This is a genomic window from Arthrobacter sp. SW1, from assembly GCF_001766675.1.
Classification (GTDB): domain Bacteria; phylum Actinomycetota; class Actinomycetes; order Actinomycetales; family Micrococcaceae; genus Arthrobacter.
Window position 1 is genome coordinate 112,098 of record NZ_MJLT01000045.1, and the last position, 229,861, is coordinate 341,958.

The window sequence follows — 229,861 nt, forward strand, 5'->3', positions numbered from 1 at the left end:
CGGCATCGTCGCCACCACGGTGCTGGCCGCCGTCGTCGAAGGGATCATGCACCTTGGCCCCGGCGGCAAGGACAACCCCGGCGGCTGGCACCTGAACACCCCGGTCCTTTCCGGGCAACTGGTGGCCTTGCCGGACCTTGGACTCGTGGGCCAGTTCGACCTCTTCGGCTCCTTCGCCCGGATTGGCGGGCTGGCGGCGACCATGCTGGTGTTCACCCTGGTGTTCACCAACTTCTTCGACGCGATGGGCACCATGACGGGCCTGGCCAAGAGCTCCGGCGTGGCCTACAAGGACGGCACGTTCCCGCGGTTGAAGTCGGCGTTCATCGTCGAAGGCATGGGCGCGGTGATGGGCGGAGCCACCTCCGGCTCGTCCAACACGGTGTACATCGACTCGGCGGCGGGCATCGGCGAAGGTGCCCGGACCGGCCTGGCCTCGGTGGTCACCGGAGCGCTGTTCCTGGGCTCGATGTTCTTCACCCCGCTCACCTCAGTGGTCCCCATCGAGGTGGCCGCCGCGGCCCTCGTGGTGGTCGGCGCGATGATGATGGCCCAGATCCGGGAGATCAACTTCAGCAAGTTCTCCGTGGCGCTGCCGGCGTTCCTGACCATCGTCACCATGCCGCTGAGCTACTCGATCGCCAACGGCATCGGCGTCGGATTCGTCTCCTACGCGGTGGTCAGCGCGGCGTCCGGCCGGGCCCGGAAAGTGCACCCGCTCATGTGGGTGGTCACCGCCGGATTCCTGGTCTACTTCGCAAGGGGTCCCATCAACGCCCTGCTGGGTGTATAGAGCAGAGTAAGCGGAAGGAGGAGGGATGCTGGAACTCGGAAGGCAAGTAGGCAGCTGGGGCCCGGCGCTGGCCGGCACCGAGCTGGTGGTGGCCACGATCGTGGCCGCGAACGGCTCCACGCCGCGCCCGGCCGGCACCTCGATGCTGATTGCCGCCGATGGCCAGGTCCTTGGCAGCCTCTCCGGCGGATGCGTGGAGGGTGCCGTCGTCGCCGCAGCCCAGGAAGTCCTGGCCTGCGGCGGCGACCGCCGCGAACGCTTCGGCTATAGCGCCGAGGACGCGTTCGCCGTCGGGCTCACGTGCGGGGGCGAACTCGAAGTGCACCTCGGACGGCTCGATTCCCGGGCCCGCGCGGCGCTCGCGGCGGAACCGGTGGCGCTGCTCCGCCGCCTGGATCCGCCCGCGGACAGCCGGAAGCACGACGACGACGGCGCGGTCCTGGCCGTTCCCTCGCCGGACGCCGTGCGCACCGTACCCCGGGCCGCCTTGGCGGGACTGCTCGGCCTGGACCTCGAGGACGTCGACCTTCGCGGTGATGCCGCCGCGTCCGGCGACATGCTGGAGCGGGCCTTCACCCAGGTGGAGGCACTCATCCGGCAGGGCCGCTCCGGCCTGGTGCGGGTGGCCCCGCCGCAGGGCTGTTTTCTCGACGAACAGCCCGTGGAACTGTTCGTGGAAAGCCGCCTGCCCGCGCCCCGTGCCGTGGTGGTTGGCGCCAACGATTTCTCCGAAGCGCTCATTCCCGCTCTGAAGCTCCTTGGCTACCACGTCACCCTGTGCGACGCCAGGCCACACTTCGCAGCACAGGAACGCTTTGCCGCCGCGGATGCCGTGGAACGTGCCTGGCCGCACCGGTACCTGGCGGAACAGGCGCGGCAGGGACTGCTGGATGAACGCAGCATCCTGTGCGTGCTGTCCCACGACCCCAAGTTCGACATCCCGCTCCTGGGCGAAGGCCTTCGGCTGGACCTGGCCTACGTGGGCGCCCTTGGTTCCCGGCGCAGCGGCCGGCACCGGCGGCAGGCGCTGCTGGAACAGGGCCTGGAGCCCGGGCTGCTGGACCGCCTGCATTCACCCATCGGCCTGGACCTGGGTGCCGTCACCCCCGGCGAAGTGGCGGTCTCGATCGCCGCCGAGCTGGTGGCGGTGCTGCGCCGCAAGCAGGAACCGGGGCAGGAACCGGGGCACGGGCCGGGATCGCCCGCGTACGGCTCCCTCTCGCGGGGCGCGGGGCCAATCCACCACTAATGCCGCTCCACCACTGATGCCGCTCCACCACTGATCCAACCCACGTACGAAACGACACGAGATACGAAAGCCGCCGGCGCAGCCAAGACTCAAGCGCCGGGCAGGCATTGCAACACCAAGGAGGATTCCATGGACATGAACACCATCGAGCACGTGGTGGCCACCGCCGACCCCGCCCAGTGGCGGGAAGGAGATGCCTGGCTTGCGGGTGGGACGGTCCTGTACTCCTACGGCAGCAGCACCCTCACCAGGCTCCTGAGCCTCCATCAGGCCGGGTGGGAAGCCGTCACCGTGCACCCCGACGGCCTGGAACTCGCCGCCACGTGCACCGTGGCCCGGGTGTATTCGCTGCCGGATGAGCTCGCCGGGCAGGGGCCGGAAGGCACAGATTGGCCCGGCCTCTCCCTGTTCCGTCCATGCTGCGACTCCTTCGTGGCGTCCTTCAAGATCTGGAACATGTCCACCCTGGGCGGCAACATCTGCACCTCGCTGCCGGCCGGGCCCATGATCTCCCTGGCCGCCGGCCTGGACGGCCGGGCCCTCATCCTTTCCCCGGACGGTTCCTCGCGCGAAGTCCCCGTGGTGGACTTCGTCACCGGGGAAATGGAGAACGTCCTTGCCCCAGGGGAATTGCTGCGCAGTGTCTTCCTTCCGGCCGCAGCTCTCCGCGCCCGGGTGGCCTTCCGCCGGCTTTCGCTGAGCAAGCTGGGCCGCTCCGGCGTCCTCCTGATCGGCCGGGCCAACGAGGACGGCTCCTTCGTCCTGACCATCACGGCCTCCACCCGGCGCCCGGTCCAGCTGCGCTTCGCCGCCGTTCCCACGGCTGCGGCGCTCGCCGGCGCCATCGATGGCGCGGTCCCGGAGACCCTCTGGCATGACGACATCCACGGCCTGCCTGCCTGGCGCCGGGACATGACCCACCGCCTCTCCCGCGAGATCCTTGCCGAACTCGGCGGCGAGGCGCTCGCCGAACTGCCGCGCACTGACGCTGACGCACAGCTCCCAGACGCACAGCAGGACGGAATCACGACGGCGGAAGGCGGCAGCGCCGTCGTCGTCTCCGGAGACTTCTGGCCGCCGGTGTCCGCGGCCGAGGCGCGCGCCGAACTCGCCGCCGTCGGGCTCGATGCTCAGAGCCCGGATGCCGCGGAGGGGAGCGGAACAGCGAGCGGGATTGTCATCAACGGTGCTCCCGCAACGGCCGAACCGCGGCCCGGGCAATGCCTGCGCACCTTCCTGCGGGAGCAGGGCAATACCGGTGTGAAGAAGGGCTGCGACGGCGGAGACTGCGGTGCCTGCACCGTGCACGTGGACGGCAAGCCCGTGCACTCGTGCATCTACCCGGCAGCGGTAGCGGATGGCCACGAGATCACCACCATCGAGGGCCTCGCCGCCACGTGCTCACACGATGACCGCGATACCGCGGACAGCCTCCACCCGGTGCAGCGGCAGTTCCTTGAAGCCCAGGGCTTCCAATGCGGTTTCTGCACCGCCGGCATGATCATGACGGCGGCCACCTTCAGCGAGGAACAAAAGGACAACCTGCCCCGCAACCTCAAGGGCAACCTGTGCCGCTGCACCGGCTACCGGGCCATCGCGGACGCCATCGCGGGCGACCCCGAAGGGGAGAACCGCGGCTGCAGCGGCGGCATGGGGGACAACGTTCCCGCCCCGGCAGGCCCCGGGGTGGTCACGGGCCAGGTCAAGTACACGCTGGACGTGGACCCCTCGGAATTCCCGGGCCTGCTGCACATGAAACTGCTGCGCTCCCCGCACGCCCACGCCCGGATCCTCTCCATCGATACTTCGGCGGCGCTCAAGGTGCCCGGCGTGGTGCGCGTCTTCACCCACGAGGACGTGCCGGATCTGTACTACTCCACCGCCCAGCACGAACTGGTGGAGGATGATCCGGATGACATGCGGATGCTGGACACCGTGGTGCGGTTCATCGGGCAGCGGGTGGCCGCCGTCGTCGCCGATTCCGTGCAGGCCGCTGAGGCGGGCGTCCGGGCGATCGAGGTGGAGTACGAGGTGCTGCCCGCCGTCTTCACCCCGGAGGACGCCATCCTGCCCGGGGCGCCCACCGTGCACGGCGGGAAGGACGGCGCGGTGGCCCGCATCGCCCGGCCGAAGGACAACGTCCTGGCCGAGTTGCATTCCGAACTGGGCGATGTGGAGGCCGCCTTCGCGGAAGCCGACGTGGTGCACGAAAAGGAATACCGGACCCACCGCGTGCAGCACGTGGCGCTCGAGACACACTGCTCCATCGCCTGGGTGGAGGACGGCGTGCTGACTGTCCGTTCCTCCACGCAGGTCCCGTTCCTGGCCCAGCGCACCCTGGCCCGCATCTTCGACCGTCCGCGCGAGTCCGTGCGCGTCTTCACCGGCCGGGTGGGCGGCGGCTTCGGGGGAAAGCAGGAAGTCATCACGGAGGACCTGGCCTCACTGGCGGCCTTGGAGCTCGGCGTTCCCGTGCAACTCGAATTCACCCGGACCGAGCAGTTCACGGCCACCACCACCCGGCACCCCTTCCACATGAAAGTCAAGGCCGCGGCGGCCAAGGACGGCACCCTCACCGCGCTGCAGCTGGACGTGCTCACCAACACCGGCGCCTACGGCAACCACGGACCCGGCGTCATGTTCCACGGCTGCGGCGAATCCGTGGCCGTGTACAACTGCGCCAACAAGAAACTGGATGCCCGGGCCGTTTACACGCACACCCTGCCCGCCGGTGCCTTCCGCGGCTACGGGCTCAGCCAGATGATCTTCGCCGTGGAATCCGCCATGGACGAACTGGCCCACGGCATCGGCATGGACCCGTGGGAGTTCCGCCGCAAGAACATGGTCCGCAAGGGCGATCCCATGTTGTCCTCCCACAGCGAGCCGGAAGAGGACGTGCTCTACGGCAGCTACGGACTGGACCAGTGCGTGGAACTGGCCGAGGACGCCCTGCGCCGCGGTGCCAAGCGCGAGGCCGCCTTCGGTGAAGAGCTCGGCGGCGAGTGGATGGTGGGGGAGGGCAGCGCACTCTCCATGATCGATACGGTTCCGCCGCGCGGGCACTACTCGCACAGCCGCGTTTCGCTCACGGAAGACGGCCGCTACCTGGTGGAATTCGGCACCGCGGAGTTCGGCAACGGCACCACCACCGTGCACACCCAGCTGGCTGCCGAAGCCCTGGGCACCTCTTCGGACCGGATCTCCTTCCGCCAATCGGACACCGCACTGACCGGCCATGACACCGGCGCCTTCGGTTCCACCGGAACCGTGGTGGCAGGCAAGGCAACGCTCGCCGCCGCCACGGCGCTCGCCGAACGGCTCCGCGCCCTGGGCGCGGAACTGCTCGGTGCCCCGGCCGCCGAGTGCACCCTGGGGCCCGACGGCGTCACGCACCCGGGCGGCACCGGAACCGCTGCGTCGGTGGGCCTTTCCGGCCTGCACGCGGCCGCCGTCGAACGCGGAATCTCCCTGGTGGCGGACGGCGAATGGGGCGGCACGCCGCGCTCGGTGGCGTTCAACGTCCATGGTTTCCGCGTGGCGGTGAGCCGGGTGACCGGCGAGATCCGGATCCTGCAGAGCGTCCAGTCCGCCGACGCCGGCAAGGTGGTCAACCCGCGGCAGTGCCGGGGCCAGGTGGAAGGCGGCATTGCCCAGGCCCTGGGTGCTGCGCTGTATGAGGAAGTGCGGATCGACGATACGGGCCGGGTGTTCACCGACATCCTGCGCCAGTACCACATCCCCACCTTCGCAGATACGCCGCGCAGCGAGGTGTACTTCGCGCAGACCGAGGACGCCACCGGCCCGCTCGGCGCCAAGTCCATGAGCGAAAGCCCCTTCAACCCGGTGGCTCCGGCCCTGGCCAACGCCCTCCGGAATGCCACCGGCCTGCGCTTCGCCGAGCTGCCGATCACCCAGGACAAGGTGTACCTGGCGCTTAAGGAGGCCGGGCTGGCACTGGCCTGATGATTGTCCCGCGGCTATTTGACGCGCGGCACCGGGAAATCCTCTCCCTGCATTCCGGAAATGCATTGTGTTGGCCATTCATTAAGTGCTAATACTGTGCGCGGGGGAGCTTGGTGAAATAAGAGGTCCCTCAGGCCAAAACCTTGAAAGGGGACTTCGATGAAAGTTTCAGGCCGGCTCAATACCCGTTTTTTCCCGAAAATCGCGGCCGCGGGATCCGCTGTTGTTTTGCTCGGCCTGGGCTTGGCTTCGCCCGCCCAGGCCGAGGATGTTGCACTCGTCGCGGTCGACGTGATCGTGGACGGAACTTTCAGCGCTCCTGAAGCGCCGGAGGGATCCTTTGCCACGTACGGTGCCGGGACCCGCTTCGGCGGGCTTACCGGCACCGCATGGGTGGTGACCGGCGGAAGCATCGATCATCTTTCGGAAGCCTGGAATCCGCCCCCGGCGGGAACTCCTGAGGGCACGCAAAGCGTCGACCTGAACGGCACCGGCCCGGGGACCCTGGCCCAGAGCATCGGGACAGTTCCCGCGGCGAAGTACACGGTTTCCTTTGCTTACAAGGGCAATACCGATCCGGGGTGCTTCGCAGGTCCCGCGGTCAAGACGGCGTCCCTTGCCTTCGGCGGGGTCCAAGGGCCGGCGGCCGTGCAGTTTGCTCCGCAGGGCAGCAATGTTGCGTGGCAGAACTACAGCGCCACGTTCACCGCGTCGGGATGGGCAAGCGACCTGGTCCTTGCAGGAACCAACCCGAGCGCGTGCGGAATGTTTGTCAGCGATGTGAAGGTGACCCTGGTTCCGGTGCTGACCGTATCGGTTCCGTAGCGGTTCCCGGCATCGGTTGATCCTTGTTTCGGTAAATCCGTGAATTGAGGGAAATGTCTTATATTCCTTCCGCGGAAAGAATTATTCGAGAGCGGTTTCCCACTAATGTGAATATTCCGGTTCCCGGTCCCGTGAATTAGTCCTTCACGGGTCCGGGAATTCTTCTTTGGAGGCCACTTCTTCGGGTCCTCATCCCAGTAGGTGGAGGTCCGCCTTGGTGTCCACGTCGCCGCCGTCGGAGAGGTCGCCGCAATCCACCAGGTCCACCAGCCCGGGGTGGGCTTTGAGGAAATGCCGGGCTCCGGCGTCGCCCGCTGCCGAGGCCGCCACCTGCTCCCGCAAGGCGGCGTCGATGATGAGCGGGTGCCCCCGGCGGAGTGTTCCGGAGAGGTCCGGATAGGCTGCCGCCGTCACGCGGCCCGGGCGGTGCCGGGCGATCAGGCGCGAGACGATTTCGGCGCCGAGTCCAGGCTGGTCTACGAGGGCCAGGAGTGCGTCGTTTCCCGGGGCGGCCGCTTCGAGTCCGGCCCGGAACGACCCTGCCATGCCGTCCGCCCAGTGCGGATTGCGGACCACGCGGCAGGACGAGAGTCCGGGAAGGGCGGCGACCTTGTCCGCCTCCGCGCCGACCACGACGACGACCTCAGCGCAGCCGCCGTCGTGCAGGGTATCGGCGAGCACCTCCGCCAGGCTCCGGTCCCGGAAAGGCAGGAGGGCTTTGGGGCCGAGGCCCAGGCGGGTCCCGGCGCCGGCTGCGAGCAGGACGCCGCTGACGGCGTTCCGGGGCGTGGCAGGCATGTGGCAAACCATACCCGCAGCACGCCCGTTTGTGACCAGTGAGGCCTGGGTCACCTTGACGCGAGGGTGACCGCGGTCATATCGTTATTTCACCATTCAAAAATCCGCTTCCGCCATATGGAAACCGAAGCTGGAGAAGAGCTCATCGATGAGCCGCTCAGCCTGGCGGAAACGCAGTGAAGCAACGTTAGAAGTGGAGACCCACGATGCAAACGACTCCCCAGGTCGCAAATACATCGGCTCCGGAACGGGCACCGCAGCCCGACCATTCCGTTCAGCACGCTGCGGGCAACGATGCCCTCTGCGAAGCGGCCTCTGCCGCAGCAGGCCGCACCATCAGCCCCGCCCTGTACAACCTTGACCTCGCGCCCACCAAGAAGGAAGGGCGCAAGTGGACCGGGTACAGCATCTTCACCCTCTGGGCCAATGACGTCCACAGCCTCGGCAACTACGCGTTCGCCGTCGGCCTCTTCTCGCTCGGCCTCGGCGGCTGGCAGATCCTGGTGGCCCTCGGCATCGGCGCCGCCCTGCTCTTCGCCCTCCTGAACTTCTCCGGGTTCATGGGCTACAAGACCGGCGTCCCGTTCCCCGTCATGAGCCGCATCAGCTTCGGCATCCGCGGCGCCCAGCTTGCCAGCCTCCTCCGCGGCGCAGTCGCCGTCGCATGGTTCGGCATCCAGACCTACCTCGCCTCCGTGGTGTTCCGCGTGATGCTCGTGGCCATGTTCCCGGGCCTGAAGGAACTGGACGGCAACTCCCTGCTCGGCCTCTCCACCCTCGGCTGGATCACCTTCGTGGCCCTGTGGATCGTGCAGCTGGTCATTGTCAGCTTCGGCATGGAAATGATCCGCAAGTACGAGGCCTTCGCCGGGCCCGTCATCCTGGTGACCATGGTGCTCCTGGCCATCTGGATCTTCTTCGAAGCCCAGGGCTCCATCCAGTGGACCGGCATCAAGGGCCTGGAAGGCGCCGAAATGTGGCGGACCATCTTCGCCGGCGGTGCCCTGTGGGTGTCCATCTACGGCACCTTCGTCCTGAACTTCTGCGACTTCACCCGTTCCTCCACCACCAAGCAGTCGATCGTCCGCGGCAACTTCTGGGGCATCCCGATCAACATGCTCGTCTTCGGCGCCATCGTGGTGGTCCTGGCCGGCGGCCAGTACAAGATCAACGGCACGGTCATCGAAAGCCCGTCGCAGATCATCGAGAGCATCCCGAACACTTTCCTGCTGGTCCTGGCCTGCCTCGCGGTCCTCATCCTCACCATCGCGGTGAACCTGATGGCCAACTTCGTGGCCCCGGTCTACGCCCTGACCAACCTGTTCCCGAAGCACCTCGACTTCCGCAAGGCCGCCTGGGTCAGCGGAACCATCGGCCTGATCATCCTGCCGTGGAACCTCTACAACAACCCGCTGGTCATCGTGTACTTCCTCGGCGGCCTCGGCGCACTCCTCGGCCCGCTGTTCGGCGTCGTCATGGCCGACTACTGGCTGATCCGCCGCGGCAAGATCGACGTTCCGGCGCTCTACAGCGACACCCCGGGAAGCGCCTACTTCTACAAGAAGGGCGTCAACCCGAAGGCCATCACCGCCATGATCCCGGCCGCCGTCGTCGCGATCCTGCTGGCCTTCATTCCGGCATTCGAAGCCGTGGCCCCGTTCTCCTGGTTCTTCGGTGCCGGCGTCGCCGCCATTGCGTACTATCTGGTCTCGGACCGGAAGCAGAACCACGACGACGTCTCCGGCGAGCCGATCGCCGTCGACAGCACCCACTAAGACCCCAGCAAGTGCAGCAGTCGGCCCGTCCCGGAAGGGGCGGGCGGCTGTGTTGAGAGGAAAAACCATGCGCATCCTTGTCGCAAACGTCAACACCACCCAGTCCATGACCGACTCCATCGCGGCGCAGGCAGCGGCCGCCGCCGCGCCCGGCACCGAGATCGTCGGCCTGACCCCGCGCTTCGGCGCAGATTCCTGCGAAGGCAACTTCGAAAGCTACCTGGCGGCCATCGCCGTCATGGACAAGGTGCTCAGCTACCCGGAGCCCTTCGACGCCGTCGTCCAGGCCGGGTACGGCGAGCACGGCCGCGAAGGCCTGCAGGAACTCCTGGACGTGCCGGTGGTCGACATCACCGAAGCTGCCGCCAGCACCGCCATGTTCCTGGGCCACAAGTACTCCGTGGTCACCACCCTGGACCGCGCCGTTCCGCTGATCGAAGACCGCCTCAAGCTGGCCGGCCTGGACGCCCGCTGCGCCTCCGTCCGCGCCAGCGGCATGGCCGTGCTGGAGCTCGAGGAGCACCCGGACCGGGCCGTGGAGGCCATCGTGGAGCAGGCCGAGCGTGCCGTCCGCGACGACAAAGCAGAAGTCATCGTCCTGGGCTGCGGCGGCATGGCCGGCCTGGACGAGCAGATCCGCCAGCGCTGCGGCGTTCCCGTGGTGGACGGCGTCGCCGCCGCGGTGACCATCGCCGAGTCGCTGGTCCGCCTCGGCCTGTCCACGTCCAAGGTCCGTACCTACGCGGCACCGCGGCCCAAGACTGTCCTAGGCTGGCCCCTGGTTTCGGACGAAGCCCCCGTTCGCTGATCTGCTCCGCAGTAGCCGGAAGGAAACCATGACCGAAGCACAGACTCAGCGCGTCGCGGTCGTCACCGGAGCCGGTTCCGGCATCGGCCGGGCCGTGGCCCGGCTCCTGCTCGCCGAAGGCTGGTCAGTGGCGCTGGCCGGGCGCCGCGAGGCGCCGCTCAAGGAAACCGCGGCGGACCATCCGGAAGCGCTTGTGGTGCCCTGCGATGTGACAGTGCCCGACGGCGTCGGGCAGCTTTTCGAGGAAACCCGCCGGCGTTGGGGACGGGTGGACCTGCTGTTCAACAACGCCGGCATCTTCGGCCCCTCCGGCAGCGTGGACGAGATCGACCTCGCCGGCTGGGAAAGCACCTTGGCCGTCAACGTCACAGGTGCCATGCTGTGTGCCGCGGAAGCTGTCCGCACGATGAAGGCGCAGGAACCGCAGGGCGGGCGCATCATCAACAACGGCTCCATCTCGGCACATTCGCCGCGGCCGCTTTCGGTGGCGTACACGGTGAGCAAGCACGCGATCAGCGGCCTGACGAAGAGCATCGAGCTGGACGGGCGCCCGTACGGGATCAGCTGCGGCCAGATCGATATCGGCAACACCCGTACCGAGATCATGGACACCATCGGCGTGGGCTCCGGTGCCCTCCAGGCGGACGGCTCGCGCAAGGTGGAGCCGATGTTCCCCGTGGAGGAAGCCGCGCGTGCCGTGCTGCTCATGGCACAGATGCCGGCCTCGGCCAATGTCGGCTCGCTGCTGGTGACTGCCGCAGGGATGCCCTTTATCGGCCGCGGCTGACGCTTCCTTCTGGCGCAACGCGTCCCTCTGCAACGCGTCCTTCCGCAACGCGGGGTCACTTACGGCCCATGTTGGCGCCAAACATGGGCCGTAACTGACCCCGCGTTGCCCGGTCAAGACAGCAACGTCCGCTGAAAAAGGCAGCGCCCCGCACTTGGTGCAGGGCGCTGCTTTGGCGCGCCCGGGAACGGGTTGCTCCGGGCTGGGAGACGGCTTTCCCGCCTCGGTTCCATGCGCGCGGAATGCAATTTGGGATACCAAAAGTTCCGTAGAATGGAAATTAAATTTCCCCTTGTGGAATTGTGTGATCGCCATTACATTGAAAACAGCCCCGAAAGCTGGGGATGTCCAAAACATGATTGGTTCAGATCAATGAAGATCCCAGATTCCGCGGAGCTGAAGGCGAGTTCGGCCCCGCAGAAGAAGAAGCCACTGTACAAGTCGCTCTTCTTCCAAATTCTGATCGCCGTTGTCGCAGGTGTTCTGATTGGCCACTTCTGGCCGAGCATCGGTTCCGGCCTGCGTCCGTTGGGCGATGGCTTTATCCAACTCATCAAGATGATCATCGCCCCGTTGATCTTCCTGGTGATCGTCACCGGCATCTCCGCCGTCGGCGACGTCAAGGCCGTGGGCCGGGTCGGGGTCAAGGCCCTGCTCTACTTCACCGCAGCCACGCTCTTCGCCCTCGTCTTCGGCCTTTTAGTCGGAAACATCGTCCAGCCCGGCGCGGGCCTGAACATCGATCCCGCCACCCTGTCGCAGGAAGCTGTTGACGCCAAGACCGGCCACGCCCAGCCCAAGGACGCTGCATCGTTCCTCCTGGGCGTGATCCCCACCAGCGTGATCGGCGCGTTCGCCAACAACAGCCTGCTTCAGGTGCTCTTCTTCTCCGTGTTCTTCGGTGCGGCCATCGTGGTCATCGGCCGGCAGCGCTGCCTTCCCGTCATCCTCCTCATGGAGACCGTCCTTGAACTGATCTTCAAGATCATGTCCTGGATCATGAAAGTCGCCCCCATCGGTGCTTTCGGTGCCATGGGCTTCATCATCGGCCAGTACGGCCTGGACACCCTGGGCACCTACGCCCTGTTGATCGCCGCCTGCTACGGTGCCGCCGTCGTCTTCATTGCGCTGCTGTTCCTGGTCGCCTGGTCTTTCGCCCGGGTTCCGCTCTGGCAGTTCCTGAAGTACACCCGCGAGGAGTTCCTCCTGGCCCTCGGTACCGCTTCCACGGAGGCCGTGATGCCGCGCATCATGACCAAGCTGACCAACGCAGGGTGCTCCCGGGCCACCACCGGCCTGGTCATCCCCACCGGCTACTCCTTCAATCTGGACGGCGCCGCGATCTACCTGTCCATTTCCCTGCTGTTCCTGGCGCAGGCCTTCGGCCACAACCTGGACCTCGGCCAGCAGCTGGCCGCCCTGGGCGTGCTGCTCCTGACCTCCAAGGGCATGGCCGGCGTCCCCGGTTCCTCGTTCCTGGCGCTCTCCGCCACGGCGGCAGCCCTGGGAATCTTCCCGGTGGCCGGTGTGGCCCTGCTGCTCGGCGCGGACCGCCTCATGGACTCCATGCGCGTGGTGGTCAACCTGCTGGGCAACTGCGTGGCGACCTTCGTGGTGGCCAAGTGGGAAGGCCAGTTCGACCGCAGCGTCATGGTGCGCGCCTTCAACGGCGAGATCACCAACGAAGACTCTGCCATCATGCTCGGCAAGGAAGAGGTCTTCGAAGAGCAGGAGCTCGAGCGCCTCAGTGAAGGCCAGGAGCCCTCGCCCAAGTTCCGCGGCGGCCCGGTGGCCGAAGACATTCCGCAGTTCGAAATGAGCAGGCCAAACCAGCGCCAGCAGGGTCCGGTTTCCCCGGACTAAGCAGGCAGGCTGCAAAGAGGCGGCGGTTCCGGTACACCCGGAGCCGCCGCCTTCCGCTTTAACCCGACGCGGGGTCAGTTACGGCCCATGTTTGGCGTAAACATGGGCCGTAACTGACCCCGCGTTGGGTTTAGAAGGGGAGCAGTTCGGACAGGTCTGCGCGCAATCCCGAGGCGGCGACCCGGCCGGCGTCGACCGCGTCCGCCCATCCCAACCGCCCGCTGACCAGGGCCAGCCAGGTGGCGGCGTCGCACTCGATCACGTTCGGGGGAGTGCCGCGCGTGTGCCGCGGGCCTTCCACGCACTGCGCGACGCCGAACGGCGGCACCCGCACTTCCACCGAGTTCCCGGGGGCGCGGGCGGTGAGTTCCTCAAGGGTGTAGCGGACTGCCGTCGCGAGGGTGTTGCGCGGCAACGCTGCATCCTCGCTGCCGCGTTCCTGCCATGCCGCCAGGGCGGCGCGGCCTTCCTCGAGCGGTACCCGACGCCGGGCAACAGCCATGGTGTGAAAACCTTTCGTGTAGTGCGGATCGCTTCAGTCCAGCAGGGACAGCAGGGCGCTGCCGAGCCGGATGCGTCCCACGGGGTGGCCACCGCCGAGGACCGGGTCGACCACCTTTTCGAGCACGCTGGACACCTCCGGAACGTCGACGGCGCCACTCACCGCGAGCAGGGTCAGGCCCACCAGGGTGGTGGCCCGGATGTTGCCGTCCAGCATCTTGACGGCGGCCGTGGCGCCGGTGGGGGTGGCCAGCACGAGGACGCCTTCGGCTCCGATCTTGGCGAGGATGCCCAGGTCATCCATGACGATGGTGTTGGCTTCGCCGCGGCCCTGGACGGCCCACGGGTAGTCAAGCATGGAGGTGGCGATGGTGGCCGCGCGGGCGTTGGAATTGGGGTCCTGCGGAGCCTTGGCCAGCCGGGAGTACGCACGGGCCAGCCCCGTCAGGGACAGCGCTGCCACGGGAGCGCCGCAGCCATCGATGCCCAGGTGCGCGATGGATTCTTCGCTGTATTCCTCGATCACCGCGCGTACCCGCTGCTGGAGCGGATGGTTCGGTTCCAGGTAGCTGCGGGTGTCCCAGCCGTTTTCCGCGCAGGCCCAGAGGAATGCGGCGTGCTTGCCCGAGCAATTGAACGCGAGCTTGGACATGCCGCGTTCGGAGCGGACCAGCCAGTTGCGGGCGGTCTCGTCCTGCGGCCATGCGGACGGGCACTGCAGCTGGTCTTCGCGGACGCCCGCGGCCTTGAGCATGCCTTCCACCACGTCCATGTGGTCCAAGGATCCGGTGTGGCTGGCGCAGGCCAGGGCCACCTGGGCGCCGCGCAGCGGGACGCCCGACTGCATCGACGCCAGTGCCTGGAACGGTTTCAGGGTGGAGCGGGCGTAGATGGGGGAGCGGATATCACCAAGCTCCAGGACCACGGTGCCGTCCCCGGCCATGACCACGGCGGAGCCGATGTGCCGGGACTCGATGAAGCCGCTGCGTTCGATCACAGCCAGCTCGACGGCGGACTCGGCCGCGAAGGTTTCATGCGGGTTGAGGGGCATGAGGCTAAGCGTAGTCGCCGGAGCCTTGCCGGACCCGCTCCACCCGCCGCACATGTCCACCCGCGGCATCGAAGGATGGACATATCAGCACTATGCGCAACCGTAGGCGCGAAAGCCGGACATGTGCGGCGGCAAGGCTTGGGAAAGAGAGCGGGAATTCCCTGTAGACAAGCTGTATACAACTCGTCTACAGTTTCTATACAGTCTCCGTGAGGCGCATCACGGACGCGGCCGGGGCGCCAGGTCGCAGGGACCCGGCAAGCGCGCAAACGCCGGGGACCACCCAGTGATTTCCAAAGAGTTTCCGTTCAATTCGAGCTGTTCCATTCACATCGAGGACTTTCCTAATGAGCAATGTGTTTGACAAGGAGAAGGTGGCGCGAAAGCACACCTCGCTCCCGGCAGTGGCTGCCTCCAGCCTCGCCGGCACCGCCGTGGAGTGGTACGACTTCTTCCTCTACGGCACCGCAGCCGCACTGGTCTTCAACAAGCTGTTCTTCCCCGCCGCCGATCCTTTCGTCGGCACCATGCTTGCCCTCGGCACCTTCGCCGCGGGCTTCGTCGCCCGTCCGCTCGGGGCGATTGTCCTTGGCCACCTCGGTGACAAGCACGGCCGCAAGTCAACCCTGGTGGCCAGCCTCCTGCTGATGGGTGCCGCCACGGCCCTCATCGCCCTGATTCCGCCCTACGCCAGCATCGGCATCACCGCACCCCTGATCCTGTTGCTCTTGAGGCTTGTGCAGGGCTTTGCCCTGGGCGGCGAATGGGGCGGCGCCGTGCTGCTCGTTTCGGAGTACAGCGACGACAGCACCAAGCGGGCCTTCTGGGCGTCCTGGCCGAACGTCGGCCCACCGCTCGGCAACCTCATGGCGGCCGGCGTGCTGGCGCTGCTTTCGGCAACGATGCCGCAGGCGGAGTTCCTCGCCTGGGGCTGGCGGATCGCCTTCGGCCTGTCTGCGTTGCTGGTGGTCATTGGCCTGGTCCTGCGGCTCTACGTGCAGGAGACCCCGCTGTTCCAGGCCTCCCAGGCCAAGGCGGACGCCGAGCACGCCAAGCGCAGCAGGCTTCCGCTGGCCGAGCTGTTCCGCGGCAACTGGCGCGAGATCCTGATCGCCACCGGCAGCCGCATGGGCGAGAACGCCGGCTTCTACATCTACTCCCTGTTCCTGATCACCTATGTCACGGACATCCTCAAGATCGACCGCCAAACCGGTCTCACCGCCGTCATGATCGGCCAGGGCGTGGCCGTCGTGGCGATCCCGCTGCTGGCGATCTTCGCGGACCGGATCGGCCGCAAGCCCATGATGATCGCAGCTTCCGCGGCCACGGTGGTGTGGGGCTTCGCCTTCTTCGCTCTGCTGGACACCCGGCAGCCGGCGGCCATCATCCTGGCGGCAGTAGGGGGCCTGCTGATCTTCGCGGCGTACAGCTCGGTGATTGGTGCCTTCTTCTCCGAATTGTTCCCCACGAAGGTCCGGTACAGCGGCACCTCGGTGGCTTACAACGTGGCGTCGCTGATCGCGGGCTCGCTGTCCCCGATCATCGCCTTGGCCTTGTACAAGGCCTTCGGTACCGGTCAGGCAATCGCGCTCTACCTCGTGGCCATGGGGCTGATCTCCATCCTGTCCGTTTCCTTTGCCAAGGAGACGCGGGACATCAAGCTCAGCGACCTGGATGTAAAGAACGGTCAGGAGCGTGCCGCCAAGGCCGCACAGAAGGTGGCACAGTCATGATGTAAGCACTGTCCGGGGCGGCCCGCCCGCCGCCCCGGACAGCCACCAGACCCGTTGAGGCATTCAGAATCGAGGAACACGTGAGCATCTTCCAGAAGCCGGCTCCCACGGCACCGGAAACCGCCTACCTTTGGCTGCGCAAGGAGATCTCCTCCCTGCCCTGGGACCAGGAAGCCTTCCTCAGCGAGAATGCCATCGCCGAGGCGGCCGGCGTCTCCCGCACCCCGGTGCGCGAGGCCCTCCTCCGCCTCGAAGCGGCCGGGCTGCTGCGCAGGGTCCCGCACAAGGGAGCCTACGTTCCGGCCCTGACCGCGCAGGACATCGACAGCATGATGGAGGTCCGCCAGGTCATCGAAGACTGGGCGGTCCGCAAGGTCACTGCCAACGGCCACCTCGGCCCGGAACTCGAGCAGCTCCTTCACACCCAGGAAGAAAGCCTCGCCGATCCCGTGGCCTTCATCGAGTGGGACATCAGCTTCCACAAGCAGATCGTGCACGCCGCGGGCAACCCGGCACTGGAGGAACTCTACGATTCCCAGCGCTTCAAGCAGCAGCGCATGGGCGTCAAGGCGGTCCAGGACAGCCAGGGCCGCAGCGACCATGTGGTGGAAGAGCACCGCGCCATCGTGGAGGCGATCCGCAGCCAGGATTCGCAGCGGGCCTCCGCGGCGGTCCGGAACCACCTGGATTCCACCCTCACCGTCCTCAAAGCCATACCCACACGTATCCAACGCTGACCCAATAGGGGCAGCGCCGAGAAAACAGGAGCACCAATGGACATCGCTCTCGTCCAGTTGTCCAGCCCGGACAACGAGACGCAGGCCCAACGCATCGAGCGGGCGGAAGCCCTGCTGCGCGAACAGCGCGGCGCCGACCTGATCGTCCTGCCCGAACTGTGGAGCGCCGGCTACTTCCACTTCAGCCAGTACCCGGACCTCTCCGAAACGGTCGACGGCGCCACGGTGGCAATGTGCGCGGCCGTCGCCAAGGAGCTGGGAGCCTACGTCCATGCCGGCAGCATCGTCGAACGCGCCGCAGGCAGTACGGCGAACGAGCCCATCCTCCGCAACACCTCGGTGCTTGTCGACCCGCAGGGCAACGTCGCCCACAAGTACTCCAAGCTCCACGTCTTCGGCTACAAGTCCTTGGAAGCCGAACTCCTCACTCCGGGCGACTCCCTGCCCGTGGCCGGCACCCCGTTCGGGCAGCTTGCCGGCACTACCTGCTACGACCTCCGCTTCCCGGGCCTTTGGTCCGAGCTGAGCGTGAGGGGCGCCGAGATCGTGGTGGTTCCCGCCGCCTGGCCGGCCGCCCGCCGGGAGCACTGGCGCCTGCTGACCTCCGCACGCGCCGTCGAACACCAGGTCTTCGTGCTCGCCTGCAACGCCGCGGGCGTCCAGGAAGGCGTGGAACTGGGCGGCACCAGCCGCGTGGTGGACCCCGCCGGCCGCCTTCTCGCGGAAGCCGGCGACGGCGAGGAAGTCCTCCGCGTAAGCATCGACCCCGGCGCGGTGCAGGCCGTCCGCAACGAGTTCCCGGTCATCGCAGACCGTCTCGCGGACTACTCGGCCCTCGCCAGCTAAGCAGCCCGCTGAACCGGATTACCAAGCAGGAAGAAGCACCCATGAAGACAAGCACCGAAACGCTGGCATTTGACGTCGCCGGCACCGGCGGGACGATCGAGCTCACCGACTTCACCGCCGTCGTCGCCGGGTACACCGGCCGCGACGCCGCCGCCGTCCAGCACCACATCGACGAACTCGCCGCGATCGGCGTGGCACCGCCGCCCGCTGTCCCGATGTTCTACCCGGTGGAAAGCGTCACCGTCACCGCGGCAAGCGAACTGGAGGTGGCGGGGAACAAGACCTCCGGCGAGATCGAACCCCTCTACATCCGCCACGGCGGCCGCTACTACCTCGGCATCGCCTCGGACCACACGGACCGGCACGTCGAAACCATCGACATCGGCGATTCCAAGCGGGCCTGCCCCAAGCCGGTGGCGCGTACCGTCGTCGCGGTACCGGACCTCGAAAGCCTCTCCCTGGACGAATGCCGCGCCCGCACCTGGGTGGACGGCCGCCTGTACCAGGACGGAACGCTGGATAACCTGCGCACCCCGGCGAACGTCGTCGGGCTGCTGCTGGAGCGCACCGGCACCGAAGGCGACTTCGTCTGCCTCGGCGGAACCCTGCCGGTGATCGGCGGCGAGTTCATCTATGGCCGCGAATGGCGCATCGAACTGACCTTCCCCGACGGAAACACCATCGACCACACGTACATCATCACGAAAGGACAGCAGTCATGAGGACCGGAGACGAGTACATCAAGACGCTCAACGACGGGCGCACGGTATTGATTGACGGCGCGGTTGTCGACAACGTCGCCGAACACCCGGCATTCCGCAACGTGGCCCGCACCATCGCCGAGCTCTTCGACATCGCCGCGGACCCGGCCAACGGCATGCAGTACCACAGCGAGGAAATCGGCGGCACAGCCAACCGGGTCTTCAGCATCCCGCGCAGCGCCGAAGAGCTGAAGCTGCGCCGCCTCGCCGTCGAACGCTGGGCCAAGCACACCCACGGCTGGGTGGGCCGCAGCCCCGACCACGTAGGCACCTTCTTCGCCGCCTTCGGCGCGCACCCGGAGGTCTTCGCCAGCGAGGAACGCGACTACGCCGGCAACCTCACCCGCTACTACGAGCGGATCCTGCGGGAAAACCTGTACGTCTCCTACGCGATCATCCCGCCGCAGTATTCGCGCGCGACGACGGCGTCCGGCTGGGAGGGCGACAACATCCAGGTGGGCGTGGTCGGGGAGACCGAAGAAGGCCTGATCGTGCGGGGCTCGCAGATGCTCGCCACCGGCGGCGCGATCGCCGACGAAGTGTTCGTCACCTGCATCAAGCCGCTGGGCCCGGACGATGTGGACTTCGCCATCAGCTTCGCGCTGCCGGCCGCCACCAAGGGACTGAAGTTCCTGTGCCGCCGCCCGTACGCCACGAGCACCACCAGCGAGTTCGACTACCCGCTCACCAGCCGCTACGACGAATCCGACGCACTGGTGATCTTCGACGACGTGCTGGTGCCGTGGGAGCGCGTGTTCATCAACCGCGACATCGACACCCTGCGCCGCCAGTTCTTCGACACCGGCGCCCATGCCCTGGGCAACTGGCAGGCCCAGACCCGCCTGACGGTCAAGCTGCAGTTCATCGCCGCCGTGGCCCGCAAGATCGCCGCCGTCAACGGCACGGACAAGATCCCCGGCGTCCAGGAAAAGCTCGGCGAACTCGCCGCCCTGGTTTCCTCCGTGGAGTCCGCGCTGCTCGCCGCCGAATACAGTGCCGAAGCCGACGCTTCCGGCATGCTGGTCCCCGGCAAGCGCGCCCTTTACGGAATCATGGGTCTGCAGTCCGAAACCTACCCGCGCGTCATCCAGATCCTCCGCGACCTGGCCGGCGGCGGCGTGCTCCAGCTGCCTTCGGGCGTGGTGGACATGAAGAGCGAGGTCACCGCGGCCGACGTCGAGAAGTACGTGGCCTCCCCGAACGTCAGCAGCGAGGAACGGATCAAGCTGTTCCGACTGGCCTGGGACATCATCGGCACCGAGTTCGGCGGCCGCCACCAGCAGTACGAACTGTTCTACGCCGGCGCACCGTTCGTGGTGAAGGGCGCCTACACCTACCGCAACTACGGGTACGAGAAGCACGTGGCCGAACTGGACGAGTTCCTGGCCGGCTACGACGTGGACGGCCGCAAGGAGGACCGCTAGCCATGGCAAAGCCGGAGTTTGAATTCACCCCCACGTCCTCGGTGGAGTTCACCCCGTGCAATCCGCACATCGAGGGCCTGTCCGAGGCCATCCTGGCCCGGGACGACTCCAACGACTCCGTCACCCGGATCCTGAAGTTCGAACCGGGTACGGACACCTCGCCCAACGGCGTCCTGACCCACGATTTCTGGGAGGAGGTCTTCATCTTCGAGGGCTCCTTCGTGGACCAGCGCCTGGGCAGGACCTTCAAGGCCGGCGACTGGGCCACCCGCCCGCCGGGCATGGAACACGGGCCGTGGATCTCCGAGAATGGAGCCAAGATGTTCGAAGTGCGTTACTACCAGGACGGAAAGAACTGACATGGGCACTCCCGCAGTCTTCACCGAACCGGACGGCCTGGCCATGCGCCGGACCATGGGGCGCTTCCTCACCGGCGTGGCCGTGGTGACCACGGAGCACGACGGCGAGCAGTACGGCATGACCATCAACTCGCTGACGTCCATCAGCCTGGATCCGCCCATCCTGATGATCTCGCTGAACTTCAACACCCGCACCGGCGATGCCGTGCTGGCCAGCGGGAAGTTCGCCATCTCCATCCTCGGGGCCAAGCAGGAAGCCGTGGCCCGGCAGTTCGCCACCCGCGGCGGGGCCCGTTTCGAGGCCGGCGAATTCGACACCACGGAGAGCGGCTTGTCCGTGGTGGCCGGTGCCCTGTCCCAGGCAGAGTGCAAGGTGGTCCACCAGTACGACATCGGCGACCACCAGGTGTTCTTCGGCCAGGTGGTGTCCTGCCGTGACCGGGACGGCGAAGGCCTGGCCTTCAACGCCGGGAAGTTCGGATCCTTCCGCGACTTCAACCACGACGCGATGCCTTGGACGTTCTAGGGCCCTGGACGTTCTAGGCTGTCTGACACGAAAGGCCGCCGCCTTCCGGATTCCGGAGGGTGGCGGCCTTCCGCGTTTAACCCGGCTTTGTTAAATCCCGACGGCGGCCTGCCGCCCTAGGCGACGGCCGCGCGCGTGCGCGCCACGAAACGGAAGCGGTCCCCGCAGAAGTGTCCGACGGTCCACTCGACCACCCGGCCGTCGTCGTCGAATCCGGTGCGGTCGATCCGCAGCAGCGGCGAGCCCATTTCCACCTTGAGGAGCCGGGCTTCTTCGGGGCCGGCGAGATGGGTTTCGACGCCGTCCTCCACTTCCGTGATCCGGATCCCGAAGTCTTCGCGGAGGGTCGCGTAGAGGGAGCCGCGTTCGCGCAGGTGCCCGGCAAAGCCCTCCAGCTCGCCGGGGATGCAGGCGGTTTCCAGGCCGAGGGGCTCGCCGTTGCCGAGCCGGACGCGCTTCACCCGGACGAAGGGATCGCCGTGGCTGAGGTTCATGTGCTGTGCCTCGACGGCGTGGCTGTCATCGACGTGCAGCTGCTCGATGTCCAGGATTTCCGACGACGGCGTGTAGCCGATGGCCTTGGCGTCCTCGGTGAAGGAGGTCAGCTGGCGCACATGGGTGATCTTGGGGCCGCCCGTGTAGGTTCCGGAGCCCTGGGTGCGGGTGAGCTTGCCTTCGGCGACGAGTTCGCCGATCGCTTTGCGGATGGTGGTGCGCGAGGTGCCGAAGTCCAGTGCCAGGGCGCGCTCAGTGGGGATCAGGGAGCCCGGCGGCAGGTCCGCAATCATCTCCAGGATGCGCATCTTGTATCCGTAGTACTTCGGCAATTCGCTCACGGTCCGATCTTAACTCTTGACGGGGTGATTGGTCTATGCCAATCTTGGGGAAGTTGGTCTACACCAATTCAGCCCTTGTCTCCCAGACCCCGAGGACACCGATGTCTCTCCTGAATGACCTGCGCAGCACCCCGCGTCTCGGCCTCCTGATCGGCGCCACTGCCGCCGCCGTCGGCGTGATCTACGGCTACGACCTCTCCAACATCGCTGGCGCCCTGCTGTTCCTGACCAAGGAATTCCACCTCTCCACGAGCGACCAGGAAATGGTGACCACCGCCGTCGTCGTCGGCGAAGTCCTCGGCGCCCTGGTGGGCGGCTGGCTCTCCAACCGCATCGGCCGCAAAGCCTCCATGGTGACGGTGGCCGCCTCCTATGCAGCGTTCGCCCTGCTGAGCGCGCTGGCTCCGAGCATCCCGATCCTCATGGTCGCCCGCCTCTTCCTCGGCCTGACCATCGGCATCTCCGTGGTGGTGGTCCCGGTCTTCGTGGCCGAAAGCTCGCCCGCCAAGGTGCGCGGTGCCATGCTCGTCGCCTACCAGGTGGCCACCGTCATCGGCATCATCCTCGGTTACATCGCCTCCTGGGCCCTGTCCGCCACCGGCGAGTGGCGCTGGATGCTCGGCCTGGCAGCGCTTCCCGCGGTGGCCGTGCTCGCCGTCGTGCTCAAACTTCCGGACACCCCGCGCTGGTATGTCATGAAGGGCCGTTTCGAGGAGGCCCGCCGCACCCTCGCCACGATCGAACCGGACGCGGACATTGACGCCGAAATCGACGGCATGCGCGCCGCCCTCGCCGAGGAATCCGGCGGACGGAAGTCTGGCGCAGCCAAGGAAATGCTCCGCAAGCCGTTCCTGCGCGCCACCATTTTCGTGGTGGGCCTGGGCTTCTTCATCCAGATCACCGGCATCAACGCCGTGGTCTATTACAGCCCGCGCATCTTCGAAGCCATGGGCTTCACCGGCAATGAAGCCCTCCTGCTCCTGCCCGCCTTGGTCCAAGCCGCGTCCCTGGTTGCCGTGTTCGTCTCGCTCGCCCTCGTGGACAAGGTGGGACGCCGTCCCATCCTGCTCGGCGGCATCGGCATGATGGTCGCGGCCAACGCCCTGCTGATCGGTGTGTTCATGGCCGGCCAGTCCTTCGGTGGCGCCCTGACCGTGCTCGGCTTCCTGGGCGTCCTGCTCTTCACCGTCGGTTTCACCTTCGGCTTCGGCGCCCTGGTGTGGGTCTACGCCGGCGAAAGCTTCCCGGCCCGCCTGCGCTCCCTCGGCGCGAGCACCATGCTGACCTCGGACCTGATCGCCAACGTGGTGGTCTCCGCCTTCTTCCTCACCATGCTGCAGCGCCTGGGCGGTGCCGGAACCTTCGCCGTCTTCGGTGCCCTGGCCGTGGCCGCGTTCTTCTTCGTGTACCGCCTGGCTCCCGAAACCAAGGGCCGCAACCTGGAAGACATCCGGATCTTCTGGGAGAACGGCGGCCGCTGGGAAGCCCGCGACGCAGCCGGCGAGGTGTCCGCAGCCAAGCACTGACCCCGTCCTGATCCACTGCGCCAGTCCTGATCCACTGGACATGCGCCTCTTCTGCAACGAAGGCCGGACATATCACTCATATGTCCGGCCTTCGCGGCGTGGAGGGAGCATGTGCGGGACACAACTTAGGTCCGGGCAGGCTGCACAAAGTACCCTTGAAGACTGTGAAGGTACTCGTCATTGGCCCCGGCGGCCGCGAACACGCCATTGTCCGCTCCCTGCTCGAAGATCCCAACGTATCCGAGGTCCACGCGGCTCCGGGCAACGCCGGCATCGCCAAGCTGGTCCCCACCCATGCCATCAACGGCAACGATCCCGCCGCCGTCGCCGAACTGGCCGGCAAGCTGGAAGTCGACCTCGTCGTCGTCGGTCCGGAGGCCCCGCTCGCAGCAGGTGTCTCCGACGCCGTGCGCGAAGCCGGCATCCCGGTGTTCGGCCCCAGCAAGGCGGCAGCCCAGCTCGAAGCGTCCAAGGCCTTCGCCAAGGAAGTCATGGCCGAAGCGGGCGTACCCACCGCCATGGCCCGGGTGGCCGCCAACGCCGAAGAAGCCGCGGACGCGCTGGACACCTTCGGCGCCCCGCACGTGGTCAAGGACGACGGACTCGCCGCCGGCAAGGGCGTGGTGGTCACCAACGACCGCGCCGAAGCCCTGGCCCACGCACAGGCCTGCTTCGACGCCGGTGGAACCGTGGTGATCGAAGAATTCCTGGACGGCCCCGAAGTTTCGCTCTTCGTGCTTTGCGACGGCCGCACCACCGTGCCCCTTTCCCCGGCGCAGGACTTCAAGCGCATCTTCGACAACGACGAAGGCCCCAACACCGGCGGCATGGGCGCCTACACCCCGCTCGACTGGGCCCCCGAAGGCCTGGTCCAGGAAGTCATCGACCGCGTGGCCCAGCCCACCGTGGACGAGATGGCCCGCCGCGGCACTCCCTTCGTGGGCGTACTCTACTGCGGCCTGGCCCTGACCTCCCGCGGCACCCGCGTCATCGAGTTCAACGCCCGCTTCGGCGACCCCGAAACGCAGGCCGTCCTGGCCCGCCTCAAGACCCCCCTCGGTTCCCTGATGCTGGCCGCCGCCAAGGGCGAACTGGACACGGCCGAAGAGCTGCGCTGGTCGAAGGAGTCCGCCGTCGCCGTCGTCGTCGCTGCCGAAAACTACCCGGACACCCCGCGCACCGGGGACCGGATCACCGGCCTGAAGAAGGCCGAAAGCCTTGAAGGCGTCCACATCATCCACGCCGGCACCAAGCTGGACGAGGAAGGCAAGGTTGTTTCCGCCGGCGGCCGCGTGCTCGCCGTGGTGGCGCTCGGCAGTGACCTGGTGGAGGCCCGCGAACGGGCGTACGACGGCGTGGAGCTGGTCCAGCTCGAAGGCAGCCAGTACCGCACGGACATCGCAGGCAAGGCCGCCCGCGGCGAAATCAAGGTGTCCTCCGGCACCGGCACGATCCCGGTGGTGAAGGGCTGACCATGGCTGAACTCGCAAGCGGCGGTTTCGTTGCCGAAACCCTTGACCTTCCCGGCTGGAAGCACGTGTACTCCGGCAAGGTCCGCGACCTCTACGTCCCGGCGGACGACTCCATCAAGGAACAGATCGGCCAGGACTGCGTACTGGTGGTGGCCAGCGACCGCATCAGCGCCTACGATCACGTGCTCTCCAGCGAAATCCCGGACAAGGGCCGCATCCTCACCCAGCTGAGCCTGTGGTGGTTCGATCAGCTCAACGTGGAACACCACGTGCTGGCCTCCACGGTGGCCGGCGGCGTTCCGGAAGCCGTGGAAGGCCGGGCCATGATCTGCAAGAAGCTGGACATGTTCCCGGTGGAATGCATCGCCCGCGGCTACCTCACCGGCTCCGGCCTGGCCGAGTACAAGCAGTCCCGCACCGTATGCAGCATCCCGCTGCCGGAAGGCCTGGTGGACGGCTCGCGCCTGGACGAAGCGATCTTCACGCCCTCGGCCAAGGCTGAGGTGGGCGAGCACGACGAGAACATCACCTTCGACGCCGTTGTGGACGCCGTGGGCCCGGACGTTGCCGAGCGCCTGCGCGAACTCACGCTGGAGATCTACACCAAGGCCGAGGAGATCGCCCGCGGCCGAGGGATCATCCTGGCCGATACCAAGGTGGAGTTCGGCGTGGACGCCGCCAGCGGTGTGATCACCCTGGGCGATGAGGTCCTCACCCCGGATTCCTCGCGCTTCTGGGATGCCGAAAGCTACGCACCCGGCAAGGCGCAGCCGTCCTTCGACAAGCAGTACGTCCGCGACTGGCTGACCTCCGCCGAATCCGGTTGGGACCGCGCGTCGGATACCCCGCCGCCCGCCCTGCCGGCCGACGTCGTCGAGCGCACCCGGGCCCGCTACGTTGAGGCGTACGAAAAGCTCACCGGGCGTACTTTCGCCTGAGCTGCATAAACAGGAAGGGGCGGAGCCGCATGGCTCCGCCCCTTCCTGCGTTAAGTCCTGGTTCAGCTCGCCTTGGACGGGCTGACCGCGTGGTTGGCGGCTTGTGCGCGGCGCTCGGCCAGCCGGATCTCCAGCAGGGCGTCCATGGCCTGCTGCACACGGTCCGCGGCGCCGGCGGCAGTGAAGTCCGCCTGCGCTTCCTCCAGGTACACCAGGGCATCGGCGTTCTCGCCGGCGGCCTTGAGGGCCTTGCCGAGCAGGAAGGAGACTTCGCCGGCGGTGTGCCGGGCCAGGACGCTGCGGTCCGCGTGGATTTCGCGCAGTTTGGCGACGGCGGCCAGGATGTCCCCGGTGAGGTAGAGCCAGCGGGCGCGGATGAAGGCGACTTCCAACTGGTCGGTCTTGTTGCCGCCCACGATCGAGAGCGCGAGTTCGGCGCGTTCGATGGCGGAGAGGGTCTCCGGCTCAACGATGCCCGAGGAAAGCCGGACGGCTGCGGAGGCCTTGTTGAAGCGGGCCCAGAGTTCGATGTCGTTGGCGGGGGAAAGCAGCTTCGCGGCGCGCTCGTGGTGCTTGATGCCCTCGGCGTAGTCGTGCCGCATGAACGCCACGTTGCCCACCACCCAGGCGACCTCGCCGGCCAGTTGGGACATGGAGTGCTCATCCATCTGCGCCATCATGGCTTCGCAGTATTTCCATGCCTCGTCCAGTTTGCCGCTTTCGGCCAGCGCGCCGATGAGCGCGCGGTGCGCGCCGATGATCAGTGTGGACCCCTTGGGCAGCTGCAGGCTGAGCCGGACGGCTTCCGTGGCATGTTCGACGGCGGTGGCCAGCTGGCCCTGGCCGTGGCACACAGCGGCGAGCATCTGCCGGGCGCGGACGCCGAGACCGGCGGACTCCGTGGCCATGGGGTGCTCGAGGAGATGCTGGATGATCTTCTGGCATTCCTTGAGCTGGCCCTGCTTCATGACGCATTCGGCCTGCATGTAGGTCATGTTCCACCAGGCACTGGTGTTGCGGGCTTCGAGCGCGATCTGCGCTGCCGCGGCCGCGTGGCTGGCAGCAAGGGGATAGTCGCGCAGGTCCCAGGCCTGCCGGGCGTACAGGCCCGCGAGGACGTATTCGGCGTCGCTGACGGATACCGGCTGGCTCCAGGCCTCCAAAGCCTTGGGCGCAAGTTCAAGGCGGCGCGCGAGTTCTTCGATGACTTCGGCCGTGGGTTCGCGACGGCCGGTCTCCAACAGCGAGATGTAGCTGGGGGAGTAGAGGTCCTTGCCCAGTTCGGCCTGGGTCAGGCCCCGTTCGAGCCGCTCGGCACGGAGCTTTTCTCCGAATCCGTTGCCCACCGCGTCCTCCTAGATATGGTCCAATCAGGCTCTCTTGGAGGGTTAACCTTGACAGCCTCTGTGGAAAACATTTTACAATGTGTGTCAACAGGGACCGCACTTATTTCCATAACAAATCCGACTCGCATCGAGGGAAAACATGTTCAAGAAGATCGCTGCATCAGTCGCGTTGGCTGGTGCCCTTGCTTTTACGGCCGCGGCTCCGGCCGTCATTTCTGCAGCCCCTGTCGCCGACGCCGTCAACACGGTGCTCAGCATTGGGAACTGGCCCGACCCCATGCGGTCGCAGGCAATCGGCAACTGGCCGGATCCGATGCGCGCCCAGGCCATCGGTAACTGGCCGGACCCCATGCGCTCCACCCTGATCGGTAACTGGCCCGATCCCATGTAATATTCAATTGATTTGAGAAATTCCCCCGGCGTCTGGGCGCCGGGGGTTTTCTTTTGCTCGGGGGTGCCGTTTCCGGTCATGTTGTCACTAAAGACAAACCGGGCGCCGGATTGTTTAATCGCCGGGCGCTGCCCGCCGCGGAATTGTTTTGTTAAACAGCAAGGAGCCTTCCAAATGAAAGGCTCCTTGCTGGTTTGGTCGGGATGACAGGATTTGAACCTGCGACCTCTTCGTCCCGAACGAAGCGCGCTACCAAGCTGCGCTACATCCCGATCCGCTGCAAAAGCAACGTGTTCAAGGATAGCGGATTCCTGCCCCGGATGCGAAATCGGCCCCGCCGTCCTGCGGGTCCGTCATACGAGCGACTCTTTCCAGGCCCCGTGCAGGGCGGCGAAACGGCCGCCGCCGCTGATCAGCTCGGCCGGTGAACCGTCCTCAACCACTTCGCCGTCGTGGATGACGAGCACCCGGTCCGCGGACTCCACCGTGGAGAGGCGGTGGGCGATGATGATCGCGGTGCGTCCGGCGCCGTCGTTGTTTCCGGAGCCGGTGCCGCTGAGCAGGCTCGACAGGCCGGCCTGGACCAGCCGCTCCGAAGGGATGTCCAAGGAGGAGGTGGCTTCGTCCAGGATCAGCACCGCCGGCGCCGCGAGGAACGCACGGGCGAAGCTGATCAGCTGCCGCTGCCCGGCGGAGACCCGGCCGCCGCGCTTGTTCACGTCCGTGTCGTACCCCTCGGGCAGTGCCGTGATGAAGTCGTGGGCGCCCACGGCCTTGGCGGCGGCTTCGATTTCCGCGCGAGACGCGTCCGGGCGGCCGAGCGCGATGTTGTCCGCCACGGAGCCGCTGAACAGGAAGGCCTCCTGGGTGACCATGACGACGGCGCGGCACAGCTCGCTGCCGTCGAGATCGCGCAGTTCCACGCCGTCGAGCGTCAGGGAACCCGCGGTGACGTCGTAGAAACGGGCGATCAGCTTGGCGAGCGTGGACTTGCCGGCACCGGTCTGGCCCACCAGCGCCACGGTCTGCCCTGCGGGGATGTGCAGGTTCAGCCGCGGGACCACCAGCTTGCCGCTGCCGTAGCCGAACTCCACATCCCGGAAGGTGATCTCGCCGCGGGCATGCGGGAGGGGCACCGGGTTCTTCGGCGGGCGGACTGTAGGCACCTCCTCCAGCAGTCCGGACACCTTTTCCAGTGCGGCCTGCGCACTCTGGAAGGAGTTGTAGAACATGGCCATCTGGTCCACCGGCTGGAAGAAGCGCTTGGTGGACAGGATCAGTGCCAGGAGCACGCCGACCGCGAGGTCCCCGCTGAGCACCCGAAAGCCGCCGAAGAGCAGCACCACGGCCACGCAGACATTGCCGATCAGCACCAGGCCCGGCTGGAAGACGCCGTTGAGGTTAATCGAGCGGACCGTCACCGTGCGGTAGTCCTCGGAGAGCTGCGCGTAGCGTTCCGCGTTCTCGCGTTCCTTGCGGAAGGCCTTGACGGCGCGGATTCCGGTCATGGTCTCCACGAAATGCACGATCAGCCGTGCGGACACCACGCGGGATTCCCGGAAGGCGATCTGCGAATGCTTCTGGTACCAGCGGGCCAGGAAGTACATGGGCACGCCGGTGGCGAGCATGATCAGCCCGCTGCGCCAGTCCAGGGCGAACACCGTGATGGCTGTGAACACCATGAACAGCAGCCCGGACGCCAGGGAGCTCACGCCGGAATCGAGGAGTTCGCGCAGGGCCTCCAGGTCCGAGGTCTGCCGCGCGATGATGCGCCCCGAGGTGTACTTCTCATGGAACTCGAGGCTCAGCCGCTGGGTATGGCGGAAGACGCGTAGCCGCAGGTCCAGCAGCATCGCCTGGCTCAGGCGAGCGGTGGAGGTGACGTACAAAGCCGTCAGGGCCGCCGTCGCGATGGCCGCCGCGAGGTAGAGGACGCCCGTCAGGACCAGCGGTCCGCCGTCGCCCGATTGCAAGGCCGGGAGGGCATGGTCGATGCCGAACGCGATGATCGCGGGGCCTGCCACTCGGGTGGCCTGGGACAGCACCACCATGGCCAGGGTCAGCCGGAAGCGGGTGCGGACCGGCCGGATCAGCGAGCCGAGCAGCTTGAGGGAACGGCGCCGGACGGCCTTGCTGTCGCTGCGGCTCAGGTGCGCGTTGTCTTCGTTGGAAGTGCCGAATGAGCTCACCGCCGGGCCTCCTGTTCCAGTTCGTCGAGTTCGTTTTCCAGCTCGCTGTCCAGGTCCTTTGGACCCTCATCCAGGCTGGCGATCACGAAGCGGTAGTGGGCGTTGCGGGCCAGCAGTTCCGTATGGGTCCCGACGTCGGCGATCCGGCCGTCCTCGAGCAGCGCCACCCGGTCGGCCAGGGCCACCGTGGATGGCCGGTGTGCGACGATCAGCGTGGTGGTGTCCTTGAGGACCTTGCGGAGCCGGGCCTCGACGAGTTCCTCGGTGTTGACGTCCAGGGCGGAAAGCGGATCATCCAGGACCAGCACCTTCGGCTTCGCGGCGATCGCCCGGGCCAAGGCGATGCGTTGCCGCTGCCCGCCGGACAGGCTGAGCCCTTCTTCGCCGATCAGGGTGTCCACGCCGTCCGGAAGGGAATACGCGAAATGGGCCTGCGCGACGTCGAGTGCTTCATCCAAAGCCGCATCCGAGGCGTCCGGTGCGCCGAGCAGCACGTTGTCCCGCACGGAACTGGAGAACAGGGTGGTGTCCTCGAAGGCGACCGCCACCACGGTGCGCAGTTCCTCGACGCTGAAATCCCGCACGTCCACGCCGTCGATGTTCACCGAACCGTCCGTCACGTCGTACAGCCGGGGCACCAGCTGAAGCAGCGCGCTCTTGCCGCTGCCCGTCACGCCCACCAGCGCCATGGTCTCGCCCGGCCGGATGTCCAGGGTGATGTCGTGCAGGAGTGGCCCGCCGTCGTCGAACGCGAAAGAGGCGTGATCGAAGCGCAAACCGCCGCGCAGTTCCGCAGGGGAGCGCGGCCTGTCCGGGCTGGTGATGGTGTTCACGGTGTCCATGACCTCGAAATGGCGGTCCAGCGCGGACTTGGCCGTCAGGGCCATGGCCAGCAGCATGCCGGAGAATTCCACCGGCGCCGCCACCACGGCGGCGGTGGCGAAGAACGCCACCAGGGAGCCGATGCTCATCTCCCCGGTGGATGCCAGCAGGATGCCGACCACCAGCCCGACGCCGAGCGCCAGTTCCGGAAGCAGGGTCACCACCAGGCTGAGCTCGGCCTGCTGCTTGGCTTTGGCGATTTCGGTCTGACGGAGCTCCTCGGCCTGGCCGTTGAAGTTCTCGAGCGCTTCCCGGCTGCGGCCGAAGGCCTTGAGCACGCGGATGCCGTGGACGGATTCCTCCACGGTGGTGGCGAGGTCGCCGGCCTGGTCCTGGCTCAGCCGCGCCACCAGGCTGAAGCGGCGGCGGAAGCGGAAGGAGTAGACCATGATCGGCAGCGCGGCGGCGAGGAAGATCAGGGCCAGCTGCCAGCTCATGGCGAACATGACGCCCACGCCGATCGCCACGGTGAGCGTGGTGACCACCAGCATGATCGCGCCGAAGGCCATCCAGCGGCGCAGGAAGTTCAGGTCGCTCATGGCACGGGACAGCAACTGGCCCGAGCCCCAGCGGTCGTGGAACGCGACGCTGAGATCCTGCAGGTGGTCGTAGAGCGAGACCCGCATGCGGGTCTCCACCGTGGTGGCCGGGTTGATGACGAAGAAGCGGCGGAGCGCCACGAGTCCCGCTTCCGCGAGGCCCAGCAGCAGGATCACGACGGCGGATATCCACACCGCGCTTCCCGCGCCGCCGGGCTTGAGGAAGTCGTTCACCAGGACCCGGAGGACCTGCGGGATGGCAAGGGCCACCACGCTGGCCAGGAGCGCGCTGACGAGGCCCAGGAGCAGGCGGGGAATGATCGGCCTGACGTGGGGGTAGAGGCGTTTGATGGAGGTGAAGAACGATGTTTGCTTGGACATGCCCGCTTCTCGACCGCTGAATTCTTCGGAAGGTGGTTTCCTGTAGCAACCACCCTAGGCCATGAAAGAGTCCTTTCACAGGAGAAACAGCCGGGCCGCCCCCGGTATTCCGGAGGCAGCCCGTTTTATGCCGTATGCGTTGGCGTTCTTGGCGTCAGCCCTGCAGTGCTTCCAGCACCGCGGCGGCAACGGCCGCGCTGGACTGCGGGTTCTGGCCGCTGATGAGGTTTCCATCCCGGACCACGAAGCTGGACCAGGCCTCGCCGGCCTCCGTCACGGCGCCGCGCTCGCGCAGCTTGCTGGCCACGAACCACGGGGTGTTCTCGCCCAGGCCGCCGGTGCGCTCCTCCTCGTCGGTGAAGACGGTGAGCTTGCGGCCGGCGAAGACGAAGCTGCCGTCCTGGCGGCTGGCGCTCAGCAGGCCCGCCGGTCCGTGGCAGAACGGCGCGATGACCGTGCCGACGTCGTCGGCTTCGCTGAGGATGGTACCCAGGGTGGCATCGAACGCGAGGTCCGTCATGGGGCCGTGGCCGCCGGGCAGGACGATCGCCGCGTAATCTGCGGCATTCACCTGATCGAGGGACAGGGGCGCCTTCAGCTCGGCGGCGATTCCATCCAGGTAGGCGGACAGCTCAGCAACGGCTTCTTCGCTGCCGACGTTCGCGACGGCGAGGGAGCCGGGGTCGACGGGAGCGGGCTTGCCGCCCGGGGTGGCAATGACGACGTCGTGGCCGGCGGCGGTCAGCTCGCGGTGGGCGACCACGAGTTCTTCGGCCCAGAAACCGGTGGCGTGTTCGGAACCGTCGGCGAGGGTGAGGGAATCGGCCGCGGTGGCGACCATGAGGATCTTGGACATTGTGTTCCTTTCGACGTCACCGAGTATGCGCGTGTGCTGCTGCGCCCGGTGATCCGAAAATTTTGGTGGCCCATCCGATTCCTGATGGCCTCAGCTGCCGGCTTCAGCCGGTGGCGCTCCTGAGCGCGGCGAGGAAGGCCCGCAGTTGCGGATTGCGGCTGCTTTCGCCGGCGCGGACCGCGAGGTGCACCGTGTTGAGCGGCGGCACTTCCGGGGTGTGTAGCTGGACGAGCGCGCCGTCCCGGAGCTCCTCTTCGATGAGGTAGAGCGGCAGCACGGACATTCCGAGCCCGGATTTCACGGCGACCCGGATGCCGCGCAGATCCGGCACGACGGCGGCAGTCGCCAGATGCGCGGGGCGCCTCCCGAACACGGTACGCCAGTAACGGCGGATGATCGGGAGGTTCTCCGCATACGCCACCACCGGGACGGCGTCGAGCTCCCTTTCGGAGGTCCCCGACCAGGCGGGTGCCGCCACCAGCGCGAACTCCTCGTCGAAGAAGGGCTCGGACTCGATGCCGCGGATGCGCGGCAGCACGGAACTCAGCACGACGTCGAGGACGCCGGTGCGCAGCTTCTCCAGGAGGTCATCGGCCAGGCCGAAGCTGATCCTGACCGGCGCCTGCGCCGCTTCGGTGATGTCTTTCAACCGGGGAAGCAGCAGGTGGCTGATGAGTTCGGCCGGTCCGCCGAACTGGATGGCCGTGGTGGTGCCGGCGCCGGGCAGGGAACTGGCGATGTCATCCAGGGCGTCGATATGCGGGGCGACGTCGCGGATAAGCGTCTCAGCCCGGGTGGTGGGCGCCACGCCGGTACGTTGCCTGACGAAGAGCGGGAAGCCCAAGCCGGATTCAAGCGCGCGGACGTGGCTGGTGACGGTCGGTTGCGAAATGCCCAGCAAGGCCGAGGCTTCGGTGAACGATCCCGTCCGGTACACCGTGACGAAGGTCCGCAGATGCTCGAGGTCCGGGGAGGCCATCGTTTAGTCGCGGGCAGTCAGCGTCAGCAGCACGGCTTCCGGGCGGCAGGCGATGCGCACCGGGGCGAAGCGCGAGGTGCCGATGCCGCCGGAGACGTTCACCGGCGTCGTGTGTCCGTTGCTGTCCCAATCGTGCAGGCCTTTGGCACGCCACGTGGGGAGGTCGCAATTGGAGACCAGGGCGCCGTAGCCGGGGATGCAGACCTGGCCGCCGTGCGTGTGCCCGGCGAGGATGAGGTCGGCGTCGGCCTCGGTGAAGTGGTCCAGCACGCGCTGGTACGGGGCGTGGATGACGGCGACCCGCAGGTGCGGCTTCTTGTCCTGGCCGGCGGTTCCACGCGGCCAGCCCGCGTAGCGTTCGCGCTTGAGGTGCGGATCATCCACGCCGGAGAAGTCCAGCCGGACGCCGTTCAGCGGGAACGACTGGTGCCGGTTGGTGAGGTCGATCCAGCCGGACATGCCGAAACCTGAACGCAGCCGCGGCCAGTCGAGCTTCACAGGGTCCTTGCGCATACGGCTGGGGCCCATGAAGTAACTCAGGGGGTTCTTCAGGCCGGGAGCATAGTAATCGTTGGAGCCCGGGACGAAGACGCCGGGCAGCGCAAGCAGCGGGCGCAGGGCCTCCAGCAGCGGATCGACGGCCTTGGGGTGGCTCAGGTTGTCGCCCGTGTTGACCACCAGGTCCGGTTCCAAACCAGCCAGGGACTGCAGCCACGCAGCCTTCTTGTCCTGGCCTGGGACGAAGTGGATGTCGCTCAGGTGCAGCACGCGCATCGGCGCCGAGCCGGCCGGGAGAATCGGCAGGGTCTCCTCACGGAGCGTGAACTGGTCCTTCTCCCACCAGCCGTAGGCGGCGGCAGCTGCGCCGGCCGTAGCGCCGACGGCGGCAGTGACGGCAAGGCCGCGTCCGAAATCACGGACGCGGCCTGCCAAAGTGGTCTGGGCGGTCATGGGTTACTTGTCTTTACCCTTGTTGTCGCCGCCCTTGTCGCCGCCTTTGTCACCGGAGTCGGACCCCTTGTCGTCATCCTTGGCGTCGTCACCCTTGGTGTCCTTGGGAGCGGGCGGCGGAGCCGGGACGTACTGCAGGTTGGACGGCGGCTCCGGGAACGGATCCGTGCCGTAGCGCGGAGCCGTCTGCAACATGTAGTTGGCGAACTGCGGGCCGGCGATCATGTAGCCGTCAATGTTCGAGTAGAACTGGCCGTTGATGGTGAGGTTCCGACCGTAGCGGTCCTGGCTGCCCAGCGGATCGCCGAACCAGGAGGCTGTGGCCAAGCCGGTGGTGTAGCCGACGACCCAGGTGGAGCCGTTGGAGTTGTTAGTGCCGGTCTTGGCGGCGATGGGGAAGTTCGTGCTCGTGGAGATCCGCGGCTTGATCCAATAACCGGAACCTTCATTCAGGACGGTCTGCAGGGCCTTGTTGACGCCCTTGGCAACGTCGGGGGAAATGGCATCCCGGCAGTTGCTGGACTGCGCCGGAAGCTTCGCGCCTGAGGGGTCGGTCACCGATTCAATGGCGATCGGCTCGCAGTACTTTCCATCGTTTGCGAAGGTGGCGAAGGCGCTGGCCATGGTCAAGGGCGCCGTCTGGCGGGAACCCAGGAGGTTGGCCAGCGTGGTCATCGGAATCTTCGGATTGGGATCGGTCACCTTGCCGTCTTCGCCACGGGCAGGCAGGCCTTCGTGGATGCCCACGGCGTCCACGATCTTTTGGATGCCGCAAAGGTCCACCTGCGCTGCAGAGGCAAAAGTGGCGGTGTTGATGGAGTTTGCCAAGCCATACAGCACGCTCATCGGGCGGTAGTAACCCTCTTCGGCGTTCTGGAGGTCATCACTGCCCGCCACGTTGCTGTCGTACCAGCCCGTGGTCGGGGTGGGGCAGGTGTTCTTCCACGGGAAATCGATGGGGTACTTACGGGCCGCGGCATTGACCACGGTATTCATCGACCGGCCTTCGTTGAGCCACTGAGCGAAGGTGAAAGGCTTCATGGTGGAGCCGGTTTGGAAACCACCCAGGCCGTTCAAGTCATTGCCCTTGGCGTCCAGGACGTCCACATTGAAGTTCTGTTCGGCCTGGAACTTGCCCGGGGACGGCAGCCACACGGTGTTCTGTGCCATGGAGATGATCTTGCCGGTCTTGGGCTGGACGGAGACCAGGGCTGCGCCCCACTTGTCCGGGTTGGCGCCGGCGGACGCGTTCACCTGCTCCTGGGCCACGGCCTGTGCCTTGGGATCCAGGGTGGTCTTGATGGTGAGGCCGCCACGCATGACACGGTTGGTGCGCTCTTCCGGGGTGGAACCATACGCCGGGTTGTTCAGGAGCAGGTGGAAGACGTAATCACAGAAGTACGGGGCCATGGTGGCATAGGCGCAACCCTGGCGGGCCGGGGTCACCTTGGTGGTCACCGGGGTGGCCACGGCTTTGTCGTACTCGGCCTTCTTGATCTTGCCCTGGTTCAGCATCAGCTGCAGCACCAGGTCCCGGCGGGATTTGGCGTTCTCCGGGTTGGCGATCGGGTTGTAGTAGCTGGGGCTGTTCACCACGCCGGCCAGCAGGGCAGCCTGCGGCAGGGTGAGGTTCTTGGCCGTGGTGCTGAAGAAGAACTTGGACGCGGCTTCGATGCCGTAGGCGTCCCGGTTGAAGAAGACGATGTTGAGGTAGCCCTCAAGGATCTGCTCCTTGGAGAACTTCTTCTCCAGTGCGATGGCGAGCTTCATTTCGCGCAGCTTGTCCCCGACGCCCTTGTTGACGCCGTTGAGCTTGACCTCGGCATCCTTGCCCTGCGAAACGAGGGACTCGTTGATGACGTTGTTGACGTACTGCTGCGTGATGGTGGAGGCGCCCTGCCACTGGCCGCGTGCGGTGCTGACCACGGCGCGCAGGATGCCGGTGGTGTCGATGCCGCCGTGCTCGTAGAAACGGCTGTCCTCAACCGCGATGACGGCGTCCTTGATATAAGGGCTCATCTGGTCCAGCGGGACGCGCGTCCGGTTCTCGGAGAACAGGGAAGCGATCTTGGTACCGTCTGCCGCCAGGATGGTGGTCGACTGGCTGGGCGGGTTCACCTGGAGCTCCGCCGGCAGGGTGTCGAAGAACTTGATGGAGCCGGTGGCGGTGCTGCCGGAAAGCGCAGCCGCGGGCACCAGCAGGCCTGCCACCAGGACGCCGCAAATGGCACTCACGCCAAGGAAAGCGACGATCTTTCCGAGGGTGGTGGCAGTATCGAATATGGGGTTCTTGCGAGTCACCATGTTTTCCACTTTACCGGCAAGGGCTACGCTTTCTCTCATGACCAAATGGGAGTACGCGACGATTCCGCTCATTATTCACGCCACAAAACAGATCCTCGACACCTGGGGTGAGGACGGTTGGGAACTCGTCCAGGTAGTCCCCGGTCCCGATGGAAACGGCCTGGTGGCCTACCTTAAGAGGGAGAAGCAGTAACTATGACGAGCCCCGCAGAAACCACGTCTGGCGCGGAAACCCCGGCACCGGCATCCGCCGTCGAACAGCGCCTGGCCGAGCTTGGACTCGCCCTTCCGGAAGTAGCGGCTCCCGTTGCCGCGTACGTCCCGGCAGTAGTCTCCGGCAACTACGTTTACACCTCCGGCCAGCTGCCGTTTGTTAATGGCAAACTCCCAGCTACGGGCAAAGTCTCCACCGGCGACGAAGGCCAGTCCGAGGAAGCAACGGTTGCTCCTGAAGACGCCAAGAAGTACGCTGAAATCTGCGCCATCAACGCCCTGGCAGCGGTCAAGAGTGTCATCGGCGACCTCGACCGCGTCACCCGGATCGTCAAGGTGGTCGGCTTCGTTTCCTCCGATCCCTCCTTCACCGGACAGCCGGCAGTCATCAACGGCGCCTCCGAGCTCCTCGGGAAGGTCTTCGGCGACGCGGGCATCCACGCACGCTCCGCCGTCGGCGTTGCGGTCCTGCCGCTCGACGCTCCCGTTGAGGTCGAGCTGATCGCCGAATTCAGCTGACCGCCGACCCCAAGCAAGGAACCGGTCACAGCAAGTGCCACAGCTAGCCCGACGCCTTTTCGTGTTGCCCCCCGATCTTGAGGGGGCAGCACGGAACTGGCTTCAGCTCGGCGAACGGAGCCCCCGCGCCGCGCGATACGCATCATCGGTAGTCCTCCTCCGCGACGCCCCTGGCGGCCTGGAGACCTGGATGGGGTACCGTCCGGGTTCTTCCCCGCTGGGCGTGGTCGCCTTCCCGGGCGGCTCACTGGACGCCAGCGACGACGACGCCCTCGGCTGGCTGGGTCCCTCGCCCCAGCAGTGGGCTGAGGCCCTCGGAACGGACGACGTCGGACTCGCCCGCCGCCACGTGGTGGGAGCGATCCGTGAACTCTTCGAAGAAACCGGCGTCCTCCTCGCCGGCCCGGACCTGTCCTCCACCGTGGAAGCCACGTCCACCCCTGAATGGATGAAGGCCCGCGAGGCCGTGGCTGAACAGGAGAAATCCTTCGCCGACGTCCTCGCCAAGCGTGGCCTCTCGCTGCGCACCGACCTGCTGAAACCGCTGGTCAACTGGCTCAGCCCGGACTTCGCGCACCGCCGCTTCAACACCCGCTACTTCGCGGCAACCATCCCGGTGGGCCAGACCCCGTCCCTGCTGGAAAGCAAGGGCGTCTGGGGCCGTTGGGTCCGCGCCTTCGAGCTCATCGCCGAACGCGACACCACCAACCTCGGCGATGAAATCGGCCAGCCCAACACCGTGGGCCTCACCTTGGGCCAGCTCTTGGTGCCGGGCTCCGAAATCATGCTCGAAAAGATGGCCGCGGCCCAGGGCTGCATCGCCTACCTCAGCTACAAGCGCAAGCACCACGTCTACCAGCCGCGCCTCGTCGAAGAGAACGGCACACTGATGCTCGAAGTCGAAGCAGCCCGAGCCGTAGCAGGAGAGCCGCAAAGGGAGCGCTGAGTTCTATGGTGGTCGAGCTTGTCGAGACCTGGTGGTCGAGCTTGTCGAGACCTATTGCCGTCCATGCGAACCACGGTTTGCCGAAAGCCTCGGCAAGTCGGCGTACCGACCAGCAATGAGGGCCTCCCGCTTGGCCCGGCTCCACCCTTGGACCTGCTTCTCCCGCGCGAAGGCCTCGTCCACGCGCGCGTATTCTTCAAACCAGACCAGTTCCACGGGCCGACGACGGCGTGTATACGCAGCCCCTTCTCCTGTCTGATGTTGGGCGAGGCGTATCTCCAAGTTTTGGGTGCTGCCCACATAGTAGGAGCCATCCGAGCAGCGGAGCATGTAAGCAAAAGGCATGAGGCAATTCTGCTCGGCATCTTTGATCCGGAAAGGATCCGGTCTGCCTATGTGGATAAAGGTCTCGACCCCCCGCGGGTCTCGACAAGCTCGACCAGCGGGGTCTGGACGGGTTCGACTAGCGGCGTCTCGACCACCGGGGTCTCGACAAGCTCGACCACCGGCGGGTCTCGACGGGCTCGGCCACCGGGGTCTCGACAAGCTCGACCACCGGCGGGTCTCGACGGGCTCGGCCACCGGGGTCTCGACAAGCTCGACCACCGGCGGGTCTCGACGGGCTCGGCCACCGGGGTCTCGACAAGCTCGACCACCGGCGGGTCTCGACGGGCTCGGCCACCGGCGGGTCTCGACAGGCTCGACTGCCGGGCACAAGTAAGGCCGGCTCCGAATCATCGGAGCCGGCCTTCTCGCTTTGACGCTTAGCGGGAGCGCTGGCGCAGGCGCTGCATGTCCAGGATGACCACAGCGCGGGCCTCGAGGCGGAGCCAGCCGCGCTGGACGAACTCGGCCAGGGCCTTATTGACGGTTTCGCGGGAAGCGCCGACCAGCTGGGCCAGTTCTTCCTGGGTGAGCTCGTGGGCTACGAGGACGCCGTCCGTGGCGGGGCGGCCGAAGCGGTCGGCCAGGTCCAGGAGGGCCTTGGCCACGCGGCCGGGGACGTCCGAGAACACGAGGTCGGAGAGGGAGTCGTTGGTGCGGCGCAGGCGGCGGGCCAGTGCCTGGAGGAGCTGTGCGGAGACCTCGGGACGGGTGCGCAGCAGGGTGTTGAGGCTTTCGTTCTTCAGGCCGGCCAGGCGGGTCTCCGAGACGGCGGTGGCCGTGGCGGTGCGCGGGCTGGGGTCGAAGAGGGCCATTTCGCCGAAGAGCTCGCCCGGGCCGAGGATGGCGAGCAGGGACTCGCGGCCGTCGGGGGAGGTGCGGCCGAGCTTCACCTTGCCGGAGACGATGAAGTAGAGCTGGTCACCCTGGTCTCCCTCGCGGAACACCGATGCTCCGCGGGAAAGGTCCACTTCGGTCAGCTCGTCCGTGAGCAGCCGGAAGGCGTCGTCGTCAAGGGTGGCGAAGAGGGGTGCGCGGCGCAGTACCTCGATGTCCATGAATTCTCCTGAGTAAAAGTTCGGCAGTGGCGCTTCAGTCATTGTTCCAGAATTTTTCGGGCTCTGTGACGTACTTGGCAGCCGAAACGCCCGAAATTCAGCGGATATCACCGAAAACGGGCTGGGTGGTGAGGATCTGCACACGCCGCGGGTCGCCGTCGCTGTCGGCTGGCTGTCAGGGGCCGCATCTACAATTGGGGCTTACCCCGGCCGTGAGGAGCATTGGTGTTTGGCTTGACCATCCTGGATCTGGCGTTGATCCTGACGCTCATTTCCTACCTGATCTACGGCCTGCGCAATGGTTTCCTGGTCACACTTGGTGGCGTGGCGGGTTTTGCCGCGGGGGCGATGGCCGCCGTCGTCGCCGTTCCGCTGGTGAGCGGCTGGGTGCCGGAGAGCGGCTGGCGGTTGACCGCCATCATCGCTTCGGCGGTGCTGCTGATCGTGTTGGGCCACGGCCTGGGCACGTGGGTGGGCCACAAGATCCGGCAGGCCGTGCGGATCAAGCCTTTGCATGCCCTGGACCGCCTGTTGGGCGGTTTCGCGAGTGTCGCTGTGGCGGCGCTGGTGATGTCGATGCTGTCTTTCAGCATTGCGTCGCTCGGTGTGCCGTTCGTCTCGCAGCAGCTGGCCGAATCCAAGGTGATCCGCTCCATCGACGCGCTGACCCCGAACCCGGTCAAGTCCGCCGTCGCGCAATTGCGGTCTGCCGTGATGGGCAACGGCATCCCGAAGATCATTGAGGGGATCGGCCCGGTGGCGCCGGTCCCGGTGCCGGACGCCAGCACGGATACTCCTGCCCTGAACAACGCCGCGCGTTCGGTGCTGAGGATCGCGGGCACCGCGTACCAGTGCGGCCAGAACCAGACCGGAAGCGGATTTGTGGTGTCGCCCGGGCGGGTCGTGACCAACGCCCACGTGGTGGCCGGCGTGCCGCAGCCCGTGGTGGAAACGCCCGACGGCGGTGCGCTGCCGGGCCGGGTGGTCTATTTCGACAGTAAGCGGGACCTCGCCGTCCTCGCGGTTGAGGGACTGCCGACGGCGCCGCTTCCCTTGGGGCCGGACCTCCCCACCGGATCCGCCGCAGCCTTCGCGGGTTACCCGCACGGCGGTCCGTTCCAGTCCAAACCGGCCACGGTGCAGGGCGTCTCCACCTTGCTGGTGCCGGACATCTACGGCAACAACCCGTCGCCGGAACGGGTCTACAAACTTGCCGGCGATGTGCAGCCGGGCAACTCCGGCGGGCCGCTGCTGTCCCAGCAGGGGCGGGTAGCCGGCGTCATCTTCGCGAAGACGACCTCCGACGTCGCGGTGGGCTACGCGCTCACCATGGCGGACCTGGCCCCGGTGGCCGAGCGGGCACCGGCGCTGAGCGCGGCGGTTTCGGCGGGGCAGTGCACGCGGAAGTAGGCGGACCTTAACCCAAGCGGCCTTGACCCATCCGCGCCAGGACGCCGTCGAGGCGCCGCCGGAATTCGGGCGCTACCGGCTCCGGAAGGGCGGCCAGCGGGAACCAGCGGACGGCTTCGGATTCTTCGCTGACCGTGGGTTCCGGTGTTCCGTCCGTGAAAACCGCGACGCCGATATCCAGGTGTGAGCGGCAGTGGCCGAACGCTCCGGGCAGGGCGTGGTGGTCGAGGTCGACCACCTTGGCATCGTTGAGGAGATCGCGCGACAGTCCGGTTTCCTCAATGGTTTCGCGGAGCGCGGCCTCCGTGACCGCGGCGTCCCCGTCCTCCAGATGACCGCCCGGCTGGACCCAGAACCTGGCCTTGCCGTGGAAGACCAGGAGGATGTTTTCCTTGGCTGCGTCCAGGACGAAGGCACTCGCGGTCAGATGCGAGGGTAGGGGGCGGCGGCTGAGGATGTCGGCGCCGTGCGCCAGGCCCTCGAGGAAGTCCTCCTTCGCTGCCTCTTCGCGGGCCGTGAGGGGTTTCCAGGAAACAATGGCGTCTTCGGCTGACGCGAGCAGGCCCATGCGGCTAGGAAACCGCGCCGGCCAGGAAATCGATGGCCAGCTTGTAGCCCTGCACGCCCGCGCCCACAATCACCGCCGTGCACACGGGGGACAGGTAGGAGTGGTGCCGGAATTCCTCACGCTTGTGCACATTGGTGATGTGGACCTCGACGGCGGGAAGTTCGACGGCGGCCAGGGCGTCACGCAGTGCCACTGAGGTGTGCGTGTAGGCGCCGGCGTTGATGACGATTCCGGCGGCGGTGCCGCGGGCTGCGTGGATGGCGTCCAGGAGGTCGCCTTCGTGGTTGGACTGCACGCAATCCACGGTGAACCCGTGCGCCGCCGCCGCGTCCATGGCGAGCTGTTCGACGTCGGCCAGGGTGGACGTGCCGTACTTTTCCGGTTCGCGGGTGCCCAGCAGGTTCAGGTTGGGACCGTTCAGGACCAGGATGGTGCCGCGGCCGGCAGCGGTGGCGGAGGATGCGTCAGTCATGCCTGCAATCTATCGCGTCGGAGGCGCCGGACGGGGAGCTGGGCCCTAGGGTTACGTTCAGCGTTGTCCCTGCCGTAGAAAGGAACACAGTGCCGGAAGTAACCCTCAGCGGCGAGCTCGTGTGCCATACCGCCGTTGAAGCCGAGACCGTGGCCAGGTACCTTCCCTTGCACCTTGAACTGACCCGTGCCGAAGAAGGCTGCCTGTCCTTCGAAGTGACGCGGACGAGCGACCCGCTGGTCTGGCGGGTCGAGGAGCGCTTCCGCGATGCCGAGGCTTTCACAGGACACCAGGAACGCGTTGCCGCGAGCGAATGGGGCAGGGCCACGGCCGGGATCGAGCGGCGATACACCATGACAGGGATGGAAACCGGCTCCTGATCAGGACGTCCAGTGCAGCTGGATGGCCTCGGCGATCCGCCCGGATTCCACGTTCACCCTGAACGCCACCGGCGCCTTGCCCGTTTCCTCCACCACTGAGTCGCTGTAGACCCGCCCACAGGAGGGGCACAGCGTGAACAGCTCGCCGTCGTCGGGCCAGGAAGCCAGGCCTGCCGGAACATCCGGGCCGGCGTGGATGGGCACGCCATCGGAGTTCGCCGGGATCAGCCCGTCCCTGGCAACTGTGTTGCCGCAGACGCAAGTGATCGTGGTGACATCGTGGCCGCTGACGGTGGCGGATTCGGTGTCCATGGCAGCCTCCCGGCGATCGAAGGACCCTTAGCCACAGCCTACGCCGGGGCGCGCAACAGCAGGGGAAAACTGCGGGGCCCGCTCTACGCCGAATGCGCGGGGCAAAGGACGCAGAGCGGGCCTCACAACGCAGGACAACGGTGCCTACACCGCGCTCACCTTCAGCAGCAACGCGTGCTCTGGCCGCAGCACAGGCAGCGGCAACCCGACCTCGGTGAGGAAGCGGCCGCTGGCGGTCAGGCCGCCGTCGAGCCATGCGGGTGGCTGGATCTGCACGAAGGGGCTGGCGGCGTCGCCTTCCACCGTGACGGGGAGGTCGGCGGAGGTGGGCATCAGCGCCTCCACCTTGTACGTCCGTTCCGGGTCCAGGCCCGGAATGCCCACCCGGCCCGGCACCTCGGCGGCGATCGAGGCGAGCACGACGGCGGCGAACAGCGCCTCTGAGCGGTCCTGCGCCACGACGCCGTGGAGACGCAGTTGCGGCTCGCCCAGGTCCGCATGCACCCGTACCCCGGAATGCAGGAGGCCGCGGTGCTCTTTGTAGATCGAGATGATCCGCTTCAGCACGATCCGTTCCCGCTCCGTGGCCTGACGGATGTCCCATTCCATGCCGAAGTGGCCGAACAGGGCGGTGATGGCGCGGAAAGTGATGTCGTGCGTGCGGCCCGTGGTGTGCGAGTGGGTCGGGCCGACATGTGCGCCCACCAGTTCCGGCGGGAGGACGGCCTGAGTCCAGCGCTGGATGGTCTGGCGTTCCAAGGCGTCGTTGCAGTCCGAGGCCCACACGCGGTCCGTGCGTTGCAGGATGCCGAGGTCCACGCGGGCCCCGCCGGAAGAGCAGGACTCGATTTCCACGTGCGGGTGCGCGGCCTTCAGGGCATCGAAAAGCCGGTACGCGGCGAGCGTCTGTTCGTGCACGGAGGGCCGGCCGCGGTGGCCGTGTTCGGTGAGGTCCCGGTTCTGGTCCCACTTCAGATAGGCGATGTTGTTTTCACGAAGCAAGGCGTCGATGCGCTCGTAGATGTACTGCCAGGCCTGCGGGTTGGCGAGGTCGATGATGTGCTGGTTGCGCCATTCCAGCGGCAAGCGCCCGCCGTCCTTGTGGGACTTGGCCGCCGGGCCCACGATCCAGTCCGGGTGCGCACGGGCGACGTCCGAATCCAGGTTCACCATTTCCGGCTCCACCCACAGCCCGAACTCCATGCCGCGGGAATTCACGGCGTCGATCAACGGGGTGAGGCCTTCCGGCCACAACGTCTCGTCCACGAACCAGTCGCCCAGCCCGGCGTGGTCGTCGCGGCGCCCGCGGAACCAGCCGTCGTCGAGCACGAAGCGCTCAACGCCCAGCTCCGCCGCAGACTCTGCCAGCTCGATCAGCGGCTCGATCCGATGGTCGAAGTACACGGCCTCCCAGGTGTTCAGGACCACCGGCCGGGCCTTGCCCGAGCCGCCGCGCTCGCCGTCGGCGCTCTGCGTGCGGACGTGCTGCGGGCGGGCGCGGAACCAGTCGTAAAAACGCTCCGTGACGCCGTCCACGCCGCGGTCCGAATACGCTGCGTAGAGCACCGGGGTCGCATATGAGGCGCCGGAGGCGAGGACGATCTCGCCCGGTCCCAACAGCTCCGCGGCACCCAGCATGCGGCGGCCGTCGGCAAGGGAGTCGAGGTACTGTTCGTGGTTGCCGGACCAGCCGAAATGCACGGCCCACACCCGTCCCGAACGGTTGGCGAAACCTGCCGTGCCCGCGGCGACGAGCAGCGACGAGTCGTGCCCGGTGCGGCCGTGCCGGCCGGAACGGACCCAGGTGCCCTGTGCGATCTGGTGCCGCTGCGGGTGGTTTTCGCGGCACCAGCGGCCAGTGAGGTCCAGCAGTTCGACGGCGTCCCCCGGCACCGGGAGCACCAGCCCCAGTTCGTCCAGCTGGTACGGCGTATCCCCGGTATTCGTGAGCGCGTGGCTCAGTTCCAGCAGGCCGCCCGGGTTCAGGTGCAGCATGGTGCGGACTTCGAGGCCGGCCTCCGGATCGCTGTGAAGCACGACGGCGGTGTCCCCGCCGTTCTGTGCCGGCACCCGCTCAGCGGATACCACCCGCAGCGCGGGGGAGAAGGCGAAACCGGGTACTCCGCCGTCGCTGCGCTGCCCGCGCGGTCCCGGACGGCCAAGCCAGCCGGAGGAAGCCTGGGGGAGCAGCCCGCCCACGATCGGGGTGTCGAGGGCCGAATGCGGCACCGGAGCACCGAGCAGTTCGAGATCCGGCAGCTCGCTGCCGAGGTCCGCGCCCCAGTGGACAACCTGGGCCTCGCCGGTATGGAAAGCGAGAAGCAGGCTCGTTCCGGCGGAGCGCAGATGGAGCGGGCTCGGGTACATGGAGTCCATGGGGTGTCTTTCTTTTCTGGCAACGCGGGGTCACTTACGGCCGGTGTTGCGGCGCAGGATGGGCCGTAACTGACCCCGCGTTGCGGAGGAGGGGGTGCTACTTGGCGAAGAGGGAGTTGACCTGTTCATTGGCCGCGGACAGTGAGCTGGCCGGGGCCTTTCCGGTGACGACGGCGTCCATGGCGGGCTTCATGATGCCTGCCACCTTGGCGGCGTTGTCCGTGATGGGCAGCATGAAGGTGGTCTTGTCCTTGACGTGCTGGGTGAAGGCGCTGACGTCCACACCCTTGGCCTTGAATGCTGCCGCGGCCTTGTCCGAAGAGCCCTTGATGGCGGGAAAGACGACGGCCTTCGCGGCCACGACATCCTGGCAGGCGGCGGAAGCGAGGTACTCGACCCACTTGACGGCGGCGTCCTTCTTCTTGGTGCCCGCCCAGATGGAGTCGGCCAGGCCGTTGAACATCGAGGCACGCTGGCCCTCGGGGCCCTGCGGGGTGGGCGCGATGCCGACGTCGATTCCCTTGTAGCCCGTGTACTGGCCGATCATCCATGAGCCATGGCTGTTGATGGCTGCCTTGCCGGCGCCGAAGCTGTCTGCAGCGTTGGCGCCGACGGTGGCTTCCAGCTTGGGCATGTAGCCCTTCTGGGCCAGCGAGGCCCACCACGCGATGGTGTCCTGGACGCGCTTGTCGTCGTAGTTGTAATGGGTGCCCCAGGGGTTCTTGTCCGTGGTGGTCCAGCCGAGGGACGCTGCCAGGAAGCTCCACTCGGTCTGGCCGGCGTTCTCCCCGCCGGAACCGCCCAATCCAAGGCCGTAGACGGCCACGTTGTTCTTGTCGAAGCCGGGCTCGTCTCCGCGCTTGCCGTTTTTGTCCACGGTGAGGCGGGCGATTGCCTTCTCGTAGCTGCCGCCGTCCTGCGGGTTCCACTTCAGGGAGGCCATCTGCTCAGCCGTCAGCCCGGCGTCGGCGGCCATCTTCTTGTTGTAGAACAGGGCGACGGTGTCCCAGTCCTTGGGCAGGCCGTAGCGTTTGCCGTCCTGGCCTACCCAGAGGTCAGCGAGGCCCTCGTTGTACTGGGAGAGGTCCACCTTGTCGTTGGCTACTGCGTCATCGAGCGCCACCAGCTGTTTGGTCTTGATGAAGTCCGGGTACTTGGCCAAGTGGTTGGTGAATACATCGGGGGCGGTGCCGGCGGCCATGCCGTTGGTGATCTTTCCCCAGTAGTCGTCCCAGCCGGTCTGGGTGATCTTGACCTTGATGTCCGGGTGGGTTTTTTGGAAGTCCGTGGCGCACTGCTGGTAGGCGGGGAGCTGGTTGGCGTCCCAGAGCCAGTAGCTGATCTCGCCCTTGGCGGAGTCACCGCCGGTGCTTCCGCCACCGCAGGCGGAGAGCGCAAGTGCGGCGGCAGCAGCGACGGCAACGGCGCCGATTGCCTTCTTGGTGTTCATCGTGGGTCCTTACGTTTGATGGATGCGGGGATGGGGGAAGCTATTTGGTTCCGTTGAAGCCGATGGAGTTGACGATCTTCTTGCCGAAGAGGGCGAAGAGGATCAGCACGGGCGTGGCCGAAACAAGCGTGGCGGCCATGAGGCCTGACCAGTCCGGTGCACCTTGCGGGGACTGGGACTTGAAGACACCCAGGCCCACGGTCAGTACCCGGGATTCTTCGGAGGTGCCTACGAGCAGGGGCCAGAAATATTCGTTCCACTGCCCCATGAAGGTGAGCAGCGCGAGCGTGGCGATCGGGGCGGCCGCGTTCGGCATGACGATCTGGAAGAAGATCCGCCAGTGCCTGGCGCCGTCGAGCATTGCTGCCTCTTCCACTTCGCGGGACATGTTCAGGAAGAACTGGCGCATGAAGAAGACGGCGAACGGCGTCATGAACAGGTACGGCAGCACCAGGCCGAGCATCGAGTTGAGCAGGCCCAGGTTCTTCACCAGCAGGAAGTTGGGCAGCGCCGTGAAGATCGGCGGTACCAGCATGGTGGCGAGGAAGAGGGAGAACACACCGTCGCGGCCCTTCCAGCGCAGCCGGGCGAAGGCGTAGGCGGCCATCGAGCTGAAGAAGACAGCGCCGGCGGTGGTGATGCTGGAGAAGAGCAGCGAGTTCCAGAGGTACTGCCAGAAGTTGATTGACGCTCCGGAGCCGCCTTCGGCGATGGCTTCTTCCGCGGTCTGGAGGCCGAACACGCGCTTGAAAGCGCCGAGGTTGAAGTCCGCCGGCAGCAGGCTTGCCGAGTTGGCCGCGAGGGAACCGTTGGTGGAGAGTGCCGTGCGCAGCACCCAGTAAAAGGGGAGGACGCTGACGGCGATCGCGACGGCGAGCAGGACCCAGGCGATGGTGCGGCGCCAATTGAACGGCTTCTTTTGCGGACGCCGGCGGGAGTCCGCCGGGCGGGTGTCGATGGTGGTCATGGGGTGTCCTTAGTCCAGGTCCGACTGGTTGCCGCGGAGGGACTTCATCTGGATGAAGGCCACGAGGGCGAGGATGAGGAAGAGGATGACGGCGAGGGCCGAGCCATAGCCGAAGTCCTGTTCGTTGAAGGCGCGCTGGTAGATGTAGAACTGCAGCACGCGGGTGGCGTTGACGGGCCCGCCGGCGGTGGTGACGGCGACGGTATCGAAGACCTGGAAGGACCCGATCACGGTGACCACCAGGACCAGGACCAGTACCGGGCGCAGCAGCGGGAGGGTGATCCGCCAGAAGGTGCTGATGGCCTTGGAGCCGTCGATGCTGGCGGCTTCGTAGACGCTGTGGGGAATGGCCTGCAGGCCGGCGAAGATGAGCAGCGCCGTGTAGCCCATGTGGCGCCAAGTGTTGATGAGGGCCTGGGTGGGGATGGCCCATTGCTCGCTGCCGAAGAAGGCCACGCGGGGCAGCCCGGTCCATTCGATGAGCTGGTTGACGATGCCGATCTGGTAATCCAGCATCCAGAACCACAGCAGGGCGGCGATGACGTTGGCCATCAGGTAGGGCATCAGGAGCGCCCCGCGGACGATGGTGGACTTCGCCACCCGGTGCATCAGGATCGCCAGGCCGAGGGCCAGCGCGGTCTGCAGCACGATGTTGATGAGGACGTACTGGCTAGTGACGCCGAGGGCGTTCCAGAACAGCGGATCCTTGGCGATGCGTTCGTAGTTCCGGGTGCCGATCCATTCGGGGTCGCCGAGGATGCTGTACTCGGTGAAGCTCAGGTAGATCCCGCGGATGGTGGGGACCAGGTAGAAGAGTACGAAGCCGAGCATGGCCGGTGCGATGAAGAGGAGCGCGATCTTGAGATCGCCGGTGCCGCGGAAGTCCGCGGCAGGCTTTCCCCGTCTCCGCGACTTCTGCGGCCCACCGGCCGAGAGCCCCGGACCGGGCTGTTTGGTGAGCGTGGTCATCTTCGACCTTTCGGTGTGACATGGCTAACAACTGGGTTGAATCTACACGAGTAGATTTCTGGGCGTCAAGGGCTGATGTTAACTTTTGTTAGAAATTTTGTTCTTTATTGCGTTCTGATTGACTCGAGTAGATCCCGCTGCGACACTCAAGGAACTCCACACCGCGAGGCCCAAGGAGGAGCCGGACAATGACGTTTTCACTCGGAACGGCAGGCGCCGGGCAGTTTGTCGGCCAATTCACCAAACCTGCCCCGGAAAGCCTTCATGCACAGGCCGCTGCGCCGCGGGCGGAAACGGTCCCCAACTAGGATGTTGGCTATGCCGGACCTCTCCGCCTCCCTGCCTGCCGCCGTCACGCGCAAGGACGTTGCCCGCTTGGCGGGCGTCAGCACCGCCGTCGTGAGCTATGTGGTCAACGGAGGGCCGAAGAACGTGGCGCCGGCTACGCAGGAGAAGGTCCGGCAGGCCATTGCCACGCTCGGCTACCGGCCCAACGTCACGGCGCGGGCCCTCAAGATGGGGTCTTCGCGCATCCTTGGGATGGTGGTTCCCAAGATCACCAGCCCGTTCTTCGCCAAGCTGGCCCAAGCCGTCGAGAAGGCCGCCGAGGACGAAGGCTATGCCATGTTGCTGGGTGACTCGCGCGATTCGCTCACCGTGGAACGGCACCACCTGAGCAACTTCGTGGATCGCCAGGTGGACGGAGTGTTCCTCTGCTCCGTGCTGAACCACCGGCCGGAAGTCGGTGAACTGGAACGCCGGGGCATCAGGACGGTCCTGCTGAACTTCTCCGAGTACCCCTTGGAGATTGATGCCATCGGCCCGGAATTCGTGGGAAGTTCCCGCCGGGCCGTGGAACACCTGGCAAGCCACGGGCACCGCGACATCGCCTTGGTGCAGGGCCTGGTCACCGGAAATACGCTGGACGGCCGCGAAGTCGGCTGGCGGGAGGCGCTCAAGGGCCTGGGCGCCTCGGAGGGCCGGATCTTCCGTTGCACCTTCGACCGGCCCGGCGGCTACGACGCCGGCCAGCGCTTCCTCGCCTTGGCGGACCGCCCCACTGCCGTCTTCGTGACGTCTGATGAACAGGCCGTGGGCTTCCTGAAGGCACTGCACGAGGCCGGCCTGCGGGTCCCGGAAGACGTCGCCGTCATGTCATTCGATGGCTCCGAGGAAGCTGAATTTTCCTGGCCGCCGCTGAGCACGGTCCGGCAGCCCGTCAAGCAAATGGCCGAGGCCGGTGTCCGGGCTATCATCGGCTCCGGGCGGGACGAAGCGCCGCGCACCCAGGTGTTCGACTGTGAGTTGGTCCTGCGTGCGTCCTGCGGCTGCCAATGATCTCCTTAAGACTGAACTCCTGAAACTGAAGACGGAAAAGGAAACCATGAAGATTCTTGTTACCGGCGGCACGGGCTATATCGGTTCGCATACGGTGTTGGCCCTGTTGGAGTCCGGCCATGAGGTGGTTGTGGTGGACAACCTGGTCAACTCGTCCGAAGAGTCCCTGCGCCGGGTGGCCGAGCTGGCCGGCAAGGCTGCGGTCTTCGTTGAGGCTGACCTGCTGGACGAGCCGGCATTGGAGAGTGTTTTCGGGCAGCACAGCGTTGACGCGGTGATCCATTTCGCGGGGTTGAAGGCCGTGGGCGAGTCCGTGCAGCAGCCGCTGGCGTACTACCACAACAACATCGTGGGCACCCTGAACCTGCTCCGGGCCATGGATGCGCATGACGTACGTTCGATCGTGTTCTCTTCCTCGGCCACTGTGTACGGGGAGCACAACCCGATCCCGTACATCGAGAAGATGGAGATCGGGGCGAACAACCCCTACGGGCGTACCAAGGAACAGATCGAAGACATCCTCACCGACCTCGGCGCCGCGGACACCCGCTGGCATGTGGCACTGCTGCGCTACTTCAACCCGGTCGGCGCGCACCCCTCGGGACGGATCGGCGAGGACCCGCAGGGAATCCCGAACAACCTCGTCCCGTTCATCGCGCAGGTCGCCGTGGGCCGGCGGGAGAAACTGATGGTGTTCGGCGGGGACTACGACACCCCGGACGGCACGGCCCTGCGGGATTACATCCACGTGGTGGACCTCGCCGACGGGCACGTCGCGGCCCTGGATTACGTCGCCACCCGGCCCGGCGTGCACCGCTGGAACCTGGGCTCAGGGCGCGGAACTTCCGTACTGGAGATGCTGCATTCCTTCGAAAAAGCGGTCGGCCACGCCCTGCCGTACGAGATCACTTCCCGCCGGCCCGGCGACCTGCCCGCGTTCTGGGCCGACGCGTCCTCGGCCCTGGCGGACCTGGGCTGGTCCACCACCAAGACCATCGACCAGATGACCGAAGACCACTGGCGCTGGCAGAAAAACAACCCCAACGGCTACAACGCCTCCTAGCCAGGCCCGGCACACCGGAACACACGACAGACGGCCGCCCACCTCGAAAAGGTGGGCGGCCGTCGTCGTACCGTCCCTGTTTACAGGGCCGGGCCGCATGAAGAGATCCTCATTTTCGTTTCATGGGAGGCTCATCCGAGCCTGCAACGATGAATCCATGCAGATGTTTCGACGGATACTCCTGATGGCCGGGATCCTGCTTGTCCCGGTGTTCCTCGCCCTGGCCGGAAGCCTCCTGGGTGCTCCCGCGGGGCCTCCGGTGGTGAACGAGCAGCCCGTGCGGCTGGTGGCCGGTCCGGACGGCTCCCCGGCGCCCGCCCTCGAACCGGCTCCTGCAGCTACCAAGCCGGGCACTACGAAACCGGGCACGGCCAAGCCGGTGCCCACGCCGACGAAACCGCCCGCAAAGCCCACGCCCCCGCCGTCGACCGTCCCGCCGTCGACCGCCCCGCCGGCGCCCGTGCTGCCGCCGGTCGTCATCGACGGCGACGACGACTCCGACGACGTTGACGACTGATGGTTTCCGTGACAGTGCAGAAGAGCCCGCTGCCGCCGCTTCCGGCCCGGGAGCCTGCCTCCGCTGCCCGGCGCCGGCTGGGGTCCAGGGTGCCCGCCCGCTGGCGGATCGCGGCTTGGATCCTCTTCACGACGGCAATGACCCTGCTGGCGGTCATGCTCACGGTGCGCTCGCTGCTGATCGGCGAAGCCCGCACCATGGCGCACCAGGCCATCACGCAGGAATTGGAGGAATTCCGGGCATTCGCGAAGGAAGGTGTCGACCCGACGACGGCCAAGCCGTTCACCTCGATCGAGAAGATGCTCGAAAGGTACCTGAGCCGCCAGTCGGCCGCACAAGGCGAGGTGATCCTCGGGACGGTGGGGCCGAAGGTCCTGTACACCCCCAGCGGCGCCCTGAGCTCACCGGACACCGGACACCAACTGCCCGGTGATACCCGCCTTCTGAACTCCATCCGCACCCAGCAGGACGCCTCCGGAATCGCACGGACCAGCGGCGGGGAAATGCACTGGGCCCGCCTGCCCGTGGTGTCGGGCAGTGAGACCGGCTACTTGATTGTGGGGGATTACATGGCCCCGCGGGAGGAGCAGGTTGAAGGGCCCATCCTCACCATCTTCTTCGTGTCGCTCGGCGGCCTCGCGGTCACCGCGGGAATCGCCTGGCTGGTGGCCGGGCAGATCCTGCGTCCGGTCAGGGAGGTCCGGAAGGTGGCAGCCGACATCTCGGAAAACGACCTGACCACCCGGGTGCCGGTCCGCGGCAATGACGACGTCGCGGCGCTCGCCGTGACCTTCAACACCATGCTGGACCGCCTGGAAGATGCCTACCGGACGCAACGGGCATTTGTCGACGACGCCTCCCATGAACTCCGCACGCCCATCACCGTGATCCGCGGACACCTCGAACTCATGGAGGACAACGCCGCGGACCGGCGCCGGACGCTGGAACTGGTGGACGACGAACTCGCCAGGATGGCGCGGATCGTGTCCGACCTGCTGCTCCTGGCCAAGGTCGACCGGCCGGGCTTCGCGCAGATGCGGGCCGTTGATGCCACGTCCTTGCTCCTGGATATCGAAGCCAAGGCCCAGGCATTGGGGGACCGCGGCTGGCCGATCCTGGAAATCGCCGAAGGGGAGATTACCGCCGATCCGCAGCGCTTGACGCAGGCCGTGCTCCAACTGGCCACGAACGCCTGCCAGTACTCACCGGAAGGAAGCACAGTGTCGCTGGGTTCGCATTTCTCCGGGACGGGCAACGAACGCACGTTCACGGTCTGGGTTTCGGACCAAGGCGCCGGAGTGGGCGCCGAGGAAGCGGCGGTCATCTTCGGCCGCTTCCGCCGCGGAGACGCCGCGCGCGACCCCGGAAGAGCACGCTCAGGGGCCGGGCTGGGTCTGGCCATCGTCCGCAGCATCGCCGAAGCGCACCACGGCACGGCCTGGGTCAGGAGCAGCAAAGGCCAGGGAGCCACGTTCGGCATGACCTTCCCGGCCCCGGAGGCCGGCGCGGCCGGCCGGAACCAGAGTGATGACACACAGGACAAGGAGCAGCAGTGAGCAGGATCCTTATCGCCGAAGACGACCGGCGGATCGCGGATTTCATCGAGAAGGGGCTGCGCGCCGCGGCGTATTCCTGCCTGGTGGTGGACGACGGCGCAAGCGCCTTGGTGCTGGCCCGCTCCGGGGAGTTCGACATGATCATCCTGGATATCGGGCTTCCCATGCTCAACGGTTTCGAGGTGCTGGAGCGGCTGCGCAGCGAAGGCTGCAGGACCCCGGTCATCGTCCTCACTGCCAGCGACTCCGTGGCGGACACGGTCTACGGCCTGGAGAGCGGAGCGAATGACTACATGACGAAGCCGTTCCAGTTCGCCGAACTCCTGGCCAGGATCCGCCTGCGCCTGAACGACGACGCCGATTCGGCCCCCGTCCTCAACCTGAGCCACGGCGACATGGTCCTGGACCTCCGCAGCCGCCGGGTGAGCTGCGGCGGGACCACTACGGACCTGACCGCCAGGGAGTTCTCCCTGCTGGAGGTCTTCCTGCGGCATCCCGGCCAGGTCCTCACCCGGGAGCAGCTTCTGTCCCACGCCTGGAACATGGACTTCGACCCGGCCTCGAATGTCGTGGACGTGTATGTGCGGGCCCTGCGGGCCAAGATCGGCGCGGACCGCCTGGAAACGGTCCGCGGCGCGGGATACCGGCTGCCATGAAGCAGGTCTATTACGAAACACGCCCGCAGACAGCCGGGACAGCCGGGACGCCACCGGCCAGGAGGTCCGCCCGGATCCTCCCACCCGCCGCTGCCGCTTCCCTGTGCCTCGTATGCGCCCTGATCGGGTTCTTCGGCATCATCGCCGCGAACGGCTGGGGCCTGGACGGGGACGCGGCGATAACGCTCTGCATCTTCGTGGCAGCCGTCTGGTTCTGGATCTTCACCACAGTGGAGGACACCTACGTTGCGCTGGGTGCCGCCGTCGCCCTCGTCCTCAGCGGCACCCTTCCCACCGGGAAGCTGTTCGACACGCTCGGCGAGGAATCCATCTGGCTGCTCATGGCGGCCTTCGTCATCGCCGCGGCGGTTGCGTCCACAGGCCTGGCTGCCCGCGGGGCTGCTTTCGTGGTGTCCGGGGCGAGGACCGTCCGGCAGCTCGCGTACCTGGTGACCTTCGGGCTCCTGGTCACGGCCTTCGCCATCCCTGCCACGTCCGGCCGGGCCGCCCTGGTGCTGCCGATCTTCCTGGCACTGCGCGGGGCCCTGAAAGGACGTGCCGCCGTCGTCAAGATGCTCGCGGTGCTGTTCCCGACCGTCATCCTGCTGTCCGCCGTGGCGTCCTTCCTTGGCGCGGGAGCGCATCTGATCACCAGCCAGGTGCTGCAGTCCGCCGGGCACCCGGGTTTCGATTTCGCGGCCTGGCTCCTCCTCGGCTTGCCATTGGCTTTGGTCTCGTCCTTCATGGCGTGTGAACTGGTGCTCCGGCTCTTCACGGATACAGAGGAACGCCGCCGGCCCCTGCGGGTGGGCCTGGCAGAACTGCAGGAAGCAAGCAGTGCCCGGATCAGCGGCCCGCTGGGTCTCGATGAACAGCGCGCACTCTTGCTCCTTGCGGCGGTGCTGGCCCTCTGGTGTACCGAAAGCATCCATGGCCTCGACCCGGCCCTGGTGGCGCTCCTGGGGGCGCTGACGGTGTCCCTTCCCTGCTACGGATCCGTGAAGCTGGGCGCCGCATTGAAGAAGGTGCCCTGGTCCATGCTGATCTTCATGGCTGCCACCCTGGCGCTGGGGTCCAGCCTGGTGACGTCCGGCGCGGCCGGGTGGCTTGCCTCCTCGCTGCTGGGGCCGCTCGCCTTCCTGGGGCCTGCGAAACCGGTGGTGTTCGTCGTCGCCGTAGTGGCGATCTCCACGGCGGCCCATTTGGTGATCCAGTCCCGTTCGGCCCGTTCCGCCGTGCTGATCCCGGTGATCGTGGCCGCGGCCGCACCCATGGGCGTCGAACCGATGGCCGCCGCGTTCGCTTCAACCGCCGCCGCGGGGTTCTGCCACACCCTCACCTCCTCCGCCAAGCCGGTGGCGATCTTCGCCGGCCCGGAGGACGAACCCAACTATGAACCCGCAGACCTGCTCCGCCTCTCAGCCTGGCTGGGGCCGCTCAGCACGGCAGTAGTCCTTCTTTTCAGCTTCACGGTCTGGCCGTTCCTGGGCCTGCCGCTCTTCATCCATCCCTAGTCCAGCCTGTGCTGGGCCGAGCAGAAACAGGTGTCCCGATGGCCATGTCCATTCCACAACGAATCCTGGTGGCTCCCTCCGGTTTCAAGGAGAGCCTCGACGCCGCCGAAGTCGCTGCCGCGATCGCGGCCGGCATCCGCCGTGTCATCCCGGGTGTCCACATCACCACGGCCCCGTTGTCCGACGGCGGCGAGGGGACAGCGGCGGCCCTGGCCTGCGCCACGGGCGGCCGGCTCGTCCCGCGGCGCGTCACCGGACCTGTCGGGGATCCCGTCGATTCGCATTTCGCCATGCTCGGGAACGCCGGGCGGCCCACCGCGGTGGTGGAGATGGCGGCGGCTGCAGGCCTCCGGCTGGTGCCGGCGGCTCTCCGCGATCCCGGCAGGACCACCACCAGGGGAGTGGGGGAGCTGATCCTCGCCGCGCTGGATGAGGGGGCGGAGCGCATCGTGGTGGGATGCGGGGATTCCGGAACGTCCGACGGCGGTGCGGGCGCCTTGCGTGCGCTCGGCGCCCGGGTGCTTGGGGAGGACGGGCGGGAGCTGGCCGAAGGCGGAGCGGCGCTGGGTGGTGCTGCCGCCGTCGAGCTCTCCGGCCTTGACCCCAGGCTTGCCGCATGCCGGATTGAACTGGCACTCAATCCATACAACGTGCTGTGCGGTCCCACGGGCGTGGCCCGGGTTTTCGGCCCGCAGAAGGGTGCCACCCCGGAACAGGTGGAACAGTTGTCCCTTGGCCTCGAGCAGTGGGCGCAACTGTTGGCGGATGCCGCCGGCGTTTCCGCGGACTACCTGCGGACCGGGCCGGGAACGGGGGCGTCCGGCGGGCTCGGCGCGGGGCTGGCCGCGATCGGTGCCAGCCTGGTCCCACGCTTTGACCTGCTTCTCGACTCCGGGCTGGCCGGCGTCGACCTTGACGCGCACATCGCGGGCGCGGACCTGGTGGTCACCGCTGAAGGCGCCATCGACTTCCAGACACCACGGGGCAAGGTGCCTGCAGAAGTGGCGCGGCGCGCGCAGGCCGCCGGGGTCCCCGTGCTTGCCCTCGCCGGATCGATCGGCAAGGATGCCGCGGACGTGCACGCGGCGGGGATCGACGCCATCGCCGGAATCATTCCGGTCCCCATGGATCTGGACCATGCTGTTGCCGAAGGGGCCACGCTGCTGCGCGAAGCTACGGAGCGCACTTTCCGGGTGCTTCTGCTGGGTTCGGCGATTTCGTCCCGGCTGGGACGGGTTGCCTGAGGGCGTGTTAGCTTTCTGCGATCCGCAGCTTGCCGACCCCTTCGGCGAGGACCCGGCGGGCCTCCTCGCCGAGGCCGGGATCCGTGATGAGCTCATCCGCTTCGTCCAGTGCGGCGATTGACGCGATGCCCACGGTTCCCCATTTGCTGTTGTCCGCAAGGACCACCACATTGCGGGCGCACGCCATGAAGGCCTTGTTGGTTTCGGCTTCCTGCAGGTTCGGGGTAGTGAAGCCGGCCTGCGCATCCATGCCGTGCACGCCCAGGAACAAGGTGTCCAAGTGAAGCTGCTTCAGTGCCGACGTGGCGATCGGACCCACCAGCGCGTCCGACGGCGTGCGCTCGCCGCCCGTGACGATCACCGAGGTGCCGCGCCGGGCAGTTCCGGGATCGTGGTGGAAAAGTTCGGCGATCCTGATGGAGTTGGTGACGACAGTGACCCGGGGCCCGTCCAGCAGCAGCTTGGCGAGCTCGTAGGTGGTTGTGCCGGCGCTGAGGCCGATGGCCGAGCCTTCCTTGACCAGTGTGGCGGCCTCGGCGGCGATGGCCTGCTTCTCCGTGATGGCCTGCGTGGATTTCTGCTCGAAGCCGGGCTCGTGGGTGCGGGCGTCGCCGGGCAGCTTGGCGCCGCCGTGGATGCGTTCCACAAGGCCCGCTTCTTCGAGGCTCTCGATGTCCCGGCGCACGGTCATGGCCGAGACGCCAAGCGCCTGGGCCAGATCGGTGACGCGCACGACCCGTTCGCGCTGGACGGCGTCGACAATGGCGGTGTGGCGTGCGGCCTGGAGCATTGGTGTGGTCCTTGAGACGGGGGAAGCGGACGACTTCAGTTTAGGGCGCGAGGGGCCCGGGCGAGGGACTGCGGCCGAGCGTCCTAACGCCGACGGCGCCGTCCCCGCCAAAGGGGGCCGGCGCCGTCGTGCGTTGAATAAGACCGCTACTTCCGCAGGGACTCGGCGATCTGCTGCATGATGGTCGGATCCGACAGGGTGGTGGCGTCCCCCACCTCGCGGCCTTCCGCGACGTCCTTCAGGAGGCGGCGCATGATCTTGCCGGAACGGGTCTTGGGCAGTTCCGGTACCACCAGCACGTGCTTGGGCTTGGCGATGGGGCCGATTTCCTTGCCCACGTGGTTGCGCAGTTCCTGCACGGTTTCGTCGCCGTTGTTGGCGGCGTCCCCGCGCAGGATCACGAACGCGACGACCGCCTGTCCCGTGGTCTCGTCCGCGGCGCCCACGACGGCGGCCTCCGCCACCGAGGGGTGGGAGACCAGCGCGGACTCGATTTCCGTCGTCGAGAGCCGGTGCCCGGAAACGTTCATGACGTCGTCCACGCGGCCGAGCAGCCAGATATCGCCGTCTTCGTCCTTCTTGGCGCCGTCGCCGGCGAAGTACATGGCCTCGAAACGGGACCAGTAGGTGTCCTTGAAGCGTTCGGGATCGCCCCAGATGCCGCGCAGCATGGACGGCCAGGGTTCGCGGACCACAAGGTAGCCGCCGTGCCCGTCGGGGACGGATTCGCCCAGTTCATCCACCACGTCCACGGCGATGCCCGGCAGCGGGACCTGCGCGGAGCCGGGCTTGGTGGCCGTGACGCCGGGCAGCGGCGCGATCATCTGGGCGCCGGTCTCGGTCTGCCACCAGGTGTCCACGATAGGCGCGGGGGTGTCCTTCTTCCCGCCGTTGCCGCCGATGACCTCCCGGTACCACATCCAGGCTTCCGGGTTGATGGGTTCGCCCACGGAGCCGAGCACGCGGATGGAGGAGAGATCGTACTTGGCAGGGATGTCCTTGCCCCACTTCATGAAGGTGCGGATGGCGGTGGGCGCCGTGTAGAGGATGGAGACCTTGTACTTCTCCACGATTTCCCACCAGCGGCCCTGGTGCGGGGAATCCGGGGTGCCTTCGTACATGACCTGGGTGGCGCCGTTGATGAGCGGCGCGTAGGCGACATACGAGTGGCCGGTGACCCAGCCGACGTCGGCCGTGCACCAGAACACGTCCGTCTCCGGGTGCAGGTCGAACACGGCCTTGTGGGTGTAGGCGCCCTGGGTGAGGTAGCCGCCCGTGGTGTGCAGGATCCCCTTGGGCTTTCCGGTGGTGCCGGAGGTGTAGAGGATGAACAGCGGGTGCTCGGAGTCATGCCCGACGGCGGTGTGTTCCGTTGACGCCGTGCCGACCGTTTCGTCCCACCACTTGTCCCGGCCTTCCACCCAGTTCACGGATTCGCCGTTGCGCTTGACCACCACCACGTTCTCCACCGTGTGGCCTTCCTTGGCCAGGGCCTCGTCCACGGCCGGCTTCAGCGCGCTGGGCTTGCCGCGCCGGAAGGTACCGTCCGCGGTAACCACCAGCTTGGCCTCGGCGTCGTCGATCCGCGAACGCAGGGCGTCGGCGGAGAAGCCGCCGAAAACCACCGAGTGCACGGCGCCGATCCGGGCGCAGGCCAGGAGGGTGATCACGGCTTCGGGAATCATGGGCAGGTACACGGCCACGCGGTCGCCCTTCGCCACGCCGAGCGATTCGAAAGCGTTGGCGGCCTTCTTGACCTCTTCGGTCAGTTCCGCGTAGCTGTAGCTGCGCGTGTCTCCGGGTTCGCCTTCGAAGTGGATGGCCACGCGGTCCCCGAGGCCGTTTTCGACGTGGCGGTCCAGGGCGTTGTAGGCAGCATTGATTTCGCCGCCCACGAACCACTTGGCAAAGGGCGGATTGGACCAGTCCAGTGCCTGGTCAAAGTCCTTGGACCAGGTGAGCAGTTCACGGGCCTGCTTTGCCCAGAACGCCGGGCGGTCCTGTGCTGCTTCCGCGTAGTCCCCTGCGCCAACGACGGCGTTGGCGGCGAACTCTTCGGACGGAGCGAACTTCCGGTTTTCGTGCAGCAGGTTTTCCAGGGCGTCACCGGTGCCGGCGTCGGCGGGGGCAGCGGTGACCGTTGATTCCTTGGCGTCCTGGGACATGTGGACCTCTCTCGTCGGACGGAGCTGCGGAGAAGTGCCGCCGGAACGCGCGGCGGCAGAACACGTCGCTGTGCGTTCCCGCGGCGAAAAATACCGCAGAATGCTTTCCGCCATAAACACTATCGCTTCCCTCCGACAGGAAGTGCGCCCCGTCACATTCCGGCCGTGAGCGGTGCGGATTTAGCGCCGAGCGGCGGCCGGCGGCTAGGGGCTGTCAGTGGCTTGGCATAGGCTGAAAGAGTTCCGGGGCGCAGGCCGCGGGTGCCGGGCGTGTGTCCGACGCAAGGCGGTCCTGGCGGCCGGGACACTGCCGAAACCGGCGCTGCAGTGCAAAGGAGAACCTGTCATGAACCAGTTGAATCCCGCCTCCGGAGACGGAGCGGCAAAGCAAGGGACCCAGGCGCCCGGTACCGGACAATCTTCCCCCGCCGGCAACGCCGCGCTCTCCTCCGCGGGCAGCCCCGCGCCGGCGGCTGCCAAGGCCGTTGCCGGCCCGTTCACGGTGCGCGACCTCGTGGTCTTCGGCTCCGTCCTGCTGCTGTTCGTGGCATCCCTTCTCCCGATGTTCGGCCGTTACAACCTGTGGAACATCAACAACCTCTTCTTCCTGGGCCTCGGCATCGTGCTGCCTTTGATCGTCGCGGCGCTGTTCGCGGCCCGCCGCCTGCAGCCGCAGAACGCAGTGCGCATCGGCTCGCTGTCCGTGGACCAGTTCGCATCCGTGGTGGCCTCCTTCTCGGTGGCATTCTTCTTCCTGGGCACGGCCGGTGCCTTCAGCGGGTACCTGCTGCTCGGCCTGGTGGGTGCGCTCGCCCTGCTGGGTGCCACGGTCCTCGCCCCGCACGTTCCGTTGTTGCGGGACGACTTCCGCGACCGCCCCGAGGCCCCGGCGCACCCTGTGGCGCGCGACGCCGTCGCTCCCTTCCGGAAGCCGGCCGCCCCCAAGCCCGTACAGAAGGCAGCCGCGCCCGGGCCAGTTCAGTCCGGCCCTGTTCGACCGGGCCCAGCCCAGTCCGGTGCAGCGCAGCCCACGGCAGCCGTTCCGGCTGCGGGTCCCGTTGCCGGCGCTCCCGCGTCCGGCGGTCCTTTCGCGGTGGTCCCGGCGCCGCTTGCCTCCGCGGCGCCCGCCCCCGCAGCGGCTGAAGCCAACGACGCCGGTGCCCCGGCTTCCGCTTCCGGCGCACCTTCCGCCGCAGAACCGTCTGCTGGCGACACCCCCGAATCCCCAACCGATACCGAAGTTCCCGCTGATAAGACCGAGGCCCCAGAGGGAGGCACCCCCGGCGGCAGTGACGAGGCACCTGCCCGCGAAGGCATCGCCGCCACCATGGCGCACCCCGTCGTTGACCGGACGCAGGAAGCGGGGGCCAAGCAGCAGGAAAGCCGCACGGTGGAGCCGATCGGTGCCACGGTGGATCCGGCCAGCCGCCCCGAGGAGGACCACGAGCAGCCGGCCTACGAGGCCTTCTGGTTTGCCGTCCCGCAGCCCCGCGTGGCTGTCGACGAGCACAGCGGCGCCCCGGCCTTCACCATCCAGCCTGGCGGCTGGGTCCTTGCGCTGGAAGACAGGGGCGAGGAATTCCTCGTCCAGAACACCGACGGAAGGCTCGGGGTCCTGCGGGACCTCAGCCACATCGAACGCGGCTGAGCAGGACCAACCGTGCCCGCCGCCGTCGCCGAAACACCGCTGGCCCTCAAGCGCCGCGCCCGCAGGATCAACAAGGAACTCGCGGAAAAGTACCCCTACGCCCACGCCGAACTGGACTTCCGGAACCCGTTTGAACTGGTCGTTGCCACGGTGCTTTCCGCGCAGACCACCGACATCCTGGTCAACCAGGTCACCAAGATCCTGTTCGCCAGGTATCCGGACGCCCGGGCCATGGCCGAGGCGGATCCGGCGGAGCTCGAAGCGATCATCCAGCCCACCGGCTTCTACCGGGCCAAGGCGAAGAACGTCCTGGCGCTGAGCAACCGCTTGGTGGACGAGTTCGACGGCGAGGTGCCGGGCCGCCTTGAGGACCTGGTGACGCTTCCCGGAGTCGGGCGGAAAACGGCCAACGTGGTCCTGGGGAATGCCTTCGGTGTCCCCGGCATCACCGTGGACACGCATTTCGGCAGGCTCGCGCGGCGCTTCGGATGGACCGCGTCCGAAGATCCCGTGAAGATCGAGTTCGATGTCGCGGAGCTGTTCGAGCCCAAGGACTGGACCATGCTCTCGCACCGGGTGGTGTTCCATGGCCGCCGGATCTGCCATGCCCGGCGGCCTGCCTGCGGTGCCTGTCCCGTGGCGAATTGGTGTCCCAGTTATGGCATGGGCGAAACCGATCCGGCGAAGGCCGCCAAGCTGCTCAAGTATGAACTCGCCCCGGGCCAGGAGGAACTTCTCGCCAAGCTGCTGGCAGAAACGTCGCGGGCCGCGGAGATCCGGATGCAGTCCCAGCTGGAGTTGAGGACGGCCCGGAAGTGACGGCCCTCGGTGACCTGCTGTACCTGGTGTCCCGGATCGAGGAGGGGGAGCACCCGGCGATGGACCCGCGGATCGCCGTGGGCGAGGTGGACGCGGGCCTGGCCCGCCATGCCGCGGTCCTGATGCTGTTCGGCGTGCTGGATGACGTGCCGGCGAAATCCAGCAAGGACGTGGTTCCCGCCGATCTTGACGTGCTGATGCTGGAGCGCGCCCACACACTTGACGCCCACCCCGGGCAGGTGGCCTTCCCTGGCGGCACCATCGATCCCACGGACGACTCCGCGGTGGCCGCCGCGCTGCGTGAAGCCGTGGAGGAAACAGGCCTCGATACCGGCGGCGTCCAGGTGCTGGGCACCCTGCCCGAACTCGGGCTCAGCCGCAGCAACTTCGTGGTGACGCCGGTCCTGGCGTGGTGGGCCTCGCCGTCGCCGGTCCGCGTGGTGGACTACGCCGAGTCCGCCCAGGTGTTCCGGGTCCCGGTGCGCGACCTGCTGGAACCGGCCAACCGCTATACCGGAAGCCTCACCCGGGGAGGGCGGACCTTCACCGGACCGGTGTTCCTGGTGAACGGCGTGGTGGTCTGGGGATTCACGGCCATGGTCCTCAACAGCCTGTTCGACGCCCTCGGCTGGACTTTGCCCTGGGACGAGGAACGGATCCACCAGATCGTCATGTGAGCGGTGCGGCCGGGCGGCCGCCGCCTGGCTCCGGCGAGCCGCCCCGCAGCAGCGAATTCCGGATTACGCGGCGCGCTTCGACTTCGACTGGTCCACGATGATGCCGGTGGCCGCGTTTTCGCGGACGGCGTTGATGCCCTCCACCGCTGCGCTCAAGTGCTTGAATTGCGGCGATTCCGCCACCAGCGTGCCGTCCGCGGCGGTGAGCCGGAACCGGTAGCTGCCGTTGTTGTCTTTGAGAATCTGGAACTGTCCAGCCACGGTGCTGTTTCCCCCTTGGGTGCCTCTTTGCATGCGTGCGGCCGTTGGTGTGGCCTGCGCCATACGAGCCTAACGAGAGCCCTGCGCTGTCCGAAAGCTACTGCGAGGTAGATGACCTTCAAGGTCGGCAGAAGGGTCACAACGGGCTTTTGACTGGCATCCGCCCGGGTGCGCCGCTACTTTAAAGCGCCGCCGCTTGGCGTACCGCTACTTTGCGGAGCCTGCGGTAATCGCCGTCTCAGCGGCGAATTCCGCGGCCGCCGGTTCGAAATTCAGCACCCGGCGGGCCGCCGGGATCGGGTACTCCAATGCCGCGAGACGGAAGTCCTCCTCAGCCCGGATCCGCCTGCGCTCCTCCACATCCCGCAGGAACCGCACGTCCCGGCTGTCGACGTCGGGCTCCCCTTCCAGGCCCGCCAGCCATTCGCCGGCAACCACGGCGTCGTGCTGCTCGCCAAGGACCCGCTGGAAGGTGATGGCCGGCTGGATGATGGCGGCAGTGTCCGGCCCGAAGGTCTCCGTCACGGCTTCGGCGGCATACCTCAGCCGCTTGACCTCTTTCCGGGCCTCGTGCAGGGCCGAATTCCTGACGGCTTCGCTCGAGGTGGCCCCGGCGCCGTCGAGCTCCTCGCGGATCAGCTCCCACTGCCCCTGCATCCGGTACGCCAAGGCTTCCCTCCTGACCTTGACGCGGTCCGCGGAGCCGAGTGCGGACCGGACGTTCCGGACAATCCGGCGGCAGCGTTTCTTCCGGCCAAGCTCCGCCGCCGCCCGGCCAGCGCCGCTGTCGAGCGATTCCACCGCGCGGTAAAGCGCTTCCGGCGCCTCCCAGGACGCCCGGGCATCGATCGAGAGCCTCATGCGCTGCGCCAGGACGTGCTGGTCGCGGGCCTCGCCGAGCGAGCGCGCCAACCAGCGGAGCTCCCGGCGGAGCGGCCGGCGCAGGCGCGGCACCAAGCCCCGGTAGCAGGCCAGGACGGAGCGGAGCCGGCGGATGGCCACCCGGCTGCGATGGACCGCTTCATGGTCGGGCGAGGCGAGCATGGGCAGGGCGTTGTCCAACTCGTCCAGCTGGGCAGTCACATAGGCTTCCAGGGTTTTCCGGGCCTTCTTTCCCACGGGGCAATCGTCCCTCCGGCCGGCCGCCGGGGGCAAGGGCCGCTATTTCGCCTGGTCGTAAGAGTCGACGACGGCGACGCTCACCGGGAACTCCAGCGGCACCTTCCCGAACAGCAGGTGTGTTGCGGCGGCTGCCGCTTCCTCGATGGCGCGGACGCATGCCGGAACTGCGGCTTCCGGTGCGTGGACCATGACCTCGTCGTGCAGGAAGAAGACAAGCTCGCCGCCGTCGCGGCGTCCGGGACCAGGAGCGCCGTCGGCCTCCAGGGCGCGCAGCCGCCGTCGCAGTTCCGCGAGCCAGCAGGACGCCCAGTCAGCGGCTGATCCCTGCACCACGAAGTTCCGGGTGAAACGGCCGCGCGAACGGGCCAGGGCGTCGGCTCGGCGCTGCTCCTCGGCCGTCGTCGAACGCTGGCTGCGCAGCCACCGCTCCGAGGGCGGCGGGCTGCTGCGCCCCAGGCGGGAGGTCACAGTGCGGCCGGCCTCGCCGTCGCGCGCCGCCTGTTCGACATAGCCGACCGCGCGCGGGTAAGTGCGGGCGAGCTGCGGCATGAGTCGCCCCGACTCGCCCGTGGTGGCGCCGTACATCGCACCGAGCATGGCGATCTTCGCCTTGGAACGGTCGCCGCCGAAACCCTGGGCCGCGATTCCCGCGTAGAGGTCCTTGCCGCGCGCGGCCTCCGCCATCTTCGGGTCCTGCGCCAGGGCGGCCAGGACGCGGGGTTCCAGTTGCGCGGCATCGGCGACGATGAGTTTGTGGCCCGGGTCCGCGTGGACGGCGCCGCGGATCTGTTTCGGGATCTGCAGCGCCCCGCCGCCCCGGGACGCCCAGCGGCCCGACACCACACCGCCCACCACGTACTCGGGCCGGAAACGGCCGCCGCTGACCCAGGCATCAAGCCAGGCCCAGCCGTTCGCCGTGAAGAGGCGCGAAAGCTTCTTGTACTCGAGCAACGGCCCGATGGCGGGGTGCGCTGATTCCTTGAGCTCCCATTGCCTGGTGGACGTCACCTCGATGCCGTTGCGGTGCAGCGCCCGGATGAGGTCCTGCGGGGAATCGGGGTTGAGTTTGGGGGAGTTGAGGAGCGTCCGAAGCTCGGTGCAAAGCGCCTCCAAGGCGGCAGGCCGGTGCCCCGGAGCAGGCCGGGGGCCGAGGTGCCGGCGCAGGATGTCCTCGTGCAGTCCTTCCTGCCAAGGCACGCCGCTGTGCTGCATTTCGGCGGCGATCATGGCGCTTGCCGATTCGGCCGCGAGGAGCAGCTGGAGGCGTTGCCGGTGCCCGTCCGCGACGCTCCGGACCGCGTCCTGCTGGGCCGTGAATTCGGCGCGGATGTCCTCCACGCCCGGCTCGCGGCTGTGGCTTGGCGTCTCGAAAAGTGCGTCTTGGTCCGCGGGTGGCGGGGGCGGAGCCAAGGCCCTGATGAGTCCGCTGTCCTCGTCGACGGAGGGTTGCGCGGCCTCGCGGGCATAGGCGGTGTGCGCGGTGAACTCCGAGAAGGCCAGGATCGTGCGGCAGAGGCTGAGGTCGTGGCAGCGTTCCAAGCGCACGCCGGCGGCCAGGAGGGTCGGGTACCAGTCCTGGGCGCGGTTCCAGATCCAGCGCGGGCGGTGGTTTTCCAGTTCGCGGACGACGGCGGGAAGTTCCGTTTTGGCGACGATCCGCGGTTCCGCCGGGCTGCTGCCGGCGGCGTCGGTTTCCTGGATGGCTGCCCCCTGCGGGTGGGCGGCGAGCAGCAAGTACATGAGCATCATTCTGCCGTGTGTTACCGGGGTTTCCGGCACGACGAGGACAACTCCTGTCCTGATCGCGTCCGCTCCTCCACAGGAAGGTTTGTGAGGTCGTTGTCCACATAGCCGCTTCCCTTGCTTCCGGTCCGCCGGGCACCCGCGGACAGTTGCTTCATGAGTGGCTTCATGAACAGTCAGCACATCGGGGAAACACCGCGCGGATGGGCAGCGGGATCCGGCCCGGGATTGCCGGCGGAGGACGCAGGCACGCGCAGGGGAAGACGGATCACACGCCCTGGTGCGGTCCCGGAGCCGCAATGGCTGCCCGCGGACCCGGTGGACGTCCTCCTGGTGACCGGCAATCCGAGGATCCGCGCCGAAGCCGAGCGGGTCATTGCAGCTCTTGGCGCCGCGATGCACGCCGCAGACACGCCGGAAGAAGCATTGCCGCTTTGGGACTCCGCCGGGGCCGTGCTGATCGGCAGCGACATCCACGAACTTCCGCCCCGGCGTCGGGCCCCCGCCATCCTGCTGGGACTCGATGGCGAAGGGGACGGCCTGTGGCAGCTCGCCGCCGGGCTGGGTGCCGAACGGGTCACGGTCCTGCCAGAGGGCGCTGCCTGGCTGGCTGAACACCTGAGCCGCACCCAGGCCCCGGACCCGGGTGGAATGGTGCTCGGCCTCACCGGCGCGTGCGGCGGCGCGGGTTCCTCGACCGCTGCAATATGGCTGGCGCAGGAGGCCGCAGTCCAGGGCGTCAGGACCTTGCTTGTGGACGGTGATCCGCGGGGCGGAGGCCTGGAACTGAGCCTTGCCGCCGAAGAGCACCCCGGGTTGCGGTGGCCGGACCTTGCCGACGCCCGGGGCAGCATCGACCCCGAGCAGTTCGCCGGTTCCCTGCCCGCGGCCGGGGGATTTGCTTTCCTGTCCTGGCCGGGAAAGCGGGACAAAGCCATACAGCCTGACGCGCTCGCCGTGGCATCCGTCATGGATGCTGCCCGCCGGGCGTTTGAGCTTGTGATCGTGGACATCGGGCGCGGAGCCGAATCGCTGCGTGGCTTCGCCTGGGATTGCGACAGGATCCTCGTGCTCGCACCGGCGCAGTTGCGGGCGGCCGTCGCGGCGGCCCGGCTGCTCCAGGACCTCCCGCCTGTTGATGCCGGCTTGGTGGTGCGGGGCGGGAAGGCCAGCGCGCTGGACGGCGGCATCATCGCCGATTCCCTCGGGCTGCGGTTGCACGCAGTCCTGCCGGAGCTGAAGGGCACCACGGCAGCGGCCGAATCCGGCCGCTTGCTGGACATCGGCAAACGCCGCTCCGTGCGGCGCTTCGCCGCCCCTGTCCTGGATCTCCTTCAGGACGACGCCGCATGAATCCCGAGCTGAGGGGCCAGCGCACCCGGCGGGACAGGCGCCTTGACGCCGCGCTGCTGGAAAGCGTCCGCGAAACGGTGATGTCCGACGTCGGCCCCGTCACCCCGTCCCGCGTGGCCGCAGCGGTCCACGCGACCGGCCGGCTGCTGGGCACCGCGGGGGCGCTGGCCGCCGTCGACACCATCAGCGCCGAGCTGAACGGCCTGGGCCCGCTCCAGCAACTGGTGCGTGAGCCCGGGGTGACGGACATTTTCGTGAACGGGCCGGACTCCGTCTGGCTCGACCGCGGCCGCGGACTGGAAAGGTCCCCGGTCCGTTTCGAGGGCGAAGAACAGGTCCGTGCCTTGGCCTCCCGGCTCGTGGCAGCGGGCGGGCGCCGGCTCGACGACGGCTCGCCCTGCGTGGACGTGCGGCTCAGCGGCGGATACCGGGTGCATGCCGTGCTCCCGCCGATTTCCACCGCGGGCACGTTGCTGTCCGTCCGGATCCGGCGGGAGGAGGTGTTCACCCTCGACGAGTTGCGGGCCGGCGGGATGTTCGACGCACACATCCAGGAAGTCCTTGAGTCGCTGGTGGAGCGACGGCTCAGTTTCCTGGTGAGCGGTGCCACCGGTTCGGGCAAGACCACGCTGCTCTCCACCCTCCTGGGACTGTGCGCCCCGGAGGAGCGGCTTGTACTCATCGAGGACGCTGCGGAGCTCAACCCGGTGCATCCCCACGTGGTGTCGCTTGAGTCCCGTCACGGCAACCTTGAGGGCGGCGGCGTCCTGGACCTCGGTGAACTGGTCCGGCAGGCACTCCGCATGCGGCCCGACCGACTCATCGTCGGCGAGTGCCGCGGCGCGGAAGTCCGCGAACTCCTGACGGCCCTCAATACCGGGCATACCGGTGGCGGTGGCACCATCCACGCCAACACCGCTTCGGCAGTGCCCGCGCGCATTGTCGCCCTCGGTGCCTTGGCCGGACTCAGCCCGGACGCGGTCCGGCTGCAGGTGGCAAGTGCCCTGGACGCCGTCATTCACGTGGAGCGCACCCCGGCCGGCCGCAGCGTCGGCTGCATCGGGGTGCTGTCCGAGACACCCGGTGGACAAGCCGTGGTGCCGGCACTTGAGATGCGTAACGGCTCGACGGCGGCCGGCCCCGCGTGGCCCGAACTCGCCGCGCGCCTGGGCCTGGACGAGGTGGACTTCGCTTCCGCCCGGCGGATGTCCGCGATGCCGCACCTTGTCGGGGACAACTCCGGGGCGGAGATCGCCGCATGACCGTCGTCCTGGTCCTCGCGCTCGCGGCAGCGGCGTGGCTGGCGATCGGCAGCCAGCCGGGGCCCGGCCGGAAAATCGCACGGCTCACAAGCGGCCCCGGGAGGAACGGTCCCACGAAGGGCACGGGCCGAGCCTTTGCGTTGGCACGTGCCCGTCCGGCGAGGCGTCGCAGGAACAACGATCTCCCGCTCATGGTGCTGGTCCACCAACTGGCGGCCCTGCTGCGCGGCGGCCGCTCCGCGTCAAAGCTCTGGGACGAAGCCTGGGCTGTACACGGTTCCGGCGGATCGCGGAGCCCGGAGCACGCGCCTCCTCCGTGGAGCAGTGTGGTGCCGATCGACGGCGCGGGGCAGGGTTGCTCAGTGCAGGCCAAGGCACCCGAGGGCGGGGAGCATCTGTCCGAGGGGTCCGTGGCAGTGCTGGCTGCCGCACGCTCGGCGGCGGGCCTGGGCATGCCGGTGGCCACGGCCATCCGGACCTCTTCGGCTTCTTTCCGTCTTTCGTCCATGGAGCAGAGAGTCTGGGGAGAACTGGCCGGCTGCCTGGAGGTTGCGGAAGCCAGTGGCTGCCCGCTCGCGGACATCCTCACCCGCTATGCCGCGCATCTGGAAGCGGAAGACGACGCGGAGGCTGCCAGGCAGACGGCGCTCGCCGGGCCGAAGGCGACCGTCCGGCTGCTGAGCTGGTTGCCGCTCTTCGGGCTGGGCCTGGGAACGCTGCTGGGCGTAGACCCCCTTGGCATCCTGCTGGGCCATCCTTTGGGACTGGCAGCACTGGCTGCGGGCATCCTTCTGACGATCGCAGGCCGGGTGTGGTCCGTCCGTCTCGTATGGGCGGCCGTGTCCTCCGGCGGACCGGCATGACCATGACAGGGGGCTTCCCATGATCGATCCACTTCCGGCAATCTTCGTGGCCGTGGCCTTGCTCGCCGCAGCAGTCCTGGCGTTTCCGGACCCCGGTCGCCGCAGGCACCGGGCGCTTGCACTGTACTTGCAGGGATCGAAGTACCTGCGGCGAGCGGGCTCATGGGACGGACAAGCACGCTGGTACGGTGCCGGGCGGCTCCCGGGAGGGGATACGGCGCCGCGCGGTCCGGGCGGCCGTACCGGTCCGTCGCGGCCGGGCCATCAGGGGCCCGCCTATCGCGGTTTGGAAAGCACCGCGATCATGCTTGAACTCGTTGCGGCAACGCTTGAATCCGGCGCAGGCCTCGGACGGTCCCTCGAATTGCTGCTGCCCTGCACCACACCCGCCGTGCGGGAGGCCTTGCGCCCGGTTGTTGCGGCCCTGGCGATCGGCGCCGACTGGGAGACTGCTTGGCGCAACTCTGCTGCCCGGAATCCCGCAGCTCTGCGGCTGAGGGATTCGCTCGCTTTCGCTGCCCTCACGGGTGCGCCGTCTTCGGCCATCTTGTATGCGCAGGCCGCACGGCTGCGGCGCGAGGAATTCCGTGCGGCCGAGAAGCGGGCCGCCGCGCTGGGGGTGAAGTTGGTGGTGCCGCTCGGATTGTGTTCCCTCCCGGCTTTCATCTGCCTTGGCGTGGTGCCCGTGCTGATTGCCATGCTGCCCTCCGGAGCGTAAGCGCCAGGGAGCAGTCCTCCACAGCCGCACTCCGTCCCAAGTTTTCCACTTACCGAAGATCCCTCCTTACCGCGGCAACCCGCCCAAGGAAGAGTCGGAAGCAGCCGGCAACACCGCCTGGCACAACGAAAGGAAATGCAATGAAATCCCAGACAATGACCCGTCCCGCCGCAGATCCCGGCCCAGGAGAAGACGCCTGCGGCGGATCACCCCGGGCAAGCGAATCCCCCACGGTGAGCCGGGACGCCAAGCTGGCGGACGTCGTCGAGCTTTTCCCGGGTCAGCCAGCCGAAGCGGAGACTTCCGGAAGCAAGCGGCGCCCGCGCCTCATGGCATCCGAGTTGGGGATGGCCACGGCAGAGTATGCGATCGCTACGCTCGCCGCCGTGGGATTTGCGGGCGTGCTGGTCGTCCTGCTCCGCAGCGAGGAAGTCCGGAGTTTCCTGCTGAACCTCATCCGCACGGCACTCGCCTTGCCATGAGGGCCTGGCCTGGGTTCACGGTTGCGGCCGGTCTGCTCCGCAGACGAAGGGCAGAAGGCTCTCCAGGCCGGCCGGGGCGCCCTGTTCCGGGGAAGGAACGGGGCGCCGTGACGGCCGAATTCGCGGTGACGCTTCCGGCGGTCCTCCTGCTCCTCTCGTTGCTGCTGGCCGGGGCCGCCGCGGGTATTACGCAACTGCGGATCGAAGAAGCCGCCAGGGCGGGAGCCAGGGCGTTGGCACGTGGCGAAAGCAGTGCCGCCGTGGAAGGGATCGTCCGGCACCTCGCCGGTGATGCCGCTTCGGCTGCGGTTTCCGCGGAGGGGGAGTGGCTCCGGGTGACGGTCTCGGCCAAAGTGGGCGGGCCATTCGGAGCAGTTATTCCGTGGGTCCTCACGGCCAGGGCATCCGCCCGGACGGAGTCTCCCGATGCTGCAGCCGGCCCGGTATTGCGGGGACCTCGGGCCCGCAAACCGGCCTTCCGGGGCGCCGTAGATTTCCTGGCGCTCGCCGGTCCCGGCCGAGGCCGGGACAGCCATTCACAAGCAGCGGAGAGCAGGATGTTCGGAAATGGTGGCGTAAACCAAGGTGGCTTCCCGCTGCCAACCGGGCACGTTCTCCGTGGCAGGGCAGCGGCATGAAGGGGCGTTGCCCGGATCCCGCTCCGCAGTATCCGGACGAAGGACACGCGGAACGGGGTTCGGGCACGGTCCTTGCCGCGGGGCTCGGGCTGGTTGTCATCGCGCTGGTGTCGTTGGCGCTCCTGCTGGCGCAGGCGGGCACTTACGCGCACAGGGCTGCCGCGGCTGCGGACCTTGCGGCTCTTGCCGCAGCCGACGCAGCACGGGGACTCGCCCCCGGGGATCCATGCACGGTCGCGGCGGACACCGCGGCGCGAAACGAAGCACAGCTGACGTCATGCCTACTTGAAGGTGGCGGCATTGTCGAGGTCGGCACCCGGCTAAGGCAGGAGTCACCCTTCGGGGTTGCTACAGGGCGGTCAAGGGCTGGGCCACCGCCCTGAGCATGGCATCCGTCAGTGAACCCGCTAAGGGGCGTCCTTCAACAGCACCCCGAGCAGCGTGACCGCGGCGTCCTTGTCCAGGGGGTTGTTCTTGTTGCCGCACTTGGGGGACTGGACGCATGAGGGACAGCCGCTCTCACACTCGCAGGCCTTGATAGCATCGCGGGTGGCACTCAGCCAGGTCTCTGCCTTCTCGAAACCGCGTTCGGCGAAACCTGCTCCGCCGGGGTGGCCGTCGTACACAAAGATCGTCGGCACTCCGGTGTCGGCATGGAGCGCGGTAGAGACCCCGCCGATGTCCCACCGGTCACTGGACGCCACCAAGGGCAGGAGCCCTATCGCGGCGTGTTCTGCGGCGTGCAGCGCGCCGGGGAACTGAGCCTCAATCAAGCCGGCGTCCCGGAGCGAGCGGCCGTCCACCACAAACCAGACAGCCTTGGTGAAGAGGTCGCGGGCGCCCAGGTCCAGCGGCTCCTCGCCCAGAACCTCATTGGAAACCAGGGCCTTGCGTTGGAAGGAGACAACTTGGGTCGTTACTTTGACCTCGCCGAAATGCACGGCGATGTCTCCCCATTCGGCGGTCCGCAGCGTTTGCAGGACCTCGATCTGGGTCACGTCCCGCGCGGTGGTGTAGTAATCCGGGTTCGTGCGGCGTACCACCACGCAATGGTCCTGCTCGTTCAGTTCTTCCACCAGGTAGCTGTCGCCCTGGTGCACGTAGATGGCACCGGCGTGGGCCTGGTAGTGGGTCTGCGGAGAGTCCATGGTCCCCAGCAGCGTTCCGGAATCGGCGTCCACGATGCTTACCGGCCCGCCTCCGTCGCTGCGCAGGTTCACCATGCCGGCCGCACTTTCGGGGTGCGTCCAGAACCAGCCTGCCGGCCGCCGCCGCAGGTAACCCTGGGCCACGAGCTGACCGAGAAGGCCTTCGGCGGTGGGTCCGAAAAGGCCATGCTCGGAGGCACCGATGGGAAGTTCGGCGGCCGCCGCACACAGGTGCGGGCCTAGGACGTAAGGATTTCCGGGGTCGAACACGGTGGCCTCGACCGACACGTCGAAGATCGCCTCGGGATGGTTGACGAGGTAGGTATCCAGCGGATCATCGCTCGCTATGAAGGCAGCGATGGCGTCCTGCCCGGCGCGCCCCGCCCGGCCGATCTGTTGGAACAGGGAGGCCCTCGTTCCGGGCCATCCCGCGACCAGGACCGCATCCAGCCCGGAGATGTCGATGCCAAGTTCCAGTGCGGAGGTACTGGAGACGCCCAGGAGCTCCCCGTTGCGCAAGGACTTTTCGAGGGCCCGGCGTTCCTCGGGGAGATAACCGGAACGGTACGCAGCCACCCTCCGCGGAAGGCTCGGGTCCACTTCGTCCAGCAACCGCTTGGTGATGGATGAAATGCTCTCGGCGCCCCGCCGGGACTTGATGAAGGCGATGGTCCGGACCCTCGAAGACACCAGGTTGGCCATGATGTCCGCTGTTTCGGCGACGGCGGTGCGCCGGGTCTGGGCGCCGTTCTCGCCTTTGAGCTCGGTCAACGCCGGTTCCCAGAGCGCAACGGTGGTTGCACCGTGCGGAGAACTATCGTGTGAGACCTCCCGGACAGGCGCTCCGATCAGCCGGGAGAAAGACGTCCCCGGATCAGAAGCAGTGGCAGAGGCCGCAATGAACACAGGCTCAGGGAAGGAGGTACCGGCCCCGTAGTAGGCACAGATACGGCGCAGCCGCCGCATCAGGTTGGCTACGTGGGAACCGAAAACTCCGCGGTAGCTGTGGGCTTCGTCCACGATCACGTAGCGGAGCCGCCGGAAGAACCGGGCCCACCACTGGTGGTTCGGCAGGATCCCGAAGTGCAGCATGTCCGGGTTGGCCAGGATGAAATTCGCATGGTCCCGGATCCAGCGCCGTGCGGAGACGTCGGTATCGCCGTCGTAGCTTTCCGCGCGGACGGTCGGCAGGCCGAGGGCACGAACTGCGGACAGCTGGTCCGCAGCCAGCGCCTTGGTGGGTGCGAGGTAGAGCGCCACAGCGCCGTCGTCGTGGATCCGCCCGGGTTCGGAGAGGACCCGCAACTCAGAACGGTGGATCGCGTCGAGCGCCGGCAACTGGTATGCGAGGGATTTGCCGGAGGCGGTGCCGGTGGCGATCACCACGTGCTCGCCGCCGTGGGCAAGGTCCGCGGCTTCGATCTGGTGCCGGTACGGTTCGCGGACACCAAGTGAGCCGTAGGCGTCCACGATGTCGCTGTGAACCCATGAAGGCCATGGTTCATGGACGGCCTTACGGGCCGGAATCGTGTGGACATGGCGCAACTGTTCCGGCTCCGGGCTGCGGCCCAGAAGGGAGATCAGTGATTCGGCGTTGTCCACCTGAACATTCTGTCACCGGTGGATGGAACGCTAGGCCACCGAGAGGTCGCCGTCCTGCGCGGGATCGGCGGAGAGCATGAGCACGCGGCTGATGTTCTTCCAGCCGAGGTGGGAATACAGTTTCTGCCCGTCCAGGGAGGCCAGCAGGAGCCCGCTTTCGACGTCGTGCTCGAATGCCTGGGCAGCGAGGGCCTTCATGATGAAGCTCCCCAGGCCGCGGCGCTGGAACTCGGGCTCGGTGACGATCCTGTCGAAAACGGCGGTGGTCCCCACCACGCACACACGCCCGCTCGCGGCGAGCTCTTCACCGGAACGGACCTCTGCGTAGTGGATCCCGTTGTTCAGGGAGGTGGTGAGTTTCAAGGAGTCATCGGAGAGCCAGGGATCCTCGGCGTCCTGGGTGGCCATGTCCACGAACATCATGGTCTGGGAGGCGGAGGTGGTGCTCAGCCCGTGTTGATTGGCCAGGAAGGTGTACCGGGCCAGGTCGTTGCTGAGGATCGTCAGGATGCGGGCCGGTGACTCAGCGGCCTTCGCTGCCAACTCCGCAAATTCGGCGTCGGAAGGGTCATGGGCGAAGTACTCCCAGTCCCCGGTTTTGTCTGCCCGCAACGCGGCAGGGAACCGTCCTTCCTTACCCGTTTCGTAGCCCCGGCAGCCGGCCCAACCGGCCACCCAGACCTCCAGCAGATGCGTGATGTCTTCAACCAAAGCGTCTGGACTCATGTAGAGAGCGTAAGCCAGCACCCATATAAGCAACAGGGGCGCGCAGTAACAGCTCCGTTAACTCTCCCAGGCATCGTGCAGCCGCTCCGGGGAGCCCCGGCCATGCGCTGAACAGACACTGGAAATCCCCGGTTTGCCGCGGCCCGGTACCCTTAAATGCGTGGCTTTGAACCGAATTGTGCTCTTCTACGGCTTTACCCCGATCGCGGACCCGGACGCCGTCCGGCTATGGCAGCGCGCCCTCTGCGAGAAGCTTGGCCTGACCGGGCGGATCCTGATTTCCAAGGACGGAATCAACGCAACCGTCGGCGGAGAAATCGGCAACGTCAAGCAGTACGTAAAGACCACGCGGGAATACAAGGGCTTCCGGAACATCGACGTCAAATGGTCCGACGGTGGAGCCGAGGACTTCCCACGGCTCAGTGTGAAGGTCCGCGATGAGATCGTGTCCTTCGGTGCCCCGGGCGAATTGAAGGTCGACGGGAACGGCGTCGTGGGCGGCGGTGTCCACCTCAAACCCGAAGAACTGCACGCCATGCTGGAGGAGAAGAAAGCCGCCGGCCAGGAAGTGAAATTCTTTGACGGCCGCAACGCCTTCGAGGCGCAGATCGGCAAGTTCAAGGATGCAATCGTCCCCGACGTCGCCACCACGCACGACTTCATCAAGGAACTCGACTCCGGCAAGTACGACGACCTCAAGGACCAGCCGGTCGTGACCTACTGCACCGGCGGAATCCGCTGCGAAGTCCTCTCCAGCCTGATGGTCAACCGCGGCTTCAAAGAGGTGTACCAGCTGGACGGCGGAATCGTCCGCTACGGCGAGAAATACAGGGACCAGGGCCTCTGGGAAGGTTCCCTGTATGTCTTCGACAAGCGGATGCACCTGGAGTTCAGCGAGGACGCCAAGACGATCGGAGCGTGCGTCCGCTGCGAGGCCCCCACGAACAAATTCGAAAACTGCTCCAACCCCAGCTGCCGCAACCTCACGCTCTATTGCGCCGAATGCGCAGCCAACCCGGAAACCCTCCGCTGCCCGGAGGGATGCGCCGTCTGACCAGGCGCCCCTTGGATATGGAATGACGCCGGCTTTCAGACCCGGCTTACCCGGTAGGCAAAATTCGCGCGCCTGACTGCTTCCACGGTCACCGCGAGCACTGTCGATTTCGGCAGTTCCACCACATTCACGCGCGTCAGGCCACAGTCGGTGGTGAGCTCAATGAGTACTTCTCCGCTATCCCGGACGGAATAGGACGCCTGCCGCGCTCCCCGGCAGGCGAGTGTGACGGCGTAGGTGCCCGCCGGGAGCTGGACAGTCCGTTCCGTGCGGGATTCGCCGGACCCCAGGAAACCGTAGCTGGTGAAGAACGCCTGTCCGTTATCGTCCGGGAGCACCTCCTGTGCCCAAGCCTTCAGCGCCTCGCCCGAGACGGTCCGGTCCAGCCCCGGATCCCGCGGCAGCACCGGATCGGTGATCACCGGTGCCGGGCGTTCAGGCAGCGGTGCGCGGCCGTCGTCGTACGTATATTCACAGGCGGCCAGCGCCGCGCAGGAAAGTACGACGGCGGCAATCGGCCGCCGTCTTCGGGGCACCTTGCGGGCTCGGAACCGGCCCATGATCCGACTTTACGCCCGGACGCCCGGCGCCGTCAGAGGTGTCCCGGGACCGGGCCGATCCGGTAGCCGAAGGCTCCGTCGCCGCCGCTGCCAAGGGGTTCGATCCGGATTAGGATGCCGCCTTCCTTCGCCACGATCCGGACACCGCGGATGCTCCTGCAGGCTGTGCGTTCGATCATGAGGGTCCGGCCGCTGTCCCGGCTCCTCACTGTCAGCTGGACCTCGCGGTAACCGAGGCAGGCGAAAGACATGTCGAAAGTGCCGTTCGACGCGGAGTCCGGGAGCTCAGCGGCGCCGTCGAGCTTTGTGGCTCCGAGGCGTTCGAAGGGACCGGGCTTTCCGAGGACTCCTCGCGCCCAATCCTCCGGGGAAAGTGCCGGGGTAGGTGCGTCGTGGAGCAGTTCCAGCTGTGCGGCGGCGACGGCGTCGCGCCGGGTGGCGTCCGAGTGCAGGCTGATCCGGGCCTCGCCTGAGGACAGGTGCACGCGGATACGGGCCGTTGCCCCGCAGTTCAGCGGCAGGCCTGCATGGATGCCGTCGTCCTGGCTGACGAGGATCCGTGCGCCGGTTGTCCCCGTGCAACTGCCTGTCACAAGGTAGGTCCCGGCGGCAACGGCGGACGATTCCACAGCTTGGGCGGCGTCCGCCACCGGACCGGCGAAGCGCAACACCGGGGCGGAAGGGACAGGGCCGAGCTTTTCCAAGGCAGCCTGCTTGTTCGTTTCCAGCGCTGTCGGCGCCGCGGTCAAGGCAGGGACGGGATCCTTAGGTTTGTCGTCAGGGGTGGCGTATTCGCAGCCTCCGAGCAGCATCACGAACATCGCGGATGCCAACAGCGCCAGGAGCCCTGGTGCAGGAGCGGGGCATGATCGCGCCGGCATGCCACGAAGATACTCCCGCGGCAGAGGGGTGCACAGGGGAGGGCTTAGGGTTTTGGCGGAGCGATGTCCTTGACCTTTATGAGCTGAATCCCGCCCACCGCCTCAGATCCCTTCGTCTTTCCTTGGACTTCGACAGTGACGGTCCCATCCTTCAGGTCACGCGTGTTTGACGTGACGGATCCACAGGGAATCCACCCGCTCTTTGTAGTTCCAACTTGAACGGGTGTCCCTTGTGATGAGCCGTCGCGAACGACAAACTTCGCCTCTGTGTCTCCGAGGCATGCGATCTTGATGAGATACCGACCCGGCTCTACACCTCCGCTTGCTGAGACTGCCGTCGGAGGTTCTTGCGTACCTGCTTCTACGTAGAGACCGGGGTTTCCTATTGGGCCCGACATGCTGAAGTTGGAATGGGGCGGTCCCATGAGCTCTTCAAGCCCTTTGGTCCTGCGGTCAATCCTTGCGAGGAACTCAGCGCCGGCATCAGGCTCCAGGCTATTGATGGAGGAAGTGCTTGCCACCGCGCTCGGCCGCGGATCGCCTTCCGCCGTATATTCACACGCCGTCAGAGCAGCGAGAAGCGCCGCCGCCATCATTGCCCGCCCCCACACAGCCATGGGGAGAGCCTAGGCGACGCGATGCTATTCGGGAACCAACTGGTACGCGTAAATCAGCGGCACGTCCACGCTGCTGGCGGTGATCTTGACCGTTCCGGCAGCGGGCAGCACCACGCGCGTGGTCTCGTAGCTGCCGTTGCAGGCCGCCCCCGCTTCGGTGATGTCGCGGCCGCCGGACGAGACCGCGAAGAACGCCTTGCCGCCGCCGTCGCACGCAACCGCCAGGGTGTACCTTCCCGCCGGAACTTCGGCCTCCTGGGCCGCGGGCTCGCGCTTGAGCATCTTGCCGGAACCCTCCATGGCGACGGCGGACGCGGACGGCAGCACCTTCGCCTTCCACACCGGGACGTCGGCTTCGCTCACGGACGGCGTGGCGGAGCAGGACGCCGCGGCGAGGGCGGCAGCTGCCAGCAGGGCAAAACCGGCAGCCCGGGCTGTGGAGGGAAGGAAAGCCATGTTTCCCACGCTACCCGCTCCGCAACTGTGCCGTTGTCCACATAGCCGCGTTCCCCGCGCAGACGGGAAGAATGCCGCCCTAGACTTTCAAGGGTGACCCACTCAGTAACGCACTTCACCTCCGGCAACACTCCTGACGCACCCCGGAGCGACCTTCCGGACTTGCTCACCGCGCTTGCCGGGGACTTGCGTGCCGTGGACTTCACCCTGGACGGCGTGGGCGGGCTCCTTGGAACCGCTGCCCACGACGCCCTGGGCCGGGACCAGCTCGTCCCGGCGCTGCTCGCCACCGAGCCGGCAGCGCTGGAAGGCAAACCGGAGAACGCTGCTGCGCTCGCTGTCGTCGTGCGCCTTTGGCTGCTGGCTGTTCCGCAAGCCGCCTCCGACGTCGACGCCGCCTTGCCGGGGACGGGTACCGCCGGGCTGCTGCGGCTTGGCCTCGTGGAAGTGGATGAGCACGGTGCGGTCACTGCCAAGGTGGACCTGCGCCCCTACGGCTGGGAGGCCGGGGAGGGACGCTCCATCGAACTGTGGGTCGCCAGTGACCTTGCGGCCCATCAGCGCCCCGGGGTCCTCCGGCACGATCATGTGCTGGGCATCGGGCAGGCCTCCACCACCCTGGTCCAGAGCACCATCCGCCGGCCCGCGGCACGTGCGCTGGACCTTGGCACGGGGTGCGGCATCCAGACCTTCCACCTCCTGGCCCACTGCGGCCACGTCACGGCCACGGACATTTCGGAACGTGCGCTGGCGTTCACGCGCTTCAACCTGCTCCTGAACGCCGCTGCCCTGGACGTGGATCCGGCTGATCCCGAGGCCCGGGTCAGCCTGCGCCTTGGCTCGCTCCTGGACCCTGTCGCGGGGGAGAGGTTTGACCTTGTGGTGTCCAACCCTCCGTTCGTGATCACCCCGCGGAGCAGTGGCGAGGACGCTTCCGAACAGTTCACCTATCGCGACGGCGGCCTGCCGGGGGACCAGATCGTGTCCCGCCTGGTGCGGGCGCTCCCGGAGGTCCTGGTGCCGGGCGGCACGGCGCAGATGCTCGGCAACTGGGAAATCACCAGCGGTGCCGGCTGGAGCGAACGCCCCGAATCGTGGTTGGACGGGGCGGACACCGAAGCCTGGTTCATCCAGCGCGAGCAGGTGAGCCCCGAGGTGTATGCGGAAACCTGGCTGCAGGACGCGTCCGAAGGCCGGGACAAGGAGCTGTACCGCGAAAGCTATGCGGCCTACCTGGCGGACTTTGCCTCACGGAACGTGGCGGCCATCGGCTTCGGGATGATCTGGCTGCGCCGCCCCGCCGGAACCGGCGCCATAACAGCCGGGACTGGCGCCGCCGCGAGCCCCCGCCGCTTCGAGGAAATCACCTACCCCATCGAACAGCCCGTCGGTCCCCACCTCGCGGCCGCGGTCGGACGGTCGGACTGGCTGTCCGGGCAGGCCCTGGAAGACGCACATCTGGTGGTCGCCGAAGACGTCACCGAGGAGCGCCACCAGCGCCCCGGCGCCGAACATCCCGGCGTCATCCTCCTGCGCCAGGGCGCAGGCCTCCGCAGGACCAACCTGTTGAGCACCGAGCTCGCGGGCTTCGTGTCGGCGTGCGACGGCGAGCTCTCAGTCCGCCAGCTCATCGGTGCCCTCACCGCGCTGTTGGGCGGCGGCGAGGACTTCGACGAGGAGGCGTTCCGCTCCGGCCTGCTTTCCGAGGTGGGCAACCTGGTCCGGGACGGCTTCCTGCTGCCGGCAGATACGGACGGCACCGAAGCGCCCGCGGCATCTGCGGGAGAGGACTGAGCGCGGCGGATACACTGTTCCGGTGAATGCAGAGAACGGGACCAATGCTGAACAGGTCTCCACCAAACGCCGGCGGCGGCCGGAGAAGACGGTCGAAATCACCGACCCGAAGGCGATCCGTGCCCTGGCGCACGCAGCCCGGCTCGAAGTGATTTCCGAGTTGTACGAATCCCAGCTCAGCCGCACAGCAACGGAGCTCGCGGCCCAGACCGGTCTCACCCCGAGCGCCATGAGCTACCACCTTCGTGCCTTGCAGAAGTGGGGCATTGTTGTCCCCGCGGAAACCACGGGCGACGCCCGGGAGCGCCGCTGGAAGGCGGCAGGAACGGACTTCAACATCGTCTCGGGCAGCAGCGTCGCAAGCCCGGAACTCGCCGTCGTCGACCTTGAACTGGACGTCTTCCGCCGCAGGGCCCTGGCGTATTCCCGCGCGAGGAATGAACTGCGGGCGCGGGGAGAGGCCTCGAACCCTTCGGCGGCCATGATCCTGGCCAGCAAACTGCTCTACCTCACCATGGAGCAGCGCGTGGAGCTCAACAAACGGATCGACGACGTACTGAAGGACTACGAGCTCGAGGATCCCTCCAGCATTCCGGCCGGTGCCGAGCGCATGGCTACCCTCTGGTCCCTCGTCCCCGACGACCGGAACCCGGGCCCGTCCGCCTAGCAGGGCATGATTCTGCAATTTGTGGTGAACTAGGCCAATATGGGCACCACAGCCCAAGCCATTCTTTTTCCGTAGGAGCACCGTGCCCAGCAAGGCAAAAACCGGCAAGAAACTCGTGATCGTGGAGTCTCCGGCCAAGAGCAAGACCATCGCCAAGTACCTTGGCGAGGGCTTTGTTGTCGAGGCCTCGATCGGCCACATCCGGGACCTTCCCCAGCCTTCGGACCTGCCTGCTGAATTGAAGAAGACCTCGGTGGGCAAGTTCGCCGTGGACATCGAGCACGACTTCAAGCCTTACTACGTGGTGTCTCCGGACAAGAAGAAGAAGGTCGCCGAGCTCAAGGCCCAGCTGAAAGACGCTGACGCGCTCTACCTCGCAACCGATGGGGACCGCGAGGGCGAAGCCATCGCGTGGCACCTGCTGGAAGTGCTCAAGCCCAAGGTCCCGGTCTACCGCATGACCTTCGGCGAAATCACCAAGGAAGCCATCCACCGCGCCATGGACAACCTGCGCGACGTGGACAACGCCCTGGTGGACGCCCAGGAAACCCGCCGCATCCTGGACCGCCTCTACGGCTACGAAATCTCCCCCGTGCTCTGGCGCAAGGTGGCCCGCGGCCTGTCCGCCGGCCGCGTGCAGTCCGTCGTGACCCGCATGGTGGTGGACCGCGAACGCGAACGCATGGCGTTCAAGGCGGCCTCCTACTGGGACCTCACCGGTCAGTTCGGTGCGGACAGCGGTTCCTTCAAGGCGAAGCTCGCCGCCGTGGATGGCGCCAAGGTGGCCAGCGGCCGTGACTTCAACGACGACGGCGTCCTCACCGCCCGCAATGCGGTGCACCTTGATGAGCAGCTCGCCGCGTCCCTGGCGGCAGGGCTGGAGAACGCGGACTTCCGCGTCCGCTCCGTCGACACCAAGCCGTACACGCGCCGCCCGGCCGCACCGTTCACCACGTCCACCCTGCAGCAGGAAGCCGGCCGCAAACTGCGCTTCTCTTCGAAGAGCACCATGCAGATCGCCCAGCGCCTGTATGAAAACGGCTACATCACCTATATGCGTACCGACTCGTCCGCGCTGAGCGACGAAGCCGTCACCGCGGCACGCCGCCAGGCCTCCGAGCTGTACGGCCCCGAATACGTTCCGCAGGGCGCCCGCGTCTACGCCAACAAGGCCGCGAACGCCCAGGAAGCACACGAAGCCATCCGTCCCGCCGGTGACTCCTTCCGCACCCCGGCCCAGGTGGCCGGGCAGCTCAGCGGCGACGAGTTCCGCCTGTACGAGCTGATCTGGAAGCGCACCGTCGCTTCCCAGATGGCCGACGCCAAGGGCTCCACCGCCACCATCCGCCTCGGGGCCGTTTCCGCTGACGGGCGCGACGCCGAATTCTCGGCGTCCGGTACCGTGATCACCTTCCCGGGCTTCCTCGCCGCCTACGAAGAAGGCAAGGACGAAAGCCGCGGCGACGACGACTCGGACGAAGGCCGCCGGCTGCCGAACGTCGCGCAAGGCGACGCCCTCAAGGCCTCGGACATTGTCGCCGTCGGGCACGAAACGTCCCCGCCGCCGCGGTACACGGAAGCCTCGCTGACCGCAGAACTGGAAAAGCGCGGCATCGGCCGTCCGTCCACCTACGCGTCCACGATTTCCACCATCCAGGACCGCGGCTACGTCCGGAAGCAGGGCTCCGCGCTCGTTCCCAGCTGGATTGCTTTCTCGGTGATCCGCCTGCTCGAACGCCATTTCACGGACTACGTGGACTACGAGTTCACCGCGGACATGGAAAGCGACCTCGACAAGATCGCCAACGGCCAGGAAGCCGGCGCCGCGTGGCTCAAGCACTTCTACTACGGCGAAGACAGCGATCCCGGCCTGCTGAGCATCGTGAACAACCTCGGCGAAATCGACGCACGGGAGATCAACTCCGTGCCGATCGCCGAGGGCATCACGCTGCGTGTGGGCAAGTTCGGTCCGTACCTGGAAAGCACCGTGCCCACGGTGGATGCCAAGACCGGCGAAATCGTGGAATCGGCCCGGGCCAACGTTCCCGAGGACCTCGCCCCGGACGAGCTCACTCCGGAAAAGGCCGTGGAGCTCATGGAGACCTCCGCGCCGGAGGAACGCGTGCTCGGCACCGACCCGCACACCGGCCACACCGTGGTCGCCAAGAACGGCCGCTACGGCGCCTACGTCACCGAGATCATTCCGGAAATGACGGAGGAACAGCTGGCCGCGCTGCCCGTGGAGTACTACAAGAACGGCAAGCCGAAGCCGCCGAAGAAGCCCGTCAAGGCCAAGCCGCGCACCGGCTCCCTGTTCAAGTCCATGACCGTGGAAAGCGTCACCCTGGACGAGGCACTGGCCTTGATGAGCCTGCCCCGTGTCCTGGGCGAGGACGCTGAGGGCACCCCGATCACGGTGCAGAACGGCCGTTTTGGCCCGTACCTGAAGAAGGGCACGGACTCGCGCTCCATCGGCAGCGAAGAGGAGATCTTCACGATCACCCTGGAGCAGGCGCTGGAGATCTACTCGCAGCCCAAGCAGCGCGGCGCCCGTGCCGCCGTTCCGCCGCTGGCCGAGTTCGGCCCGGACCCGGTGTCGGAGAAGAACATCGTGGTGAAGGAAGGCCGCTTCGGCCCGTACATCACCGACGGCGTCACCAACATCACCGTGCCGCGCGCCACCCCGCTTGAGGAATTGACCCGTGAAAAGGCCATCGAGCTCCTCGCCGAGAAGCGCGCAAAAGGCCCCGTCAAGCGCACCACCACGCGCAAGGCGCCGGCGAAGAAGGCCGCAGCCAAGAAGTAGGGACGTCCGGCGGTTGAGCCCGTCGAAACCGTCGAAACCGATCTCGACAGGCTCGATCATCGGCCGTTCCGGTGGTTGAGCTTGTCGAAACCGTCGAAACCCTCGAAACCGTCGAAACTGATCTCGACAGGCTCGATCACTTCCGGTGGTTGAGCTTGTCGAAATCCACTGCAACGTGATCGGCTAGGTACATGACTGAACAGCCGGAAGCCACTGACCACAGCCCCCTGAACGAGCTCGAGGAGAACCTCGCGAAGGCCGGGCAGCCGGACGCCAACCCGGTTGACGTCATCCTGTCCTTCCTCAACAACGAGGTTTACATCCTCAGCACCGAGGCCTTGGATTCCCCGGACGCCTCCGTGGAGCCCCTCATCCTGTCCAATGTGGACGGGCAGCCCGTGCTCGCAGTGTTCAGCCACCCCAGCCGCGTGGACGCCCACTTCCTGGAAGCCGCACCGAACGTCCTGGCAACCCATGGTTCGTCCATCCTGGACAGCATCGGCACCGAGATCGGCCTGGTCATCAACCCCGGCAGCGAGCACGGCTTCGAAATGGGCCCCGAAGGCATCGCCAACGTCCGCCGCGACTTCAAGCGCGCCGAATAGCCAAGGCGCCGAATAGCCGGCGTGCGCCGAACAGCGCTCCAGACGTCGTCGCACTTGCTTCACACGCTTCCAAACGGGGAATAATGTCAGCATGCGTCTTGGCGTCCTAGACATCGGTTCGAACACCGTCCATTTGCTTCTGGTGGATGCCCATCCGGGCGCACGGCCCGTGGCGTTCGCGTCACACAAGCGGCCCCTGTCCTTGGTCCAGTTCCTGGATCCCGAAGGGAACATCAACGAGGCGGGCCAGCACGAGCTGATCGAATTCGTCCTGGAAGCCTGGGAGTTCGCGGCCAAGCACAAGGCCGAGGACCTGCTGGCGTTCTGTACCTCGGCCATCCGGGAGGCCACCAACGGCCCCGAGGTCCTGGCCCGGGTCAAGCACGAAACCACCGTGACCCTGCAGGAACTCACCGGCGATGAAGAAGCCTCCATGACCTTCTTCGCCGTCCGCCGCTGGTACGGCTGGGGTGCCGGGCCCATCCTGGACCTTGACATCGGCGGCGGCTCCTTCGAGATGGCGTACGGGCAGGACGAGCTCCCCGAGCTGGCCATGTCCGTACCACTCGGCGCCAGCCGGCTCACCCGCGACTGGCTGCATGATGACCCGCCCACGGCCAAGAGCATCAAGGAACTGCGCCGCTACATCCGCTCCACCCTGAAGCCGGTGGTGAAGGAATTCAAGGAGCTGGGCCGGGCCAACCTGGTGGCCGGAACGTCCAAGACTTTCCGTTCGCTCGCCCGGATCGCCGGTGCCGCGCCCAGTGCCGCTGGGCCGTACGTCAAGCGCGAACTGCACGCCACGGACCTTGGCTTGTGGTCCCAGCGCATCTCCGCGATGACGGTGGCGGACCGGCTCTACCTTCCGGGAGTCTCCGAAGCCCGCGCACGCCAGATCCTCGCCGGTGCCCTGGTGGCGGAGGCCGCGCTGGAGCTCTTCGAGTTCCCCAGCATGGAGATCTGCCCCTGGGCCCTGCGCGAAGGCCTGATCCTGCGCCGCCTCGACCAGCTGGTCTTCGACGGGCCCCTGAAGCCGGCGCCCCATGTGGGAGCCGCGTCAGTGTCGAAGAAAAAGAAGAAAGCGGACGACGGCGTCCCGGCCGTTCCGGTCCCGGTCGCCGTGGCAGGCGGGCAGGCCGGCTGACATGGGCGACGGCGTCGGGCAGTTCAGCGGACAGGATCAGCACAGCAGCGAGCGGAAGATCCCGGTGGCGCTCTCGAGCGCCTCGGTTTACCCGCTCAGCGTCCACGACGCCTTCGCTGTGGCGAAGGACCTTGGCTTCGACGGCGTCGAGGTCATGGTCACCAACAACGCCACCAGCCAGGACGCCGCCGCGCTGGAACAACTCAGCCAGCGCTATGAGCAGCCCATCGTCTCCATCCACGCACCCACGCTCCTGCTGACCCAGCAGGTGTGGGGCCCGCCATGGAACAAGATCGAGCAGTCCTGCCGGATGGCCCGCCAGCTGGGGTGCAACACCGTGGTGGCCCATCCGCCATTCCGCTGGCAGTCCAACTACGCGGAGAACTTCGCCGCCGGCGTACGGGAGATCGCGGCGCTCTATCAGGTGCATATCGCCGTCGAGAACATGTACCCGTGGCGCGTCCGCGGCCGGGAGGCGCTGGCGTACCTGCCGCACTGGGACCCCGTGGGGCAGGATTACGACGACGTCACCTGGGACTTCTCGCACGCCGCCACCGCGGGGGTCAACAGCCTCGAGGCCGTCCGGGCGCTGGGAAGCAAGCTGCGGCACGTGCACCTGACGGACGGTTCCGGCTCCGGCAAGGACGAACACCTCATTCCGGGCCGCGGTACGCAACAATGCGCGGAGGTGCTGCAATATCTGGCCGGCAACGGCTTCAGCGGAAGCATCGTCGCGGAGATCTCAACCCGCAGGGCCAAAGCCGCAGGGGAACGCGAAGAGTGGCTGGCAGAGACGCTTCAATTTGCCCGGCAACACCTTGGCGCCGCGCCGCTCGTGGACGCCTACGAGCGCTGACGCGCGGGATTCGCTGACGGGGCGGCTTAAACGAGAAAGCGCCGGCGGCTGATCGGGAAAAATGGGGGGAAACCCGTTCAGCCACCGGCGCTTTTCGGCGGACATCCCCATGCCCGCCTCATCACTCGCACCCTCAATGAGGTAACTACTAAGTTACGGATCAACCTTTGGCGCAAGCTGCAATAACCTTGGGAGTTTGCTGGGAATCCTGTCCCCGCCTAACGCTGCCCGCCAAGACGGCGCCGTCACAAAATCGGTGAACTGGCATGATGGAGCCATGACTCGAATCGCATTCCTTGGCTGTGGATCCATGAACGAGGCCATCCTGGGCGGCCTGCTCGGCGCCGGGACGGACCCCTCCGATGTCGTCGCCACCGTGCGCCGTGCAGAACGCGCCGACGAACTGGCCCACCGCCACGGAATCATGGCGATTGCCGGTGCCGAGGACCCGGACAACAACAAGCTCGCCGCCAAGGGAGCCGATGTGGCCATCCTGGGCGTCAAGCCGGTGGGCATCACGGAGCTCGCCCGCGAAATTTCCCCCGTCCTGGCCCCGCAGACGATCGTGGTCAGCGTGGCCGCGGCCGTGTCTATCGCCCAGCTGGAAGCCGCGCTTCCCGCGCGCCAGCCGGTGGTGCGCACCATGCCGAACACTCCCGCGAAGCTTGGCCGCGGCGTGATTTCCGTGTCCGCCGGGACGAACTGCAGCCCCGAACAGCTGCAGCAGGTCAAGGAGCTCCTCGAAGCCGCCGGCACCGTGGTGGAGATCCCGGAGGAACAGGTCGATGCCCTCTCCGCGATCAGCGGCTCCGGCCCGGCCTACGCTTTCTACCTCGCCGAGGCCATGGCGGCCGCCGGCGTCGAACTGGGCCTGGACCCGGAACTGTCGCTCCGGATTTCCCGCGAAACGGTGGCCGGTGCGGGGTACATGCTGGCCGAGCCGGGCGCTGATCCCACCGCGCTCCGCGTGGCCGTGACAAGCCCCAACGGCACCACCGAGCGCGCCATCGCGGCGTTCAACGACGGCGGGATCCCGGCAATCATCGCCGACGGCGCCCGTGCCGCGGCCGCCCGCGCCGCGGAAATCACCAAGCAGCTGGGCTGATCACCGCCGGTGGTTGAGCCTGTCTCCGGTGGTTGAGCTTGCCTCCAGTGGTTGAGCTTGCCTCCGGTGGTTGAGCTTGTCGAAACCCACCGGTTTCGACAAGCTCGGTTTCGACAGGCTCAACCACCGGCCGTGACGGGCTCAACCACGCGTTACGGCCGTGCGGCGAAGCGCTCCAGCAGGTCCACGTGCCCGGACACGATCAGCATGTCCCGGCCGGAGACCTTGGTGTCCGCCTGGGCGTAGGTGAAGTCTTCGCCGGGGGATTTCACGCCCACCACCGTGACGCCGTACTTGGAACGCACCTTGGATTCCTGCAGGGTGAAGCCCACGGTTTCCTTGGGCGGGTACATCTTCACGATGGCGAAGTCGTCATCGAATTCGATGAAGTCCAGCAGCCGGCCTGAGACGAGGTGCGCGGCACGGACACCGGCGTCGGCCTCGGGGTAGATGACGTGGTTGGCGCCGATGCGGGTGAGGATCTTGCCGTGCGAGGGCGTGATGGCCTTGACCCAAAGGTGTTCGATGCCCAGGTCCACGAGGTTCACGGTGATGAGCACCGAGGACTCGATCGAGGTACCCACGCCCACCACGGCGGAGCTGAATTCCTGGGCGCCCAGCTGGCGGAGGGCATCGATGTTGGTGGCGTCGGCCTCCACCACGTGGGTGAGGACCGGAGCCCATTTCTGCACCAGCGTGCGGTCGCGTTCGATCGCCAGGACCTCGCGGCCCTGCTTGACCAGTTGCTCCGCGGTGGCGGAGCCGAAGCGGCCCAGGCCGATGACCAGCACGGGAGCATTGTGCGCCGGACGGTTGGGGGCGCCTGAGGTGTTAGCCAATGATCGGCCTTTCTTCCGGGTAGTGGTACAGCTGGCTGCGCTGGCGGAGGGCCAGTGCGGCGGCGAGGGTCACGGTGCCCACGCGGCCCATGAACATGAGCGCGGTGAGGACGTAGACGCCCGACGGCGGCAACTCGGCACTGAGGTTCGTGCTGAGGCCCACCGTGGCGAAGGCGGAGATGGTTTCGAAGAGCACCCGGTCCAGGGTGGCGCCGCTGATCTGCAGGAGCAGGAAGGACGAAACCGAAACCAGCGTGGCGCCGGCGACGATCACCGAGATGGCCACCCGCATGGTGCCCTGCGGGATGGTGCGTCCGTAGACCTTCACGTCGGCGTCGCCGCGGGCTTCGGCCACGATGGCGAGGAACATGACGGCGATGGTGGTCACCTTGATGCCGCCCGCCGTCGATGCCGAGCCGCCGCCGGCGAACATGAGGGCGTCGGTGAGGAGCATGGTGGTGGATTCCATGTGGTTCTGGTCCACCAGGTTGAAGCCGCCGGAGCGGGTCATGACGGAGGCGAAGAGCGAGTGGATGATCTTGTCGCTGAGGCTCATGTGGGCGATGGTGCGGGCGTTGTCCCATTCCATCAGGGCCCAGAGGAAGGTGCCGGCGAACAGCAGGATGAACGAAACCTGGATGGTCAGCTTGGTGTGCAGGTTCCACTTTTTCCAGTTGAGCCCGTTCTGCTGCAGCACCATCACCACAGGGAAGCCCAGGCTGCCCAGGAAGACGCCAAGCATCAGCGGGACGAGGATCCACAGATCAGTCTCATAGGGAACGATCCCGTCCGAATGCGGTGTGAAACCGGCATTGTTGAAGGCTGAAATCGAGTAGAAGACGCCATGCCAGACCGATTCCCAGAAGCCTTCGCCCAGGACCATGAACCGCGGAATCAGGGCCAGTGCGAGGACCGCCTCGATCACCACCGAGGTGGTGATGACGATCCGCAGCAGGGTACCCACTTCGCCGAGGCGGCCGGCGTTGTTCATGGCTTCCTGGGCAATCAGCTTGCCGCGCACGCCCAGCCGCTTGCTGACGGCCAGCGCCAGCAGGGACGCAAGGGTCAGGGTTCCCAAGCCGCCTACGAAGATGCCCACCAGGATCACCAGCTGGCCGAAGAAGGTCCAGTGCGTCGCCGTCGACACCACGGTGAGGCCGGTGACGCACACTGCCGAGGCCGCCGTGAACATCGCCTCGTGCAGGGGAGTCACCACGCCTTCGGCCGAGGCAGCGGGGAGCGACAGCAATCCGGTGAAGAGCAGAATCACCAAGGAGAATGCCGTCAGCGCCAGGCGCGCGGGCGAAGTGTTGGCGATGTTGTCGATGAAGTCCCGGAGGCCGGTAAAGATCCACAGGCCTTCCCGCTCAGGCTGGTCAGGGTGCCAGCTGGCCGGTCGCTGGGGCCTCGACTGGCTCTGGGTCATGGCGGTGCTTTTCGCTTCTTGTCGGACGGATCTGTCCTGAGTAGTAAACCACTAATCGTATTGCGGGGCCCTGCAAAGCGGCCCGCCCGCCTCCGGTAGCCTGTCTGTGATGACTTCCTGGCCCGGCCTCCGTCCGTCCGCGCTGCCGACGACGGTGGCGTGGGACCCAGCCATGGCCGCCTATGACTTCGGGCCGGGGCACCCCATGGCTCCGCAGCGCCTCGAACTGACGGCCCGGCTGGCGGGCGCCCTCGGGCTGTTCGAACTCCCGCACGTCTCGCTGGAGGCACCCGCGGTGGCGTCCGACGTCGAACTCCAGAGCGTGCACAGCGCAGACTATATTGCCGCGGTCCGCCGCGCGGGGGAGGACCCGTCGACGTCGGACCCTGAGCATGGGCTGGGGACAGACGACGATCCGGCATTCGCCGGAATGCACGAGGCCAGCGCCCGGCTGGCCGGCGCCTCCCTGCTGTGCGCCGAAGCGGTGCTCTCGGAACAGGCCGTGCGTGCGGTCAATTTCGGCGGCGGCCTGCACCACGCTTCCCGGGAGCGCGCCAGCGGCTTCTGCATCTACAACGACGCCGCCCTGGCCATACAGCGGCTGCTCGACGGCGGCGTCGCGAAAGTCGCGTACATCGACGTGGACGCCCACCACGGCGACGGCACCCAGAGCATTTTCTGGAACGACCCGCGGGTCCTGACCATTTCACTGCACGAATCCGGGCTGACCCTGTTCCCCGGCACCGGCTTCGCCAACGAGACCGGAGGGCCGGCCGCCGTCGGGGCCGCCGTCAACGTCGCGCTGCCCGCGCACACGCGCGACGCCGGCTGGTTGCGCGCGTTCCACGCGGTGGTTCCGCAACTGGTGGGGGCGTTCGGGCCCGAGGTGATCGTCAGCCAGCACGGCTGCGATTCGCACGCCAACGATCCGCTGACGAACCTCAACCTCAGCGTGGACGGCCAGCGCGAGGCCGCCACCGCCGTCGCCGGTCTGGCCTCGCGGTACTGCGGCAACCGCTGGATCGCCACGGGCGGAGGCGGCTACGACATCACGGGCGTGGTGCCGCGGAGCTGGTCGCACCTGATCGGGATCGTGGCGCAGAACCCGGTGCCGCTCACCGCGCGCGTGCCGGAGGACTGGCTGGAGTACGTGCGGGAGAAGTTCGGCGTGCACGCGCCGGAACGGATGGGCGACGACGTGGACACCTGGTGGCGCTCCTGGGAGGTCGGCTACGACCCCGCGGACGCCGTGGACCGCAGCATCATCGCCACCCGCAAGGAGATCTTCCCGCTGTACGGCCTTGATCCTTGGTTTGACTGAGGGCCGGGGTTTGACTGGGACGCGCCGCACGATGAAGGAGAACGCATGAGCAAGGGCTATTCGCACATTGTGATCGGCGCCGGGGCCATCGGCTCGGCCACCGCCTACTGGCTGGCCGCGCGGGGTGCGGAGAAGGTGCTGGTCCTGGAGCAGTTCGAGCTGGTGAACCTGCTGGGCTCCTCCGGGGACCATTCCAGGATCATCCGGCACGCCTACCACAGCACCGACTACACCCGGCTGACCCGGGCCATGTTCCAGGCCTGGGACGAGGTCGAAGCGAAGTCCGGCCTGAAACTCGTGCACAAGACCGGCGGCCTGGACCTGGCTCCGGCTGGCGGCATCGGGGACACCGAGATCGCCGGGTACCGCACCGCGCTGGACGCCGTCGACATCCCGTACGAGATGCTCGACGCCGGGCAGATCCGTGAGCGCTTCCCGCAGTGGCGCATCGCGGACGATGTGATCGGCATGTGGCAGGAGGACGGCGGCCTGCTGGACATCCGCCGTTCCGTCTCGGCGCACACCTCGCTGGCTCTCGCCGACGGCGTGGAATTCCTGCCGCACACCCGGGCCGAGGGCATCACCCTGCGGGACTCCGGCGTGTCCGTCACCACTTCCGCGGGAACGTTCGACGCCGACAACCTGGTGGTCTGCGCCGCGTCCTGGCTGGAGGAACTCATGCCGGACCTCGGCCTGAACTTCCGCCTCACGCTCTCGCAGGAGCAGGTGAGCTACTTCGCCGGGAAGAAGCTGGCCGACTTCACGCCGGACAAGTTCCCCATCTGGATCTGGCACGACACCGAGGTGTTCTACGGCTTCCCCGTCTATGGCGAGGCCGGCGTCAAGCTCGCCCGCGACATGCGCATGCGCCCCATCACCAGCGCCACCCGCACCTTCAAAGGGGACGACGCCGAGGCTGACATCCTGCGCGACTTCCTGTCCCTGCGGCTCCCCGGCGCCGCGGGCCCCGCTTTGGCGAACAAGACCTGCGTGTACGACATGCCCGCGGACCGCAACTTCGTGCTGGACACCCTGCCGGGCCACAAGCACGTAGCTGTGTTCAACGGGGCCGGCCATGCCGGCAAGTTCAGCAGCCTGATCGGGCAGATCATGGCCGATCTGACCCTCGACGGCGCCACGCAGCATCCGATTGACGCGTTCAGCCTGCGCCGCCCTGCCATTACTGACCCGGACTTCGAGCCCGTCTTCCGGCTGATCCATTCCGTTTGAGTCCTGCTGTTTGATCCCCGGCTTCCCGACGGCGGCCGGGGCGGCGGACGCTCTCAGCCTGACTTCTCGGTTTGGAACACGACGCCCGCGGCGCCTACCAGCCAGCCGAGCAGGGACAGGGCAAAAGCCCCGATGAGGTCGGTGGACGCCGGCCCCTTGATGAGCCAGACGATCAGCACCAGCAGGCCCACCGCCATGTAGACCATGATCGCCGCGATGATCCTTCCGGACAGCCGTGCGGCGACCTCTGCCGGGAAGGGTCCGCCGGACTGCCCGGGCGCCTCGTCCTGCCCGCGTTTGACCTCGGCGATCGTGAACCCCAGAGCCGACGCCGTGAGCGAACCCAAGGAAGTCGCCATCACGCCCGCGGCTGTCACCAGCGCTCCGTTCAAGGCCGGAGCGGTGGCACCGCCCACGGGAACCCACGTGCCCACACGCAGGAGGACCGCGAGCCACACCGCGACAAACAAGATCAGGAACACCGCCGCGATGATGTTGAACATCTGCCGCCGGAAGAACTCAGCCATGGCCACGCACCCCGCCCCGTAGCGGCCGGCGCCCGGTGGCCGCCTGGGCCGTGAGTTCGTTGTACCACCGACGTTCCCACACCAAAAGGGGTGGACCCCGGCCCAGCGGACCCCGGTGCTCCGCCCGGTGAAATAGTTGATGCCTTTTGGCGTATATGTCGCTAGGGTGGGAGGCATGGTGACTGACGACGTATTTGCCGTCATTGCTGAGGCAACCCGGCGTGACATCCTGGTTTCCCTCCGCTCTGGGGACAAGGCTGTGGGGGAACTGGTCCAGGAGCTCGAAGCCAGCCAGCCCACCATTTCCAAGCATTTGAAGGTGCTCCGCGAGGCGGACCTGGTCAGCATGCGTGCCCAGGGCCAGAAGCGGTACTACGCCCTGAACCCCAAGCCGCTCGCCGGGATCGCGAGCTGGCTGGAAACCTTCGACGTCGGCACGGCCTCGGGCGCGGCGCCCGCCGCCCCTGCCGCCCAGCGTCGCAAGGGCCTCGCGAAGGCTGCCGCCCAGCCCGCCGCCGTCGCGGGTTCCGCTGCGCAGGGCGCCCGCCCGGCGGCCGCCGTACACGCAACCCAGCCGGCACAGGAAACCGGTGTTCCCGTACCGGCTGCGCTGGATGACACTGTGCCCCAGCAGATCGGCCGCACCGTGGGCCGCGCCGCGACGAAGGCCGCGGACCTGCTGTCCAAGCTGCCCGAGCTGCCCAAGTTCGGCCGGAAGAAGTAACTTCCGGGAGTCGGGCGGTGGTCGAGCCTGTCGAGACCTAGATTCTGGTGGTCGAGCTTGTCGAGACCTGGACTCTGGTGGTCGAGCTTGTCGAGACCTTGATCTCGACAGGCTCGATCACCGACAAGCTCGATCACCGGTTACTCGACCACCGGCTACTTGTTCAGCAGCCCTCGAAATCGCTGAGCACCCGGACCTTGTCGGCCGATGCCGAAGCCGGATCGAAGGCGTAGCCCACCCATTCCTTGGCCAGGCGGCGTGCCAGTTCGAGGCCTACCACGCGCTGGCCCATCGTCAGCACCTGGCAGTCGTTGGACAGGATCGAGCGCTCCACGGAGAACGAATCGTGTGCCGCGGTGGCGCGGATTCCGGGGACCTTGTTCGCGGCGATCGCCACCCCGATCCCGGTTCCGCAGAACAGGATGGCCCGGTCCGCGCGTCCGTCGCGGATCATTTCCCCGGCCGCGATGCCCACGTACGGATACGGCTTGCGGAAGTCCTCATCCGCCCGGTTGACTCCGATGTCGATCACCTCGGTGATCCTCGGATCGGCCTGGAGGTCGGCAAGGATGCGGTCCTTGTAATCGACGCCGGCTTCGTCGGCGCCCACGATGATGCGCAAGATGGTTCTCCTAAACGGTGGCGGGGACTGCGGTGAAATGGGGCCCGACGGCGGCAAACACCATCGCGAGCGAGGTGGCCCCTGGATCCGGCGTGCCGATGCTCTTTTCCGCGAGCGGACGGGCCCGGCCCTTGAGCGGGCGCAGCGCGGAGGTGGCAGCGGCGGCTTCCGCAGCGGCGTCGGCCGCGGACGCCCAGGCGTCCTGTACCGGCGTTCCGGAGCCGACAGATGCCGAGAAGGAGGAAACGAACGGCAGCAGCGCATCCACCATGGTCTTGTCGCCGATCTCCGCCTTGCCGAGGCCGGTGATCCGGTCCGCGAAGGCGCGTACCGCGCCGGACAGGACCTCCGCCGTCGGGGTTTCCTCATCGCCGAGCCGCTCGCCGAACGCGCGCAGTCCGGCGCCCCACAGCACGCCGGAGGTTCCGCCGGCCTTGTCGGCCCAGGCATCACCGCCCGCGGTCAGCAGCGAACCGGCTCCGGCGCCGGATGCGAGGGCCGAGCGGGCGGCCTCGAGCGCGGCGGAGGAGCCGCGGACCATGCCCCGGCCATGGTCGCCGTCGCCCGCGATCGCGTCCATGCCGCCCAGCATCGGCTCGGCGGAACGCAACAGGGCGGCGGCTTCCTCGAGGGCGGCAAGGCACTGGCCTGCGTAGGCACGCGAATCCTCGGTGGCGGAATAGCCCGTGGCAGCGGCAGCAACGGCGTCGGGACGTTCTTCCACGCCCGGAGCGGCGCTGAAGCCGGTCGAACCACGGCGGTATGCCGGGGTGAGGGCAGGCGCCGTCCAGAACTCTTCCAGTTCCTGGTCCAGCCAGGTCACCGTCAGCGAGACTCCGGCCATATCCAGGCTGGTCACCAGCTCGCCGACCTCGGGCATTACCAAGGTGTACCCGGCGTCGCGGAGCAGGGGAGCCACCGTGCGCCAGAGCACGAACAGTTCCTCATGCTTGGTGGAGCCCAGCCCGTTGAGGATCACAGCCAGGCGCCCGTCGTGCTCCGTGGGTGCCTCCTCCAGCACGCGCCGCACCAGTTCCGTGCCGAGCTCGACGGCGGTGGGCAGTTCCGTGTCGAACAGTCCGGGTTCGCCGTGGATCCCGAGGCCCAGGCCCATGTGGCCTTCGGGGAGCCGGAACAGCGGCCGGTCCGCTCCCGGGAAGGTGCACCCGCTGAACGCGGTGCCGATGGTGCGGGTACGGCTGTTGGCTTTGCGTCCCACCCGGACCACGGACGCCAGGTCCAGCCCGGCCTCCGCGGCTGCACCCATGACCTTGAAAACGGTGAAGTCACCGGCGATCCCGCGGCGTTTCTCGGCCTCGGAGCCGGGGGCGCTGGCGATGTCGTCGGTGACCAGGACGTTCTCGGCCTGGATTCCCTCGGAGGCAAGGCGCTCGCTCGCCATCCCGAAGTTCAGGACATCGCCGGCGTAGTTGCCGTATGTAAAGACCACTCCGGCCCCGGATTCGACAGCCTTGGCCACGGAGTAGGCCTGCTGCGCCGAAGGCGAGGTGAAGATATTTCCCACCACGGCACCGTCGGCAAAGCCCGGGCCGATGATGCCGGCGAAGGCCGGGTAGTGGCCGGAACCGCCACCGGTGATGACAGCGACCTTCGGCGCGGCCGGCCGGTGTCGGCGGATGGCGCCGCCTTCAACCTGGCGGACGAGGTCCGAGTGGGCATCGCAAAAACCGGCGAGGGCTTCATCGGCGAAGTCGGCGGGATCGTTGAAGATTCTGGTCATGGCGGGTCCTGGTTCTCGGGAGAGCGGGCGAACGGGGCGGACTAGTGAATGTGGCTGCCGCCGTTGATGTCGATGGTGGTGCCGGTCAGGTAGGCCGAGTCCTCTGAGGACAGGAAGGTGATGACGGCGGCGACTTCCTCCGTGGTGGCGTTGCGGCCCAACGGGATGCCGGCGTTGATGGCGTCTTCCTGCTCCTGGGTGCTGCCCACGCGGATGTTGGTATCCACGGCGCCGGGAGTGATGGCGTTGACCGTCACTCCGGTGCCGCCGATTTCACGGGCGAGGGCCTTGGTGAAGCCCAGGATCGCGGCCTTGGCGGCAGAGTAGGGAACCTTGCCGAACACGCCGCCACCGCGCTGGGCGGAGACGGAGGACATATTCACGATCCGGCCCCAGCCGTTGGCAATCATGTCCGGCAGGAAGGCCTTGGTCACCAGGTAGGTGCCGGTGGCGTTGACGTCCATGACCTTGTGCCACAGCTCAAGGGTGGTTTCAAGGAACGGGACCGGGGAGGTGATACCGGCGATGTTCGCCAAGGCGCCGACCGGAGGCAGGTTCCCGGCAGACACCTCGGCGGCGACGGCTGCCTGGGCGGCGGCGACGGAGGCTTCGCTGGCGACGTCGATTTCATAGCCGAAAGCCGGAACGTTGAATTCGTTGGCGATCTCGGCGGCGACCTTGGCGGACTTCTCGCCGTCGAGGTCCAGGATGGCGATGCCCCAGCCTTCGCGGGCATAGCGGCGGGCGGTGGTCAGGCCGATGCCGCGTTCGGAGGTGGCTCCGGTGAGGACGGCGGTGCGCTGGGTGCTGGTCATGGTGCTCCTTGGATGGTTGTGAAGGTTCTAGATGAGGTCAGTGATGACGCTGGCAGCCTTGGCCGCTGCCGCGGGGCGTTCCCCGTGGGTGACGTCGCGGGTTTCCAGTTCGAGCGAGAAATGCCCGGTATAGCCGGCGGTCCGGAGGGCGGCGAGCCCGGCTCCGAAGTCGGCCGCCCCGTTGCCGATGCTGAGGTTGATGTTGCCCGGCCGGGTTACATCCGCAGGCTCGGCGTCCCGCAGGTGCACGTGGGTGATACGGTCCGCGAAGCGGCCAACGAAGTCCACGGGATCGCCGCCGGACGCCACGATGTGGCTGAAGTCCATGACGACTCCGACGCCGGATCCAGCGAGACGGTCCGCGAGCAGTTGCGCGCGCTCCGTGTTCCAGCAGAGCCGGAAGTAGTGCAGGGATTCTGTCCAGAGTTCCGCGCCGTACTCGGTCGCCCGCCCGGCAGCATGGCTGAGCTGCTCGGCCACGGTGTCGAGATCCGCTTCCAGGCTCCTGATGGGGGTGTGGTCGAGTGCCCCGCAGGGCAGGACCAGCGCTTTCGCCCCGATTTCCGAGGCAAGGGCGAGCAGCATCCCAAGGTGCCGTTCGCGCGCGTCCCGCGCTCCGGCGTCGAGCACTGCGTTCAGGTCCCCGATGTCGCCGTTCACCGAACGGACGCGCAGCCCCGATTCCCGCACGACGGCGGCGACCGCCTCGACTGCCTGGGCGTCCAGTCCGTACGGCACATGGTCGCAGACGCCGGGGAGGGCGCCGAGGTCGATTTCCTCGAAGCCGAGGCTTGCGATGGTGCGCAGTGCCTCCGGCAATTCCTGGTGCCGGAAGCTGATGGAGGAGCAGCCCAGTCGTGGATGGAACATCGTCATTGATTCCTTGAGTCGTGCGCCCTGCCCAAGCATGGGCGCGTGATGCGGACCACTCTAGATTTGCCGACTGTCAACAGTCAACCTTTAGAGTTGACTGTTGACATTGATAGTGCGGCAGGTCACACTTGGCGTATTATGTTGACTGTCGACAGTGGGGTGCCGGCAAGCATCGCACTCATCGAAAGGGAAAGAACACATGAGCAATGAAGCTCTGAGCATGCGGGGTCCGGTCCACGGAACCAAGGAAGCCAAGCGCGTTGCGGTAGGTTCGGGCGTCGGCGCCGTCATTGAAACCTACGACTTCATCGGGTTCGGCACCGCCGCCGCCCTGTACTTCGGCACGGCCTTCTTCCCGGGCGCCGATCCTGTCACCGGAACCCTCGCCTCTTTCGCAACCCTCGGCGTCGGCTTCGCGGCACGCCCCCTGGGCGGCATCATCGGCGGGCACCTGGGCGACAAGCTCGGCCGTAAGCCCGTGCTGGTTGCATCCCTGATCCTCATGGGCCTGGCCACTTTCGCCATCGGCCTCCTGCCCACCTACGCCCAGGTGGGCCTGCTCGCCCCCACCCTGCTGGTGATCGTGCGCATCATCCAAGGCCTGGCCTTCGGTGCCGAATGGGGCGGTGCCATCCTCATGAGCTACGAGCACGCACCCTGGAAGAAGAAGGGCCAGTTCACGGGAATCGTGCAGGCCGGCTTCCCGGTGGGCTTGCTCCTGGCCAACCTGGTGTTCCTTAGCAGCGTGGGCCTTGGCAGCGAATGGGCCTGGCGTGTGCCGTTCCTCGCGAGCATCGTCCTGGTGGCCGTCGGCCTCGTCATCCGCTCCAAGGTGCCGGAGTCGCCGGTCTTCGAGGACGTGAAGAGCAAGGGCGACATCGTGAAGTCGCCCATTGCCGAAGTCATCAAGACCGATTGGCGGAACATCCTGCGCGGCATCGGCCTGCGTATCGCGGAAACCGCGGGCTACGCCGTCTCCGTTACCTACATGATTTCCTACCTGCACAGCACCCAGCTCGCGGACAAGACCCAGACCCTCGTGGCGCTGTGCATCGCCGCCGCCATCGGCATTGTGGCCACCTATTCATGGGGCAAGCTCACGGACAGGGTCGGACGCCGCACCGTGTATGTCTGGTCCACGGCATTCGCCGTAGCCTTCGGCATTCCGATGTTCCTGCTGGTCAACACCGGGCTCTTCTTCCTCATCATCGCCACGATCGTGATCGCCTACGCAGTCTGCCAGAACTCCCTGGCCGGAGCGCAGGGCGCCTGGTTCCCCGAACTGTTCCAAGCCAAGACCCGTTCCTCTGGCGCCTCCCTGGCGTACCAGATCTCCGCGATGGTCTCCGGCTTCACGCCGTTCATCACCACCTTGCTCTTTGTCAGCTTCGGCTGGATGGGCCCGGCGCTCCTGTTCAGCGTGTACGGAGCCATCGGACTGTGGGCTGCCATTGTCACCAAGGAAACCTGGGGCCCGCGCGAGCGGGAGCTCGCCGAAGAAGCCGCCGGGAAAACTCCCCAGCCGGTAGACGCCTGACCTGGCACCACTGACATCCAAATACGCCTGACAACCATCGCAGTACATCCACAGCCGCCGGGTGCTCCCCCTCGGTGTGCCCGGCTGCGGAAGGACTTCCCATGACTCTCTCATCCCTTGACGCCTCCGAGGCCACTGCTTCCGCGCCGGCCCCGGAACGCATCAGCAGCATCCGTGCCGCCGCCTACCGCATGCGCCACCACGCCCTGAACATGGGCGAGGTCCAGGGCCAGGGCTACGTCGGCCAGGCCCTCGGGGCAGCTGACATCCTCGCCGCTGTTTACGGTGATCAACTGCGCTTCCGTGCGGACGATCCGCATTGGGAGGGTAGGGACCGGTTCCTGCTCTCCACCGGCCATTACGCGATCGGCCACTATGCGGCACTTGCGGAGGCGGGGATCGTGCCGGTGGAGGAACTCGAAACCTATGGTTCGGACGATTCACGGCTCCCGATGTCCGGCATGTCCACCTACACCCCGGGCATGGAAATCTCCGGCGGATCCCTCGGTCACGGGCTCACCATCGCCGTCGGCATGGCCCTCGGCCTGCGCGCCCAGGGCTCGGACAGCCGGATCATCAATTTCCTGTCCGACGGCGAACTGGACGAAGGTTCCACCTGGGAAGCGGCTATGGGTGCGCATCACCACCAGCTCGGCAAGCTCACCGCCGTCGTCGACATCAACGCTCTCCAGGCGGACGGTGCCACGGACACAGTGCTGCGCACCGAACCGGTGACCGAAAAGTGGGAAGCCTTCGGCTGGTACACGCAGCGCGTGGACGGGAACGACGCCGGCGCGCTGCTGGCCGCGTTCGACAACATCGCCTCCCGCTCGGCGGCCGTCGGCCGGCCCTCGGTGATCCTGTGTGACACCAGGGTGGGACGGGGCGTGCCGCTGCTGGAAAACCGGGAAAAGGCGCACTTCATGCGCATCGAAGAACACGAATGGCAGATCTGCCGCGAGCAGCTCACCGCAGGATACGAAGGGACGGCTTCAGCATGAGCGCCACCACCACCAAGCCCAAATTGAAGACCTCGGCGATGATCGCGTCCTTCGCCGATCCGGGCCAGAAAACCACGTCCGCCCCGTTCGGCCACGCCCTGGCCAAGGCGGCCGAGACAGATTCGCGGATTGTCGGACTCACCGCGGACCTCGGCAAGTACACGGACATGCACATCTTCGCCAAGGCCTTCCCGGAGCGCTTCTTCCAGATGGGTATGGCCGAACAGCTCCTGTTCGGCGCCGCGGCCGGAATGGCGGAAACCGGGTTGGTGCCTTTCGCGTCCACCTACTCGGTCTTCGCGGCGCGGCGGGCCTACGATTTCCTGTGCCTGGACATTGCGGAACCGAACCTCAACGTGAACATCGTGGGCGGCCTGCCTGGTCTGACCACCGGCTATGGTCCAAGCCACCAGGCCACCGAGGACATGGCCATTTTCCGCGGCATGCCGAACCTGACCATCGTGGATCCCTGCGATTCGGTGGACATCGAACAGGCCGTTCCGCAGCTGGCGGCCTCCGAAGGACCCACCTACCTGCGGCTGTTGCGCGGCAACGTCCCCACCGTCCTGGATGAGTACGACTACACCTTCGAACTCGGCAAGGCCAAGGTGCTGCGCGGCGGCAACGATGTGGTGTTCGTGTCGTCCGGCCTGATGACGATGCGCGCGCTCCAGGCGGCCGATGCCCTCGCCAAGCACAACGTTGACGTCGCGGTGGTCCACACGCCCACCATCAAGCCCTTCGATGCCGAAACGGTGCTGGCCGAAATCAACACGGACCGGCTCGCCGTCACCTTGGAGAACCACACGGTGGTGGGTGGATTGTTCGAAATCGTCGCCTCCGCCGTCGTGACGGCAGGGCTCGGCAAACGGGTGGTTCCCGTTGCTCTTCCGGACCAGTTCCTCGACGCCGGAGCGCTGCCCACGCTGCACGAACGCTACGGCCTCTCGGTGGACCGGATCGTCGCAAAGGTCCTGGCCGAGCTCGGCTGAACGGACGCAAACAGAAGTGCGGGGTCGGACGTACCGGCCCCGCACTTCTGCCGTAGTATCAACAGTTAAACGCCGACTGTAGGCAGTCGACCATTGACATCGAGGTAGCCATGGCCACAACAGCATCCCTGCTAGGACTTGAAAAGATGAGCCTCCGGGAGCAGGCCCTGATCGCCCTCCGGCGCGCCATCACCACCGGTGAGCTTGAGCCCGGACGGCACCTCGTCGAAACCGAACTGTCAGACATGCTGCAGATCAGCCGCGGTACCTTGCGGGAAGCCCTGCGGCAGCTGCAGCAGGAAGGCCTGGTGTCTGCCGGGGCCCGCGGCCGCCTGTCGGTCCGCCACCTCGACATCAAGGAGATCCGGGATATCTTCGCGGTGCGCGGGGTCCTCGAATCGCTCGCTGCCCGGACGCTGTGCGAGCTCCCCGACAAGGAGGCCGCACTCGCCGAGCTGCGCACCGCCGTCGGGCAGATGGAAAAGGCCGCCGCAGGAGCGCTGGAGGAGCGGATCGAATCCGACCTCGATTTCCACCGCACCCTTTGCCGGCTGTCCGGCAACGAAACCCTCCTGCATTCCTGGGAATCGCTGGAGGGCTCCATTCGGATGTCCATCATGTACGCGGGCCGCGAGAAGGCCGTGAAGAACATGAGCGTGGGCCGACACCACGACATCGTGGCAGCGATCGAAACCGGCGACGCCGCCAAGGCCCGCGAAACCCTCATCGACCACATGAGCGGCGCCGCGGAAAACCTGATCGCCTAGCCAGCCGGCGGTCGAGCCTGTCGAGACCTGGATTCTGGTGATCGAGCTTGTCGAGTGGTGGTCGAGCTTGTCGAGACCTGGATCTCGACAGGCTCGATCACCGGTTACTCGGCCATCGCCTACTTGTTCAGCAGCCGCACATGCTCCGGGCCGAGCTCGGATACCTTCGTCACGCCGAGCAGCGCCATGGTGCGTGCCATGTCCTTTTCCAGGATTTCGATGGTGCGGTCCACACCCGCGCGCCCGCCGGCCATGAGCCCGTACAGGTAGGCGCGGCCGATCAGCGTGAAGTCGGCGCCGAGTGCCAGTGCCGCGATGATGTCCGCGCCGCTCATGATGCCGGTGTCCAGGATGACCGCGGCCTCCGGGTTGAGGGTCTTGACGGCGGCGGAGACTTCCGGGAGCAGGTGCAGGGGGATGGGCGCGCGGTCCAGCTGGCGGCCGCCGTGGTTCGAAACCACCACGCCGTCAGCGCCGTGGTCCACCACCTTTGCGGCGTCCTCCACCGTCTGGATGCCCTTGACCACCAGCTTTCCCTTCCAGGTTTCCCGCAGCCAGTCGAGGTCTTCGAAGGTCAGGGTGGGATCGAACATGGAGTTGATGAGTTCGGCCACCGTGCCGGTGTAGCGGGAGAGCGAGGCAAAGGTCAGCGGCTCGTGGGTGAGGAAGTTGAACCACCAGGCCGGGCGGTAGGACGCGTCGAGCACGGTCTTGAGCGTCAGAGCCGGGGGAATGGTCATGCCGTTGCGGACGTCCCGCAGGCGCGCTCCGGCGACGGCGGTGTCCACCGTGACCATGAGGGTATCGTTGCCCGCCGCCGCGGCGCGTTCTATCAGTTCCAGCGAACGTTCCCGGTCCGTCCACAGGTACAGCTGGAACCAGTTGCGCCCGTGCGGGGCAGCTGCCGCGACGTCTTCGATCGAGGCGGTGCCCATGGTGGACAAGGTGTACGGGATGCCCGCGGCTTCGGCTGCCTGGGAGCCGGCGTATTCGCCCTCGGACTGCATCATGCGGGTGAAGCCCGTGGGCGCGATGCCGAAGGGCAGCCGGGATTCCTTGCCGAGGATGTCCGTGCTGAGGTCGATGTTGGAGACGTCCCGCAGGATTCCCGGCCGGAACTCGACGTCCTGGAAGGCCTGCCGTGCGCGCCGCAGCGTGATTTCGGCTTCGGCGGCGCCGTCCGTGTAGTCGAAGGGTGCCTGCGGGGTGCGGCGCTTGGCGATGTCCCGCAGCTCCCAGACGGTGGAGGCACGCTTGAGCCGGGCGGCGTTGCTGAACTCCGGTTTCTTGAACTGCATCAGCGGGGCCAGGTCCGCGTACTTGGGGATGCGGCGCTTGAGTGCCGGTGGAATCACGACGGCGGAAGTGGGCCGGGGTGCCGTGGATGCGGTTCCGGCCCCGGTGCTTTCGTCCGTGGCGGCCGGCTGGATGGTCTGCGTCATGGTTCCTCCAAGACTGGGCGTGTGGTTGGACCACACTGTATTCGATGTGGTCTGACCACATCAAGTAGTATTCCGGTATGCGAACCCATGAACTGGTGCTGGGCTGGATCGAGAAGCAGTTTTCGGACGGTGCCCTGATGCTCGGCGGCAGGCTCCCGGCCGAACGGGCACTCGCCGAACAGCTCGAGGTGTCCCGCACCTCGGTGCGCGAGGCCATCCGGATCCTCGAAGCCATGGGCGTCGTCCGCGCCGGGGTCGGTTCGGGCAAGGACGCGGGCACCGTGGTCATCGCCGATCCCGCGGCAGCCCTTGGTTCGGCCCTCCGCTTGCACGCCGCCACCCGGCACTTTCCCGTGGCGGACATCGTGGAGACCCGGGTGCTGCTCGAATCCTGGGCGGTTTCCCGTGCGCAGGTGGATTCGCCGGCCCTCGCCGAAGCTGCGGACCTCCTGGACCGGATGGACGGGGGGATTGACTCCACGGAGGGCCCGGAGGATTTCCTTGCCCTCGATGTGCGCTTCCACCTTGCCCTGGCCGAAGCCGCCGGCAACACCGTAGTGAGTGCCATGATGGCCTCGCTGCGGGACGCAATCGAGGGCTATGCCGCGGAGCTGACGCGGAAGCTGCCGGATTGGAACGCCACGTCCGCCAGGCTGCGCGCAGAGCACCGGGCCATCCTCGACGCAGTCAACGCCGGCGACGGCGCAGCGGCGGCCACGCTGGTCGCGGCCCATATCGAGGGCTTCTACCGCGAAGCCGGACTCGCGGCTCCGCACTAAGCGCCCCGGCGGGCCAAGGCCCTAAACCTTCGGCGGGGCGGTGCTGCCGCGGATCTCCAGGTGCGGCTCGAAGTGGTCGGTTGGGGACTCGGCGTCGGACCTCTGGATGTGCTCACGCATCCGGCGCCAGGCGAGGCTGCCCAACTGGGCGATCGGCACGGCCGCCGTCGTCAATCCCGGCATGGTGTAGCGGGCAAACGGCATGTCGTCGTATCCGGTGATCGACAGGTCTTCGGGGACGCGGATCCCGCGTTCGCTCAGTCCGTGCAGCAGGCCCATGGCCGCCACGTCATTGAACACCAGGATTCCGGTGGCGCCGCAGGAGGCCACGGCATCGCTTGCTTCATTGCCGGCGTCGTAGGTGTTTCCGCCCGGGATGAACTGCAGTTCGACGTCCGGATAGTCCTGTACGAACTGTTCCAGGCCGCGCAGGCGCTGTACGTTCGAGGCGCTGCGTTCCGGACCCGTCAGGTACGCGATCCTGCGGTGTCCCAGCTCCACCAGGTGGGCGCCGAGCTTCTGGATTCCGTCCCCGTAATCCACCACCAGGCTGGGCGTGGTGGACTTTTCGGTGGTGCGGTTGATCAGCACCAGCGGATGCAGCGTGGGGGCCAGTTCCTCCAGTTCCTCCTGGCTCATGCGCGGGGCGCAAAGTACGACGCCGTCACAGCGCCGCCGGGCCTCACCCGCCAGGATCGCTTCCTCGCTGGAGACTTCGGAAGAGTCCGCGATCAGCACGCGGTAGCCGTCGCGGGCTGCGGCGATGCTGACGTCCCGCAGGATCGACTGGAAGGTGGGGTTGGCGAGGTCCGGGACCACGATGCCGATGGTTTCGGTCTTGCCGAGCGCAAGGCTGCGGCCTGCGGGGTTCGGCTTGTACTTGAGCTCGGCTGCGGCTGCCTGCACACGGGCGGCGATCGCGGCGTTCACCGTAGTGTTGCCGTTCATGACGCGCGAAACGGTGGCGTGCGAAACTCCGGCCCGTGCGGCAACGTCTCCGATGCCGACGCGCCGCCGAATGCTCCGATCTGCCATGGCTTCCTTCGTGTTCTGGCCTGCCCGTGCCGCCTGCGCGCGGCCGGCGATTTCTCCTGGCGCTGAGTCTAGCGATTCCGGGGAACCGTTTTCTTGCTCGTGTCCTTGAATTGCGGCACGTGACGCGGAACGGGCGATTTGCGGAGCGTCAGGACGCGTGGCTATGGTGTCTGCATGACTAACCGTTGGTATGCGTATTTTTCGTTGGCTCTGGAGGGGCCCGCGTCTAACTGACACGCATCCAACTTTCCTTCAGAGCCAACAGGGCAGAGATGATTCTCTGCCCTTCGCCATATCCGGCGGGTTCTGTCGAGGGCCCGCTCCGCTTCCGGAACAGGACCCGAAAAAATGACCAGCATTGCCGAAAACCCCACCTCGCTCGAATCCGTGCAGGATGCCCGTCCGACGTCGAACCTGCGGGTGAGCCGCTTCGAACCGCTGCCCGCTCCGCAGGAAGTCCTCGCGGAACTGCCGCTCAGCGCCAAGGCCGCTGCCGTCGTCGAACGCGGCCGTGACGAAATCCGCGCGGTCATGGACGGCGTCGACGACCGCCTGCTGGTGATCGTCGGTCCGTGCTCCATCCACGATCCCAAGGCCGGCCTGGAATACGCCCGCCGGCTGGTCAGCCAGGCCGAAAAGCACAAGGAAGATCTCCTGGTGGTCATGCGGGCCTACTTCGAAAAGCCGCGCACCACGGTGGGGTGGAAGGGCCTGATCAACGATCCGCACCTGGACGGCAGCCACGACATCGCGCTCGGCCTGCGGACAGCCCGCGGGTTCCTGCAGCAGGTCACCGAGCTCGGCCTGCCCACGGCCACCGAGTTCCTGGAGCCGATCAGCCCGCAATACATGGCGGACCTGGTGGCCTGGGGCGCCATCGGTGCCCGCACCACCGAAAGCCAGATCCACCGCCAGCTCGCTTCCGGCCTGTCCATGCCGATCGGCTTCAAGAACGGCACCGACGGCGACCTCCAGGTAGCGATCGACGCCTGCGGCGCATCGGCGGCACCCCAGGCCTTCCTCGGCATCGACAGCGACGGCCGCGCCGCCCTCGTCGCCACCGCCGGCAACCCGGACACGCACGTGATCCTCCGCGGCGGGCGCAAGGGGCCCAACTACTCCGCGGACGATGTGGCCGCCGCGTCCGAGAAGCTCTCCGCCAAGGGCCTGAACCCGCGCCTGATCGTGGATGCCAGCCACGCCAACAGCGGCAAGAGCCACCACCGGCAGGCCGAGGTTGCGCTGGAAATCGGTGCGCAGCTCGAAGCCGATCCCGCCTCGCCGGTTGCCGGCGTCATGCTGGAAAGCTTCCTGGTGGGCGGCGCCCAGAACCTCGACGTAGAACGGCAGCTCGCAGGAGACCAGGACCTGATTTACGGCCAGAGCGTTACGGATGCGTGCATGGAATGGGATGTCACCGCGTCGGTGCTCGAACAGCTTGCGGCATCGGCCCGTAAGCGCCGCGAGGTGGCTGCCGGCTGAGCCCGGATGTGGCGGGCGGGACTTTCACATTGGCCACAGCAGCCTCTAAAGTATCTAGCACATGGTTGTTGATGGCTCAGCATCGGAACGCCGCAGTCATGGACGCTGGGGCTGTCCTTGTCCAGCTGAGAGCAAAGGAATATGGAGAATGTCCGCAGAGACCAACTTCTCGAATGCGCGATTCATGACCGTGGCCGAGGTGGCCGAGGTTCTCCGGGTTTCCAAAATGACCGTGTACCGCCTGGTCCATTCCGGTGAAATGCCCGCCGTCCGCTTCGGCCGGTCATTCCGGGTGCCCGAGGAAGCCGTGGCCCAGTACCTCAAGGGTGCCGTGGTCGATGGTCGATCGGAAACCGCCTGACACCATGTTCCCTTTCGGGGCTGCGGTCACGGGGTACTCCTCCGAGGCGGTACCCTGTTAAGGAACGTTTTACGTCAATGTAAGAATCCGTCTGTTGCGGGGCCTCACAGCTCCCGTGCCGCAGCCGGGACCTTCACTTATTTGCTAAGGAACTTTCGTGGGTTCAGTTATTAAGAAGCGCCGCAAGCGTATGGCCAAGAAGAAGCACCGTAAGCTGCTTCGCAAGACCCGCCACCAGCGCCGCAACAAGAAGTAGGAATACTTCCACAAGCGTGAATGCCCGTCGCCTCCCCGAGGCGGCGGGCATTTTTGCGTGCAGGGTTCGACGGCGGCGGCTGAATCCGGTTGGAGGCCCGACGGCGGTGCCTGCGCCCGGCGGCTAGACCCGCGGGCCGCGGAACCTGCTGAAGCCGCGCCACAGTCCGTATACCGCGCCGCCGACGGTTGCGGCCTTGAGCCCGAGCGTTGCAGCGCGCCGGCCGGAGCGGAAGTCATAGACGGGCCAGTTGTTCTCCCGTGCGTGGCGGCGCAGGGCGGAGTCCGGGTTGATGCAGACGGGATGGCCCACCAGGGTGAGCAGCGGAATGTCGTTGTGTGAATCGCTGTACGCCCAGCAGCGTTCCAGGTCCAGGCCTTCTTCTTCTGCGACCTGCTTGACGGCCACGGCCTTTGCGGGCCCGTGCAGGATGTCGCCTACCAGCCTGCCGGTGTAGGCGCCGTCTTCGATCTCGCCCACGGTGCCCAGGGCGCCAGTGAGTCCCAGCCGGGTGGAGATGACCCTCGCGACTTCGATCGGCGTCGCCGTGACGAGCCAGACCTTGCGGCCCACCCGCAGGTGCTGCTCGGCCAAGGCCTTGGTGCCAGGCCAGATCCGGGACTCGATCATCTCGTCGTAGACTTCCTCGCCGAGCTCCTCGACCTCGGACACCTTGATGCCCGCGGCAAGGACCAAGGCGGAATCGCGGACGGCGTGGACATCGTCCATGTTTTCCCCGCGGAGCACGAACTTGAACTGCTTCCACGCGAAACCGGCGGCCTGGGCAAGGGTGAAGGCCTTGCGCTCGTACATTTTGCGTGCCACATGGAAAAGGCTGGCGCCCCGCATGAGGGTGTTGTCGACGTCGAAGAATGCTGCTTCGCCGTGGTGCTGCTTCGCAGCGGGCGCGGTGGCCACAGCGGCGTTCTTCTCGTCGGGCATGCCATGAGTCTAATCAATCGCCCCGCCTGACGCGGTGCCGGGCGCCGGCCGCGGTGCCGCGTCGTGCGCGCTTCGACGCCGCACCACCGGGCGGGCTACCTTTGAACCATGCCGAATCCCGACGTCGTCCTCCTCACCAAAACCGACTGCCACCTGTGCGCCGCGGCGCGCGACGCCGTCGAACGCGTCACCTCCGGGCTGGGCCTACAATGGCGCGAGACCTCGATCGAAGGCGACCCGGAACTGCGGGAACGTTACGCGGAAGAGATCCCCGTGGTGCTGGTGGACGGCATCCAGCGCGACTTCTGGAAGATCGACGAAGCACGGCTCACCCGGCTGTTGCAGAAGGCGATCGCGTCCTGAGTGCGACCCGCACGGCTTTGTTGACTGCGGGAACGCCGCAATAGAGTGGGACCACAAAGCAAGACAATGGAGAGACCGTGACTGCGCTGGAACCATCCGCCGAGCCCACGCCGGGCGGGCAGGATTCTGCTGCCAAGCAGATTCCGCCTGCGGCCGTGGCCCGGATGACGCTTTACCTGCGCGCGCTGAACTCCCTCCTGGGCGAAGGCGTGGAACGGGTCTCCTCCGACGCGCTGGCCGAGGCCTCCGGCGTCAGTTCATCCACGCTCCGCAAGGACCTTTCGTATGTGGGCTCCTACGGAACACGCGGTGTGGGCTACGAGGTGCAGTACCTGAGCCGGCACATCGCCGCGGCGCTCGGCCTGACCCACGACTGGAAAGTCGCCATCGTGGGCGCCGGCAACCTCGGCAAGGCTTTGGCCAGGTACGGCGGCTTCCAATCGCGCGGCTTTGATGTGGTTGCCATCCTCGACGCCGATCCGATGGTGGTCGGGAACGAAGTGGGCTGGCTTCGGGTCAGCGACGCCGCGAACCTCGAACAGGTGCTGGAACGCACTGGAACCAACATGGTGGTGCTGGCGCTGCCCGCCACCGTTGCCCAGGACGTGTGCAACCGGGTCATCAAGGCCGGGATCCGCAGCATCCTCAGCTTCGCCCCCGTGCTGCTCCAGGTCCCGCCGCATGTGAACCTGCGGAAGGTGGACATGGCCACCGAACTGCAGATCCTCGCCTACCACGCACAACGGGCGCAGACCCCGGGCCGAGCCGTCTGATACTTTCCGACGGCGGCCGGGACTGCGCCCGCGTTTGTTGCGTCCTGCTTGGCCGGCTAAGCGGCCGTGCTGTTAGCGGCGTCTGTTGCTTAGCGGCCGTAAGGGCCCTGGTTGAACGGGCCTTGGCCATACGGGTTCGCGAAAGGCTGGACCTTGCGGAAGTACGGTGCCGAGGCCGGCAGGTAAAGCAGCACGATCGCGGCGACGCCCAGGAGGATGGTCACGATGCCGATGCCGCCGCTGCCCAGGCCCAGCAGCGAGATGCCAGCGAAGACGGTGCCCAGGATGCGTGCCCAGTTCTTGCCCTTGCGGACCCCGAAGGCCACCAAGGCGTAAAGCCCGGCGAAGATCAGGGAGAAGACCACAAGGATGGTGGCCATGACACCGCGGAAGCTCTCCATGTCGATGCCGGGGTTGCCGCCCTGGGCTTCCATCGCTTCGTTCATCATCTCGGTGAAGTCAGGCGAATTAATCATGGCCAGCCCCACCGGGATTCCTACGAGGTTCAGCACGCCTGCGGCGAGGATGAGCCAGAAGGAGATGTTCACCAGCTGCGGGACGCCGGACGTGGCGGCAGGCTGCTGGCTGGGCCAGCCACCCTGGCCGGACTGGGACTGGCCATACGGGGACTGGCCATAAGGAGCCTGTCCGTACTGGGACTGGCCCGGCTGGGGCTGGCCATACTGCGGAGCCGGCGGCTGGCCGTAGGACGGTGCGCCCTCGCCGTACTGTGGCTGCTGGCCGTAACTGGGCGGGTTCTGCCCGTACTGCGGAGCGGACGGCTGCTGGCCAAAGCTGGGAGGGTTCTGCCCGTATTGCGGCGGATTCTGCCCGTACTGCGGCGGGTTCTGGCCGTAGCGGGGTTCCTCGGGCTTGTTCGGTTCGGACCCGGGGTTGTCGCCGGAACCGGCGGGCGGGTGCGGAAGGTTGCTCATGGCATTCCTTTGCGTGGTCGACTGCGGACGTGGTTGCCGGGTCGGCAAATACCGCTGCCCCCAGCATGGCTTAAGTCCACCGTACCCCGGCGGTGGACGCCCTGAGCGGATTCCCAGCAGTTTCCCGGCAAGCGAAAGGCCGCGGAACCCGTGCGGGTCCGCGGCCATCTATGCAGTGATGCCGGGTCAGGCGGTGCCCTTCACGGACTTGAACCACGCCTGCGAATTCGGGAGCCACATGAGGACGGCCGCGGCCAGGCCCACGATGAAGCCGAACCAGCCGCCGCCTCCACCGCCCAGGTCGCCGGCACTCGCCGAACTGATGATGGACAAGACCAGGCCGACGCCGACCAGGACGGTCAGGGCGAGCCGCGCCCACTCCTTGCCTTCCTTCATCTTCATGGCCAGGATCACCTGGGCGGCGGCGAGGACCAGGGAGACGAGGACAAGGATCAGCAGGACTGCGGCGAGTCCGGGCAGGACCGCGAAGAACGCCAAGGTTCCGAAGAGCCCGATCACTCCGGTGAGGATGCCCAGGAAGCCGCCGATCAACCAGATCCAGTAGGAGACCTTGAGCTCGGTGGGCATGCCGGCCACATTGAACATGCCGGAGAATCCGCCCTTGGGCATGATGTCGTCGAAGGACTTGGGGCCGTCGGTGGGCATTTCGAAATGGAAGCCTTCACCTGCGGCGCCCTGCTGGCCGGGTGCGGTCTGGTAGCTGGGTGGCGCCTGGTAGCTGGGTGGCGCCTGGTAGCTGGGCGGTGCTTGGTAGCTCGGCGGTGGCTGGTATCCGGGAGGCTGCGGCGTGCCCTGCGGAGGTTGGTAGCCGGCGGGTGGAACGTCGCCGGGTTGGGACGGTTGTGCTGGCTGCTGAGGCTGAGGAACTTCGTTTGGGTTACTCATGGCATCACTGTAGACCTGAGGTTGAAGGTTGCCTAGGGAAATTCCGGCAAAGAAAAAGCGGCGCTTCCGGGTGCCTACAGGGTCGCAGGCAGCCCGTGAAGCGCCGCTTCGAAGAGGTAATCCGCCTTAGGCGGCCGGGGCGATGAAGGCCAGTTCGAGGTTGATGACAACCTTGTCGCTGACCAGCACGCCGCCGGCTTCCAGCACGGCGTTCCAGGTCAGGCCGAAGTCCTTGCGGCTGATGGTGGTCTCGCCGGACACGCCGGCGCGGGTGTTGCCGAAGGGGTCCACGGCCACACCGTTGAACTCGGTCTCGATGGAGACCTCCTTGGTGACGCCCTTGATGGTGAGGTCGCCCACCAGGTCGAAGCTGTCGCCGTTGGCCTTGATGTGGCGGGAAGCGAAGGTGATCTCCGGGAACTTCTCGACGTCGAAGAAATCCTCGCCCTTGACGTGGCCGTCGCGGTTCACGTCGCCGGAGTCGAAGCTGGAGGTCTGGATGGTGGCGTTGACCTTGGAGTCGGCCAGGCTCTCGGCCAGTTCCAGCGTGGCTTCGGCCTGGGTGAACTGGCCGCGGACCTTGCTGATGCCCGCGTGGCGGACGGTGAAGCCGATTTCGCTGTGCGAGTTGTCGAGGGTCCAGGTGCCGGTGGTGACGTTGGCGGGGAGGGTCATGGCGTGTGCTCCTTGGAGTAGCTCAGGATGGAAAACTTCCGCTCGGCCGATGGTTACTTGAATCATCAACCGATCTTGCATCCAGTATAAACATGCAAATGCATCTTTTATTCCAACTCGGGGAACATTTTTCGTAAACCATCAGTTCTACGTGGCGTAGAAGATTTTCTGATTGCCCACCCTCTTTGAGAAACTGGTAGACATGCCCCACGCAACTGTCCATCTGCTCCGCCATGGCGAGGTACATAACCCCGACGGCGTCCTGTATGGCAGGCTGCCCGAATTCCACCTGTCCGAGCGCGGACGGGAGATGGCCCGCGTCCTCGCAGAGCACTTCGAGGCACGCGTGGCGGACGGGGCGAAAATCGTCCACCTGGTGGCGTCGCCGCTCACCCGGGCCCAGGAAACAGCCCAGCCCAGCGCCGAGGCCCTGGGCCTTGAGATCCACACGGATCCCCGGATCATCGAGGCTGAAAACCACTTCGAAGGGCTGCATGCCCGCCCCTCGGAGTTCCTCAAGCCCAAGCACTGGTTCCATTTCCGCAATCCCCTTCGCCCGTCGTGGGGGGAACCGTACACCCAGCAGGTCGCCCGCATGCGTGCGGCGATCGAGGATGCCCGGAAGACCGCCGTCGAGCGTGGCGGCGAAGGTGCCGAAGCGATCCTGGTGAGCCACCAGCTGCCCATTTACGCCACCCGCCGCAGCGCCGAAGGGCGCCGCCTGTGGCATGACCCGCGCAAGCGCGAGTGCACCCTGACGTCCCTGACGTCCCTGGTGTTCGACGCCGACGGCGGCCTCGTGCGGGTCGACTACAGCGAGCCTGCCGCAGCACTGCTGCCCGGCGCCGCAAGCACTCCTGGAGCATGACATTGCCTGACAACAACACCACTTCGCGCCGGCGTTTCCTTGCGGGCGGGGGAGCGGCCCTCGCCGCCCTGACCGTCGGGCTTTCCGCCTGCGCGCCGGAGTCCGGCGGCCTGTCGGACCAGGTGCGCAAAGGCGACAACAAGAACTACATCGCCGGTGACGGCTCCGTCACGGAGTTCGCCAAGGACCAGCGCTCGGCTCCGATGCAGATCAACGGCACCTTGTTCAACGGCACGCAGGTGAAAGCGGAGGACCTCCTCGGCAAAGTCACCGTGCTGAACTTCTGGTTCGCCGCGTGTGCTCCGTGCCGGGTGGAGGCGCCCATCCTCGAGGGCCTGCACCAGGATTTCAAGGCCAAGGGCGTGCAGTTCTTCGGGGTCAACCTGCGCGACGAGAAAGCCACTGCCGAGGCCTTCGAGAAGTCCTTCAACGTGACCTATCCCAGCTTCAACGACAAGGACGGCGCCGTGCTCCTCTCGGTGACCGGCCTCGTCCCGCCCAATGCCGTGCCCACCACCCTGGTCCTGGACAAGGAAGGCAGGGTTGCCTCCCGCGTGCTCGGCGAGATCGAGAAGGGCACCCTCAAGGCCCTCATTACTTCGGCAGCAGCCGAGTAGGGCGGCCGGACAAACGTGAACAGCCCCTTCGCGGAGACCATCCTCAACGGTTCCCTCCTGCTCGCCATCCCGGTGGCGCTGCTGGCGGGGCTCGTCTCCTTCCTGTCCCCGTGCGTCCTGCCCCTCGTGCCCGGGTACCTGGGCTACGTCACCGGGCTGACCGGCGTCGACCTCCAGAAGCAGCGGCGCGGCCGCATGCTGGCCGGTATCGGCCTCTTCGTGCTCGGCTTCTCCCTGATTTTCGTGCTGCTCGGCGGCGCCTTCGGGCAACTCGGAACGTTCATCAGCGGGCCGCAGAACGCCTGGATCACCCAGCTGCTGGGCGTCCTGGTGATCATCATGGGCGTTGTCTTCATGGGTGGTTTCAGCTGGCTGCAGCGCGACGCTAAAATCCACGCCAAACCGCCGGCGGGCCTCTGGGGTGCGCCGCTGCTGGGCATCACCTTCGGCCTCGGCTGGGCTCCCTGCATCGGACCCACCTACTCGGCCGTGCAGTTGCTGAGCCTGTCCGGCGGGTCCTCCGCGGCCAAGGGCGCCTTCCTTGCCTTCGTGTACAGCCTGGGCCTGGGCGTGCCGTTCCTGCTGATCGCCCTCGCCGTGCGCCGCGGGGCCGGAGTGATGTCCTTCTTCCGCAAGCATCGCCTGGCCATCCAGCGGATCGGTGGCGCCATCCTGATCCTGCTCGGAATCCTGATGGCCAGCGGAGTGTGGGGTGCCTGGGTCACCGGGCTGCAGTACTGGTTCCAAACCGATGTGAAGTTGCCGATCTGATGAGCGAGCCTGTGGAAGACACCAACAAATCCAAGTCCGTCGAGGACGCCAAGGCCAGCGCTGCGCTGCCCGCGCTCGGTTTCAAGGGCATGCTCCGTTGGGCCTGGACCCAGCTGACCAGCATGCGCACCGCGCTGTTCCTGCTCCTCCTGCTGGCCGTGGCCGCCGTCCCGGGCTCCCTGTTCCCGCAGCGCCCTGCCAACCCGGCCGTCGTCACGCAGTACATCAAGGACCACCCGGACTACGGGCAGATCCTGGACGCCCTCCAGCTGTACGACGTCTACTCTTCGGCCTGGTTCTCCGCCATCTACCTGCTGCTTTTCATCTCGCTGATCGGCTGCGTGACGCCGCGCGCCATCGCGCACTACAAGGCGATGCGCTCCCAGCCGCCGCGGACCCCCAAGCGGCTGTCCCGCCTTCCGGAGTACGGCACCCTGGTGGTACCCGCCGACGCCGGGATCCCGGCGTCGCGCGCCATCACCGATGCCGCCGCGCTGCTGAAGAAGCGCGGCTACCGCGTGGAGGTGCGGGACGTCGACGGCGAACGGCCGTCCCTGGGTGCCGAGCGCGGCTTCATGAAGGAAGTCGGCAACCTGGTCTTCCACACCTCGCTGATCGGCGTGCTGGTCTCCGTGGCCATCGGCGGACTGTTCGGCTACAGCGGCCAGCGCATCCTGGTGGAAGGCGACACCTTCGTGAACACGCTGGTGGGCTACGACCAGTTCAGCCCAGGCACCAACTTCCAGAGCAGCTGGCTGCAGCCGTACTCCATCCAACTGGACAAGTTCGACGTGAAGTTCGACCGCGAATCGCCGGCGCACTTCGGCCAGCCGATCGACTTCACCGCGCAGGTCACCACCAAGGAAAACCCCGGCGCGCCCGCCGAAAAGAAGGTGCTCAAGGTCAACGACCCCGTGACCCTCGGCGGCACCAGCATCTACCTCACCGGCAACGGTTACGCTCCGGTGGTCACGGTGCGCGACGGCAATGGCAACATCGCGCTGCAGGGGCCCGTGGTGGCCAAACTGCAGGGCGACAACTACTACTCCTCGGTGGTCATCAAGGTTCCGGACGCCAAGCCGGAGCAGCTGGGCTTCGCCGGGTTCTTCCTGCCCACCGCCTTCGTCACCGAGCAGGGAGTGTCCTTCAGCGGGGACCCCGAACTGATCAACCCGCAGCTCAGCCTGAACTCGTACTACGGCGACCTCGGCCTGGACAAGGGCACCCCGCAGAACGTCTTCGAACTCGACGTCAAGGACCTCACCCAGCTCAACGGCCGCGACCTCCCCGCCAAGGGCATCACCCTGGTACCCGGGAAGACGTACACGCTGCCGGACGGCAAGGGCAGCATCAGCTTTGACGGCATCAAGAAGTACGTGGGCGTGGACATCCACCACAACCCGGGCCAGGTGAGTGCCCTCTTCTTCGCGCTGCTCGCCGTCGCCGGCCTGGTGGTGTCCCTCTACCTGAACCGCCGCCGCGTCTGGGTCCGCACAGGAACCCACGAGGACGGCCGCACCATGGTGGAATACGGCCTCCTGGCCCGCGGCGAGGACCACCGCCTTGCCGGAGAATCCGCCGCCATCCGCGAACTGCTGCAGCGCGAGTGGCAGCTCCCCACCGAGCCCGCTGCTTCCGACACCGTCGCCTCGACAACCACTAAGGACCGGTAATGTTCCCCATCAACGAAACCATGGGCCAGTACAGCGAGCTGTTCATGCTCCTGGCCGCAGGCACGTACACGGTGGCGTTCGTCGCCTTCGCCTGGGACCTGGCCAAGAGCAGCAAGACGCTGCGCGCGGTCGACCTGAAGGCGGCTGCCGCCGCGAAGGTTCCTGTCGCCGTCGGCGTTTCCGGTTCCGAACAGCTTCCCGCCGCAGCCTCAGCGGGCGGACGCACTGCCGGCGCCGACATGCGGTACGCCGCCGAACGCCGTGCCCCCGCCCGCGTGGCCGTGGCCCTGACCATCCTTGGCGCCCTGATCCACGGCGCCGGCGTGATCACCCGAGCCATCGGCGCCGGGCGCGTGCCGTGGGGCAACATGTACGAATTCCTCACCACGGGTGCCTTCGTGGCCGTGGTGGTCTTCCTGCTTGCCCTGATCGGGCGGGACCTGCGCTTCCTGGGCACCTTCGTGATCGGCCTCGTGGTGATCATGCTGGTGGCGGCGTCCGTCGCTTACTGGACCCCCGTGGGCCACCTGGTTCCTGCACTGCAGAGCTACTGGCTGGTGATCCACGTGTCCATCGCCGTGCTGTCCTCGGCGCTGTTCACCCTGACCTTCGCCATGTCCGCCCTGCAGCTGGTCCAGTCGCACCGGCAGAAGACCCTGGCAGCGGGCGGGGCGGACAAGCTCGGCTTCATGCGCCTGGTGCCTGACGCCCTGAGCCTGGAGAACCTGTCCTACCGGATCAACACCGTGGCCTTCGTGGGCTGGACCTTCACCCTGATGTTCGGCGCCATCTGGGCCGAGAAGGCGTGGGGCCGCTTCTGGGGCTGGGACACCAAGGAAGTGTGGACCTTCGTGATCTGGGTGGTCTACGCCGGCTACCTGCACGCCCGCGCCACCCGCGGCTGGACCGGTACCCGCGCGGCCTGGTTGTCGATCGTGGGCTACCTGTGCGTGATCTTCAACTTCACGATCGTGAACCAGTTCTTCAACGGCCTGCACTCGTACTCGGGCCTGACGTAAAGGGTTCCTGGGCGCAGCCCCGGATACGAATGAGGGCGGCAGTCGCATGACTGCCGCCCTCATTGTTTTTCGTCTGTTTACGCGTTGCTGCCGTCGTTGTCATCGGACGTTGATTCGCCCTTGAGCTTGCGTTCCTTTTCCTCAAGTTCTTCCCGGAGCTTCCGCAGGCGCTCCGCCTCGCTCTGGTTGCGGCGCTTGATGTCCAGATTGCGCAGGAACTCGGGATCGTCGTCGGGGGCCGTGGGGTGGACCGGGGTGTTCTGCTGCGCGGTCCGCCCGCCGTAGGGACGGCCGAAGAAGAACCAGAGGATGGCACCCAGGACCGGAAGCACCAGCATCACCACCACCCAGGCGGGCTTGGAAATTCCCCGGACGTAACGGCCATCCGTGCGGATCAGATCCACCAGCCCGTACACGAAGACCAGCAGGATGAGGATGATTGCGATTACCCGGGGCATACCATCAAGTCTAGTCACCGCAGCGGCTCTCCGGAGTCCGTCGCCTGCGCCTCCGGGGGCCGTGGAATCCGGCCAGCCGCCCAGCGACTAAACTTGATCCGTGGCTTTCCTCAAGTACTCCCTGATCCGCCTGGCGCTGTTCGTGCCCCTGTTCGTGCTGTTCCTCTACCTGCAGACCGGCGCCGTCCTGGCCGTGGTCTTTGCAGGGCTGATCGCTTTCGCCATCAGCTACCTCTTCTTCCAGAAGCAGCGCGACGCCGCCACCGCGGCCATGCGGGAACGCTTTTCCGGGCGGGCCAAGCCGCTGCGTTCGGCGGGCGAGGTGGCCGACGCCGACGCCGAGGACCGGCTGGTGGACGAGAACCCGGACGTGCGGGTCGAGAACGACCGCCGCCCCAAGAACGAGCTCTAAACAGGAAATCCCCGGCCTCCGGACTTTTCACCGCCGAACGCGGTGCGGAAAAGTCCGGAAGCCGGGGATTTTTGCTGCAGCTCAGAAACCTACGCTCAGCACCAGGCCCAGCGAGAAGAGCAGGCTGTAGCCCAGGTTGATCAGGCCGGTCTGCTTGAGGACCGGAATGAGGCTCTTGCGCTTGCCGTTGACCATGAGCCAGGCGGGCGTCAGGCAGGCCGGAATGAGCAGCAGGACGATCAGCATCCACGGCTTGGTGGGGGCCAGGACCACGACCAGCAGGATGGCCAGGGCCAGCATCAGCACGTAGCTTTCGCGGGCATGCTTATCGCCAAGCCGCACGGCCAGGGTTTTCTTGCCGGCCACGGTGTCCGTCGGAATGTCCCGCACGTTGTTGGCCATGAGGAGCGCGCACGCGATCAGGCCGGTGCCGATGGCCCCGATCACTGCGGGAAGGCTGATCTGCCCGGCCTGGGTGTATGTGGTGCCAAGCGTAGCCACGAGCCCGAAGAACACGAAGACGAACACATCGCCCAGGCCCATGTAGCCGTACGGGTTCTTGCCGCCGGTGTAACCCCAGGCGGAGAGGACGCAGCCCAGGCCCACGAGGATCAGCCACCAGGCCTGCGTGATGATCACCAGTACAAGGCCCACCAGCATGGCCAGGCCGAAGGCGCCGAACGCTGCCCACTTCACGTGCCGGGCGGGGGCGGCCCCGGAACCCACCAGGCGCAGCGGGCCGACCCGTTCCTCGTCGGTTCCGCGGATGCCGTCCGAGTAGTCGTTGGCGTAGTTGACGCCGATCTGCAGCAGCAGGGCCACGAGGGCGGCGAGGACCGCATTGAGGGGACGGAACGACTGCAACTCGTAGGCAGCCGCGGTGCCGATCAGCACCGGGGCGATCGCCGCCGGCAGGGTGCGCGGCCGGGCGCCTTGGATCCATTGTGCAGCTGTTGCCACGTGTTGTACCTCGTGTTGTTTCGCGGTGGGGCCGGGTGTACCGGCGGTGGAAGCGGTGAACTTGTCTATTCTGCCTGATGGCGTTCGCCGAGCAGCCCAGCCATGGCCACGCGGTCCGGTTTCCCGTTGGGCAGCATGATCAGTTCGCTTGCGGCCAGGACGGTCTTGGGCGCCAGCGGGCCGAGGACGGCGCGGGCGGCGTTGAGGATCCGATCCGGATCTTGTGGGGCGGGTCCCGCCACATACGCGGCCACGGCCTGGCCCCATTCCGCGGACGGAACGCCCGTCACGAAAGCCGCGGCGACGCCGTCGAGCTTTTCGAGCTCGGCCTGCACGTGCGCGGCGGAAACCTTCACGCCTCCGGTGATGATGACGTCGTCGGCCCGGCCGAGGACCGTCAGCCGGCCGTCGGGGGAGAGCTCGCCGAGATCGCCGGTGCGGTACCAGCGGACGCTGTCCTCCTCGAAGAAGTCCTCCGCGTCCGGGGCGTCCAGGTAGCCCGCCGCGATGGTGGCGCCGCCCAGCAGGACGCGGCCGTCGCCGTCGATCCGGACCTCGACGCCGTCCAGCGGCTCGCCGTCGTACACACACCCGCCGCACGTTTCGGCTGAGCCGTACGTGGTGACCACGCGCAGCCCGGCTTCGCGGGCGGCATCCAGCAGTCCGGCAGGCGCCGGGGCGCCGCCCAGCAGGATGGCGTTGAAGCGGCACAGGGCCGCGAGAGTCTCAGGCGATGGCGCATCCAGCAGGCGCTGCAACTGGGTGGGCACCAGGGAAGTGAAGCGGACCTTGTCGGTCAGTTCGCCGGCGGCGGCGGTGAAGGCTTCCGGGGTGAAACCGCCGGAAAAGTCCATCGCCCAGGGGCGCGTCCCAGCGAACAAAGACCGGACCAGTACCTGGACCCCGGCCACATACTGCAGCGGCAGGGCGAGCAGCCACTGGCCCTCCCCGCGCAGGGCGATGGCGGTGGCCATGGACGATGCCGCGAGGGCGTCGACCGTGAGAACGGTGGCCTTCGGCGTGCCGGTGGATCCCGAAGTGCGGACCACCACGGCGGCGTCCTCGAAAGGCGTTTCCACCGGAACCGCGGTGGCCGTGCCGTTGCCGTCAACGGAAATTTCGACGGCGGGGCCTTCACCGTGCAGGGCAGCGGCGAGGGCCTTCAGGATCTCGTCCACGGACGGCTCCTAGAAGTAGTAGGGGAAGGCGGACCAGTCGGGATCGCGCTTCTGCAGGAACGCTTCCTTGCCCTCCACGGCCTCGTCTGTCATGTAGGCAAGGCGGGTGGCTTCGCCGGCGAAGACCTGCTGACCGGCCAGGCCGTCGTCGGCCAGGTTGAAGGCGAACTTGAGCATGCGGATCGCCTGTGGCGACTGGCGGGCGATATCCGCTGCGTACTCCAGGGCGACTTCCTCGAGCCGTTCATGATCCACGGCCTCGTTCACCGCGCCCATGCGGACCATGTCCTCAGCGGAATATTCGCGGGCCAGGAAGAAGATTTCGCGCGCGGCCTTCTGGCCGATCTGCCGGGCGAGCAGCGCCGAACCGTAGCCGGCGTCGAAGCTGCCCACCGTGGCGTCCGTCTGCTTGAACTTGCCGTGCTGGCGGGAAGCGATGGTGAGGTCCGAGACGACGTGCAGCGAGTGCCCGCCGCCGGCGGCCCAGCCGTTGACGACGGCGATGACCACCTTGGGCATGGTGCGCATGAGCCGTTGGACTTCCAGGATGTGCAGTCGCCCCGCGCGGGCGGGATCGATGGTTTCCTGGGTCTCGCCGTCGGCATAGCGGTAGCCGTCCCGCCCGCGGATCCGCTGGTCGCCGCCTGAGCAGAAGGAATGGCCCCCGTCCTTGGGGGAGGGGCCATTGCCCGTGAGTAGCACGGTGGCGACGTCCGGGGTCATCCGGGCGTGGTCCATGGCGCGGTAGAGCTCGTCCACGGTGCCGGGCCGGAAGGCGTTGCGGACTTCCGGGCGGTTGAACGCGATGCGCACCGTGGGGAGGTCGCGGATGATGCTGCCATCCGCCGCGCGTTCCACCTGGCGGTGGTACGTCATGTCCTGGAAGTCGTCGAAACCTGACACTGTGCGCCAGCGCGAGGGGTCGAAGACGTCGGAAACCTTGGCGGGGAAGTCGTTGCTCACCCTGACGAGTTTAGTGACCGCCTCAGCTGATGCAGAACTCGTTGCCTTCCGGGTCCGCCATGGTGTGCCACTCGTGCGGTCCCTGGCTTGCGGTCCACAGGTGCTTGGCGCCGCGGGCCTCCAGTTCGGCCCGGACCTCGTCCTTGTCCCGGCCGTCCAGCCGCACATCCCAGTGCACGCGGTTCTTGACGGTTTTCCCGTCCGGCGAGGTCTGGAAGAGGATCCGCCGCTCAGGGGCGCGCGACTCCAGTTCCTCGGGCGGCCGGATGGCGCAGCCGTCCTTCCACACCAGCTTGCCGTTGTGCTTCGTGGTCTGTTCTTCGGTGGCGTATCCCTGATCGAGCATGGAGCGGATGAAGCCTTCGTCCTGGGGCTCCACGCCCCAGCCCAGGGTTTCGGCCCACCAATCGGCGAGCGTGTGCGGGTTTTTGCAGTCGACGACGACCTGGATGTTGAGTGCCATGACTCGAAACTATGACGACGGCGGCCGGTCCGGAAGCCATATGCGGACACTTCCGGTCCGGATTGGGTGAGGAGTGGTTCAGGCGCCGAAGAATTCCGGCGGAATCGCGTAGATCAGCAGCACGGCCAGGAGGTTTTTGCCGGCATGGACAAGGAACGAAAAGGCCAGGTTCATTCCGGTCCAGACGTACACGGCCACCAGCACCGAGCCCATCGCGAGGTACGGCACCATGGCGGAAACTGACAGGCCTTCATTGCTGAAGACGTGGATACCGGCAAAGAGCACGATGGACAGTGCGCAGCAGAGCCAGATGTTGAGCCGCCCGGACAGCTTGCCGATCAAGAGGTGCCGGAAGATGTATTCCTCCACGAAAGGACCGATGACAACGAGCAACGGGACCACAAGCCACGCGGGGACGCCTTGGATCAGGGACTGGAGGCTCAGTTGGTTTTCCGAAGGACGTGCCTGGCCGGTGGCTGCCACCACGATCGCCGTGAAGACCAGCATGACGACGACGGCGGCCGGCACCATCGCGAGCGTGAACCACGGCCGGGTGGCGAGGATCCTGGTGTCGCGGGCCAGCACGGACCAGGCGGCCACGAGCGCGAATATTCCTATGGAGGAATAGAAAACGAGATTGACGGCATAGGAGGCTGCGGCCTGCGTCGGCATGATCTCGCTCAGCAGCGGGGCAATGAGTTGGCCTGCGAAGGCCGCGAAGAACATCAGGCCGAGGTAGAGGCCGGCGGCCACGGCATCCAGGCCGGTGAAACGGTACAGCCTGCCGGGAGGCGGAATAGTGCCCATGTGACTAAGCGTATTCCCCGGCGCCCCCCTGACCTCCGCTGCGCTCCGGTCAGGGAACCCGGGCGCCGTGGGCCCAGCCGTTGCGGCGTTTTCCGGCCTTTCGCTACAATTTTCGGTATGCCTAAATATTTGTTTCGGTACACCAAAGCTGCTGTCCGGAATGCCGCCCTCGCCCTGACCGCGATGCTTGCCCTTGGCCTGACGGCCTGTGGCGGATCCACGAACGCCAACGGCGATGACCGTCCTGTCGTCCTGACCACCTTCACCGTCCTGGCAGACATCGCCAGGAAGGTTGCCGGGGACAAGCTGCGGGTCGAATCCATCACCAAGGCCGGCGCCGAAATCCACGGCTACGAGCCGACGCCGGGGGATATCCGCAAGGCAGCACAGGCGGACCTCATCCTGGACAACGGCCTGAACCTGGAAGCCTGGTTCGCGCAGTTCGTCGAGGGCTTGGACGTCCCGCATGCGGTGGTGAGCGAAGGCGTCGAGCCGATGCCGATCGCCGAAGACAGCTACAAGGGCAAGCCGAACCCGCACGCCTGGATGTCGCCGTCGAACGTCCAGATCTATGCCGACAACATGGCCAAGGCATTCGCCAAGCTCGACCCCGCCAACGCCGCAACCTTCGAGGCGAACGCCACGGCCTACAAGGCCAAGCTGCAGGCAGTCCAGGACGAACTCACCGCCAAGCTGAAGACCCTCCCGGCGCAGCAACGGGCGCTGGTCAGCTGCGAAGGCGCCTTCTCCTACCTGGCCCGTGACGCCGGCCTCAAGGAGGTCTACATCTGGGCCGTCAACGCCGAACAGCAGGCCACGCCGCAGCAGATCGCCCGCGCCATCGAATTCGTCAAGGAACACAAAGTGCCCGCCGTCTTCTGCGAATCCACGGTATCCAACGCGCCCATGATGCAGGTGGTGGAGGCCAGCGGGGCGAAGTTCGGCGGCGTGCTCTACGTTGACTCCCTTTCCGAGGCGGACGGCCCGGTGCCCACATACCTGGACCTGATCCGCCACGACGCCAAGACCATCACGGACGCATTGACGGGGAAGACCCAATGACAGGGAACGCGCCGGCCATCCTGGTGGACAAAGTCACCGTGCACTACGGCGAGGTCCTCGCCCTGGACAGCGCGTCCCTGAGCCTGGACCCGGCCCGGATCTGCGGGCTTGTGGGCATGAACGGCTCCGGCAAGTCCACCCTGTTCAAAGCCATCATGGGCATGGTCAAGCCCGACTCCGGCCGGGTCCTCATCAACGGGCAGCCACCCGTGAAGATCCGCAAGGAAGCCGGCATCGGTTACGTGCCCCAAAGCGAAGACGTGGACTGGGCCTTCCCGCTCTCTGTGCGGGATGTCGTCATGATGGGCCGCTACGGCCACCTCGGATTCATCCGCCGCCCCCGCAAGGCGGACCGCGACGCCGTCGAGCACGCCCTGGAACGGGTGGAACTCAGCGACTACGCGGACCGGCAGATCGGCCAGCTCTCCGGCGGCCAGAAAAAGCGCGCCTTCGTGGCACGCGGCATCGCGCAGGGCGCCACCATGATGCTGCTGGACGAACCGTTCGCCGGCGTGGACAAGCGCTCCGAGGCGACCATCACCCGCCTCCTGCGCGAGCTCGCGTCCGACGGCGCCACCATCCTGGTCTCCACGCACGACCTCCACGCCCTCCCGCAGCTGTGCGACGAGGCCGTGCTGCTCATGCGTAAAGTCCTCATGCATGGCACGCCCGATGTGGTGCTGCAACCCGAAAACCTCGCCATGGCCTTCGGGCTCGACGTCATGAACAGGGGCTAGGCCATGGACCTGATTACCCTCCTGTCCGAGCCGCTCAGCTATGACTTCATGGTCCGCGCATTGATTACGACGGCGATCGCCGCGGTGGTCTGTGCCCTCCTGAGCTGCTGGCTGGTGCTGATCGGCTGGTCACTGATGGGCGACGCCGTGTCCCATGCGGTGCTGCCCGGGGTAGTGCTCGCCTACATCGTGGGGGCGCCGTTCGCGCTCGGCGCGCTGGTGTTCGCGCTGCTCGCGGTGACCTTGATCGGCGTCGTGCGCAATACCAGCCGGGTGAAGGAAGACGCGGCGATCGGCATTGTCTTCACTTCGTTGTTCGCGTTGGGCCTGGTACTGATCTCCGTGACGCCGAGCCAGACGGACCTGAACCACATCATCTTCGGCAACCTGCTGGGCGTCAGCATGGCGGACCTGGTGCAGGTGGTGGTCCTGGGCGTGGTGGCCTTCGCCATCCTGGTGCTCAAGCGCCGCGACCTCACCCTCTACGCCTTCGACCCCACGCATGCCCACGCGATCGGACTGTCACCTCGCCGCCTCGGCGCGCTGCTGCTGGGCCTTCTGGCGCTGACCTCCGTGGTGGCCCTGCAGACCGTGGGCGTGGTGCTGGTGGTGGCCATGCTGATCATTCCCGGCGCCACGGCCTACCTGCTGACGGACCGCTTCTCCTGGATGCTGCTCATCGCCCCGGTGATCTCCGCGGCCTGCTCGGTGGCGGGGATCTACGTGAGCTACTACCTGGACACCGCGTCCGGGGCCATGGTGGTCCTCGCGCAGGGGATCGTCTTCGCCGTGGTTTACCTGTTCAGCCCGCGGCAGGGCCTGATCGGCACACGGCTGGCGAAGGCCCGCCGGAAGCGGGCGGTGGCGCTGGCTTCCTGAACCGGTCACGAGTGGCGCGTTTCACACTGTAAGATGGGCTTGCTGGATTCGCCCTTCGATGATTCACCCTGTAACTCGCAGAAGTGAACATGATTCCGGCCTCTGCGTCGAATTTTGTGCAGAGCCGAATCGCCTGCAGCGAAGGGCGCTGGTACCTCCCCAAAACCCACAAGGAACAGCTGTGTCGCAAAGTACCCCCGCAGACCTTAAAAATCCCACCGGCCAGGCCGGCGCCATCGGCGTCGGCCTGTTCATGGGAGCCGGCGGACGCCTGGCTTCCACCGGCCCGGCCCTGATCTTCTCCTACGCCATTGCCGGCGTCATCGCCTACCTGCTGATGCGCGCCCTCGGCGAACTCATCATGTACCGCCAGACCTCCGGCTCCTTCGTCAGCTACGCCGGCGAGCTCTTCGGCAAGAAGGGCGCCTACCTCTCCGGCTGGATGTACTTCATCAACTGGGCCATGACCGGCATCGCCGAACTGATCGCGATCGGCCTGTACTTCCAGTTCTTCTTCCCCAACGTCCCCGTTGAACCGTGGGCACCTTCATGGTGGTCACCAACGCCCAGGTGGGCGAGGGGCACGCCTCCGTGGCCAACCTCTTCCATGCCGATGGCGGCATGTTCCCCAAGGGCGGCCTGGTGATGATCCTGGTCCTCAACGCCGTGATCTTCGCCTACAACGCGATCGAACTGGTGGGCATCACCGCCGGCGAAATGGCCAACCCGGAACGTGAAGTTCCCAAGGCGATCCGCGCGGTCGTGCTGCGCATCGTGGTCTTCTACGTCGGTTCCGTGACCCTGCTCGCCATGCTGCTCCCGTCCGACCAGTACAAGGCCGGCACCAGCCCGTTCGTCACCGTGTTCGGCCAGATGGGCCTGGGCTGGATGGGCGACGTCATGAACATGATCGTCATCACCGCCGCCCTGTCCTCCTGCAACTCGGGCCTGTACTCGATCGGCCGTATCTTCCGCACCATGGCCAACAACGGCCACGCCCCGCAGTGGCTCACCAAGATGTCCACCCGCCACGTGCCCTATGCCGCCATCCTGGCCATCGGCGTCGTGTACCTCGTGGGCATCCTGCTGAACATCTGGCTGGGCGGCTCGCACGCCTTCGACCTCGCGCTGAACACCGCCTCGATCGGCGTCATCTTCACGTGGGGCTCCATCTTCGCCAGCCAGATCATGCTGCGGAAGAAGAAGGGCCTGGTCTCCAGCCTGCCGATGCCCGGTTCGCCGTGGACCAGCTGGGTGGGCCTGGTGGCGCTGCTCGCCATCACGGTGCTGATCGGCTTCGACACCACGACCAGCAAGAGCGGCGAAGTCTTCTACCTCGGTGCCTGGACCCTGGCCACCATTCCGTTCTTCGCCCTCCTGCTTTGGCTCGGCTGGCAGAAGGTCAAGAACAACGAACCCAAGAGCGAGCTCTTCAGCTAGCAGCGCGGGGTCCCCGGCCGAGCGAAGCGAGGCGGGGGGAGCTGCGACGCGCTAGTTCCGGGCCGACCAGGCGAAGAACTCAAGCAGCCCTTAAAGCCGGCGACGGCGGCACTCACGCGGGTGCCGCCGTCGCTGTTTCTGTTGTTCCGCCGGGTTCCGGTCCCGAAGCCCGGCAGGGAATCAGTCCTTCTTGAATTCGTCCTTGACGCCTTCGGCAACCTTCTTGGCGTCCGCGGCGAGCTGTTCCTTCTGGCCCTCGGCCTTCAGCTCGTCATTGTCCGTTGCCTTGCCGGCGGCTTCCTTGGCCTTTCCGGCCAGGTGCTCGGCTTCGTTCTTGATCTTGTCTCCGATACCCATGGGGCCAATACCTCCTTGTTTCGTTGAACATCAAGCAATTTCACCGTAACACGAAGCATGCTTAGCATTTCAAGTCGCCCCCGGAACTCCGCTGCCGGCACTTGCGCAGCGCAGGATTTCCGATACGCGCCGCGGTTCCGCTTAGGGTCGGGGAATGAGCACCAAAGCCGCGAAGGTCCTTGCCCCGAAAATCACCCCCGTCCGCCTGGCGGAGTTGCGGGATGAGCCCGCGCCGGAGTTCCGGCCGGGTGAAAGGTACGACGGCGTGCGGTTCAGCCGGGTGCGCGCCGACGGGCAGGAGCTGGGCGGCGCTGACTTCCTCGAGTGTGAGTTCGACGGCGCCTCCTTCAACGGCACGCAGCTGCGCGGCGCCTCCTTCCGTGACTGCATCCTGGCCGAGCCGTATGCGCCGGTGCTGACCGCTGCCCGCAGCAGCTGGCGGGATGTGGAGATCAGCAACCCGCGCTGGGGCTCGGCCGAGATGTACGAAGGCGGCTGGCAGTCCGTGCGGATCGACGGCGGCAAGCTGGACTTCCTGAACCTGCGCGGCTCCAAGCTCCAGGACGTCCAGGTGAGCGGCTGCATCATCAACGAACTGGACCTGGGCTCTTGCGCTGCCAACCGCGTGGCCTTCACGGACTGCACCATCGGCACGCTTGATCTGGGTGGAGCGAAGCTCAAGGATGTGGACCTCCGCGGTTCCGAATTCCGGGCCGTCAATGGGCTGGACGGCTTGTCCGGCCTGGTGATCGACGACTACCAGCTCAGCCTCCTCGCGCCGCTGTTGGCCGGGCATCTGGGCATCCGCGTGCTGTAACCGCCGCACTTTTCTGTTGACCGGGGACGGGCGCAGTGTAATCTTTATAGAACGAACGGTCGGTAAATTATTCGCCGGCCCCGCTCCGTGAAGGATGTGCTCATGGCCGAGGCTTTTCTTGTTGGCGGCGTCCGTACGCCCGTGGGCCGCTACGGCGGCTCCCTGTCCGCAGTCCGCCCCGACGACCTCGCAGGGTTGGTGGTAGGAGAAGCAGTGGCGCGGGCCGGCGTCGACCCCGACTCGATCGATGAGGTGATCCTCGGCAACGCCAATGGAGCCGGCGAGGAAAACCGCAACGTCGCCCGCATGGCCGTCCTCCTGGCCGGACTTCCCCTCCACATCCCCGGCATCACGGTCAACCGCCTCTGCGCCTCCGGCATGAGCGCCATCATCATGGCGAGCCACATGATCAAGGCCGGTGCCGCGGACATCGTGGTGGCTGGCGGCGTCGAATCCATGAGCCGGGCACCCTGGGTCCAGGAAAAACCCGCCACCGCCTTCGCTAAGCCCGGACAGATCTTCGACACCTCGATCGGCTGGCGCTTCGCCAACCCGCGCTTCACCAAGGGGGACCTCTCCCGCGACGGCAAGATGACATACTCCATGCCGGAAACCGCCGAGGAAGTCGGCCGCGTGGACGGCATTTCCCGCGAGGACGCGGACGCTTTTGCAGTCCGCTCCCACGAACTGGCGCTCGCCGCGATCGCCGCGGGCCGCTTCAAGGAGGAAATCGTCCCGGTGACGGTCAAGACCCGCAAGGGCGAAACCGTCGTCGACACCGATGAAGGCCCCCGCGAGGGAACCACCCTTGACGTCCTCGCCGGGCTGAAGCCGGTGGTCCCGGGCGGCTCGATCGTCACCGCCGGTAACTCCTCAAGCCTGAACGACGGCGCCTCCGCGATCATTGTCGCCTCCGAGGCCGCCATCCAGAAATACGGACTCACCCCGCGTGCCAGGATCATCGACGGCGGTGCCGCCGGCTGTGAACCGGAAATCATGGGCATCGGTCCCGTTCCGGCCACTCGGAAAATCCTGGACCGCAGCGGGCTCTCGGTATCGGACATCGGCGCCGTGGAGCTCAACGAAGCCTTCGCCACCCAGTCGCTCGCCAGCATGCGCCGCCTGGGCCTGGACCAGGGCATCGTGAACAACGACGGCGGCGCCATCGCTTTGGGGCATCCGCTCGGTTCCAGCGGATCGCGGATCGCGATCACCCTGCTGGGGCGCATGGAGCGTGAATTGTCGGGGGCCGGCCGTAGGATCGGCCTTGCAACGATGTGCATCGGCGTCGGGCAAGGCTCGGCACTTCTCCTGGAAGGCGTGTAATGGCACAGGATTCCCCGCAGCTGCCGGAAAAGCAGCTGGACCCGGCCGGTTTCAGCACCCTGCTGATCGAAGAGCAGGAAGACCGGCTGACCGTCCTGCTCAACCGTCCGGAGGTCCGCAACGCCATCGACCAGCAGATGGTGGACGAGCTCCACCGCGTCTGCGAATACCTGGAACGCGAGCCGAAGATCCTCATCATCGCCGGCAGCGAAGGTGTTTTCGCCTCCGGTGCGGACATCGGACAGCTGCGGGACCGCCGTCGGGATGACGCCCTGCGCGGCATCAACTCGACCATATTCGCCCGCATCGCCAAACTCCCCATGCCGGTCATCGCCGCAATCGACGGGTACTGCCTGGGCGGCGGCGCCGAACTGGCCTACGCCGCGGACTTCCGCATCGGCACCCCGGCCGTGCGGATCGGCAACCCGGAAACCGGGCTCGGCATCATGGCCGCCGCCGGCGCCACCTGGCGGCTCAAGGAGCTGGTAGGGGAGCCCCTCGCCAAGGAGATCCTGCTGGCCGGTGCCGTGCTGCGGGCCGAAGAAGCCCTGCGGATCAACCTCATCACCGGGATCTACGAGGCCCCGGTGCTGATGGACGCCGCCCACAAGCTCGCCGACCGGATTGCCCGCCAGGACCCGCTGGCCGTCCGCATCACCAAGACCGTCTTCCATGCTCCCGCGGAAGCGCACCCAGTGATCGACACCCTCGCCCAAGGGATCCTCTTTGAATCCCAGGCCAAATTCGACCGCATGCAGGACTTCCTCGACAAAAAGATGGCGGACAGGATCGCCAAGAAGGACGGAACCACCCCATGAGCACCGTTGCCGCAATTCCGCACGTCGTAGGAGTCCTCGGCGGCGGCCGCATGGGCGCCGGCATTGCCCACGCCTTCCTCGTCAAGGGCGCCACGGTGATTGTGGTGGAGCGCGACGCCGAAGCCGCCGCGGGCGCGCACGCCCGGGTGTCCGACGCCGTCGCCAAGTCCGCTGCCCGCGGCACCCTTGGTGAAACGGCAGAAGAGGCGCTCGCCCGCTTCAGCACCTCCACCGATTACGAATCATTCATCCACTGCGGCCTGGTGGTCGAGGCCGTGCCCGAGGATTACGAACTCAAGGCAACTGCGCTCACGGCCGTCGAATCACATCTGTCCGCAGACGCTTTCCTGGCCTCCAACACCTCATCCCTTTCGGTGTCCGGGCTGGCGTCGGAACTGCACCGCCCGGCCAATTTCCTGGGCCTGCACTTCTTCAACCCGGTCCCTGCGTCCACCCTTATCGAAGTGGTGCTGGGCAAGCAGACGTCCGCCGGACTCGCCGCCACCGCGAAAGGCTGGGTGGAGGCACTCGGCAAGACCGCCGTCGTCGTCAATGACGCTCCCGGTTTCGCGTCCTCACGGCTCGGCGTGGCGATCGCCCTCGAAGCCATGCGGATGGTGGAAGAAGGCGTGGCCTCAGCCGAGGATATCGACGCCGCCATGGTGCTGGGCTACAAGCACCCCACCGGCCCGCTCAAGACCACGGACATCGTGGGCCTGGACGTGCGCCTGGGCATCGCCGAGTACCTGCACTCCACGCTGGGGGAGCGTTTCGCCCCGCCGCAGATCCTGCGCGACAAAGTGGCCCGCGGCGAACTCGGGCGCAAGACCGGCAAGGGCTTCTTCGACTGGAAAGACTGAGCAGCTCCTACCTCTTGAGGGCTGCGTTCACCGCGGTGCGGTAGCCGTTGTTGTAACCGGCTGCGTTCGGATGGAAGGTGTCCGGGTTCAGGACGTTCCCGTCGAAGTTGATCCACGGATTGTCCGAGCCGATGCCATGGTCGAGGAACCGCTGGGTCACGTCAACGTAGCGTGCACCCGCGGCCCGGGCCCCTGCGGCGATGGCAGCGTTCAGGGCGTCGGCCATGGAGTTGAAGGTGGCTGCGAGGAGCTGTTGCCGGGGCGGCATGGTGCCGGTGATGGTGAAGAGCCGTGGATAGCCGGTGACTACGACGTCGGCAGATGGTGCCAGGGAACGCAGGTACGTGACCAGTGCCGCGACCTTGGCGGGAAGCAGCGTGAGCGCAGCCTGCGCGTTCCCCACGGCCGCGGCACAGGCCGAACCCACTGGATCGGGAACGCAGGCTGCGGCCACGGCCCCGGTGCCGACGTCGTTTCCGCCCACAGTGAGGGAAAGCTCGCCCGCGCCGGCAAGGAGTGCGGCGTTGTTCGTGGCAATGACTGCGGCGTCCGTGGTGCCCGCCCCGAAACATCCCAGGTTGGTGCCGCCCAGGAGCGTGGGGTACGCGGCTGCGGACTGGAAGCACGGCGGGGCGGAGGGTCCGCCGCCCGTGCCCGCCGCGTAGGAGTCGCCGAGGCCCACATAGGCCGTGGCCTGCTTGGCTGCGGTGTCCGTGGAAGCCGCCTGGGCCGGGGCTCCGGTCAGGGTGAAAGACAGGAACACGGCGGCAAGTGATGCCGCCAAAGTATGCGCGCGGGACTGAAGATGGTGCGGTTTCATCGGATTCCCCTTGGTCTTGACGAAGCGGCGTCTCAAAAGGGCGCTGTGTTTGTGACGCTACTCCGGGCGGGGCCGCCGGTCACGAGTAGCCGGTACTCGTCTCGGTCACCGGCCGGGCCCGGCTTTCTTGAGGGCCGCGTTACGCTGAAGCCGTGACGACGATTGCTCCTGTAACCCTCTCCGGCCGTTTGGTGACCCTGGAGCCGTTGCAGCCTGAACACCACGACGGCCTCGTGGAGGCCGCCAAGGACGGCGAACTCTGGAAGCTTTGGTACACCTCGGTGCCCACGCCGGAAGGCATGGCGGCCGAGATCGAGCGCCGCCTCACCCTGCAGGAACGGGGTTCCATGCTGCCTTTCGCTACCCGGCTTAACGGCAGCGGCCGGCTGATCGGCATGACCACCTACATGAACATCGACGCCGCCACCCCGCGCGTCGAAATCGGCTCCACCTGGAACGCCGTCTCGGCGCACGGCAGCGGCAGCAACCCGGAATCGAAGCTCCTGCTCCTGCGCCACGCCTTCGAAACACTGGGCTGCCCCGCCGTCGAATTCCGTACGCACTGGCTCAACCACCAGTCCCGGGAAGCGATCGCCCGGCTCGGCGCAAAGCAGGACGGAGTGCTGCGGAACCACTCCCGCACCTCCGATGGTGTGCTGCGGGACACCGTGGTGTTTTCCATCCTGGAACACGAATGGCCGGCGGTGCGCACGAACCTCGAGTTCCGGCTCGCCAAGAGGGCCTGAGCATGGATGGGACGTTGCCGGAAACCGGCATGCAGCAGGTGGATTGGGACGGCGCTGTTGATTGGGACGGCGCTGTCAACGCCTGGCATGTGGCGGGCAGCGTGTACCGGATGGGCCGGCGTGAATGGGTTACCGAGGCCGGCTGGCAGCAGATGTACGACGACGGCGTCCGCACCGTGATCGACCTGCGGAACCTCCGCGAGCAGCAGCGCCGCCCGAGCGACCCGCAGGTGCCCGAGGCCCTGTTGCGCCGTTTCGAGGTACTCAGCTGCCCCACGGAAGATCCCGACGCCGAGGACTTCGCCGAACTGTTCGGGCCGTACTTGCGGGATCCGGCGCACTACGGCGACTACCTGCGGCTCTTCTCCACCCGGCTCGCCGCGGTCTTCAAGGGAATTGCCGCCGCACAAGGCAAAGTGGTGGTGCACTGCTCTGCCGGCCGGGACCGCAGTGGCATCATCGCCGTCATGCTCCAGCTGCTGGCCGGCGCCGGCGAGGACGTTATTGTCCGCGGTTACCGGCAGGGCTTGCGCGGCATCAACGAACGGCACCGCACGCACGGAGTGCCCCATGTCCACGAACAGTACCTGGACGAAGCCGGATTGCAGGCCGTGTTGGCACAACGCGAAGCCAGCCTGAGGGCATTCATCCGGGCCTTGGACGTGCCCGCGTTCCTCGCGGCCAACGGCCTGGCTCCGGAGGAGATCGCGGCGCTTCACAACAAGCTGGAGGAATCATGACCATCTGGAAATACCTGGCAGCAAGCTTCGCTATCGCCGGGGTGGTGCTGATGCTGGCCGGGCCCTTGTGGGCCCTGATCGATTCGGACTTCGGTACCAGCAGCGAAAACTTCGGCCTCGGCGACGGGACCGTGCACGGGGAGTGGCTGCCAGGGCAGATCGTGCTGATGGTGCTGGGCGGCGTATTCTGCGTGCTCGCCATCGCGGCCGCACTGATGCTGCGGCGTGAAGCCGGCAAGGAGTAACGGCCAGGCCATTAACAGCAGCACGGTGGTCATGTATTCTTGGATTGATTACCGAACGGCCGGTCAGTAATTTCCGTTGGAAAACAGTTCCTGGAAAACACGTCCCGCCGTTCGCTTCCGTTCCCCGCCTTGGAAGGACCCGTCGACGATGACCACTACCGCTGTCGCACCGGAAGTAACGGCCGTGCAGACCGTTCCGAGTTTCATCCAAGGAGCCTGGTGGGCTCCAGCCGCCGCCAGTGACGGCGTCCCCGTCCGGGATGCGAGCACCGGCGAGGTCCTGGCCCAGGTGAGCACCGAAGGCCTGGACCTGGCCGCCGTCGTCGACTACGGGCGCACGGTGGGCCAGGCGGAACTGGGCAAACTGACCTTCCACCAGCGCGCGCTCAAGCTCAAGGAACTCGCCCAGTACCTCAACGGCCGCCGCGAAGAGTTCTACGAGGTCTCCTTCAAGACCGGCGCCACCAGGATCGACTCGATGATCGACATCGACGGCGGCATCGGCGTGCTCTTCACCTTCGGCTCCAAGGGCCGCCGCGAACTGCCCAATTCGCAGGTGGTGGTGGACGGCCCCATGGAGGTGCTGTCCAAGGACGGCTCCTTCGCCGGCGAACACATCTACACCCGCATTCCCGGCGTCGCCGCGCAGATCAACGCCTTCAACTTCCCGGTCTGGGGCATGCTCGAAAAGTTCGCCCCCGCGTTCCTCGCCGGCGTGCCCACCATCGCCAAGCCGGCCACGCCCTCCGGCTACCTGGCCGCCGCCGTCGTGCGGGCGATCGTCGAATCCGGCATCCTGCCGGAAGGTTCCCTGCAACTGGTATCCGGCCCGGCCCGCACGCTGCTGGACGAACTCGACTACCGCGACCTCCTGGCCTTCACCGGCTCCGCTTCCACCGCGAACGCGCTGAAGTCCCACCGCAACGTGGTCACCGGCGGCGTGCGTTTCACCTCCGAAACCGACTCGCTGAACGCCGCCATCCTCGGCCCGGACGCCACCCCCGGCACTCCCGAATTCGACGCCTTCATCAAGTCCGTGGTCACCGAGATGACCGTCAAGGCCGGCCAGAAGTGCACCTCCATCCGCCGCACCATCGTGCCGCAGGAGCTGGTGTCCGAGGTGGCCGCCGCCGTCGGCGCCCGGATCAATGAACGCGTGGTGCTCGGGGACCCCCGCGCCGAAGGCGTCACTATGGGCGCCCTCGCCTCGCTGGAACAGCTGGCGGACGTCCGCGCCGCCGTGCAGTCCATGCTCGACGCCGGTGGCGAGCTTGCGTACGGAACCCTCGATTCGCCGTCGGTCACCCGCGCGGATGGCACCGTGGGCGTGGTGGAGGACGGTGCCTTCATGTCTCCGCTGCTGCTGAGCTGGGCCGACGCCGAAGCGGAGCAGGTGCATTCGGTGGAGGCCTTCGGGCCGGTGTCCTCGGTGATCGGCTACCAGGACCTGGACGATGCCGTCCGCCTGGCCGCCCTGGGCAGCGGCTCCCTTGTGGCGACGGTCTGCACCAACGATCCCGCCGTGGCGCAGGCACTGGTGACCGGCATCGCCGCGCACCACGGCCGCGTACTCATGCTCAACCGCGAAGACGCCCGCAGCTCCACCGGCCACGGCTCCCCGGTGCCGCACCTGGTCCACGGCGGCCCGGGCCGCGCCGGTGGCGGCGAGGAACTGGGCGGCATCCGCTCCGTGCTGCACCACATGCAGCGCACCGCCATCCAGGGCTCGCCCAACATGCTGACCGCCGTCACCGGCGTCTGGCACAGCGGCGCCGACCGGAACTTCACGCTGGAAACCGAAGGCGTGCACCCCTTCCGCAAGTCGCTGGGAGAGCTGCGGATCGGCGACGCCTTCCGCTCGGAGCTGCGCCAAGTGACGCTGGAAGACATCACGGCCTTCGCCAACACCACGGGAGACACTTTCTACGCCCACACCAACGAGGAAGCCGCCGCGGCCAACCCCTTCTTCCCGGGCATCGTGGCGCACGGTTACCTGCAGCTGAGCTGGGCCGCCGGACTCTTCGTGGAGCCTGCACCGGGCCCTGTGCTGGCCAACTACGGCCTGGAAAACCTGCGCTTCACGACGCCGCTGGCCGCCGGGGATTCCTTCCGGGTGGTCCTCACCGCCAAGAAGATCACCCCGCGCGAAACCGATGAGTACGGCGAGGTGGCCTGGGACGCCGTCCTGACGAACCAGAACGACGAAACCGTGGCCACCTACGACGTCCTGACGCTGGTGGCGAAGCAGGCCTGAACTCCAACGCGGAGTCAGTTACGGCCCATCCTGACGCCAAACATGGGCCGTAACTGACCCCGCGTTGTGGAGGCGAAGGCTAGGCGATCCCGTCGTTCGGGTTCTGCCAGCCTTCGCGCTTCTTGAGCAGCTCGATGTCTTCTTCCTCGAGCTGGCCGGGATCGATGTCCGCCGTGCAGAACTTGCACTTGATGGCATCGATGGCCACGAACTCCTTGCAGTACGGGCATTCCTGCTGGCCCTGAGCGCGGAAGTTACCCATGCCGAAGCGCTTGAGCAGTTTCACGATGCCGAACAGCACCAGTGCGAGCAACAGGAACCGCACCAGCACGGTGAGGAAGCTGCCGTACTTGATCTCGGCGTCGTTGATGGTGAAGGAGAGCGCACTGAAGTCCGGCGCCCCGAAAACCGCCGCCACCAGCTGGAGCAGGATGTCGTTCGCCAGGCTGTCCACCAGCGCGGCGAAGGCCGTGCCGATGATGAAACCCAGGGCGAGATCGAACATGTTCCCGCCCATGGCGAAGGCCTTGAATTCTTTCCATGTGTTCGACATGGCTTGATGCTAACCCTGCCTGTTTGTCCGCCGCGCGAACGACGCACGGCGGACAAACGGCTCCTTCCAGCGGGCCTCCTTAGTGCACTGTGTCCTTCTGGTCAGCGATCAGGGTGCCGTCAGGGCGCTTGATGGGTTCCTTGCCGTTCTCCGGAGTGGTGAAGCCCTTGGTGGAGCAGGGGTAGGCTTCGGCGCGCTGCGGCTTGGGATCGATGAACATGGGCGTGATGAGCCACTTGCCGCCGTCGTTGTCGTAGGCGCGGCACATCAGTTCCGTGTTGTTCCGGTTGACCACCAGCCGGGCCTCGGTGGCGTCCCCGACGAAGGTCACGTCGGTGCCGGAATCGCCGGCGGCCAGGATCTGCCGCTTCTCCGCGGGGAGCTGTTCGAAAGCTGCGGGGCCGTTGATGCCGAAGATTTCCTGGTTGGCCCAGCAGCGCTTGCCGTCCATGTAGGTCATGACGGAATCTTCGCCGTCGGGCACGCCACCACAGCCTTCGAGATGCGTGGTCTGCAGCCCGTCCTTGTAGACGCTGCGCACCCCGACGACGTGCGCCGCGTCGATCCCGACTTCGCCGGACCATGCCTTGACCACGGGTTCCGGCGAGGCGGACACTACCCACGGCACCACGCCGTGCGCCTGGAGCGTGCCGATGAGGTCCTTGATCTGCGGGTAGATGCGGATGTAGCCGTCCACCTCCTGGGTGCCGATCTTCTGCATGGTGCCCACGGGTGCCGCCAGGTTCTCCTGTTTCATGGCCGTGGCGAACTGGCCGAGTTCTTCTTCGCTGTACCCGGCGGACAACGCTGTCCCCCAGGCGTAGGCGCCGGTGAGCCGGCGCGCGTTGAAGCCTTCGAAGGCTTCCTCGCCGGCGCGGGTCTTTTCGTCCAGGACGGCCAGGATTTCATCTGCGCAGGCGGTGTTCTTCGCGGTGTCCAGCGGCTTCCCGGCCGGAGTTGTGGTTCCGCAGGCCTTGCTGAGCGCCTTCGCGGCGGCGTCCGTGAGGTAGCGGTTGGTGGTCTTCCAGTCCTTGTTTTCCGGCTGCAGGATCTTGTTGTTCTTCAGCATCCAGAAGTTGGTGCCGTAGCCGATGTCGTTCTTGATGACGGTGTTGTCCCAGTCGAAGATGGCCACCGGAGCCTCGCCGCCCTTGAAGGTTCCGGTGCAGCTGCTGTGCGCGTCAATGGCGGCCTGCAGCTTCTCCCGGACGCCCTGGGGCCACTCGAGTTTGGCGTCCAGCTGGCGGCAGGAGGCCGACGCCGTTGAGCTGGCCTGCGGTGCCGGAGCTGCGGCGGGTGCCGCGCAGGAAGTGATGGCGAGGATGCCGGCAAGTGCCGCGCCGGCTGCGGTGAAGCGGGTACCACGAGTCATGCGATATTCCCTTCTGTTTCGGTACGAAAACAGACCGTAGCAGCGGGAACATTTGGTTGTATATAGTGCAACATGGCGCGCATTGTGCAATCAGCGCGCCGGGTTCCTGACGGTGGGTTCCCTAGACGGAGGCGTGCAGTCCGTCGAAGGCCATGGTGATGACGTCGTCCGCCAGCCGTTCGGGGGAGAGCGAGCCGCCCGGCTTGTACCACTCGACGATCGAGTTGATGGTGCCGAACAGGAGCCTGGTCACCGTGCGGGGATCGATGTCCTGACGCAATGAGCCTTCCTCCCGGGCATCCGAAATCAAGGCCGCCACCTTGTGGTCGAAGGCACGGCGCCGCTCCAGGGCGTTGCGCTCGATCTCCGTGTTTCCGCGCAGGCGCAGCAGCAGGGTGACGAAGGGGAGCCGTTCCACCAGGACCGCGATGGTCTGGCGCAGAACGAATTCCAGCCGGGAATCCGCCGCGCCGGACGTCGCCTCAGGCTGTTCGAGAATGGCCTCAAGTCCGCCCAGGGCGTGGTCGAGGGCGAGCTTGAGGAGCTCGCCCTTCGACGGCACGTGATGGTAGATGGCCGACTTGGAGATGCCGAGGTTCTCGGCCAGGATGCCCATGGACGTGGCATCGTAGCCGTGGCGGTTGAAGACGTCGACGGCGATCCGCAGCACCGACTGTTGGTCGTAGCCCGGGCGTCCGCGCTTGCTTGCTGTTGCAGTTTCCTTCGGCATGCTCGCTATTTTCCCATGTCCGTTTCCCCCGACCGCCCAGATTGCGCACTGTGGCGCAGGCTCCCGTGCCCGCTCAGCCCTTCCGTTCCGCTCAGCCCTTCGGCCGCAGGTCGTAGATGCGGCGCAGCTTGCCGTTCGAGCGCTCCAGCGAGCCGGGCTCGACGACGTCGATCACGCAGGACGAGCCGATGTGGATCTTGATCTGCTCGCGCAAGGCGTGGCCCGCCGTCGTCGCGGTCTCCAGTGAGACGCCCTCGCGGCGCTCGATCTTAACCGTGAGGGTGTCCATGCGCTTGCCCTCGGGGCGGGTGATCTCCAGTTGGAAGTGCGGGCTCAGCTCGGGGATGCGCAGGGCGATTTCCTCGATCTGGGACGGGAACAGGTTCACCCCGCGCAGGATGATCATGTCGTCGCTGCGGCCGGTGATGCGGCCCATGCGGCGGTGCGCGGGGCGCGCGGTGCCGGGCAGCAGGCGGGTGAGGTCCTTGGTGCGGTAGCGGATGATCGGCAGCGCTTCCTTGGTGAGGGAGGTGAACACCAGCTCGCCGGGCTCGCCGTCGCCCAGCACGGACGCCGTGCCGCGCTCGGGGTCGAAGGGATCGATGATCTCGGGACGGAAGTGGTCCTCCCAGATGTGCGAGCCGTCCTGGGTTTCCACGGCCTCGCCGGCGACGCCGGGGCCCATGACTTCGGACAGGCCGTAGATGTCGCAGGCCTTGATGTTCATGGTGGTTTCGAGCTCGTGGCGCATTTCCTCGGTCCACGGCTCGGCGCCGAGCACTGCGTACTTGAGGGAGGTGGACGTTGGATCGATGCCCATGTGCGCCATGGCGTCGGCGATGGTCAGCAGGTACGTGGGCGTGGCCAGGATGGCGTCCGGCTGGAAGTCCTGGATGAGCTGGATCTGGCGTTCGGTCTGGCCGCCGGACATCGGGATCACGGTGCAGCCCAGGGCTTCGGCGCCGGCGTGCGCGCCCAGTCCGCCGGTGAAGAGGCCGTAACCGTAGGCGTTGTGGACCTTCATGCCCGGGCGGACACCGGAGGCGCGGAGGGAACGGGCCACAAGGCTCGCCCAGTTGGCGAGGTCGTTCTTCGTGTAGCCGACCACCGTAGGCCGGCCCGTGGTGCCGGAGCTCGCATGGACACGGGCCACCTGATCCTGCGGCACGGCGAACATGCCGAAGGGGTATTCCAGGCGCAGGTCTTCCTTGGTGGTGTACGGGAACTTGCCGAGGTCGCTGAGTTCGCGCAGATCGGAGGGGTGGACGCCGGCGTCGTCGAACTTGCGCTTGTACAGCGGGACGCGCTCGTAGGCGTAGGCCACGGTGTGCTGCAGGCGGCTGAGCTGGAGGGCCTCCAGCTCATCGCGGGACATGGTTTCCTCGGCGTCGAGCTGGGCGGGCTGCGTGGCGTTGAGGGCGGTGTTGTTCCGGGTGGTTGCGGGAGAGGTCATGTCTGCCTACTTCTTGGAGATGGTGCGGCTGCGGCCACGGAACTCTGCGATGAGTTCGCCGTAACCGGAGGCGTCGTCGGGGGAGGGGGCGGCGGTGCCGGCCGCGATCGCGTCGGGATCCGCGGCGAAGATCTGCACGTCGTACAGGCCGCTGCGGCCGGTGTGCGCCCGGCGGTTCGCGACGGCGGTGATCACCTGGCCCTTGAACGAGGGCTGCAGGAAGTTGATGTCGACGCCGGAAGCGACCGTGATGGTGCGGGCTTCTTCCGGCGTGGGGCTGGCGGGGTTGCAAGCCAGCGCGAAGGCGGTGTCACCGAAGGCGAAGATCATTCCGCCGTGGGCCATGCCGAAGCCGTTGAGCATTTCCTTGCGCAGGGTCATCCGGATGGTGGCGTGGCCGTCGTCGAGGCGCAGGACCTCGAGTCCCATCCATTCGGAGGCATAGTCGTTCTTGAGGAGCTGGTGCTGTAGGTCGTTGTCTCCCTGAACAGCGCCGGAAAGCGCGGTCTCAGCCATGCGTCATTGCCTCCAGTTTTATTTACCGAATGTTCATTAGGTAATCCCAGATCCGGGAACGTGTCAAGGGCCACACGTGTCCAGACGCACACGTGCCCTTGGCTACATGCGGCACCGAATGAGCCGTGAGGAGGGCCGGCAACTGCGAGAATGGACAAGGCTTCCCTCCCTTCACCTCCAGGAGTTCTGATGGTCCGAGGTATTTACGTCAGCGCCACCACACCCGGTTCCGGCAAATCGCTTGTTGCTTTGGGTCTTGCCGAGGCATTGCATGCAAGGACAGGCCGGATCGGCTTCTTCCGCCCCGTTGTCCAAGGCGGCGACCCTGCACAGGACCCGATGGTCACGCTCATCCGCACCCGGTTCGGGCTCGATGAGTCAGTGTGCCGCGGCGGCCTGACCATGGCGGAAGTCCGTCGGCTCCTGGCCAACGGAGAGCGCGAGGAAGTCCGCTCCCGCTGCGTCGAAGCCTTCACTGACATCGCCGCGCACTGCGACGTGGTCATCGTCGAAGGCACGGATGTGGCCGGCTACGACTCCGCGGTGGAATTCGAACTCAACATCAGCCTCGCCAACGACCTCGGCTGTCCCGTCGTCGCAGTCCTCGGCGCCGGTCATCGTACGCCCGAAGAAGTCGCGGGCGCCGTCGACGTTGCCCGGCGCGAGATCGCCGCAGCGCACGGCGACCTGCTCGCCGTCATCGTCAACCGTGCGACTGCGGAAGACCGGGAAGCCGTTGCGGCTGCCATCCGCCCCGGAGCCCGCGGGCCGGTCTACGTCCTCCCCGAACTCCCCGAAGTATCGCGGCCCACTACGGGCGAGATTTCCGGTGCCCTGGGCCTGCGCCAGCTTGCCGGTGGCGCGGACATGGAGCGCGAGGTCCGCGGCGTGAAGGTCGCCGCAATGAACGTGGCAAACTTCATCGGGCTCCTGGCCGACGGCGACCTCGTGATCGTCCCCGGCGACCGGGCCGACGTCATGGTCGGCGCGCTCGCCTCAACGCTGTCACCCGAGTTTCCGGTGCCGTCCGGAATGGTCCTCACGGGCGGCATCACGCCCGATCCCCACATCCTGCCGCTCCTGGCGCAGGCGCCGTTCCCCGTCTTCGCGTATCCGGAAGACACCTACCACGCAGCGCGCGCCGTCGCCGAGGTCCGCAGCGAAATCTGGAGCGGACACCGGCGCAAGGTGGCCTCCGCGCTCGGCGCCTGGGCCCGGTACGTCGACGACGCCGAACTCCTCAGCCGGCTGGACCTGCCCCGCCCGGCCACCACCACGCCGCTTCGTTTCCTCCACGAGCTCATCGCCCGTGCGCGCGCTGAACGGCAGAACATTGTGCTGCCGGAAGGCAACGACATCCGGATCCTGCGGGCGGCCGAGATCCTGCACCGCCGGGACGTCTGCGGGTTGACCGTGCTGGGCAACGAAACCCAGGTCCGCGAACTCGCCGCCGCCAACGGCATCTCCCTGGACGGCATCACCATCGTGGACCCCGCCACCAGCCCGCTGCGGCAGGAATTCGCCGAGGAATACGCACGCCTGCGCGCCCACAAGGGCGTGGACCTGGCCCGGGCGCTCGAAACCATGCTGGACGTCAGCTACTTCGGCACCATGATGGTCCAGCTCGGCTACCAGGACGGCATGGTGTCCGGGGCGGCGCACACCACGGCCCACACCATCCGCCCGGCCCTCGAATTCGTCAAGACGAAGCCCGGCGTGGCCATTGTGTCCTCGGTGTTCCTCATGCTCATGGCGGACCACGTGCTCGTCTACGGCGACTGCGCCGTCAACCCTGATCCGAACGAGCAGCACCTGGCCGATATCGCCCTGGCTTCCGCCGAGACCGCGGCACAGTTCGGCGTGGACCCGCGGGTCGCGATGCTCAGCTACTCCACGGGCGGCTCCGGTTCCGGGCAGTCCGTGGACAAGGTGCGCCGTGCCACTGAACTGGTCCGGGAACGTCGCCCCGAGCTCGCCGTCGAAGGCCCCATCCAGTACGACGCCGCCGTCGACGCCTCCATCGCGGCGTCCAAGCTGCCCGGCTCGAACGTGGCCGGGCAGGCGACCGTGTTCATCTTCCCGGACCTGAACACCGGCAACAACACGTACAAGGCGGTCCAGCAGTCCTCGGGTGCTGTCGCCGTCGGGCCCGTCCTGCAGGGCCTCCGCAAGCCCGTCAACGATCTCTCCCGCGGCTGCACCGTGGAGGACATCGTCAACACCGTAGCCATCACCGCCGTCCAGGCCCAGGGATAGGAGCTCCATGCTTGTCCTCGTTATCAACTCAGGTTCGTCCTCGCTGAAGTACCAGCTCCGCGATGTGGCCGCCGGCGCCGTCCTCACCGAGGGCCTGGTGGAACGCATCGGCATGCCGGCTCCCGACGGCGGCGCCCCGGAGGTCGCCGACCATGCCGCGGCGCTGGAACAGGTGGATGCCGCACTGCATGCCGTGCTGGGCGACCGCGCGATCGACGCCGTGGGCCACCGCGTGGTGCACGGCGGCGAACGCTTCGCCGAGCCGGTGCTGGTGGACAACGAGATCACCCGTGCCATTGAACGGCTGAACCCCCTGGCACCGCTCCACAACCCGGCCAATGTGCTGGGCATCCGGGCGATTGCGGAGAAGTGGCCGGAGATGCCGCAGGTGGCCGTGTTCGACACCGCGTTCCATCGCACGCTGCCGGAGCACGCCTGGCGCTACGCCGTGCCCGAGTGGCTGTACACGCGCCACGGCATCCGGCGCTACGGCTTCCACGGAACCTCGCACCAGTACGTTTCTTCCAAAGCGGCCGGGCTGCTTGGCCTGTCCGACGACGCGTTCGACGGCGTCATCCTCCACCTCGGCAACGGCGCCTCCGCCACCGCCATCCAGGCCGGCCGCAGCGTGGACACCTCCATGGGCTTCACCCCGCTGGAAGGCCTCGTCATGGGTACCCGCTCCGGCGACCTGGACCCCTCGATCCTGGTGTTCCTGGCCCGCCAGGGCCACAGCGCGGACGAGATCGACGAACTGCTGAACCGGGAGTCCGGGCTGAAGGCCCTGGCCGGTTCGAACGACATGCGCACCGTGGTGGAGGCCGCCGAGGCAGGCGACGCCCGTGCCGCCGTCGCGCTGGATGTCACCGCTTACCGACTGGCGAAGTACGTGGGTGCCTACCATGTGGCCGTGGGCGGGGCGAAGGCCCTGGTCTTCACCGCCGGCATAGGGGAGAACTCCTGGCAGTTCCGGTCCCGCGTCGCCGAGCGCCTCGGCGCCCTCGGCGTGGAGCTCGACGCCGACGCGAACCTCGTGCGCTCCAAGGAACCGCGGGTGATCTCCACGCCGGGTTCGAAGATCCCCGTGCTGGTGGTCCCCACCGACGAGGAACGGGCGATCGCGGAGGCGACCGCCGCCGTAGTCAACGCCCGCTGATGCGACGCGGGGTCAGTTACGGCCCATGTCCGGCACCCGGATGGGCCGTAACTGACCCCGCGTTGTTGTTTGCCTGGGCCGGGTAGCCTGTCGAGCATGCCACGCATCGATCTGCCCCTCCGCACCGAACGGCTGGTGTTGCGCCGCTTCGAGGCCGGGGACCTGGAACGTTTCCATGCCTACCAGTCCCTGCCGGCCACCGCGCGGTTCCTGCTGCGGCCCGAACTGAGCCTCACCCAGGCCATGGAAGCACTGGGCCGCTACGCCAACTTCGCCTTCGAACAGGAAGGGGACTGGGTGTGCCTGGCCATCGAACGCGCGGACCGGCCCGGACTGATCGGCGAAGTGGTCCTGAAGTGGCTGCCCGGCACCGGACAGGCTGAAATCGGCTGGATCATGGCACCGGAAGGCCGCGGGCACGGCTACGCCACCGAAGCAGCCGAAACGGTGCTGAAACTGGGCTTCGAAACCCTGATGTTTCACCGCATCGACGCCAAGCTGGATGCCCTCAACACGGGCTCGGCCGGCATCTGCGAACGCTTGGGCATGCGGTTGGAGGCCACGCTGGTGGACCACTGGCACTACAAGGGCCAATGGTCCACGGCGCTCATCTACGCCATGCTCGATTCCGAATGGCGCCGTCGCTGAAAGTCCACAACGCGGGGTCAGTTACGGCCCATGTCCGGCACCCGGATGGGCCGTAACTGACCCCGCGTTGCTGTGGGCAGGGCTATTGGAGGCCGGCGCCCGGGAGCAGTTCCGTGGCGCCCACGGAGTCGGCCACGAAGGCGTAGTCCCAGGCCCGCTCGCGCCACTGCACGTAGCGGCCGGACGCGCCGCCGTGGCCGCCGTCCATCTCGATCTTCATGATGATCGGCTCGGAACCCGTGGTGGTTTCGCGGAGCGCCTGCACCCACTTGGCCGGCTCCACGTAGAGCACGCGGGTGTCATTGAAGGAGGTCACGGCCGCGATCTTCGGGTAGGCCACGGCCCGGATGTTCTCGTACGGGGTGTAGGACTTCATGTACGCGTAGGCCTCGGGATCCGTGATGGGGTTGCCCCACTCCTCCCATTCCAGGGCGGACAGCGGAAGCTCCGGGTCCAGGATGGTGGTCAGCGCGTCCACGAACGGCACCTGGGCCACGACGGCGGCGTACTTTTCCGGTGCCAGGTTGGCCACGGCGCCCATCAGCAGGCCACCGGCGGAGCCGCCCATGGCCGCGATCCGGCCTGGCGCCACCCAGCCCGAGGAAGCCAGCCAGTCCGTGGCCGCTACGAAGTCCGTGAAGGTGTTCTTTTTGCTGAGCTTCTTGCCGTCCTCGTACCAGTGCCGGCCGAGCTCGCCGCCGCCGCGGATGTGCGCGATGACCATGACGATGCCGCGGTCCAGCAGGGACAACCGTGCCACGCCGAAGCCGGGGTCCATGCTGACTTCGTAGGAGCCGTAGCCGTACACCAGCCCTGCCGCGGTCGAATCCTGCTGTACCGAAGCGTGCCGCAGCACGGAGAGCGGAATCCGCGTGCCGTCGTCGGCGGTGGCCCATTCGCGGGTGGCGACATAATCCGCGGGGGAGTAGCCGCCCAGCACCGGGCTTTCCTTGCGCAGCAGCAGCTCGCCCTGCGGCTGCTCCGCGGTGGGCAGCACGAAGTCGTACACGCGGGACGGCGTGAAGTAGGAGGTGTAGCCCATGCGGATCACGGGTGCTTCGTAGTCCGAGCCGGAAACGCCCGCGGTGTAGAGCTCCTCGTCGAAGGCCGGTTCCACCGCCGCTGCCTGCTGCGGTGTGCCGAGCCCGGCCAGCGGAATCACCTGGACGCGCTCGATGGTGTCCTTGCGGACCGAGACCACCAGGTGCGTGGCGGTGAGGCCGGCGCCGTTGACGCGCACCTCGTCCGAATGCGCGACGACGGTGCGCCAGTTTTGCTCAGCCAGCGGCTTGGCGAGCTCGGCCGGGTCCACCAGGGAGACCATCGAGTTGATGGCGTCCTTGTTGTGGGTGAGCAGGATGGTTTCGCGCGGGGTGCCGGAAGCATCCTGCAGGAGGAACGGTTCGGCCTCGTAGAGCAGGTGCTCGTCGCGGGAAATCACGGTGGACAGGCCGGCGTCGTAATCATCGAAGCGCAGCAGGCGGGTTTCGCTGAACTCGGAGCAACCGATGCTGAGCACCAGGTGGCGGCGGTCCGAGGAGAGCTCGAAGCCCAGCCACATGGCGACGTCGTCCTCCTGGTACAGGACCTCGTCCTGCTCCACCGGAGTCCCCAGCACGTGGGACTTCACCTGGTAGGGCCGCCATGAATCATCCACCACGGTGTAGAACAGCCGTGTGCCGTCGGGCGAGAAAGCCAGGCCGTAGAAGGCGCCCTCGATCACGTCCGGCAGCAGCTCCCCGGTGAGCAGGTCCTTGAAGCGCACGGTGAAGCGTTCGTCGCCGGCGTTGTCCACGGCGTAGGCGTAGAGGTTGCCGTCGATGGTCACGGCGGTGCCGCCCACCGAGAAGAACGGCTTGCCTTCGGCTTCCGCGTTGCCGTCCAGCAGGATCTCCTCGCCGGGGAGCTCCACCCCGGGTTCAACGGCGGGCGGCGTCCAGTCCGTTACGGGGTCTCCGGAATCCTGGGCGCGGACGCGGCACTGGATGCCGTACTCCTTGCCTTCGACGGAACGGGTGTAGTACCACCAGCCGTCCTTGCGGGCGGGTACGGACAGGTCGGTTTCCTGGGTGCGGCCCTTGATCTCCTGGAAGATGGCCTCGCGCAGCGGTTCCTGGTGCGCGGTGACGTCTTCCTGGTAGGCGTTTTCCGCCTTCAGGTGCTCCACGACCTCCGGGGATTCCTTCTCCCGCAGCCACTCGTAGTTGTCCACGAAGACGTCCCCGTGGTGTTCCCGGGTGAACGGGACCTTGCGGGCGACAGGTGGCACGGCCGTGGTGTGCTGCAGCGGAGTCTGGGTCATGGACTCAATATATAGAGCGCCACCGGCAATGCAGCGGGGCGTTCGCTACGGGGGAAGCCAGCTCCTTGGGGAAGCCAGCTACCGCGGGACGCGGCTCCTTGGGGACGCGGCTACTTGGGAAGCTGGCCCAGGCGGTCCTTGGCGAGGGCGTCGGCCACCTGGGCGATCCCGTTGTAGTCCGGCAGCACGATCGACTGTCCGTCGCCCGAAACGCCGGTGCCCGCCGTCGGGAGCGTCATGAAGGAGGCCGAGCGCGCATCGATGTCCCGCAGCGCGTACGCCAGGCCCGCCAGCTTCATGACGCCCAGGCCGTTGTCCATGATCAGCCGCGGTGCCACCTTCGTGGCGAAAGCGAGGGTCTTGCCGGCGTCCTTGAGGACCCCGGAACTCTGCATCTTGGACATCACCGCGCGGATGAACTCCTGCTGGTTGCGCACCCGCTGGTAGTCGCCGTCGGAGAAGGCGTAGCGCTCGCGGACGAATTCCAGGGCCTGCTGGCCGTTGAGCCGGTTCACTCCTTGGCGGAAGGAATGCCGGCTGTCGTGCGTGGAGGTGAACGGTGCGGACACGTTGACCTCGATGCCGCCCAGGCCGTCCACGATGGCGCGGAAGTTGTCGAAGTCCACCATCACGGTGTGGTGGATGCGGGTGTGCAGGAGGTTGCCGATGGTCCTGGCCACGAGTGCCGTGCCGCCGATCTCCAGGCTCGCGTTGATCTTGGAGCCGCCGTAGCCGGGAATGTCCACCCAGAGGTCGCGCATGATCGAGATGCCGTAGACCTTCTTCCGGTCCGCCGGGATGTGCATCAGCATGAGTGTGTCCGCCCGGTGGTCCACCCGGCTGCCGCTTTTGGCCGCCTGTTTGGTGGCTTCCTTGGCGTTGCCGCGGATGTCGCTGCCGATCACCAGGACATTGACCGGACCCGCCGGGAGCCCGGGCAGTGCGAGCGGCGCTTCCGGCCGCTCCGCTTTGAGGAGCGGACCGGCCGTGGCGGTGATGCTGTTGTCAACAGGGGCCGACGACGGCGCGGCAGCAGGCGGGGCCGGCCGGTTCACGCTCACGAGGATTCCGGTGGTCACCGTCCCGAGGACCAGCATCGCAGCCACTGCGGCGACGATGGCCCGGCGGCCGTGCAGGAAGGTTTTCAGGAACTCGGCGCTGAACCATTTCTCCATAACCGGAAACTACCACCGGCACCCGGCGAAAGTGACGTGTCCCACAATTGCAATTCGGGAACGGTGGATCAGCGCTCCGGCGTCAGGGTCTTCCGGTAGAGCACCGCACCGTTGGTGTTGCGCAGGCTGACGTTGAAGGTGCCGTCCGTGCCGAGTTCCACGTGGCCGAAGTACTGGTTTTCGCCGTCGCGCGGGGATTCGTTGGCGAAACGGCCGGCCTTGGAGAAGACCACCTCCGGGCCGAAGGTGGCGTCCATGGCGTTCGGGCCGAAGGAGCCGGCGTTAATGGGACCGGCCACGAATTCCCAGAAGGGATCGAAGTCGGTGAAGGCTGCGCGCTCGGGGGAGTAGTGGTGCGCGGCGCAGTAGTGCACATCGGCGGTCAGCCACACGGTGTTCCTCACGCCGTGCCGCTTGAAGGCGCTGAGTACGGCGGCGAGCTCCAGCTCGCGGCCCAGCGGGGCGCCGTCCTCCCGGTTGGCCAGGCTTTCCTGGTTCACCGGCCCGTCCGGAACGATGATTCCCAAGGGCAGGTCGGCCGCGATGACCTTCCAGGTGGCCTTGGATGTGCGGACTTCGCGGATCAGCCAGTCCACCTGCTCCTGGCCCAGGAGGCTGGTGGCGTAGGGTTCCTTGCCGTCCGTGTTGGGCGACTTGAAGGTGCGCATGTCCAGGCAGAAGACGTCCAGCTGCGGGCCGCGGGAAATCTTCCGGTAGATGCGCGCGGGCTGGTAGCTGCCGCCGTCGTCGAACGTTCCCGGGCGCCACAGGGCGGCACTGTCCGCGATCGGCATGTTTTCCTGCCACGCCTGCCGGCCGCGCGCGGCCAGCACGTTGACGTTCCGCTCGGTGTAGCGGGCGTCGTCGATGATCTGCCCGGGGTACCAGTTGTTGTGGGTTTCGTGGTCATCCCACTGGGCGAACACCGGGACGTCGGCGAACATGGCGCGCATGTTGGCGTCCATGGAGTTGTAGCGGTGCCGGCCGCGGAATTCCTTGAGGGTTTCGGCCACTTTGGAGACTTCCTCCGTGACGATGTTCCGCCAGATCTGCCCGTCCTTTTCCGTGACGGTGGCGGCGATGGGGCCGTCCGCGTAGATGGTGTCGCCGGAGTGGATGAAGAAGTCCGGGCGGGTTTCGTGCATGGCCCGGTAGCCGCGCATGCCGCCGATCTCTTCGTTGATTCCCCAGCCCTGGCCGGCGGTGTCGCCGGTCCAGACGAAGCTTTGCGGGGCCGACGACGGCGCGTTGCCGCCATGGCGGCCAGTGGTTCCGTTGCCCGGTGCGGTTCCGGGGGCCGTGCGGAAGGTGCCCTGTTGCGTTTCGCTGAGGGCGCCGCCGTCGTCCTCGAAGCCGAGGGTGTAGGCGAAGCGGGTGCCGGCCGGCAGGCGGTCGGCGTGGATCTTGGCGGTGAAGTCGCTGGCCTCGGTGGCCCACTGCCCGCGCAGCACGCGCCGGAAGGCGTGGCGCCCGCGCAGGATGTTGCCGGCGTCGTCCACGGCGTGCAGGACGGCGGTGATCCGGCCCTGGCCGGAGGCGCGGGACCACAGTACGGCCGAGGACGAGGTGACGTCCCCGCTGGCGATGCCGCTGGGAAGCGTGAGGCGCTTGCGGAGCAGCGCAATGGAGGAGGGCGCAATGGAGGAAGGTGCGACTGCGGACGGTGCGGCCTGCGCGGCAGCGGCGCCCGCCGCTGCGGTTCCGCCTGCGACGGTGAGGGCGGCCAGGGAGCTCTTGAGCAGCGTGCGGCGCGGGAAATCAGTCATGTGGCCACTCTGGCGGGTGCCGATTAACGGGGAGTGAGTCCGGGGTTAATGCTTGACGGTGCGCGGGCCTTCCGCATATTCTGAACGAACGGTCGGTAAATATATAGGAGCAACCATGGCATCGCAGAAGCTGCAGTCTGTGCCCGGATCACCCTCGGGAGAAACCGCGCTGTCCCCTGAAGAGCAGGAACGGGAGCGCGCCGGCCAGGCGTACTTTGACCGCATCATCGCCGAGGACTCGCGCATCGAACCCCGCGACTGGATGCCGGAGGCCTACCGCAGGACCCTGCTGCGCCAGGTATCCCAGCACGCGCATTCGGAGATCATCGGCATGCAGCCCGAAGCCAACTGGATCACCCGCGCGCCGAGCCTGAAGCGCAAGGCCATCCTCATGGCCAAGGTGCAGGACGAAGCCGGCCACGGGCTCTACCTCTACTCCGCCGCCGAAACCCTGGGCCAGAGCCGCGACAAGATGATGCAGGACCTGATCGACGGCAAAGCCCGATACTCCTCGATCTTCAACTACCCGGCGGTCTCGTGGGCGGACATGGGCGCCATCGGCTGGCTGGTGGACGGTGCCGCGATCTGCAACCAGGTCCCCCTCTGCCGGGCCTCCTACGGACCCTACGGACGCGCCATGGTGCGCATCTGCAAGGAAGAGTCCTTCCACCAGCGCCAGGGCTTCGAAATCCTGCTTGAACTGTCCAATGGAACCCCCGCCCAGAAGCAGATGGCCCAGGATGCCGTGAACCGCTGGTACGCCCCGGCCCTGATGATGTTCGGCCCGCCGGATGACGACTCCCCCAACTCCAAGCAGTCCATGGCCTGGAACATCAAGCGCTTCAGCAACGATGAACTCCGCAGCCGCTTCGTCGGCATGATGGTCGAACAGGTCAAGGTCCTTGGCCTTACCCTTCCTGACCCGGACATCCGCTTCAACGAAGAAACGAAGAAGTGGGAACACGGCCCGCTGGACTGGAACGAATTCAAGGATGTCCTTGCCGGCAAGGGCCCCTGCAATGCGCAGCGCATGGAACGCCGCCGCCAGGCACACGAAGACGGTGCCTGGGTCCGCGAAGCCGCCGCTGCCTACGCCGCCAAGCAAGCACAGAAGGAGCACGCAGCATGAGCAACGAAACCCCAACCTCGCCGGTGGTCGAGCCTGTCTCGCCGGTGGTCGAGCCTGTCGAGACCGGGGTTTCGACAAGCTCAACCACCGACAGCTCAACCACCGGGACCCCGGCTGAAACCCCCTGGTCCCTCTGGGAAGTGTTCGTCCGCTCCAGCCGCGGCCTGTCCCACGTGCACGCAGGATCCCTGCACGCGCCGGACGCCACCATGGCACTTCGCAATGCCCGCGACCTCTACACCCGCCGGAACGAAGGCGTCTCCATCTGGGTGGTGCCGGCCGAGGCGATCTCCTCCAGCGACCCCGATTCCAAGGGCTCCTTCTTCGAATCCCCGCAGGGCAAGGACTACCGCCATGCCACGTACTACACCAAGAGCGAAGGCGTGAAGCACCTGTGACAAGCGAACACACAACAGACTTCGCGATCGAAGGCCACGGCGACATTTCCGTGGGCGTCAGCGGTGCCGGAGCCTCCGGCGACGGTTCGGCCAGCGCCACCCGCATCACGCCCGGCAACGCCCTCCGCCCGGAGGACATCGCCCTCGAGGTCCGTCGCGGCACCGCCAAACCCTCCGGGGATGTGGCCGAGTACGCGCTGCGCCTGGGCGACGACGCCCTGATCCTGGCACAGCGCCTGGGCCACTGGATTTCCCGTGCGCCCGAGCTTGAAGAAGACATCGCCCTGGGCAATATTGCCCTGGACCAGCTGGGCCATGCCCGTTCCTTCCTGACGTATGCCGGCGCGCACTGGGACAAGAGCGAAGACGATCTTGCCTACTTCCGCCGTGAACCCGAATTCCGTTCGGCGCACCTGTTCGAGCAGCCCAATGGGGACTTCGCCGTGACGATTGCCCGGCAGTTCATCGTGAGCTACTACCAGTTCGAGCTCTACAAGCGCCTGCTGGACTCCACCGATGCCACCATCGCCGCCATCTCCGCCAAGGCCCTGAAGGAAGTGGACTACCACCGCGACCACAGCGCCCAGTGGGTGCTGCGCCTGGCCGGCGGCACCGAGGAATCCCGCCGCCGCATCATCCGGGGTTTCAAACTGCTCTGGCCCTACGTCGAAGAACTCTTCGAGGACGACGAGCTCACCGCGCGCCTCGCCGAAGCAGGAGCCGGGGTGCAGCCCTCCACCCTGCGCGAGGACTTCGACCGGCTCACCGGCGAGGTGCTGGCCGAAGCCGGACTCGACGCCGTCAACGACCTCGGCCTGGACCGCATCCCGCAGTCCCTGGGCGGCGGCCGTCGGGGCAAGCACTCTGAACACCTCGGCTACCTCCTCGCCGAAATGCAGGTGCTGGCCCGCGAACACCCCGGAGCAAGCTGGTGACCAGCGTGGAAACCGCCGCTGCCGCACCCGCCGGGCGCACCGCCGTCGAGCAGCAAGCCTGGGAGCTCGCCGCCACGGTGTGCGACCCGGAAATCCCGGTGCTCACCATCGAGGACCTCGGGATCCTGCGCGCGGTGCGCGTTCTGGACGGCGGTGTTTCCGACAGCGGCGCTCCCGACGACGGCGGGTCCCGTCCCGCCGTCGAGGTCACCATCACGCCCACTTACTCTGGCTGCCCGGCGATGGACGCCATCAGCGACGACCTCAAGGCCGCCTTCGCGAAGGCCGGCTACGCGGACGTCCGCGTGAACCTGGTGCTGGCGCCGGCCTGGACCACGGACTGGATGAGCGAATCCGGAAAGGCGAAGCTGCAGGAATACGGCATCGCGCCGCCGTCGGGCCATTCCCGGGCGGGCGGGCATTCCGGGCCCGTCCGGCTGAGCCTCGCGGTGAAATGCCCGCAGTGCTCCTCGCTGAATACCAAGGAACTGACCCGCTTCGGCTCCACCTCCTGCAAGGCCCTGTACGTCTGCCAGGACTGCAAGGAACCGTTCGACTACTTCAAAGTGCTGTAAAGGAAAAAGGTAGCCAGATGACCACCGAAACCCCCACGGCCAGCCGCCGTCGCGCCTCCTTCCACAGCCTCACGGTCGCCGAGGTGCGGCGCCTCACGGAGGATGCCATCGAAGTCACCTTCACCGTCCCGGCGGAGCTGGCGGGCCAATACGACTACCTGCCCGGCCAGTACGTGGCCCTGCGGACCACGCTCCCGGATGAGTCCGGCGAGCCGCACGAGGTCCGCCGCAGCTACTCGATCTGCGCAGAGCCGCGCAGCTTCGAGGACGGCAGCAGCGAGATCCGGGTGGCCATCAAGAAGGACCTGGGCGGCATCTTCTCCACCTGGGCCAACGCCGAACTGCAGGCCGGGGACACCCTGGACGTCATGAGCCCGCAGGGCGCGTTCATCTCCAAGCACGGCAAGGACGGCTCCACCGTGCAGCACAACGTCATGAACTCCATGAACCACCCGGAGCAGCTCGCCGGGGAAGCGGGTTCCTTCGTGGCCATCGCGGCCGGTTCCGGCATCACCCCGGTGATCGCGATCGCGCGGACACTGCTGGCCGCCAACCCGGACACCCGCTTCGACCTCATCTACGCCAACAAGGCCGCCATGGACGTCATGTTCCTGGAGGAACTGGCGGACCTGAAGGACAAGTACCCGTCCCGGCTGGCCCTGCACCACGTGCTCTCCCGTGAGCAGCGGATCGCGCCGCTCATGACCGGCCGCATCGACGCCGAGAAGCTGCAGGCCCTGCTGTCCTCCGCCATCCACTCCGAGGACGTGGACGAATGGTTCCTGTGCGGGCCGTTCGAACTGGTGCAGCTGTGCCGCGACACCCTCGCCGAGCGCGGAGTGAAGCCGGAGAACGTGCGCTTCGAACTGTTCACCACCGGCCGCCCGGACCGTCCCGAAGGCCACGCCGGCCGTCCCGTTGTGGAGGACGAGTCCCAGGACACCTACAAGATCACCTTCAAGCTGGACGGGCTGCAGGGCGACGTCACCAGCCCCACCCACGCCCGCGAATCCATCCTCAACGCCGCGCTGCGGGTCCGCCCGGATGTGCCGTTTGCCTGCGCCGGCGGCGTCTGCGGCACCTGCCGGGCCAAGGTGGTCAGCGGCACCGTCACGATGGACGAAAACTACGCCCTGGAGCAGGATGAACTGGACAAGGGCTACGTTCTCACCTGCCAGGCACACCCGACCTCCGAGTCCGTCACCCTCGACTTCGACGTCTAAACCCCTTCCCAGAGTCTTCCGAGTAGCCCAGGAGCACGCATGATCGAGCTGTCCATCGCCGGCGGGATCGCCGAAATCGTCCTGAACGCACCGCAGAAGCTGAACTCCCTCAACGAGGAAGCGCTCGCCGAACTGGACAAAGCGTACGACGACGCCGCTGCCGCCGCCGGGCGCGGCGAGGTGCGGGCGCTGCTCCTGCGCGGAGAGGGCCGTGCCTTCTGCGCCGGGCGCGATATTGCGGGCGTGACGCCGGAAAGCGACGATGCCCAGGCCTACCTCGGCGGCTTGGTGGAGCCCCTGCTGAAGAAGATGGCGGCCTTCCCGGCACCGACCTTCGCTGCGGCACACGGTGCCTGCCTTGGCGTCGGTCTGGGGCTGCTGCTGGCCACGGACGTGGTGTACGTGGCGGAGAATGCCAAGTTCGGTTCGCCTTTCGCCAAGCTTGGCGCCACCCTGGATTCCGGTGGGCACTGGTACTTCACCGAGCGCCTGGGCATGCACCGCACCCTGGACCTGATCTACACCGCCGAACTCATGAGCGGTTCCGAGGCCGTGGCCCAGGGCCTGTTCAGCCGGGCGATGCCGGAGGAGTCCCTGCTTTCAACTACCCGCGAGATCGTGGAGCGCGTGGCCACCGGGGCCACGGGGGCTTTCGTTGCGTCCAAGGAACTCGTGGCCCACATCCGCGACCAACGGCTGGGGCTGTGGGCATCCATGGCCGAGGAAAATTCCGAGCAGGCCCGGCTGTGCAAGACCGACGATTACGCCGAAGGTTTCCGCGCCTTCCAGGAGAAGCGGGCGCCTGTTTTCAAGGGCTGAGGCGGGGCCCTCTGGCAGCTGGACGGTGATGGTGTCAGCAGGACATTGATGGTTCTCCCCGCACAGGCCTGAGTGTCCCGGTCCATCGGAACCATTCGGAGGCGGGGCGCGCGAGCCCACAACGAAGCCACCGCAACGCCTGCCGCCAGTTCCGCACCGGCATCCTTCCACCATGCGCAGTTCGGATTCGCCGCAAGGCATCCCTGCATGGCCCGCCCTCAGCAGCGGAAGTAGTGGTTTCTGCGGGGTTTTTGTTGGGGGTCGATGTGGGGTGGTGGGGTGAACCAGGGGATGCCGGTTTTGATGGTGATTTTCCAGTGTTCTTTGTGGATGGTGTGGTGGTGGTAGCTGCAGAGGAGGGTGCCGTTGTCCGTGCTGGTGGGTCCGCCGTGTGACCAGTAGGTGATGTGGTGGGCTTCGCACCAGGGTGCGGGCATGGTGCAGCCGGGGAAGGCGCAGCCTTGGTCGCGGGTGGCGATGGCTTTGCGGATATGGGGCGGGAAGATCCGGGACGTTCGGCCGATGTCCAGGATTTGTCCTTCGCTGCCGAGGACGACGGGGGTGATGTCGGCGTCGCAGGCGAGTTTGCGGAGCGTGGCGGCGGGGACGGGGCCGGTGAAGGTGAACGTGCCGGTGCTGTTGTTTCCGGTGCCGGTGACTTTTTCGAAGAGTTGTTGGTAGTCGATGGTGGCCATGAGCTGGGGGCGGAGGCCTCCGTTGTGGGGGATGCTGCCACACGCGAGGGCGGTTTGGCAGGCTCCGATGAGGCCGTCGAGGAGTTTTTGCGGGCGGGAGCGCCGGTCTAACTCCGGATTGGGCCTTGCGGTGTCGTTTTCGGTGCCGCCTTCGGGGGTGAGGCGTGGGTTGGTGGCGGCATTCATCACGGTGAGCAGGCTCTCGTATTGCTCTTGGGTGGCGAAGATTTCGAGGTGGTTGAGGCCGTTTTTGGGTTTGCGGATGAACGCGCCCTGGAAACGGCGGAGGTCTTCTTCTGACGGTTCGGTGCCGTCGGGGTCCAGGCCGTCGAGCCAGCGTCTGGCGAGGCGGCTGAGGAAGTCGGGGTCGTGATCCACCGCGGCGGCAGTCAAAGCCGTTTCGACCCGGGTGACGGTTTCCGTGGGGACGGAACGTGGGATTTTGTCCAGGGTGAGGGTGATGATGGTCGCGGCGCGGGTACTGACGGTCCCGGAGGCCACCGTGGTGGCCAGGGCCGGATGCACGGGTTCGATCTGTTCTCCGGTGAGTCCGGTGCGGGGGAGGAGTGTTTCGGTGAGGGCGAGGCGTCGCCTGGCTTCGCCGGCGCTGATGCGCAGCAGCACGCGCAGGTACTCGGTGGTGGAACGGAACTCGCCCGCAAACGCCGCCCGCCGCGGTTCCCGGCGCGCAGGCCCGGCTTCGCGGGCTGACCCGGACCCACCAGGTGGCGCCGCTGCCCGCCCGCTGGCGCCGCCGTCGTGGGTGTCCTTGCTGGTCCATCCCGTCACCCATCCGCGCCCGGCGCTGCCGGCGCCGTCGTCGTTGTTCCTGATCCGGTCCAGGCGCCCGGCGGCGACGAGCTGCAGGTACTCAACCGTCCGGGAGAGCTCCTCGACCCGGGAGGCGAACAACGCGGCATCATCCAGACCAAGCCCGCGGACGTCGTCGAAAGCAGTGTCCGCCAGCGAACGCGCATCATCCAGCAGCGTTTCCAGCGCAGCAGAAACCGGGACCCGGTACCGGTCCCTCCACTGCTCCAACTGCGCGATTGTCTCCATAACCCGACTCTGCCACCACCCACCGACAAAATAGCTTCCGGCCCACCCCTCTACTCCCAGCCGCCGCCGGAGTACCGTGAGGCCATGGAACCCGAAGTGCGTTCCGTCCGGCTGCGGACCGGGATCACCGTGCCGTACCTCCTCAGGAAGGCCCCCGTCACCGTCCCGCCGCTCCTGCTGCTGCACCCCTGGGGTGAGTCCCGCCGGACGTTCGACCGCCTGCTCCCGCTCCTGCCGCCGTCGTGCGCGGTGATCGCGCCGGACCTGCGCGGGCAGGGCGGTGCGGACAAACCCGACGGCGGGTATTCGCTCGCGCAAATGGCCGACGACGCCGCCGCGCTCCTTGAGGCTCTCGGCGTCGCGCGGGCGTGTGTGCTGGGTTCCTCCAGCGGAGGTTACCTGGCCCAGCAGCTGGCCGTCGACCATCCGGAGCTGGTGGCCTCACTGGTACTGGTGGGCGCGCCCCTGAGCCTGCAGGCCCGGCCGGCTTTCGCGGACGAGGTCGAGCGCTTGGAAGACCCTGTGGAGGAGGGGTGGGTTCGGGATTCCTTGTCCTGGTTCCAGCTGCTGCACACCGTGCCCGCCTGGTACATCGAGGACCGCGTGCAGGACGGCGTGGCGATGCCCGCCCGCGCGTGGAAGGGAATCCTGAACGGACTGTGCGAGGCAACCCCGCCCACGGAACAGGGCCCCATCACCGCACCCACGCTCATCCTCTGGGGTGCCCACGACGCCCTGCTCCCGCGCCGGCACCAGGAAACCCTGGCCGCCCGCATCCCGGAAGCGCAGTTGAAGGTCTATGAGGGTACGGGCCATCTGGTGCTGTGGGAATGCCCGGAACGGGTGGCCGCCGATGTAGCGGAGTTCCTCGGCCTGACGCCGGAAAGTTCAGAGGCGTGAAACATACTCCCGCAGCCGCTCGGACGCCGGTGGCGGGAAGAAACCGGCGGACTCGATCCTGCTGAGGTCAAGGGCGCTGTTGGAGGGACGCGGAGCGCCGTGCTTGTCCCGGAAGTATTCGGCGCTCGACACTCCCGTGACGTCGCTCCGCGCCCGGCCGCATAGCTCATACACCTCGGCCGCGATTTCCGCCCAGCTCTGTACCGGCCCGCTGTTCGAGAGGTTGTAGCTGCCGTACGGGGCCTTCGAATCGATCAGGTGGCGGATTCCCGCGGCGAGATCCTGCGCGAAGGTCAGCCGGCCGAACTGGTCATTGACCACGGCCGGGCGGGCGCCCTTGGCGGCGAGCGATGCCATGGTGCGGACGAAGTTCCGGCCCTCGCCCACCACCCAGCTGCTGCGCACCAGATAGTGCCGCGGAACCACCGCGACGGCGGCCTCGCCGGCCGCCTTCGACTGCCCGTACACGCTGAGGGGAGCCCACGGCTCATCATCACGGTGCCAGGGCACGGAGCCGTCGAACACGTAGTCGCTGGAGACGTGCACCAGCAGCAGCCGGTGTTCGACGGCGGTCCGCGCCAACCGCACGATGGCTGCGGTGTTGATCTCCCAGGCCGCACGTCGGCCCTCGGGGGTTTCGGCGTCGTCCACGGCGGTGAAGGCCGCGGCGTTGATGATGGCCTCGTAATCGTTCCAGTCACGGGAGGCGAGGGCTTCCGGGGAGGCGAGGTCAAAGCTGTCCCGCCCGGCGAACTCAACCCTGCCTGACTCAAAGCTGCCGGGCCCAAGGCCGGAATCGCCGTCGTACTCCTCGCGGAGGGCCCTGCCCAGCTGGCCGTCGGCGCCGAGCACCAGGATCCGCCGCGGCGGGACCGGAACCACCTCCGCCAGGCGCGGGTGCCCGCGGTCCTTCTCAGACAGCTCCGCCCGCTCCAAGGGGATGGGCCACGGAACGGCGACGGTCTCGTCGGCCAAGTTCAGGAAGGTGTATTTCGCCGAGGCAGACCAGTGCTCGTTGACGAGGTAGGAGTAGACGGTGTTGTCCGCCAAGGTCTGGAAGGCGTTGCCCACGCCCCTGGGCACGAACACCGCGGTGCCGGGGTCCAGTTCGGTGGTGAAGAGTCTGCCGAATCCGGGCCCTTCGCGCAGATCCACCCATGCCCCGAAGGCCCGCCCTGCCGCGACAGAAACGAACTTGTCCCACGGCTCGGCGTGGATGCCGCGCGTGGTGCCGGCCGTCGCGTTGAAGGAGACATTGTTCTGTACCGGCCCGAAATCCGGCAGGCCCAGCTCCGCCATGGCCCGGCGCTGCCAGTTCTCCTTGAACCAGCCGCGGTTGTCGCCGTGGACCGGGAGGCGCACCAGCAGGAGCCCGGGAATGGGCGTCACCTGCACGGCAAGAGCGTTCACTGCCGGCCCTGCTCGCGACCGGCGCCCTGCTCGCGGTAGCGGGCTTCCGCCGCGGCCTTCTGCGGACGCCACCAGTCCTGGTTGTTCCGGTACCAGTCGATCGTGGCGTCCAGCCCCGCGCCGAAGTCGGAGTACGACGGCGCCCAGCCCAGTTCCGCGCGCAGCTTTCCGGAGTCGATGGCGTAGCGGAGGTCGTGGCCGGGCCGGTCGGGAACATGGTCGTAAGCGGAGGGGTCCTGGCCCATGCGTTCGAGGATGAGCTCCACGATCTCCTTGTTGGACCGTTCGCCGTCAGCGCCGATCAGGTAGGTTTCGCCGATCCGGCCGTTTTCCAGGATGGCCAGCACGGCGGAGGAGTGGTCGTCCACGTGGATCCAGTCGCGCACGTTCTGCCCCATGCCGTAAAGCTTGGGCCGCACGCCGTCCAGGATGTTGGTGATCTGGCGGGGAATGAACTTTTCCACGTGCTGGTACGGACCGTAGTTATTGGAGCAGTTGCTGATGGTGGCGCGCAGCCCGAAGGAACGCACCCAGGCCCGGACCAGCAGGTCGGACGCCGCCTTGGTGGAAGAGTACGGGCTGGAGGGGTTGTACGGCGTGGTTTCCGTGAAGCGTGCGGGATCGCCGAGCGGAAGGTCGCCGTAGACCTCGTCCGTGGAGATGTGGTGGAAGCGGGTCCCATGCCGTCGGGCGGCCTCGATCAGCGTGAAGGTTCCCGTCACGTTGGTGTCCAGGAAGGGGCGTGGCTCGTGGAGGGAATTGTCGTTATGGGATTCCGCAGCGAAATGGACCACAGCGTCAGCCGCGGCCACCAGCCCGTCCACCAGTCCGGCGTCGGCGATGTTTCCCCGTACGAAGCTGAACCGCTCCGGCGGCAGCCCGGCGAGCGATTCCAGATGGCCCGCATAGGTGAGCGCATCCAGGACCGTGATCCTGTACGCCGTGTTCGCCAAGGCGTAACGGACAAAGTTGGACCCGATGAATCCGGCCCCGCCCGTGACGAGGATCTTCTCCATGGATCCATACTGTAGTCCTTTCGGGAAGCAGGAGTCCTTGCGGAAGGCATGCCGGGAGGCCATCATTTGCCGTATGCGCGGGATCATCCTGGCCGGCGGAACGGGTTCAAGGCTCCATCCGATCACGCTCGGGATCAGCAAACAGCTGGTTCCGGTCTACGACAAGCCCATGATCTACTACCCGCTGTCCACCCTGATGCTCGCCGGCATCCGGGACATCCTGGTGATCACCACCCCGCGCGATGCCTGGCAGTTCCGGCAGCTCCTGGGCGACGGCTCCCAGTTCGGCATCAACCTCAGCTACGTGGAGCAGCCCTCCCCGGACGGCCTGGCCCAGGCGTTCATCCTGGGGGAGCAGCACATCGGCGGCGACGCCGTGGCGCTGGTGCTGGGGGACAACATCTTCTACGGCCCCGGCATGGGCCAGCAGCTTTCGCGTTTTACCGAGGTCGACGGCGGCGCGGTCTTTGCGTATTGGGTGCAGAACGCGGGGGCATACGGCGTGATCGAGTTCGACGGCGACGGCCAGGCGGTCTCGCTCGAGGAGAAACCGGCCATCCCGAAAAGCAACTACGCGGTGCCCGGCCTGTACTTCTACGACAACGAGGTGGTGGACATCGCCAAGGGGCTGCGTCCCTCGGACCGCGGCGAACTGGAGATCACCGACATCAACCTCACGTACCTCAAGCAGGGGAAGCTGCACGTGGAAGTGCTGCCCCGCGGCACAGCCTGGCTGGACACAGGGACCTTCGCGGACCTCAACGACGCCTCCAGTTTTGTGCGCACCGTGGAGAACCGGCAGGGTTTCAAGATCGGTGCCCCGGAGGAAATCGCGTGGCGCCAAGGCTATATTTCCGACGACGAATTGCGCCACCGGGCAGAGGAACTCATGAAGAGCGGCTACGGAAGGTACCTGCTGGGGCTGCTTGAGGCCTAGGCAGGTTCAGACCTTGATGCCCGCCATGGCCTCGGCGAAGCGGGCGCCCAGCATCTTGTTGGCAGCTAGGTTCGGGTGGGGATCCTCCCGGGAATAGATGTACTTGTCGCCTGTGCCGTTACCCGCCGGGGTCGCTACCGTTCCGGTGCCGGTGATCCAGCCGCCTGTGCCGTCGCCGTTGCGCCAGTCGATGAATCCGCGAACGTTCGGAGCGGCGTCCGCGGCTTCCCGGATGGCCTGGTTGATGGCGTCCAGGTTCGGATCACCATTCAGGTAGGGTTCGACGCCGGCCACGATCAGCGGCAGCGACGGCAGCTGTTTGGCGATGGCTGCGTAGCAGGCCTTGGCTGCGGTGCCGATCGTTTCGGGGGTGTGGTTGGCATCGTTGAAGGTGCCGTAGATGAGCAGGGCGTCCAAGGGTTGCGCCGCGAGGGCCTTGATGCGGCCCTCCGAGCCGTAACTTCCGAAACCCATGCCGGAAACCACCGTGTTGGCGTAGCCGGTACCGCTTTGTCCGTTGCGCCAGACGGCGAAGCCGGTTGCCGCGGCGATCCAGTGCGGAATGGCGCCGGCGATGTAGCCGGTGGAACCGTAGACCCAGGAGTCGCCAAGCACACCCAGGTTGAACCGTTCTTCGGCCGGTTCCACCACGTCGTCTTTTTCGTGGAGCAACTGCACCAGGTCGGAGAGGGCCAGGGTGATACGGATCTTGCGGCGGCCGCGCCGGGCGAAGGGAATGTCGATGAACCGGGGACCAAGGTCCTTGATCTGCTGGGGATCCTCGGTGACAGGCTGGTCGTCGACATGGACGTGCCAGTCGCCGCCGGGATAGCTGGCCACCATGAGGGCAAGGTGGGTTCCTTCGTGCCAGAACTCGATGTCGTAGGCGGCGGGCACCCGGGAACCGTCCAGCCGGTTTGATCCGGAGAAGTCCTTGTCCAGGCTGGTCAGGGTGGTGGCGCCGTTCAGGCGGACGACGCCGGGCAGGTCCTGCCACAGCACGGCGGCGGACTGCTTGAACTCCGGTACCGCCGTCCGGATGGACACTCCTTGGGCGGTGAAGTTCCGGGAGTCGTACACCGAAGCGGACATGGGGGTATAGCGCTCGCCGAGGGGGACCGAACCCGCGAAGGCCTTGGGCGTTGCGGCCGGAGTTTGCGGCACCGGCTCGGGTTGCAGCCGCGGGACCACCACCAAGGCCGTTCCCGCTGCGGCTGCACCTGCGGCAGCGAGGCCCAGGAATGTCCTTCGTTTGAGCATGGGTCCCCTCAGTAAGAGCAGCCGCGCATACCACGGCTTTGCGGAGCAGAACAAATAAAAATACCACGGTCCCGGCAGGAAAATTTCCAAACAAGATTCCAGTCCCAATTAACCGGCCGCTACATGACAAATGGGTTACCGCTTTGTGGCCGCGTGAAAACATTCGGTCATGCAGCCCCTCCAGCACGTAAAAAAAGACTATGCGTGGCCAGTACAGGACGTATTATTTCCCGTACTGGATCGCTGAAAAACGGTGATGGGGCCAGTTTTCGGTACTTCTGCCCGCGATCAAGGTGAACCTGATTTTCCGTCCGTGGCTGGTCCATGCCTTGGTACGGAAAAACAGGAAGTCATTTGTCAAGCTGGATAGTGCTGGGGAGGACTGTGCTTTGACTGGTTACATCGTTCATGAATGGCTTGAACCCCATGGCGGTGCCGAGAAGGTCGTTGAAGAAATGGCCGCGGTGTTTCCTGACGCACCCATCAAGTGCCTGTGGGACGATGCCCCGGCGCGTTTCCCCGAAGGCCGGGTCAGCGATACTTGGCTGGCGCGTACCCCGCTGCGGAAGACAAAGGCCCTGGCGCTGCCCTTCATGCCCGCCACCTGGCGCAACCTCGGACCCAGCGATGCCGAGTGGCTCCTCTGCAGTTCGCACCTGTTCTCCCATCACGCACGGTTCTCCGGTCCGGCTGCCGACGCGCCCAAGTTTGTCTTCGTGCACACGCCCGCGCGCTACATCTGGACGCCGGACATGGACGCCCGGGGCAAGTCCCTTGCCGTCCGCCTGGCGTCCGTTCCACTGAAGGCCATTGACCGCAAGCGCGCCCAGGAGCCCACGGCCATTGCCGCCGTGAGCAATTTCGTGCGGGAGCGGATTGCCGGGATCTGGGACCGGGACAGCATCGTCATCCATCCGCCGGTCAACGTGGGCCAGTTCGATACGGATGAGCAGGGCGGTTTCACGGCCGAAGAGGAACGGATCCTGGACGAACTGCCGGAGACCTTCATCATGGGCGCCTCGCGCTTCATTCCCTACAAGCGCCTTGACCTGGTCATTGCCGCGGGCGCGGCCGCGGGCATCCCGGTGGTCCTCGCCGGCAACGGCCCCGAGCTCGGGGCGCTGCAGGCCCAGGCAGCCCGCCACCCGGGCCTGGTGACCTTCGTGGACCGGCCCTCGCACGTCATGCTCCGCGAACTGTACCGCCGGTCGCTGGTCTACGTTTTCCCGCCCGTTGAGGACTTCGGCATCATGCCGGTGGAAGCGATGGCGACCGGAACGCCCGTGGTGGCGTCCGCCGTCGGGGGTGCTTCGGAAACCGTGGTGAACGGCAGCACCGGCGTCCTCCTGGAGGACTTCTCGGACGCGGAACTGAAGGCCGCGATCGAGCAGGCGGCAGGCATGGATCCGGCCGACTGCCGTGAGCGGGCGTGGACTTTTGACCGCGAAGTGTTCCGCGGGAAAATCAGGAACTGGGTCGGCAGCTCCGGCCGGACCACCGTGGACACGGTGGCGGACGACGAATTCGAGAGGGCAGTATGAAGCTGAAGAACGTTGTGGACCATGCAGGGGTGGTCCTCTACAACTTCGTGGTGACCCAGGTGCCCTCGCACAACTTCCGGCTGGCGTTCCTGCGTGCCTTCGGCGCGGAAATCGGGAAGGAATCGGCCATCTTCCGCGGCACCACGGTGCTGGGCATCCGGCACCTGAAGATCGGCGAATCCGTGGCGATCGGCTTCCGCTGCCTCCTGGACGCCCGCGGCGGGCTGACCATCGGCGACAGCGTGTGCATCGCCAGCGACACCCAGTTCATTACCGCCCACCACGAGCCCAATTCGGACGACTTCCGGGCCGTCATCCAGCCCACGGTGATCGAGGACCATGCCTGGATCGCCAGCCGCTGCACCGTGCTGGGCGGTGTGACCGTCGGCCGCGGCGCGATCGTGGGTGCCTGCTCCCTGGTCCGCAAGGACGTGGAGGCCATGGCCATCGTGGCCGGTGTGCCGGCGGAAGTCCGCGGGACCCGCAACTCCGCGCTCGACTACCGGCCGGGCAACCGGCCCCTGTTCTACTGACAGTCCGCTCCGAGGAAAGCCGCGCGCATGAACCCCGCACTGATCGCCAAGGCCTGGGGCCGGATCGGCGTTATTTTTTACAACTTCTTCGTCACCCACTTGCCCTCCCATGAACTGCGCCTTGCGGTGCTGCGTTTCTGGGGAGCAAAGATCGGCCAGGGCACCAGCGTCTTCCGTGGCACCACGGTCCTGGACATCCGGAAGCTCACCATCGGTGAGAACTCGGGAATCGGCTTCCGCTGCATGCTTGATGCGCGCGGCGGCCTGAGCATCGGCAGCAATGTAGTGGTGGCTAGCGACGTCCACTTCATCACCGGAGGCCATGAGCCCGATTCGGATACCTTCGACCATTTCTTCCTGCCCATCAGCGTGGACGACTTCGCCTGGATCGCCAGCCGGGCGACGGTCCTGTCGGATGTCAGCATTGGCCGCGGCGCCGTCGTGGGTGCCGGTTCCCTGGTCCGCAAGGACGTGGGTGACATGGAAATCGTGGCCGGCATCCCCGCGAAGCTGCGCGGAATGCGCGAATCCGAGCTGGAGTACAACCCCAGCTACCGTCCGCTCTTCTTCTAGGGCCGTGGAAAGCGAGCAATCTCTGATGGGGAACCTTGGCGGACACCGCCTGATCTATGTCGCGCCGGAGTCCGGCAGCGGGGGAGTGGGCGACTACTCCGACGACTTCGCTGCCGCCGTGCGCCCGCACTTCGGCTCGGTCCAGGAATACCGGCACCCCGGGCCGGGCGGCGACGGCGTGCTGGACCTGATCCGGCACCGCCGCGCGTTGCGGAAGCTCCTCGCCGCGGAACCGGACGTCCCCACCATCGTGCATTGCGAGCAGAGCGGCGGTTCCATGGTTCCTTTCTGGGCGGCCCTCGGTCTGGAGCGGACCGGACGCCGTGGTGAGGTGTCCGTCAGCGCCACCGTCCACGATCCGCCGTACGCCGTGTGGTGGCCCTTCCGGAGCAAGCTGGTGGCACGGTCGCGCGTCCTCTCCCACGGTATCCATCTGCCCCTCCACAAGCTCACCCGGTACCTCGAAGCGTGGGGCAACCGCTCCCGGCTGTTGTTCACCTTGAGCCGCCTGGGCGCGGAGAAGCTGGGCGACGTCATGACCACCGCCCGGATCGTGCCCAGCGCGCACTTCGTCCCCGAACGCCCGGTCCTGGCGCCCGTGACGGAGCGTCCCCTCGCGATCGGCCTGTTCGGCTATGTGTACCGCGGCAAGGGCTTCGACATGCTCGCCGAACTCCGGGAAGCGCTCGACGACGACATCACCATCCGCGTGGCCGGCAGGGGCACTGAGGTGCTGGAGCCGATGCCCGGCGTCGAGATCCTGGGCGAGGTGAACGGCCCCGAGGAGGATGCGTTCTTCGAGTCCATCCGCATGCTCCTGGTCCCATACGGCGGCAGGAAGTCCTACGGCAGGGAGGCCTTCCCGGCCACCGGAACGGTGAGCCGCGCGATTGCCTACCAGACGCCGGTGCTCGCCCGGTCCTACGGTTCCCTGCGCGAACTCGAGGGCGACGGCGGTGCCGTGGTCGTCGAGGGGGACGCCGCGGAGCTGGCGGCCGCCGCCAACTCCTTGCTGCGGGACGCGGAGGCGATGGCCAGGCTCCAGGTCGAGACGGCCGAACTGCGCACAAAGCGCTCCATGGCCAGGATCGCCGAGGAGTTCGTCGCCGCGTGGATCGCCGATCCCGCCACGCCGGATGCCCCGGCTACTGCCCGAAACAACGCAGTGGCCGCGGGCACCGGAGAGCAGCGCTAGTGCGCCGCCTCCTGGGCGAGAACCTCCTCAAGGCGGGAATTGCCGCCATCTGGGTGGCCGGGGGCAGGTTCCTCGGCCTGGCGTGGACGGTGGCGGTCATCGCCACGCTCGGTATCTCCGACTACGGCCTCTACGCGATGGCCTTTTCGCTGTCCTCCCTGATCGCCGCGCCCCTGGACAATGCCTTCCACGTCCGCTCCATGCGCGAAGGCGAATCCCGTTTCGCGGCGGAACGCACCGGCCGGGCACTGGTGGGGGCCGTGCTTCTCCTCGCCGGCCTCGCGGTGTTCGGACAGTTCTTCGTGGCGGGTTTCGCCCTGGCGGTGGCCGGCGGCGAAATGCTTTTCAACGCCTGCAAGAGCCGGGCCCTGCGCGATGGCCACCCGAACATCGTCATGCGCCTGGACACCGTCCGGCAGACCGCCTCGATTGTGGTCGCTTCCGCCTACCTGTTCCTCTCGCAGCCGCTGCTGGGCAGCGCCCCCACCCTCGAAACGGCGTGCCTGGTCTATCTCTGGCCGTACGCCGTCGTGCTGGTCGCCGCGGCGGTCACGACGGCGGGTACCCGGCCCGGCGTTCCGGGCAAGCCCCGGGAGCTGCTGCTGTTCTTCGTGGACGCCCTGATCATCGCCCTGCATATGCAGGGGGACATCCTGCTCCTGGGCATCCTGACGGACAGCACCATCACGGGGTACTACTCCGTGGCTTCCGTCCTGGCCATGGCCGTGGCCTCGGTGGGGCAGATGTACGCCCAGACCTTCCATGGCCCGCTGCGCGAGGCCGGCGGAAACCCGGCCGCCGGGCCAGGCCGGAAGGCCACCTTCGCGCTGTCTGCAGGCTTGGCTGCGTTGGTGTTCCTGGCCGGGCTGGTGCTGCTGCTGACCGGGCTGGCGCCGCAGATCGCCGTCGCGCTGATGGTCCTGAGCCTGTTCGTGGCGGTGCGTTTCACCAGCCTCGTGATGACCACCATCCTCTACATCCAGGGCCAGGACCGGCAGCGCGTCGCCGGCGGAGCTGTGGCCGCGGTGCTCAAGCTGCTGCTGGTGGCTGCCCTGGCCGTGCCGCTCGGTGCCGGTGGCGCGGCACTGGCCGCCGTCGTGGCCGAAATCGTCCAGGCCGCCTGGTACTTCCGGGCTGCACACCGTCCCCGGCCGGTGCAGGCCGCACCTGGCGGGGCCGCGCTCCAGACCATCGAGGAAGGCTCCCGTTGACCACTGCAACGATCATGCTGTCCAAGGACCCGTCCGTCTCCCATGGCGGCGATGTGACCATGTCCAAGCTGGTGGCGGAACTGGCGCGGGAATCCGTGGACGTCCGGATGCTCTGCCTGTCCGCGGGTCCGCTGGCCACGGAAGCGGAACTGCCCTTCGCTGCCGAGCTCCGGAAAGTCGCCAAGCCGGACGTCAGCCTGCCCAAGGTACTGCTCAACAGCCTGCGCACGGGCCGGAGCCTGGTGCACACCCGTTTCTCCATCCCCGCCTTCACTGCAGCCCTCGACGCGTTGGATTCGGACCTCTTCATCGCCGACCACAGCTACATGGCCGAGTCCTTCCTCCGCTCGCGCCACGCGGGCAAGCGCCCCTTGCTCGTCAGCACCCACGTGCCGGAGTCCCTCGTGTGGACCGCGTCCCGCGGCCTTGTGGGAAGGCTCGATTCCGGCCGCATCCGCAGGGACGAGCTCCGGGTCGCCCGCGCCGCGCACGCCGTGGGCACCTTCGACGGCGTCGAGGCCGAGGACTACCGGAAGCAGGGCGTCGAGCGCGTCCACTGGCTGGATGTCACCTTCCCGGCCGGAACGAAGTGCAACGTCGGATCCAGCGGGAGGCGGCTCGTCTTCCTTGGCGACCGCAGCTGGCCGCCGAACCAGGAAGCCTTCCAGCTCCTCCTGCAATGGTGGCCGGAGATTTCCGCGGGGATTGCCGGCGCCGAACTGCTGGTGATCGGGAAACCCGCCGGACCGGCACCGAAGCAGGCGCTGCCCGACGGGATGCAGGACCTCGGCTTCGTGGACGACCTCGACGCCGTGCTGGGCAGCTGCCGGGGCCTGGTGGCACCGATCCTGACCGGCGGAGGCGTCCGCGTGAAGATCCTGGACGCCGCCAGCCGCGGCCTGCCGGTGGTGGGTACCGAGGCCGCGGTGGGCTCGCTGTCCGAGGTCTTCGGCCTGCCCACCTTCGACAGCAAGGAAAGCTTCGTGGCTCGCTGCCGTGAGCTCCTCCTGGACGCGGCCGGCGCAGCCCGGGAAGGGGAGCGGATCTTCGAACTGAACGCCGGGCGCTGGAACTCCGGGGTGCCGCACAACAGCGTGGAGAAATGGCTCGCATGCTGAGATACGCACTCCTGGCCGGGGCTGCCCTCACGGCGCTCCTGACCGGTTTCCTCATGACCGATCCCGTCAGCGGCGGCCGTATCGTGGCCGCCGCCGTCATCGGCCTGCCCTGGTTCGTGTACTTCGCGTTCAAGATGCCCATGGTGCTGTTCCACGGACTGGCCGTGATCCTGGGGTTCCTGCCCTTCGGCGTGGTGCCCGGAAGCAGCCTTCCGCTGGTGTTCGTGGCATCCCTCGGCGCCGGTTTCGCGGCCATGCTGCTTCCGCGCTCCCAGGCGCCGCGGTATTCGCTCCTCGACTGGGCCGTGGTGTTCATGCTCGCCATGGGAGTCTTCTCGGCCGCCGTGACCTATGTGTCGCCCGTGGACCTCACCGAACTCAGCAAATGGCTGGTGGCCGGTTCCGTCACCATGTCCCTGCGCCGCCTGAGCGAAGCGCAACGGCTCTCCTTCGGGCGAAGCTATGTGTACACCTCGACGGCGGCCGCCGGCTTCGGCCTGGTCTCCCTCGCCTTCGACGGCGGCGGCGCCATGATGAAGCCCTTTGCGGTGTTCGGTTACGTCGCCGGCAATGAGACCCTGCGGTACGTGTACGACGGCGATGAGCAGACCCGCCGCCTGACCGGCACCTATGTGGACCCCAACGCCGGCGGGTTGTTCCTCCTGCTCGCGATCTTCCTCGCGCTGGCCCTGCTGGCCGGGTGGAAACGGATGCTGTCCCTGGCCATCCTGGGAACCGCGATCCTGCTGACGCTCAGCCGCGCGGCCATCTTCTCGGTCGTGGTGGCCCTGCTGCTCTACCTGGCCATGAAGAACATGAAGCTGCACGGGCGGATGAAATTCCTCAGTGTGATGGTGCTGGGCCTGGCCTCCGCGTTCGCGATTCCCGAGGTCCAGGAGCGTGTGTTCGACTCCTTCGGCAAGAACGACAGCGGCAGCGAAGCACGGCAGGAAGCCCTGGAGAACTTCCCCCGCCATGTGGAGGACCACTGGATCTTTGGCCTGGGCTGGGGCCGGCCGGAATTCCGCGACGCCGATATCGGCTGGGCGGTCAACTACGTCGCCAACGCCCCGCTCCTATCGATCTACCGTGGCGGTCTCGTGGCCGGGCTGGCTTTCTGGGCGGTGCTGCTGATCGGCGTGTACCTGTCCTTCCGGGCCCTCCGGCACCCGCGGGCAGACCTCGGCTTCCTGGGCGCCGGCTTCATCGGCCTGGTCTTCGTTGCCCTGCAGCTGGACTTTCCGGTGGTCACCATCGCCCCCGTCACCACCGTGCTCTCGATCTACCTGGCCTTCCTGCCGCGGCCCGCGGAGCTGGCCACTACCGAGGATCCGCCCCCGCTGGCGGAACCGGCCCCGGAACCGCAGCCCGCCGTCGTCGGCCCCCTCTACGGACGCAGGGCCTTGCGCAACCGGAGGACCCCGCACGGCAGGATCACCAGACCACAGCAGGCCACCACAGGAACAAAGGTAAAGGCATGACCTCCACCATTTCCCCGCGCGGACCGCGGCACAGCGCATCCAAGGCAGCGGCGGCCGGCAACAGGCTGCCGGGACTGGAAGGAACCCGCGGGCTCCTCGCCGCCATGGTGGTCCTGGTGCACACCACCTTGCTGCTCACTCCCGGAGTCCTGGAGGCCACCAAGCTGGGCTACCTGGGGAACCTCATTGTGTTCTTCCACGTGATGAGTGCCTTCTTCATCTACATGCCATACCTCTCGGCGATCGTGGAGGAGCGGAAGTTCCCGGGCACCGGCGAGTACGCCATCAACCGTGCGCTGCGCGTCTTCCCGGCCTACCTGACCGCGTTCCTGGTATCGAATTTCATCTTCCAGGCCGTGTACGTGCAGAACGCCTACGATGCTTCAGCCACCCGCTCGGACCAGGGGAGCGGCATGATCACGGATCCGGTGCAGCTCCTCCTGCAGCTGACCCTGCTGCACAACTACTTCCCCACGGGACTGCAGACCGGCCTCAACCCGAGCTGGACCCTCACCATGGAAATCGCCTTCTACGCGATCCTTCCGCTGCTCTCCCTGGGCTGCTACGCGCTGCGCAAGCGGACCCGGATCAACCGTTGGCTCCTGGCCCTGCTGCCCGCGTTCTTCCTGCTGGCCCTCGGTGTGGCCGGCCGGACTTTCGCAGTGATGACGACGCCGGACAGCGACAACCCGCTGCACCATGAGTGGGGCGCCTCCTGGCATGCGGTGCTGGCCCGCAGCTTCCTGCTGTGGTGCGACAACTTCGCCTTCGGGCTGGCCGCCGCCGTGCTGTTCCTGGCCGTGAAGCGCGGGAAACTGGCGTCCACGCCCCGGATGCGGGCGCTCATGCTGCTGCTCGTGGTGCTGGGCGTCGGAGCCACGGGCGCGGCGATCCTGCTGCAGTCCCACTACGTGGCCACCGTGCTGTCCGTTGCCTCGGGCGCAGCGCTGCTGCTTATCGTCCTGCCGACTCCGGGCAGCGGTGCCGTGCCGTGGATCGCCAGGGCGCTGGACGTGAAGCCGTTGAAGTACCTGGGCGACATCTCGCTGAGCATCTACCTGTGGCACTACCCGGTGCTGCTGCTGGTCACCCGCTGGAAGCTGATCGGTCCGGACAGCTACCTTGGTGCCTTGTGGAACTTCGGGCTGGTCCTGGGCATCACGATTGTGTTGTCAGTACTGTCCTACCATTTCGTGGAACTGCCGGCCATGAAACTGCGGCCCCGGAACAAGAAGGCCCGCGCCGCTGCCGCTGCGCCGCGGGAACCGGAACCCGCGGCCAAGTAGCCGGCTCGGTAGCCGTCAGCTGAGGGACAGCGGTCAGCTGACGGCGGCGGTTCCCGGCGTTGCGCTCAGCAGCAGGACCGGGTAGCCGCTGATGCCTATGCTCACGGTGTCTCCTTCGGCATACCCCGGAATCTGCCTGCCGAAGAGGTCCCTGGCATCCAGTGTGCCCGCGCCGCTGAGGAACAGGGTGTGCGCAGAGCTCTGCGACCACACGATCCGCGCCGTGCGCCCGTCCGGGAGGCGGAAGAGCGTGGAACGGACGTCCGGGTCCAGGGATTCCTGCCCGGCCGGCACGGCCCCGTCGAGGAACTTCGCCAGGACGGCCTGTGCCACTGCGGCAGGTTTGGGTGCCAGCCGCCCGCCGGAGCTGTCTTCATGCCGGAACAGCCCGAAGTTCGACTCGGGGTCGCTGGGAGCATTCCAGTTGTTGACCAGTCCGTAGTGCATGTAGCGGCCGGCACCGGCGGCCAGGACGGCAGCAGCGTCGCGGACCAGGAAAGCTGCCTGGATGCTCTCCGGCTGGCCGCCTTCGACCGTGTTGTAGCCAGTCTCCTCCAGGACCACCGGCTTGGTGGATCCTGCCGCAGCCAGGAGGGCTTTCGCATTGGCCACGGCACGTTCGCCGCAGCCCTCAGGGGCTGTGGAAAGCGAGTAGTTGTGGATGGTTGCTTCATCGACGTAGTGGTGGCCGCCGAGCTCCACGAAGCGCTTGAACCAGTTGTAGGCCTCGCCGCCAACGGCCCACCAGTCATCGGCGGCGCCCAACGCCGGGCCGCTGACCTTGGCGCCTGGGGCATAGCTCCGGACAGCGTCGAAGGCCGGCTTCAGGAGCTTCACGTAGCAGTCAGCCGTACGGCCGCACTTGCCCGTGTTGTAGACGTAGTTGAACTCGTTGTAGATTCCGTAGTCCACCGAGGCTCCGTACTTTTGCGCGGTGGCCTTGACGAAGTCGGCGTATTGGTTGATGCACCGCTTGGAGGATGGCGTCTGGCCGTCGTCGCAGAGCCCGTAGTAGGCAAGCACCAGCGTGGGCCGGATGCCACGGGCCTGGAGGCGGCTGATTTCGGCCTCGGTGGATGGATCCCAGGCAAAGCTTCCGTCAGCCCGGACGGCGTCTTCCCAGCGCCAGTCCACGCGGACCGAACGCAGGCCCAGCCTTCCGGCTGCTGCGCTCTGGTCGATCCACGGATGGATGGCGGGGTGGGCAGTTGTGCCGAAAAGCGAAGAGGCCGGCTGCGCGGGGGCTCCCGCCACGATTCCCAGGCTGGTGGAAGCCTTGCCTGCGGTGTTCGACACCGTGAGTTCGTAGTAGCCCGGGCCGAGGCCGCCCAGGTCTACGGAGCCTGCTCCTCCGGAGACTGTGGTTGAGCCGCTGGCGACGGTTACGCCTTCGAAAGACGACACCGAATATTCCACCGAGGAGGAATCGGCAGCGACCGATACTTTGACGGATGACGCGTCGTACATGGCCAGCGGATCGGTGAAACGGGGAACCGATTCCGCGTGGGCCGGAGCCAGGGCGGTGCTTGCCGTGAGGAACAGCGTGGCCGCCAGGATTGGGAGGATGCGTAGTCGCAGAGGCATGGGAGAACTCCAGGAGCGAGACCGGATACGCCGCCGGAAGAGGACCCCCATGACCCCGGTGGACCGGCGACCGCAACGAAGACCACGTTGTGCTGCAATCGTATCGGCGCCGGAACGGCATCGACGGAGCGTGATGCCTATGTGACACGCGGGTTCGCGCTAGCGCCGCCCGGCAGGCAGCGCGTGGCGGCCGTGGTCGTCTTCCGTGGCAGCGGCAGCCTGGCCCGGAACAGTGGCCGGGCGTGCGTCGCGGGAAGCGCTCCCGGCGGGCCGGGCAGGGGACTCGTTCTCCAGGTTGTGGTAGCTGTACGCGTAGGAATCCACGCCCTTGAACGGCAGCATGTTCAGGATGACGCCCAGGACGCTCGCGTTGACGAGTTCCAGCGAGGCCAGGGACCGCTCCACCTGGGCCTGGCGGGTGTTCTGGCTGTTGACCACCAGCACCACGCCATCCACGTGCTGCGACAGGACGGCGGCATCCGTGACCGGAAGCAGCGGCGGTGCGTCGATGATGACGACGTCGAACTTGAGTTCCAGGTGCCGGACCAGCTGCAGCATCTCATCGGAAGCCAGGAGCTCGCTCGGGTTGGGCGGAATCTGCCCGGAAGTGAGGACGTAGAGTTCGTCCTCGCCCCACTTCTGGAGGAGGTCGTCGACGCCGGCCCGGCCCAGGAGCGCGGTGGTGAGGCCCGCGTTGCGGTCCAGGCCCATGTACTCGCCCACCGTCGGCCGGCGGAGGTCGGCGTCGATCAGGACCACACGCTGGCCGGCCTGCGAAAAGGTGATGGCGATGTTGGTGGCGGTAGTGGTCTTTCCTTCGCTCGGCAGCGAGGACGTGACCATGATGGCGCCGGACTTCCTGCTGATGCTGGCGAACTGCATGTTGGTGCGCAGCTGGCGGAAGGACTCGGCGCGCGGGCTCTGCGGTGCCACCTGGGAAACGAGGGGGCGCTTGGCAGCATCGCGGTCGAAGGAGATGCTGCCAAGCAGGGGAGCGGCGGTGATCTTGCGCAGGTGGGACTCGTCGCGGACCTTGTTGTCCAGGGCGGTGCGCAGCACCGTGGCGCCGAGGCCGAGGAGGAGGCCCGCCACCAGACCCACCAGGATGTTCAGCTTGGGGTTCGGGTGGGAGGGTGCCTCAGGGACGGAGGGCGGAGTCACGATGGAGAGCTTGACGGGCGAAGTACCGCCGACGTCGGACTTTTCGAGGTTGTCGACCGCCTTGATGAGGCTGTCAGCGACGGCCTGGGCGATGGCGGCGGACTGCGCGGCGGAGCCGTCGGTCACCTGGATGGTGATGATGACGGTGTTGTCCTCGGCCGTGGCCTTGACCTTGGCTGCCAGTTCCTTGGGCGATTCCGTGAGGCCCAGCTGCTCGATGACGGGCTGCATGACGGCCGGGGTGCCCACGGTCATCACGTAGGACTGCACCCGGGCCTGGCTGAAGGAGTTGCCCAGCTGCAGGTCGGTGGCGGACCCGGAACTCTGGATGGCCACGAAGAGCTGGGTTTCAGCGGTGTAGCTGGCCTTGGTGAAAATGGACGCGCCTACGGCACCCAGGACTCCCAGGAGCGTCAGGCACGTTAGAAGGATCCAGTTGTGCCCGAGGATCCGGATGTAGTCACGAATTTCCAAGGTGTGCCTCTCTGAGTACCGCGTGTGTTTGGCCAAGACCCCCATACAAGACTAGGGCTGTGAAGCCACTGGCTTGAAATGGTGCCTTGTTCATGTCATTGACCATGGTTCCCGGCATATGCGGGCCGTGAATTCCGGTCAACAATCGCTTTGGAAGGCAGCCTTGACCAAGGCTGCCGACTGGTAGGCGTATTGGTACGCCCATTCAAAAACGTTCAATCCTTCGTCATAGCCGATCATGCGGACCGTACCCGGGAAACAGCGCCGGATGATCCACCCGGCCCGGGTGACGTGGAATGTCGGTGCCACGATATTTGCGCTTTTCCACCCGTACTTTTCCGCCATTGCGGCGAGCTCCAGGGCTTCGCCTTCGGTGGTGAAAGGTTCGGGATGGAAGCACAGGATTTTGTAATGCCGCTTGGCTTCGCAGTACGCACCCTCAATGCGGCCGTTTTCGCTCAGCGGCATGGAGATCGCAATGGTGTCCGCGGCGCCCTGGAGCATGAGCTGCTCCGCGTACTCCACCCGCGCCGACGGCGGTCCGAGGACGAAGACGACATCCGCGGGCAGCGGTTCATCGCTCGCGGGAACCACGAACAACGGAATTCCCGCCAGCCCCCAGGCGAGCAGCACGGCCAGGAACCAGGCGAGGATCCGTCGTCGGCGGAAGCGCTTGAAGGACACGTTCTTCTTCACGGGACTACTTTGCGGCGGCGGTCACGCCGGAAACCGTCTGCGCCAGGACGGGCCCGAGCTTCTCGGCGAACTGGTAGTTCAGGTGGGAAACGTCCGCGTAGACGGGTGTTGTGCCGATGAACGCAGGGCAGCTGTTGCGCGGGGAGCAGAACCAGGATTTGGTGCTGGCCAGGGTCACTTTGCCCTTGCCGGCAGCGGTTGCCGCTGCGGCGGCCTGGCGCTCGACGGATTCTGTGTCGAAGTAGATGGAGTCCGGGCTGGTGACGCAATCGGCGGGTTTGCTGATCCTGGTGGCGCATTGCTGCAGGTTCTTGCCGCCCGGTGGAGGGCTCAGGACAACCACCTGCTTGGCAGCCGCTGCCAGCTCGGTGAAGCTTGCCTGGGCCGCCTTCGACCACTCCTGGAGGCTTGCCGGGCCCTTGCTTCCGCTCGCAAGCCGGGCCGTTGTGCCGGCCACGCTGGACATGAAGATGGCATCCGGCTTGATGTCGCGCATCTTGGCGTAGGCGTTGTTGTGGAAGGACGTGCATTCCGGGTGCGGAGCCAAAGCGTCGTTGACTCCGTGCAGCACCGGGATCTTGATGGCGGGGCATTCCTGCAGCGTGTACACCAGGATCTTGTAGCCCTTGGGTTCCAGCGCGGCACGAAGCCCGGGCAGCCAGCTGATGGCCACGGAATCGCCCAGGAGGACCGCGGTCTTCTTGGCTTTCGCGTCGCCGTAGACGCAGCGGGCTGCGTTTTCCATGGGGTCCGGCAGGGAATTGACGTCCTTGCCCAGGCAACCGTCCTTGGCCCATTCCCGGGCTTGGGTGTCCCGGCCCAGCGATTCGATGGACGGGGAAAGTTCCGGCCATGCCGTGGCGTCCAGGGCGGTGCGGATCTGCGCTGCCAGGGCCGTTTCAGCGGTCTTGGCGTCGACGGCGGGCGCTTTCGACTTCGGGCCGAGGGAAGCGTTGGCGGCTTCGGAGGGTTTTGCCGCATAAAGGTTGAGGGAGTAGGCCCCGGCCACCGCCGTGACGATGAACAAGGCCACCACGCCCGTGATCTGGGCTGCGAGCTTGGGGGATATCCGGTGGCTGTGGCGCTTCTTTGCCGCTGCTGGATCAAGCCAGCTCGACTTCCGGATGGGGTCTTCAAGAAGGTGGAAGGACAGCACGGAGAGGCCCGCGATGATCGCCAGGACGATTGCGATGGTGACCGGTTCCTCCACCGGCATGAGGGACTCGGCGAAGATGATCACCGGGAAGTGCCACAGGTAGAGGGAATACGAAATATCGCCCAGGTACCCCGCCACTCCGGTGGTCAGGGGGAAGACAGCACGGGCAGGGCCGCCCGTACCCGCGGCGATGACCAGGCAGCTCGACAGCACGGGTACGATCGCCCACGGCCCGGGGAAGGGCATGTCCGGGGTGATGAAGAACAGGCTCCAGGCGATGCCGGCGAGTCCGAGGTAGCTGAGGTACGGCCGGAGGAGGTCCGGGATGCGGGCCAGGCTTTTCGCGCAGACAGCCAGGAGCGCGCCCAGCCCCAGCTCCCAGGAACGGGAGAAGGTGGAGAAGTAGGCGACCGTGGGGGACGACGCGGTTTCCCACAGCGCGAACGCCAGCGAGCCAACCACGACGACGGCCATCACCCAGGTGAGCGTGCGCAGGGCGGTCTGGTGGGACCATCCGAACCGCCCGGCAAGCCCGCCGAGGACCAGCACGATCAATACCGGCCACACCACATAGAACTGTTCTTCGACCGCCAGGGACCAGAAGTGCTGCAGCGGCGACACCGGGCCGGCGACGTTCATGTAGTCCGTGCCGCTCAGCGCGAAGTGCCAGTTGGCGGCGAAGGCCATGGCCCACAGCCCGTCTTCGGCGATGATCCTGGCGCGGCCGGCGTTGAGGACCAGCCAGGCCGCCGCCATGGTGACCAGCAGCACGAGGACGGCAAGCGGCATGATGCGCCTGATGCGCCGCTTGTAGAAGTCGACGAAGGAAATCCGGCCCTTGCGGGAATGCTCCTTGATGAGCAGGCCCGTGATCAGGAAGCCGGAGATGACGAAGAAGACGTCCACCCCGATGAATCCGCCGGCCGGCCAGTGAAGCAGGTGGTCGCAGATCACTGCGACAACTGCGAGCGCCCGCAGCCCCTGGATATCCTTGCGCGCTGCTTTATTCGGATGTGCTGCGGCAGTTATGCCGGGGCGGCGCGCAAAAGAAGGCAGCCGAAGGTTTGCAATTGCCAAAATGTGTCCCCATCGAAAAGAAATGATCCGCCGGGCGTGAGACGGGCCGGGGTCCGTGCTTAATCGTAGCTCAGCGTTTGTTACGGCTTTGTGGCCGGCCGGTCAAAATTACGCGGATTTTCAGTAGGCCCCGGTGCTCTGGAAAACGGCCCTGACAGTCCTCAGCAGGATGACGAGGTCACCGGCCAGGGACCAGTTCTCCACGTAGTAGAGGTCCAGGCGGACGGAGTCCTGCCAGGAGAGATTGGACCGCCCGCTGACCTGCCACAGGCCGGTGACGCCGGGCTTGACCAGCAGGCGGCGGCGCACGATCTGTTCGTAGGCTTCGACCTCCCGGGGGAGCGGCGGGCGCGGGCCCACCAGGCTCATCGAACCGCCCAGCACATTGAACAGCTGCGGGAGTTCGTCGAGGCTGAAACGCCGCAGGGTGCCGCCGATCCGGGTGATCCGTGGATCGTTCTTCATCTTGAAGAGCACGCCGCTGCCCTCGTTGAGGCTGCTGAGTTCGGCAAGCCGCTCTTCGGCGTCGGTCACCATGGAACGGAACTTCAGCATGCTGAAGGTGCTTCCGCCCACGCCTACGCGCTCCTGCCGGAACAGCACGGGCCCCTTGCTGTCCAGGCGGACGGCGAGTGCTACGAGGGCGAAAACGGGCGCCAGCAGGATGATCGCCGTGCTTGCTGCCGTGATATCGAACAGCCGCTTCGCCAGGCGTTGCCCTGCTTCGAGGGTGGGCGTGCTGACGTGGATGAGGGGAAGCCCTGCGATCGGCCGGGTGTGAATGCGCGGGCCGGCGATGTCCGTCAGGGCCGGGGCCATGATGAGGCCGACGTTGCGGGAGGCCAGCTCCCAGCCGAGGTGCCGGATGACTTTGGGGTGCAGCTGGACGCCGGCGGACATCGCGACGGCGTCGGCCTCGCAGCGCTCGATCGCTTCCAGGATGGAGTGCATGTCCGGTTCGTGGCCCATGTGCGGCAGGCCGTCGAACATTTCCTCCACCGGGCCGTCCGGCGCTCCCGGAGTGTAGGTGCCCACCGGCAGGTAGCCTGCATGCTTTGCGCCGTGCAGCGAGGAGGCGAGATGCGCGACGGCGCCGGGGCCGCCGAGCAGCATGATCCGGGACATGCTGTACCCCTGGCGGCGGGTGGCCGTCAGCCGGCGGCGCAGGATCCAGCGTGCCAGGAGCAGGCCGATGAGCCCTGCGGGCAGGGCGATGCCTACGTAGCCCCGGGCGGTATCGAATTTGAAGACGTACGAAAAAATCGCCACCATGCCGAAGAGCCAAAGGGAAGCCGTAGCCACCCGTTTGAATTCCTCCGGGCCGGCGCCAAGAATCTTGCTGTCCCTGCTGTGCCAGGCCCCCAGCATGAGCCACCAGGACAGGATGAGGATGACGGACAACGTGCCGTACGGGGTTTCCTCATAACCCGGCGAGGCAGGGTCGAGGCCGAAACGGATGATGTACGCGCCACCCACGGCAACGACGATGACAAACGCATCCACGACTTTCAGGCGCAACGATTCACGCGCGCCCCAACCGACGTCTCGACCCACTTTCCAGGCCCCCATTTCATGATGAACTTTTCACCCCGGGGTTTGTGGTGCATGTTGGGAAGGTCCGGGGTACCGAGGCGTGATCCGGGCGTCATTGACCGGTTCCACCTAGCTGGAAATATTACTGAGGATCCGGGGAATTTGACCCTTTTCCGTCATTACTTCCGGTTCGGTCAGTCATGATTGGTCATTTTGCAAGTCAATTCATATTCTGTGCTGATGCCCGGTGTAGTGCAGCCCTGGCCGGGGAGTGGCGGATCAGCGGGTGTCGACGTCTTCGAACACCAGGAATGTCTGGGTGTCAATAACGCCGGGCATCGATTGGAGCTGGTCGAAAATCACGCGTCGGAGATGCAGGTTATCCGTGGCGCGCACCAGCAGGATCACATCGAAACTCCCGCCGACCAGCGCAATGTGCTGGATTTCCGGAATGGCCCGCAACTGTTCGCGCAAGGTGCGCCAGGAATGCTGCTGCACTTTCAAAGTCACATAGGCCGAGGATTTGAGCCCGGCCTTAACGGGATCCACCACGGCGGTGAACTTTGTCAGCACCCCGGCGCCGGTGAGCCTTGCGATCCGGGTGTAGGCGTGGGCGCGGCTGATGTGCACGTTCTCCGCCACCTGCGTGACTGACATGCGGCCGTCCCGCGTGAGTTCAGCGATGATGTCCCGGTCCACCTTGTCGAGGGACACCTCCAGCGGGACCTCCGCAGCGTCGTTCTCTTGCCCGTCCATGCCCGGCTCCGTTTCCAATTCGTCCACACGCGGCCGGTAACCCAGCTCACATTTTTGCAATCTGTCTCTCAGCGTAGCCAGTTTCCGAAAGCTCTTCCACGATTCCCGGCATCACTGGATACGAAAGTCCGCGCAGGACCATACTTGACGCAAAAGTGGAAACCCTTAAAGGACGGACCAATGACGATCTCCGCAAGTCAGGAACCCAATACCGGCCAGCCGCCTGCCACGGACCAGGAACCGGGCCCGGCATCCGAGCAGGCCTCCGAGGTGCAGCGCAAGTTCGGCATCAGCGTCGAGGACTACATGCTCCCCGCCCGCCGCCAGATCCAGATGGTGGCCCCGGACGGAACCCTCAAACCGGAATCCGAACAAGGCACCGAACCCGGCCACGAATACCCCATCCCCGGCGACGCTGAACTCGTCGCCGCTTACGAACGCCTCGTCGTCGGGCGCCGGGTCAACGACCAGAACTCGGCGCTCGTCCGGCAGGGCCGCATGGCCGTCTACCCTTCCAGCCACGGCCAGGAAGCCTGCCAGGTGGCGGCCGCCATGTGCCTCAGCGACGGCGACTGGCTCTTCCCCACCTACCGCGACGCCGTCGCCGTCATGGCCAAGGGCGTGGACCCGGTCCAGGCCATGACCATCTTCCGCGGCGATTGGCACGGCGGCTACGACCCGCACGAACACAAGGTGGGCATCCAGTGCACTCCGCTCACCACCCAGCTGCTGCACGCGGTGGGGGTGGCGCATGCAGCCAAGCTGCGCGGCGAAGACACCGTGGTGCTGGCCATGTGCGGCGACGGCGCCACCAGCGAAGGCGACTTCCACGAAGCCCTCAACTTCGCCGCCGTCTTCCACCTGCCGGTGATTTTCTTCGTGCAGAACAACAAATACGCCATCTCCGTTCCGCTGAGCCACCAGTCCGTGGCACCTTCGCTTGCCCACAAGGCCGTGGGCTACGGCATGGCCGGCGAACGCGTGGACGGCAACGACCTCGTGGCCCTCCTCGCTGTCCTGGACCGTGCCGTGAAGCTCGCCCGCGAAGGCTCCGGGCCCCTCCTGGTCGAGGCCCACACGTACCGCATGCAGGCCCACACCAACGCCGACGACGACACCCGCTACCGGGACAACGCCGAAGTCAGCGAATGGAAGGCCAAGGATCCGCTCAGCCGCATGGACGTTTACCTGCGCAGCCGCGGACTGCTCGACGACGACGGCGCCGCCCGGATCGCCGAACGCGCCGAAGCCGTAGCCACCCAGCTCCGCGAAGGCCTGGGCGAAGACGTTCCGGTGGAACCGCAGAACCTCTTCAAATATGTCTTCTCCACCCCCACCCCGCAGTTGCGCGAACAGTCCGCGCTGCTGGCCGACGAACTTGCACGTGAGGCGGGCGCCAAATGACCATCACCACTTCCTCCGAAGCCAACGGCAATGTCAGCGCAGCCACCGCCCGTGCGGCAGCAGCGGCAGCCGCCGTCGCCGAAGCCCGCAAACCGCAGAGCGTCACCATGGCCAAGGCCCTCAACACCGCCATGGCCGACGCCATGCGCGACGACAGCTCCGTGCTCGTCTTCGGCGAAGACGTCGGCCGCTTGGGCGGCGTCTTCCGCATCACCGACGGCCTGATGGCCGAATTCGGCGAAGAACGCTGCTTCGACACCCCGCTGGCCGAATCCGGCATCGTGGGCATGGCGATCGGCATGGCCATGAACGGCATGCGCCCGGTCATCGAAATGCAGTTCGACGCCTTCGCCTACCCGGCCTTCGAACAGATCCTCAGCCACGTGGCCAAGATGCACAACCGCACCCGCGGCGCGCTCACACTGCCCATGGTCATCCGCGTGCCCTACGCCGGCGGAATCGGCGGCGTGGAACACCACTGCGACTCCTCCGAGGCCTACTACGCCCACACCGCCGGCCTGAAGGTCTTCACCCCTGCCACCGTGGCGGACGCCTACCGCATGCTGCGCGAAGCGATCGACTCCGACGACCCCGTGATCTTCATGGAACCCAAGAAGCTCTACTGGTCCAAGGACCAGGTGGACCTCGAAGCACTCGCCGCCGAACACGCCGCCAACCGCACCGCAGGGACCAGCAGCGAAGGCCGCGCCGCCGTCGCCCGCTCCGGCACGGACGCCACCCTGATCGCCTACGGCCCCTCCGTCCCCACCGCCCTGGCCGCCGCGGCAGTGGCCGCGGAAGAAGGCCGCTCCCTCGAAGTGATCGACGTGCGCACCATCGTGCCGTTCGACGACGAAACCGTCACCGCATCGGTCCGCAAGACCGGCCGCGCCGTGGTCATCGCCGAAGCACACGGCTTCGCCTCCGTGGCCTCCGAAATCGTGGCCCGCGTCCAGGAACGCTGCTTCCACCACCTGGCCGCGCCCATCCGCCGCGTGACCGGCTTCGACGTGCCCTACCCGGCCCCGAAGCTGGAGCACTACTACCTGCCAAGCGTCGACCGCATCCTCGACGCCGTCGACGATCTGCAATGGGAGAACTGACCATGACCGCCGAACTCAACACGAGCGAACTCCAAGTCTTCCGGCTCCCGGACCTCGGAGAAGGCCTCACCGAAGCCGAACTGCTCAACTGGCTCGTGGCCGTGGGCGACGAAATCCGCGTCGACCAGCCCATCGCCGAAGTCGAGACCGCCAAGTCCGTCGTCGAAGTACCGTCCCCGTACGCCGGCACCGTCGCCGTGCTGCACGGCGAACCCGGCCAGACGCTCGACGTCGGGAAGCCGCTGATTTCGGTGGCTCGGGTTGGTGCTGCGTCCATTGCTGTTGGTTCCGGCATGGGTTCCGGCGCCTCCGCGGATGATGCCGCCCCCGCCCCTTCGGTGGACGGCTCTGCTGCAAGCAGCGAGCCGTCCACCGAAGGCAGGCCCGATGCCACTCCCGGGGCGGCATCATCCGCTCCGGCTTCGGCTGTCGACGCACCTTTGGCGGCATCATCCGCTCCTGCTGGCGCTGTCGACGCACCTTCTGCTGTTTCTGAATCTGCTGCCGAGACCTACCGGACCGAGGAACGCGCGGGTTCCGGGAACGTCCTTATTGGTTATGGGACCTCCGGTGGGGGCGAGGCCCGGCGGACGCGGCCTCGGAAGGTTCCTGCCGCCGTCGTTCCCGTGGTGGATGTGGCTGTTCCCTCGGCGGGTTCGCGGGTTCCCGGGAAACTGTCCGCCGTGATTTCGCCGCTGGTGCGGAAGATGGCCCGGGACCACGGGGTGGCGCTGGAGTCGGTTCCGGGTTCGGGGGAGAGCGGGCTCATCCTGCGCCGGGATGTGGAGGCCGCCATCGCCGCTCCGCAGAAGGCTGATTCCGCAGCAAAGGCACCGGCTACTACAGAAGCCGCAGGGCCCGTTGATTCGCGGACCGGGCTCGGTGTGGCGTCGCGGTCCGCTGTCCGCGGAGTGCGGAAGGCCGTGGCCGCGAACATGGCACGGAGCCGCTCCGAGATTCCCGAGGCCACGGTGTGGGTGGATGTGGACGCCACCGCCCTGCTGGAGATGCGCGCCGAACTGAAGAAGCGCGGGGCGGAGCACACGCCGGGACTGCTGGCGTTCATCGCCCGCTTCGTCACCGCCGGGCTCAAGAAGTACCCGGAGCTCAACACCCGCTTCGAAACCCTTTCGGACGGCAGCCAGGAGATCGTCGCCTTCGACGGCATCAACCTCGGCTTCGCCGCGCAGACAGAACGCGGACTCGTGGTGCCCTCGGTGCGGGGCGCGGACAAACTCAGCGCCCGCGAACTGGACGCCGAGATCCGCCGCCTGACCGCCGTCGCACGCGACGGCAAGGCGACTCCTGCGGAGCTGGGCAGCGGCACGTTCACGCTCAACAACTACGGCGTGTTCGGCGTCGACGGCTCCGCGGCGATCATCAACTACCCGGAGGTGGCCATGCTGGGCCTCGGCCGGATCATCGACAAGCCGTGGGTGGTGGACGGGCAGCTGGCCGTCCGGAAGGTCACCGAGCTGACCCTCGCCTTCGACCACCGCGTATGCGACGGCGAAACCGCGGCCGGGTTCCTGCGGTACGTTGCGGACGCCATCGAAAACCCGGGAACCGTACTTTCGGATCTGTAGTCCCGCCGGCCCCTGGCCGCTCACAACGTCATCCGGGCACCGCCCGCAGGGTTCCTCGCTAGGAGCCCTGCGGGCGGTCCTGTACCGGGTTCTTCACGAGGTACTCGTCCAGCGTGTCCGCGGTGAGGGCGTCGGAGATGCCCTTGATGGCCTTCGGGTCGGTCAGCACGATCGACTGCCCGTCCTCCGAGGTGCCGATGCCGCGGGTGGGCAGCGTGAACATCGCGATCGAGGACGGCCGGATCTCATGCAGTTCGGTGGCAATTTCGGCCACCGCCAGGGCGTTCAGGCCCTTGTCCACGCTGACGAACGGGGACATCACCGTCACCATGTTGGTGATCTTCAGGGGGTCCAGGAAGGTCTTGGGATCGCTGACCTTGTCGAAGAGTCCCTGCATGTAGCTCTGCTGGTTCCGCACGCGCTGGTAGTCGCCGTCGGGGAAGGCCTGGCGTTCGCGGACGAAGGCAAGGGCCTCCGGGCCGTTCATCTTGACCTTGCCCTTGTCGAACACATGGCCGTTGAGGATCGTGGAAGTAAAGGGCACTTTCACGTCCAGTTCCACGCCGCCCACGGCATCGGTGACGCGGTTAAAGCCGGCCACGTCCACCATCACCACGTGGTCGATCCGCTGGTGCAGTATGGCCTCCACGGTCTGGACCGTCAGCGGCACACCGCCATGGGCCAGGGCCGCGTTGATCTTGGACTGGCCGCGGCCGGGAATCTCCACCCAGAGATCGCGCATCAGGGAAATGCTGAAGACCTTTTTCCGGTCCGCCGGAATGTGCACCAGCATCAGGGTGTCCGAACGCTGGTTGCTGGCCTCGCCCTTTTCCGCCTCACCGGTGGATTCCTTGAGGCTGTCGCTGCCGATCACCAGGAAATTGAGCGGCGTCTTTCCGTTGACGGGCGCAGGCTCCTGCGGACGCGTGCTTTCATCCGGGAACGCGGAATCGATCTTGATGGTCTGCTCGTCGAAGGTCTTGGCGAGGTTGAAAACGTAGGCGCCGGCGAGGGCGGCCGAGACCGCCACCAGCATGGCCGCGCCGCCCAGCACCAGGCGGCCGGTCCGCTTCTTGGCTTTGCGGGCGGACCGCCCGGGCTGCTCCCGCGGCACCTTGGGCTGCACGGGCCCGGAGGGGAGCGTCTTCGGCGCTGTGACCACGACGGCGGCCGCAGCCGCGGGCGCGGACGACGGCGCCTTGTCCGTGACGGCCGCTTTTGTGGTCACCACCGGGGCCGGCCTGGTGGCAGCTGCCCCGACGACGGCGGTTTCCACGGGTGCCGGGGCTTCCCCCGCTGACGGGGCGGCGGGCGCGGCCGGTTCCAAAGTGGCAACGGACGCCTTGGCCGGACCGGAACTTACGGCAGTGGCACCGGCGCTGGTGGCGCCGGAAAGGGTGGCACCGGCAGCCGATGGGCCGCTTGCCAGTGAGGCAGTTGCCCCGGCGGCAGGCAGCGCGGCTGCGGCTCCCGCCGCCGCGCGTGCTCCGGCCGCCGGCTGCTCCCCGACCTTGCGGGTGTTCCGTCCCCAGCCCTTGAACCGGGACGCGGAATTCTTCGCGGGCGGGGCAGGAGTCTCGATCGGAAGGAGCTGCTCCGGGTGGCTGCTGCCCGGCGCGTGCTTGGCGGCGAAGCGCAGGACGCCCATGAGCGAGGGCATGAGCTCCTTTTCCATCTGCTTGTAGGCGTCCCGGTCCAAGCCGTAGGGGTCAAGGACGTCGTTCTCCGAAGCTGCACTGCCCAGGACCAGGTGCCTCACCGACGCGGCCTTGGCGGGGAGTTCTTCCCAGAAACGGACGCCGGCCTCCGCGCCGGGCGCGGGAGCCGGAAGCCTGGGATCGAGGGCGTTCAGCAGCCGCGCGAATTCGCGGAAGGTGAAGGTCTTCTTGAGCAGGCCTGGATCCAGCCGGATGACCTCGCCACGGTGCTTGGTGGTCATGGTCAGGACCAGGCCGGCGCCTTCCAGCACGTCGGCGGTGAGCTGGCGGGCCGTGAAGCCGTCGGCGGAAACGCCGTAGCCCGTGGCGATCTCAGCCGAAAAAGGGGACATTCCTTCACCCACGGCGGCCTTGGTCCCCGCACTGGAAACCGTTACGGCGCCGGAGGAAATCCGGTCAAAACCCGTCTGCAGCAGGCGTTCTGCCAAAGGCGATCGGCAAATGTTTCCTGTGCAGACAATCAGGAGCCGGAAAGGCGATTGCGTTTCCAAATGGGGTGTTCTCCCGGGTTTGGTGGGTCAAGACTCAGATCAACTTAACACGCGGGGGCGCCACCCGTACCGACGGCTGCTTCTGTGACGTGGGTATACCCGTCGCGGGTCCCTTTTTATGTCACCGCCGGCGTTATTGCAGTTTGTTCAGATTATGCGTGGCCGGGCCTTCCAGGAGTTTTCCGTCTGCGGAAAAACGGGAACCGTGCAGGGGGCAGTCCCAGGACATTTCGGCGTCGTTCCAATGCAGGATTCCGCCCAGGTGGGCGCATTTGGCGGACAGCCGGCAGGTGGTTCCGTCCACGGTGGACACGGCGGCCGGTTTTCCGTGGAACAGGCCCGTCACCCCGCTGCCTTCGGGCGGCGTCGTGTCTTCCGTGATTTCCGCCTTGCCTTTCAGGGCCGCATTGTCCCGGACATTCTGCAGGGCGATATCGACATTGCTGGATACGGTATCGATGGCGCCCCGCGGGCCCGTCACCCGGTGATGAATGGTGCGTGCCCATTCCGGATGTTCCTGTCCGCCGATATCGGCCGCGATGTCCAGTGCCGCCGCCACGCTGTTTGCCATGCCCCATTTGTTGTAGCCGGTGCCGAAGAAGATCCGGCCGTGGCCGCGCGGGAACCGTCCGAAGAACGGCATCATGTTGGTGGCCTGGTAGTCCTGTGCGGACCAGGTGTGCGTTACCTCCGCCCCCGGGAACTGTGACTGCGCCCAGCCCAGCAGTTCGCCGAGCCGGGCACGGGGCGACGGCGACCTTCCGCCCGGGTGCCCGAAACCGCCTACCAGCAGCAGGGCCCTTCCGGCGCTTTCGTGGATGTCACCGATCGCCTCCGTGTCTCCACCGGCGCCGCCACCAGCCCGGGGCAGGGGGTAGTCCCTGAGGGAACGGGTGGGCGCCTCGGCGGACAGGTACAGGCCGCGCGGCATGGAAACGCCGGCTGGAAGCCGGAGCGCCGCGGCATAGGAGCGGTTCGGGCGGAGCTTCGCGAAATACAGGCCCCGGTCCAGCACCGGGGTTCCGGTGGCCAGCACCACGGTCCCCGCCGTGACCTCGCCTCGGCGGGTCACCACGGTGACGGGACTGCCGTCTCGCACATCCATGAGCCGGACGCCCTCCACAATGCTGCCACCGGCCGCGCGGACGTCTTCAGCCAGGGCGGTGAGGACGTCCATCGGATTGAACTGTGCCTGGTCAGGCAGCCGGAGGGCGGCTTCGACGTCGAAGGGCAGGCCGATGCCGCCCCTTTCCTGGATCTCGGTTTCCTCGACAGGGAGCCCGGCCTCGCGCGAGACCTCGGCTTCGCGGCGAAGGGTCCCGGCGCCCTCCGCCGAAGTGGCGAAGGTGTACGCGTCCCGGTACTGGAACGGAACACCGCGCTCCGTGAGGTACTCCAACAGCCAGTACTGGCCGGCCCGGTTGGCGTCCACGTAGGCCCGGACCTGCTTGGGCGAGTAGGTCCTGCGCAGGGCCGAAAGCATGGTGCCCTGCAGCAGGCTCAGTTTGGCCGTGGTGTGGCCGGTAGTCCCGGCGCCAACATGGCGTGCTTCGAGGACCAGCACTTTGGCTCCGGACCGGGCCAGCAGGAGCGCGGTGGTGAGCCCGGTGATGCCGGCGCCCGCCACCACGGTGTCGTAGCTGCTGCCGGGGGAGAACTGATCGCGGCCGGTCTGGTCACTGGTGGTTTTGGGGTGGTTCTCAAGCCATAAGGAATCCATCGCGAAAGCCTTCCTTCCGCCGGTCCGGAGCAACCACGCCGGAGGTGGCCCGTCGCCGGCCCGGCACACTTTCAGGGAAGCAGAAGGCGCAGTGCGAAACAAGGGTGCGGCTCCGGCGTCGGGCGTTCCACGGCGTCTTTTGACGCGCGTTGGCGCGGCGCATTCCTTCCCGGATCCGCCGGGCCCGCGTGGGTAGAATCGAGGCCTGGACACCGCCGGAACGCATCTGGATACGGAGACGAAATGTCAGACTGGCTCGAAGTAGGCCCGGACAACTACGTGTTGGAAACCCCGGGGCGGTTGCTCAATACCGGCTTGGTGGTGGGCCGGGACCGGGCCATGGTGATCGACACCGGAAGCGGGCCGCGGCAGGGGCGCGACATCCTGGCGGCCGTCCGGGAAAAGACCAGCCTTCCGCTGGTGGTGGTCAACACCCACGCGCATTACGACCACTTCTTCGGCAACGCGGTGTTCGCGGACGACGGCGTCACGGAGTTCTGGGCGCATGTGAACTGTGCTGCCACGATCGACGACGACGCCGACCACCAGCGCCGCCTCGTGGCGGACATTGAGCCGGAAATGGCCGCCGGGAGCGGCGAATCCGTGGAGATCGTCATTCCCAACGCGATCGTCAAGGACCAGCCGGTGCTGGTGGACCTGGGCGGCATGACCGTCACCCTCTTCTACCTGGGCCGCGGCCACACCGACGGCGACCTTCTGGTGGGCACCCCCAGCACCCTTTTCACCGGCGACCTCGTGGAGCAGGGCGCCCACCCTTCCTTCGAGGATTCCTACCCGGAAGAGTGGGCGGACGTGCTGCGCCACATCTCGGCCCTGCGCCACCGCTACGAGTTCCTGATTCCGGGCCACGGCAGGCCCTGCAGCGACCAGTTCGTCAAGACCCTGGCCGACACCATGACCACCGCGGTGCGCCAGGCCAGGCAGTCCATCCGGGATATGCCCAGCGACGCCACCAAGGCGATCCCGGTGCTGCCCTATGGCCCGGAGCAGTCGCGTTGGTTCATCAAGCGCCTGCAGGAAACACAACCGCGCCACTAAACACAGCCGCGCCACTGACTCCTACTCGAACCGTTCAAGGTCCCGGTTGAGGCCTTCATAGACCTGCGGCCGCCGGGCCTTCAGCCACGCTGCTGTGCCCACGCCCGCGACCACGGCCAGCGGCAGCAGCCACGGCAGGGCGCCGATCACCGGGTTGTCCGAGCCCGCAAGCGCCGGGAAGTTTGCGATCGCCAGGCCAACGATCAGCGCCAGCCCCAGCGCACCGAGCCCGGGAGCGGCCAGTGTCCGCCAGAGCCGCGGATCCCGCTGCCGGCGGAAATGCACGACGACGGCCACCGCGGCCATGAGCTGCAGGCTGAGGATGCCGAGGGTTCCGAAGCCCGTCATCGAGGCGGTAAGCGCGGTGATCGGGTCCAGCCCCGCGGCCCAGAAGATGAACGCGACGCCGGTGGCGAAGGCGAGCTGGGCCAGGCTGGCGTTCTGCGGGGCACCGCTGCCCGGGCGGGTCCGGCCCAAGGCGGCAGGGAGTACGCCCACGCGGCCGAAGGCGTAGATGTACCGGGCTGCGGAATTGTGCAGGGCCAGCAGGGCCGCGAAGAGTGAAACGAGCAGCAGCACCATCATGGCCTTGGTCAGGAAATCGCCCAGGTATTCGCTGGAGATCGCGAAGACGAGGTCGCCCGTGGCAAGGTGCTCCACGGCGGTTCCCTGCGCCTGCTCCACGCCGAGCGCGCTGACGATCGCCCAGGCCGTGAAGGCTGCGAAGGCGCCGATGAACAGGATGGACAGGTACGTGGCCCGGGGGATGGTACGGCGGGGATCCTTCGCTTCCTCGCCGAACAGCCCGGTGGCCTCGAACCCCACAAAGCAGTTCGCCGCGAAGAGCAGGCCGAGTCCCAAGGACCCGGAGAACACGATCTCCGGGGAGAACGCGGCGGGGGCGAAGCCGTGGCGGAACAGCACCGAGAAATCCAGGATCAGGAGGATGGAGACTTCCAGGACCAGGCAGACCCCCAGAACCTTGGCGCTGACGTCGATGCCGCGGCGGGTCAGCAGGAAGACCGCAACAACGGAGACAACGCTCCACACGAACCAAGGCAGGTCCACGCCCGTGAGTTCCTTGGCCACCGTGGCCGTGAAGAAGCCCGAGGTCCCGATGGCTCCGGCCACGAAGCAGTTGTAGCCGAGCATGGCCACGAATCCCGCGGCCAGTCCGAACGGCCGGCCCATGCCGCGCACCACGAAGGCGTAGAAGCCGCCTGCGCTGACCAAGGTGCGGGCCATCTGGGCGTAGCCGACCGCGAAGAGCAGCAGGATGGCCGTGGCGATCAGGAAGGATCCTGGCATCCCGCCGCCGTTGCCCACCGCGATGCCGATGGCCGCGATCACGATGATGCCGGTCAGCGGCGCCACTGCGGCGAGCACGAGGAAAACAATGCCGCCGACGCCGAGAGCGTCGCGCCGCAGCTCCTGCCGCGGTGCTGTCAGGGAAGGCTGCCCGAGTGACTGTGATGAAGGTCTCATGCAGGGAGTATGGTCCGGTCGGCCATGGCCCGACTTGTACCTGCGCGTGACGGCGTTGTCAGCCAGCGCAGGGGTGATGCACCTGGACTGCAGGGGTGATGCACCTGGACTGAAGGCGGCTTTGACCTGCGGTGTTTGTCTTCCAGCGTTTAGACTTAGCGTTTGATGCATTCCAATCGAGCTCCGCAGCGTCAGCCGTTGCGGGTCCTGGGGGACGACACCATGGCGGATTCCGTGCACAACGACAACGACCCAGCTACCGCTAGCAAAGGGCAGCCAGAGTTCCGCAGCCGCCGCGATCGCCGGCGCGCCGAGGACGATGCCCGGACAGGAACCATGCCCATCGTCTCCCCCAACCGGCCCGAACCGGCAGCCGCTTCCGGCGGACTGATCCAAAGCAGCTCCTGGGCCGCGGCCGCAGCGGCGGCGGACGCCGTCGAACCTGAAAACAGCCAGCCGGACGCTACCGGACCGGATACCACCGAGCCGGAAACTGCCGAGGCGGAAACCACCGAGGCGCGCGCCGCCATCCGCACGGCCCCGATGCCGGACTTCATCACCTCGCCCGGTTCCTTCGTCAAGGAGCAGAAGCCCCGGCCCATCGGCGGATTCCGCGGCGCGGTCTACCGGCTCACCGGCGGCGCCTGGAACATGGGCCCGAGTGCCAAGCAGCGGGAGGAAGACGAGCTGGCGCGCCGGATTTCGCGGCAGCTGCAGGGAAGCTTCAACACCGCGGTCCTGAGCTTGAAGGGCGGCATCGGCAAGACCTCCACCACGGTGGGCGTCGGCCTGACGCTGGCCGAATACCGCGGCGATCCGCCCTGCGCCATCGATGCGAACCCCGACTCGGGCGACCTTGTGGAACGCGCGCTGGGCGAGGGCATTTACCAGCGCTCCACCCCGCGCACCATCACGGACCTGCTGGGGAACCTCGATGGCATCGATTCCCTGACCGCCCTCTCACGCTACATGCACCACGCCGGCCGCCTGCACCTGATCGCCGGCGAGCAGGACCCCGAGGTGTCCGACTCCCTGACGGCGGAGGAATACCTGAAGATCCGGCAACTGATCTCCAGCTACTACGCCGTGGCCCTGACGGACTGCGGCACCGGCGTCACGCACAACGCCATGAAGGGCATCCTGCAGTCCGCGGACAACCTGATCATCGCCGCGGGGTACGCCGTGAGCGGCGCCAAGCGTGCCCGCAGCACCCTGCAGTGGCTCGCCAGCCACGGCTACGAGGAGCTGGCCCGCAACGCGATCGTCGTCATCACGGACAAGGACGAGGTCTCCTCCCGCGTTGACAAGGGTGCCATCGAGGAACATCTCGCCGGGATCTGCCGCCAGCTGATTGCCGTCCCGCACGACAGGGGAGTGGCCGACGGCGACCTCGTCACCCTGGACGTGCTGCGGCCCGAAACCCGCCGCGCCTACAAGGAGATCGCCGCCGCGATTGTTGATGGCTACGTCTAGGCGCGGGGCCCGCTGCAGGCCCGGCCGGGCGTCCCGGCGCGCCGGAGCTGCGGCGTGAGCAACGAGCCGCCGTTCAGCCTGCGCGGCCTCGCACTTCCTGCGTTCGGGCCCACCGTGCTGTTCTGCCTGGGCGAAGGGGCCGTGCTGCCGGTGGTCGCGCTTTCGGCCCGCGAGCTGGGGGCCTCGGCCGCATTGTCCGCCTTGCTGGTCACGCTCATCGGCGTGGGCTCGTGGCTGTTCAACATTCCGGCGTCGCTCATCACCATCCGCTTCGGTGAGCGCTGGGCCATCACGGGCGCGGGCACCATCGGCGCGCTGGCCCTCGTGGCGGCGGGAATCGCTCCGCACGTCCCGAATGGCTTGTGGCTGCTGGCCGTCGCCATGACGATCGTGGGAATGGCCACCAGCGTCTTCAACCTGGCCCGCCAGAAATACCTCACGGAGGCGGTTCCCGTGGCGTTCCGGGCCCGGGCGCTGTCCACGCTGGGCGGCAGCACCAGGGTGGGTGTGTTCATCGGGCCTTTCGCGGGTGCCGCGGCGATGCAGTTCCTGGGCCTCGCCGGGGCCTACTGGGTGGGAGCCGTGGCCATGGCGGCTGCCGCCGGCTTGTCGCTGACCATCCCGGACCTGGTGGCGCGCGCCTCCGGAAACCCCGACGGCGCAGCCCGCCTTCCGGAGCCGACCCTGCGGAGCGTCGCGTCCGCCCACGCGCTCGTGCTGTTCGCGGTGGGCAGCGGGGTGCTGCTGCTGGCGGCACTGCGCACCTCCCGACAGGTGGTGATTCCGCTCTGGGCCGACCACCTGGGCATGGACGCCAGCCAGGCTTCGCTGATTTACGGCGTCTCCGGCGCCATCGACCTGCTGGTGTTCTATCCCGCCGGCAAGCTCATGGACCGCAAGGGCCGCCTGTGGGTGGCGGTGCCGTCAACGCTGATCATGGCCATCTCGCTGTTCCTCATCCCGCTGTCCGCGGGCTTCACCGGGTTGCTGCTGGCCGCCATGCTGATCGGCTTCGGCAACGGCATCAGCTCCGGCCTGGTCATGACGCTTGGCGCGGACTTCTCGCCCGAGCGCGGCCGCGGCCAGTTCCTGGGCCTGTGGCGATTTATCGCCGACGCCGGCGGCACCGGCGGGCCCTTGCTGCTCTCAGCCATGACGGCGGCAGTCTCCCTGGCCGCGGGCATCTGGTCCTGCGGGGTACTGGGCGTGGCCGCGGCGGCGGTGTTCGCCGTCGCGCTTCCCAAACTGAAGCACCGCCGGAACTACTAGCTTCCCCGTCCCTGATTCCGAGCGCACATGTCCCTCCTTGGCCGCGGGCGGTGGACATAACAGGAATATGCGCATCGTTGGGGCCGAACGGTGGACATGTCCGGTGGGGAACGGTGGCTCGCGGCGCTTCTCAGCTGCGCCGGCGCGCTGCGTGGCCGAAGAGCCAGGTGGCTGCCACGGTTCCGAGGTACCCCGTGATGACGATGAGCGAGACCCCGGCCCAGAAATAGTTGGTGGTGCTTTCCTCTTGCGCGGCGCCGGGAATGCCCAGGCCCGCGGGTGCGATCCTGATGAGCGAGTACACGGCCACCGCGGCGGAGAGCAGTCCGGCCAGCACGGACAGCCCCAGCCAGAGCCGTGACGACGCCCAGTGTTCGCCGTGCCCGTCCCACACGTTCCAGCGGTTGCCGCTGCGCATCACCAGCCAGCCGGCGGGCAGCATGACGGCGCCGGTCACCAGGAAGGCCGCGACGACGTCTGCCGGCCGGTGCCATTGGTTGATCAGCGTGGACACCCCCGCCGCCACGGCGAAGGTGCCGCCCAGGAAGCCGGCCAGCGGCCGCCACCGCGGCGAGACCACCAGGAACACCGCCGCCGCGGCGGAGGCGGCCAGGGTGGTGTGCCCGGACGGCAGCGAGTTGAGTTCGAGGGTCTGGACGCCGGTGAACGGGCGGTCAGGGAACCAGTCCTTCAGCATTTGGGTGGCGAAGTTTGCGACGGCGCAGGACGCCACCGTGATGCCCGCTGCCTTCCAGCGGCGCCGGGCGAGCGTGACGAACAGGACCACGACGGCGGCGATCGCCAGGGAGATTCCCGGCAGCAGGTCAAGGAACCGCGTCGTGGCCTTGCCGGCGGGACCGTGGATCTCCACGGCCTCGACAAGCGCAGATTCGTCGATGTACTGGCCGGTGGTGGTGTGGACGAAGAAGTAGTAGCTGGCGGCGATCCCGGCAATGCAGGCAAGGGTGGCGAGGGCGAAGAGCAGGCCGCTGCCTTTGGCCGCAGGGAGCCCGCCGGGTCTACTAACGATCATCCCTTTCAGGGTGCCACACCGTTCCTGGCAGGACACATTGAGCGGCCTGGGCGGAGGCTGGGAGAGGTGAGGCGGCGGCAACATGCTTGTGACTCTTGACACGTGTTAGGTGGAGGATTTACAGTTCCTAACACGTGTTAGGAAGGAAAAGACATGCCAGGAAGCAACGGGAAGCTGCGTGATATCTCACGCAGGACTGCCCTTGGCGCCTTGGGCGTGGGAATCGTCGGGGCAACTGTGGCGTCGTGGCCGCGGCTGACCGGAACCGACATCCCCGGCCGCGGCGACAACAGCCTCAGCATCGCCATCATGGGTACCGCCGCGGACGCCGCTGCCCGCCAGAAAGTGGTCGACGCATTCGCCAAGGTCCACCCGGAGATCAAGGTCAAAGTCCAGGCCATCCAAGCCGTGGACTGGAAGGACTTCTTCACCAAGATCCTCACCATGGTGGCCGCCGGAACTCCGCCGGACGTGGTCTACGTGGCCACGGAAGGGGCCCAGCTCTTCGCCGAGAAGCTGGCCCATCCGCTCGACGAGTACCTGCGCCGGGATGCCGAGCACATGAAGGAGTACTTCGAGGACGTCCACCCCAGCCTGGTGGAAGCCTTCATGTACAAAGGCAGCCTGTTCCAGCTCCCCATCGACTGGAACGCCGCCAACATGTACTACAACACCACGGCGCTGCGGCAGGCGGGCCTGGAGCGTCCTGCCGATGACTGGACGCACCTGGACTTCCGCAACACCCTTGCCGCGATGCGCAAGGCGCGGCCCTCGGACTTCACGCCCTACTACTGGACCAACCGGCTCTTCGGCGGCGTGGTGCCGTGGCTCTACGCCAATGACACCAGCTTCCTGAAGGAAACCAAGTCGGGCGGCGGGCGCTGGCTGTGGGACAGCTTCTACGCCAACGACCCCACCCGCGGCATGCGCTCCGGTGGCTACCAATGGCTGGAAGCCAACGCCACCGATCCCAAGGTCTTCGAATCCTTCGACTTCCTGCGCGGCCTCGTCAAGGACGGCCTGGGCGTCCGCCCCGAAGAAGGCGGCGGCAATTCCTTGGTGGGCCTGTTCGCCTCCAACCGGATCGGCACCACCCCGGCCGGTGGCTACTGGGTGCAGGGCCTGAGCGAGGCCGGCATGAAGCAGGACGACTACGATGTCCAGTTCTTCCCCAAGTGGCGCACCCAGCGCCACCAGTTCGGCACCGCCGGCTACGCGATCATGAAGACGGCCAAGGACAAGGACGCCGCCTGGGAATGGGTGAAGTTCAGCTCCAGCCTCGAGGCCATGCAGATCGTCTTCCCCACTCCGAACACCACCCCGGCCCGGCGTTCCATGGTCAACGAGCAGCTGTACGCGGGCAAGGGACCGCGGCACTGGAAGGTCTTCTACGACACCCTGGACCGTTTTCCCAGCACCGGTCCCATTCCCGCCCCGCCCCAGCAGGCCGCCGTCGAAACGGCCCTGATGAAGAACGTGTCCCTGGCCGTCAGCGGTGACGAACGCCAGCTGAAGTCGGCGCTCGAGTCACTGCAGCGGGACCTCGAATTCGCCTTGAGGAGGCAGCCATGAGCACCGCCAGCGAAACGCGCGTGCGCAACAAGGCCCTGCGCGGCAACAGCACAAGCGGCGCCGGCAAGCCCGGCCGCTCGGGCCGCGAACGCCAGCCCTGGCTGCCGTGGGTCTTCCTGGCCCCCACCATCGTGGGCATGGGCATCTTCACCCTGCTGCCCATCATCGCCTCGGTGGCCCTGGCCTTCTTCCGCTGGGACATCATCTCGGCGCCGAGCTTCGTGGGCTTCGACAACTTTGCCGAAGTGGTCCAGGATCCCACGGTGCGGATGTCCTTCCTGAACACCATCCTGTTCGTGGTGGTGGCCGTGGCCCTGCAGCTGGGCCTCGCGCTCGGCCTGGCGATCATGGTCCAGGAAAAGCTCCCGGCCTGGCTGCGGGTCTTCTTCCGCAGCGCCTTCTTCTTCCCGCTGATCCTCTCCGCCGCGTCGGTGTCGATCTTCATGCGGTACCTGTTCAACGAACAGTTCGGGGTGGTCAACTGGCTGCTGTCCCTCGTGGGCATCCCCGCGGTTCCCTGGCTGACGACTCCGGGCGGTTCCGCCGCCGTCGTGATCCTGGTGTACGTGTGGCAGAACTTCGGCTTCTCCTTCCTGCTGTTCATCGGCGGGCTCGCCTCCATCCCGGTGGAGACCTATGAGGCGGCGTCCCTGGACGGCGCCACCGGCTGGCGCAAGCACGTCCACGTGACCCTGCCGCTGCTCAGCCCCACCACCCTGGTGGCCTCCGTGATGGCGATCATCAACGCCCTCCAGGTCTTCGACCAGCCCTTCGTGCTCACCCGCGGCGGCCCCGGAGACTCCACCCGCACGGCCGTGATGGTGATCTTCGAGTCCGCGTTCCAGCGCCTCGAATTCGGCCAGGCCTCCGCGATCGGCGTGATCCTCACCCTGATCATCATGGCCATCACGGCCGCCCAGTTCCGGCTCAGCAAACGATTCGTCTTCTACCAGTGAGGCCCGCCATGACCACCACCATCAAGCGCACCGCCGCTGAGCGGGTTGTTGTCCACCGCCGGAAGTTCGACTGGTCCGTCGCCGGCCGCATCGTCCTTCTCTCGCTCGCCGCCGTCCTGGTCCTCGGACCAGTGCTGTGGACCCTGTCCACCTCGCTGCGGCCGCCGGCGGAATCGTTCCAGCTGCCGCCGTCGTTCCTGCCGCTGAACCCGGACTTCGTCTCCTACGGGCAGGTCTTCAAGCAACTGAACATCGTCGGGCTGGTCCTTAACAGCGCCCTCGTCACCGGGCTGATCGCCGTCGGGCAGATGATCACCGCGGCGCTGGCCGGCTACGCCTTCGCGAACCTCAGGTTCCGCGGCCGCAACGCGCTGTTCTCGATCGTGCTGGCCACCATGATGGTGCCCGCCCAGGTCACGATCGTCCCGGTCTTCATGCTCATCCGCGGCGTCGGCCTTTCCGACACCCTGATGGCGCTGATCCTTCCGGCCATCCCGACGGCGTTCGGCACCTTCCTGATGCGCCAGTACTTCCTGGGGCTGCCGGCAGACCTCGCGGAAGCCGCGGCGATCGACGGCGCCTCCCCGTGGCGGACCTTCCGCTCCGTGTACGCGCCGCTGGCGATGCCCGGCCTGTCCATCGTGGGCATCCTGGCGTTCAACTTCCACTGGAACGAGTTCTTCCGTCCGCTCATCATGACCATCTCGGAAGAGAACTTCACCCTCCCGCTGGGCCTCGTCTCGCTGCAGGGCAACCTCGGCACCGGAAGCATCTCCGTGGTGCTGGCCGGCGTGGTGCTCTCCATGATCCCGGCCCTGGTGGTCTTCATGTTCGGCCAGCGCGCGCTCCGGGACGGCCTCACCGCCGGCACCGGCAAGTAATCCACAACTTCAGTAAAGGAACATCTTCATGAGCAGCACCGCAACGGGCAAGCAGGGCCCGGCCACCGCCACCGCGGCAGCCCACCCGGATCCCGCCTTCCCGCGCCTGCACCCCCGCCCGGCACAGGGCTGGATCAACGACCCCAACGGCGTCACCTACCTCAACGGCCGCTACCACGTCTTCTTCCAGTACAACCCGGACTCTGCCCGGCACCACCGGATCTGCTGGGGCCACGTCAGCTCCGCTGACCTGCTGAACTGGGAAGAGCACCCCGTGGCCTTGCGCCCCCAGGACGGCGGTCCGGACGATTTCGGCTGCTGGACCGGCGTCGTCACGGACGACGACGGCGTGCCCACCGCCGCGTACTCGGGTGTCCGTTCGGGTGAAGGTGCCTCGCAGGTGGTCATCGCCCGCGGTTCGGCGGACCTGGTGGAGTGGACGCAGGACGGCCACGTGGCCGTGTCCATGCCGGAGGACCCGCAGGTCACCGCAGTGCGGGACCCGTTCCTCTTCCGCTTCGAAGGCCGGCGCTACGCCATCCAGGGCGCGGGCCTGGCCGACGGCCGCGCGGCCCTGCTGCTCTACCGCGTGGACAGCATGGACTGCTGGGAATACCAGGGCATCTGGCTGACCACGGACAACGCCGCCGGTGCAGGCCATGACGTGAACCGGGCCGAGATCTGGGAGTGCCCGCAGCTGGTCCGCATCCCGGACGGCGACGGCGGCACGGCCTGGCTGGCCATGTTCTCGCTCTGGCAGAAGGACGACGACCACGAGCACCTGCTCGGCGTCGGGCACCTGATCGGCGGCATGGCGGCCGATCCGGAGACGGGTCTTCCCGTGTTCACCCCGCGTGACGCAGGCAAGTCGGACGCCGGCCGGGACTTCTACGCCCCGCAGATCACCCAGCTCGACGACGCACCGGACGGCACTCCGCGTGCGCTGCTTTGGGGCTGGGCCAACGAAGGTCCGGGCCGGGACGGCCGCCGCGGACGTTCGCAGGACGAGATCGACGCCGCAGGCTGGGCCGGCGTGCTGACCCACCCGCGCGTACTGTCACTCTCGGACGGCGCGCTCGCCGTGGCTCCCGCACCGGAGATCGACGGTTACCGGAGCGCCCTGCTGGCGGAAGCCGCCGTCGGGAACGTGGCCCTGCCTGCGTTCGCCGAGGCACGGGTGAGTGGTGCTGCTTCCTTCGCCGGCGGCGAGGTGCGGCTGGTGCTCGGTGCGGTTTCCGGAGAACAGGGCCAGACGGTCTTCGCCGGTTCCTTGGCGGCGGGCGAGGAGCTGCGGATCTTCATCGACGCCTCGCTGGTGGAGGTGTACCGCAGCGGCTCCGTGGCCACGACGCTCCGCGCCTACCCGGCGGCCGGCGAAGAATGGCGGCTCGAGCTGCCGTCCGGCGCATCCGCCGAGGTGTGGGAGCTGGCGGGCGCCTGATACGGCCTGACACGAAAGCCGTGGCCTTTCCGGTTCTCCGGAACGGCCACGGCTTTTTGCTTGAAGGACGGTTACGCCGGAACCGGTCCCGTCGATTCCCGGACCACCAGGCGGCAGGGAACCATCGTCTCCAGGCCGCCGTTCTGCCCGGCGGCCGGATTTTCGATCCGGCCGTTTTCCACCTGGTCCAGCAGCCTGGTCATCGCGGCTGCGCCCATTTCGCGCAGCGGCAGCGCCATGGTGGTCAGCGCCGGCACCATGGTGTCGGCGATCCGGCCTTCGTCGTCGTAGCCCATGATCGAAAGTTCGCGCGGGACGCTGAGTCCCAGCCGCGCGGCCGCCAGTACCACGCCGACGGCGAGGCGGTCGTTCGCGCACATGACCGCCGTGGGGCGCTCAGCGGGGGACACGCCGTCGAGCAAGCGCATGGCCCCGTGGAAACCGGCGTCGATATCCCAGCCGGCCATGAAGATCCGGTCCTCGCGGACCGGAACACCCGCCGCAGCGAGGGCGTCTTTGTAGCCCCGCACGCGCAGTGGAGCGGCGGGGGAGGTTTCCGCGCCGGCCAGGAAGGCGATGTCCCGGTGGCCGAGGCCCAGCAGGTGCTGAGCGGATTCGCGGCCGCCGGAAACCTCATCCGGGATGACGTGGTGCAGGCGCGGCTCGGGCGCGTTGTCGATGCAGTTGGCCAGGACGGAGGGCACCCGGAGCATGCCCTGCGGGACGTCAAGCGGCTTGAGGCCCACGGTGACGTACATGAGGCCGTCCACCTGTCGGTCGAGCAGGGTTTCCACGGCGCTGGCATCCCGGGAGGCATCGAGTTCGGTGTCCATCACCACGGTGACGAAGCCGCGGCTGCGCGCGACGTCGTCCGCGCCGCCGATGATGTTGCCGTCAAAGGGGCTGGTAACCACTTCATCGGACACGATGCCGATCACGCGGGTGCGCTGGTTCCGCAGGCTCAGGGCGATGGGGTTGGGGGTGTAGTTCAGTTCTGCGGCGGCCTGCCGGATCCGGTCCTGGCTTTCCTTGGCCACGTTGCCGTCGCCCCGGCCGTTGAGCACCAGCGACACGGCGCTGCGGGAGACTCCGGCGCGCTTGGCGACATCGAGCGCTGTGGCTTTTCGCTGCATGGTTGAAACCCCTTCGGACTGCTGTAGGAACAGCTTAGCTAACTCGTGTGAGCCGCGATGGGAAGCGGCGGCGGCAGGCACGTAGAGTGGGCCTGTGCCTGAATCCGCCGCCCTGCCCGCCCAGCCACTGCCGGCCCAGCCGCTGCCGGTCCTCGACGAACTGCTCGCCACGGCCCGCGTGGTGAGCCTGCCCATGCGCGTGAAGTTCCGCGGCATCATGGAGCGCGAAACCCTGCTGCTGGAGGGCCCCGCCGGCTGGGGCGAATTCTGCCCCTTCCCCGAATACGGCGACGCCGAAGCGTCCCGCTGGCTCGCCGCCGCCGTCGAAGCCGCCTGGGCAGGGTTCCCGCAGCCGCTCCGCAGCAGCATCCCGGTCAACGCCACGGTTCCGGCTGTGGACGCCGCGCGGGTGCCCGAGGTCCTGGCCCGCTTCGGCCGGGTGGATGCCGTCAAGGTCAAGGTGGCCGAGCGCGGCCAATCGCTCGCGGAGGATCTCGCCCGCGTCACTGCCGTCCGGGAAGCGCTGCCGGAAGCAGCCATCCGGGTGGATGCGAACGGCGGCTGGGACGTCCCGCAGGCCGTGGAGGCACTCGGCCGGCTGGCCGCCGTCGGGCTCGAATACGCGGAGCAGCCCGTGCCGGACATTGCTGGACTCGCCGAAGTCCGCCGCCGCCTCGCCGGAAATGGCACAGCTGTGCTGATTGCCGCCGACGAATCCGTCCGCAAGGAGGACGACCCCCTCAAGGTCGCCCGGGCAGGCGCCGCGGACCTGATCGTCGTCAAGGTGGCACCGCTCGGGGGAGTGCGGCGGGCCCTGGAGATCGTGGCGCAGGCCGGGCTGCCCGCCGTCGTGAGCTCCGCCCTGGACACCTCGGTGGGCATCCGTGCCGGCCTGGCGCTTGCCGCTTCCCTCCCGGAACTGCCGTATGCCTGCGGGCTGGGAACCGTGCGCCTGTTTGAGTCGGACATCACCGCCGACCCCCTGGTGCCCGACGACGGCGCCATCACCGTGAGCGACGCCGCAGCGGACGCGGGGCTGCTGGAGCGGTACGCGGCCCCCGCCGAGCGGTGGGACTGGTGGCTGGCCCGTCTACGGCGGGTGTACGAGGTGCTGGCTGCGGGCTGAGTCTTCGCTGTGTTCACCGGTTCTGTGTTGACCGGTGCGGTGTTCACCCAGATTTCACCGGAGTGTCCTCTCGGATTCCCTTGGCGCTGACAGGGTGGGCGGGTCCCACGTCTGACTCCGGAGGCCCCCATGACTGATACGCCCACCCGTTCGTTCCCGCTCCTGCCCATGCTCGGACACACCAGGGGCAAGCGCAGCCCGGTGACCTGTGCCCTGAAGTGCGATAACGCCTGCGCCAGCCCGGCCTGCAACACCAGCTCCAACTCTTACTTCCGCGACATCGCCTCTGCCGCGATGTCCCGCCGCGCGGCCCTGGGCCTGGGCGCGGCCGGCGCGCTCGCCGTCGCCCTTGGCGGCAAGCTGGCCGGCGCAGAAACCGCCGAAGCCGCGGAAGGCCTGTCCGCCGCCGCGAAGGCCGGCTTCAAGTCCAAGCTCAGCTTCACGCCGATCGCCCCGGTGGATTACACCGTGGACGAATTCACCGTTCCCAAGGGCTACGCCTGGCGCCCGATCATCCGCTGGGGCGACCCGCTCTTCAACGACAGCCCGGACTTCGACCCCGCCGCGCTGACCCCGGAGGCCCAGGCCCGCCAGTTCGGTTACAACAACGACTACTCGGACATCATTGAACTGCCCGGCAGCAAGGGCCGCCGCGCCGTCATGTTCGCCAACCACGAGTACACCAACGACAACCTGATGTTCTCCGAGGCCGAGACCGCGGCCGACCCGGCCCGCGTGCGTGCCGTCGCCCGTGCTGCCCAGGGCCTGACTGTCGTCGAGCTGGAGCGCAAGAACAAGAACCAGCCGTGGAACTACGTCAAGGGCGCCCCGCTGAACCGCCGCTTCCTGACCGAAACTGAGTACCAGCTCACCGGCCCCGCTGCCGGCTCCGCCCTCCTGAAGACCGTCGCCGACCCGTCCGGCCGCCGCCCCAAGGGCACCATCGGCAACTGCTCCGGTGGCACTACTCCGTGGGGCACCATCCTCTCCGGCGAAGAGAACTTCCAGGGCTACTTCCGCGCCCCGGGCACCTCCGAAGGCGACCTCCGCTACGGCCTGAAGGACAAGCAGTCCACCTTCGGCTGGGAGCTCGACGACCCCCGCTGGGACACCCGCAACCCGGGCTACGAGAATGAAGCCAACCGCTTCGGCTGGATCGTGGAAGTCGACCCGATGGACCCGACGTCGACCCCCAAGAAGCACACTTCGCTGGGCCGCCTGAAGCACGAGGGTGCCAATGTCCAGATCGCTGCCAACGGCAAGGCCGTGGCCTACACCGGCGACGACGAGCGCTTCGACTACCTCTACAAGTTCGTCTCCAAGGGCACCTTCCGTACCGGCACCACCGTGGCGGACCGCGAACTGAACAAGACCCTGCTCCACGAAGGCGACCTCTACGTTGCCAAGTTCACCGGCAACTCCCCGGTCTCCGAAATCGACGGCAGCGGGGCAGTCCCCTCCGACGGCGCCTTCGACGGTACCGGCCAGTGGCTCCCGCTCGTGGTCAACGGCGCATCCGCCATTGCCGGCATGACCGTCGCCGAGGTCCTGGTCTACACCCGCCTCGCTGCGGACAAGGCCGGCGCCACCAAGATGGACCGCTGCGAAGACGTCCAGCCGAACCCGGCCACCGGCAAGGTCTACGTGGCCTGCACCAACAACTCGGACCGCGGCAAGCCGGGCAAGGAAGGCGCCACCGAGGTCAACCCGCGCGCCCTCAACCGCGATGGCCACATCGTGGAAATCACCGAGGACGGTGGCGACCAGACCGCCACCACCTTCACCTGGAACCTGCTGCTGGTTGCCGGCGACCCCGCCCAGGGCGATGTCACCTACTTCTCCGGCTACCCGGTGGACAAGGTCTCCCCGATCTCCTGCCCGGACAACCTGGCCTTCGACTCCGTGGGCAACCTGTGGATCTCCACCGACGGCGCGCCGTCCGGCATCGGCTACAACGACGGCCTGTTCAAGGTCACCCTGGAAGGCCCGGAGCGCGGCAAGGTGGAGCAGTTCCTGTCCGTTCCGCGTGACGCTGAAACCTGCGGCCCGATCATCCACGACGGCGAACGCCACGTCTTCGTCTCCGTGCAGCACCCGGGCGAGGAGGGTACGTACGACGCACCGAACTCCTACTTCCCGGACTACGTGCCCGCCGCCGGCCAGGCCAAGCCCGGCCAGTTCAAGGGCCCCCGCCCGTCCGTGGTCCAGGTGTACCGGGTGGACTAGTCCCGTCCCGGTTCCCGCTAACGCGGGGTCACTTCGCGCCCATGTTTGCACCATGCATGGGCCGTAAGTGACCCCGCGTTGCTTTTTGGGGTGCGTCCAGGGAACGATCAGGGGATTGACAGCTTTTGACGATGGTGTTGTCATCTTTTGACTTGATTGGCCAATAGTGGCCATTCGCTATTTCAAGGAGGAAATAGTGCCTGACAACACCCAGCGGAAGTTCCTGCCCATGCTCGGCCACGTGCGCGGCAAACGCAGCGCCGTGACGTGCTCGCTCAAATGTGCCAACGCCTGCGACGGGCCCGCCTGCAACAACAGCCCCAACTCCTACTTCCGGGACATCGCCGAGGCTGCCATTTCCCGGCGCGCCGCCTTGGGCCTCGGTCTGGCCGGCGCCTTCGCGATCGCCGTCGGCGGGCCAGGCCAACGCGCCCAGGCGCTCGCCCCGGCCGTGACGGCGGCGCCGTCCAAGCTTTCCTTCGCCCCGATCGCGCCCGTGGCCGGCACTGTGGACGGCTTCTCCGTTCCGGAGGGATTCACCTGGCAGACCATCATCCGCTGGGGAGAACCACTCTTCTCCGATGCCCCTGACTTCGACCCCGCCGCCCAGACCCCGGATGCCCAGGCCCGCCAGTTCGGCTACAACAACGACTACTCGGACATCCTCCACATCGAGGGAAGCAAGGACCGGCGGGCCCTGCTCTTCGCCAACCACGAGTACACCAATCCCGAACTGATGTTCTCCGCGGCAGAGCGGGCGGCTGACCCGGCCCGGACGCGCGCCGTCGCCCGCGCGGCGCAGGGGCTGTCCGTCGTCGAGCTTGAACGCAGGAACAAGAACGATCCGTGGAAGTACGTCCAGGGCGCGCCGCGCAACCGCCGCTTCCTCACCGAAACCGAATACCGCTTCACCGGGCCGGCCGCTGGATCCCCGCTGCTGCGCACCGACGGCGACCCCGCCGGAAAGCACCCGCGCGGCACCCTCGGCAACTGCTCCGGCGGCACCACCCCGTGGGGCACCATCCTTTCCGGCGAGGAAAACTTCCAGAGCTATTTCCGTGCGGGCGGAACGTCCGACGGCGACAAGCGCTACGGCTTGAAGGACGCTCCCAGCGTGGCCGGCTGGGAACAGGACCAGCCGCGCTGGGACACCCGGAACCCCGGCTGGGTGAACGAAGCCCACACCTTCGGGTGGATCGTCGAGGTGGACCCGTACGATCCGACGTCGACCCCCAAGAAACACACCTCCCTGGGCCGCATCAAGCACGAGGGCGCCAACGTGCAGATCGCGGCGAACGGCAAGGCCGTGGCGTACACCGGCGACGACGAGCGCTTCGAGTACCTCTACAAGTTCGTGTCCCGGGACCACTACGTGGAAGGGGACCGGGAACACAACAAGACGCTGCTGCACGAAGGCGATCTCTACGTGGCGCAGTTCAGCGGTGACTCCGGCGCGGAGATCGACGGCAGCGGAAAGGTGCCCTCCGACGGTTCCTTCGACGGGACCGGCCGCTGGCTGCCGTTGGTGCTGGACGGCGCATCAGCGGTCCCCGGAATGAGCCTGGACGAGGTGCTGGTCTTCACCCGCCTGGCCGCGGACACCGTGGGCGCCACCAAGATGGACCGGCCCGAGGACGTGCAGCCGCACCCCACCACCGGCAAGGTCTACGTGGCATGCACCAACAACACGGACCGCGGCAAGGAAGGCAAGGAAGGGGCCACCGAGGTCAACCCGCGCCTGCTCAACCGCAACGGCCACGTCGTGGAAATCACCGAGGACGGCGGGGACCAGACCTCGGAGACTTTCACCTGGAACCTGCTGATCGTCGCCGGAGACCCCGCCCGGGACGAGACCGCGTACTTCTCCGGCTACCCCGCGGACAAGGTCTCCCCGATTTCCTGCCCGGACAACCTGGCTTTCGACTCCGTGGGCAACCTGTGGATCTCCACGGACGGTGCGGCCAAGTCGATCGGCTACAACGACGGTCTGTTCAAGGTGACCCTGGACGGTCCCGAACGCGGCAAGGTGGAGCAGTTCCTCTCGGTCCCGCGCGGCGCCGAAACCTGCGGCCCGATCGTCCACGACGAGGAACGCCACGTTTTCGTCTCCGTGCAGCACCCAGGCGAGGAGGGCACGTTTGAAGCGCCGCTGTCGCTCTTCCCGGACTACGTGCCCGAGGGCGTGACGCCACCGGCCGGCGCCTTCCGTATGCCGCGGCCGTCCGTCGTCCAGGTCCTGCCGGAACGCTAGGCCACTTTCTGCAACGCGGGGTCACTTCGCGCTCATGTTTGCGCCAAACATGGGCCGTAAGTGACCCCGCGTTGCTCACTAGACTGGAACGGTGACTTCCCCCGCTTCCCCCGATCCGGTTTCGCCCGACTCCCTGACCTCGCTCGCCGCCGCGCGGATCGCCGTCGCCGCCCTGGTCGACGGCGGTGTGCGGCATGTGGTGGTGTCTCCCGGATCGCGTTCGGCACCCATGGCCTACGCGCTCGCCGAGGCCGAAGCCGCCGGACGGGTCACCCTATTGGTCCGCATCGACGAGCGTTCGGCCGGTTTCACCGCCCTCGGCCTGGCGCTGTCCACCGAAACCCCCGCCGCCGTGCTCACCACCTCCGGGACCGCCGTCGGGAACCTCCTGCCCGCGGTCATGGAAGCCAACCATGCCGCCGTGCCCCTCGTGGTCCTCTCGGCGGACCGGCCGGCCGAGCTTCACGGCACCGGGGCGAACCAGACCACCGTCCAACTGGACCTTTTCGGCGAGCACGTCCGCTTCGCCGTCGACATCCCCGCCGGAAGCGACCCGCAGCGCGCCGTCCGCACCGCCCTGCACGCCGCGAGCGGCGCCCTCGAAGGGACCCCGCCGGGTCCCGTGCAGCTGAACCTCGCCTTCCGCGATCCGCTCGTTCCTGAACCGGGGGAGGCCCTTCCGCCGCGTGAGGGCCGCGGGGTTTTCCATTACGACGCCGGCCCCGAAGTCCTGGAGCTTCCGGCCGCTGCCGCCGGGCTGCCCGAGCGGCGCACCGTGGTCCTGGCGGGCCACGACGCCGGAGCCGTCGCCGAGGCTTTCGCCCGCGCGCACGATCTGCCGCTGCTGGCCGAACCGTCCTCCAACGCCCGCTTCGGGCCCAACGCCGTGGGGCCCTACCGGCTGTTGCTGGAGCACTTCGCCGCGGGATCTCCGCTGCCGATCGAACGGGTGGTGGTCTTCGGCCGGCCCACCCTCAGCCGTCCGGTGGCGGCCCTGTTGGCGCGCGAGGACCTGAAAACAGCCCTCTACGAGCCGGTCCCCGTGGCCTGGTACGAGCACGGCCGCCGCCGCGAGACCCCGATCGAAACACTCGCCGCGCTGGGCGACTTCGCCGGTCGCGGCGCGCCTGGCTGGCTGGACGCCTGGCTGCTGGCCGGCGCAGCCGCGCAGCACGCGCTCGACGGCGTCCTGGCCGCCGAGGCCTCGCTCACCGGACCCGCCCTCGCCGCCGCCGTCTGGGAACATGTGCGTGGCCGCTTGGTGCTGGGCTCCTCGAACGGCATCCGCGACGTCGACCTCGCCGGGCAGCCGCAATCCGCGCCCCTCGCCACGGTGGACGCCAACCGTGGCCTCGCAGGCATCGACGGCACCATCGCCACGGCCACCGGCATCGCCCTCGGTTCCGGCCGCGAAACCACGCTCCTGCTGGGCGACGTGACCTTCCTGCACGATGCCGGCAGCCTCCTGCTCGGCAGCGGCGAAACCGAACCGGACCTGCGCATCGTGGTCCTCAACGACTCCGGCGGGGCCATCTTCGGGCTCCTGGAACACGGCACTTTCCTGGAACACGGCGGCGTCGAGGCGGAAGGCGGCTACGGCACCGCCGTCGAACGGCTCTTCGGCACCCCGCACAACGCCGACATTTCCGCGCTGGCCGCCGCGTACGGCGTCGGATACTCGCTGGCGAGCACGACGGCGGAGCTCACCGCCGCGCTCACCGCGCCCCTGAAGGGCCGGGGCATCGTGGAAGTCCGCACCGACCGCTCCGGCCTGCGGGCACTCCACGGGCGCATCAAGGCCGCGGTGGGAGAGGCCACGGCGAGGGTGCTCGCGGCGGTGTAGGGCTGCGCTTCGTGATTTTCGACGCGCTTCGTCCTTTTCGACGCGCTTTGTTCCAGGCGCACGGGGAATTTCCGTAGCGCCAGGCACGAATCGAGTCGCGGGCAAGTGAGCGGATCGCGGGCAAATGAGCGCGTCGCCGGGCACGGGCGCAGAGTTGTCCACATAGCGGGTTCAGTGGCTTTCGCGGCCCCGTTCCGGTTGCGATGTTCGAAGCATGACGGACATGCCACGGTTTATTCTCGCCCGCGACAGCGCCGTACACGGGATGAGCGCCAAGGAACTCGCGCGGCAGGCAAAGGCCGGACTCCTTCACCGGGTCCGGCGCGGGGTCTACGTGGATAGGACGGTGTGGATGGCGCTTAAGCCCTGGGAACAATACCGGCTCCAGGTAAGTGCGGCGGCTGAGACTTTTGAAAGCCGCACCGTCTTTGCGCGGCAGTCAGCGGCATCAGTGCTTGGTATCCCGACGGTAGGCAACCATCCGGTGTGCGCGCTGACGTTCCGGAACGACGGCGGCCGATCCAGGGCAGGTGTCGTACGGCACTTCGCCGATCCCGCCGGCATCGTGATCCGCAGGGTGGACGGCCTGCTGGTCACCGACCGGCTCCGCACTGTCCTGGACCTTGCGGCGTACACGCCGTTCGTCCAAGCGGTTGTGCCGGTGGACCATGTCCTGAAGCCTGACCGGGAACGCGGATTGCCGGCCATCAGCAAGGAGGAATTGCTTGGCACGGCTGAGGGCCGGTACACAGCGGCGGCGATGCGCAGGATCCGGGCAGTCGTGGCTTTTGCGGATCCCTTGTCCGGTTCCGCCGGCGAGTCCTACAGCCGGGCACTCATGCATGCCGCCGGATTTGAACCGCCCATCCTGCAACAGGAATTCCGGGACCAGCGGGGCCTGATCGGGTACACGGATTTCCATTGGGAAAAGGCACGGATCGTGGGCGAATTCGATGGATTCGCGAAGTACCAGAGGGAGGAATACCTCAATGGCATGACGCCTGCCGAAGCCGTGGTCAAGGAGAAAGAGCGGGAGGACAGAATCCGCGCCACCGGATGCGGTGTGAGCCGCTGGGTGTGGGGCGATCTGATGGATTTTCCCCGTCTGGAAAAGAAGCTCCTCGCGGCGGGTGTCCCACGAAGAGCTGCGCGCTCCGCACGGTGAATTCCTTTCCGGATTTCGATACGCTCCGTGCCTGGCGCATGGGGAATTCGGGGGTCGGCAGGAATTGTGGGTAGCGCGGAAGAAAATGCGTGTCGCTGAAGTTACGGTCCAGGCAGGACCCGGCATGTTCGCCTCGCCGCTTTGTATCGAGCACAATAGCTCCATGGCTAAAAGCAACGCCCGGCTTCCCCGGCTTGAAGATGTGGCCGAGCGCGCAGGGGTCTCCCACCAGACGGTTTCCCGGGTCATCAACAACCACCCCAACGTCAGCAAGCGCACGCGGGAACGGGTGGAAGCAGCCATCGCCGAGCTCGGTTACCGGCGCAACACAGCCGCCCGCAGCCTGGTCACCCGGCGCTCGCAGACCATCGGTGTCCTGGCCAGTGAACTTTCCCAGTATGGCCCGGCCAATACCCTGCTGGGCGTCGAGCAGGCCGCGCGGGACGCCGGCTATTTCGTCAGCATTGCGGCCCTGCGGACGGTAAACCGTGACGCGATCTTCGACGCCATCCGGCATTTCCTGGACCAGTCGGTGGACGGCATTGTGGTGATCGTGCCGCATGCCGAGACGTTGTCGGCCCTGGCGGAGCAATCGCCCGGCGTGCCGATTGTGGCGGTCGGATCCTTGGGGAGCGATACCGTCAGCGGAGCCATGGTGGACCAGAAACGCGGTGCCGAGCTTGCCGTGGCCCACCTGATCGAACAGGGGCACAGCAGGATCGGCCACGTTGCGGGCCCGCAGGACTGGATTGACGGCGTTGCCCGTGCCGAAGGCTGGAGCATGGCCTTGCGTGAGGCCGGCTTGGCCGACGACCTCCTGCTGGTGGGGGACTGGAGCGCCGGCAGTGGGTATGACATCGGCCGCAAGCTCGCTGTGGAACGGACCGCCACCGCGATTTTCGTGGGAAATGACCAGATGTCCCTTGGCCTGCTCCGGGCCTTCAACGAGGCCGGAGTCCGTGTTCCGGAGGACGTTTCCGTGGTCGGTTTCGATGACCAGCCAGAATCCGGATACTTCATCCCGCCGCTCACCACCGTTCGCCAGGATTTTGAGGAACTGGGCAGGCGCTGCATGGACCTGATGCTCGGCGCCATTGAAAACGGCGACACCACCTCGACTATCGTGGTGGAGCCGGAATTGGTGGTCCGCCGCAGCACGGCGGCCCCGGCCTAGGACGCTCCCCCGAAACTCCCGGATGGGCACTTGACGAATCATTTTGTTAGCGCTCACAATGGTGTCAGCCCGCGGAGCAGCGGGCGCATTTCTTGGAGGACTTCATGGACGTCACTGCTGACGGCAGCGAAAAGTATGTCATCGGGGTGGATTTCGGCACCCTGTCCGGCCGGGCCGTGGTGGTGCGGGTCCGCGACGGCAAAGAGCTCGGCAGCGGGGTGCTTGATTACCCGCACGCGGTGGTCACCGAGGCGCTTCCCGAGGATGTAGCGGGCGACGGCGCCGGGCGGCTTCCCGGCGAATGGGCGCTGCAGGTGCCGGACGACTACCGGGAAGTACTCCGCCGCGCTGTACCGGCGGCCGTCGCGGAAGCCGGAATCGATCCGGCCGCCGTCGTCGGAATCGCCACGGACTTCACCGCCTGCACGATGGTTCCGGTGAAGGCGGACGGCACGCCGCTCAACGAAGTTTCAGGTTTCGCCGGCCGGCCGCACGCTTACGTGAAGCTGTGGCGGCACCACGCCGCCCAGGGCCAGGCGGACCGGATCAACAAGCTCGCGGCCGAACGCGGCGAAGACTGGCTGCCGCGCTACGGCGGGCTGATCTCTTCGGAATGGGAATTCGCCAAGGGCCTGCAGCTCCTCGAAGAAGACCCGGAAGCTTATGCCGCGATGGACCACTGGGTGGAAGCCGCGGACTGGATCGTCTGGCAGCTGTGCGGCAATTACGTGCGCAACGCCTGCACCGCCGGCTACAAGGGCATCTACCAGGACGGCCGCTATCCCTCGGAAGATTTCCTGGCCGCCCTGAACCCGGCGTTCAAGGACTTTGTCAGCAGCAAGCTGGCGCACACCATCGGCCGCCTTGGCGACGCCGCCGGCTACCTGACCGCGGAAGCTGCGGCCTGGACCGGCCTGCCCGAAGGCATCGCCGTCGCGGTGGGCAACGTGGACGCCCACGTCACCGCCCCGGCTGCCCGTGCCGTGGAGCCTGGGCAGCTGGTGGCCATCATGGGCACCTCCACCTGCCACGTCATGAACGGAGCCGAACTGCACGAAGTCCCGGGCATGTGCGGCGTGGTGGACGGCGGAATAGTCGACGGACTGTGGGGCTACGAAGCCGGCCAGAGCGGCGTGGGGGACATCTTCGGCTGGTTCACCAAGCACGGCGTCCCGCCCGAATATCACCAAGCCGCCGGCGCCGCCGGGCTGGGAATCCACGAGTACCTCACCTCCCTCGCCTCCCGGCAGGCCATCGGCGAACACGGGCTGATCGCCCTGGACTGGCATTCGGGCAACCGCTCGGTGCTGGTGGACCACGAACTTTCCGGCCTGGTGGTGGGGCAGACCCTGGCCACCCGCCCGGAGGACACGTACCGCGCCTTGCTGGAAGCGACGGCCTTCGGCACGCGCACCATCGTTGACGCCTTCCGCGACTCCGGAGTACCGGTAAAGGAATTCATCGTGGCGGGCGGGCTGCTGAAGAACCCGCTCCTCATGCAGATCTACGCGGACGTCACGGGCCTGCAGCTTTCCACCATCGGCTCAACCCAGGGACCGGCGCTCGGCTCGGCTATCCATGCGGCCGTGGCCGCCGGCCGGTACCCGGACATCAGGGCGGCCGCCGCCGCGATGGGAGCAGAACCCGGCGCCGTATACACGCCCATCCCGGAAAACGTGGCCGCCTACGAGGAACTGTTCCGCGAATACCGCACCCTCCACGACTACTTCGGCCGGGGTAGCAACGACGTCATGCACCGGCTCAAGGCCATCCAACGGAAAGCGCGGAAAGCACAGCTCCCCGTCCCGGCGGAGGGGCCCATCCCGGCGGGCGACCCCGTCCTGGCCGGAGCCGGCGCATGAGCACGCTACTGGAGACCATCGCCGAGGTGCGCCGGGACGTCTGCGCACTGCATGCCGAACTGACCCGCTACGAGCTGGTGGTGTGGACCGCGGGCAACGTCTCCGCCCGGATTCCCGGCCAAGAGCTGATGGTCATCAAGCCCTCGGGCGTTTCCTACGCGGAGCTGACCCCCGAACTCATGGTGGTCACGGACCTCTACGGCACTCCCGTGGATGGCGACGCAACAGGCGAGTGGGGCAACCCGGCGCTGTCGCCGTCGTCGGACACTGCCGCGCACGCCTACGTCTACCGGAACATGCCGCACGTGGGCGGCGTGGTGCACACGCACTCTACCTACGCCACTGCCTGGGCCGCCCGCGGCGAGGCGATCCCGTGCGTACTCACCATGATGGGCGACGAATTCGGCGGCTCCATCCCGGTGGGCCCCTTCGCGTTGATCGGCGACGATTCGATCGGCCGCGGCATCGTGGAGACGCTCACGGCCTCCAACTCCCCGGCGGTCCTCATGCAGAACCACGGACCCTTCACCATCGGCAGGGACGCCCGGGCCGCGGTCAAGGCCGCCGTGATGTGCGAGGAAGTGGCCCGGACGGTCCACATCTCACGGCAGCTCGGCGAGCCACTGCCCATGGACCAGGCCCAGATCGAATCCCTGTATGACCGCTACCAGAACGTGTACGGGCGCTAGCGCCCCGAAGCCCGCTAAGCCCCGAAGCCAGCACCCCGCCGCAACCACAGACTTTCAAGGAGAACCATGCGCACCGCCAACACCACATCCCTGGACCACTACGAGGTCTGGTTCCTCACGGGCAGCCAGCACCTCTACGGAGAGGACGTCCTGAAGCAGGTTGCCGCGCAGTCCCGGGAAATTTCGGAGCTCCTTAACGCGTCCGGCGATGTCCCCGTCAAGCTTGTCTGGAAGCCGGTGCTCACGGATGCTGACGCCATCCGCCGCACCGCGCTGGAGGCAAACTCGGACGATTCCGTGATCGGCGTGACCGCCTGGATGCACACCTTCAGTCCCGCCAAGATGTGGATCCAGGGCCTGGACCTGCTCCGGAAGCCGCTCCTGCACCTCCACACCCAGGCCAACCTTGAATTGCCCTGGGCGGACATTGACTTCGACTTCATGAACCTGAACCAGGCCGCACACGGCGACCGCGAATTCGGCTACATCCAATCCCGGCTGGGCGTACCTCGCAAAACGGTGGTGGGCCACGCCTCCAACCCCGAGGTAGCCCGCCAGCTGGGTGCCTGGCAGCGCGCCGCGGCCGGCTGGGCCGCCGTCCGGACCCTCAAGCTCACCCGTTTCGGCGACAACATGCGCAACGTCGCGGTCACCGAAGGGGACAAGACCGAAGCCGAGCTGCGCTTCGGCGTCTCGGTGAACACCTGGTCCGTCAACGAACTCGCCGACGCGGTGCACGGCGCCGCGGAGTCCGACGTCGACGCCCTGGTAGCAGAGTACGAGCGCCTGTACGAGGTGGCTCCGGAGCTCCGGCAGGGCGGTGCCCGCCATGAGTCCCTGCGGTACAGCGCCCGGATCGAGCTCGGTCTGCGCAGCTTCCTCGAAGCCAACGGATCGGCCGCGTTCACTACCTCTTTCGAGGATCTCGGTGACCTGCGCCAGCTTCCCGGCATGGCGGTGCAGCGGCTCATGGCGGACGGCTACGGATTCGGTGCCGAGGGCGACTGGAAGACGGCCATCCTGGTCCGCGCGGCCAAGGTAATGGGCGGTGGGCTGCCCGGTGGCGCCTCGCTGATGGAGGACTACACGTACCATCTCACGCCGGGCTCGGAGAAGATCCTGGGCGCCCACATGCTGGAGGTCTGCCCCTCCCTGACGGCGAAGAAGCCGCGCGTGGAGATCCACCCGCTGGGAATCGGCGGCAAGGAGGACCCCGTCCGCATGGTTTTCGACACCGACGCCGGCCCCGGTGCCGTAGTGGCGCTCTCGGACATGCGGGACCGCTTCCGACTGGTAGCGAACGCCGTGGACGTGGTTGACCTGGACGAACCGCTGCCCAACCTCCCCGTGGCACGCGCACTCTGGGAGCCCAAGCCGGACTTTGCCACCTCGGCCGCTGCCTGGCTGACCGCCGGCGCCGCGCATCACACGGTCCTTTCCACCCAGGTGGGCATGGACGTCTTCGAAGACTTCGCCGAGATCGCCCGCACCGAACTGCTCACCATCGACGAAGGAACCACCCTCAAGCAGTTCAAGAAGGAACTGGCCTGGAACGCGGCGTACTACAAGCTGGCCGGCGGATTGTGAGCGCTGAATTCACGTTGCGCGCGGGCGGCTACTTGGCAGTCGTGACTGCCCGGGCTGCTGCCCTGCGGGTTTTGCAGTTCGGGGGACGGGACCTTGTGGTCCCGTTCCCCGCCGGCGGGCCCATCCCGGACTTCCGCGGCATTGTGGCCTCTCCGTGGCCCAACCGGATCGCGGACGGTACCTACAGTTTCGACGGCGTCGAGTACCGGCTGCCGCTCAACGAAGCGGACCGCGCCTGCGCCCTCCACGGGCTGGTGTTCCCGCTCGATTGGGAAACTGTGTCCCGCACGGAATCATCCGTGGTGCTGGCCTGTGAGCCGGAGCCGGTTGACGGATACCCGCACCGCCTGCGGATCGAAGCCGGCTACAGCCTGACGCAGGACGGCCTGCACTGTACCGTGAGCGCCACAAACCTGGGCGGAACGGCGGCACCCTACGGGGTCTGCCCGCACCCGTACCTGGTGGCCGGCCCCGCCCCGCTGGACGAATGGATCCTCGAAATCCCCGCGGACAGCTTCCTCGACGTCAGCGCTGACCGGCTCCTTCCCGTGGGCACCCGGCCGGTGGCCGGCCATGCCTTCGACTTCCGTTCCGCCCGCGCCATCGGCGCCACCCGGATCGACCATGCGTTTACGGACATAGCGTTCGACGACGGCGGCCGCGCGGGAGTGCTGGTCCGGGACCCCGGAGGGACCGGCGTCGGGATGTCCTGGGACCGCAGCTGCCGCTGGCTGCAAATCCACACCGCGGACAAACTGCCGCCGGCGGCGGACAGGCTGGGCCTGGCCGTGGAACCGATGAGCTGCCCGCCGGATGCCTTCAACAGCGGTACGGACCTCGTGCGTCTGGAAGCCGGCGCCACGCATCGTGCCGCATGGACGATCTTCGCAGTGTGACCGGACCCGGAATCACACCCTCCGGCCGGATGCCGCGTCCTCCCGTGATGGAGGACGTGGCACGGCTGGCCAGGGTCTCCCATCAGACGGTTTCCCGGGTACTGAACGCCCATCCCCACGTCAGCGCACGGACGCGCCTGCGCGTGGAACGCGCCATCGCCGACCTTGGTTACCGCCGGAACACTGCCGCGCGCAGCCTCGTTACCCGCCGCTCACAGGTGATCGGTGTCCTAGGTGCAGGCATGGGCCAGTACGGTCCCGCCCACACCCTTTTGGGCGTTCAACACGCTGCGCGCGGACACGGATATTCCGTGAGCGTGGCCAACCTCAGCAGCGTTACGCCGGCAGGAATCAGGGACGCGCTGGAACACTTCATGGTCCAGTCCGTGGACGGAATCGTAGTGATCGCGCCGCACCAGGCCATGCTGGCATCGCTACGGGGCCTCGCGGGTTCCACGCCGCTCGTGGCGGTGGGTTTCAGCGCAGGGGAGCGACTGAGCACTGCGGCCGTGGACCAGCGCGCCGGGGCGGCCCTCGTGGTGCAGCACCTCCTGGACCTGGGCCACCGCACCATCGCGCATGTCTCCGGGCCGCCGGACTGGATCGATGCCGCTGCCCGTGTTGACGGCTGGCGCAGAACCCTCGAACAGGCCGGGCTCCAAGGCGCTCCGCTGCTCGAAGGAGACTGGAGCGCGGGCAGCGGATACAGGGCAGGCCTTGCGCTCGCCGTGGAAGGCACGGCCACCGCGGTGTTCGCTGCCAATGACCAGATGGCCCTCGGCGCGCTCCGGGCCTTCAAGGAGGCCGGGCTTCGCGTCCCCGAAGACATCAGCGTGGCGGGCTTTGACGACCAGCCCGAGGCCGCCTATGTCATTCCGCCCCTCACCACGGTCAAGCACGACTTCGAACTCCTCGGGGCCCGCTGCCTCAGGATGTTGCTTTCGGACATGGAACACGGACCCTCCGGCAGGGCCTCGGTCATCATGCCGGAGCTTGTGGTCCGCGGCTCGACGGCGGCCGCCCGGCCCTGAAAGCCCCTCCCGGAGCAAGTCCCAAACCGACGACGGCCCGCACCTTTCGCAGGAAAGGTGCGGGCCGTCGTCGGGTACTTTGCTGTCAGCCTCAGCGGCCCACCCCGGGGGCCACGGGATCGGCCGCGCTTACCGCCTCGGGAGCTGGAACCTTGCCTTCCGCCGCGGGCGGTGCGGTACGGAAAGTGAAGCGCTTGGCGATGGAGGAGCTGCCGCCGGCACGGTTCTTGTTGAAGATGTCGAAGCCGACGGCGAGCAGCAGGACCAGGCCCTTGATGAGCTGCTGGTAGTCGGTGCCGAGGCCCAGGATGGACATGCCGTTGTTCAGCACGCCCATGATCAGGCCGCCGATCATTGCTCCGGCCACCGTGCCGATGCCGCCCTGCACGGCCGCGCCGCCGATGAACGCCGCGGCAATGGAATCGAGCTCGAAGCCGGTACCGCCGGCGGGCTGGGCCGAGTTGAGGCGGGCCGTGAAGATGAGCCCGGCGAGTGCGGCCAGGACGCCCATGTTCACGAAGAGCCGGAAGGTCACCGCCTTGGTCTTGATCCCGGAGAGTTGCGCCGCGTGCAGGTTGCCGCCGATCGCGTAGGTGTGCCGTCCGAAGATGCTGTTGTTCATCAGCGCGGAATAGCCGACCACCAAGACCGCCAGGACTACCAGGACGATCGGGGTGCCGCGATAGCTGGCCAGCAGGAAGGTGATGGCCAGCATGAGCAGGGCGATGAATGCCGTCTTCGTGGCGAACCAGGCCATGGGCTCGTTTTCCAGGCCGAGCCTGCGGCGGATGCGGCGTTCCTTGACGGACTGGAACAGCAGCGCGGCCGTACCCACCACACCGAGCAGCACGGTGAGCCATTCCAGCACGGAGGTGCCACCGGAGATGTCGGGGAGGAAGCCGCCGCCGAGTGCGCGCAGTTCGTCCGGGAACGGGGTGATCTGCTGGTTCTTCAGGGTGATGAGGGTCAGGCCGCGGAAGATCAGCATGCCGGCCAGTGTCACGATGAACGCCGGGATGCCCACGTAGGCGATCCAGTACCCCTGCCAGGCGCCCACCAGTGCGCCCACCAGGAGACAGGCGGGGATGGCCGCCCACCACGGCCAGCCCCAGTGGACGATCATCACGCCCGCCACCGCACCGATAAAGCCTGCGATGGACCCTACGGAGAGGTCGATATGGCCGGCGATGATCACCATCACCATGCCGATGGCCAGGATCAGGATGTAGCTGTTCTGCACCACCAGGTTGGTGACGTTCTGGGGCTGGAGCAGGATGCCGTCGGTGAGGATCTGGAACAGCAGCACGATCAGGATCAGGGCGAGGAAAATACCCACCTGGCGGAGGCGGCTTGCCAGGAAGCCGAGGGATTCCCGTAGTGCGGACATGGCTGCTATTCCTTCTCTTGGGTCATGTAGTGCATAAGGGTCTCCTGTGAGGCCTCGGAAATCGGTACTTCGCCGGTGACGTGCCCGGCGGACAGGGTGTAGATCCTGTCGCAGATGCCGAGCAGTTCGGGAAGCTCCGAAGAGATCACGATGACGGCTTTGCCTTGGGCAGCGAGCCCGGCGATGATCGTGTAGATCTCATACTTGGCGCCGACATCGATCCCGCGGGTGGGCTCGTCCAGGATGAGGACGTCGGGGTCCGAGAACATCCATTTGCTGAGCACCACTTTTTGCTGGTTGCCGCCGGACAGCTTCCCGGTGATGGCGGACACCGCGGGTGCCTTGATGTTCATGCTGTCCCGGTAGCCGTTGGCCACGGCGGTTTCCCGGTTCTTGTCCACCCAGCCCCGCTTGGCCAGCTTGGACAGGGCGGCCATGGAAATGTTCCGCTTGATGTCCTCGATCAGGTTCAGGCCGTAGTGCTTGCGGTCCTCGGTGGCGTAGGCGATTCCGTGGGCGATCGCCTGCGGAACGGTAGAGGTGTTGATTTCCTTGCCGTACTTGAACACCTTCCCCGAGACGGCCCGGCCGTAGCTGCGGCCGAACACACTCATGGCCAGCTCGGTGCGGCCTGCACCCATCAGGCCTGCCAGGCCCACCACCTCGCCGGCACGGACGTTGAGGCTGGCGTTGTGGACCACGGTGCGGCTGTGGTCCTGGGGGTGCTGCACCGTCCAGCCCTCGATCCGGAGCACCTCCCCACCGATCTGCGGAGTGCGCTCCGGATACAGGCTGTCCAAATCCCGGCCCACCATGCCCCGGATGATCCGTTCCTGGGTGATCTGGCCCTGATCCAGGCGCAGGGTTTCGATGGACCTGCCGTCCCGGATGATCGTGACGGCGTCTGCCACCTTACGGATCTCGTTCAGCTTGTGGCTGATGATGATGCTGGTGACGCCTTGGCCCTTCAGATGCAGGATGAGGTCCAGCAGGTGGTCCGAATCCTCGTCATTCAGCGCCGCCGTGGGCTCGTCCAGGATCAGGAGCTTGACCTTCTTGGACAGCGCCTTCGCGATCTCCACCAGCTGTTGCTTGCCCACGCTGATGTGCTGGATGGGTGTCACGGGGTTTTCGTCCAGCCCCACCCGTGCCAGCAGTTTGGCCGCTTCCAGATTGGTCTTGCGCCAATCCACCCAGCCACGGGAAGCGATCTCGTTTCCCAGGAAGATGTTCTCGGCGATGGACAAGTACGGGCTGAGGGCGAGTTCCTGGTGGATGATCACGATCCCGCGCTTTTCGCTGTCGCTGATGGAAGAGAAAGCGCATGGTTCGTCCTCGAAGCGGATCTCGCCGTCGAAGGTGTTGTGCGCGTAGACGCCGGAGAGCACCTTCATCAGGGTCGACTTGCCCGCTCCGTTCTCACCGCAGATCGCGTGGACCTCGCCGCGGTTCACGTCCAGCGTGACATCCTGGAGGGCTTTGACGCCGGGAAAGGTCTTGGTGATCCCGCGCATCTGAAGAATGGGTACGTTCATGCCGGTTACTTGATGTCGGCTTCGGTGTAGTAATCGGAGTCGATCAGTTCCTTCTTGTAGTTGTCCTTGGTGACGATCACCGACTTCAGGAGGTAAGCCGGAACCACCTTGACCTTGTTGTTGTAGGTTTCGGTGTCGTTGGTTTCCGGGGCCTGGCCCTTCAGGACGGCGTCAACCATCTTCACTGCCTGCTCGCCGAGCTTGCGGGTGTCCTTGAAAATGGTGGAGTACTGCTCGCCGGCGATGATTGACTTCACCGAACCCTTTTCGGCGTCCTGGCCGGTGACGACCGGAAGAGCGCCTTTGGAGTATCCGCCGGTGCTGGTCAGCGCGGAGATGATGCCGATGGACAGGCCATCGTAAGGCGACAGTACGCCGTCGAGCTTCTTGCCGGAACCGTAGGCCGCGGTGAGGATGTCCTCCATGCGCTTCTGCGCGGTGGCCGCTTGCCAGCGAAGGATGGCGGCCTGCTCGAACTTGGTCTGGCCGCTGGGCACCTTGAGCGTGCCGGCGTCCAGGTACGGCTTGAGGGTGTCCATGGCACCGGTCCAGAAGAAGTTGGCGTTGTTGTCATCCGGGCTGCCGGCGAACAGTTCCACGTTGAAGGGGCCCTTGCCTTCGACCTTCTTGCCCGTCGCATCAAGCAGCCCCAGCCCGGTCAGCAGCGACGTGGCTTGCTGCACGCCTACCTCGTAGTTGTCGAAGGTGGTGTAGTAGTCGACGTTGGGGGTTCCGTTGATGAGGCGGTCGTAGGCGATGACCTTCACGTTCTGTTCCTTGGCCTTGGCCAGGACATCAGTCAGGGTGGTGCCGTCGATTGCGGCCACGATCAGGGATTTTGCGCCCTTGGTCAGCATGTTTTCGATCTGGGAGACCTGCGTGGGAATATCGTCATTGGCGTACTGCAGGTCTGTCTTGTACCCGAGCTTGGCCAGGGATTCCGAGACGTTCTTGCCGTCCGCGATCCACCGTTCGGACGTCTGGGTGGGCATCGAGATTCCCACCAGGGCGCCGGAAGCATCGGCAGCACCGCTTGCCGGGGCGGAACCCGGGCGGCTGCCGCAGGCGGTGGTGCTGGCGGCGAGGGCCAGGACGACGGCGACGGCGCCCAGGAGCTTCTTGATTCTCACGTGTTCTCCTTCCGTGGCCTGCTCGTGGCCGCGAATCGGTGGTTGCGCGGGGGAGCGTCTGTGCTCTTCGCGTGGCCGGGCGTCCTCGCCCGGTGGTTCGTGCCGATGGTTGTCTGCGCTTCGTCTGTTAGCGCTAACAATCAAAGGCAATGATATCCCCCGGCGTCCTGTGAAGCAACTCACAGTCCGCCGGGGGTGGGGCCTGGATCAGGGGTGAAGGAAGAAGGTTGCTGCCGCCCGCCACGCTTTCTCCACGGGCGCCAGGATCAGCCGGCCTTCGCGGAGCAGGAGGTAGGCGCCCGGGACATCCACGGACTCGAAGGACATGCCGTTCCGATCCGCCAGTCCGCCGCGGCGGATGAAGGCAGAGGAGCTGCCGTCCGTCGTCGCGATGGCCACGGAGGAGCCGTCCACCCGCAGGAAGCGCCCCTTGGTGAGGACCGGTTCGATCACCACCGAATTCTTTTTCGCGTACCCCGGGGCGATCCGGAACTGCGAAGACTCCAGGGCGGGCGACGCCGCAGAGGTGACCGTGACGCCGTCGTGGGCGAGGAAGCTGCCACGCGCGGAGGCCGGTTCCAAGCGGACCGGCAGTTCGCCGTCGCCCACCGGGACGCCGAACTCCGGGCTTCCGTCCGCCTTCCAGTGCAGTTGCTGGACGCGGGCGTGGCGGTTGGGATCGTACAGCGGGTCGCCGGTGATGGCGCGGTAGGAGCGGGCGTGGTAGACCAGCACATCCCGGCCGGCCTCATCCACCGTGAAGGAGTTGTGGCCGGGCCCGTACTGCTTCGACCCTTCGTTGGTGGTGAAGACCGGCAGCGGGGACTTGGACCAGCTCGCGGCATCCAGCAGGTCTGCAGAAGCATCCGCGGTGAGCAGGCCCATGCAGTAGTTGGCATCGGTGGCGCTTGCCGAGAACGTCACGAAGATCCGGCCGTTCCGTTTCAGGACTGCCGGCCCTTCATTGACCTTGAAGCCGATGGTCTCCCACGCCAGGGTGGGCACGGCGATGCGCACCGGCGTGCTGGAGAGGGTGGACGGCGAGGACATTGACGCGATGTACAGGCTCGAGTTCACCCCGGTATCGCTCTGCGCCCACAACAGGTAGCGGGTGCCAAGGTGTTCGAAGGTGGTGGCGTCCAGGGAGAATGTGTCCGCGTGCGTGTACACCCGGACCGGCGGTTCCCAGACGGCGGTCATGGGGTCCGCGTCGCTGGTGGACAGCACGTAGATCCGTACCCGGAAAACGTCCGTGCTGTCTCCGGCGGCGAAGTAGATGTGCCACTTGCCGTCGAAATGGTGCAGCTCCGGAGCCCAGATATGCCCGCCCATGGTTCCGGACGCGGGCCGTGTCCAAACCACCGTCTCGGCCGCGGCACCAAGCCCCGCAATGGTTGCGGAGGAACGGAGCACAAGCCGGTCGTACTCCGGCACGGAGCCGGTGAAGTAGTACCTGCCGTCCGAATGTTTCATCAGCCAGGGATCGGCCCGGCGCGGTACTACAGGGTTGATGACGGGATTCCCGACGGCGGGCGCCGCCGCCGCTGCCGGGGCGAAAGCCAGTGCGCCGGTGCCGGCGAGGGCTGCCGCCGCAGCTGCGGCGGTTCCTGAGCCGAGGAGGAGGCGGCGGGACAGGTGGCGGTTCATATCCATGCGGAGGTGGTCCTTTCGACAGGCTTGGGTGGGGCAGGGGTAGCGCGGGGTCAGGCGGTTTTCCTGGCGAAGAGCCGCTGGAGCAGGATGAAGACCAGCAGCAGGCCGCCGATGACGATCTTGGTCCACCAGGAACTGAGGGTGCCGTCGTAGGCGATGAAGGTCTGGACGATTCCCAGGACCAGCACCCCCACCACGGAGCCCAGAACGTAACCGGTTCCGCCGGTCAGGAGCGTTCCCCCGATCACCACTGCGGCGATGGCATCCAGTTCCATGCCCTGGGCGGCCAGGCTGTAGCCGGACAGGCTGTAGAAGGAGAACAGGATCCCGGCGATCGCGGAGCAGAGGCCGCTGAGGGCATAGACCAGGATCTTGGTGCCCTTGACCGGCAGGCCCATGAGCATGGCCGAGTGTTCGTTGCCGCCGATCGCATACACCGTGCGGCCGAAACGGGTGTGGTGCAGCACGAAGAAGGCCGCCGCCACGATCAGCAGGGCCAGCACTACGCCGGGGGAGATGAACAGCTCGCCGGGCAGCGGGATCTGTGCCTGCGCCATGCCGGTGAAGAAGCCCTCGGTCACGGGGATCGATTCCAGGCTGATGACGTAGCAGAGGCCGCGGGCCAGGAACATGCCGGCCAGCGTGACGATGAACGGCTGAATGTCGAAGTACTGGATGACCAGTCCCATGAGGAAGCCCAGTCCGCTGCCGATCACGAGGACCAGGACAATCACGGCGGCCGGATTCCAGCCCTGCTGCAGCAAGGTGGCGGCCACCATCATGGAGAGCGCGACGACGGCACCCACCGAGAGGTCGATTCCCCCGGTCAGGATCACGAAAGTCATGCCGACGGCCAGCACGATCAGGAAGGTGTTGTCTATGAACAGGTTCAGAAACACCTGGCCGGAAAGGAAGCTCGGGTACAGGCCCGATCCGACGGCGAACATCGCGAGGAAGAGTCCTACCGTGGCGAGGGTGGGGGCGTAGCGGGCGCTGGCGCGCAGGCGGGTGCGGGCCTGCGTCGCCTTCCTGGTGGAGGGCTTCGCGAGGGTGGACAGTGCGGACATCAGGCGGCCACCTTTTCCTTGGGGGTTTCCTTCACCACGACCTGCCGCGCCGGCCTGAAGCTGCCGAGCAGCTTCCTGGCTTTCGGCGCCTGCAGCAGGCAGACGATGATGACGACGAGTGCCTTGAACACCAGGGTGACTTCCGGCGGGATGCCCAGGGTGTACACGGTGGTGGTCAGGGTCTGGATGATGAAGGCGCCGACGACGGTCCCCACCAAGGTGTACCGGCCGCCTGCCAGCGAGGTGCCGCCGATCACGACGGCCAGGATGGCGTCCATCTCGATGTAGAGCCCTGCGTTGTTGGCATCCGCGGCCGTGACATTGGAGCTGATCATGAGGCCGGCGATTGCGGCGCAGACGGCGCTGAAGACGTAGACAATCCAAATGATGTTCCGGGACCGCAGCCCGGCCAAGCGGCTGGCCACCGGGTTGATGCCGACGGCTTCGATCAGGGTGCCCAGGGCGGTGCGGCGAGTGAGGACTGCTGTGGCTACGAAGACGGCCGCGGTGACAAGGATGGAGACGGGCAGGGTGAAGAGATACCCGGCTCCGATCGCCTTGTAGTGGTCGTTGGATACCGAGATGATCTGGCCGCCGGTGATGAGCTGCGCAATTCCGCGGCCTGCGGTCATGAGCACCAGGGTGGCAATGATCGGCTGCACTCCGATCGTCGAGACCAGGAAGCCGTTCCAGGCGCCGAGCAGTAGCGCCGCGGCGACGGCGACCAGCACGGCGACGGCCGCCGTCGACGGCGAAGCGGGCTCCGGCGAGGCGGCGATATAGGCGCAGGACGCCGCGCCGGCAATCGCCACCACGGCCCCCACGGAAAGGTCGATCCCGCGGGTGGCGATCACCAGGGTCATGCCCAGGGCGATCAGGATGGTGGGTGCGCCATTGCGCATGATGTCGATCAGGCTGCCGTACAGGTGCCCGTCCTGCATCCTGAGCGCGAGGAAGTCCGGACGGAAGATCTGGTTGAGAAGCAGCAGCGCGGCGAGGGCCAGCACTGGCCACGCCAGGCGGTGTTTCAGAAGGTCTTTTACTGCATTGGATTTCACTGCGTGCCTCCGGCGATGACGGACATGACGTCCTCCACTGAGACGCCGTTGTTGTGGATTTCGGCGAGCTTTTCGCGGTCCTTGATGATGGCGATGCGGTCGCTCACGCGCAGCACTTCCTCCAGCTCGGAAGAGATGAAGAGGATGGACATTCCCTTGGCTGCCAACTGGTTGACCAGCTTCTGGATCTGGGTCTTGGCCCCGATGTCGATGCCGCGGGTGGGTTCGTCGAGGATCAGCAGCCCGGGTTCCGTGACCAGCCAGCGGGCCAGCAGGACTTTCTGCTGGTTTCCGCCGCTGAGGTTCTTGATGAGCGCATCCGGGTTGGCGGGGCGGATGTCCAGGGCCTCGATGTATTCGGTCACCAGTTCGTCCTGGACCCGCCGCGGTACGCGGCGCATCCAGCCTTTGCTGGCCTGCATGGCCAGGATGAGGTTGTCGCGCACGGAGAGATCTCCGATGAGGCCTTCCTGCTTGCGGTCTTCGGAACAGAAGGCAATGCGCTTGTCGATGGCGGTGCGGGGCGAACGGATCTTCTCTTGGATGCCTTTGACTTTGAGGTGGCCTTCGTCGGCCTTGTCCGCGCCGAAGAACAGGCGGGCGATTTCCGTGCGGCCCGCGCCGAGCAGCCCTGCCAGTCCCACCACTTCCCCGGGGTTGATGGCCAGGTCGATCCCGGACACCGAGCCTTTCCGGCCAAGGCCGACGGCTTCGATGAACGGCATGGCGCTGGCGTCCGCTGCTGTGCGCTCCTTCGCTGGTCCGTTGTCGAGTTCGGCGAGGGCTTCCATGTCCTTGCCGATCATTTTGGAGATCAGGCTCATTCGGGACAGCTCCCGGGTCATGTACTCGCCCACGAGCTTGCCGTTGCGCAGGACCGTCATGCGGTCCGAGATCTCGTAGACCTGCTCCAGGAAGTGGGAGACGAAGAGGATGGCCACGCCTTTGTCGCGGAGCTCGCGGATCACCCGGAAGAGCTGGGCGACTTCTTCGGCGTCGAGGCTGGAGGTCGGTTCGTCCAGGATGAGGACCTTGGCGTTGATCTCCACAGAACGCGCGATCGCGATCAGCTGCTGCACCGCAATGGAGTGGCTGGCGAGCAGGGAATTCGGCTCGACGTGGTCAAGATGCAGGCCTGCCAGGACCTCTCGGGTGCGGCTCCGGACGGCCTTCCAGTCGATGCTGCCGCGGCCGGTTTTGCCTCCCCGGCGGGGTTCACGGCCCAGCATGATGTTCTCTTCCACCGTGAGGTTGGGGCAGAGATTGACCTCTTGGTAGACGGTGCTGATCCCGGCCGCCTGCGATTCCGCCGGCGTCGTGAAGCTTTTGCGTTCACCCAGGACCGTGATGGTTCCGGAGTCGATGGTGTAGACCCCCGTCAGGGCTTTGATCAGGGTGGACTTCCCGGCCCCGTTTTCACCCATGAGGGCGTGGACCTCGCCTTGGAAGAGCCGGAAGTCGACGCCGTCGAGCGCCTTCACCCCCGGGAAGCCGATGGCTATGCCGGTCATCTCCACGACCGGAACGATTTCGTTCATCCTCATGCCTTTTCTGTGCTGGTGCGCGACGGCGTTGGTACTCCGTGCGGCGGCGGTTTCCCGTCGCCGCATGGAGTATTCGGGACGCCTGGTGCGCGGATGGCCCTAGTAGGGGCGCGTTGCGAGGACCTGCTTGGCCTGTTCCTGTGTGAAGGTGGTCTCTTCCGTGACCACGCGTTCGGGAACGCTTTCGCCGGCCACGACCTTCTTGGCGAGGTCCATGAGTTGGTCGCCGAGCATCGGGCTGCATTCGACGATGTAGTTGATCTTGCCGGCGGCCAAAGCAGTCATTCCGTCCTTGACGGCGTCGATCGTGATGATCTTGATGTCCTTGCCCGGGACCTTGCCGGCAGCCTCGATGGCCTCGATGGCGCCCAGGCCTTCGTCATCGTTGTGCGCGAAGACAACATCGATGTCCGCGTTGTTCTTGAGGAAGGCTTCCATGACCTGCTTGCCGCCGCTGCGGGTGAAGTCGCCGCTCTGGGATGCCACGATCTTCAACTTCGGGTCGGCCTTGATGGCTTCTTCAAAGCCTTCCTTGCGGTCGTTGGCGGGGGCGGATCCGGTGGTGCCCTGGATTTCGACGATGTTCACGGTGTCCGTGGCGGACTTTGACTCGTCCACCAGCCACTTGCCGGCCTTCCGGCCTTCTTCGACGAAGTCGGAGCCGAGGAACGTCTTGTAGAGGGACTTGTCCGCCGAATCGACGGCGCGGTCCGTGAGGATCACGGGGATCTTTGCGTTTTTGGCTTCCTTCAGCACAGTGTCCCATCCGGATTCCACCACGGGGGAGAAGGCAATGACGTCCACCTTCTGCTGGATGTAGGAACGGATGGCCTTGATCTGGTTTTCCTGTTTCTGCTGGGCGTCCGAGAACTTCAGGTCCACACCGGCGTTCTTGGCGGAGTCCTGGACGGACTTGGTGTTGGCGGTGCGCCAACCGCTTTCGGCGCCCACTTGGGCGAAGCCCATGGTGATCTTGTCGTTGCCCGCGGCGCCGGCAGGGCTGCCGGCACCGGCGTTTCCGCCGCAGGCGGTGAGGGCGAGGAGCGATGCGGCGGCCACCGCAAGCAGGGATTTCTTGAACAAAACATCCTCCCGGAGGCGTAGGTACATTGCTGGCGGGAGAACTCGTAACACCGCCATTGCTGCAAGTGAGCTGATGCGCTCTGCGAAACATTGTGAACGCTAACAATTCCACCGTCAAGTGACTCCCGCCACAAGGCGGAGGGGTTCCGGTCTTTTTGGAATTGCCCTTTACAAGCCGCGCGGAAATGCCGAATACTCGTTTCCGGCGGTCGGTTGTTAGCGTTCACAAAAGTTCTCGCCGCGGCCGCCAAGATGCCGCGCCGGAATCCCGGCGGACCATTCAACGGAGAAAGGCTCCTCCCCATGCCATCGAAAGCAACAAGACCAGCCCAACGGGCATGCACCCTGGTGCTTGCCGGTTCCCTGGCCGCCGCGGTGCTGGCCTTCGCACCCGCCATCAACGCGAACGCGGACGCGTCAGGCAACAGGACCATCGACATCAACGCTGCTGCCCCCGGGCCGGCGATCGATCCGGCGATGTACGGCATCTTCTATGAAGACATCAACCAGGGCGCCGACGGCGGCATCTACGCTGAACTTGTACAGAACCGCTCCTTCGAATTCAATTCCGCCGACAACCGCGCCTTCACCCCGATGACCGGCTGGGAAACGCTGCGGAGGGGCAGCGACGGCGCGGTCGGCGTCGTCAATGACGACAACCGGCTCAACGAAAAGAACCGCAACTACCTCCGCATCGATGCCATGAGTGCAGGCGCAGGCGCCGGCGCCGGAATCGGTGTGCGGAACAGCGGCTGGAACGCGGGCCAGAAGCTTGAGGCAGGCAAGAAATACAACTACTCGGTGTGGGCACGCACCTCCAACCCCGCAGGATCCACCCTCGCCGTGACCCTGGAGACTCCCGAGGGCGCACGGCTGGCCATGGCCTCGGTGAAAGTCAAAGGAGACAACTGGGCCAAGTATTCGGTCACCCTCTCGCCGAAGGATTCCAGCAACGCTGGCCGGCTCTCCACCTTGGTGCAGGGCACCGGAACCGTCCGCCTGGACATGGTGTCGCTGTTCCCGCAGGACACCTGGAAGGGCCGCCCCAACGGCCTGCGGAAGGACTTGGCGGAAAAAGTCGCCGCGCTCAAGCCCGGGTTCCTGCGGTTCCCCGGCGGCTGCATCGTCAACACCGGAAACTACGACAGCTACTCCGCGCCCGACTACACCCGGGTCCGTACCTACCAGTGGAAGGAAACCATCGGCCCGCTGGAACAGAGGCCGGCCAACCGCAATTTCTGGGGCTACAACCAGACCTACGGCCTGGGCTACATGGAGTACTTCCAGTGGGCAGAAGACCTGGGCGCCATTCCGGTGCCCGTGGTTCCGGTGGGCGTCACGGGGTGCGGCGACAACAAGCAAGCTCCGGACCAGGCCACCCTGGACCGCTACATCCAGGACACCCTGGACCTGATCGAATTCGCCAACGGAGACGCCACCACGGAATGGGGCGCCAAGCGCATCGCCTACGGACACCCGGCTCCCTACAAGCTGGACAGGATCAGCCTGGGCAACGAGGAGTACAAGCCGGAGTTCAAGGCCTACTTCACCCAGTTCTACAACGCGGTCCGCAAGGCCCACCCGGAGATCAAGATCATCGGCAACACAGGGCCCTTCAGCCAGGGCCCGGAATTCGACGATCTTTCCAAGTTCAATGCTGAAACCGGCGTGGACCTGGTGGATGAGCACTACTACAACGAGCCGTCCTGGTTCCTGAACAACAACCACCGTTACGACTCCTACAGCCGCGACAGCTACAAGGTGTTCCTTGGCGAATACGCCTCCCGTGGGAACAAGCCCGACAACGCCTTGGCCGAGGCGTCGTACATGACAGGGCTGGAACGGAATGCCGACGTCGTCAAGATGGCCTCCTATGCGCCGCTGCTCGCCAACGAATCCAGCGTGCAGTGGAGCCCGGACATGATGTTCTTCGACGGCACCAGCGTCCGGACCACCCCCAACTACGAGGTGCAGAAGCTGTTCATGAACAACGTGGGCACGCAGGTAGTGCCGAGCACCCAGGTGAACCCGGCATCCACGGTTGTTCCGATCAGCGGCCGGATCGGCCTGTCCACCTGGGCCACTTCCGCCAGGTACGACGACGTCAAAGTCACCGGCGCAGACGGCTCCACGCTCTTCAGCGACGATTTCTCCGGAACGGCCGCGGCCTGGACCGGCAACGGGGTAGGTTCCTGGTCCATCCAGGACGGTGCCTACGTCCAGTCCAGCACCACGGCACAGAACACCATGGTCACGGCCGGCAGCGACAACTGGAGCAATTACACCTTCAGCACCAAGGCCACCAAGCTGGCGGGCTCCGAAGGGTTCCTCATCGCCTTCGGCGTGAAGGACACCGGGAACTACTACTGGTGGAACCTGGGCGGCTGGAACAACACCAAATCAGTGGTGGAGAAGGCCGTGAACGGCGGCAAGAGCAACGTCATCGAAAAGAACACCACCATCCAGGCGGGCAAGGAATACGACATCCGGATCGAAGTTTCGGGACGCGTTGCCAAGCTTTACCTGGACGGCGTGTTGTGGGGTACCGTGGACGATTCCCAGGCCGACCCCGTCTACTCCGTGGTGACCAAGGACGCCAGGAGCGGAGACACCATCGTCAAGGTGGTCAACACCTCCAGCGCCACAGCCCCGGTGGACATCAAGGTCGCCGGTGCCGCCGCTGTTGGCAGCACGGCCGCTGTCACCACTCTCCGCCAGACCGCCGACGGCCAGGGCCTCGTCCCCGCCGGCAGCACCTTTAACGGTGCCGGCGACGCGTTCACCTACGCCTTCGAACCGAAGTCCGTCACCTTCATCCGCCTGGCGGCCGGCTCCGGCAAGTAGCGGCCCACCCATTCCAAGGAGTTTCCATGACCCATGTTCCATTACGGGCCCGGAGCGGCCCCGCGGTCCTGGCAGCGGCGGCGCTGCTGCTCGCTTCAATCGCGGCCGGCACCCCGGCACATGCCGCCGTCGACGACGGCCTGATCCTCAAGTACACGCTCACCGAAACCGCGGGCACCATGGCCGTGGACAGTTCCGGCAACGGCCGGAACGGCACCATCAGCGGTGATGCCACGCCGCTGGGCGCCGAGGGACTGCAGCTTGGCGGCAGCAACGCCCACGTCAAGCTGCCCAATGACCTCATGCGCGGCCTGGACGCCATCACCGTGTCCACCAACGTGAAGATCGCACCGGACCAAGGCACCCCGTACTTCATCTGGGGCCTCGGCAACACCAACAACGGCACGGGGAACGGCTACCTGTTCACCACGGGCAACGCCTACCGCAGTTCGATCGCCACCGGAAACTGGTCCACCGAGCAAACCGTCAGCGCCAACCGCGATCTTGCCCGCGGCGCCTGGAAGACCATTACCTACACCTTGGGCGGCGGCACGGCGGTCCTCTACGAGGACGGCGTCGAGGTGGCCCGGAAGACCGGCGTCACCGTCACGCCGGGCAGCATCGGCGCCGGCACGACGACGGCCAACTACCTGGGGCGCTCCGTGTACTCCGCGGACAAATACCTCAAGGGCCAGCTGCGTGATTTCCGCGTCTACGGCAGGGCGCTCTCCGCGGACGAGGTCCGCGCGCTGGGCTACGTCTCGCCGGAGCAGAAGGTTGCGCTGGACCTCGAAGGGCTGTCCCTTGGGGATACGACGGCGGTGGGCAGCGATCTGAAACTGCCACTCAGTGGGCCCAACGGTTCCTCGTTCAGCTGGCAGTCATCCGATCCGTCCGTTGTCTCCAGCGAAGGCATAGTGACACGGCCCGCGCACGGCACCGGAAACGCGGCAGTGACGCTGACCGCCACCGCCGGATACGACGGGGCATCGGCGTCGAAGGCTTTCCAGCTTACGGTCCTCGAAGACATCAGCGACCGCCAGAAGGTCAGCGAAGCAGCGGCCTCCCTGAAGGTCTGGGACGCAGGCGGCATCCGGGGCAACATCACCCTTCCCGTCACGGGCCTGCACGGGACCGCGGTGCAATGGACGTCCTCGGACGCCTCCGTGATTACCGCAAGCGGCGAAGTGACCCGCCCGGCCTTCGGCGCAAGCCCCGTCAGCGTCAAGCTGCAGGCAACAGTGAGCTACGGAAAGGCCAAGGAAGACAGGAGATTCCGAGTCCAGGTACTGCCCCTGCCCAAGGCAGAACCCAAGGAAGGCTACGCGTTCGCCTACTTCACCGGAAACGACATCGCGGGGGAGAACATCTACTTCGCTGCCAGCCGCGGCAATGATGCCCTGAAGTGGGACGAGCTCAACGGCGGCAAGCCCGTGCTCAAGTCCACCCTGGGCACCAAGGGCCTGCGGGATCCCTTCATCATCCGTTCCCCCGAGGGCGACAAGTTCTACCTCATCGCCACGGACCTCTCCATCGGCAGCGGTACCAGCTGGGATGCGTCCCAGCGCCAGGGCAGCCGGTACATCGAGGTCTGGGAGTCATTGGACCTGGTCACCTGGTCCGCGCAACGCCATGTGAAAGTGTCACCGGACACCGCCGGCAACACCTGGGCGCCGGAGGCACACTACGACGAGACGATCGGAGCCTACGTCGTCTACTGGGCATCCAAGATCTACGCGGACAACGATCCCCTCCACGCAAGCGGCACCCACAACAAGATGATGTACTCCACCACCAGGGATTTCCGGACCTTCACCGAAGCGAAGGTCTGGAACGATCCCGGCAATTCGGTGATTGATTCCACCGTCATCAAGGAAGGCGATACCTACTACCGCTTCACCAAGGACGAGGGACGTGTGTCAGGCTGCCTGGACATCATGCAGGAGAAGTCCGCCAGCCTGCTCGCTGTCGACCTGCCGGACACTACTCCGCGGAACTGGACGCTTATGGGCAACTGCATCGGGAAGAACGCCGGCACCGGGGGAGTCGAAGGGCCCACTGTCTTCAAGTCCAACACAGAGGAGAAGTACTACCTCTTCGTGGACGAGTTCGGTGGCCGCGGCTACATCCCGCTGGAAAGCAGCAGCCTGGAAAACCCTGACTGGAAGCTTTCGAGCAACTACGAGCTGCCCCGGGCTCCACGCCATGGCA

At 66.8% G+C, this 229,861-nt stretch carries 202 protein-coding genes, 1 tRNA gene and 4 pseudogenes (2 of these 207 only partly in view); 123 read left to right on the plus strand and 84 right to left on the minus strand.

Translation table 11 applies throughout. The features are described from left to right. From BIU82_RS13925 to BIU82_RS13940, 5 genes and pseudogenes are all read left to right on the plus strand, one after another. On the plus strand, window positions 1-793 hold the 3' portion of the coding sequence (locus BIU82_RS13925) for an NCS2 family permease (RefSeq protein ID WP_139146638.1). 782 nt of this gene lie to the left of the window's left edge; 793 of the gene's 1,575 nt are visible here — the last part of the coding sequence; its start codon lies beyond the left edge, outside the window; it ends in the stop codon at window positions 791-793. Window positions 794-818: 25 nt separating this feature from the next. Then, entirely contained in the window at window positions 819-2,042 is a 1,224-nt protein-coding gene (locus BIU82_RS13930; RefSeq protein ID WP_070350059.1) for an XdhC/CoxI family protein, read from the plus strand. Window positions 2,043-2,171: 129 nt separating this feature from the next. Continuing rightward, window positions 2,172-2,996, plus strand: a pseudogene (locus BIU82_RS20185) (FAD binding domain-containing protein); the annotation flags it as partial. Between the two features lie 219 nt (window positions 2,997-3,215). Then, the gene (locus BIU82_RS13935) at window positions 3,216-6,005 is read left to right on the plus strand and encodes a molybdopterin cofactor-binding domain-containing protein (RefSeq protein WP_070350407.1); all 2,790 of its coding nucleotides are present in this window, start codon (window positions 3,216-3,218) and stop codon (window positions 6,003-6,005) included. A 159-nt stretch (window positions 6,006-6,164) separates the two neighbouring features. Then, on the plus strand, window positions 6,165-6,830 hold the full coding sequence (locus BIU82_RS13940) for a DUF642 domain-containing protein (RefSeq protein WP_070350060.1): 666 nt from the start codon (window positions 6,165-6,167) through the stop codon (window positions 6,828-6,830). A gap of 189 nt (window positions 6,831-7,019) precedes the next feature. On the opposite strand, the gene nboR is transcribed toward BIU82_RS13940, so the two are convergent. Next, a complete protein-coding gene (nboR, locus tag BIU82_RS13945) occupies window positions 7,020-7,628 on the minus strand; it encodes a nicotine blue oxidoreductase (RefSeq protein WP_070350061.1) in 609 nt (202 codons plus the stop codon). Window positions 7,629-7,834: 206 nt separating this feature from the next. On the opposite strand from nboR, the gene BIU82_RS13950 reads away from it, so the two are divergent. The 4 genes from BIU82_RS13950 (at window position 7,835) to BIU82_RS13965 (ending at window position 12,861) form a co-directional block, all read left to right on the plus strand. Then, window positions 7,835-9,403, plus strand: coding sequence for an NCS1 family nucleobase:cation symporter-1 (locus BIU82_RS13950; RefSeq protein WP_070350062.1), 1,569 nt, complete (start codon window positions 7,835-7,837; stop codon window positions 9,401-9,403). Between the two features lie 67 nt (window positions 9,404-9,470). After that, window positions 9,471-10,211: an aspartate/glutamate racemase family protein gene (locus tag BIU82_RS13955; protein WP_070350063.1), complete on the plus strand. Its 741-nt coding sequence runs from the start codon at window positions 9,471-9,473 to the stop codon at window positions 10,209-10,211. A 28-nt stretch (window positions 10,212-10,239) separates the two neighbouring features. Next, window positions 10,240-10,998: an SDR family oxidoreductase gene (locus BIU82_RS13960; RefSeq protein WP_070350064.1), complete on the plus strand. Its 759-nt coding sequence runs from the start codon at window positions 10,240-10,242 to the stop codon at window positions 10,996-10,998. Between the two features lie 372 nt (window positions 10,999-11,370). Further along, complete coding sequence (locus BIU82_RS13965; protein ID WP_070350065.1) at window positions 11,371-12,861, plus strand: cation:dicarboxylase symporter family transporter; 1,491 nt, start codon at window positions 11,371-11,373, stop codon at window positions 12,859-12,861. A 130-nt stretch (window positions 12,862-12,991) separates the two neighbouring features. Here the strand turns inward: BIU82_RS13965 and BIU82_RS13970 are convergent, their stop codons facing one another. Together BIU82_RS13970 and BIU82_RS13975 are read right to left on the minus strand one after the other, a co-directional pair. Continuing rightward, a complete protein-coding gene (locus BIU82_RS13970; protein WP_070350066.1) occupies window positions 12,992-13,363 on the minus strand; it encodes a sterol carrier family protein in 372 nt (123 codons plus the stop codon). A gap of 33 nt (window positions 13,364-13,396) precedes the next feature. Beyond that, window positions 13,397-14,413, minus strand: coding sequence for an asparaginase (locus tag BIU82_RS13975; RefSeq protein WP_070350067.1), 1,017 nt, complete (start codon window positions 14,411-14,413; stop codon window positions 13,397-13,399). A 347-nt stretch (window positions 14,414-14,760) separates the two neighbouring features. Between BIU82_RS13975 and BIU82_RS13980 the strand changes: the two genes are divergently transcribed. From BIU82_RS13980 to BIU82_RS14010, 7 genes are all read left to right on the plus strand, one after another. Continuing rightward, entirely contained in the window at window positions 14,761-16,146 is a 1,386-nt protein-coding gene (locus BIU82_RS13980; RefSeq protein ID WP_070350068.1) for an MFS transporter, read from the plus strand. A gap of 80 nt (window positions 16,147-16,226) precedes the next feature. Next, window positions 16,227-16,883 carry a GntR family transcriptional regulator gene (locus BIU82_RS13985; RefSeq protein ID WP_070350069.1) on the plus strand — a complete coding sequence of 219 codons (657 nt, stop codon included), beginning with the start codon at window positions 16,227-16,229 and terminating at the stop codon, window positions 16,881-16,883. Window positions 16,884-16,919: 36 nt separating this feature from the next. Then, the gene (locus BIU82_RS13990; RefSeq protein WP_070350070.1) at window positions 16,920-17,729 is read left to right on the plus strand and encodes a carbon-nitrogen family hydrolase; all 810 of its coding nucleotides are present in this window, start codon (window positions 16,920-16,922) and stop codon (window positions 17,727-17,729) included. Between the two features lie 41 nt (window positions 17,730-17,770). Then, on the plus strand, window positions 17,771-18,451 hold the full coding sequence (locus tag BIU82_RS13995; protein ID WP_070350071.1) for a DUF2848 family protein: 681 nt from the start codon (window positions 17,771-17,773) through the stop codon (window positions 18,449-18,451). Continuing rightward, window positions 18,448-19,914 carry a 4-hydroxyphenylacetate 3-hydroxylase N-terminal domain-containing protein gene (locus BIU82_RS14000; protein ID WP_070350072.1) on the plus strand — a complete coding sequence of 489 codons (1,467 nt, stop codon included), beginning with the start codon at window positions 18,448-18,450 and terminating at the stop codon, window positions 19,912-19,914. Before BIU82_RS13995 ends, BIU82_RS14000 begins: the two co-directional genes overlap by 4 nt. A 2-nt stretch (window positions 19,915-19,916) precedes the next feature. Further along, entirely contained in the window at window positions 19,917-20,273 is a 357-nt protein-coding gene (locus BIU82_RS14005; RefSeq protein WP_070350073.1) for a cupin domain-containing protein, read from the plus strand. A 1-nt stretch (window position 20,274) separates the two neighbouring features. Continuing rightward, on the plus strand, window positions 20,275-20,799 hold the full coding sequence (locus BIU82_RS14010) for a flavin reductase family protein (RefSeq protein ID WP_070350074.1): 525 nt from the start codon (window positions 20,275-20,277) through the stop codon (window positions 20,797-20,799). A 116-nt stretch (window positions 20,800-20,915) separates the two neighbouring features. Here the strand turns inward: BIU82_RS14010 and BIU82_RS14015 are convergent, their stop codons facing one another. Continuing rightward, the gene (locus tag BIU82_RS14015; RefSeq protein WP_253182789.1) at window positions 20,916-21,635 is read right to left on the minus strand and encodes a GntR family transcriptional regulator; all 720 of its coding nucleotides are present in this window, start codon (window positions 21,633-21,635) and stop codon (window positions 20,916-20,918) included. A gap of 101 nt (window positions 21,636-21,736) precedes the next feature. Here BIU82_RS14015 and BIU82_RS14020 point away from each other — a divergent pair, with 101 nt between their 5' ends. The 3 genes from BIU82_RS14020 to BIU82_RS14030 all read left to right on the plus strand — a co-directional run bounded on the left by BIU82_RS14020 (window position 21,737) and on the right by BIU82_RS14030 (window position 25,571). After that, window positions 21,737-23,161, plus strand: a complete 1,425-nt coding sequence (locus BIU82_RS14020; protein ID WP_070350075.1) for a sugar porter family MFS transporter — start codon at window positions 21,737-21,739, stop codon at window positions 23,159-23,161. A gap of 164 nt (window positions 23,162-23,325) precedes the next feature. Next, window positions 23,326-24,633 carry a phosphoribosylamine--glycine ligase gene (gene purD, locus BIU82_RS14025; RefSeq protein WP_070350076.1) on the plus strand — a complete coding sequence of 436 codons (1,308 nt, stop codon included), beginning with the start codon at window positions 23,326-23,328 and terminating at the stop codon, window positions 24,631-24,633. Between the two features lie 2 nt (window positions 24,634-24,635). Further along, window positions 24,636-25,571 (plus strand): phosphoribosylaminoimidazolesuccinocarboxamide synthase, encoded by a 936-nt coding sequence (locus BIU82_RS14030; RefSeq protein ID WP_070350077.1) that lies wholly within the window; start codon window positions 24,636-24,638, stop codon window positions 25,569-25,571. A gap of 62 nt (window positions 25,572-25,633) precedes the next feature. Here the strand turns inward: BIU82_RS14030 and BIU82_RS14035 are convergent, their stop codons facing one another. Beyond that, window positions 25,634-26,917: a helix-turn-helix transcriptional regulator gene (locus tag BIU82_RS14035; RefSeq protein WP_070350078.1), complete on the minus strand. Its 1,284-nt coding sequence runs from the start codon at window positions 26,915-26,917 to the stop codon at window positions 25,634-25,636. Window positions 26,918-27,056: 139 nt separating this feature from the next. On the opposite strand from BIU82_RS14035, the gene BIU82_RS14040 reads away from it, so the two are divergent. Beyond that, entirely contained in the window at window positions 27,057-27,308 is a 252-nt protein-coding gene (locus BIU82_RS14040; protein ID WP_070350079.1) for a hypothetical protein, read from the plus strand. 195 nt (window positions 27,309-27,503) lie between these two features. On the opposite strand, the gene BIU82_RS14045 is transcribed toward BIU82_RS14040, so the two are convergent. The 7 genes from BIU82_RS14045 to BIU82_RS14075 form a co-directional block, all read right to left on the minus strand. Beyond that, a tRNA-Pro gene (locus BIU82_RS14045) sits at window positions 27,504-27,580 on the minus strand. Window positions 27,581-27,661: 81 nt separating this feature from the next. Then, window positions 27,662-29,497 carry an ABC transporter ATP-binding protein gene (locus BIU82_RS14050; RefSeq protein WP_070350080.1) on the minus strand — a complete coding sequence of 612 codons (1,836 nt, stop codon included), beginning with the start codon at window positions 29,495-29,497 and terminating at the stop codon, window positions 27,662-27,664. Then, window positions 29,494-31,299: an ABC transporter ATP-binding protein gene (locus BIU82_RS14055; RefSeq protein ID WP_070350081.1), complete on the minus strand. Its 1,806-nt coding sequence runs from the start codon at window positions 31,297-31,299 to the stop codon at window positions 29,494-29,496. Before BIU82_RS14055 ends, BIU82_RS14050 begins: the two co-directional genes overlap by 4 nt. A 154-nt stretch (window positions 31,300-31,453) precedes the next feature. Next, window positions 31,454-32,155 (minus strand): type 1 glutamine amidotransferase domain-containing protein, encoded by a 702-nt coding sequence (locus BIU82_RS14060; protein WP_070350082.1) that lies wholly within the window; start codon window positions 32,153-32,155, stop codon window positions 31,454-31,456. 103 nt (window positions 32,156-32,258) lie between these two features. Beyond that, window positions 32,259-33,134, minus strand: coding sequence for a LysR family transcriptional regulator (locus BIU82_RS14065; protein ID WP_070350083.1), 876 nt, complete (start codon window positions 33,132-33,134; stop codon window positions 32,259-32,261). Window positions 33,135-33,137: 3 nt separating this feature from the next. Then, window positions 33,138-34,085 (minus strand): metallophosphoesterase, encoded by a 948-nt coding sequence (locus BIU82_RS14070; RefSeq protein ID WP_070350084.1) that lies wholly within the window; start codon window positions 34,083-34,085, stop codon window positions 33,138-33,140. A 3-nt stretch (window positions 34,086-34,088) separates the two neighbouring features. Then, window positions 34,089-36,389, minus strand: coding sequence for a transglycosylase domain-containing protein (locus BIU82_RS14075; RefSeq protein WP_070350085.1), 2,301 nt, complete (start codon window positions 36,387-36,389; stop codon window positions 34,089-34,091). A gap of 37 nt (window positions 36,390-36,426) precedes the next feature. Between BIU82_RS14075 and BIU82_RS19740 the strand changes: the two genes are divergently transcribed. The 3 genes from BIU82_RS19740 to BIU82_RS14085 are packed head-to-tail and all read left to right on the plus strand — an operon-like array spanning window position 36,427 to window position 38,067. Next, on the plus strand, window positions 36,427-36,582 hold the full coding sequence (locus tag BIU82_RS19740) for a DUF4177 domain-containing protein (RefSeq protein ID WP_139146621.1): 156 nt from the start codon (window positions 36,427-36,429) through the stop codon (window positions 36,580-36,582). Between the two features lie 2 nt (window positions 36,583-36,584). Next, window positions 36,585-37,121 carry a RidA family protein gene (locus tag BIU82_RS14080; RefSeq protein ID WP_070350086.1) on the plus strand — a complete coding sequence of 179 codons (537 nt, stop codon included), beginning with the start codon at window positions 36,585-36,587 and terminating at the stop codon, window positions 37,119-37,121. Window positions 37,122-37,155: 34 nt separating this feature from the next. Beyond that, entirely contained in the window at window positions 37,156-38,067 is a 912-nt protein-coding gene (locus BIU82_RS14085) for an NUDIX hydrolase (RefSeq protein WP_070350087.1), read from the plus strand. 51 nt (window positions 38,068-38,118) lie between these two features. Here the strand turns inward: BIU82_RS14085 and BIU82_RS20325 are convergent, their stop codons facing one another. Further along, window positions 38,119-38,805: a GIY-YIG nuclease family protein gene (locus BIU82_RS20325; RefSeq protein ID WP_363968134.1), complete on the minus strand. Its 687-nt coding sequence runs from the start codon at window positions 38,803-38,805 to the stop codon at window positions 38,119-38,121. A 26-nt stretch (window positions 38,806-38,831) separates the two neighbouring features. Then, on the minus strand, window positions 38,832-39,509 hold the full coding sequence (locus tag BIU82_RS14095) for a Crp/Fnr family transcriptional regulator (RefSeq protein WP_013602309.1): 678 nt from the start codon (window positions 39,507-39,509) through the stop codon (window positions 38,832-38,834). Between the two features lie 225 nt (window positions 39,510-39,734). Here BIU82_RS14095 and BIU82_RS14100 point away from each other — a divergent pair, with 225 nt between their 5' ends. Then, entirely contained in the window at window positions 39,735-40,919 is a 1,185-nt protein-coding gene (locus tag BIU82_RS14100; protein WP_070350409.1) for a MarP family serine protease, read from the plus strand. A 7-nt stretch (window positions 40,920-40,926) separates the two neighbouring features. Here the strand turns inward: BIU82_RS14100 and BIU82_RS14105 are convergent, their stop codons facing one another. After that, on the minus strand, window positions 40,927-41,487 hold the full coding sequence (locus BIU82_RS14105) for an NUDIX domain-containing protein (protein WP_083292353.1): 561 nt from the start codon (window positions 41,485-41,487) through the stop codon (window positions 40,927-40,929). Window positions 41,488-41,491: 4 nt separating this feature from the next. Beyond that, on the minus strand, window positions 41,492-41,959 hold the full coding sequence (gene aroQ / locus BIU82_RS14110; RefSeq protein ID WP_070350089.1) for a type II 3-dehydroquinate dehydratase: 468 nt from the start codon (window positions 41,957-41,959) through the stop codon (window positions 41,492-41,494). 89 nt (window positions 41,960-42,048) lie between these two features. On the opposite strand from aroQ, the gene BIU82_RS14115 reads away from it, so the two are divergent. Beyond that, the gene (locus BIU82_RS14115; protein ID WP_070350090.1) at window positions 42,049-42,339 is read left to right on the plus strand and encodes an antibiotic biosynthesis monooxygenase; all 291 of its coding nucleotides are present in this window, start codon (window positions 42,049-42,051) and stop codon (window positions 42,337-42,339) included. Here the strand turns inward: BIU82_RS14115 and BIU82_RS14120 are convergent, their stop codons facing one another. The 5 genes from BIU82_RS14120 to BIU82_RS14140 form a co-directional block, all read right to left on the minus strand. Then, entirely contained in the window at window positions 42,340-42,651 is a 312-nt protein-coding gene (locus tag BIU82_RS14120; protein ID WP_070350091.1) for a hypothetical protein, read from the minus strand. Between the two features lie 144 nt (window positions 42,652-42,795). Further along, the gene (locus BIU82_RS14125) at window positions 42,796-45,027 is read right to left on the minus strand and encodes an alpha-galactosidase (RefSeq protein WP_253182790.1); all 2,232 of its coding nucleotides are present in this window, start codon (window positions 45,025-45,027) and stop codon (window positions 42,796-42,798) included. A gap of 97 nt (window positions 45,028-45,124) precedes the next feature. Beyond that, window positions 45,125-46,477, minus strand: coding sequence for a sugar ABC transporter substrate-binding protein (locus BIU82_RS14130; protein WP_070350092.1), 1,353 nt, complete (start codon window positions 46,475-46,477; stop codon window positions 45,125-45,127). A gap of 40 nt (window positions 46,478-46,517) precedes the next feature. Next, window positions 46,518-47,444, minus strand: coding sequence for a carbohydrate ABC transporter permease (locus tag BIU82_RS14135; RefSeq protein ID WP_070350093.1), 927 nt, complete (start codon window positions 47,442-47,444; stop codon window positions 46,518-46,520). Between the two features lie 9 nt (window positions 47,445-47,453). After that, window positions 47,454-48,275 carry a sugar ABC transporter permease gene (locus BIU82_RS14140; protein WP_139146640.1) on the minus strand — a complete coding sequence of 274 codons (822 nt, stop codon included), beginning with the start codon at window positions 48,273-48,275 and terminating at the stop codon, window positions 47,454-47,456. Between the two features lie 456 nt (window positions 48,276-48,731). On the opposite strand from BIU82_RS14140, the gene BIU82_RS14145 reads away from it, so the two are divergent. From BIU82_RS14145 to BIU82_RS14175, 7 genes are all read left to right on the plus strand, one after another. Continuing rightward, window positions 48,732-49,751 (plus strand): LacI family DNA-binding transcriptional regulator, encoded by a 1,020-nt coding sequence (locus BIU82_RS14145; RefSeq protein ID WP_070350095.1) that lies wholly within the window; start codon window positions 48,732-48,734, stop codon window positions 49,749-49,751. A gap of 46 nt (window positions 49,752-49,797) precedes the next feature. Further along, window positions 49,798-50,814, plus strand: coding sequence for a UDP-glucose 4-epimerase GalE (galE, locus tag BIU82_RS14150; RefSeq protein WP_070350096.1), 1,017 nt, complete (start codon window positions 49,798-49,800; stop codon window positions 50,812-50,814). A gap of 157 nt (window positions 50,815-50,971) precedes the next feature. Then, on the plus strand, window positions 50,972-51,331 hold the full coding sequence (locus BIU82_RS14155; protein WP_139146622.1) for a hypothetical protein: 360 nt from the start codon (window positions 50,972-50,974) through the stop codon (window positions 51,329-51,331). Continuing rightward, window positions 51,331-52,887 carry an ATP-binding protein gene (locus BIU82_RS14160; RefSeq protein ID WP_083292356.1) on the plus strand — a complete coding sequence of 519 codons (1,557 nt, stop codon included), beginning with the start codon at window positions 51,331-51,333 and terminating at the stop codon, window positions 52,885-52,887. Before BIU82_RS14155 ends, BIU82_RS14160 begins: the two co-directional genes overlap by 1 nt. After that, window positions 52,884-53,543 carry a response regulator transcription factor gene (locus BIU82_RS14165; RefSeq protein ID WP_070350098.1) on the plus strand — a complete coding sequence of 220 codons (660 nt, stop codon included), beginning with the start codon at window positions 52,884-52,886 and terminating at the stop codon, window positions 53,541-53,543. Before BIU82_RS14160 ends, BIU82_RS14165 begins: the two co-directional genes overlap by 4 nt. Further along, window positions 53,540-55,057, plus strand: coding sequence for an SLC13 family permease (locus BIU82_RS14170; protein WP_083292357.1), 1,518 nt, complete (start codon window positions 53,540-53,542; stop codon window positions 55,055-55,057). Before BIU82_RS14165 ends, BIU82_RS14170 begins: the two co-directional genes overlap by 4 nt. Before the next feature lie 38 nt (window positions 55,058-55,095). Next, window positions 55,096-56,301 carry a glycerate kinase gene (locus tag BIU82_RS14175; RefSeq protein ID WP_070350099.1) on the plus strand — a complete coding sequence of 402 codons (1,206 nt, stop codon included), beginning with the start codon at window positions 55,096-55,098 and terminating at the stop codon, window positions 56,299-56,301. 7 nt (window positions 56,302-56,308) lie between these two features. Here the strand turns inward: BIU82_RS14175 and BIU82_RS14180 are convergent, their stop codons facing one another. Beyond that, a complete protein-coding gene (locus BIU82_RS14180) occupies window positions 56,309-57,091 on the minus strand; it encodes a DeoR/GlpR family DNA-binding transcription regulator (RefSeq protein ID WP_070350100.1) in 783 nt (260 codons plus the stop codon). 146 nt (window positions 57,092-57,237) lie between these two features. After that, window positions 57,238-59,256, minus strand: a complete 2,019-nt coding sequence (acs, locus tag BIU82_RS14185) for an acetate--CoA ligase (protein WP_070350101.1) — start codon at window positions 59,254-59,256, stop codon at window positions 57,238-57,240. Window positions 59,257-59,602: 346 nt separating this feature from the next. Here acs and BIU82_RS14190 point away from each other — a divergent pair, with 346 nt between their 5' ends. Genes BIU82_RS14190 through BIU82_RS14200 form a run of 3 tightly spaced genes read left to right on the plus strand, consistent with a single transcriptional unit; the run spans window position 59,603 to window position 62,400 of the window. After that, on the plus strand, window positions 59,603-60,904 hold the full coding sequence (locus BIU82_RS14190) for a hypothetical protein (protein WP_070350102.1): 1,302 nt from the start codon (window positions 59,603-59,605) through the stop codon (window positions 60,902-60,904). A gap of 12 nt (window positions 60,905-60,916) precedes the next feature. Further along, window positions 60,917-61,723, plus strand: coding sequence for an endonuclease III (gene nth, locus BIU82_RS14195; protein WP_070350103.1), 807 nt, complete (start codon window positions 60,917-60,919; stop codon window positions 61,721-61,723). Next, complete coding sequence (locus BIU82_RS14200; RefSeq protein ID WP_070350104.1) at window positions 61,720-62,400, plus strand: CoA pyrophosphatase; 681 nt, start codon at window positions 61,720-61,722, stop codon at window positions 62,398-62,400. The genes nth and BIU82_RS14200 overlap by 4 nt, the downstream gene beginning before the upstream one ends. A 63-nt stretch (window positions 62,401-62,463) precedes the next feature. Here the strand turns inward: BIU82_RS14200 and BIU82_RS14205 are convergent, their stop codons facing one another. The 3 genes from BIU82_RS14205 to BIU82_RS14215 form a co-directional block, all read right to left on the minus strand. Further along, entirely contained in the window at window positions 62,464-62,661 is a 198-nt protein-coding gene (locus BIU82_RS14205) for a DUF1508 domain-containing protein (protein ID WP_253182791.1), read from the minus strand. Window positions 62,662-62,868: 207 nt separating this feature from the next. Then, on the minus strand, window positions 62,869-63,780 hold the full coding sequence (locus tag BIU82_RS14210; protein ID WP_070350106.1) for a CHAD domain-containing protein: 912 nt from the start codon (window positions 63,778-63,780) through the stop codon (window positions 62,869-62,871). Between the two features lie 42 nt (window positions 63,781-63,822). Next, entirely contained in the window at window positions 63,823-65,523 is a 1,701-nt protein-coding gene (locus tag BIU82_RS14215; RefSeq protein ID WP_070350414.1) for a bifunctional 3'-5' exonuclease/DNA polymerase, read from the minus strand. Between the two features lie 171 nt (window positions 65,524-65,694). Between BIU82_RS14215 and ssd the strand changes: the two genes are divergently transcribed. The 7 genes and pseudogenes from ssd to BIU82_RS19390 all read left to right on the plus strand — a co-directional run bounded on the left by ssd (window position 65,695) and on the right by BIU82_RS19390 (window position 71,225). Then, window positions 65,695-66,879, plus strand: coding sequence for a septum site-determining protein Ssd (gene ssd / locus BIU82_RS14220; RefSeq protein WP_083292359.1), 1,185 nt, complete (start codon window positions 65,695-65,697; stop codon window positions 66,877-66,879). Beyond that, a complete protein-coding gene (locus BIU82_RS14225; RefSeq protein ID WP_083292360.1) occupies window positions 66,876-68,141 on the plus strand; it encodes a TadA family conjugal transfer-associated ATPase in 1,266 nt (421 codons plus the stop codon). Before ssd ends, BIU82_RS14225 begins: the two co-directional genes overlap by 4 nt. Next, complete coding sequence (locus BIU82_RS14230) at window positions 68,138-69,004, plus strand: hypothetical protein (protein WP_070350107.1); 867 nt, start codon at window positions 68,138-68,140, stop codon at window positions 69,002-69,004. Before BIU82_RS14225 ends, BIU82_RS14230 begins: the two co-directional genes overlap by 4 nt. A 283-nt stretch (window positions 69,005-69,287) precedes the next feature. Next, a pseudogene (locus BIU82_RS20190) lies at window positions 69,288-69,722 on the plus strand (type II secretion system F family protein); the annotation flags it as partial. A 140-nt stretch (window positions 69,723-69,862) separates the two neighbouring features. Next, window positions 69,863-70,204, plus strand: coding sequence for a DUF4244 domain-containing protein (locus tag BIU82_RS14240; protein WP_253182792.1), 342 nt, complete (start codon window positions 69,863-69,865; stop codon window positions 70,202-70,204). A gap of 107 nt (window positions 70,205-70,311) precedes the next feature. Then, window positions 70,312-70,626 (plus strand): annotated as a pseudogene (locus BIU82_RS20195) (TadE family type IV pilus minor pilin); the annotation flags it as partial. 212 nt (window positions 70,627-70,838) lie between these two features. Then, window positions 70,839-71,225, plus strand: coding sequence for an Rv3654c family TadE-like protein (locus tag BIU82_RS19390; RefSeq protein WP_074466452.1), 387 nt, complete (start codon window positions 70,839-70,841; stop codon window positions 71,223-71,225). 24 nt (window positions 71,226-71,249) lie between these two features. Here the strand turns inward: BIU82_RS19390 and BIU82_RS14250 are convergent, their stop codons facing one another. Next, complete coding sequence (locus tag BIU82_RS14250) at window positions 71,250-73,592, minus strand: DEAD/DEAH box helicase (protein ID WP_070350108.1); 2,343 nt, start codon at window positions 73,590-73,592, stop codon at window positions 71,250-71,252. A gap of 30 nt (window positions 73,593-73,622) precedes the next feature. Beyond that, entirely contained in the window at window positions 73,623-74,318 is a 696-nt protein-coding gene (locus BIU82_RS14255; protein WP_070350417.1) for a GNAT family N-acetyltransferase, read from the minus strand. Window positions 74,319-74,478: 160 nt separating this feature from the next. On the opposite strand from BIU82_RS14255, the gene BIU82_RS14260 reads away from it, so the two are divergent. Continuing rightward, window positions 74,479-75,372 (plus strand): rhodanese-related sulfurtransferase, encoded by an 894-nt coding sequence (locus BIU82_RS14260; RefSeq protein ID WP_070350109.1) that lies wholly within the window; start codon window positions 74,479-74,481, stop codon window positions 75,370-75,372. Window positions 75,373-75,407: 35 nt separating this feature from the next. Here BIU82_RS14260 and BIU82_RS14265 read toward each other — a convergent pair whose 3' ends face one another. The 4 genes from BIU82_RS14265 to BIU82_RS14280 are packed head-to-tail and all read right to left on the minus strand — an operon-like array spanning window position 75,408 to window position 77,886. Further along, window positions 75,408-75,932, minus strand: a complete 525-nt coding sequence (locus BIU82_RS14265) for a hypothetical protein (RefSeq protein ID WP_070350110.1) — start codon at window positions 75,930-75,932, stop codon at window positions 75,408-75,410. Window positions 75,933-75,964: 32 nt separating this feature from the next. Then, on the minus strand, window positions 75,965-76,813 hold the full coding sequence (locus BIU82_RS14270) for a hypothetical protein (protein WP_139146625.1): 849 nt from the start codon (window positions 76,811-76,813) through the stop codon (window positions 75,965-75,967). Between the two features lie 44 nt (window positions 76,814-76,857). Then, on the minus strand, window positions 76,858-77,430 hold the full coding sequence (locus BIU82_RS19750; RefSeq protein WP_139146626.1) for a hypothetical protein: 573 nt from the start codon (window positions 77,428-77,430) through the stop codon (window positions 76,858-76,860). Between the two features lie 24 nt (window positions 77,431-77,454). After that, complete coding sequence (locus BIU82_RS14280) at window positions 77,455-77,886, minus strand: hypothetical protein (protein WP_070350418.1); 432 nt, start codon at window positions 77,884-77,886, stop codon at window positions 77,455-77,457. 93 nt (window positions 77,887-77,979) lie between these two features. Between BIU82_RS14280 and BIU82_RS14285 the strand changes: the two genes are divergently transcribed. From BIU82_RS14285 to proC, 7 genes are all read left to right on the plus strand, one after another. Beyond that, entirely contained in the window at window positions 77,980-79,680 is a 1,701-nt protein-coding gene (locus tag BIU82_RS14285; RefSeq protein ID WP_070350113.1) for a methyltransferase, read from the plus strand. Window positions 79,681-79,702: 22 nt separating this feature from the next. After that, window positions 79,703-80,347, plus strand: a complete 645-nt coding sequence (locus tag BIU82_RS14290; protein WP_070350114.1) for a winged helix-turn-helix domain-containing protein — start codon at window positions 79,703-79,705, stop codon at window positions 80,345-80,347. 82 nt (window positions 80,348-80,429) lie between these two features. Then, the gene (gene topA / locus BIU82_RS14295; RefSeq protein ID WP_070350115.1) at window positions 80,430-83,153 is read left to right on the plus strand and encodes a type I DNA topoisomerase; all 2,724 of its coding nucleotides are present in this window, start codon (window positions 80,430-80,432) and stop codon (window positions 83,151-83,153) included. A gap of 191 nt (window positions 83,154-83,344) precedes the next feature. Further along, window positions 83,345-83,758: an SseB family protein gene (locus BIU82_RS14300; RefSeq protein ID WP_070350116.1), complete on the plus strand. Its 414-nt coding sequence runs from the start codon at window positions 83,345-83,347 to the stop codon at window positions 83,756-83,758. A 91-nt stretch (window positions 83,759-83,849) separates the two neighbouring features. Continuing rightward, the gene (locus BIU82_RS14305) at window positions 83,850-84,902 is read left to right on the plus strand and encodes a Ppx/GppA phosphatase family protein (RefSeq protein ID WP_083292362.1); all 1,053 of its coding nucleotides are present in this window, start codon (window positions 83,850-83,852) and stop codon (window positions 84,900-84,902) included. A gap of 1 nt (window position 84,903) precedes the next feature. After that, on the plus strand, window positions 84,904-85,758 hold the full coding sequence (locus BIU82_RS14310; RefSeq protein WP_070350117.1) for a sugar phosphate isomerase/epimerase: 855 nt from the start codon (window positions 84,904-84,906) through the stop codon (window positions 85,756-85,758). 277 nt (window positions 85,759-86,035) lie between these two features. Further along, window positions 86,036-86,863, plus strand: a complete 828-nt coding sequence (proC, locus tag BIU82_RS14315; protein WP_070350118.1) for a pyrroline-5-carboxylate reductase — start codon at window positions 86,036-86,038, stop codon at window positions 86,861-86,863. A 152-nt stretch (window positions 86,864-87,015) separates the two neighbouring features. On the opposite strand, the gene BIU82_RS14320 is transcribed toward proC, so the two are convergent. Beyond that, window positions 87,016-87,702: a TrkA family potassium uptake protein gene (locus BIU82_RS14320; RefSeq protein WP_070350119.1), complete on the minus strand. Its 687-nt coding sequence runs from the start codon at window positions 87,700-87,702 to the stop codon at window positions 87,016-87,018. Then, window positions 87,695-89,128 carry a potassium transporter TrkG gene (locus BIU82_RS14325; protein ID WP_070350120.1) on the minus strand — a complete coding sequence of 478 codons (1,434 nt, stop codon included), beginning with the start codon at window positions 89,126-89,128 and terminating at the stop codon, window positions 87,695-87,697. The genes BIU82_RS14320 and BIU82_RS14325 overlap by 8 nt, the downstream gene beginning before the upstream one ends. Window positions 89,129-89,237: 109 nt before the next feature. On the opposite strand from BIU82_RS14325, the gene BIU82_RS14330 reads away from it, so the two are divergent. Then, the gene (locus BIU82_RS14330; RefSeq protein WP_070350121.1) at window positions 89,238-90,449 is read left to right on the plus strand and encodes an acetoin utilization protein AcuC; all 1,212 of its coding nucleotides are present in this window, start codon (window positions 89,238-89,240) and stop codon (window positions 90,447-90,449) included. Between the two features lie 45 nt (window positions 90,450-90,494). Continuing rightward, window positions 90,495-91,679: an N-methyl-L-tryptophan oxidase gene (gene solA, locus BIU82_RS14335; protein WP_070350122.1), complete on the plus strand. Its 1,185-nt coding sequence runs from the start codon at window positions 90,495-90,497 to the stop codon at window positions 91,677-91,679. Between the two features lie 53 nt (window positions 91,680-91,732). Here solA and BIU82_RS14340 read toward each other — a convergent pair whose 3' ends face one another. Next, a complete protein-coding gene (locus BIU82_RS14340) occupies window positions 91,733-92,206 on the minus strand; it encodes a hypothetical protein (RefSeq protein ID WP_070350419.1) in 474 nt (157 codons plus the stop codon). A 175-nt stretch (window positions 92,207-92,381) separates the two neighbouring features. Between BIU82_RS14340 and BIU82_RS14345 the strand changes: the two genes are divergently transcribed. Then, window positions 92,382-92,930 carry a metalloregulator ArsR/SmtB family transcription factor gene (locus tag BIU82_RS14345; protein WP_070350123.1) on the plus strand — a complete coding sequence of 183 codons (549 nt, stop codon included), beginning with the start codon at window positions 92,382-92,384 and terminating at the stop codon, window positions 92,928-92,930. Between the two features lie 163 nt (window positions 92,931-93,093). Here BIU82_RS14345 and BIU82_RS14350 read toward each other — a convergent pair whose 3' ends face one another. Genes BIU82_RS14350 through BIU82_RS14365 form a run of 4 tightly spaced genes read right to left on the minus strand, consistent with a single transcriptional unit; the run spans window position 93,094 to window position 96,978 of the window. Then, entirely contained in the window at window positions 93,094-93,552 is a 459-nt protein-coding gene (locus BIU82_RS14350; RefSeq protein WP_070350124.1) for a ribose-5-phosphate isomerase, read from the minus strand. Between the two features lie 10 nt (window positions 93,553-93,562). Next, window positions 93,563-95,293: a dihydroxyacetone kinase family protein gene (locus tag BIU82_RS14355; protein ID WP_070350125.1), complete on the minus strand. Its 1,731-nt coding sequence runs from the start codon at window positions 95,291-95,293 to the stop codon at window positions 93,563-93,565. Between the two features lie 41 nt (window positions 95,294-95,334). Continuing rightward, window positions 95,335-96,108: an SDR family NAD(P)-dependent oxidoreductase gene (locus BIU82_RS14360; protein WP_070350126.1), complete on the minus strand. Its 774-nt coding sequence runs from the start codon at window positions 96,106-96,108 to the stop codon at window positions 95,335-95,337. Between the two features lie 27 nt (window positions 96,109-96,135). Then, the gene (locus BIU82_RS14365; protein ID WP_070350127.1) at window positions 96,136-96,978 is read right to left on the minus strand and encodes a sugar phosphate isomerase/epimerase; all 843 of its coding nucleotides are present in this window, start codon (window positions 96,976-96,978) and stop codon (window positions 96,136-96,138) included. Between the two features lie 202 nt (window positions 96,979-97,180). Between BIU82_RS14365 and BIU82_RS14370 the strand changes: the two genes are divergently transcribed. The 4 genes from BIU82_RS14370 (at window position 97,181) to BIU82_RS14385 (ending at window position 101,278) form a co-directional block, all read left to right on the plus strand. After that, window positions 97,181-98,518 carry an MFS transporter gene (locus BIU82_RS14370; RefSeq protein ID WP_070350128.1) on the plus strand — a complete coding sequence of 446 codons (1,338 nt, stop codon included), beginning with the start codon at window positions 97,181-97,183 and terminating at the stop codon, window positions 98,516-98,518. Window positions 98,519-98,619: 101 nt separating this feature from the next. Further along, window positions 98,620-99,519: a transketolase gene (locus BIU82_RS14375; RefSeq protein ID WP_070350129.1), complete on the plus strand. Its 900-nt coding sequence runs from the start codon at window positions 98,620-98,622 to the stop codon at window positions 99,517-99,519. Next, entirely contained in the window at window positions 99,516-100,511 is a 996-nt protein-coding gene (locus BIU82_RS14380; RefSeq protein ID WP_070350130.1) for a transketolase C-terminal domain-containing protein, read from the plus strand. The genes BIU82_RS14375 and BIU82_RS14380 overlap by 4 nt, the downstream gene beginning before the upstream one ends. A gap of 110 nt (window positions 100,512-100,621) precedes the next feature. Continuing rightward, complete coding sequence (locus tag BIU82_RS14385) at window positions 100,622-101,278, plus strand: GntR family transcriptional regulator (RefSeq protein WP_070350131.1); 657 nt, start codon at window positions 100,622-100,624, stop codon at window positions 101,276-101,278. Between the two features lie 119 nt (window positions 101,279-101,397). Here BIU82_RS14385 and BIU82_RS14390 read toward each other — a convergent pair whose 3' ends face one another. Further along, on the minus strand, window positions 101,398-102,720 hold the full coding sequence (locus BIU82_RS14390; protein ID WP_070350132.1) for an alpha-hydroxy acid oxidase: 1,323 nt from the start codon (window positions 102,718-102,720) through the stop codon (window positions 101,398-101,400). A gap of 77 nt (window positions 102,721-102,797) precedes the next feature. On the opposite strand from BIU82_RS14390, the gene BIU82_RS14395 reads away from it, so the two are divergent. Next, window positions 102,798-103,499 (plus strand): FCD domain-containing protein, encoded by a 702-nt coding sequence (locus BIU82_RS14395; RefSeq protein ID WP_070350133.1) that lies wholly within the window; start codon window positions 102,798-102,800, stop codon window positions 103,497-103,499. Window positions 103,500-103,520: 21 nt separating this feature from the next. On the opposite strand, the gene BIU82_RS14400 is transcribed toward BIU82_RS14395, so the two are convergent. Beyond that, window positions 103,521-104,534 (minus strand): LacI family DNA-binding transcriptional regulator, encoded by a 1,014-nt coding sequence (locus tag BIU82_RS14400; RefSeq protein ID WP_070350134.1) that lies wholly within the window; start codon window positions 104,532-104,534, stop codon window positions 103,521-103,523. A gap of 348 nt (window positions 104,535-104,882) precedes the next feature. Between BIU82_RS14400 and BIU82_RS14405 the strand changes: the two genes are divergently transcribed. From BIU82_RS14405 to BIU82_RS19395, 3 genes are all read left to right on the plus strand, one after another. After that, window positions 104,883-106,016, plus strand: a complete 1,134-nt coding sequence (locus BIU82_RS14405; RefSeq protein ID WP_070350135.1) for a 3-deoxy-7-phosphoheptulonate synthase — start codon at window positions 104,883-104,885, stop codon at window positions 106,014-106,016. 148 nt (window positions 106,017-106,164) lie between these two features. Next, complete coding sequence (locus BIU82_RS14410) at window positions 106,165-106,377, plus strand: helix-turn-helix domain-containing protein (protein WP_070350136.1); 213 nt, start codon at window positions 106,165-106,167, stop codon at window positions 106,375-106,377. A gap of 157 nt (window positions 106,378-106,534) precedes the next feature. Next, window positions 106,535-106,633, plus strand: a complete 99-nt coding sequence (locus BIU82_RS19395; protein ID WP_003792170.1) for an AURKAIP1/COX24 domain-containing protein — start codon at window positions 106,535-106,537, stop codon at window positions 106,631-106,633. A 123-nt stretch (window positions 106,634-106,756) separates the two neighbouring features. On the opposite strand, the gene BIU82_RS14415 is transcribed toward BIU82_RS19395, so the two are convergent. After that, window positions 106,757-107,575: an HAD-IB family hydrolase gene (locus BIU82_RS14415; RefSeq protein ID WP_070350137.1), complete on the minus strand. Its 819-nt coding sequence runs from the start codon at window positions 107,573-107,575 to the stop codon at window positions 106,757-106,759. Window positions 107,576-107,683: 108 nt separating this feature from the next. On the opposite strand from BIU82_RS14415, the gene BIU82_RS14420 reads away from it, so the two are divergent. Both BIU82_RS14420 and BIU82_RS14425 read left to right on the plus strand, forming a co-directional pair. Beyond that, the gene (locus BIU82_RS14420; RefSeq protein WP_070350138.1) at window positions 107,684-107,938 is read left to right on the plus strand and encodes a glutaredoxin family protein; all 255 of its coding nucleotides are present in this window, start codon (window positions 107,684-107,686) and stop codon (window positions 107,936-107,938) included. 77 nt (window positions 107,939-108,015) lie between these two features. Continuing rightward, entirely contained in the window at window positions 108,016-108,711 is a 696-nt protein-coding gene (locus BIU82_RS14425; protein ID WP_070350139.1) for a redox-sensing transcriptional repressor Rex, read from the plus strand. 89 nt (window positions 108,712-108,800) lie between these two features. Here the strand turns inward: BIU82_RS14425 and BIU82_RS14430 are convergent, their stop codons facing one another. The 3 genes from BIU82_RS14430 to BIU82_RS14440 form a co-directional block, all read right to left on the minus strand. Continuing rightward, a complete protein-coding gene (locus BIU82_RS14430; protein WP_070350140.1) occupies window positions 108,801-109,646 on the minus strand; it encodes a hypothetical protein in 846 nt (281 codons plus the stop codon). 186 nt (window positions 109,647-109,832) lie between these two features. Then, on the minus strand, window positions 109,833-110,552 hold the full coding sequence (locus BIU82_RS19950) for a hypothetical protein (RefSeq protein WP_171906556.1): 720 nt from the start codon (window positions 110,550-110,552) through the stop codon (window positions 109,833-109,835). Window positions 110,553-110,678: 126 nt separating this feature from the next. Beyond that, window positions 110,679-111,227 (minus strand): YceI family protein, encoded by a 549-nt coding sequence (locus tag BIU82_RS14440; protein ID WP_070350142.1) that lies wholly within the window; start codon window positions 111,225-111,227, stop codon window positions 110,679-110,681. Between the two features lie 202 nt (window positions 111,228-111,429). On the opposite strand from BIU82_RS14440, the gene BIU82_RS14445 reads away from it, so the two are divergent. Genes BIU82_RS14445 through ccsB form a run of 5 tightly spaced genes read left to right on the plus strand, consistent with a single transcriptional unit; the run spans window position 111,430 to window position 116,175 of the window. Beyond that, window positions 111,430-112,095: a histidine phosphatase family protein gene (locus BIU82_RS14445; protein WP_070350143.1), complete on the plus strand. Its 666-nt coding sequence runs from the start codon at window positions 111,430-111,432 to the stop codon at window positions 112,093-112,095. Further along, window positions 112,092-112,712, plus strand: coding sequence for a TlpA disulfide reductase family protein (locus BIU82_RS14450; RefSeq protein ID WP_070350144.1), 621 nt, complete (start codon window positions 112,092-112,094; stop codon window positions 112,710-112,712). Before BIU82_RS14445 ends, BIU82_RS14450 begins: the two co-directional genes overlap by 4 nt. Window positions 112,713-112,727: 15 nt before the next feature. After that, entirely contained in the window at window positions 112,728-113,483 is a 756-nt protein-coding gene (locus tag BIU82_RS14455) for a cytochrome c biogenesis protein CcdA (protein ID WP_070350145.1), read from the plus strand. Continuing rightward, window positions 113,483-115,156: a cytochrome c biogenesis protein ResB gene (locus BIU82_RS14460; RefSeq protein WP_070350146.1), complete on the plus strand. Its 1,674-nt coding sequence runs from the start codon at window positions 113,483-113,485 to the stop codon at window positions 115,154-115,156. The genes BIU82_RS14455 and BIU82_RS14460 overlap by 1 nt, the downstream gene beginning before the upstream one ends. Beyond that, complete coding sequence (ccsB, locus tag BIU82_RS14465; RefSeq protein ID WP_070350147.1) at window positions 115,156-116,175, plus strand: c-type cytochrome biogenesis protein CcsB; 1,020 nt, start codon at window positions 115,156-115,158, stop codon at window positions 116,173-116,175. Before BIU82_RS14460 ends, ccsB begins: the two co-directional genes overlap by 1 nt. 77 nt (window positions 116,176-116,252) lie before the next feature. On the opposite strand, the gene BIU82_RS14470 is transcribed toward ccsB, so the two are convergent. Then, window positions 116,253-116,633 (minus strand): PLDc N-terminal domain-containing protein, encoded by a 381-nt coding sequence (locus BIU82_RS14470; protein WP_070350148.1) that lies wholly within the window; start codon window positions 116,631-116,633, stop codon window positions 116,253-116,255. A 100-nt stretch (window positions 116,634-116,733) separates the two neighbouring features. Here BIU82_RS14470 and BIU82_RS14475 point away from each other — a divergent pair, with 100 nt between their 5' ends. Beyond that, window positions 116,734-117,045 carry a DUF4229 domain-containing protein gene (locus BIU82_RS14475; RefSeq protein ID WP_070350149.1) on the plus strand — a complete coding sequence of 104 codons (312 nt, stop codon included), beginning with the start codon at window positions 116,734-116,736 and terminating at the stop codon, window positions 117,043-117,045. A gap of 81 nt (window positions 117,046-117,126) precedes the next feature. On the opposite strand, the gene BIU82_RS14480 is transcribed toward BIU82_RS14475, so the two are convergent. The 5 genes from BIU82_RS14480 to BIU82_RS14500 all read right to left on the minus strand — a co-directional run bounded on the left by BIU82_RS14480 (window position 117,127) and on the right by BIU82_RS14500 (window position 121,416). Then, window positions 117,127-118,005: a 1,4-dihydroxy-2-naphthoate polyprenyltransferase gene (locus BIU82_RS14480; protein WP_070350150.1), complete on the minus strand. Its 879-nt coding sequence runs from the start codon at window positions 118,003-118,005 to the stop codon at window positions 117,127-117,129. Between the two features lie 65 nt (window positions 118,006-118,070). Then, window positions 118,071-119,183: an AMP-binding protein gene (locus BIU82_RS14485; protein ID WP_070350151.1), complete on the minus strand. Its 1,113-nt coding sequence runs from the start codon at window positions 119,181-119,183 to the stop codon at window positions 118,071-118,073. A gap of 9 nt (window positions 119,184-119,192) precedes the next feature. Beyond that, on the minus strand, window positions 119,193-120,146 hold the full coding sequence (locus tag BIU82_RS14490; RefSeq protein ID WP_070350152.1) for a 1,4-dihydroxy-2-naphthoyl-CoA synthase: 954 nt from the start codon (window positions 120,144-120,146) through the stop codon (window positions 119,193-119,195). 22 nt (window positions 120,147-120,168) lie between these two features. Next, on the minus strand, window positions 120,169-120,609 hold the full coding sequence (locus BIU82_RS14495; RefSeq protein WP_070350153.1) for a VOC family protein: 441 nt from the start codon (window positions 120,607-120,609) through the stop codon (window positions 120,169-120,171). Window positions 120,610-120,687: 78 nt separating this feature from the next. Next, window positions 120,688-121,416, minus strand: coding sequence for a CPBP family intramembrane glutamic endopeptidase (locus BIU82_RS14500; RefSeq protein WP_070350154.1), 729 nt, complete (start codon window positions 121,414-121,416; stop codon window positions 120,688-120,690). Between the two features lie 117 nt (window positions 121,417-121,533). On the opposite strand from BIU82_RS14500, the gene BIU82_RS14505 reads away from it, so the two are divergent. The 4 genes and pseudogenes from BIU82_RS14505 (at window position 121,534) to BIU82_RS14520 (ending at window position 125,534) form a co-directional block, all read left to right on the plus strand. Further along, entirely contained in the window at window positions 121,534-122,478 is a 945-nt protein-coding gene (locus BIU82_RS14505) for a metal ABC transporter substrate-binding protein (RefSeq protein ID WP_070350155.1), read from the plus strand. Further along, the gene (locus BIU82_RS14510) at window positions 122,475-123,215 is read left to right on the plus strand and encodes a metal ABC transporter ATP-binding protein (RefSeq protein ID WP_070350156.1); all 741 of its coding nucleotides are present in this window, start codon (window positions 122,475-122,477) and stop codon (window positions 123,213-123,215) included. The genes BIU82_RS14505 and BIU82_RS14510 overlap by 4 nt, the downstream gene beginning before the upstream one ends. 3 nt (window positions 123,216-123,218) lie before the next feature. Continuing rightward, window positions 123,219-124,094, plus strand: coding sequence for a metal ABC transporter permease (locus tag BIU82_RS14515; RefSeq protein WP_070350157.1), 876 nt, complete (start codon window positions 123,219-123,221; stop codon window positions 124,092-124,094). Window positions 124,095-124,275: 181 nt separating this feature from the next. Continuing rightward, a pseudogene (locus tag BIU82_RS14520) lies at window positions 124,276-125,534 on the plus strand (amino acid permease). 180 nt (window positions 125,535-125,714) lie between these two features. Here the strand turns inward: BIU82_RS14520 and BIU82_RS14525 are convergent. After that, window positions 125,715-125,891, minus strand: a complete 177-nt coding sequence (locus BIU82_RS14525; RefSeq protein WP_070350158.1) for a CsbD family protein — start codon at window positions 125,889-125,891, stop codon at window positions 125,715-125,717. 154 nt (window positions 125,892-126,045) lie between these two features. Here BIU82_RS14525 and BIU82_RS14530 point away from each other — a divergent pair, with 154 nt between their 5' ends. The 4 genes from BIU82_RS14530 (at window position 126,046) to BIU82_RS14545 (ending at window position 129,712) form a co-directional block, all read left to right on the plus strand. Continuing rightward, window positions 126,046-126,708 (plus strand): pentapeptide repeat-containing protein, encoded by a 663-nt coding sequence (locus tag BIU82_RS14530; RefSeq protein ID WP_070350159.1) that lies wholly within the window; start codon window positions 126,046-126,048, stop codon window positions 126,706-126,708. Window positions 126,709-126,810: 102 nt separating this feature from the next. Beyond that, window positions 126,811-128,034 carry an acetyl-CoA C-acyltransferase gene (locus BIU82_RS14535; protein ID WP_070350160.1) on the plus strand — a complete coding sequence of 408 codons (1,224 nt, stop codon included), beginning with the start codon at window positions 126,811-126,813 and terminating at the stop codon, window positions 128,032-128,034. Further along, on the plus strand, window positions 128,034-128,852 hold the full coding sequence (locus tag BIU82_RS14540; RefSeq protein ID WP_070350161.1) for an enoyl-CoA hydratase/isomerase family protein: 819 nt from the start codon (window positions 128,034-128,036) through the stop codon (window positions 128,850-128,852). The genes BIU82_RS14535 and BIU82_RS14540 overlap by 1 nt, the downstream gene beginning before the upstream one ends. Next, on the plus strand, window positions 128,849-129,712 hold the full coding sequence (locus BIU82_RS14545; protein ID WP_070350162.1) for a 3-hydroxyacyl-CoA dehydrogenase family protein: 864 nt from the start codon (window positions 128,849-128,851) through the stop codon (window positions 129,710-129,712). Before BIU82_RS14540 ends, BIU82_RS14545 begins: the two co-directional genes overlap by 4 nt. A gap of 7 nt (window positions 129,713-129,719) precedes the next feature. Here the strand turns inward: BIU82_RS14545 and BIU82_RS14550 are convergent, their stop codons facing one another. After that, a complete protein-coding gene (locus BIU82_RS14550) occupies window positions 129,720-130,532 on the minus strand; it encodes a GDSL-type esterase/lipase family protein (RefSeq protein ID WP_083292363.1) in 813 nt (270 codons plus the stop codon). Window positions 130,533-130,684: 152 nt separating this feature from the next. On the opposite strand from BIU82_RS14550, the gene BIU82_RS14555 reads away from it, so the two are divergent. The 4 genes from BIU82_RS14555 to paaZ all read left to right on the plus strand — a co-directional run bounded on the left by BIU82_RS14555 (window position 130,685) and on the right by paaZ (window position 134,517). Then, on the plus strand, window positions 130,685-131,278 hold the full coding sequence (locus BIU82_RS14555; protein ID WP_070350164.1) for a GNAT family protein: 594 nt from the start codon (window positions 130,685-130,687) through the stop codon (window positions 131,276-131,278). 2 nt (window positions 131,279-131,280) lie between these two features. Further along, on the plus strand, window positions 131,281-132,018 hold the full coding sequence (locus BIU82_RS14560; RefSeq protein WP_083292364.1) for a tyrosine-protein phosphatase: 738 nt from the start codon (window positions 131,281-131,283) through the stop codon (window positions 132,016-132,018). Beyond that, window positions 132,015-132,263, plus strand: a complete 249-nt coding sequence (locus BIU82_RS14565; protein ID WP_070350165.1) for a hypothetical protein — start codon at window positions 132,015-132,017, stop codon at window positions 132,261-132,263. The genes BIU82_RS14560 and BIU82_RS14565 overlap by 4 nt, the downstream gene beginning before the upstream one ends. A 148-nt stretch (window positions 132,264-132,411) precedes the next feature. Beyond that, a complete protein-coding gene (gene paaZ / locus BIU82_RS14570; RefSeq protein ID WP_070350166.1) occupies window positions 132,412-134,517 on the plus strand; it encodes a phenylacetic acid degradation bifunctional protein PaaZ in 2,106 nt (701 codons plus the stop codon). 79 nt (window positions 134,518-134,596) lie between these two features. Here the strand turns inward: paaZ and mscL are convergent, their stop codons facing one another. From mscL to BIU82_RS14595, 5 genes are all read right to left on the minus strand, one after another. Further along, window positions 134,597-135,070 (minus strand): large conductance mechanosensitive channel protein MscL, encoded by a 474-nt coding sequence (mscL, locus tag BIU82_RS14575; RefSeq protein WP_070350167.1) that lies wholly within the window; start codon window positions 135,068-135,070, stop codon window positions 134,597-134,599. A 79-nt stretch (window positions 135,071-135,149) separates the two neighbouring features. Further along, window positions 135,150-136,442 (minus strand): HAD family hydrolase, encoded by a 1,293-nt coding sequence (locus tag BIU82_RS14580; protein WP_070350168.1) that lies wholly within the window; start codon window positions 136,440-136,442, stop codon window positions 135,150-135,152. 121 nt (window positions 136,443-136,563) lie between these two features. Beyond that, window positions 136,564-137,172, minus strand: a complete 609-nt coding sequence (locus tag BIU82_RS14585) for a TetR/AcrR family transcriptional regulator (protein WP_070350169.1) — start codon at window positions 137,170-137,172, stop codon at window positions 136,564-136,566. Between the two features lie 91 nt (window positions 137,173-137,263). Further along, window positions 137,264-138,625 carry a phenylacetate--CoA ligase PaaK gene (gene paaK / locus BIU82_RS14590; RefSeq protein WP_070350170.1) on the minus strand — a complete coding sequence of 454 codons (1,362 nt, stop codon included), beginning with the start codon at window positions 138,623-138,625 and terminating at the stop codon, window positions 137,264-137,266. Between the two features lie 6 nt (window positions 138,626-138,631). Then, window positions 138,632-139,141 (minus strand): hotdog fold thioesterase, encoded by a 510-nt coding sequence (locus BIU82_RS14595; RefSeq protein WP_070350171.1) that lies wholly within the window; start codon window positions 139,139-139,141, stop codon window positions 138,632-138,634. Window positions 139,142-139,330: 189 nt separating this feature from the next. Here BIU82_RS14595 and pta point away from each other — a divergent pair, with 189 nt between their 5' ends. From pta to BIU82_RS14610, 3 genes are all read left to right on the plus strand, one after another. Next, complete coding sequence (gene pta, locus BIU82_RS14600) at window positions 139,331-141,397, plus strand: phosphate acetyltransferase (RefSeq protein WP_070350172.1); 2,067 nt, start codon at window positions 139,331-139,333, stop codon at window positions 141,395-141,397. A gap of 7 nt (window positions 141,398-141,404) precedes the next feature. Further along, window positions 141,405-142,553, plus strand: a complete 1,149-nt coding sequence (locus BIU82_RS14605) for an acetate kinase (RefSeq protein WP_070350173.1) — start codon at window positions 141,405-141,407, stop codon at window positions 142,551-142,553. Between the two features lie 96 nt (window positions 142,554-142,649). Then, a complete protein-coding gene (locus tag BIU82_RS14610) occupies window positions 142,650-143,201 on the plus strand; it encodes a GNAT family protein (RefSeq protein WP_070350174.1) in 552 nt (183 codons plus the stop codon). 82 nt (window positions 143,202-143,283) lie between these two features. Here BIU82_RS14610 and BIU82_RS14615 read toward each other — a convergent pair whose 3' ends face one another. From BIU82_RS14615 to BIU82_RS14625, 3 genes are all read right to left on the minus strand, one after another. After that, window positions 143,284-145,503 (minus strand): S9 family peptidase, encoded by a 2,220-nt coding sequence (locus BIU82_RS14615; RefSeq protein ID WP_070350175.1) that lies wholly within the window; start codon window positions 145,501-145,503, stop codon window positions 143,284-143,286. A 110-nt stretch (window positions 145,504-145,613) separates the two neighbouring features. Next, the gene (locus BIU82_RS14620) at window positions 145,614-146,678 is read right to left on the minus strand and encodes an LCP family protein (RefSeq protein ID WP_070350176.1); all 1,065 of its coding nucleotides are present in this window, start codon (window positions 146,676-146,678) and stop codon (window positions 145,614-145,616) included. Between the two features lie 68 nt (window positions 146,679-146,746). After that, entirely contained in the window at window positions 146,747-148,444 is a 1,698-nt protein-coding gene (locus BIU82_RS14625) for an alkaline phosphatase D family protein (RefSeq protein WP_070350177.1), read from the minus strand. A gap of 115 nt (window positions 148,445-148,559) precedes the next feature. Here BIU82_RS14625 and paaA point away from each other — a divergent pair, with 115 nt between their 5' ends. From paaA to BIU82_RS14655, 6 genes are read left to right on the plus strand one after another with little or no spacing between them, the layout of a single operon-like run. Beyond that, entirely contained in the window at window positions 148,560-149,573 is a 1,014-nt protein-coding gene (gene paaA, locus BIU82_RS14630) for a 1,2-phenylacetyl-CoA epoxidase subunit PaaA (protein ID WP_070350178.1), read from the plus strand. Then, on the plus strand, window positions 149,570-149,971 hold the full coding sequence (gene paaB / locus BIU82_RS20200) for a 1,2-phenylacetyl-CoA epoxidase subunit PaaB (protein WP_139146627.1): 402 nt from the start codon (window positions 149,570-149,572) through the stop codon (window positions 149,969-149,971). Before paaA ends, paaB begins: the two co-directional genes overlap by 4 nt. Beyond that, window positions 149,968-150,906, plus strand: coding sequence for a 1,2-phenylacetyl-CoA epoxidase subunit PaaC (paaC, locus tag BIU82_RS14640; protein ID WP_070350179.1), 939 nt, complete (start codon window positions 149,968-149,970; stop codon window positions 150,904-150,906). Before paaB ends, paaC begins: the two co-directional genes overlap by 4 nt. After that, window positions 150,903-151,481: a 1,2-phenylacetyl-CoA epoxidase subunit PaaD gene (gene paaD / locus BIU82_RS14645; protein WP_070350180.1), complete on the plus strand. Its 579-nt coding sequence runs from the start codon at window positions 150,903-150,905 to the stop codon at window positions 151,479-151,481. Before paaC ends, paaD begins: the two co-directional genes overlap by 4 nt. A gap of 17 nt (window positions 151,482-151,498) precedes the next feature. Then, a complete protein-coding gene (paaE, locus tag BIU82_RS14650) occupies window positions 151,499-152,704 on the plus strand; it encodes a 1,2-phenylacetyl-CoA epoxidase subunit PaaE (protein ID WP_070350181.1) in 1,206 nt (401 codons plus the stop codon). Window positions 152,705-152,743: 39 nt separating this feature from the next. Next, window positions 152,744-153,523 (plus strand): enoyl-CoA hydratase-related protein, encoded by a 780-nt coding sequence (locus BIU82_RS14655; RefSeq protein WP_070350182.1) that lies wholly within the window; start codon window positions 152,744-152,746, stop codon window positions 153,521-153,523. Between the two features lie 218 nt (window positions 153,524-153,741). Here BIU82_RS14655 and BIU82_RS14660 read toward each other — a convergent pair whose 3' ends face one another. Next, window positions 153,742-155,277 (minus strand): HNH endonuclease signature motif containing protein, encoded by a 1,536-nt coding sequence (locus tag BIU82_RS14660; RefSeq protein ID WP_083292365.1) that lies wholly within the window; start codon window positions 155,275-155,277, stop codon window positions 153,742-153,744. 84 nt (window positions 155,278-155,361) lie between these two features. On the opposite strand from BIU82_RS14660, the gene BIU82_RS14665 reads away from it, so the two are divergent. Beyond that, the gene (locus BIU82_RS14665) at window positions 155,362-156,177 is read left to right on the plus strand and encodes an alpha/beta hydrolase (protein WP_070350183.1); all 816 of its coding nucleotides are present in this window, start codon (window positions 155,362-155,364) and stop codon (window positions 156,175-156,177) included. Here BIU82_RS14665 and BIU82_RS14670 read toward each other — a convergent pair. Beyond that, window positions 156,166-157,587, minus strand: a complete 1,422-nt coding sequence (locus BIU82_RS14670) for a bifunctional dTDP-4-dehydrorhamnose 3,5-epimerase family protein/NAD(P)-dependent oxidoreductase (RefSeq protein WP_070350184.1) — start codon at window positions 157,585-157,587, stop codon at window positions 156,166-156,168. The genes BIU82_RS14665 and BIU82_RS14670 overlap by 12 nt on opposite strands. After that, window positions 157,584-158,603 carry a dTDP-glucose 4,6-dehydratase gene (gene rfbB / locus BIU82_RS14675; protein ID WP_070350422.1) on the minus strand — a complete coding sequence of 340 codons (1,020 nt, stop codon included), beginning with the start codon at window positions 158,601-158,603 and terminating at the stop codon, window positions 157,584-157,586. The genes BIU82_RS14670 and rfbB overlap by 4 nt, the downstream gene beginning before the upstream one ends. A 73-nt stretch (window positions 158,604-158,676) precedes the next feature. On the opposite strand from rfbB, the gene rfbA reads away from it, so the two are divergent. Then, entirely contained in the window at window positions 158,677-159,540 is an 864-nt protein-coding gene (gene rfbA / locus BIU82_RS14680; protein ID WP_070350185.1) for a glucose-1-phosphate thymidylyltransferase RfbA, read from the plus strand. A 6-nt stretch (window positions 159,541-159,546) separates the two neighbouring features. On the opposite strand, the gene BIU82_RS14685 is transcribed toward rfbA, so the two are convergent. After that, on the minus strand, window positions 159,547-160,800 hold the full coding sequence (locus BIU82_RS14685; RefSeq protein ID WP_070350186.1) for a twin-arginine translocation signal domain-containing protein: 1,254 nt from the start codon (window positions 160,798-160,800) through the stop codon (window positions 159,547-159,549). A 389-nt stretch (window positions 160,801-161,189) separates the two neighbouring features. Here BIU82_RS14685 and BIU82_RS14690 point away from each other — a divergent pair, with 389 nt between their 5' ends. From BIU82_RS14690 to BIU82_RS14725, 8 genes are read left to right on the plus strand one after another with little or no spacing between them, the layout of a single operon-like run. Further along, window positions 161,190-162,341 (plus strand): glycosyltransferase, encoded by a 1,152-nt coding sequence (locus BIU82_RS14690; protein ID WP_083292366.1) that lies wholly within the window; start codon window positions 161,190-161,192, stop codon window positions 162,339-162,341. Then, window positions 162,338-162,874, plus strand: a complete 537-nt coding sequence (locus BIU82_RS14695) for an acyltransferase (RefSeq protein WP_139146628.1) — start codon at window positions 162,338-162,340, stop codon at window positions 162,872-162,874. Before BIU82_RS14690 ends, BIU82_RS14695 begins: the two co-directional genes overlap by 4 nt. 27 nt (window positions 162,875-162,901) lie before the next feature. Then, entirely contained in the window at window positions 162,902-163,447 is a 546-nt protein-coding gene (locus BIU82_RS14700; protein ID WP_070350187.1) for an acyltransferase, read from the plus strand. A 25-nt stretch (window positions 163,448-163,472) separates the two neighbouring features. After that, complete coding sequence (locus BIU82_RS14705; RefSeq protein ID WP_070350188.1) at window positions 163,473-164,642, plus strand: glycosyltransferase; 1,170 nt, start codon at window positions 163,473-163,475, stop codon at window positions 164,640-164,642. Then, entirely contained in the window at window positions 164,642-165,853 is a 1,212-nt protein-coding gene (locus BIU82_RS14710) for a polysaccharide biosynthesis C-terminal domain-containing protein (protein WP_216099027.1), read from the plus strand. Before BIU82_RS14705 ends, BIU82_RS14710 begins: the two co-directional genes overlap by 1 nt. Next, on the plus strand, window positions 165,850-166,971 hold the full coding sequence (locus BIU82_RS14715; protein WP_070350189.1) for a glycosyltransferase: 1,122 nt from the start codon (window positions 165,850-165,852) through the stop codon (window positions 166,969-166,971). The genes BIU82_RS14710 and BIU82_RS14715 overlap by 4 nt, the downstream gene beginning before the upstream one ends. Continuing rightward, complete coding sequence (locus BIU82_RS14720) at window positions 166,965-168,452, plus strand: O-antigen ligase family protein (RefSeq protein WP_070350190.1); 1,488 nt, start codon at window positions 166,965-166,967, stop codon at window positions 168,450-168,452. Before BIU82_RS14715 ends, BIU82_RS14720 begins: the two co-directional genes overlap by 7 nt. Next, window positions 168,449-169,738: an acyltransferase gene (locus tag BIU82_RS14725; protein ID WP_070350191.1), complete on the plus strand. Its 1,290-nt coding sequence runs from the start codon at window positions 168,449-168,451 to the stop codon at window positions 169,736-169,738. The genes BIU82_RS14720 and BIU82_RS14725 overlap by 4 nt, the downstream gene beginning before the upstream one ends. A 33-nt stretch (window positions 169,739-169,771) precedes the next feature. Here the strand turns inward: BIU82_RS14725 and BIU82_RS14730 are convergent, their stop codons facing one another. The 6 genes from BIU82_RS14730 to BIU82_RS14755 all read right to left on the minus strand — a co-directional run bounded on the left by BIU82_RS14730 (window position 169,772) and on the right by BIU82_RS14755 (window position 178,175). Further along, entirely contained in the window at window positions 169,772-171,322 is a 1,551-nt protein-coding gene (locus tag BIU82_RS14730) for a hypothetical protein (RefSeq protein WP_070350192.1), read from the minus strand. A gap of 159 nt (window positions 171,323-171,481) precedes the next feature. Beyond that, window positions 171,482-172,957, minus strand: a complete 1,476-nt coding sequence (locus BIU82_RS14735; RefSeq protein ID WP_070350193.1) for a polysaccharide biosynthesis tyrosine autokinase — start codon at window positions 172,955-172,957, stop codon at window positions 171,482-171,484. Between the two features lie 138 nt (window positions 172,958-173,095). Beyond that, window positions 173,096-173,653 carry an ElyC/SanA/YdcF family protein gene (locus BIU82_RS14740; protein ID WP_070350194.1) on the minus strand — a complete coding sequence of 186 codons (558 nt, stop codon included), beginning with the start codon at window positions 173,651-173,653 and terminating at the stop codon, window positions 173,096-173,098. 4 nt (window positions 173,654-173,657) lie between these two features. After that, complete coding sequence (locus BIU82_RS14745) at window positions 173,658-175,886, minus strand: acyltransferase family protein (protein ID WP_074466454.1); 2,229 nt, start codon at window positions 175,884-175,886, stop codon at window positions 173,658-173,660. 120 nt (window positions 175,887-176,006) lie between these two features. After that, window positions 176,007-177,455: a sugar transferase gene (locus BIU82_RS14750; protein ID WP_070350196.1), complete on the minus strand. Its 1,449-nt coding sequence runs from the start codon at window positions 177,453-177,455 to the stop codon at window positions 176,007-176,009. Between the two features lie 243 nt (window positions 177,456-177,698). Beyond that, window positions 177,699-178,175, minus strand: coding sequence for an Lrp/AsnC family transcriptional regulator (locus tag BIU82_RS14755; protein ID WP_070350197.1), 477 nt, complete (start codon window positions 178,173-178,175; stop codon window positions 177,699-177,701). Between the two features lie 180 nt (window positions 178,176-178,355). Here BIU82_RS14755 and BIU82_RS14760 point away from each other — a divergent pair, with 180 nt between their 5' ends. The 3 genes from BIU82_RS14760 to BIU82_RS14770 are packed head-to-tail and all read left to right on the plus strand — an operon-like array spanning window position 178,356 to window position 182,268. Further along, window positions 178,356-179,579, plus strand: coding sequence for a thiamine pyrophosphate-dependent enzyme (locus BIU82_RS14760; protein ID WP_070350198.1), 1,224 nt, complete (start codon window positions 178,356-178,358; stop codon window positions 179,577-179,579). Further along, complete coding sequence (locus BIU82_RS14765) at window positions 179,576-180,682, plus strand: alpha-ketoacid dehydrogenase subunit beta (RefSeq protein ID WP_070350199.1); 1,107 nt, start codon at window positions 179,576-179,578, stop codon at window positions 180,680-180,682. The genes BIU82_RS14760 and BIU82_RS14765 overlap by 4 nt, the downstream gene beginning before the upstream one ends. A 2-nt stretch (window positions 180,683-180,684) precedes the next feature. After that, window positions 180,685-182,268: a dihydrolipoamide acetyltransferase family protein gene (locus BIU82_RS14770; protein WP_253182793.1), complete on the plus strand. Its 1,584-nt coding sequence runs from the start codon at window positions 180,685-180,687 to the stop codon at window positions 182,266-182,268. 58 nt (window positions 182,269-182,326) lie between these two features. On the opposite strand, the gene BIU82_RS20330 is transcribed toward BIU82_RS14770, so the two are convergent. After that, on the minus strand, window positions 182,327-184,477 hold the full coding sequence (locus BIU82_RS20330) for an LCP family protein (RefSeq protein WP_363968138.1): 2,151 nt from the start codon (window positions 184,475-184,477) through the stop codon (window positions 182,327-182,329). Window positions 184,478-184,610: 133 nt separating this feature from the next. Further along, window positions 184,611-186,197 carry an FAD-dependent oxidoreductase gene (locus BIU82_RS14780; RefSeq protein WP_070350201.1) on the minus strand — a complete coding sequence of 529 codons (1,587 nt, stop codon included), beginning with the start codon at window positions 186,195-186,197 and terminating at the stop codon, window positions 184,611-184,613. Between the two features lie 243 nt (window positions 186,198-186,440). Here BIU82_RS14780 and BIU82_RS14785 point away from each other — a divergent pair, with 243 nt between their 5' ends. Continuing rightward, entirely contained in the window at window positions 186,441-187,256 is an 816-nt protein-coding gene (locus BIU82_RS14785; protein ID WP_070350202.1) for an MBL fold metallo-hydrolase, read from the plus strand. Window positions 187,257-187,277: 21 nt separating this feature from the next. On the opposite strand, the gene BIU82_RS14790 is transcribed toward BIU82_RS14785, so the two are convergent. Further along, window positions 187,278-188,741 (minus strand): APC family permease, encoded by a 1,464-nt coding sequence (locus BIU82_RS14790; RefSeq protein ID WP_070350203.1) that lies wholly within the window; start codon window positions 188,739-188,741, stop codon window positions 187,278-187,280. A gap of 336 nt (window positions 188,742-189,077) precedes the next feature. Between BIU82_RS14790 and BIU82_RS14795 the strand changes: the two genes are divergently transcribed. Continuing rightward, window positions 189,078-190,214, plus strand: a complete 1,137-nt coding sequence (locus BIU82_RS14795) for a MinD/ParA family protein (protein WP_070350204.1) — start codon at window positions 189,078-189,080, stop codon at window positions 190,212-190,214. Between the two features lie 54 nt (window positions 190,215-190,268). Next, on the plus strand, window positions 190,269-191,483 hold the full coding sequence (locus tag BIU82_RS14800) for an MFS transporter (RefSeq protein ID WP_070350205.1): 1,215 nt from the start codon (window positions 190,269-190,271) through the stop codon (window positions 191,481-191,483). 130 nt (window positions 191,484-191,613) lie between these two features. Here the strand turns inward: BIU82_RS14800 and BIU82_RS14805 are convergent, their stop codons facing one another. Then, window positions 191,614-192,516, minus strand: a complete 903-nt coding sequence (locus BIU82_RS14805; protein ID WP_171906557.1) for a phosphatase PAP2 family protein — start codon at window positions 192,514-192,516, stop codon at window positions 191,614-191,616. A gap of 153 nt (window positions 192,517-192,669) precedes the next feature. On the opposite strand from BIU82_RS14805, the gene BIU82_RS14810 reads away from it, so the two are divergent. The 4 genes from BIU82_RS14810 to BIU82_RS14825 are packed head-to-tail and all read left to right on the plus strand — an operon-like array spanning window position 192,670 to window position 197,366. Then, window positions 192,670-194,088: an extracellular solute-binding protein gene (locus BIU82_RS14810; RefSeq protein ID WP_070350207.1), complete on the plus strand. Its 1,419-nt coding sequence runs from the start codon at window positions 192,670-192,672 to the stop codon at window positions 194,086-194,088. Next, window positions 194,085-195,044, plus strand: a complete 960-nt coding sequence (locus tag BIU82_RS14815; RefSeq protein ID WP_070350208.1) for a sugar ABC transporter permease — start codon at window positions 194,085-194,087, stop codon at window positions 195,042-195,044. Before BIU82_RS14810 ends, BIU82_RS14815 begins: the two co-directional genes overlap by 4 nt. A gap of 8 nt (window positions 195,045-195,052) precedes the next feature. Continuing rightward, on the plus strand, window positions 195,053-195,925 hold the full coding sequence (locus tag BIU82_RS14820) for a carbohydrate ABC transporter permease (protein ID WP_070350209.1): 873 nt from the start codon (window positions 195,053-195,055) through the stop codon (window positions 195,923-195,925). Window positions 195,926-195,953: 28 nt separating this feature from the next. Next, window positions 195,954-197,366 carry a glycoside hydrolase family 32 protein gene (locus tag BIU82_RS14825; RefSeq protein WP_070350210.1) on the plus strand — a complete coding sequence of 471 codons (1,413 nt, stop codon included), beginning with the start codon at window positions 195,954-195,956 and terminating at the stop codon, window positions 197,364-197,366. Window positions 197,367-197,437: 71 nt separating this feature from the next. Here the strand turns inward: BIU82_RS14825 and BIU82_RS14830 are convergent, their stop codons facing one another. Next, window positions 197,438-198,499: a LacI family DNA-binding transcriptional regulator gene (locus BIU82_RS14830; protein WP_070350211.1), complete on the minus strand. Its 1,062-nt coding sequence runs from the start codon at window positions 198,497-198,499 to the stop codon at window positions 197,438-197,440. A gap of 127 nt (window positions 198,500-198,626) precedes the next feature. On the opposite strand from BIU82_RS14830, the gene BIU82_RS14835 reads away from it, so the two are divergent. The 11 genes from BIU82_RS14835 to BIU82_RS14885 all read left to right on the plus strand — a co-directional run bounded on the left by BIU82_RS14835 (window position 198,627) and on the right by BIU82_RS14885 (window position 214,349). After that, a complete protein-coding gene (locus BIU82_RS14835; protein WP_070350427.1) occupies window positions 198,627-199,625 on the plus strand; it encodes an o-succinylbenzoate synthase in 999 nt (332 codons plus the stop codon). A gap of 129 nt (window positions 199,626-199,754) precedes the next feature. Continuing rightward, window positions 199,755-201,851, plus strand: a complete 2,097-nt coding sequence (locus BIU82_RS14840) for a PhoX family phosphatase (protein ID WP_070350212.1) — start codon at window positions 199,755-199,757, stop codon at window positions 201,849-201,851. A 229-nt stretch (window positions 201,852-202,080) separates the two neighbouring features. Then, window positions 202,081-204,102 carry a PhoX family phosphatase gene (locus BIU82_RS14845; protein ID WP_083292383.1) on the plus strand — a complete coding sequence of 674 codons (2,022 nt, stop codon included), beginning with the start codon at window positions 202,081-202,083 and terminating at the stop codon, window positions 204,100-204,102. A gap of 91 nt (window positions 204,103-204,193) precedes the next feature. Continuing rightward, window positions 204,194-205,945, plus strand: coding sequence for a 2-succinyl-5-enolpyruvyl-6-hydroxy-3-cyclohexene-1-carboxylic-acid synthase (menD, locus tag BIU82_RS14850; RefSeq protein WP_070350214.1), 1,752 nt, complete (start codon window positions 204,194-204,196; stop codon window positions 205,943-205,945). 223 nt (window positions 205,946-206,168) lie between these two features. Further along, window positions 206,169-207,110: a type IV toxin-antitoxin system AbiEi family antitoxin domain-containing protein gene (locus BIU82_RS14855; RefSeq protein WP_253182794.1), complete on the plus strand. Its 942-nt coding sequence runs from the start codon at window positions 206,169-206,171 to the stop codon at window positions 207,108-207,110. A 163-nt stretch (window positions 207,111-207,273) separates the two neighbouring features. Continuing rightward, window positions 207,274-208,284, plus strand: a complete 1,011-nt coding sequence (locus BIU82_RS14860) for a LacI family DNA-binding transcriptional regulator (RefSeq protein WP_070350428.1) — start codon at window positions 207,274-207,276, stop codon at window positions 208,282-208,284. A gap of 104 nt (window positions 208,285-208,388) precedes the next feature. Beyond that, window positions 208,389-210,146 carry a ribulokinase gene (gene araB / locus BIU82_RS14865; protein ID WP_070350216.1) on the plus strand — a complete coding sequence of 586 codons (1,758 nt, stop codon included), beginning with the start codon at window positions 208,389-208,391 and terminating at the stop codon, window positions 210,144-210,146. Next, window positions 210,143-210,835 (plus strand): L-ribulose-5-phosphate 4-epimerase, encoded by a 693-nt coding sequence (locus tag BIU82_RS14870; protein WP_070350217.1) that lies wholly within the window; start codon window positions 210,143-210,145, stop codon window positions 210,833-210,835. The genes araB and BIU82_RS14870 overlap by 4 nt, the downstream gene beginning before the upstream one ends. 66 nt (window positions 210,836-210,901) lie before the next feature. Further along, window positions 210,902-212,422, plus strand: coding sequence for an L-arabinose isomerase (gene araA, locus BIU82_RS14875; RefSeq protein ID WP_070350218.1), 1,521 nt, complete (start codon window positions 210,902-210,904; stop codon window positions 212,420-212,422). Then, window positions 212,419-213,318, plus strand: coding sequence for an aldose 1-epimerase family protein (locus BIU82_RS14880; protein ID WP_070350219.1), 900 nt, complete (start codon window positions 212,419-212,421; stop codon window positions 213,316-213,318). Before araA ends, BIU82_RS14880 begins: the two co-directional genes overlap by 4 nt. 29 nt (window positions 213,319-213,347) lie before the next feature. Continuing rightward, the gene (locus BIU82_RS14885) at window positions 213,348-214,349 is read left to right on the plus strand and encodes a LacI family DNA-binding transcriptional regulator (RefSeq protein WP_253182795.1); all 1,002 of its coding nucleotides are present in this window, start codon (window positions 213,348-213,350) and stop codon (window positions 214,347-214,349) included. A 91-nt stretch (window positions 214,350-214,440) separates the two neighbouring features. Here BIU82_RS14885 and mmsB read toward each other — a convergent pair whose 3' ends face one another. The 8 genes from mmsB to BIU82_RS14925 form a co-directional block, all read right to left on the minus strand. Further along, on the minus strand, window positions 214,441-215,736 hold the full coding sequence (gene mmsB / locus BIU82_RS14890; RefSeq protein ID WP_070350220.1) for a multiple monosaccharide ABC transporter permease: 1,296 nt from the start codon (window positions 215,734-215,736) through the stop codon (window positions 214,441-214,443). Window positions 215,737-215,741: 5 nt separating this feature from the next. Beyond that, window positions 215,742-217,271 (minus strand): multiple monosaccharide ABC transporter ATP-binding protein, encoded by a 1,530-nt coding sequence (gene mmsA, locus BIU82_RS14895; RefSeq protein ID WP_070350221.1) that lies wholly within the window; start codon window positions 217,269-217,271, stop codon window positions 215,742-215,744. A gap of 5 nt (window positions 217,272-217,276) precedes the next feature. Then, window positions 217,277-218,401: a multiple monosaccharide ABC transporter substrate-binding protein gene (chvE, locus tag BIU82_RS14900; RefSeq protein ID WP_070350222.1), complete on the minus strand. Its 1,125-nt coding sequence runs from the start codon at window positions 218,399-218,401 to the stop codon at window positions 217,277-217,279. A 207-nt stretch (window positions 218,402-218,608) separates the two neighbouring features. Continuing rightward, window positions 218,609-220,054, minus strand: coding sequence for a family 43 glycosylhydrolase (locus BIU82_RS14905; RefSeq protein WP_139146630.1), 1,446 nt, complete (start codon window positions 220,052-220,054; stop codon window positions 218,609-218,611). Between the two features lie 50 nt (window positions 220,055-220,104). Then, a complete protein-coding gene (gene yjfF / locus BIU82_RS14910; RefSeq protein WP_070350223.1) occupies window positions 220,105-221,121 on the minus strand; it encodes a galactofuranose ABC transporter, permease protein YjfF in 1,017 nt (338 codons plus the stop codon). Beyond that, complete coding sequence (locus BIU82_RS14915) at window positions 221,121-222,179, minus strand: ABC transporter permease (protein WP_070350224.1); 1,059 nt, start codon at window positions 222,177-222,179, stop codon at window positions 221,121-221,123. The genes yjfF and BIU82_RS14915 overlap by 1 nt, the downstream gene beginning before the upstream one ends. Next, on the minus strand, window positions 222,176-223,717 hold the full coding sequence (locus BIU82_RS14920) for a sugar ABC transporter ATP-binding protein (protein WP_070350225.1): 1,542 nt from the start codon (window positions 223,715-223,717) through the stop codon (window positions 222,176-222,178). Before BIU82_RS14920 ends, BIU82_RS14915 begins: the two co-directional genes overlap by 4 nt. A 105-nt stretch (window positions 223,718-223,822) precedes the next feature. Next, entirely contained in the window at window positions 223,823-224,806 is a 984-nt protein-coding gene (locus BIU82_RS14925) for an ABC transporter substrate-binding protein (protein WP_139146631.1), read from the minus strand. A gap of 303 nt (window positions 224,807-225,109) precedes the next feature. On the opposite strand from BIU82_RS14925, the gene BIU82_RS14930 reads away from it, so the two are divergent. Further along, on the plus strand, window positions 225,110-227,650 hold the full coding sequence (locus BIU82_RS14930; protein WP_070350226.1) for an alpha-L-arabinofuranosidase C-terminal domain-containing protein: 2,541 nt from the start codon (window positions 225,110-225,112) through the stop codon (window positions 227,648-227,650). Window positions 227,651-227,676: 26 nt separating this feature from the next. Beyond that, window positions 227,677-229,861 carry the 5' portion of an immunoglobulin-like domain-containing protein gene (locus tag BIU82_RS14935; RefSeq protein ID WP_070350227.1) on the plus strand. The gene runs 56 nt beyond the window's last position, so only the first 2,185 of its 2,241 coding nucleotides appear in the window; its start codon is at window positions 227,677-227,679; its stop codon lies beyond the right edge, outside the window.

Coding starts and splice junctions, on each gene's coding strand:
- BIU82_RS13930 (WP_070350059.1), top strand. CDS start 819: ATGCTGGAACTCGGAAGGCAAGTAGGCAGCTGGGGCCCGGCGCTGGCC.
- BIU82_RS13940 (WP_070350060.1), top strand. CDS start 6,165: ATGAAAGTTTCAGGCCGGCTCAATACCCGTTTTTTCCCGAAAATCGCG.
- nboR (WP_070350061.1), bottom strand. CDS start 7,628: ATGCCTGCCACGCCCCGGAACGCCGTCAGCGGCGTCCTGCTCGCAGCC.
- BIU82_RS13950 (WP_070350062.1), top strand. CDS start 7,835: ATGCAAACGACTCCCCAGGTCGCAAATACATCGGCTCCGGAACGGGCA.
- BIU82_RS13955 (WP_070350063.1), top strand. CDS start 9,471: ATGCGCATCCTTGTCGCAAACGTCAACACCACCCAGTCCATGACCGAC.
- BIU82_RS13960 (WP_070350064.1), top strand. CDS start 10,240: ATGACCGAAGCACAGACTCAGCGCGTCGCGGTCGTCACCGGAGCCGGT.
- BIU82_RS13965 (WP_070350065.1), top strand. CDS start 11,371: ATGAAGATCCCAGATTCCGCGGAGCTGAAGGCGAGTTCGGCCCCGCAG.
- BIU82_RS13970 (WP_070350066.1), bottom strand. CDS start 13,363: ATGGCTGTTGCCCGGCGTCGGGTACCGCTCGAGGAAGGCCGCGCCGCC.
- BIU82_RS13975 (WP_070350067.1), bottom strand. CDS start 14,413: ATGCCCCTCAACCCGCATGAAACCTTCGCGGCCGAGTCCGCCGTCGAG.
- BIU82_RS13980 (WP_070350068.1), top strand. CDS start 14,761: ATGAGCAATGTGTTTGACAAGGAGAAGGTGGCGCGAAAGCACACCTCG.
- BIU82_RS13990 (WP_070350070.1), top strand. CDS start 16,920: ATGGACATCGCTCTCGTCCAGTTGTCCAGCCCGGACAACGAGACGCAG.
- BIU82_RS13995 (WP_070350071.1), top strand. CDS start 17,771: ATGAAGACAAGCACCGAAACGCTGGCATTTGACGTCGCCGGCACCGGC.
- BIU82_RS14000 (WP_070350072.1), top strand. CDS start 18,448: ATGAGGACCGGAGACGAGTACATCAAGACGCTCAACGACGGGCGCACG.
- BIU82_RS14005 (WP_070350073.1), top strand. CDS start 19,917: ATGGCAAAGCCGGAGTTTGAATTCACCCCCACGTCCTCGGTGGAGTTC.
- BIU82_RS14010 (WP_070350074.1), top strand. CDS start 20,275: ATGGGCACTCCCGCAGTCTTCACCGAACCGGACGGCCTGGCCATGCGC.
- BIU82_RS14020 (WP_070350075.1), top strand. CDS start 21,737: ATGTCTCTCCTGAATGACCTGCGCAGCACCCCGCGTCTCGGCCTCCTG.
- BIU82_RS14030 (WP_070350077.1), top strand. CDS start 24,636: ATGGCTGAACTCGCAAGCGGCGGTTTCGTTGCCGAAACCCTTGACCTT.
- BIU82_RS14040 (WP_070350079.1), top strand. CDS start 27,057: ATGTTCAAGAAGATCGCTGCATCAGTCGCGTTGGCTGGTGCCCTTGCT.
- BIU82_RS14055 (WP_070350081.1), bottom strand. CDS start 31,299: ATGTCCAAGCAAACATCGTTCTTCACCTCCATCAAACGCCTCTACCCC.
- BIU82_RS14060 (WP_070350082.1), bottom strand. CDS start 32,155: ATGTCCAAGATCCTCATGGTCGCCACCGCGGCCGATTCCCTCACCCTC.
- BIU82_RS14065 (WP_070350083.1), bottom strand. CDS start 33,134: ATGGCCTCCCCGGACCTCGAGCATCTGCGGACCTTCGTCACGGTGTAC.
- BIU82_RS14070 (WP_070350084.1), bottom strand. CDS start 34,085: ATGACCGCCCAGACCACTTTGGCAGGCCGCGTCCGTGATTTCGGACGC.
- BIU82_RS14075 (WP_070350085.1), bottom strand. CDS start 36,389: ATGGTGACTCGCAAGAACCCCATATTCGATACTGCCACCACCCTCGGA.
- BIU82_RS19740 (WP_139146621.1), top strand. CDS start 36,427: ATGACCAAATGGGAGTACGCGACGATTCCGCTCATTATTCACGCCACA.
- BIU82_RS14080 (WP_070350086.1), top strand. CDS start 36,585: ATGACGAGCCCCGCAGAAACCACGTCTGGCGCGGAAACCCCGGCACCG.
- BIU82_RS20325 (WP_363968134.1), bottom strand. CDS start 38,805: ATGATTCGGAGCCGGCCTTACTTGTGCCCGGCAGTCGAGCCTGTCGAG.
- BIU82_RS14095 (WP_013602309.1), bottom strand. CDS start 39,509: ATGGACATCGAGGTACTGCGCCGCGCACCCCTCTTCGCCACCCTTGAC.
- BIU82_RS14105 (WP_083292353.1), bottom strand. CDS start 41,487: ATGGGCCTGCTCGCGTCAGCCGAAGACGCCATTGTTTCCTGGAAACCC.
- aroQ (WP_070350089.1), bottom strand. CDS start 41,959: ATGACTGACGCATCCTCCGCCACCGCTGCCGGCCGCGGCACCATCCTG.
- BIU82_RS14120 (WP_070350091.1), bottom strand. CDS start 42,651: ATGGACACCGAATCCGCCACCGTCAGCGGCCACGATGTCACCACGATC.
- BIU82_RS14125 (WP_253182790.1), bottom strand. CDS start 45,027: ATGGACTCCATGTACCCGAGCCCGCTCCATCTGCGCTCCGCCGGAACG.
- BIU82_RS14130 (WP_070350092.1), bottom strand. CDS start 46,477: ATGAACACCAAGAAGGCAATCGGCGCCGTTGCCGTCGCTGCTGCCGCC.
- BIU82_RS14135 (WP_070350093.1), bottom strand. CDS start 47,444: ATGACCACCATCGACACCCGCCCGGCGGACTCCCGCCGGCGTCCGCAA.
- BIU82_RS14140 (WP_139146640.1), bottom strand. CDS start 48,275: ATGCTCGGCTTCGTACTCTTCTACCTGGTCCCCACCATCCGCGGGATC.
- BIU82_RS14145 (WP_070350095.1), top strand. CDS start 48,732: ATGCCGGACCTCTCCGCCTCCCTGCCTGCCGCCGTCACGCGCAAGGAC.
- galE (WP_070350096.1), top strand. CDS start 49,798: ATGAAGATTCTTGTTACCGGCGGCACGGGCTATATCGGTTCGCATACG.
- BIU82_RS14155 (WP_139146622.1), top strand. CDS start 50,972: ATGCAGATGTTTCGACGGATACTCCTGATGGCCGGGATCCTGCTTGTC.
- BIU82_RS14160 (WP_083292356.1), top strand. CDS start 51,331: ATGGTTTCCGTGACAGTGCAGAAGAGCCCGCTGCCGCCGCTTCCGGCC.
- BIU82_RS14170 (WP_083292357.1), top strand. CDS start 53,540: ATGAAGCAGGTCTATTACGAAACACGCCCGCAGACAGCCGGGACAGCC.
- BIU82_RS14175 (WP_070350099.1), top strand. CDS start 55,096: ATGGCCATGTCCATTCCACAACGAATCCTGGTGGCTCCCTCCGGTTTC.
- BIU82_RS14180 (WP_070350100.1), bottom strand. CDS start 57,091: ATGCTCCAGGCCGCACGCCACACCGCCATTGTCGACGCCGTCCAGCGC.
- acs (WP_070350101.1), bottom strand. CDS start 59,256: ATGTCCCAGGACGCCAAGGAATCAACGGTCACCGCTGCCCCCGCCGAC.
- BIU82_RS14190 (WP_070350102.1), top strand. CDS start 59,603: ATGAACCAGTTGAATCCCGCCTCCGGAGACGGAGCGGCAAAGCAAGGG.
- BIU82_RS14215 (WP_070350414.1), bottom strand. CDS start 65,523: ATGTACTTGCTGCTCGCCGCCCACCCGCAGGGGGCAGCCATCCAGGAA.
- ssd (WP_083292359.1), top strand. CDS start 65,695: ATGAACAGTCAGCACATCGGGGAAACACCGCGCGGATGGGCAGCGGGA.
- BIU82_RS14225 (WP_083292360.1), top strand. CDS start 66,876: ATGAATCCCGAGCTGAGGGGCCAGCGCACCCGGCGGGACAGGCGCCTT.
- BIU82_RS14230 (WP_070350107.1), top strand. CDS start 68,138: ATGACCGTCGTCCTGGTCCTCGCGCTCGCGGCAGCGGCGTGGCTGGCG.
- BIU82_RS14240 (WP_253182792.1), top strand. CDS start 69,863: ATGAAATCCCAGACAATGACCCGTCCCGCCGCAGATCCCGGCCCAGGA.
- BIU82_RS19390 (WP_074466452.1), top strand. CDS start 70,839: ATGAAGGGGCGTTGCCCGGATCCCGCTCCGCAGTATCCGGACGAAGGA.
- BIU82_RS14255 (WP_070350417.1), bottom strand. CDS start 74,318: ATGAGTCCAGACGCTTTGGTTGAAGACATCACGCATCTGCTGGAGGTC.
- BIU82_RS14265 (WP_070350110.1), bottom strand. CDS start 75,932: ATGGGCCGGTTCCGAGCCCGCAAGGTGCCCCGAAGACGGCGGCCGATT.
- BIU82_RS14270 (WP_139146625.1), bottom strand. CDS start 76,813: ATGCCGGCGCGATCATGCCCCGCTCCTGCACCAGGGCTCCTGGCGCTG.
- BIU82_RS19750 (WP_139146626.1), bottom strand. CDS start 77,430: ATGGCTGTGTGGGGGCGGGCAATGATGGCGGCGGCGCTTCTCGCTGCT.
- BIU82_RS14280 (WP_070350418.1), bottom strand. CDS start 77,886: ATGGCTTTCCTTCCCTCCACAGCCCGGGCTGCCGGTTTTGCCCTGCTG.
- BIU82_RS14300 (WP_070350116.1), top strand. CDS start 83,345: ATGACTGAACAGCCGGAAGCCACTGACCACAGCCCCCTGAACGAGCTC.
- BIU82_RS14305 (WP_083292362.1), top strand. CDS start 83,850: ATGCGTCTTGGCGTCCTAGACATCGGTTCGAACACCGTCCATTTGCTT.
- BIU82_RS14310 (WP_070350117.1), top strand. CDS start 84,904: ATGGGCGACGGCGTCGGGCAGTTCAGCGGACAGGATCAGCACAGCAGC.
- proC (WP_070350118.1), top strand. CDS start 86,036: ATGACTCGAATCGCATTCCTTGGCTGTGGATCCATGAACGAGGCCATC.
- BIU82_RS14325 (WP_070350120.1), bottom strand. CDS start 89,128: ATGACCCAGAGCCAGTCGAGGCCCCAGCGACCGGCCAGCTGGCACCCT.
- BIU82_RS14330 (WP_070350121.1), top strand. CDS start 89,238: ATGACTTCCTGGCCCGGCCTCCGTCCGTCCGCGCTGCCGACGACGGTG.
- solA (WP_070350122.1), top strand. CDS start 90,495: ATGAGCAAGGGCTATTCGCACATTGTGATCGGCGCCGGGGCCATCGGC.
- BIU82_RS14340 (WP_070350419.1), bottom strand. CDS start 92,206: ATGGCTGAGTTCTTCCGGCGGCAGATGTTCAACATCATCGCGGCGGTG.
- BIU82_RS14345 (WP_070350123.1), top strand. CDS start 92,382: ATGGTGACTGACGACGTATTTGCCGTCATTGCTGAGGCAACCCGGCGT.
- BIU82_RS14355 (WP_070350125.1), bottom strand. CDS start 95,293: ATGACCAGAATCTTCAACGATCCCGCCGACTTCGCCGATGAAGCCCTC.
- BIU82_RS14360 (WP_070350126.1), bottom strand. CDS start 96,108: ATGACCAGCACCCAGCGCACCGCCGTCCTCACCGGAGCCACCTCCGAA.
- BIU82_RS14365 (WP_070350127.1), bottom strand. CDS start 96,978: ATGTTCCATCCACGACTGGGCTGCTCCTCCATCAGCTTCCGGCACCAG.
- BIU82_RS14370 (WP_070350128.1), top strand. CDS start 97,181: ATGAGCAATGAAGCTCTGAGCATGCGGGGTCCGGTCCACGGAACCAAG.
- BIU82_RS14375 (WP_070350129.1), top strand. CDS start 98,620: ATGACTCTCTCATCCCTTGACGCCTCCGAGGCCACTGCTTCCGCGCCG.
- BIU82_RS14380 (WP_070350130.1), top strand. CDS start 99,516: ATGAGCGCCACCACCACCAAGCCCAAATTGAAGACCTCGGCGATGATC.
- BIU82_RS14385 (WP_070350131.1), top strand. CDS start 100,622: ATGGCCACAACAGCATCCCTGCTAGGACTTGAAAAGATGAGCCTCCGG.
- BIU82_RS14390 (WP_070350132.1), bottom strand. CDS start 102,720: ATGACGCAGACCATCCAGCCGGCCGCCACGGACGAAAGCACCGGGGCC.
- BIU82_RS14395 (WP_070350133.1), top strand. CDS start 102,798: ATGCGAACCCATGAACTGGTGCTGGGCTGGATCGAGAAGCAGTTTTCG.
- BIU82_RS14400 (WP_070350134.1), bottom strand. CDS start 104,534: ATGGCAGATCGGAGCATTCGGCGGCGCGTCGGCATCGGAGACGTTGCC.
- BIU82_RS14405 (WP_070350135.1), top strand. CDS start 104,883: ATGACCAGCATTGCCGAAAACCCCACCTCGCTCGAATCCGTGCAGGAT.
- BIU82_RS14410 (WP_070350136.1), top strand. CDS start 106,165: ATGTCCGCAGAGACCAACTTCTCGAATGCGCGATTCATGACCGTGGCC.
- BIU82_RS14415 (WP_070350137.1), bottom strand. CDS start 107,575: ATGCCCGACGAGAAGAACGCCGCTGTGGCCACCGCGCCCGCTGCGAAG.
- BIU82_RS14420 (WP_070350138.1), top strand. CDS start 107,684: ATGCCGAATCCCGACGTCGTCCTCCTCACCAAAACCGACTGCCACCTG.
- BIU82_RS14430 (WP_070350140.1), bottom strand. CDS start 109,646: ATGAGCAACCTTCCGCACCCGCCCGCCGGTTCCGGCGACAACCCCGGG.
- BIU82_RS19950 (WP_171906556.1), bottom strand. CDS start 110,552: ATGAGTAACCCAAACGAAGTTCCTCAGCCTCAGCAGCCAGCACAACCG.
- BIU82_RS14440 (WP_070350142.1), bottom strand. CDS start 111,227: ATGACCCTCCCCGCCAACGTCACCACCGGCACCTGGACCCTCGACAAC.
- BIU82_RS14445 (WP_070350143.1), top strand. CDS start 111,430: ATGCCCCACGCAACTGTCCATCTGCTCCGCCATGGCGAGGTACATAAC.
- BIU82_RS14450 (WP_070350144.1), top strand. CDS start 112,092: ATGACATTGCCTGACAACAACACCACTTCGCGCCGGCGTTTCCTTGCG.
- BIU82_RS14460 (WP_070350146.1), top strand. CDS start 113,483: ATGAGCGAGCCTGTGGAAGACACCAACAAATCCAAGTCCGTCGAGGAC.
- ccsB (WP_070350147.1), top strand. CDS start 115,156: ATGTTCCCCATCAACGAAACCATGGGCCAGTACAGCGAGCTGTTCATG.
- BIU82_RS14470 (WP_070350148.1), bottom strand. CDS start 116,633: ATGCCCCGGGTAATCGCAATCATCCTCATCCTGCTGGTCTTCGTGTAC.
- BIU82_RS14495 (WP_070350153.1), bottom strand. CDS start 120,609: ATGGCACTCAACATCCAGGTCGTCGTCGACTGCAAAAACCCGCACACG.
- BIU82_RS14500 (WP_070350154.1), bottom strand. CDS start 121,416: ATGGGCACTATTCCGCCTCCCGGCAGGCTGTACCGTTTCACCGGCCTG.
- BIU82_RS14505 (WP_070350155.1), top strand. CDS start 121,534: ATGCCTAAATATTTGTTTCGGTACACCAAAGCTGCTGTCCGGAATGCC.
- BIU82_RS14510 (WP_070350156.1), top strand. CDS start 122,475: ATGACAGGGAACGCGCCGGCCATCCTGGTGGACAAAGTCACCGTGCAC.
- BIU82_RS14515 (WP_070350157.1), top strand. CDS start 123,219: ATGGACCTGATTACCCTCCTGTCCGAGCCGCTCAGCTATGACTTCATG.
- BIU82_RS14525 (WP_070350158.1), bottom strand. CDS start 125,891: ATGGGTATCGGAGACAAGATCAAGAACGAAGCCGAGCACCTGGCCGGA.
- BIU82_RS14530 (WP_070350159.1), top strand. CDS start 126,046: ATGAGCACCAAAGCCGCGAAGGTCCTTGCCCCGAAAATCACCCCCGTC.
- BIU82_RS14535 (WP_070350160.1), top strand. CDS start 126,811: ATGGCCGAGGCTTTTCTTGTTGGCGGCGTCCGTACGCCCGTGGGCCGC.
- BIU82_RS14540 (WP_070350161.1), top strand. CDS start 128,034: ATGGCACAGGATTCCCCGCAGCTGCCGGAAAAGCAGCTGGACCCGGCC.
- BIU82_RS14545 (WP_070350162.1), top strand. CDS start 128,849: ATGAGCACCGTTGCCGCAATTCCGCACGTCGTAGGAGTCCTCGGCGGC.
- BIU82_RS14550 (WP_083292363.1), bottom strand. CDS start 130,532: ATGAAACCGCACCATCTTCAGTCCCGCGCGCATACTTTGGCGGCATCA.
- BIU82_RS14560 (WP_083292364.1), top strand. CDS start 131,281: ATGGATGGGACGTTGCCGGAAACCGGCATGCAGCAGGTGGATTGGGAC.
- BIU82_RS14565 (WP_070350165.1), top strand. CDS start 132,015: ATGACCATCTGGAAATACCTGGCAGCAAGCTTCGCTATCGCCGGGGTG.
- paaZ (WP_070350166.1), top strand. CDS start 132,412: ATGACCACTACCGCTGTCGCACCGGAAGTAACGGCCGTGCAGACCGTT.
- mscL (WP_070350167.1), bottom strand. CDS start 135,070: ATGTCGAACACATGGAAAGAATTCAAGGCCTTCGCCATGGGCGGGAAC.
- BIU82_RS14580 (WP_070350168.1), bottom strand. CDS start 136,442: ATGACTCGTGGTACCCGCTTCACCGCAGCCGGCGCGGCACTTGCCGGC.
- BIU82_RS14585 (WP_070350169.1), bottom strand. CDS start 137,172: ATGCCGAAGGAAACTGCAACAGCAAGCAAGCGCGGACGCCCGGGCTAC.
- paaK (WP_070350170.1), bottom strand. CDS start 138,625: ATGACCTCTCCCGCAACCACCCGGAACAACACCGCCCTCAACGCCACG.
- BIU82_RS14595 (WP_070350171.1), bottom strand. CDS start 139,141: ATGGCTGAGACCGCGCTTTCCGGCGCTGTTCAGGGAGACAACGACCTA.
- pta (WP_070350172.1), top strand. CDS start 139,331: ATGGTCCGAGGTATTTACGTCAGCGCCACCACACCCGGTTCCGGCAAA.
- BIU82_RS14605 (WP_070350173.1), top strand. CDS start 141,405: ATGCTTGTCCTCGTTATCAACTCAGGTTCGTCCTCGCTGAAGTACCAG.
- BIU82_RS14610 (WP_070350174.1), top strand. CDS start 142,650: ATGCCACGCATCGATCTGCCCCTCCGCACCGAACGGCTGGTGTTGCGC.
- BIU82_RS14615 (WP_070350175.1), bottom strand. CDS start 145,503: ATGACCCAGACTCCGCTGCAGCACACCACGGCCGTGCCACCTGTCGCC.
- BIU82_RS14620 (WP_070350176.1), bottom strand. CDS start 146,678: ATGGAGAAATGGTTCAGCGCCGAGTTCCTGAAAACCTTCCTGCACGGC.
- BIU82_RS14625 (WP_070350177.1), bottom strand. CDS start 148,444: ATGACTGATTTCCCGCGCCGCACGCTGCTCAAGAGCTCCCTGGCCGCC.
- paaA (WP_070350178.1), top strand. CDS start 148,560: ATGGCATCGCAGAAGCTGCAGTCTGTGCCCGGATCACCCTCGGGAGAA.
- paaB (WP_139146627.1), top strand. CDS start 149,570: ATGAGCAACGAAACCCCAACCTCGCCGGTGGTCGAGCCTGTCTCGCCG.
- paaE (WP_070350181.1), top strand. CDS start 151,499: ATGACCACCGAAACCCCCACGGCCAGCCGCCGTCGCGCCTCCTTCCAC.
- BIU82_RS14655 (WP_070350182.1), top strand. CDS start 152,744: ATGATCGAGCTGTCCATCGCCGGCGGGATCGCCGAAATCGTCCTGAAC.
- BIU82_RS14660 (WP_083292365.1), bottom strand. CDS start 155,277: ATGGAGACAATCGCGCAGTTGGAGCAGTGGAGGGACCGGTACCGGGTC.
- BIU82_RS14665 (WP_070350183.1), top strand. CDS start 155,362: ATGGAACCCGAAGTGCGTTCCGTCCGGCTGCGGACCGGGATCACCGTG.
- rfbB (WP_070350422.1), bottom strand. CDS start 158,603: ATGGAGAAGATCCTCGTCACGGGCGGGGCCGGATTCATCGGGTCCAAC.
- rfbA (WP_070350185.1), top strand. CDS start 158,677: ATGCGCGGGATCATCCTGGCCGGCGGAACGGGTTCAAGGCTCCATCCG.
- BIU82_RS14685 (WP_070350186.1), bottom strand. CDS start 160,800: ATGCTCAAACGAAGGACATTCCTGGGCCTCGCTGCCGCAGGTGCAGCC.
- BIU82_RS14695 (WP_139146628.1), top strand. CDS start 162,338: ATGAAGCTGAAGAACGTTGTGGACCATGCAGGGGTGGTCCTCTACAAC.
- BIU82_RS14700 (WP_070350187.1), top strand. CDS start 162,902: ATGAACCCCGCACTGATCGCCAAGGCCTGGGGCCGGATCGGCGTTATT.
- BIU82_RS14705 (WP_070350188.1), top strand. CDS start 163,473: ATGGGGAACCTTGGCGGACACCGCCTGATCTATGTCGCGCCGGAGTCC.
- BIU82_RS14720 (WP_070350190.1), top strand. CDS start 166,965: ATGCTGAGATACGCACTCCTGGCCGGGGCTGCCCTCACGGCGCTCCTG.
- BIU82_RS14725 (WP_070350191.1), top strand. CDS start 168,449: ATGACCTCCACCATTTCCCCGCGCGGACCGCGGCACAGCGCATCCAAG.
- BIU82_RS14730 (WP_070350192.1), bottom strand. CDS start 171,322: ATGCCTCTGCGACTACGCATCCTCCCAATCCTGGCGGCCACGCTGTTC.
- BIU82_RS14750 (WP_070350196.1), bottom strand. CDS start 177,455: ATGGGGGCCTGGAAAGTGGGTCGAGACGTCGGTTGGGGCGCGCGTGAA.
- BIU82_RS14755 (WP_070350197.1), bottom strand. CDS start 178,175: ATGGACGGGCAAGAGAACGACGCTGCGGAGGTCCCGCTGGAGGTGTCC.
- BIU82_RS14760 (WP_070350198.1), top strand. CDS start 178,356: ATGACGATCTCCGCAAGTCAGGAACCCAATACCGGCCAGCCGCCTGCC.
- BIU82_RS14765 (WP_070350199.1), top strand. CDS start 179,576: ATGACCATCACCACTTCCTCCGAAGCCAACGGCAATGTCAGCGCAGCC.
- BIU82_RS14770 (WP_253182793.1), top strand. CDS start 180,685: ATGACCGCCGAACTCAACACGAGCGAACTCCAAGTCTTCCGGCTCCCG.
- BIU82_RS14780 (WP_070350201.1), bottom strand. CDS start 186,197: ATGGATTCCTTATGGCTTGAGAACCACCCCAAAACCACCAGTGACCAG.
- BIU82_RS14785 (WP_070350202.1), top strand. CDS start 186,441: ATGTCAGACTGGCTCGAAGTAGGCCCGGACAACTACGTGTTGGAAACC.
- BIU82_RS14790 (WP_070350203.1), bottom strand. CDS start 188,741: ATGAGACCTTCATCACAGTCACTCGGGCAGCCTTCCCTGACAGCACCG.
- BIU82_RS14795 (WP_070350204.1), top strand. CDS start 189,078: ATGCCCATCGTCTCCCCCAACCGGCCCGAACCGGCAGCCGCTTCCGGC.
- BIU82_RS14805 (WP_171906557.1), bottom strand. CDS start 192,516: ATGATCGTTAGTAGACCCGGCGGGCTCCCTGCGGCCAAAGGCAGCGGC.
- BIU82_RS14810 (WP_070350207.1), top strand. CDS start 192,670: ATGCCAGGAAGCAACGGGAAGCTGCGTGATATCTCACGCAGGACTGCC.
- BIU82_RS14815 (WP_070350208.1), top strand. CDS start 194,085: ATGAGCACCGCCAGCGAAACGCGCGTGCGCAACAAGGCCCTGCGCGGC.
- BIU82_RS14820 (WP_070350209.1), top strand. CDS start 195,053: ATGACCACCACCATCAAGCGCACCGCCGCTGAGCGGGTTGTTGTCCAC.
- BIU82_RS14825 (WP_070350210.1), top strand. CDS start 195,954: ATGAGCAGCACCGCAACGGGCAAGCAGGGCCCGGCCACCGCCACCGCG.
- BIU82_RS14830 (WP_070350211.1), bottom strand. CDS start 198,499: ATGCAGCGAAAAGCCACAGCGCTCGATGTCGCCAAGCGCGCCGGAGTC.
- BIU82_RS14840 (WP_070350212.1), top strand. CDS start 199,755: ATGACTGATACGCCCACCCGTTCGTTCCCGCTCCTGCCCATGCTCGGA.
- BIU82_RS14845 (WP_083292383.1), top strand. CDS start 202,081: ATGCTCGGCCACGTGCGCGGCAAACGCAGCGCCGTGACGTGCTCGCTC.
- BIU82_RS14855 (WP_253182794.1), top strand. CDS start 206,169: ATGCCACGGTTTATTCTCGCCCGCGACAGCGCCGTACACGGGATGAGC.
- BIU82_RS14860 (WP_070350428.1), top strand. CDS start 207,274: ATGGCTAAAAGCAACGCCCGGCTTCCCCGGCTTGAAGATGTGGCCGAG.
- araB (WP_070350216.1), top strand. CDS start 208,389: ATGGACGTCACTGCTGACGGCAGCGAAAAGTATGTCATCGGGGTGGAT.
- BIU82_RS14870 (WP_070350217.1), top strand. CDS start 210,143: ATGAGCACGCTACTGGAGACCATCGCCGAGGTGCGCCGGGACGTCTGC.
- araA (WP_070350218.1), top strand. CDS start 210,902: ATGCGCACCGCCAACACCACATCCCTGGACCACTACGAGGTCTGGTTC.
- BIU82_RS14885 (WP_253182795.1), top strand. CDS start 213,348: ATGCCGCGTCCTCCCGTGATGGAGGACGTGGCACGGCTGGCCAGGGTC.
- mmsB (WP_070350220.1), bottom strand. CDS start 215,736: ATGTCCGCACTACGGGAATCCCTCGGCTTCCTGGCAAGCCGCCTCCGC.
- mmsA (WP_070350221.1), bottom strand. CDS start 217,271: ATGAACGTACCCATTCTTCAGATGCGCGGGATCACCAAGACCTTTCCC.
- BIU82_RS14905 (WP_139146630.1), bottom strand. CDS start 220,054: ATGGATATGAACCGCCACCTGTCCCGCCGCCTCCTCCTCGGCTCAGGA.
- yjfF (WP_070350223.1), bottom strand. CDS start 221,121: ATGTCCGCACTGTCCACCCTCGCGAAGCCCTCCACCAGGAAGGCGACG.
- BIU82_RS14920 (WP_070350225.1), bottom strand. CDS start 223,717: ATGAACGAAATCGTTCCGGTCGTGGAGATGACCGGCATAGCCATCGGC.
- BIU82_RS14930 (WP_070350226.1), top strand. CDS start 225,110: ATGCCATCGAAAGCAACAAGACCAGCCCAACGGGCATGCACCCTGGTG.